Origin of the sequence: Pedobacter cryoconitis (genome assembly GCF_014200595.1) — a bacterium.
GTDB classification, from domain to species: domain Bacteria; phylum Bacteroidota; class Bacteroidia; order Sphingobacteriales; family Sphingobacteriaceae; genus Pedobacter; species Pedobacter cryoconitis_C.
This window is the reverse complement of record NZ_JACHCG010000003.1, coordinates 348,084-578,769: the sequence shown is the minus strand read 5'-3', so window position 1 is coordinate 578,769 and position 230,686 is coordinate 348,084. Positions and strand designations below refer to the sequence as shown.

At 39.6% G+C, this 230,686-nt stretch carries 152 protein-coding genes (1 of these 152 running past the window's edge); 113 read left to right on the top strand and 39 right to left on the bottom strand.

Features of this window, described 5'->3' with window-relative positions; translation table 11 throughout:
* On the top strand, positions 1-353 hold the end of the coding sequence (locus HDE70_RS19460) for a site-specific integrase (protein ID WP_183891612.1). It extends 889 nt beyond the left edge of the window; 353 of the gene's 1,242 nt are visible here — the last part of the coding sequence; its start codon lies beyond the left edge, outside the window; the stop codon is at positions 351-353.
* A gap of 49 nt (positions 354-402) precedes the next feature.
* A complete protein-coding gene (locus HDE70_RS19455; protein ID WP_183891611.1) occupies positions 403-1,722 on the top strand; it encodes an ATP-binding protein in 1,320 nt (439 codons plus the stop codon).
* Between the two features lie 228 nt (positions 1,723-1,950).
* Here HDE70_RS19455 and HDE70_RS19450 read toward each other — a convergent pair whose 3' ends face one another.
* Complete coding sequence (locus tag HDE70_RS19450; protein WP_183891610.1) at positions 1,951-2,460, bottom strand: helix-turn-helix domain-containing protein; 510 nt, start codon at positions 2,458-2,460, stop codon at positions 1,951-1,953.
* 336 nt (positions 2,461-2,796) lie between these two features.
* On the opposite strand from HDE70_RS19450, the gene HDE70_RS19445 reads away from it, so the two are divergent.
* From HDE70_RS19445 to HDE70_RS19370, 16 genes are all read left to right on the top strand, one after another.
* On the top strand, positions 2,797-3,693 hold the full coding sequence (locus HDE70_RS19445; protein ID WP_183891609.1) for a HEPN domain-containing protein: 897 nt from the start codon (positions 2,797-2,799) through the stop codon (positions 3,691-3,693).
* Positions 3,686-4,990, top strand: coding sequence for a hypothetical protein (locus HDE70_RS19440; RefSeq protein ID WP_183891608.1), 1,305 nt, complete (start codon positions 3,686-3,688; stop codon positions 4,988-4,990). The genes HDE70_RS19445 and HDE70_RS19440 overlap by 8 nt, the downstream gene beginning before the upstream one ends.
* A 4-nt stretch (positions 4,991-4,994) precedes the next feature.
* Entirely contained in the window at positions 4,995-5,270 is a 276-nt protein-coding gene (locus HDE70_RS19435) for a hypothetical protein (RefSeq protein WP_183891607.1), read from the top strand.
* A gap of 30 nt (positions 5,271-5,300) precedes the next feature.
* Positions 5,301-6,056: a hypothetical protein gene (locus HDE70_RS19430; protein WP_183891606.1), complete on the top strand. Its 756-nt coding sequence runs from the start codon at positions 5,301-5,303 to the stop codon at positions 6,054-6,056.
* A gap of 10 nt (positions 6,057-6,066) precedes the next feature.
* Entirely contained in the window at positions 6,067-6,444 is a 378-nt protein-coding gene (locus HDE70_RS19425; protein ID WP_183891605.1) for a hypothetical protein, read from the top strand.
* Between the two features lie 147 nt (positions 6,445-6,591).
* Positions 6,592-7,359, top strand: coding sequence for a hypothetical protein (locus HDE70_RS19420; RefSeq protein ID WP_183891604.1), 768 nt, complete (start codon positions 6,592-6,594; stop codon positions 7,357-7,359).
* A gap of 374 nt (positions 7,360-7,733) precedes the next feature.
* Positions 7,734-8,012: a helix-turn-helix domain-containing protein gene (locus HDE70_RS19415; RefSeq protein WP_183891603.1), complete on the top strand. Its 279-nt coding sequence runs from the start codon at positions 7,734-7,736 to the stop codon at positions 8,010-8,012.
* Positions 8,009-8,302, top strand: coding sequence for a hypothetical protein (locus HDE70_RS19410; RefSeq protein ID WP_183891602.1), 294 nt, complete (start codon positions 8,009-8,011; stop codon positions 8,300-8,302). Before HDE70_RS19415 ends, HDE70_RS19410 begins: the two co-directional genes overlap by 4 nt.
* A gap of 169 nt (positions 8,303-8,471) precedes the next feature.
* A complete protein-coding gene (locus HDE70_RS19405; protein WP_183891601.1) occupies positions 8,472-8,885 on the top strand; it encodes a plasmid mobilization protein in 414 nt (137 codons plus the stop codon).
* Entirely contained in the window at positions 8,875-9,867 is a 993-nt protein-coding gene (locus HDE70_RS19400) for a relaxase/mobilization nuclease domain-containing protein (RefSeq protein WP_183891600.1), read from the top strand. The genes HDE70_RS19405 and HDE70_RS19400 overlap by 11 nt, the downstream gene beginning before the upstream one ends.
* Positions 9,864-10,523, top strand: a complete 660-nt coding sequence (locus HDE70_RS19395; protein WP_183891599.1) for a hypothetical protein — start codon at positions 9,864-9,866, stop codon at positions 10,521-10,523. Before HDE70_RS19400 ends, HDE70_RS19395 begins: the two co-directional genes overlap by 4 nt.
* A gap of 523 nt (positions 10,524-11,046) precedes the next feature.
* On the top strand, positions 11,047-11,877 hold the full coding sequence (locus HDE70_RS19390) for a DNA adenine methylase (protein WP_183891598.1): 831 nt from the start codon (positions 11,047-11,049) through the stop codon (positions 11,875-11,877).
* A complete protein-coding gene (locus tag HDE70_RS19385; protein WP_183891597.1) occupies positions 11,874-14,150 on the top strand; it encodes a DGQHR domain-containing protein in 2,277 nt (758 codons plus the stop codon). Before HDE70_RS19390 ends, HDE70_RS19385 begins: the two co-directional genes overlap by 4 nt.
* Before the next feature lie 97 nt (positions 14,151-14,247).
* A complete protein-coding gene (locus HDE70_RS19380; RefSeq protein ID WP_183891596.1) occupies positions 14,248-14,796 on the top strand; it encodes a hypothetical protein in 549 nt (182 codons plus the stop codon).
* Positions 14,793-15,983, top strand: coding sequence for a DGQHR domain-containing protein (locus tag HDE70_RS19375; RefSeq protein WP_183891595.1), 1,191 nt, complete (start codon positions 14,793-14,795; stop codon positions 15,981-15,983). The genes HDE70_RS19380 and HDE70_RS19375 overlap by 4 nt, the downstream gene beginning before the upstream one ends.
* A 1,174-nt stretch (positions 15,984-17,157) precedes the next feature.
* Positions 17,158-19,272: a hypothetical protein gene (locus tag HDE70_RS19370; RefSeq protein ID WP_183891594.1), complete on the top strand. Its 2,115-nt coding sequence runs from the start codon at positions 17,158-17,160 to the stop codon at positions 19,270-19,272.
* A gap of 9 nt (positions 19,273-19,281) precedes the next feature.
* Here the strand turns inward: HDE70_RS19370 and HDE70_RS19365 are convergent, their stop codons facing one another.
* Positions 19,282-19,695, bottom strand: coding sequence for a winged helix-turn-helix transcriptional regulator (locus HDE70_RS19365; RefSeq protein WP_183891593.1), 414 nt, complete (start codon positions 19,693-19,695; stop codon positions 19,282-19,284).
* Between the two features lie 89 nt (positions 19,696-19,784).
* Between HDE70_RS19365 and HDE70_RS19360 the strand changes: the two genes are divergently transcribed.
* Both HDE70_RS19360 and HDE70_RS19355 read left to right on the top strand, forming a co-directional pair.
* A complete protein-coding gene (locus HDE70_RS19360) occupies positions 19,785-20,228 on the top strand; it encodes a nuclear transport factor 2 family protein (RefSeq protein WP_183891592.1) in 444 nt (147 codons plus the stop codon).
* Positions 20,229-20,236: 8 nt separating this feature from the next.
* Complete coding sequence (locus tag HDE70_RS19355; RefSeq protein WP_183891591.1) at positions 20,237-21,121, top strand: NAD(P)H-binding protein; 885 nt, start codon at positions 20,237-20,239, stop codon at positions 21,119-21,121.
* A 35-nt stretch (positions 21,122-21,156) separates the two neighbouring features.
* Here HDE70_RS19355 and HDE70_RS19350 read toward each other — a convergent pair whose 3' ends face one another.
* The 5 genes from HDE70_RS19350 to HDE70_RS19330 form a co-directional block, all read right to left on the bottom strand.
* The gene (locus HDE70_RS19350) at positions 21,157-24,318 is read right to left on the bottom strand and encodes a lantibiotic dehydratase (protein WP_183891590.1); all 3,162 of its coding nucleotides are present in this window, start codon (positions 24,316-24,318) and stop codon (positions 21,157-21,159) included.
* Between the two features lie 28 nt (positions 24,319-24,346).
* Complete coding sequence (locus tag HDE70_RS19345) at positions 24,347-24,706, bottom strand: LytR/AlgR family response regulator transcription factor (RefSeq protein WP_183868397.1); 360 nt, start codon at positions 24,704-24,706, stop codon at positions 24,347-24,349.
* A gap of 100 nt (positions 24,707-24,806) precedes the next feature.
* Positions 24,807-24,956: a hypothetical protein gene (locus tag HDE70_RS19340; protein WP_183891589.1), complete on the bottom strand. Its 150-nt coding sequence runs from the start codon at positions 24,954-24,956 to the stop codon at positions 24,807-24,809.
* A gap of 267 nt (positions 24,957-25,223) precedes the next feature.
* Positions 25,224-25,937, bottom strand: coding sequence for a LytR/AlgR family response regulator transcription factor (locus HDE70_RS19335; RefSeq protein ID WP_183868395.1), 714 nt, complete (start codon positions 25,935-25,937; stop codon positions 25,224-25,226).
* A 54-nt stretch (positions 25,938-25,991) separates the two neighbouring features.
* The gene (locus HDE70_RS19330) at positions 25,992-27,122 is read right to left on the bottom strand and encodes a sensor histidine kinase (RefSeq protein ID WP_183868394.1); all 1,131 of its coding nucleotides are present in this window, start codon (positions 27,120-27,122) and stop codon (positions 25,992-25,994) included.
* Positions 27,123-27,482: 360 nt separating this feature from the next.
* Between HDE70_RS19330 and HDE70_RS19325 the strand changes: the two genes are divergently transcribed.
* The 28 genes from HDE70_RS19325 (at position 27,483) to HDE70_RS19190 (ending at position 110,154) form a co-directional block, all read left to right on the top strand.
* Entirely contained in the window at positions 27,483-27,644 is a 162-nt protein-coding gene (locus tag HDE70_RS19325) for a hypothetical protein (protein WP_183868393.1), read from the top strand.
* 52 nt (positions 27,645-27,696) lie between these two features.
* Positions 27,697-28,218 (top strand): UpxY family transcription antiterminator, encoded by a 522-nt coding sequence (locus tag HDE70_RS19320; RefSeq protein ID WP_183868392.1) that lies wholly within the window; start codon positions 27,697-27,699, stop codon positions 28,216-28,218.
* Positions 28,219-28,359: 141 nt separating this feature from the next.
* A complete protein-coding gene (locus HDE70_RS19315; protein WP_183891588.1) occupies positions 28,360-28,638 on the top strand; it encodes a hypothetical protein in 279 nt (92 codons plus the stop codon).
* On the top strand, positions 28,635-29,336 hold the full coding sequence (locus HDE70_RS19310) for a thioesterase II family protein (RefSeq protein WP_183868390.1): 702 nt from the start codon (positions 28,635-28,637) through the stop codon (positions 29,334-29,336). The genes HDE70_RS19315 and HDE70_RS19310 overlap by 4 nt, the downstream gene beginning before the upstream one ends.
* 36 nt (positions 29,337-29,372) lie before the next feature.
* A complete protein-coding gene (locus HDE70_RS19305; RefSeq protein ID WP_183891587.1) occupies positions 29,373-35,798 on the top strand; it encodes a non-ribosomal peptide synthetase in 6,426 nt (2,141 codons plus the stop codon).
* A gap of 90 nt (positions 35,799-35,888) precedes the next feature.
* Positions 35,889-36,704 carry a hypothetical protein gene (locus HDE70_RS19300; RefSeq protein WP_183891586.1) on the top strand — a complete coding sequence of 272 codons (816 nt, stop codon included), beginning with the start codon at positions 35,889-35,891 and terminating at the stop codon, positions 36,702-36,704.
* A 9-nt stretch (positions 36,705-36,713) separates the two neighbouring features.
* Positions 36,714-37,454 (top strand): hypothetical protein, encoded by a 741-nt coding sequence (locus HDE70_RS19295; RefSeq protein ID WP_183891585.1) that lies wholly within the window; start codon positions 36,714-36,716, stop codon positions 37,452-37,454.
* Positions 37,455-37,485: 31 nt separating this feature from the next.
* Entirely contained in the window at positions 37,486-38,475 is a 990-nt protein-coding gene (gene sbnA / locus HDE70_RS19290) for a 2,3-diaminopropionate biosynthesis protein SbnA (RefSeq protein ID WP_183868386.1), read from the top strand.
* A 37-nt stretch (positions 38,476-38,512) separates the two neighbouring features.
* Entirely contained in the window at positions 38,513-39,487 is a 975-nt protein-coding gene (locus HDE70_RS19285; protein WP_183891584.1) for a 2,3-diaminopropionate biosynthesis protein SbnB, read from the top strand.
* Positions 39,488-39,527: 40 nt separating this feature from the next.
* A complete protein-coding gene (locus HDE70_RS19280; protein WP_183891583.1) occupies positions 39,528-53,777 on the top strand; it encodes a non-ribosomal peptide synthetase/type I polyketide synthase in 14,250 nt (4,749 codons plus the stop codon).
* Positions 53,774-57,085, top strand: a complete 3,312-nt coding sequence (locus HDE70_RS19275) for a non-ribosomal peptide synthetase (protein WP_183891582.1) — start codon at positions 53,774-53,776, stop codon at positions 57,083-57,085. The genes HDE70_RS19280 and HDE70_RS19275 overlap by 4 nt, the downstream gene beginning before the upstream one ends.
* 10 nt (positions 57,086-57,095) lie before the next feature.
* A complete protein-coding gene (locus tag HDE70_RS19270) occupies positions 57,096-64,976 on the top strand; it encodes a non-ribosomal peptide synthetase (protein ID WP_183891581.1) in 7,881 nt (2,626 codons plus the stop codon).
* Between the two features lie 7 nt (positions 64,977-64,983).
* A complete protein-coding gene (locus HDE70_RS19265; protein WP_183891580.1) occupies positions 64,984-74,112 on the top strand; it encodes a non-ribosomal peptide synthetase/type I polyketide synthase in 9,129 nt (3,042 codons plus the stop codon).
* Positions 74,113-74,555: 443 nt separating this feature from the next.
* On the top strand, positions 74,556-76,412 hold the full coding sequence (gene asnB / locus HDE70_RS19260; protein WP_183891579.1) for an asparagine synthase (glutamine-hydrolyzing): 1,857 nt from the start codon (positions 74,556-74,558) through the stop codon (positions 76,410-76,412).
* Positions 76,413-76,542: 130 nt separating this feature from the next.
* A complete protein-coding gene (locus HDE70_RS19255) occupies positions 76,543-79,695 on the top strand; it encodes a non-ribosomal peptide synthetase (protein WP_183891578.1) in 3,153 nt (1,050 codons plus the stop codon).
* Between the two features lie 48 nt (positions 79,696-79,743).
* The gene (locus HDE70_RS19250; RefSeq protein WP_183891577.1) at positions 79,744-84,279 is read left to right on the top strand and encodes a non-ribosomal peptide synthetase; all 4,536 of its coding nucleotides are present in this window, start codon (positions 79,744-79,746) and stop codon (positions 84,277-84,279) included.
* 1 nt (position 84,280) lies between these two features.
* Complete coding sequence (locus HDE70_RS19245) at positions 84,281-93,640, top strand: non-ribosomal peptide synthetase/type I polyketide synthase (protein ID WP_183891576.1); 9,360 nt, start codon at positions 84,281-84,283, stop codon at positions 93,638-93,640.
* Positions 93,640-95,292, top strand: a complete 1,653-nt coding sequence (locus tag HDE70_RS19240) for a condensation domain-containing protein (RefSeq protein ID WP_183891575.1) — start codon at positions 93,640-93,642, stop codon at positions 95,290-95,292. The genes HDE70_RS19245 and HDE70_RS19240 overlap by 1 nt, the downstream gene beginning before the upstream one ends.
* Positions 95,293-95,323: 31 nt before the next feature.
* Positions 95,324-96,844 (top strand): trehalose-6-phosphate synthase, encoded by a 1,521-nt coding sequence (locus tag HDE70_RS19235; RefSeq protein WP_183891574.1) that lies wholly within the window; start codon positions 95,324-95,326, stop codon positions 96,842-96,844.
* A gap of 36 nt (positions 96,845-96,880) precedes the next feature.
* On the top strand, positions 96,881-97,792 hold the full coding sequence (locus tag HDE70_RS19230) for a DUF6734 family protein (protein WP_183891573.1): 912 nt from the start codon (positions 96,881-96,883) through the stop codon (positions 97,790-97,792).
* A gap of 26 nt (positions 97,793-97,818) precedes the next feature.
* Positions 97,819-100,887, top strand: coding sequence for a cyclic peptide export ABC transporter (locus tag HDE70_RS19225; protein WP_183891572.1), 3,069 nt, complete (start codon positions 97,819-97,821; stop codon positions 100,885-100,887).
* Between the two features lie 10 nt (positions 100,888-100,897).
* Positions 100,898-102,337, top strand: a complete 1,440-nt coding sequence (locus HDE70_RS19220) for a serine hydrolase domain-containing protein (RefSeq protein WP_183891571.1) — start codon at positions 100,898-100,900, stop codon at positions 102,335-102,337.
* A 17-nt stretch (positions 102,338-102,354) separates the two neighbouring features.
* Complete coding sequence (locus tag HDE70_RS19215; protein ID WP_183868371.1) at positions 102,355-103,098, top strand: aspartate/glutamate racemase family protein; 744 nt, start codon at positions 102,355-102,357, stop codon at positions 103,096-103,098.
* Between the two features lie 35 nt (positions 103,099-103,133).
* Positions 103,134-104,099: a cupin-like domain-containing protein gene (locus HDE70_RS19210; protein WP_183891570.1), complete on the top strand. Its 966-nt coding sequence runs from the start codon at positions 103,134-103,136 to the stop codon at positions 104,097-104,099.
* 77 nt (positions 104,100-104,176) lie between these two features.
* Complete coding sequence (locus HDE70_RS19205) at positions 104,177-106,639, top strand: outer membrane beta-barrel family protein (RefSeq protein ID WP_183891569.1); 2,463 nt, start codon at positions 104,177-104,179, stop codon at positions 106,637-106,639.
* A 25-nt stretch (positions 106,640-106,664) separates the two neighbouring features.
* Positions 106,665-108,305, top strand: a complete 1,641-nt coding sequence (locus HDE70_RS19200) for a condensation domain-containing protein (RefSeq protein ID WP_183868368.1) — start codon at positions 106,665-106,667, stop codon at positions 108,303-108,305.
* Positions 108,306-108,395: 90 nt separating this feature from the next.
* Entirely contained in the window at positions 108,396-109,073 is a 678-nt protein-coding gene (locus tag HDE70_RS19195) for a 4'-phosphopantetheinyl transferase family protein (RefSeq protein WP_183891568.1), read from the top strand.
* 49 nt (positions 109,074-109,122) lie between these two features.
* Positions 109,123-110,154 (top strand): MAC/perforin domain-containing protein, encoded by a 1,032-nt coding sequence (locus tag HDE70_RS19190; protein ID WP_183891567.1) that lies wholly within the window; start codon positions 109,123-109,125, stop codon positions 110,152-110,154.
* Here HDE70_RS19190 and HDE70_RS19185 read toward each other — a convergent pair.
* Positions 110,138-111,250: a Fic family protein gene (locus tag HDE70_RS19185; protein ID WP_183891566.1), complete on the bottom strand. Its 1,113-nt coding sequence runs from the start codon at positions 111,248-111,250 to the stop codon at positions 110,138-110,140. The two genes, HDE70_RS19190 and HDE70_RS19185, sit on opposite strands and share 17 nt — an antisense overlap.
* A gap of 234 nt (positions 111,251-111,484) precedes the next feature.
* On the opposite strand from HDE70_RS19185, the gene HDE70_RS19180 reads away from it, so the two are divergent.
* A complete protein-coding gene (locus HDE70_RS19180; protein WP_183868366.1) occupies positions 111,485-112,126 on the top strand; it encodes a TetR/AcrR family transcriptional regulator in 642 nt (213 codons plus the stop codon).
* Between the two features lie 273 nt (positions 112,127-112,399).
* Here the strand turns inward: HDE70_RS19180 and HDE70_RS19175 are convergent, their stop codons facing one another.
* The 6 genes from HDE70_RS19175 to metK all read right to left on the bottom strand — a co-directional run bounded on the left by HDE70_RS19175 (position 112,400) and on the right by metK (position 120,631).
* The gene (locus tag HDE70_RS19175; RefSeq protein WP_221302104.1) at positions 112,400-115,414 is read right to left on the bottom strand and encodes a glycoside hydrolase domain-containing protein; all 3,015 of its coding nucleotides are present in this window, start codon (positions 115,412-115,414) and stop codon (positions 112,400-112,402) included.
* A gap of 132 nt (positions 115,415-115,546) precedes the next feature.
* Complete coding sequence (locus HDE70_RS19170; protein ID WP_183891565.1) at positions 115,547-115,891, bottom strand: antibiotic biosynthesis monooxygenase family protein; 345 nt, start codon at positions 115,889-115,891, stop codon at positions 115,547-115,549.
* A gap of 13 nt (positions 115,892-115,904) precedes the next feature.
* The gene (locus HDE70_RS19165; RefSeq protein WP_183891564.1) at positions 115,905-117,083 is read right to left on the bottom strand and encodes a cytochrome P450; all 1,179 of its coding nucleotides are present in this window, start codon (positions 117,081-117,083) and stop codon (positions 115,905-115,907) included.
* Between the two features lie 87 nt (positions 117,084-117,170).
* Complete coding sequence (locus HDE70_RS19160) at positions 117,171-117,518, bottom strand: hypothetical protein (RefSeq protein ID WP_183868363.1); 348 nt, start codon at positions 117,516-117,518, stop codon at positions 117,171-117,173.
* A 52-nt stretch (positions 117,519-117,570) separates the two neighbouring features.
* On the bottom strand, positions 117,571-119,118 hold the full coding sequence (gene treF, locus HDE70_RS19155; protein WP_183891563.1) for an alpha,alpha-trehalase TreF: 1,548 nt from the start codon (positions 119,116-119,118) through the stop codon (positions 117,571-117,573).
* A 244-nt stretch (positions 119,119-119,362) separates the two neighbouring features.
* Complete coding sequence (metK, locus tag HDE70_RS19150) at positions 119,363-120,631, bottom strand: methionine adenosyltransferase (RefSeq protein WP_183868361.1); 1,269 nt, start codon at positions 120,629-120,631, stop codon at positions 119,363-119,365.
* Between the two features lie 233 nt (positions 120,632-120,864).
* Here metK and HDE70_RS19145 point away from each other — a divergent pair, with 233 nt between their 5' ends.
* The 30 genes from HDE70_RS19145 (at position 120,865) to HDE70_RS19000 (ending at position 147,986) form a co-directional block, all read left to right on the top strand.
* The gene (locus HDE70_RS19145; RefSeq protein ID WP_183868360.1) at positions 120,865-121,788 is read left to right on the top strand and encodes a diacylglycerol/lipid kinase family protein; all 924 of its coding nucleotides are present in this window, start codon (positions 120,865-120,867) and stop codon (positions 121,786-121,788) included.
* On the top strand, positions 121,775-122,128 hold the full coding sequence (locus tag HDE70_RS19140) for a translation initiation factor (protein ID WP_183891562.1): 354 nt from the start codon (positions 121,775-121,777) through the stop codon (positions 122,126-122,128). Before HDE70_RS19145 ends, HDE70_RS19140 begins: the two co-directional genes overlap by 14 nt.
* Before the next feature lie 133 nt (positions 122,129-122,261).
* The gene (gene pckA, locus HDE70_RS19135) at positions 122,262-123,866 is read left to right on the top strand and encodes a phosphoenolpyruvate carboxykinase (ATP) (RefSeq protein ID WP_183891561.1); all 1,605 of its coding nucleotides are present in this window, start codon (positions 122,262-122,264) and stop codon (positions 123,864-123,866) included.
* Positions 123,867-124,146: 280 nt separating this feature from the next.
* Positions 124,147-124,974, top strand: coding sequence for a MotA/TolQ/ExbB proton channel family protein (locus HDE70_RS19130; RefSeq protein WP_183868357.1), 828 nt, complete (start codon positions 124,147-124,149; stop codon positions 124,972-124,974).
* Positions 124,975-125,060: 86 nt separating this feature from the next.
* Complete coding sequence (locus HDE70_RS19125; protein ID WP_183868356.1) at positions 125,061-125,675, top strand: ExbD/TolR family protein; 615 nt, start codon at positions 125,061-125,063, stop codon at positions 125,673-125,675.
* A 7-nt stretch (positions 125,676-125,682) separates the two neighbouring features.
* Positions 125,683-126,219 carry an ExbD/TolR family protein gene (locus HDE70_RS19120; protein ID WP_183868355.1) on the top strand — a complete coding sequence of 179 codons (537 nt, stop codon included), beginning with the start codon at positions 125,683-125,685 and terminating at the stop codon, positions 126,217-126,219.
* A gap of 27 nt (positions 126,220-126,246) precedes the next feature.
* The gene (locus HDE70_RS19115) at positions 126,247-127,068 is read left to right on the top strand and encodes an energy transducer TonB (protein ID WP_183868354.1); all 822 of its coding nucleotides are present in this window, start codon (positions 126,247-126,249) and stop codon (positions 127,066-127,068) included.
* A gap of 14 nt (positions 127,069-127,082) precedes the next feature.
* Positions 127,083-127,307, top strand: coding sequence for a hypothetical protein (locus HDE70_RS19110; protein ID WP_183868353.1), 225 nt, complete (start codon positions 127,083-127,085; stop codon positions 127,305-127,307).
* 1 nt (position 127,308) lies between these two features.
* Positions 127,309-128,214: a substrate-binding domain-containing protein gene (locus tag HDE70_RS19105; protein WP_183891560.1), complete on the top strand. Its 906-nt coding sequence runs from the start codon at positions 127,309-127,311 to the stop codon at positions 128,212-128,214.
* A gap of 141 nt (positions 128,215-128,355) precedes the next feature.
* Positions 128,356-130,074, top strand: a complete 1,719-nt coding sequence (locus HDE70_RS19100; RefSeq protein WP_183868351.1) for a tetratricopeptide repeat protein — start codon at positions 128,356-128,358, stop codon at positions 130,072-130,074.
* A gap of 518 nt (positions 130,075-130,592) precedes the next feature.
* A complete protein-coding gene (locus tag HDE70_RS19095) occupies positions 130,593-130,964 on the top strand; it encodes an NADH-quinone oxidoreductase subunit A (RefSeq protein WP_183868350.1) in 372 nt (123 codons plus the stop codon).
* A 106-nt stretch (positions 130,965-131,070) separates the two neighbouring features.
* Positions 131,071-131,613 (top strand): NADH-quinone oxidoreductase subunit B, encoded by a 543-nt coding sequence (locus tag HDE70_RS19090; protein WP_183868349.1) that lies wholly within the window; start codon positions 131,071-131,073, stop codon positions 131,611-131,613.
* Positions 131,613-132,113 carry an NADH-quinone oxidoreductase subunit C gene (locus HDE70_RS19085; RefSeq protein WP_183868348.1) on the top strand — a complete coding sequence of 167 codons (501 nt, stop codon included), beginning with the start codon at positions 131,613-131,615 and terminating at the stop codon, positions 132,111-132,113. Before HDE70_RS19090 ends, HDE70_RS19085 begins: the two co-directional genes overlap by 1 nt.
* 4 nt (positions 132,114-132,117) lie before the next feature.
* Positions 132,118-133,332: an NADH-quinone oxidoreductase subunit D gene (locus HDE70_RS19080; protein WP_183868347.1), complete on the top strand. Its 1,215-nt coding sequence runs from the start codon at positions 132,118-132,120 to the stop codon at positions 133,330-133,332.
* Positions 133,325-133,837, top strand: a complete 513-nt coding sequence (gene nuoE, locus HDE70_RS19075; protein ID WP_068405171.1) for a complex I 24 kDa subunit family protein — start codon at positions 133,325-133,327, stop codon at positions 133,835-133,837. Before HDE70_RS19080 ends, nuoE begins: the two co-directional genes overlap by 8 nt.
* Positions 133,837-135,204 carry an NADH-quinone oxidoreductase subunit NuoF gene (gene nuoF, locus HDE70_RS19070; RefSeq protein WP_183868346.1) on the top strand — a complete coding sequence of 456 codons (1,368 nt, stop codon included), beginning with the start codon at positions 133,837-133,839 and terminating at the stop codon, positions 135,202-135,204. The genes nuoE and nuoF overlap by 1 nt, the downstream gene beginning before the upstream one ends.
* A gap of 61 nt (positions 135,205-135,265) precedes the next feature.
* A complete protein-coding gene (locus HDE70_RS19065; protein ID WP_068405175.1) occupies positions 135,266-136,270 on the top strand; it encodes a 2Fe-2S iron-sulfur cluster-binding protein in 1,005 nt (334 codons plus the stop codon).
* Complete coding sequence (gene nuoH, locus HDE70_RS19060; RefSeq protein ID WP_068405177.1) at positions 136,270-137,310, top strand: NADH-quinone oxidoreductase subunit NuoH; 1,041 nt, start codon at positions 136,270-136,272, stop codon at positions 137,308-137,310. Before HDE70_RS19065 ends, nuoH begins: the two co-directional genes overlap by 1 nt.
* A gap of 33 nt (positions 137,311-137,343) precedes the next feature.
* On the top strand, positions 137,344-137,844 hold the full coding sequence (locus HDE70_RS19055) for a NuoI/complex I 23 kDa subunit family protein (RefSeq protein ID WP_183868345.1): 501 nt from the start codon (positions 137,344-137,346) through the stop codon (positions 137,842-137,844).
* Positions 137,845-137,924: 80 nt separating this feature from the next.
* Positions 137,925-138,422, top strand: coding sequence for an NADH-quinone oxidoreductase subunit J (locus tag HDE70_RS19050; protein ID WP_183891559.1), 498 nt, complete (start codon positions 137,925-137,927; stop codon positions 138,420-138,422).
* Positions 138,422-138,751, top strand: coding sequence for an NADH-quinone oxidoreductase subunit NuoK (gene nuoK / locus HDE70_RS19045; RefSeq protein ID WP_041883890.1), 330 nt, complete (start codon positions 138,422-138,424; stop codon positions 138,749-138,751). The genes HDE70_RS19050 and nuoK overlap by 1 nt, the downstream gene beginning before the upstream one ends.
* 21 nt (positions 138,752-138,772) lie before the next feature.
* On the top strand, positions 138,773-140,665 hold the full coding sequence (gene nuoL, locus HDE70_RS19040; RefSeq protein WP_183868343.1) for an NADH-quinone oxidoreductase subunit L: 1,893 nt from the start codon (positions 138,773-138,775) through the stop codon (positions 140,663-140,665).
* 21 nt (positions 140,666-140,686) lie between these two features.
* Positions 140,687-142,153 (top strand): NuoM family protein, encoded by a 1,467-nt coding sequence (locus HDE70_RS19035; protein ID WP_183891558.1) that lies wholly within the window; start codon positions 140,687-140,689, stop codon positions 142,151-142,153.
* 4 nt (positions 142,154-142,157) lie between these two features.
* Positions 142,158-143,531: an NADH-quinone oxidoreductase subunit N gene (locus HDE70_RS19030; protein WP_183868341.1), complete on the top strand. Its 1,374-nt coding sequence runs from the start codon at positions 142,158-142,160 to the stop codon at positions 143,529-143,531.
* Positions 143,532-143,575: 44 nt separating this feature from the next.
* Positions 143,576-144,220 (top strand): DedA family protein, encoded by a 645-nt coding sequence (locus HDE70_RS19025; RefSeq protein WP_183868340.1) that lies wholly within the window; start codon positions 143,576-143,578, stop codon positions 144,218-144,220.
* A gap of 15 nt (positions 144,221-144,235) precedes the next feature.
* Entirely contained in the window at positions 144,236-144,787 is a 552-nt protein-coding gene (locus tag HDE70_RS19020) for an inorganic diphosphatase (RefSeq protein ID WP_183868339.1), read from the top strand.
* Positions 144,787-146,112 (top strand): hemolysin family protein, encoded by a 1,326-nt coding sequence (locus HDE70_RS19015; protein ID WP_183868338.1) that lies wholly within the window; start codon positions 144,787-144,789, stop codon positions 146,110-146,112. Before HDE70_RS19020 ends, HDE70_RS19015 begins: the two co-directional genes overlap by 1 nt.
* A gap of 11 nt (positions 146,113-146,123) precedes the next feature.
* Positions 146,124-146,828 (top strand): 16S rRNA (uracil(1498)-N(3))-methyltransferase, encoded by a 705-nt coding sequence (locus HDE70_RS19010; protein ID WP_183868337.1) that lies wholly within the window; start codon positions 146,124-146,126, stop codon positions 146,826-146,828.
* Positions 146,825-147,484 (top strand): DUF4159 domain-containing protein, encoded by a 660-nt coding sequence (locus HDE70_RS19005; protein WP_183868336.1) that lies wholly within the window; start codon positions 146,825-146,827, stop codon positions 147,482-147,484. The genes HDE70_RS19010 and HDE70_RS19005 overlap by 4 nt, the downstream gene beginning before the upstream one ends.
* 1 nt (position 147,485) lies before the next feature.
* Positions 147,486-147,986, top strand: coding sequence for a biotin/lipoyl-containing protein (locus HDE70_RS19000; protein ID WP_183891557.1), 501 nt, complete (start codon positions 147,486-147,488; stop codon positions 147,984-147,986).
* A gap of 64 nt (positions 147,987-148,050) precedes the next feature.
* On the opposite strand, the gene HDE70_RS18995 is transcribed toward HDE70_RS19000, so the two are convergent.
* Positions 148,051-149,655, bottom strand: coding sequence for an SUMF1/EgtB/PvdO family nonheme iron enzyme (locus tag HDE70_RS18995; protein WP_183868334.1), 1,605 nt, complete (start codon positions 149,653-149,655; stop codon positions 148,051-148,053).
* Positions 149,656-149,873: 218 nt separating this feature from the next.
* Here HDE70_RS18995 and porV point away from each other — a divergent pair, with 218 nt between their 5' ends.
* Genes porV through HDE70_RS18980 form a run of 3 tightly spaced genes read left to right on the top strand, consistent with a single transcriptional unit; the run spans position 149,874 to position 151,808 of the window.
* Positions 149,874-151,058, top strand: a complete 1,185-nt coding sequence (gene porV / locus HDE70_RS18990) for a type IX secretion system outer membrane channel protein PorV (protein ID WP_183868333.1) — start codon at positions 149,874-149,876, stop codon at positions 151,056-151,058.
* Positions 151,059-151,070: 12 nt separating this feature from the next.
* Positions 151,071-151,547 carry a 2-C-methyl-D-erythritol 2,4-cyclodiphosphate synthase gene (ispF, locus tag HDE70_RS18985; protein WP_068405202.1) on the top strand — a complete coding sequence of 159 codons (477 nt, stop codon included), beginning with the start codon at positions 151,071-151,073 and terminating at the stop codon, positions 151,545-151,547.
* Between the two features lie 45 nt (positions 151,548-151,592).
* Positions 151,593-151,808 (top strand): hypothetical protein, encoded by a 216-nt coding sequence (locus HDE70_RS18980; protein WP_183868332.1) that lies wholly within the window; start codon positions 151,593-151,595, stop codon positions 151,806-151,808.
* Between the two features lie 26 nt (positions 151,809-151,834).
* On the opposite strand, the gene HDE70_RS18975 is transcribed toward HDE70_RS18980, so the two are convergent.
* The 9 genes from HDE70_RS18975 to HDE70_RS18935 form a co-directional block, all read right to left on the bottom strand.
* Positions 151,835-152,707, bottom strand: coding sequence for a pirin family protein (locus HDE70_RS18975; RefSeq protein ID WP_183891556.1), 873 nt, complete (start codon positions 152,705-152,707; stop codon positions 151,835-151,837).
* Positions 152,708-152,759: 52 nt separating this feature from the next.
* Complete coding sequence (locus tag HDE70_RS18970; RefSeq protein WP_183868330.1) at positions 152,760-153,290, bottom strand: YceI family protein; 531 nt, start codon at positions 153,288-153,290, stop codon at positions 152,760-152,762.
* A gap of 86 nt (positions 153,291-153,376) precedes the next feature.
* Entirely contained in the window at positions 153,377-153,964 is a 588-nt protein-coding gene (locus HDE70_RS18965) for a Crp/Fnr family transcriptional regulator (RefSeq protein WP_183891555.1), read from the bottom strand.
* A gap of 17 nt (positions 153,965-153,981) precedes the next feature.
* On the bottom strand, positions 153,982-154,140 hold the full coding sequence (locus HDE70_RS18960) for a FeoB-associated Cys-rich membrane protein (protein ID WP_183868329.1): 159 nt from the start codon (positions 154,138-154,140) through the stop codon (positions 153,982-153,984).
* A 50-nt stretch (positions 154,141-154,190) separates the two neighbouring features.
* A complete protein-coding gene (locus HDE70_RS18955; RefSeq protein WP_183891554.1) occupies positions 154,191-155,384 on the bottom strand; it encodes a hypothetical protein in 1,194 nt (397 codons plus the stop codon).
* 1 nt (position 155,385) lies between these two features.
* On the bottom strand, positions 155,386-156,216 hold the full coding sequence (locus tag HDE70_RS18950; protein WP_183891553.1) for a type 1 glutamine amidotransferase: 831 nt from the start codon (positions 156,214-156,216) through the stop codon (positions 155,386-155,388).
* On the bottom strand, positions 156,213-157,319 hold the full coding sequence (locus HDE70_RS18945; protein ID WP_183868326.1) for a carboxylate-amine ligase: 1,107 nt from the start codon (positions 157,317-157,319) through the stop codon (positions 156,213-156,215). The genes HDE70_RS18950 and HDE70_RS18945 overlap by 4 nt, the downstream gene beginning before the upstream one ends.
* A gap of 21 nt (positions 157,320-157,340) precedes the next feature.
* Positions 157,341-158,483 carry a hypothetical protein gene (locus tag HDE70_RS18940; RefSeq protein ID WP_183891552.1) on the bottom strand — a complete coding sequence of 381 codons (1,143 nt, stop codon included), beginning with the start codon at positions 158,481-158,483 and terminating at the stop codon, positions 157,341-157,343.
* A 41-nt stretch (positions 158,484-158,524) separates the two neighbouring features.
* A complete protein-coding gene (locus tag HDE70_RS18935; protein ID WP_183868324.1) occupies positions 158,525-159,229 on the bottom strand; it encodes an esterase family protein in 705 nt (234 codons plus the stop codon).
* A gap of 215 nt (positions 159,230-159,444) precedes the next feature.
* Between HDE70_RS18935 and HDE70_RS18930 the strand changes: the two genes are divergently transcribed.
* The gene (locus HDE70_RS18930) at positions 159,445-160,266 is read left to right on the top strand and encodes an alpha/beta hydrolase (protein WP_183891551.1); all 822 of its coding nucleotides are present in this window, start codon (positions 159,445-159,447) and stop codon (positions 160,264-160,266) included.
* Here the strand turns inward: HDE70_RS18930 and HDE70_RS18925 are convergent.
* Positions 160,261-160,920, bottom strand: coding sequence for an oxidoreductase (locus HDE70_RS18925; protein ID WP_183891550.1), 660 nt, complete (start codon positions 160,918-160,920; stop codon positions 160,261-160,263). The two genes, HDE70_RS18930 and HDE70_RS18925, sit on opposite strands and share 6 nt — an antisense overlap.
* 229 nt (positions 160,921-161,149) lie before the next feature.
* On the opposite strand from HDE70_RS18925, the gene typA reads away from it, so the two are divergent.
* From typA to HDE70_RS18910, 3 genes are all read left to right on the top strand, one after another.
* Positions 161,150-162,952 (top strand): translational GTPase TypA, encoded by a 1,803-nt coding sequence (gene typA, locus HDE70_RS18920; RefSeq protein ID WP_183868321.1) that lies wholly within the window; start codon positions 161,150-161,152, stop codon positions 162,950-162,952.
* 172 nt (positions 162,953-163,124) lie between these two features.
* Positions 163,125-163,841, top strand: a complete 717-nt coding sequence (locus HDE70_RS18915) for a 3-ketoacyl-ACP reductase (protein ID WP_183891549.1) — start codon at positions 163,125-163,127, stop codon at positions 163,839-163,841.
* A gap of 16 nt (positions 163,842-163,857) precedes the next feature.
* Positions 163,858-165,075: a serine hydrolase domain-containing protein gene (locus HDE70_RS18910; RefSeq protein WP_183891548.1), complete on the top strand. Its 1,218-nt coding sequence runs from the start codon at positions 163,858-163,860 to the stop codon at positions 165,073-165,075.
* Between the two features lie 28 nt (positions 165,076-165,103).
* On the opposite strand, the gene HDE70_RS18905 is transcribed toward HDE70_RS18910, so the two are convergent.
* Together HDE70_RS18905 and HDE70_RS18900 are read right to left on the bottom strand one after the other, a co-directional pair.
* The gene (locus HDE70_RS18905) at positions 165,104-165,856 is read right to left on the bottom strand and encodes a glycosyltransferase family 2 protein (RefSeq protein ID WP_183868318.1); all 753 of its coding nucleotides are present in this window, start codon (positions 165,854-165,856) and stop codon (positions 165,104-165,106) included.
* A gap of 19 nt (positions 165,857-165,875) precedes the next feature.
* Complete coding sequence (locus HDE70_RS18900) at positions 165,876-167,147, bottom strand: glycosyltransferase (RefSeq protein ID WP_183868317.1); 1,272 nt, start codon at positions 167,145-167,147, stop codon at positions 165,876-165,878.
* A gap of 242 nt (positions 167,148-167,389) precedes the next feature.
* On the opposite strand from HDE70_RS18900, the gene HDE70_RS18895 reads away from it, so the two are divergent.
* Positions 167,390-168,142, top strand: a complete 753-nt coding sequence (locus tag HDE70_RS18895; RefSeq protein WP_183891547.1) for a class I SAM-dependent methyltransferase — start codon at positions 167,390-167,392, stop codon at positions 168,140-168,142.
* A gap of 455 nt (positions 168,143-168,597) precedes the next feature.
* Here the strand turns inward: HDE70_RS18895 and HDE70_RS18890 are convergent, their stop codons facing one another.
* From HDE70_RS18890 to HDE70_RS18860, 7 genes are all read right to left on the bottom strand, one after another.
* Positions 168,598-169,503: a glycosyltransferase gene (locus tag HDE70_RS18890; protein WP_183891546.1), complete on the bottom strand. Its 906-nt coding sequence runs from the start codon at positions 169,501-169,503 to the stop codon at positions 168,598-168,600.
* A 3-nt stretch (positions 169,504-169,506) separates the two neighbouring features.
* Positions 169,507-170,268 (bottom strand): class I SAM-dependent methyltransferase, encoded by a 762-nt coding sequence (locus tag HDE70_RS18885; RefSeq protein WP_183868314.1) that lies wholly within the window; start codon positions 170,266-170,268, stop codon positions 169,507-169,509.
* Positions 170,269-170,318: 50 nt separating this feature from the next.
* The gene (locus HDE70_RS18880; RefSeq protein WP_183891545.1) at positions 170,319-171,656 is read right to left on the bottom strand and encodes a flippase; all 1,338 of its coding nucleotides are present in this window, start codon (positions 171,654-171,656) and stop codon (positions 170,319-170,321) included.
* A gap of 18 nt (positions 171,657-171,674) precedes the next feature.
* The gene (locus HDE70_RS18875) at positions 171,675-172,187 is read right to left on the bottom strand and encodes a DinB family protein (RefSeq protein WP_183868312.1); all 513 of its coding nucleotides are present in this window, start codon (positions 172,185-172,187) and stop codon (positions 171,675-171,677) included.
* Positions 172,188-172,281: 94 nt separating this feature from the next.
* Positions 172,282-172,971, bottom strand: a complete 690-nt coding sequence (locus HDE70_RS18870) for a YjjG family noncanonical pyrimidine nucleotidase (protein WP_183891544.1) — start codon at positions 172,969-172,971, stop codon at positions 172,282-172,284.
* A gap of 7 nt (positions 172,972-172,978) precedes the next feature.
* On the bottom strand, positions 172,979-173,623 hold the full coding sequence (gene upp, locus HDE70_RS18865; protein WP_183868310.1) for a uracil phosphoribosyltransferase: 645 nt from the start codon (positions 173,621-173,623) through the stop codon (positions 172,979-172,981).
* Positions 173,613-174,734: a DUF7033 domain-containing protein gene (locus HDE70_RS18860; RefSeq protein ID WP_183891543.1), complete on the bottom strand. Its 1,122-nt coding sequence runs from the start codon at positions 174,732-174,734 to the stop codon at positions 173,613-173,615. The genes upp and HDE70_RS18860 overlap by 11 nt, the downstream gene beginning before the upstream one ends.
* Positions 174,735-174,802: 68 nt before the next feature.
* On the opposite strand from HDE70_RS18860, the gene uvrB reads away from it, so the two are divergent.
* The 19 genes from uvrB (at position 174,803) to HDE70_RS18765 (ending at position 200,093) form a co-directional block, all read left to right on the top strand.
* Positions 174,803-176,851 carry an excinuclease ABC subunit UvrB gene (uvrB, locus tag HDE70_RS18855; RefSeq protein WP_221270701.1) on the top strand — a complete coding sequence of 683 codons (2,049 nt, stop codon included), beginning with the start codon at positions 174,803-174,805 and terminating at the stop codon, positions 176,849-176,851.
* Positions 176,851-177,051, top strand: coding sequence for a YwbE family protein (locus tag HDE70_RS18850; protein WP_183891542.1), 201 nt, complete (start codon positions 176,851-176,853; stop codon positions 177,049-177,051). Before uvrB ends, HDE70_RS18850 begins: the two co-directional genes overlap by 1 nt.
* A 134-nt stretch (positions 177,052-177,185) precedes the next feature.
* Positions 177,186-177,455, top strand: a complete 270-nt coding sequence (locus HDE70_RS18845; RefSeq protein WP_183868308.1) for a DUF4834 family protein — start codon at positions 177,186-177,188, stop codon at positions 177,453-177,455.
* A gap of 84 nt (positions 177,456-177,539) precedes the next feature.
* Entirely contained in the window at positions 177,540-180,005 is a 2,466-nt protein-coding gene (locus HDE70_RS18840; protein ID WP_183891541.1) for a hypothetical protein, read from the top strand.
* 447 nt (positions 180,006-180,452) lie between these two features.
* Complete coding sequence (locus HDE70_RS18835; RefSeq protein WP_183868442.1) at positions 180,453-181,304, top strand: UDP-2,3-diacylglucosamine diphosphatase; 852 nt, start codon at positions 180,453-180,455, stop codon at positions 181,302-181,304.
* Positions 181,305-181,332: 28 nt separating this feature from the next.
* Positions 181,333-182,319, top strand: a complete 987-nt coding sequence (locus tag HDE70_RS18830) for a glycosyltransferase family protein (protein WP_183868306.1) — start codon at positions 181,333-181,335, stop codon at positions 182,317-182,319.
* A 96-nt stretch (positions 182,320-182,415) separates the two neighbouring features.
* Positions 182,416-183,330: a DUF6427 family protein gene (locus HDE70_RS18825; RefSeq protein ID WP_260161316.1), complete on the top strand. Its 915-nt coding sequence runs from the start codon at positions 182,416-182,418 to the stop codon at positions 183,328-183,330.
* Between the two features lie 74 nt (positions 183,331-183,404).
* Positions 183,405-184,160 carry a type III pantothenate kinase gene (locus HDE70_RS18820; RefSeq protein ID WP_183891540.1) on the top strand — a complete coding sequence of 252 codons (756 nt, stop codon included), beginning with the start codon at positions 183,405-183,407 and terminating at the stop codon, positions 184,158-184,160.
* Entirely contained in the window at positions 184,123-185,463 is a 1,341-nt protein-coding gene (locus HDE70_RS18815) for a hypothetical protein (RefSeq protein WP_260161314.1), read from the top strand. The genes HDE70_RS18820 and HDE70_RS18815 overlap by 38 nt, the downstream gene beginning before the upstream one ends.
* Positions 185,463-186,035 (top strand): hypothetical protein, encoded by a 573-nt coding sequence (locus tag HDE70_RS18810; RefSeq protein ID WP_183868303.1) that lies wholly within the window; start codon positions 185,463-185,465, stop codon positions 186,033-186,035. The genes HDE70_RS18815 and HDE70_RS18810 overlap by 1 nt, the downstream gene beginning before the upstream one ends.
* Positions 186,036-186,419: 384 nt before the next feature.
* Positions 186,420-189,632 (top strand): SusC/RagA family TonB-linked outer membrane protein, encoded by a 3,213-nt coding sequence (locus tag HDE70_RS18805; protein ID WP_183868302.1) that lies wholly within the window; start codon positions 186,420-186,422, stop codon positions 189,630-189,632.
* Positions 189,633-189,649: 17 nt separating this feature from the next.
* Positions 189,650-191,077 (top strand): SusD/RagB family nutrient-binding outer membrane lipoprotein, encoded by a 1,428-nt coding sequence (locus HDE70_RS18800; protein ID WP_183891539.1) that lies wholly within the window; start codon positions 189,650-189,652, stop codon positions 191,075-191,077.
* Positions 191,078-191,296: 219 nt separating this feature from the next.
* Entirely contained in the window at positions 191,297-194,065 is a 2,769-nt protein-coding gene (locus tag HDE70_RS18795) for a TonB-dependent receptor (RefSeq protein ID WP_183868300.1), read from the top strand.
* A 194-nt stretch (positions 194,066-194,259) separates the two neighbouring features.
* Positions 194,260-196,356 carry a peptidylprolyl isomerase gene (locus HDE70_RS18790; protein WP_183868299.1) on the top strand — a complete coding sequence of 699 codons (2,097 nt, stop codon included), beginning with the start codon at positions 194,260-194,262 and terminating at the stop codon, positions 196,354-196,356.
* 64 nt (positions 196,357-196,420) lie between these two features.
* On the top strand, positions 196,421-196,936 hold the full coding sequence (locus tag HDE70_RS18785) for a DUF2480 family protein (RefSeq protein WP_183868298.1): 516 nt from the start codon (positions 196,421-196,423) through the stop codon (positions 196,934-196,936).
* Between the two features lie 32 nt (positions 196,937-196,968).
* Entirely contained in the window at positions 196,969-197,745 is a 777-nt protein-coding gene (locus tag HDE70_RS18780) for a DUF3108 domain-containing protein (RefSeq protein ID WP_183868297.1), read from the top strand.
* Between the two features lie 4 nt (positions 197,746-197,749).
* A complete protein-coding gene (locus HDE70_RS18775; RefSeq protein WP_068405337.1) occupies positions 197,750-198,316 on the top strand; it encodes a DUF3109 family protein in 567 nt (188 codons plus the stop codon).
* Between the two features lie 18 nt (positions 198,317-198,334).
* Entirely contained in the window at positions 198,335-199,195 is an 861-nt protein-coding gene (gene rfbA / locus HDE70_RS18770; RefSeq protein WP_183868296.1) for a glucose-1-phosphate thymidylyltransferase RfbA, read from the top strand.
* A gap of 25 nt (positions 199,196-199,220) precedes the next feature.
* Positions 199,221-200,093 (top strand): ROK family protein, encoded by an 873-nt coding sequence (locus HDE70_RS18765; protein ID WP_183891538.1) that lies wholly within the window; start codon positions 199,221-199,223, stop codon positions 200,091-200,093.
* 60 nt (positions 200,094-200,153) lie between these two features.
* Here HDE70_RS18765 and HDE70_RS18760 read toward each other — a convergent pair whose 3' ends face one another.
* Positions 200,154-201,929, bottom strand: coding sequence for an aminopeptidase P family protein (locus tag HDE70_RS18760; protein WP_183891537.1), 1,776 nt, complete (start codon positions 201,927-201,929; stop codon positions 200,154-200,156).
* A gap of 231 nt (positions 201,930-202,160) precedes the next feature.
* Here HDE70_RS18760 and HDE70_RS18755 point away from each other — a divergent pair, with 231 nt between their 5' ends.
* Both HDE70_RS18755 and HDE70_RS18750 read left to right on the top strand, forming a co-directional pair.
* A complete protein-coding gene (locus HDE70_RS18755) occupies positions 202,161-202,382 on the top strand; it encodes a hypothetical protein (RefSeq protein ID WP_260161294.1) in 222 nt (73 codons plus the stop codon).
* A 78-nt stretch (positions 202,383-202,460) separates the two neighbouring features.
* Positions 202,461-203,570 carry a HesA/MoeB/ThiF family protein gene (locus HDE70_RS18750; RefSeq protein WP_183891535.1) on the top strand — a complete coding sequence of 370 codons (1,110 nt, stop codon included), beginning with the start codon at positions 202,461-202,463 and terminating at the stop codon, positions 203,568-203,570.
* A gap of 50 nt (positions 203,571-203,620) precedes the next feature.
* Here HDE70_RS18750 and HDE70_RS18745 read toward each other — a convergent pair whose 3' ends face one another.
* The 4 genes from HDE70_RS18745 to HDE70_RS18730 are packed head-to-tail and all read right to left on the bottom strand — an operon-like array spanning position 203,621 to position 208,181.
* Positions 203,621-204,841: an ABC transporter permease gene (locus tag HDE70_RS18745; RefSeq protein WP_183868291.1), complete on the bottom strand. Its 1,221-nt coding sequence runs from the start codon at positions 204,839-204,841 to the stop codon at positions 203,621-203,623.
* Positions 204,842-204,852: 11 nt separating this feature from the next.
* A complete protein-coding gene (locus HDE70_RS18740) occupies positions 204,853-205,599 on the bottom strand; it encodes an ABC transporter ATP-binding protein (protein WP_221270700.1) in 747 nt (248 codons plus the stop codon).
* A complete protein-coding gene (locus tag HDE70_RS18735; RefSeq protein ID WP_183868290.1) occupies positions 205,596-206,843 on the bottom strand; it encodes an efflux RND transporter periplasmic adaptor subunit in 1,248 nt (415 codons plus the stop codon). Before HDE70_RS18735 ends, HDE70_RS18740 begins: the two co-directional genes overlap by 4 nt.
* 3 nt (positions 206,844-206,846) lie before the next feature.
* Complete coding sequence (locus HDE70_RS18730) at positions 206,847-208,181, bottom strand: TolC family protein (RefSeq protein WP_183891534.1); 1,335 nt, start codon at positions 208,179-208,181, stop codon at positions 206,847-206,849.
* Positions 208,182-208,366: 185 nt separating this feature from the next.
* Between HDE70_RS18730 and HDE70_RS18725 the strand changes: the two genes are divergently transcribed.
* From HDE70_RS18725 to HDE70_RS18705, 5 genes are all read left to right on the top strand, one after another.
* On the top strand, positions 208,367-209,464 hold the full coding sequence (locus HDE70_RS18725) for a sensor histidine kinase (RefSeq protein ID WP_183891533.1): 1,098 nt from the start codon (positions 208,367-208,369) through the stop codon (positions 209,462-209,464).
* On the top strand, positions 209,433-210,170 hold the full coding sequence (locus HDE70_RS18720) for a LytR/AlgR family response regulator transcription factor (protein ID WP_183868287.1): 738 nt from the start codon (positions 209,433-209,435) through the stop codon (positions 210,168-210,170). Before HDE70_RS18725 ends, HDE70_RS18720 begins: the two co-directional genes overlap by 32 nt.
* Positions 210,171-210,740: 570 nt before the next feature.
* Positions 210,741-216,335 (top strand): beta strand repeat-containing protein, encoded by a 5,595-nt coding sequence (locus tag HDE70_RS18715; RefSeq protein WP_183868286.1) that lies wholly within the window; start codon positions 210,741-210,743, stop codon positions 216,333-216,335.
* A gap of 38 nt (positions 216,336-216,373) precedes the next feature.
* Positions 216,374-219,757 (top strand): tail fiber domain-containing protein, encoded by a 3,384-nt coding sequence (locus tag HDE70_RS18710; protein ID WP_183891532.1) that lies wholly within the window; start codon positions 216,374-216,376, stop codon positions 219,755-219,757.
* A gap of 44 nt (positions 219,758-219,801) precedes the next feature.
* Positions 219,802-230,686: hypothetical protein (locus HDE70_RS18705; protein ID WP_183891531.1), on the top strand; the 10,885-nt coding region annotated here is incomplete at its 3' end.

Below are 230,686 nucleotides of genomic sequence, written 5' to 3'. Positions count from 1 at the left end.
CAATCGCTTTAGAAATTATTGAACGGTATGCTGATCATCCTCTTTGTGCTGGTACTGACCGGGTACTACCTATGAACAGCAACCAAAAAATGAATGCCTATTTAAAAGAAGTGGCTGACATAAGCAGTGTAGATATGAATTTGACGTTTAAGGTTGCCAGAGTTGCTTTTGCTACCACCGTAACAATGGGAAATGGTATTCCGATGGAAAGCGTCAGTAAAATGCTTGGTCATGCGAGTATTAAAACGACACAGATTTATGCTAAGATCATGGATAACAAAGTAGGTGAAGATATGGAAAGATTGAAAAGTTCCCCTAAATCGCCTTACCACGTTTCCAGTATTTGTGTGTAATTTTACAGTCATAACCAGATGTCAATCTTTTCTTCAAACAATATAAAACATGAGCGAACATCAAAACATTGAATACAAACAATCCTGGCGGGATGAATATCTGAAATGGATTTGTGGATTTGCAAATGCTCAGGGAGGAAAAATATATATTGGCGTTAATGATAATGGCATTGTTACTGGTATTGATGATCCTAAAAAGCTAATGGATGATATTCCAAATAAGGCTGTTAATCATTTGGGATTAGTGATTGATGTCAATCTTCTAAAGGATAAAGGCAAAGAATACATTGAAATAGTTGTACCAGTAAGCCCAATGCCGATTTCGTATCATGGAGCTTATCATTTTCGTTCAGGCAGTACAAAACAAGAATTAAAGGGTGCGGCACTTCATGAGTTCCTGCTGAAAAAAATAGGCAGAACATGGGATGATATAGGTATTAGTAACGCAAAGATTGAGGACTTAGATATTAAAAGTATCGCTTCCTTTGTTAAAGCAGCTGTTAAAAGTGGAAGGATTTATAAAGAAGCAGAAAAAGATGATATACCTACCCTGCTAGAAAATTTACAGTTGATCACGCCTGATGGCGAACTAAAAGCAGCAGCCATTTTATTATTTGGCAAAAACCCAAAGAAATTTTTCGTTACCAGTTATTTTAAAATAGGAAAATTTGGCGATTCAGATTCTGAATTAAAATTCCAAGATACAGTAGAGGGAAATATTTTCGATATGGTGGAGGCTGTTATCACGCTGTTAAAACAACGATATATTATCTCAACTATTAGCTACGAAGGTATTCAAAGAATTGAAAAGCCAGAATACCCGGATGCTGCAATTAGAGAAGCTATTTTAAATGCCATTGTACATAAGGACTACACAGATTCTACTATTCAGATGAGTATATACGATGACAAAATTATACTCTGGAATCCAGGAAAATTATCTGAAGATCTGACAATTGAAAAGTTAAAGAGTAAGCATCCTTCAAGAGCTAGGAATAAAAACATTGCAGAAGTGTTTTTTAAAGCTGGATATATTGAATCATGGGGCCGTGGTATAGAAAAAATGATCGATGCTTTAAAAGGTGATGGTTTGCCAGAACCTATCTTTGAAGAAAATTCAGGTGGTTTTCAAGTTACCTTTTTAAAAGAATCATATTCTAAAGAATACCTCAATCAAATAGGGCTAAATGAAAGACAGATAAAGGCTGTTGAATATTTAAGAGATGCCCAAGAACTAACCAATGCTAAATATCAGGAAATAAATAATATTGGAAAATCAATCTCTGCTGTTGAATTACAGGAGTTAATTGACAAGGGTGTCGTAAATAAAATTGGCAAAGGGAAACTAACTAAATATTCACTTAAGTAATGTTGGTTATTCGTCCGGTATTCGTCCGGTTTTTATCGGTAAGAGCCTTATTTATGAGCTAATTATTAGCTGTAATGGCGTTTCTGTCCATATTTTCCAAATATGCATTCGTCCGGCATTCGTCCGGTTATAGGTAAACATAACAATAAAGGGAATGATCGGATTGATCATTCCCTTTATTGTTATGTTTAATTTTTAATAAAACTACGACCCGTACATTGGATCACCTTATATTTTTGAATAGACATGTGTATTCTTTTTCGACGGATGCTTGCTGATAAGGATTTTAGCAGGTAGCCTTTTCAAAGTGTTGGATATAGATGTTCCTAAATATTTCCAGCCAAATTGTTCAAAGAAAATTTTAATCTCATTGATTTCTTTAGGGCTATTTATAAAATCACTTTTTAGAAGTTTATACTTGACGGCATACACGATTTCTGGTGTTTGACTTAATATGCTGATAAATTCAGGGTTATTCTTGTAGTGGTTAATTAATTTATCCCTCAAATCATCTGTGGGTACATAATTTTCATTAGATAAATCACTTAGGCTTTGCCTCGAAAAGAGTATAATATTATCCAATAAATTCAAATTATAACCCGTTTTTCCCGACTCTATATTGATTACACTGGCTTTTGAAAGCTCTGTAACTATTGAAAAATTCAGTAGAGATAGGCCTAGCGCTATTCTAAGAGACTTCACATTATTTCCGATGATATTTCTTACAAGATTACTCATGGGACAAATTATCTTATGTAAATCATTTCAATTTGACTATGTATTTGGTTTAATTGAAATAATTAGTATATTTGGTTTAAGATTAAACAGGTAATAATAAGAGTCTTGCGGAACATATATTCTGACGCCGTGATGCAAGACAGCAGAAATACCCATGTCTATGTGTAGAAGTACTATATTTGTGCTTCGAAATAGATGTGGGGGCTGCTGTAATTCCGTGTCACGTAAGGCGTCAGAAACTTTATATGTTCCCACGGTTGGCAGTCCCCACATTTATCATGTGCAGACAACCACATCAAGACTCATTTATAGTGTAACCAACTAAAATGAGAATATATGGAAATGCACATTCTTTCAGCAGCAGATCAGCAGGCAAACTATTTCAAAACGTTTGTTCAGTCCCTGGTTGAGAAGTTTCAACCTCTACAGATTTTCTGCTTTGCCAAAACCAATCTATTATCGGAAAACACTGGTTGTTTCCGGGATCAGCAGAACACCCATCATTGCAACTATTGCTTACTGATGGTGACAGAAACCAGTATCCGCATTGATCACGAAGTTCAGGAGTTTACAAATGTCCGTTACCGAAATGGTAATGTTTCTATCATTTGTCATGGTCAGGAGTCCATTTTAGAGGCGATCAAAGCCAACAGCAGATTTTTTATAACCGTTTATACCACCGGGCAGCTTTTATACAGCTATGATGGTATGGGGCAATTTGATTTTACCGGAAAATTTATTCCTACACATGCTGCAAATAAGGCACTGAAACATTTTAAAGACCGTATGCCATTGGCGGAAGGTTTTTTACATGGTGCAACAGAATGTCTTGCTAAGCAGGATTTTAAAATCTCCACATTTATGCTTCACCAAGTAGTAGAACAATGCTGTATCCTGCTGATTAGGGTGCATCTTGGTTACCGTTCAGAAGTACACAATTTATTGCGCATGTTACGCTTATGCGGTTCCTTTTCTGACAAGCCCATTAAAACGTTTTTATCAGGTAGCCGGGAAGATGAAAGGCTCTTTGACCTGCTGATGAAAAGCTATTCCGGTTCCCGCTATGGAACTGGTTATTCAGTTTCAGAACAGGATGCCCAAAGCCTGTTTGAGCGTACTTCTTTTTTTGTAAGTCTAGTAAGAGATATGTGCGTTGCAAAAATTGAAGAGCTGAAAAATGAAGCCCTTTTGCATAAAGAACTTATAGCAGAAAGCGAGGTGAAAGTTGATTAAGGAAATCACCAACCCCGGAGAATATCACTATTACACCCTGCCATTGGAAGCAGGTACAGTTAAACTAACCCTTGATACCTTAAATAAACATTCAGAATTTAGATTTCCTGAGCGCCCTTATCTGATGATCAGGAAAAGAACTATTTCCTTTCAGAACGAGGTATTGACTTTAGGTATCAGTTTAGGGGAAGAAAAGGAAGAACGGGTTTATATCAGGGTGTTGCAAACTGAATTAAGGATCAGTTGCAGTGTAGATACTGATCATACTTATTTGAGCCGTTACGCCTACTTTGCCTTATATAATTTTATGTATCATCATGCCCATTATAATTTTGATAAATATTACTGGCCGGATTTTTTCGATCCAAAAACAGGTAAGAGCAAATACCTGACGGTGATCAATGACAGGGCTGGAATGGACATTAAAAGAAAGCCTAAATATGCCTTCTTTTATAAACCGGGGCAGAGACTGATTTATTATTTTAAAAACAAGCTGATTACCGCCCCCCTTGAAACGGTCACACAACAAGATCCCATTAACCACCTGAATTACTTTGCTATAGGTTATTGCCTTGCTGACACCTGTTTGAGCGCTAACCATTCCAATCATTTTCCTTTCCTTGTTCCCTATACGGGCAACTGGAAAGAGAATAAGGCGGGGATCAAAGGGTTCCACCTTTTCCTGACCAGTCTTGATCAGGTTGCTGCATTTGACTATACCCCTGCACAGGAAAAGATGAATACCATTTGTCGCAAAATGTTCAGTCTTGCACCCATCAAACCGCTGGCAAATATAACCAATGAGAAAGAGATACGGGCGATCAAAAGGGGGAATATCAGCACAATGAAGCAGGTCTATGCATTATGGCAAAAGGCAATCCCACTATTGCAGGGACAACCATTTACACATTGGCTCTATACCTATGGTATGCGCAACGTAAAAGGGAAACCGTGGAGAATGGATATGCTGCCCTGTATCTTTTCTACCGTAAGGCCAGAGCTTTGTTTTTTATTGGTGAATAAAGGAGAATACTATGAACTGGAATTGCGCTTTAAAGCAGAGGGTAAAATGTATGTACCAAGCGGTTTTAGCCCCACTTTCTTTATCCATTCCGAAGCTGAACCCAACCTGTTTTACCTGCTGGACTCGATTACCGATTATCATGTGATCTGTTTTTTCACAAAGTACAATTTTAAGTTATCGGTATTGAAATGTCATTATCAGGAGCATTTTAAAAGCTTTACCGATCGGCTGGCAACAGTCTATGAACTAAAGTTTAAAGGAATAGATGTTTAAAGCCATGAAAAAGAAAAAGATCAATAAAAAGCTGAATTACCAGCCTACCAGATTGCAAGCCCATGAATTGAAGAACCCACTTGAGGTAATGGACTTTTTCTTTCATGATTTCCCTATCCATGAGACACGGGATAACCTATGGGAATTATATAAGGGATGGGTACATCATTCTTCCCAATATACGAATGAACAGATCACTAAAGACATGCTTTGCTTTTATACCCAATTCATGGAGTTTTTGGATGCCTGCTATGTATTCACCAAAATGAAAACCAAATGAGTGTAAATCGTCAACCATACTGTACCAGTTATGAAAAAGATAAATGTTCAGCAAATCACAGTGCCATTAGACTTTAAGGTAGCCTGTGGTTTCTATAAAATTGATATTGCGGAAGTCTTACAGATTTTTATAGATCACGTTACTATTTATGATACCATCAATAAAACATATCATGAAGGATTTTCAGAGGCATCCCATGCTATTGTATACTATGTCAAAGCAAAGGCGAGTAAAACGATAAAAAGCAAGGCCATAAAAAAGTGCTGGCGATTGGTAGAGCAGAATATCAAACAAATTGTAATTCTTGCAGAAATGAGAAAAAAAGGCTGGAAAACAACCACTAAACGAGGTTATACCCGCTGTTTTGTCGAAAATATATTCAAATCAATGGAACGGCTGCATACTCCCTCAGATATTTTATACCTCGATGAATTTTCCACTTTAAGGCTAAGCAAGGATTTTTGTGTCCTATGCGAATTACATAACTGCTATCCAAAAGAATTTCTTGAATATTTTATGGGCAAAATCTCATTGGCAGATGCCCACGCCCACCTACAATTAAAAAAATGGTCTGGAAATTTCATTTTTGATTTTCTCTTTAAGATCGCCGATGGTTTTGGCAGGGATACCTCTTCCATTCCCAGTCTTAATGATGCAGAGATTGATTTTTACCAGCGCGTAAAACAGCTTCGCCTTGAACTCTATATTGTCCAAGACCTGAAAGAAAGGGCTGTTATCTTACAGGATTTTTACTTATCACATTATCGAACCATGAACCCAAACTAAAACAAACGCTATGGAGACTCCTATAAATATTACCTTATCCGAAGATTTCAACACCTTATGTTCTATCTATCAGATCAAGCCTGAATATTTCATTCAAACCTTTATCGATCAGGTATCATTCCCCAGCTTTTACAGCAGGCCAAGTGATAAAGACCGATGGGCAACCTTTTTCTTTCTTCAGTTCCTAGAAATAGAGGAATCACATTATGACGTAAACAGGGAACTGGAAGAGCATTACCTGAGTTTATTCAGGAAGGCAATCAGGTGTAATTTTAAAGATGATCCAGAAGATATTCCCGCCTCTGTAGAGGCAGGCAGGAATATGATGAATCAATGGCTAAAGGCCGTACTGGCAGAACGTGCTAAGTATATAACCGATAAATTATAGCAGTACCTTTTCCGTAAATTCTAACACAAAAATAGCGGGGCTGAAAGAGAGAGCCATTTTTGTAAGCCGCAAATGAGCGGGGCAAGATTATACAGTCATATTCTGATTAGACAGGAATTTAACTAAATTTGGATATATCCACATCCTATGAGTTTAGAGTTTTTCCGCCCACGAGACCGTTTTGATTTTTCCAAAGACACATTGGACATTGGCAAGCCATTCTTATGGGACAGGGACTGTTTCTTAAAACACTTTTTCTTACGGGTTTTTGCCATTGCTCCCGATCGGTGGGAAGAGTTTTATCATTACCATCTGAAATATTATTTAGAAACCCATCCAGAGGGAAATGAAGAAGCTTTTTTTACCGTTTTATGGGGTTTAATAGCAACACGTTTACACACGTTGAACGAGAAAGACATTTATACGAGTAAGACCCACGTCAGAGATCAGAAGGAAATTAAGCATTTGAAAAGCTTTACCGGATTTTTGATCTCCATTGATAAATGGAACGCCCACGAAACGGACAAAGAGATCATTATGCGCCTACAGAATGAAATCAATGCCTTACGAAATAAATTCAATAAACAAGGTGAGGAACTAAAGGCGTTCAAATTACTAGAAACTACCGACCAAATTAATATACCTAAAGGCTATCTGCTTACGCTTGTAGATATATTTTTAGAGTTACAAAAGTTAGAAGTCAGTGCTAAAAAAGAACTGGTGTTTTCCCGAACACAGGCTATCTGGATGAAATTGATTTGCAAGTATTTCACCGAAGCTCATGAGCCAATCAATTACGACAGGCTTAAAAGATACTTTTCTCCCGATCCGGATAACCCATCAAATGTTAAACATGCAGAGGTGCCGGACAATAAAAAGCTCTTTAAAATCATACCTGCTAATAAAAGAAGCTAAAAACAGCATTTTATCTTACTTTCTTCTTCTCAATGCCTATACGATTTGTATTTATTTGACAGGCAGTAGCTTACCTATAGCTTAAGTCATATATCAATACACTCCCGTTACCCTCGTTTTTTGAAGGGTCATGAACGGGTTGGTCTTTACTGCACATTTGAGTCAAATCAAAATGTAAGCAGATGACTCCAAAAAAAACAACATTCTCCCAATTCCAAGATCATCATTTTTTTGAAAACAGTACCTAACCATATAGCAATACCCACAGCTATATAGTTAGTCAGATTAACAGCTATAGGGATATATCCAGATAGACCGATGATCAGATATACAGCTATTCAGTTATACCTATTGTTTCACCTGAATATGATATTATGAATATTGACATTATAACCCTGGAAGATTTAAAACTTTTTAAATCAGAACTGATCACAGAACTTAAAGAAATATTACAGCCACAGCAGGCGTTTGCAAAGACCTGGCTAAAAAGTGCAGAGGTCAGAAAGATATTAAGCATTTCACCGGGAACTTTACAGAACCTTCGTATTAATGGTACGCTTGATTATAGAAAGGTCGGGGGAACTATGTACTACAAATCCGATGACATTAACAAGATGCTTGGTGAAAATCCAGCAGAAGGAGGAGCAGTATGAATTACCTGCCCGCCACATTTATAAAAAAAGCAGCAGACGATCATCGTCTGCTGCCATCCCATTTGTGCCTGGTCATGGCGGTATTTTATTTCCGTACTGATCAGTCACCGGGAGCAGCAACACGGGTTAGCCGGAGTAAGCTCATGCGTTTCTCCCGTATCAAATCCATTGCTACCTATCACAAATGTTTAAAGGATTTAATCGATTTCGGGTATATCAGTTATGAGCCGTCTTACCACCCGACAAATGCCAGTTCAATATGGCTGTTAAATGAAGAGGGACAAAATTAGGATAGCTGAAACCAGCGGGGAAGAACCCAAAAATCCTACCCCGATTGCAGAACTTCTGACGAAGTTCTATAGCCCCATAGTTTAAAGGAAGTGAAGGAGCGAGTTAATGTTTTTGCTATACAAAAACACTCGATTTTTCCCGTGGGGGAAAAATGTCGGTTTGCTCCCGATGGTCACATTAAAAAATGAGAAAGGAGAAAAATGGATGCAAGTTAACGATGAAAATAAAAAGCCTGCAAAAAAACGGTTGCACGGCAGACCAAAGAAAGGGATCAAAAGAAGTGAAATCCTGATGATCAGGCTAACCCCAACCGAGCGGTTACTGATCGAAGATAAATCTAAAAAGGCAGGAGTTAAACCCAGCGAGTGGTTTAGAAGGGCGGCAAAAAGTGCAGGCATTGTGCCCCGCTTTTCTACCGAGGAAAGCGGATGGTATAGGCTCTTGGCAGGGCTTGCCAACAACCTGAATCAGCTCACCCGTTTGGCTCACGTTGAAGGGCTGTTATCCTTATCCGTTAAGTGCCGGACAATGCTTACACAGGTTGATGAACTGATGTTAAAAATGACTAAACATGATCGGTAAGCCCATTACAGGAAAAAGCTTTGGCGGTTGCGTCCACTATGTAGTGGACAAGAAGGATGCTGTGATCCTGGATGCTAACGGGGTGAGGATGCAAAACGCTTTTTTAATTACCCAGGATTTTAACCAGCAAAGGAAAAACAGACCGGGGTTAGGTAAAGCCGTGGGGCATCTGGTTTTAAGCTGGAGCAATGAAGACCTGCCAAAGTTGAGTAATACAATCATGGTAGAACGGGCAAAGGAGTACATGGAGAAAATGAATATCCGCAATACCCAATATGTCATGGTCAGGCATCATGATGGGAACAATCCGCACATGCACATCATTTATAACCGTGTAGACAACAAGGGGAATACGATTTCTGATAACAATAGTTACGGGCGAAATATCAAAGCCTGTAGGGAAATCACCCTAAAACACGGCTACCATTTAGGCAAAGGAAAGCAGCAGGTAAATCGTCAGGCATTGACAGGAAAGGAGAAATCAAGATATGAATTATTCGATGCCATTAAATCAGCAGTCAAACAGTCTGTAAGTTGGAAAGGCTTAGAAAGCAATTTGCAGGCTAAAGGTATACAGATTGACTTCAAAATGCGGAGCGGTACAAATGAAGTACAAGGTATTTCATTTGAGAAAGACGGGTTTAAAATGAAAGGCTCCGCTATTGACAGGGCATTCAGCTATGGCAATTTAAATGCACAACTCAATTTCAATCAGCAAAGGGAGCAGCAGCATATTGCCTTTACAGAGAACAGCCCTTCTGTAGCGCATCAGATCAGGGAAGTACTAGGGACAAATTACCAGCACGACAGTCAGCCTGTCTTTAGCAGTGGTAAAAATTTACTGGAAATCTTGCTAAGCCCTGAATTTGCACCGGCTCAATCAGGCGATCAAGACGATGCCAAAATATATAGAAAGAGGAAGAAAAAGAAGAAGCGCGGACAGCAAACTGATCAAGAACAATCTAACGGAATAAGCCGATGAACACACAGGAAATACAGGAACAGTTACAGGACAATCAGGAACTCACCATTAAATTAGGGGAAAGAATGAGGAGTGCCGAAGAAATATTAGCTAAATTGATGGATGTTAAAGATTATAGCGGACAGCTTGACGAGTTAAAAGAGCTGATCATCAAAAACGCTGAACAGGACAAAACCGTTCCTATCCAGGAAGAAATCAGCCAGCAAGTGATCGCTACGCAAAATCTAATATTGACCATTGAGGATAGTATGAAAAGACAGGAATCCCTTTTCAGAAACTTCCCTAAAGAAATTCAAGTGAAGCTACTGCACCGCTTTGAGGATAAAACCAAAGGGTTTGTCATTGGAGGATTAGTCCTCTTTACCGTTTCAGCCATTTTAACGGGTATCTGCCTTTATCTTTGGAATGACAACGGAAGGATGAAAGACAATGATGTAAAGTTCAGAATGGTACGGCAAATGTATCCCATTGCAGCTTATACAGTCGATAGTGTGTACTATCCAGACCCCGAAGGAATGGAAAAGAAAACCAAGCAACTGGAAGCTCAGCAACTTGCTCTAGCAGGAGCCGAGGCGATAGCCAATAGGAAAGCACAGGAATTGGCAAAGGCAATAAAGGAAGCTAAAAGGTTAAAAAAGAAGAAAAGAAATCGTTAATAATATGGAGTGTAAGGTATCTTGAAGTATTAGCATTTTTTAGATTTCTATCAGTAAGCCACTAAAAGATTTACGGTAAACCGTAAAAATGAGGATTCCAATATATTTACATTTGGAGTTCTAGAATCTAAAAACAGTTCAAATAAAAAAACTTTGATTATGGAAGCAATGAAAAAGCATCCTCCGCTCATTTGCGGCTTGCAAAACCGAAGGGGTTTTGCTGTAAGATTTACGGAAAATGATTTTGGGGCTAATTGGCGCAATCCATTAAAACTAACTTTGTAATCAATTATTACAGCACATTAGTATCTCTAACTTCAACCGAATAAAATAGTGATGAACCCTTTACGCAATTTGTTAAATATCTATTTCAAAAATATTTCTTTTAAATATTAAGTTAATATTTATACGTTTCTTTGCACACTCATAAAAAAAGAATACCTTATTGGTCTTATTACAAAATTAATTACTATCAATTCATACTTTTTTTGGTAGTTGGAAGGCTGTGATATTATAAAAACAAATGAAGTTAATAAAAGAAGAAATAGATTCAAATATTAAACCATTTTTAAGATGGGCTGGTGGAAAAACTTGGTTACTTAAACATCTTAAAAATGTTAAAAAGTCCAATTTCAATAATTATCACGAGGCTTTTTTAGGTGGTGCAGCGACTTATTTTTATTTGCAGCCAACGGGTCATTCATACCTTTCTGATCTCAATGGTGAATTGATCGAGACTTATCAAGCAATAAAAGATGATGCTTTGGGAGTTATTAATAAGTTGGAGTCATTTAATAATACTGAAGAAGAGTACTATAAAATTAGATCTTTAAATTTTGATCTTCCTACTGATCGGGCAGCTAGATTTATATACTTAAATCAGACCTCTTTTAACGGGATTTATAGGGTAAATCTTCAAGGGGTTTATAATGTGCCTTTTGGATTCAGGAAAAAGAATTTCCTTGATAAAGAAAATCTACTATCAGCACAGGAAGCACTTAAGAACACTAGTATTAAACAAAGCGATTTTTATGATATAATAAATAACGTCAATAGCGGAGATTTAGTATTTCTAGATCCTCCATACACGGTCTCTCACAATCTTAATGGATTCATTCAATATAATGAGAAAATATTTTCATTGGAAGATCAAATCCGGTTGAGTAAACTTATTGATGAATTGAAAGATAAGGGAGTTTACTATATTCTAACAAATGCCGCCCACAAAACCATCAAAGAAATTTTTCATAAGGGAGATAATCAATTTGAATTTAATAGAGCAAGCTTAATTGGAGGTACTAAAGCAGAAAGAGGCCAAACAAGTGAATATATCTTTACCAATGTAGTATTATGACCGAAGAACTAAAAGTTAAACTTATTGGGAAGTTAATTACAGACAATGACATTGCTAAGCAGTTACGTGTTAGAAAATCGGATTCTTATTTTGAGAGCTTTGTTAATGGTTCAGCTCTTCTAAATGAAAAACTCTCATCTGGATGGCAGTTGAATGTAGAGTTAAAAACAAAAACTAAGGTTTTCAAGAAAAAACCTGAAGACATAGCATTCGAAGATAAAGTGTGGTCTATTTTTGCACTTTTAGGTTTCAAACTGCTAAACAAAGATCGCCACTTTCATATACCTTATGATAAGAAAGATCCAAACCTGACACATCAAATTGATGTATTTGCTAAGGATGATGAAACCGTTCTAATAGTAGAATGTAAGTCTGCTATGAAAAACAAAATTGGTGATTTCAAGCAAGAATTAGAAGCAATGAAAAGCAAAAAAGCGGGGATAATTAATACAATCTCTGCACTATTTCCATTGACTAAACCAAAGTTTAAATACATACTTGCAACGAGTAAATTAGGAATTTCTGATAATGATGTACAACGGCTGGCAAGTGTTGAAGGAATTCATTTTTCAGAGGAGATAATTGACTACTATTATTTATTACATTCTCAAATAGGAATTGCTGCAAGGTACCAATTGCTAGGAAGTCTATTTGCAGGCCAAGAAATTCCTGACCTGGAAAACAAGATCCCCGCAATAGAGGGAAAAATGGGTGGCCATACTTACTATTCGTTTTCTATTGAACCGGAAAAACTATTGAAAATAGGATTTGTACTCCATAGGAATAAGGCAAACGAAAATATGATGCCTACCTACCAACGTTTGATAAAAAAGAATAGGCTAAAAGAAATACACACATTTATTGATGAGGACAAAGGGTATTTTCCAAATTCAATCATTATAAATATTGTTTCAGAAAAAAATAAAAAGTTAGTGTTCGATCAGAGTAACAATCAGGTACCCGATGCTATATCAAGGATCGGTGTCTTACACTTACCTAAAAAATATAGATCAGCTTATATAATTGATGGCCAACATCGTTTGTATGGTTATTCTAATTCTCAATATAAGTCAAGTAATACCATTCCAGTAGTTGCTTTGGTAAACTTAGATAGATCTGAACAGGTAAAGCTTTTTATGCAGATTAATGAAAATCAAAAAGCAGTACCAAAAGATTTAAGAAATACACTTGATGCTGATTTGCTTTGGGACTCAGATAGTAGGCTTGATCAATTGAAAGCACTCAAATCCAAGATTGCGATTAATCTTGGTGAAAATCGCAGATCACCATTTTTTGGCAAAATTTCAATCGGTGAGGACAAAAGATCAATCACTACCGAACATATTAATCTGGCAATAAATAGATCAGACTTTCTTGGAAAAGTCAAAAAGTTCGAAATAGAAAAGTTAGGCACGTTTTATACCGGTGATCTTGACAAAGCCTATCTTAATATTTCTGATTTTTTATTTAAGTGCTTTGGCTACTTAAAAGATAGTCTAGAGGACATGTGGGAGCAAGAAGGTAATATAATAGTTATTAACAAAGGCTTTTATGCAATTACTTTAATGTTAAATGATCTTTTAAATCATTTGTTTAAAAATGAAGATACTAAAGTCGTTACAAATGTAAAAGCAACATTCGAAGAAATAAAGACCTATCTCGACACAATAATTCATTTTTATAAGGATCTTACCGATGCTAAGACTACCGAATTAAAAACAGCTTATGGCACTTCTGGTGACGCTAAGTATTGGCGTACTCTACAAAGTGCCATGCGAATAAATCATCCTGAAATACACTATGAAGGATTAGATGAATATCTCAAAAAAGAAGAGAAAGAAAACAATGAAAAGGCTTTTAAACTAATTAGAGAAATTGAAAATACCTTCCTGAAAATAAGAGTCAGAGAAAAACTTGAAGAGGAATTCGGCAAAAATTGGTTTAAAAAAGGTGTACCTGAAAAAATATATTCTGACGCAACTCTCTTAGCAGCAAAAAAAAATAGAGATATTGAGGATGAAGATGATGAGAAGGAGCCATGGGATCAATTACATTTGATTGATTATAGAGAGATTATCCTCAAAACCTGGCAAAAGCTTTTTGAAAAAACCTTTACAAAGCCCGGTGAAGAAAAAATATCCGGAGGTAAAGAGAATAAAACAAAATGGATGGTAGAACTAAATCGTATTCGAAATGAGAACTCCCACACTTACTATGTTACGGGGGAAGAGTTATCCTTTATAGAAGAAATACATGACTGGTTACAGGGCTAGAAAAATAGAACCGTATTAGGATGTTACTTCCACCAAAATCTTAATTATAACTTTTATATAGGGTAGACTAAATTAAACGCAATCAAACTTAGTGACAATGAAAAAAGTGCTCAATAACATTAAAACATATTTCCTTGATATAAATTTTTCTGCGTTGGGTAACAGCTTTGAAGAAGTGTTATTCATGACAAGCCTAGCATTCGTACCTTTGGCTATAAATATTTGTATTGCAGCAATTCCACAGAATTCGTTTATTAGCGCTTTTCAGGAAAAGCTTATTCCAGGAGAAATGTTGTCATATTGCTCAAGCTTTATGGCTCCATCTGTTTATTTAATAGTAAAAACTCATGGGACTAACTATAGATTACCACTTGTAAAATTTTTTTTCCTCCTTACTATTTTAGTTTACATAGCAACTGTAACCCTTTATTTAATTGCTAAAAATAAATGGGTAAGCGGAATAAATCTAGAGCAGCATACATTTGATCTTTATTTTAAACTATCATTAGGCTTTCTAATGACCTCAGTTTTTCTTAGAATCTATTCCATTTACCATGGAAGTTTTTCAAATTGGTCAAGTGTTAGAAAAAATCAGCAAGAAAATTTCAATGCATCTTTTACAAAAGGAATAAATAAACCACAATGAATCAAGTTGATATAAGTTTCCCAGTAATACAAATGAGTCAACCCTTGGGTGACTTTTTTATCGGCACTATAGGAGCAAAAGAGCTTGTTTCAATTGCGTATTCGGACGTTCGTAGAATTGAAGGTGAGCAACGTGATTTCGAAAAATACCTTGGAATCCAGAGGCCTTTGGATAAAGCAAGGGTTAATAAGATAAAACAATATTTATATTCACCTGATGCTTCATTCCCTACCGGAATAGTATTAGCTGTAGATCAAAATTGCGCTGAATACGATCAAAGTGGAGTCATGACATTAAAAGCATATAAAGCTGATTTTGACGAAGATTCTATTCCTATGGATAAAATAGCAAAAGTCTTAGATGGTCAGCATAGAATAGGAGCTTTTATAAATGAAAATAAAGAATTCGACCAAGTGCTTTATAACCAAATTGGTACGTTTCAATTTAATGTCGTAATTTTCGTGGGTTTAGACGTTGATGAACAAGCAAATATATTTGCTACAGTCAATTTAGCTCAGACAAAAGTCAATAAAAGTTTGGTTTATGATCTGGAGGGATTATCTAAAACGAGAAGTCCCTTTCGCACATGCCATCAAATAGCTGTAGCGTTAGATAGCGCTGACGACAGAAGCCCCCTATTTGAAAGAATCAAAAGGTTAGGCGTTAAAACTAAAGGAAGAGATACGTCGGAACCTCTTACTCAAGCAGGATTTGTAGAATCACTGATCAAATTAATTTCGCCAGATCCATTTGCTGACAGGACTTTGTACATGAAAGGAAAAGTACCACGGCGTCTTGACCAACTAGAATTGAAAAAATACCCATTCAGGAACCTCTTTATAAATGAACAAGATAATGATATAGCAATCATAATATTTAATTATTTTAAAAGCGTTCAAGAGGTCTGGCCTATTGCATGGAACAGCAAAGACCAAGAAGGAAATATCTTACCGAGATCAAATGCTTTTAAAGCTTTAATGAGATTTTTAAAAATAGTTTACTTACAGTTAGTTGGTGATGAAATTGGAAGAATACCTACAATTGAAGAATTTCGTGTGGTGTTTTCAAATTTAAGTGTCGCAGATGGTGATTTCACATCTGGAAATTTTAAACCGGGTAGCGGAGGAGAATCTGCTTTTTTTAAACTTTTAATGGGACAACTTACTATCCAAGACCTTAAATCATGACAAATTTATCGATGATTAACTAATTATCCGTATATTAGTATCTAGCATTGTAGCTATATTGTACTATGATTTTAGTGAGTAATTCATGAGTCGCTAATATAAAAAGCTAAAAAACGTCATTTAAAGGCTGTTAGCCTACTTTCATAAAGACCCGTCCGGTCCGCAAAATTAGACAAAACATTAAAAAACCCTGTTATCATTTGATGACAGGGTTTTTTGGTTTAATGACTCCCGGAATATTCAATTTTTCCGGATCAAGTTGCGCTGAAAGCTTTCAATTTGCATGGGAATGACTCAGCCGAAACAAGGCCGGGCTGTTAGTAAATAAATTCAAAATAGCTTAATAATAAAGCTATATCTGCCGGGTACTGCCCGGGTACTGTCCGGGTACTCGTTAGGGTAAGACCAAGGTAAGAGCAAGTTGAGTCCATGGCAAGTCCAAGTCAAAACAACTAGTTGAAATCACTTGGACTTGCCATGCTTAAAGCCTGTTCTCAACCTGGTGTCATCCCGACCACCACTCAGGCAAAACCAAACCATAACTAGTTAAAGATTAATGAAATTATAATTTTCCATTGGACTAACCCAGGGACAACTGCAGACAGCTGCGGACAATTGCGGACATTTCTTACGCATCAGGATAATCTTTAACGCTAATAGCTTACATCGGTGGAAAACATTTATTTATTATGGGAAGTTTAACGGGTAAATTTTCAAAGGGAATCCTGGGCGGTTTCATTTTTAAAGCAGCAGTTTGGAGTACTGGGTGTTTCAAAAGTTCTGTACCGGGCATAATGAAACAATCAATGGAAACCGAAAAAGGCATCAGAGAACTTTCGTAAAAGTAGCAAGTCTGGAAAAATCAGGAAGTAATCAGCTTATTAAAGAATCGTAACCAGCTGATTTGAACTAAGAAAATATCAAACCCAAAACTTGAAATTTAATCCCTGATCCACAAGTTTATGACTTGATCCGATTTCTTGTTATATAAATAAAAGTAAAAATGACTATAACTAGTCATTTTTACTACTGACTATTTTGCCCAGATTGCACTGAATGTATCACACATCTATGTCTGGTCAAATAAAGTATAAGCAAACGGTTAATGTTATTCTTTTACTTAAAACCTGGCATAGGATTGCGTGACTAACGCCTCACAATTAACATGCTCAAAATGAAAGATCTCACCTTTCTGAAAACGGTATCGCTATTTTTTATCCTGCTACCATTCCAGTCATTCTCTCAAAATGCCGAGACACATTTTTTTGGTTCTTTTGTTATAAACAATCAAACCTTTAATTATGAATATAAATTGACGTCTAATCAAATCAGTTCATTAAAAATTGAAAAGATAACATCTGTTGCAGATCCTGATACTGTCAAGATTAAGAATAATTTAATAGTAGTAAATAAGAAAATTGACGAAAATTATGCACAATGGCTTATTCCTAATGATTCATTGAAAAAAATAAAAACAGGATTAGATCAGATTATAAAATCGATTCCTGCTGGAATAAGAAGTATTCAGCTTTCAAATTCCGAAATTGATATGGTTTGCAAAAAGCTTAAATCCAGTATCGATTTGTTAAAACCCGATACCCTGAATAAACAAAAGATAGTGGAAATTGAAAGTCTTATTGCAAATCTTAATCAGGTTAAAAATACAGGCGTTGAAATCATCAGTCCTGATAATGAGGCCAGATTCGCGGCCTTTACTCCTGAGACTATAAAGAGTATCCTGGATGGGAAACTGCGGAACAAATTCTCCATTCAATTAAATGAGGCACAACTCAATGATTTATCGCAACAAATATTCTATGAAATTTCCACAAGAAAAAAATTCGTGGATGACCAGCCTTCAACGGCTTTTCTGAGACTTCGTTCTGATAAGATAAATACTTATTTTGAAAATGTAAAAATCAAAAAATCACCGGGTATAACTATAAAACAATTCCTTGATTCATTAAAAAAGATTGCACCGGCATTGGAAAATAATTTCTATATGCGCGGTTTTTTTGACCAAAGACAATTGATGAGAGATGGGCAGCAGTCTCGCCGGAAAAACAAAAAGGATTCACCCGAGCAAAACATTGCTTTAGCAATGAAATGTAAAGAAATAGATCTTGAATTTGATGCGGGAACTATAAAAAATATTGAAGCTACTTTTGAGATGATGGTTAATAAGCAATTGCAAACTGTGAAGTTTCGTAACAACATGCCCATCAGCATTACCAATAAGTTTACACCTGAGAAATTATGGAATCACAAAATCTATGCTGCTAATCCAGGAATGCTGCCACAAAATTACCTTATAAAGCAGTCCTTGCCTGATGGAGTAGAGCTTGACTCGGCAGGAAATACACACTATGACTTGTTTTTCAGATTGGGAGATTTAATTACTTATGATATTATACTTGCTAATTATAGAGAAGACTATAGTCCTAAGGACATTGTTGTGAAATTATCCGGTCAGCAAAGTGTTATTGAACTGAAAAAACAAGAAAGATCGAAAATTTTGACCGTTAAAACATATACCGATTTTAATGGACTTAATAGTGAGCAGCCTAATGGCCTGGTTCAGCTTGAAGCGAGTATGAGTGTTAACCTGAGAACAGAAAGATCTCAATCAATACTAGGTCTTAAATCAAAGAGAAATTATGAAGGATTTTTTACAAAAGCAGATCTGACAGGACATCTTTCTAAAATAGAAGAAAATAATAAGTATCTGCCACTTTCTGAAAAAGACACTGTTTCGCCATCTATGAATAATGGACAAAAACAGTTTACGTTAAATGCACTGGATCTGTATAAGTATAAAAATACGGGTATTGATTTTAATCTTAATTTGTATAAAGTAAACTTCGCAAGAATAATGTCAAACTTACAGTTCAGCGGAGCTTTTGGTATATGGAGAACGGGAGTTGCTGATTCGCTGTTTGTTAAAAATAACTCTTATATAAAAGGTACCACCAGGAACCAAAGAATGATAACAAGCACCGCTGCAACGCTTAGCGCTGCTTATGAATTTATGCCCGAAGAACGTTACAGCTTTAAGGTATGCGTAAGTAATACATGGCTGAACGTTCGAAATCCAGAAATTATTCTAAACCAGAATCTTAAGAATCAGATCAGAACATTATCTTTTGAAGGCTACTTAAATCTTAATACTGATAATACCTCAAAATTGTTTTTTAGATGGAAATTGAACACTCAGGCTGGTGATTCAAGGATAAATTTTAATCAAGTGCAGCTTGGTTACCTGGTTGATGTTTTCAAGACAAGTAAATAGCTATTCTGCTTAGCTTTTTTGCTTATAGAGTCTGGTAATTTCAGTTTCCCATCTTATAGACCAGTCTAACAGCGCTAAAAGTGGTGCCGCAGTGCTTTTTCCAAATTCTGTCAGGGAATACTCTACATGTGGTGGCATTTCAGCATATACCTTACGTTCTACCATTTCGTAAGACATCAATGTTTTAAGTGTTTGGTTAAGCATTTTTGGAGATATGCCATTAATCTGTTTTAATAACTCACTATTTCTCCTTGCCTGTTGCATAAGCGCCATTAAAATTAATAAAGTCCATTTGTCAGCAATCAAAGTGAGCGACTGATGGAGTATACAACTTTCATCAAGTGCTGATTTCAGCAGGAAGGCCTGTTGTAATTTTAAAAAACTTTCATTTTCTTTTGCAGCTTCTTGCGTATTTGAGTCCATAATATACTTTTAGGTATCTATAGCACTATAAAGTGCCTTATTTCAAATGTATCATTTTAGGGGTAGGTTTGATTAAAATAAAGAATAATATGGAGAAGAATCAAGGAAATATACTATTGAAAAAATTGCTGCTTTCCTTTAGTGAAAGTGCTGAAGATGTTGTGAAATTATTTAATGAAGATGCTGTTATTGAGTTTCCTTATGCGGCTTCAGCGGGTTTTCCTGACCGCAGGAAAATTAACCTGAACACCTATTTCAAGCATATTAATGCTGGATTAAAAAATATGCTGAACCTGAATTTTTCTGATATCAGAGTTTATCCTATGGAGAAGAAGGATGAATATTGGGCTGAAGCTCATGGGGAGGCAGTAATCACTTCTACTGGCCTGTCTTATGCTCAGGATTATGTGATGTACTTTAAAGTTTCAAACAATAAATTCCAGCACTATAAAGAGTATTGGGATCCGGTACCGGGTCTAAAATCATTTGGTGGAACTCACGGGAGCCAGGATATTTTTGAAAGTGATTCATAAGCTTAAAAATGATGAAGATAGCAATAGCAGCAGCAACGGGGAATATTGGCAGCAGAGTAGCAAAACAAATAAGTTCAGGAGGTGGAATACCGATTTTGCTGGGACAGAGCCTGGATCGGTTGAGCCAGCTCGAAATAGGTAACTGTATTTCCAGAGTCACCGATCTTAGTGACCCCGGGCAGGTAATCCATTCCACAAAAGATGTTGAGGCGCTCTTCTGGTTGGTGCCTCCGGTTATAACTGTGCCGAGTTTAAAAGAATGGTACGATAAAGTAACTACAGCCGGAGTAGCAGCAGTCCGGCAGAATAAAATCAAGCGGGTAGTTCTGATTTCCTCACTCGGGGCTGGTGCAGCCGATGATTTGGGAACAGTGAGTTACGCAGGGCATATGGAAGTAGCCTTTGATCAGTTAAATACGAATGTACTGGCTTTACGGCCAGGATATTTTATGGAAAACATTTTGATGCAGGCTGAAAGTATAAAGTCAGGGAACGAATTTTCCTTTACCTATGAGGCTGATCATGATATTCCATGGGTCAGTACTGATGACATTGGAGATACAGCAGCTAAATTTCTTCTTGACAATACCTGGGCTGGCCATTGGAAGTTAAACTTAATGGGGCCTGAGCATATTAACTCAGAGGACGCTGCATTAAAGATGACCCGGGTATTAGGTAAAAAGATCAGCTATCGGCAAAAATCAATATTGGAAGCAAGTAGTGAACTGGAAATATTTGGTGCAAATACTGTTGTCAGTAAAGAGTTGTCAGATTTGTTTAAAGCGCTGGGTGAGCCATATGGAGCTTATTCAACCCCACGTACACATGAAGCATTTACGCCGACCTCATTTGAGCAATTTATCAGCACTAAACTCACGCCTTTGATTTCTTAAACAACAAATATTGAGCAGTCAATCTCCTAAACGAACTAGCTGCTCAATAGCTGTTGTTTCTGCCCATATTTTTCCCTTGCAATCGCAGAAGCATAATACTTAGCTAAATGATGATAAATCACCAACTCATGCTTCCTTTGATTTGCTATAAAAATCCTGTTCAGGAACATGTGTAAGTAGCTGGACATATTCTCCATTAACCTGGCCTGTAATTTATCCTGGTCTTCTGCAATAGTAACTTCCCTCAGGTTATATAATGCTGACTGGATCGCCTGAGAGCGTATCCCGAAAAACCCAACTGCCTCTGCAATCTCTTCCCCGTCATTTTCAGGATTCATAAAACTGTTCAATTCTTTGCTGATGGCCCTGTACTTATCGTTCAATTGCATGTTTAACTCAGTGTCTCCGCTAAACTCCTGGAAGAAACCATTAAATAATCCATCCATCATTGTTTTCTTTTGTTCAGCAGTCAATCCAAAATCATTTATGAACAGGTCAGCCCCTCTGAGTGCAAATAACCAGCGATATCTTTCCCCTTCCACACCCTCTATTAAACTCAGGAAATTGATGACGGCCGTACTATCGTGATTAAAAATAGTTTCACTGAATTCCATTGTACGCTCCCCATAACGTTCAATCTCCCTGTCATAAGTCTCATATTGAATTTTATAAACAATCCGCTGATCAAGCAAAGGTTTCAGGCTTTCCTGAATACTTGTGATCAGCTGAGCAGTGATCGTTGCATTCCTGGTATGCAGGAATCTTAGCCTTAAATGTCCGTCCGGATCATTGTAGCGAATAAAGAACCATTTTTCAATCATTGCGGCCTCTTCCAGATAACTGATCACAGGAAGCAGGAAATCGGTAAGAATGAGGTCCGCAGATTTAGATCCGCAGTAGATTTTAACATAAGTCCATTCCGTACCCAAAGGAAAAGAGCGCTGCAAGGTCTGAACAGGGGCAGTTGTCAGTAAATTTTTATAAGTGAACTGTCTTGATGTGGAGAATGGAAGGATGACCTCATTCAGGTAAGATAAATTTGCAGTATCTGTAATCAGCCGGTGCTCTTTCTCCTGTAAAAACTCGAAAAGTACTGCATCGCGTTTCTTTAAATGCTGTAGCAGCAGCTGTAACGCATAAGGACAATTGAAATCAAGCAATAATTCATTATCCCCTTCGGTAAGCAATACCCTTGAAGGCAATTGATATCTCGTTTTAAGCCGCTGTAAAGCTTCTTCGGCGGGCAAATCCTTAAGCTCCTTGTAAACGGAAGAGTTGATTGCCCATCTGGCTCTTGACAAGATGATATGTTTATAGGTTACTCTTGGTAAAAACTCTTTACTGGTCAGTACATCCCAATCCCAGCTAATCGAGAAAGAATTGTCCTGATGCTGTAAATCGCAAAGAAATTTATAGATGGAAATGCCATTGGTATAATTGTGTGCGGAACTTAATCTTGGAATAATAAGCTGATTAAGTCTTTTAGAGCGAAGTACAACCTTATTATTTTGAACTGAGACCATGAGGTCCGTCACAGGAATCTGAAACTCCGGAGCTACCGAAGACTTCCCCAGAAAAGGAATCTCATAGTCCCTGAGCTGCGGGCGCTGTAATATATTTCCGATCCTGGCTTCTGGTAAGTGGATTACTTCAGCTAAAATAGCACCTTCATGCGCTTTTTGTTCGGCAGCAGCACTCTCCCTTACCTTTCCGTTTAAACCTTCGGCCACTGTGGCAAAACGACCTAAGAGTGGAATCGCAGATGGACCTCCGAATACAGATAAATTGAACTTAAAATTTCCAGCATCAATGTCAGCAGGGCTATTTGCAATAAAACTACCTACACTATATAAAGTGGAAGGCATGTTTCCTATTGCAACATTCAATTGTTGCAGATCATTTTCAGACAATATAATCGTTTGATTTCCTGAATACTGGCTTTCCTGGTATTTGCCGAATACCAGTTCTTTGAAAGCAGACCAGCGGATATTTGTTTCCTTTTTATTTAAGGGCGTCTTTACATCATCAATAAGTGGTGTATAATTTGTGCTATCTCCTTTATATTTCCCGTAGCCTATACCTGCTTCAGTATCTAAAGCCTCCAGCAGTGGGATCTCCCTTCCTTCGTAACGATCGTAAAAGCTTTTCCTGAATGCTTCAAGGTCAGCAGGAGGGGCGCCGTTGTATAAAGCGCTCAATTCACTCAATTCGGTGGATAATACAGCTATAGTTCTTTTATTCAGTATGTTCTTACGCATTTTAATTTCCAGGTCTGTCTGAACAAGATCCTTGCTTTTGGCCAAAGGAAAATCATCCTGTATAATTTGCTCGATAGCCTGGCAAGACTGGATAAGATTTTGTTCCTGATCCAGGATCTCAGCGATTTTTAACAAGCCTGGAAGTTTGCCGCAATGCTGATCTATCTCCCGGGTTTTTTCTGTCAGGACCCCGAAAAATTCCCGGCCTGTTAAAGTAGGTTCCAGTTCAGATAAAATCAACTGAGTTTCAATGACCTCGTCTAAAAATATATAAGCTGACTCTTCGGTAAGCGAAAGGTTGAGCAATGCATTTATGATGTCGGTATACTTGCCTCCATTTGCTGCAACGTCCAGAACACATTCAATATAAGGGGTTGACTGAATAGAAACCAGGTAATAATCTCTCTTTTTATTCTTTAGTGTATACTCATAGTACCGGTAAAAACCATTCGTGAGGTAAAGGCTGTTATTTGGATAAAAGATGAGTTTTGTTTTGATTCCAGGTTCCTGATTTAATGCAGCGGCTATTTCCGCAACATAATTCATATCCAGTCTGTTATGCTTAATCAAACGTTTTTTATCTTGCTCAAGCTGAATAGCAGTTGCCTGATCTGTGATCTCTCCTCTGCAAAAACCTGCAAAAAGACCAAATGGAGTACATCTGGTACTCATTCTAAGCAAGTATTTATAAAGGGTAAGGATTAATTTTTCATCGGTCCCCGGCTTAGGGTGGTTCAGCCACTTTTTTAATTCGGCAAATAATTCCGGGCTGGCCAGGTAAATAGCCTCCTGTATTTCAACTGACTGATAAATCTGAAACAAAGCCTGAACTAAATCATCCTTGTCAGTTATTTCATTCAGCTGATGAATCTGGTCAATATTTAGTGCCGGTAACCTTAATAGATAGAAATCAAACGGAGAAATTACTGCTTGTACCATTGGAGGAATTTAAGCAGAAATTTTGTTTTTATACCTTGTTTAAAATAATTTTATCAATGCATTCAGAGAATTTTTCATAAGATACTGGTTTACTCAAAATGTGGCTGATATTATCTAAATCGTATTCATGTAACTGTTGTACAGAATAAGCCGTAACGAGTACAATCTTTCGGTGTTTGGTAAATAAATCTTCCACTTCATCTTTGGAAGTCCCCCTGAGATTGATGTCCATAAACATTAAATCTATATTGTCTTCCTTGAACTTATAGAAACTCTGTAGGTTGCTAAATTTACCCAAAAGCACAAGATCTCCTCTTTTAGAGATATAGTCTTGAAGGATTTCCTGAGCCAGGGGCTCGTCTTCTATGATGATGCAGGTTAATGTCATGGTTACGTGTTATCAGGGCATTCAAAAGAACAGCCAGTGGTTTCAAAGGAGATGCTGAAGAATAGATTCAATTTTCCAGTGGAAGGAAAGACATTTTTGCTTACAGCATACAAGTAGAAGTCGTCAGTGTATCTCCAGGCGTGCTCGGTATAGTGTTGTATTTTACCACTGCTGTATGAACTGAAGAAATTACACCAATAATTTCTTTTTTAATGCTCAGATTTTCTGTTTGTTGTGCTTTTCTTTTCATGATGCTGATTCAATTAAGTTAAAGGTCCTTTTTTTGTCCTTGTTGATACAAATATGTTCCTTCTGAACGGATTAAAAATATATCTTCGACCAAAGCGTAATTTTTTGGTATCAAAGTTAGTTTGGACTCTTTTTTTAACAGATTAACTGAAATCAGGAAGGGAGGGGGAGCGGTGGCAGCGATTAGAATAAAAATGCCTGATCTGTCTCCTGGTTTATTTAAACAGGGGCAGACCAGGCATTTTAGTGGTTATTTTAGCAAAACCTTTTAGTCAGGGCTTAAGCCGAAATGTTTCATTAAAGCATCTCTGTATAATTTGCCAATCGGAATTTTTTCTTTTAAACTATACAAGTCAATTTCATTGCCGTTAAAAGATTTGATTTCATCCTTTTTGACGATGAATGACTTTTGTATCCGAATGAATTTATCACTTGACAATTGATCTTCAATTCTTTTCATTGTCAGGTGTGTTATAATAGCTCTTTCTTTAAGCACAAGCTTCACATAGTCTTTCATTCCCTCTACATAGCAGATTTCCTCAAACATAACCCGATGCAATTTATGACCGTCTTTGACAAAAAGATGCATGGGTTTAGGTTCATCAACAACAACCTTTGCTTTTTGGAAGATTGCCTTGGAAGCCTTATTTACTGCTTTTAAGAACCGCTCAAAAGAAAAGGGTTTAACAATATAATCAAGCGCATCTAAATCAAAACCATCTACGGCATAATTTGGATAGGCCGAGATGAAAATTACGTAGGGCGGATTCTGTAATGATTTTATAAAGTCAATACCATTTACTTCAGGCATATGAATATCTGAGAACAGAAGATCGATATCTCCATTGTTCATATACTCTAAAGATTCAAATACATGTTTGCAGCTGGCTACCAATTCGAGAGATGGAATCTTCGCTATATATTCTTCTATAGTCTCCCTTGCCAGAGGTTCGTCATCGATGATCAGACATTTAATTCCCATTGTGCTATTCAAATATTAGTGGAATAAATATATGAGTTTTGTTTGAAATTGGCATCAATTTAAAGTTAGCTGAAGTTTAACTTTATAAGCCCCGTTTTCCTGCTTAATTGATAAGTTATATTTATCGGCATAATGGATGGTAAGTCTCTTTTTAACATTCACCATTCCTACTCCTCCAAAATTACTTTTACTGCCAATATGAGGGCTGACGCTATTGTTTACCTCAAAATGCAAATCATTCCCTAACAGTTTGACGGATATTTCAATCCACGAATTTTCTACTGTAGCATCGGCCCCATGCTTAAAAGCATTTTCGATAAAAGGGAACAGGATCAGCGGGACAATTTTTATTTTACCGAAATCTTCGGCCATATCTGTTGTAATACTGACTTCTTCTCCGTAACGTATACGTTCTAGTTCAAGATAATCTTTAATGAATTGTGCTTCGCGGTCCAGAGGTATTTTATCGACATTGGATTCATAAAGTGTATACCGCATCAGGTCAGAAAGGTGCAAAACCATATCTGCGGTATTTGGATCCTGTTTATTGACCATTCTGTAAATATTGTTCAATGTATTAAACAGAAAGTGAGGATTGATCTGTGCTTTCAGGAAATTAATTTCCAGATTGAGGTTGTCACGTTCCAGGACAATTCTTTTATTGCTCTGGTCAACTATTGATTTCATTAATTTTAAAGCTACCGGAGGTGCAATTGTATACAGAAAATCCAGAATGTAGAACTTGACACCCCACCAACTTAATACTCCCGCAAAACCATGGTCTAATATTCTTTGTGCATAGGTTTGCAGCCGCTCAGATGGAACATAAAAGTTATTGATGATATAGGTCGCCAGGTAAGTCAGGCTCCCGTAAATGATATAAGCAACCGCCGCAAAAAGCAGGGTACTGATAATTTTTCCTTTAAATAATAATTTAGGCAGCACATAATAAGAGAGACTATAAAAAATGATCATCACAGATGTTAAATCCTTTGTAGCAAGCAGCCAGCTCAGGTTTTTATCAAACCTGTTATAGGTTCCCAGATACAGCATGGATAAACAGAGCCACATGACTATGTGTATTGCAATTCGTGCTTTGGAAGAATAAGTTTTCGACCAGTTTATATTAGATACCCAGGTATTATATCTATTTAATCTTGGTGTGAGGTAAGACGGTTTTATCATTCAACAGGTTAATCAAATTTACTTAAGGCTAAAGTAATGCTTTTATTCGTGTTGAAGGAAATCCTTTTAAGAGAACTGTTGTGTTTGTAGTAACTGTTTAGTAATTAGTAACTTGTGTGTTTGTGTGTAAGCTGTATTAAGGAACAGTAATTTTTTGTGTAAGTAGGTAAGGGGTCAATTACCAGGACTGTTTTTTGAAAATTTCAGGATCTTAACTGATGAAAAAAGCAATCAAAAAATGCTTTTGTACTATAAACTCTCACTTTGGTCGAAGAAATATTTTTTAGATGTATTAATCGGACATATTTGTTTCAACAAAAAAGATAAACAAACTTATTCACTCATTTATAACTAGACATTATGAAAAAGAAAGGCAACAAAATCGCAACAGTTAGCATCCAAAAACAAATCATCAGTAAATTCTCTGCTCAGGTTTCTACCGGTCAGAACAATGGATATGTTACAGCAACAACGACTGGTCCTTCTCCGGATACTTTGACTTCTTCAGGGATCATGTTCTAATCATCAGCGTCAAACAATAAATAGCCGACCTATAAGATAAACTTTACAAACTATGATTAACCACCAAATTACTTCCCCAAATAAATGGTATGTGGTCTACACTTACCCGCAATTGGAAAAAAATATTGAGAGGGCTTTGTCAAGAGCAAATATTACCTGCTTTTTACCAGTGCAAAAAGTAACTAAACAATGGAGTGACCGTAAAAAAACTGTTGAAGTTGCCCTGTTTCCGAACTATATTTTTGTGAAAACAACCCCACAGGAAAGATTTGATATCCTTAATTTCTATGGCGTATCACATTATGTTTGCTGTAGTAAACAACCCGTTGTTGTTTCGGATTCTGATATCGATATCATCAGGAAATTAAACGTTGAACCTGACCTGACTGTGGAACGCAGTATTCAAATGGGAGAAACAGTAGATATCATTGATGGCCCTTTTGAAGGATTTAAAGGCGTAGTTTTCGAAAGAAAAGGCCGCAAAAGATTTGGAATAAAGATCGATACCCTCAATCAATTTGTTTCATTTGAAGTTGACCAGTCTTCCATCAGACCAGTAGAATTAGTAAACTAGTCCTCTCCGTCAAGAGTTCCCTTCCCCTGTAATTACCCTGTAAATTTTAAAAATCAAAGGTGCACATTCCAAATGTGATTGCCCTCAGCGAAGCTGTGGACCCAGCATACTATTGACTATTAATTATTAAAAAAAGACAACATGAAACAAATTGGAAATGTACCTGAAATCAACGAAGTGAAAAGTCACCTGGAAGTTTTAAAAACAAAACAACTGATTACAGCGTGGCATGTGCCTTATGAAGAAGTTTTAACCCGTTTAACTGCCGCAGTATTCTTTTTGACACCAACAGATGAGTCGAAACTGGATGAAATATGGCAGGAACTTGGAATTCACCAGCGCATACAATATCAAATAAACGCAGATAAAAGCCTTTCTCCATTGGAATGGCGCGTAGAATTTAACACCAGTGCAGAATGAAGAAGATGAAACTTTTCTGTATCCCTTATGCGGGCGGATCTGCCATAATTTATAATAAATGGAGTCAGCAGCTGCACTCATCCATTGAACTGGTTCCGATTGAACTGGCCGGCCGGGGAAGAAGGATGCATGAGGAATATTATCAGAACATCCCTGAGGCTGTTGAAGATATTTTCAACTTTATCAGCAAAGATATCACCCAAACTCCTTACGCTATATTCGGACATAGCATGGGCGCTATGTTAGCTTATCACCTGACCCAAAGAATCAGGGAAGCGAAGGTTTCGCAGCCGGTTCACGTATTCCTTTCAGGCCGCGGTGCACCGGGAATCAAAAGAGATGATAAAAAGAAATATCATCTGATGAATGAACAGGAATTCCTGGAAGCAGTAGTTAAACTGGGTGGTACCCCACCTGAGTTTTTTGAACATCCTGAATTAATGCAACTGTTCCTGCCTTTATTGAGAAATGATTTCAGGTTATCCGAATCGGAAGATATCAATGCAGTAATCAGACCACTCGATCATCAGCTCAGCATTCTTTTAGGAAAAGATGAAGATTTAACTGCTGAACAGTGTGACAGCTGGAAAAGACACACACATAAACTTTGTACTACCTACTATTTCAACGGCGGACATTTCTTTCTGCATGATGAAACAACACAGATTACCAAAATAATCAACAACACTTTAGCCTAACACGCTTCTCCATCCTAATCTTAATCATATTTCACTATGCTGACTAATCTTATTGCCGTATTTGAACAAAGAAAGAATACTGAAAATAAAGGAATAACCTTTATAGATGGTGGAAATACTGAGGTATTTCTTTCTTACGGACAACTCTATAATTCTTCGCTTAAAGCATTACATAATTTACAGGAAATGGGGCTGAAGCCTGGAAACGAACTTGTTTTTCAGATCGACAGTAACAGGACTTTTATTATTGTTTTCTGGGCTTGTATTTTAGGCGGTATCATTCCTGTGCCCTTGTCAGTTGGGCAGAATGAAGAACATAAGAAAAAATTATTCAATATATGGCCAGTGCTGAATAACCCTTACCTGGTTATCCATGCCGATAATCTGAAGCGTTTAACTGAACTGGCAGAAAAAGACTATGAAAATTTATTTGCTGATATCGCCGGAAGAATTATTAATGAAACGGCAGTCTTAGCAGAAGGCCCTGATGGAAAAATACACGACGTAAAGGAAAATGATATTGCCTTTATTCAGTTTTCTTCAGGTTCTACCGGTAATCCAAAGGGAGTAATGGTGACCCACAAAAATCTGGTTACCAATATCAACGCGATCAGTAAAGCTGGCAGTTATACAACTAATGATGCGATGATCAGCTGGATGCCGCTCACCCATGATATGGGGTTGATTGGTTTCCACCTGAATCCGTTGTTTGCCGGAATGAATCAATACCTGATTCCTACCAATCTTTTTATCCGTCGTCCGGGCTTGTGGCTGGATAAGGCCAGTCAATATCAAACTACAGTACTCTGCTCTCCAAATTTTGGGTATAGTTATATTTTGAAAAACTGTATTACTGAAGCGCCTCAAAATTGGGACCTTTCTAAAGTCAGGTTAATCTTTAACGGTGCAGAACCTGTATCCGTAAAATTATGCCATGAGTTTTTAGCTAATATGTTGCCTTATGGTTTAAAAACGGCGGCAATGTGCCCAGTTTATGGTTTAGCAGAAGCGACATTGGCAGTGACTATCCCGCATATGGATGACGAAGTGAATTGGGTCGATCTGGACAGAAATAAACTAAACCCTGGAAATCATATCTCTTATGTGAATCCTGAAGATGCAGCCTCTTTTGTCAATGTAGGCAAGCCGGTTAGTGATTGCTCGGTTAGAATTGCTGACGAGGATAACAATCAGGTTGCAGATCTGACCATTGGTCATATCCAGATTAAAGGGGATAATGTGACGCAGGGCTATTACAATAACCCGATCGAAACTTCAAAAATATTAGTAGCAGATGGCTGGTTAAAAACAGGCGATCTGGGATTCTTTAAAGATGGCTCATTATACATTACGGGCAGAGCAAAAGATATTATTTTTATCAATGGCCAGAATTTCTACCCACATGATATTGAAGCTGTGGCAGAAGAAATACCAGGTGTTGGCCTGAATAAAATGGTCGTAACCGGATACTTTAATCCGGATACGCAAAGAGATGAAACGGTTGCTTTCATCTTCCATAGAGGCTCGCTGGAATGTTTTATGCCTGTTTATAAAAAAGCAGCAGCACTGATTAACAGCAGAGCAGGGTTCATGGCAGATCATATTATTCCAGTTAAAAATATTCCACGAACAACCAGTGGGAAATTACAACGGTTTGTGCTGCGTGATCAATTTAACAAAGGGGTATTTGATGAGGTTAAGGTTAAAATCCAGGAGTTGTCGGAAGAAGTTACAATGGATACCGGATTAACTGAAATCCATACTGGAATTGCAGCCCGTGTAGCAAAGATCTGGAGCGATGTTTTAAAAACTGATATGACCAGTTCCACTGCTGACTTCTTTAAAATGGGTGGAAACTCATTGAAAGCAGCACAATTAAGTATGAAATGTCTGAAGGAGTTCAAAGTAGAACTCCCGATTCAAAAAATATATGAAAAGCCAACTATACAAATGATGGCTTTAGAAATTACACAATTAGAAGAGCAAAGCTATGAGCCAATAGCAATTACTGCTGCTGCGGGAATTTATCCGGCCTCTTCTGTTCAAAAAAGACTTTACTATCTGTGGGAGCTTGACAGAACATCAGTAGCTTACAACATTCCGCTGGCTTTAAAATTAAGCGGAAAAATAGATGCAGCTCAATTACAGGCCTGCACTACTGAACTGATCAAAAGACACGATGCTTTAAGAATGAATTTTGAATTGCAGGAAGATCCTGGATTCACAGTTCATGAGCAACTTGAATTTGAAATCGGGACTTTGGAAATAACCGGGTCGGCTGAAATTGATCTTACATTGAAAGCGCTTGTTAGACCCTTTAATTTAAATACCGGGGCATTATTCAATATCACTTTAGTGACTGCGGGTTTAGAACAATATCTGTTTTTTGATTTTCATCACATCATCTCTGATGGAATTTCAATCTATAATTTTATCACGGAGTTATTTAGTCTTTATGGTGGGAATGATGTGGTTAAACCATCCATTCAATATAAAGATTATGCAGCCTGGGAAAAAGGGCTGTTAAAAGACACTAATCATTTAGCAGATCAATACTGGCGTGAACAGTTGAAAGGTGAAATTCCTGTATTGGAATTACCTTTAGATACACAGCGCCCGGCAGTTTTCAACAAAAAAGGCAGCAAAATTGAATTTGAGTTAAGTGAGGAAACCACGCTGAAACTTAAAGAATTTGCTGCGCAGCATCAATGTACTTTACATGTCTTGTTATTTGCGGTTTATAATGTGCTGCTTGCTAAATATACTGGTCAGGAAAATCTGATGACCGGTATCCCGGTTTCAGGACGTCATCATCCTGATTTACAACAAATGCAAGGTGTTTTTGTCAACAGTCTTGCACTTCGTACACAAATCAAAGGGACAGAAACATTCAGTTCGTTTTTACAGGAAGTGAATCAGCAGATGAAGAATGCTTTAAAGCATCAGGATTATGTTTTTGATGATTTAATCCAGCTGATCAGTGGTAAACAACATGATGCCAGCAGAAATAAACTGTTTGATACGATGTTTATTTATCAGAATATGGGCTTACCCGCTGTTCAAAATCAGGACTTTACCTATGAAAGATATTTCTTTGATCCGGGTTTCTCCAAATATGATTTATCTATGGAGGTTTTCGAGTATGGTCAGGCGATTGTTTATGGGGTAGAATATGCCACCAGCCTTTTTAAAAAGGAAACCATTCTTCAGTTTGCTGACAGTTTTCAAAATCTGGTCAAACAGATCATTACCACTGCTGATACCGAAATTGCAGCATTGTCTGTCTTAAAAACAAATGAACTTGAATTTTATGCGGAGCGTTTTAGTGAATTGAAAGCTGATTACCCTGCGACTCAGAAAATCCACCAATTGTTCGAAGATCAGGCGGTTAAAACCCCGGAAGCTATCGCAATTGAATTTGATGGAATCACCATGACCTATCAGCAATTAAATGATAGTGCAAACAGACTGGCCAATTATCTGCATAAAAAAGACGCCAGACCAGGGAGTATCATTGCTGTTTTGCAACAACGTTCCCCTGAAATGATCATCAGTATCCTCGCTATCCTTAAAACAGGCGCAGCTTATTTACCAGTAGCTATAGATTTGCCAGAAAGCAGAATCAGTTACTTATTAACCAATAGCCAATGCAAGTTCGGTCTCACAGATTGTAGTGGCACACAAAAAAGATTCAGTGAGCTGATTGATATTGAAATGGTATTAGTGAATGAGCTTGATTTATCAATTTTCTCTAATCAACAGCCTATCCATAGTAAGAAATCAAATGACCTGGCTTATGTAATTTATACTTCTGGCACTACGGGCAATCCTAAAGGTGTAATGGTTGAGCATAAATCACTGGTTAATTATATTTTTTGGGCGGCGAAAAGTTATGTGGGTGCTGAAAAATCAACTTTTCCTTTATTTACCTCTGTCTCTTTTGATTTAACGGTGACTTCGATTTTTACGCCATTAATTACCGGTAATAAAATCCTTATTTATAAAGATGACCTGTGTCTGGAAGAAATAATCGGTTCAAATCAGTCGGATATTATTAAACTAACCCCTTCACATCTTAAACTGATTTTAGAAAGTAACCTGCTGAATTCAAAAAGCAGTATCAGAAGATTTATTGTTGGGGGTGAAGATCTGGACGTGAAGCTCGTTAAAGACCTGTTTACTCAAATGGGGCATGATATTGAAATCTTTAATGAATACGGACCTACCGAGGCTACAGTAGGGTGTATGATTTATAAGGCTGATCCTGACACGGATCTAAGCTATGTGCCGATTGGTATTCCGGCAAATAATACCAGGATCTATATTCTGGATCAATACCTGAAACCTGTAGCAACAGGGGTACATGGTGAAATCTATATTGCGGGAGATGGCTTGGCCAGAGGGTATTTATTTAACGAAGAACTAACCGTTGAAAAATTTATCACTGATCCTTTTGTTAAAGGACAAAAAATGTATAAAACAGGAGATATAGCCAAACAGCTTCCTGATGGCAATATTGTTTATATAGGACGTCATGATTTGCAGGTTAAGCTCAATGGTTACAGAATTGAACTTCAGGAAATTGAGAAACATTTAACAGCTTATCGCGCAGTGTCTTTTGCTGTAGTCACACTGATTACAACTGCTCAAAATCAGAAAGTTTTGTGTGCTTATTATATCAGCAGGGATTTATCAGAGCCGGTTTCTGACGATGATTTAAGGAATCACCTGGCAGGAAAATTACCTCACTATATGATTCCTGTCTATTTTGTACAGCTCGATGAAATTCCTTTAACTCAAAATGGCAAAGTCAATTTTGCTGCTTTGCCTGAACCGGGACATAGTAAACAAACCATACCAACAGAAAGAGCACAGAGTGAGATCGAAGAAATTTCCCTGGTGATCTGGGAAGAAGTATTAGGCGCTGAAGGACTAACTGTTTATGATAACTTTTTTGAGCTTGGCGGCGATTCTATTAAAGCTGTACAAATCGTATCCAGATTATACAACCAGGGGATTTCATTAAATGTTAAAGATATCCTTACTTATCATACTATAGCGAGTATCAGCGCAAAGGCTGTAATGGTGCTGGCTGATCAATATGAACAGGAACCTGTTCAGGGTAAAAAGACCTTGTCTCCAATAGAATCCTGGTTTTTTACGCAGGACTTCGAAAATCCGGCTTATTTCAATCAATCTATTTTACTGAAATTAAACCGGGAGCTTGACCTCTCTTTACTGGAAAAGGCATTCGTAAAGCTGGTAGAACAACATGATGGCTTAAGGATGAATTATGACGCTGATCAAAAAGAGTTATTCTTTAATAGCAGTCATTTAGCGGAAAACTTCATTGTAGAGCGCCTGGAAACAACAGCTGCTACTTTTGTATCTGCTTGTGAAATGATTAAAGGCAGTTTTGATATTCAAAAAGACCTGCTGTTTAAAGCCGCATTGTTTACAGATGCTGCGGGTGATGAAAAGTTGTTTTTAACAGCACATCATTTATTAGTAGACGGATTGAGCTGGAGGATTTTATTAGAAGATTTATATAATTTCTATCATGCCCTGTTGAATGGAGAAACGATAACAATTGCTAAAACAGCTTCCTTGAAAGATTGGCAAACAGCCCTGGCTGAATACGCTTCATCCGATGAAATCAAGGAAGAAGAAGCACATTGGTCTGCTTTGGCAGAAAGAAAATTTGAGATCCCTGTGGAATCAGAAACAATGGACTGGAGTGCTGAAAATGCCTTAAAAATACGCCGTGTACTGGACGACAAAAATACTGCGTTTCTGTTGAAAGAAGCACACCATATTTATCAGACAGATGTCCCTGTATTGTTAAATACAGCGCTCGCACTTACCTTAAAAGAGTGGACTTTACAACATACTTTCATTATAGAACAAGAAAATCATGGCAGGCACCTGGATGGTTTGAACCTCTCCAGGACTTTAGGTTGGTTTACAGCCATGTATCCAGTTAAAATTGAGCTGATTTCAGGCTCATTAAATGAGCAGATCAAATCAGTGAAAGAACAGCTGGCCAGCACCCCTGGTAAAGGATTGGGATATGGTGTTCGAAAATATAGCAGTGCCCCTGATTTAACCCCGGCTCAGCAAACTGAAATCAGGTTTAATTACCTCGGACAGTTTGATAAAGAACTGAACAATGATCTTTTTAGCTACAGCAGTCAATCAACCGGAAGGGATACTGATCCAGTAAATAAAATGACCGCGAAACTAGAACTGAATTGCATGGTTGTGGCTGGCGGGCTGAGTGCAGAGCTGACCTATAATCAAAAAGCACATCAGGAATCTACTATGAACTGGTTCATGGAGCTGTTTTTCTCTAAGCTCGAGAGTATTCTTTACCACATTAAAAATGAGGATGAACAGCATTTTACACCATCAGATTTTGATGCAGTAACGCTGGACCAGGAAGAACTGGACTCCTTATTTTAACATTTGCATCCTCCTCCCTGATCAACATAAGTAACAGTTTAATTCAATCCCGCATGCGGCACCAGTTGTCGCATTTTAAAAAAAATTAAAATGAAAACAACCATGTTCAGCCCAAGTTGCTTTGATCAAAGCGCAATTCAACTCATTAATTTATTTCTTCAGAAACAAGCATTATCTGTAGAAAAGTACCGTCAATGCTATCACAGTGATTACATAGATGGCTTCAATTACTTATATCCGGAACAGGATACATTTTCCTATGAATCGCTGACTGAAAAATTAGCAGCAGTGGGATGGAAGCCAGTATATGTAGAAGGTTATTTATCTGGTGCTGCTTATTTCGGGCATTTAAAAGCACGGGAAATACCTGTTAACATCAATGTCAGACCGGCTGATGAACTGGATTTCGCCAGTTTCCCGGATTTGATCCATGACCTTGTTGGACATTGTCCAATGTTGGTTAATCCTGCATATTCGGTTTTTCTGGATGAGCTAAGCGGCTTTATCTGTTCAATCGAACTAGAGCCAAGAGATCATGAATATCTGGCGCTGCACCGTTCTGTTTCCGAAGAAAGAAATGAAATTTTAGCGGAGATTGAAGCTGCTGAGGCAGCAATGAAGGCATCTCCTACACCATATTACTATTACAACAGTATGGCGCTATGGATTATCGAATTCGGAATCATCAAAAATCAAGACGTTACAAACGCTTATGGTGCAGCATTGGTAGCCTCACCATTCGAAATTGAACAGATTGCTAAGGGCACCATGGTTATTAAACCACTAACCGGCGCATCTCCAGAAGCAGCATTCAACTTTTCTGATCTGCAAAACTGCCTGTATTCCACAGAAAGTTTTGAGGAAGCGAAAGAAATGGTTACCGGTATCAATTCTCTGATCGACTAAACTAAACTTATGCAAAGAATAATTAAAAACCCTATGCTGCTTCAGGACGAAGAGCTATTGGAATTTATCGAAGTTTTTACCAGGAACAATTATGAAATAATAACGCTGCAACCCACAGCGGAGAATGTTCCTGAATCCTTAATTGACAGCTATAAAGATGTCGAAACACACCGCAAGATCCTGGCAGACCCAGCAGCAACATTTTCCTTTTTCTCTATTCGTTACCAGAATGCTATGGGAGAAGAGATGCTGATCCCTGCCGGAATGTTCGGCATCAGCGAAAGCAGAAAAGTAAGGTTCCCTTTACTGATCAACGGCTTCTGGCAAATGATTTTAATGGGCAATAAGGATTCTTTCAGTCATATCTGCGATCAGGATACTGATCTGTATTATCCAAAATTCATTGAATTGAAAAGTCAGTTCATGAAAAATATTTTCAGCTATTACCAGCAAATTGACCAGGAAAATTATTCTGTAATGGCCTGGCCAAGCCGCGGAGAGAAAAGTGTGACCCGCAGGATTTCAGAATTGCTGGGCTACCACAGAGCAGAAGAAGGCAAAATGGAGCTTTATACTTCAGCAGTAGCTGAAGAAGCGAAGCTAAATTATCTGAGCGATTGTGTTTTACGCTGGGGAATTTTGATTGACGATCGTCAGCAAACGCTATGTAATGTCAATTATCCTTTCGAACAGCTTCAGTCACTGATCAGAGGGATGGTCGGTTATCCTGAACTGGTAAAAGTCATGTAATTAACTCACGGCACATCTTAATTAATTTTTTATGATTATACCAAATATTCTTGAACAGGTTGGCCAAACGCCCCTGATCTCGGTTAAACTGGATGAATTCAGCAATATCAATCTATATGCAAAGCTGGAAACCTATAATCCCACCGGAAGTGTTAAAGACAGAGCAGCTTCTTATATCCTGAAAGATCTGTTGCGCAAGGGCATCATAGATCAGGATACTACAATTATCGAATCTACTTCTGGTAATTTCGGCGTCTCTTTATCTGCTTACTGCAAATATCTGAACTTAAAATTTATCGCTGTTGTTGATCCGCATATTTCAAAGATTAATGAAATGCTGATCAGGGCCAACAATGCTGAAATTATCAAAGTAACCGAGCCAGATAATTATGGTGGATACCTGATCAGCCGTATTGAAAAAATTAAAGAATTACAAAACACTTTAAAGAAATCATACTGGATCAATCAATATCAGAATCCACTGAATGCGAAAGCTTATTATCATTCGCTGGGTAAAGAAATCTGTTATCAAATTGAGCAGATAGATTATGTTTTTCTTGGGATAAGCTCTGGTGGAACGATTACCGGTGTTTCTCAGAAACTCAAAGAGAACTTTCCAAATGTTAAGATCATTGCCGTAGATATGGAAGGATCAAGGATTTTTACAGGCCGTTCTAAAAAAAGATACATCCCTGGTATTGGTTCAAGCATTGTACCGGAAATTTTAAAGGAAGCCTATATTGATGATTTTGTACTGGTCAATGAGGAAGCCACTATTAACGCTTGTCATGAACTGCTTGAAAAACATAATGTTTTTGTAGGCGGCTCCTCTGGTTCCTGCCTGGCTGCGATAAAAAAATACTTTTTGCACCGGGAAATCAATAGAGAAATTAATGTAGTCTGTGTCTTCCCTGATCGGGGTGAAAGATACTTTGATACTATCTATAACAAAGAATGGTCGGAAGCGATCATCAAACTGCAACAACAAGAAACCTTGCTGGAAGCTGTACCCGCTATATAATAGCCCTATTTCCATTCTATTAATTAAAACAAAAAAAATGCTGATTCTTAACGAGGACAATATCCTGGATATTGGAATAAACTGGAATGAAACTGTAAACGTCATTGAGCATACTGTAAAAAGTATTAGTGAAGGAGATTTTGCCCAACCGTTAAAACCTTATTTACGGTATGGTAATCCGAAAAACAGGATCATTGCTATGCCTGCCTTTGTTGGTGGTAAAACCAATATGGCAGGGATCAAATGGATTGCAAGTTTCCCTGAAAACATCAAGAAGAATATTCCAAGAGCGCATAGTGTGGTCATCCTCAATGATGCCGATACCGGTGAGCCCAAAGGAATTATCACTACGGCTTTGCTGAGTGTGATCCGTACCGCTTCTGTAAGTGGTTTGATTGTTAAATATTTTGATCAGGCAAGGGACCTGGCTCATATCAAAATCGGAATCTCCGGATTCGGCCCCATTGGTCAGTATCATTTGAAAATGTGTTCAGAACTATTAGCTGGAAAAATTGGTAAAATATGTCTTTATGATGTTCGCCCAATTGATCCTGCTACAATTCAGTGCGTGCAGGCAGAGGTAGTTGACAGCTGGGAAGAAGCTTACCAGGATGCAGATATTTTCATTACCTGCACAGTTTCTGATGCCGCTTATATCGATCAGCAGCCCAAACCAGGATCATTGCATATCAATGTTTCTTTGAGAGACTATAAGCCTGTTGTTTATCAATGGTTTAAAGATTCTATAGTAGTCGATGACTGGATTGAAGTGTGCAGAGAAAAAACTGATATAGAAATGATGCACCTGCAAATGGGGCTTCAGCAAGAGGATACTAAATCTATCATCGATCTGGTGGTGAACCGCTCTATGGAAACTTATCCCGCAGCACTGCCGGTGATGTTTAATCCGATGGGGATGGCTGCTTTTGACATTGCTTTAGGCAGCTATTATTACCACGCCGAAAGTAAAAGGCTGGAACATGCCGCTGAAACTGCCCAAACTGTATTTTAAGAATAAATCATAACCGCTCCAGGTTAACAAAGAATAAATTATGTCAAGGAAAATAGATAAGTCAAACGTTCAGGATATTCTGGAATTAAGCATGGTCCAAAAAGGTATGCTATTTCATTATTTGAAAGAATCTGATGAAAATTTGTATAATGTACAGCTGTCTTTTGATATTAAAGGCAGCTTGAACGTTGAGGTACTCAAAGCCTCAATCAAATTTGTAATTTCATCAAATGAAGCGCTGAGATCGGTATTCAGCTGGGAAAAAATCAGTAAACCAGTACAGATCATTCTTAAAGAATGTGAAGCAGACTTCAGTCTTATCGATATTGCTGATGAAGCCATTGAAAATATAGAAAACCTGATCAATAGATATACTATCCAGGATCAGGAAGAAAGATTTGATCTGACGGGATTACCTGTCCGCATTAAATTGATTAAAACAGGAGCGGATTCATTTGTGCTGAATATTACCCATCATCATATTTTATATGATGGATGGAGTACAGGCATATTCCTGAAAGAATTGTTTTATTGTTATAACCAGCTGGCTAAAGGTCAGCCGCCGGTCCTGGACAGGCGCCCTGCATATAAACAGGTTCAGCTGGCTTTTCAGAAAAAAGAAGAACCTGAAAAGACTAAGTCTTTTTGGAGCGGATATTTAAAGGATCATGAGCGGACTGCGCTTGTTACAGGTACAGGTGCTGTTCCGGGAGTTAATGAACCTGTTCAAAAGGTGAACACTTCTTTAGCGAATGCTAAAATTGATGCTTTTTCAGCTCAGCATAAAGTAACCAAGGCAGCGATCATCTATGCAGCTTATGGTATTCTGCTGCAAAAATATACTGATGTTGCTGATGTAGTTTTCGGAACTACTGTTTCCTATAGAGATACTACAATAGAAGGCAGCGGGAATATTATTGGGAATTTCATCAATACGATCCCCATGCGGCTGACAAATTTTACTGATCAGTCTTTACTGGAAGTCGTGAACACAGTGAGCCACGATTTAATCAACAGGAATGAATATAACAATTCATCCTATTATGAAATCAAAAAGATACTTGATTTAAAGCCGGATGAGAATCTTTTTGACTCCGTTATTGTCATCGAAAATTATCCGCTTGATACTGCGCTTATTCAAAGCAGTGAAGCATTTGATGTACAATTGAGGTCTGTCTATGAAAATACAGGTGTTCCGGTTTTATTTACTGTTTTCTTTAAAGAGGAACTGGAAATTGAACTCGCTTACAAAACAAGTACGATCAACGGAGATTTTGCGAAAGCTCTGGTTGATGATTTTGCTACTATCCTCCTTGCTATAGTGGAGGATGTTAATCAGACCGTGTCTGGTGTCAGCCTGCTCTCTGCTATTCAGCAGGAGCAGCTGCTTAAAGAATTTAATGATACCGCTGTTGTTTATCCTAAAGAAAAGACACTCATAGAGTTGTTTGAACAACAAGTAATCAAAACACCCGGGGCAATTGCGCTGGATTATAATAATCAGGAACTGACTTACCAGGAATTAAACGAAAAAGCGAATAGCCTGGCAGAACTATTAAGAGCACAGGGGATCAGACAAAATGATGTCGTTGCCTTGTACCTGAACCGCTCTCTGGAAATGTTTATTGGTATCATTGGGGTATTGAAATCAGGCGGATGTTATTTGCCGCTGGATCCTTCTTATCCGCGTGAGCGTCTGGAATATATGTTAGCGGATTCCAAAGCCTCAGTTATGGTGACTGCCGGAGAAACTAAAAGTGCTGACCTGGCCGGAGCAAATGATATTGTTACGCTGAATATCGACTGGAATACGCTGGCTGAAAATCCTGAGAATTTAAAAAATATAAACAACTCAGAAGACCTGGCTTACCTGATTTATACTTCAGGATCAACCGGAAAACCAAAAGGGGTCATGCTTTCGCACAGAGCAGTACACAATTACATCATTGCAATGCTGCAAGGCATCGCATTTGATCAGGTGGACACCCTGATTTCTGTAACGGCTTTCTCCTTTGATATTTTCGTTACAGAGTCGCTGCTGCCATTAACGCAAGGATTGAGAGTGATTATTGCCGATGAATTTGCACAGCAGGACCCTGCAAGATTAACAAAGCTGATTGCAGATAAAAATGTTCAGCTGATACAAACTACGCCATCAAGATACCGCTTGCTAACCAGTAATATCGATGATTTCAACTTATGTAAATCACATTTGTGTTATTTGCTAGCGGGAGGAGAAGCCCTGGATCAGGAATTGTTCTTAAAATTAAAAGCACATTCCGCTGCAAAAATTATCAATGTATATGGCCCGACAGAAACCACAGTCTGGTCGGCTATGATGGATTTAACGGAGCAGGAAAAGGTGACAATCGGAAAACCGATAGCCAATACACAACTCTATGTTTTAAATAAACAATTACAGCTGCAACCTATTGGGATCAGCGGTGAATTATATATCGGCGGTGATGGTTTAGCTCACGGGTATTGGAACAATGTAGAATTAACAACAAAGACATTTATACAAAATCCGTTTGATACGGATAACAAAATATATAAGACAGGGGATATTGTACGCTGGATGAAAGACGGGACTATTGAATATCTCGGCAGAGCTGACCAGCAGGTTAAAATAAGAGGTCACAGGATTGAAATGGATGAAATACGCTATGAAATTCTGGGCTATGACGGAATCAGTGAAGTTGCAGTAGTCGCTAAAGAAATGGGCCATGATAAATCGCTTGTTGCCTATTATGTGGCAGAACAAGCTGTTGATGCGATGTCCCTGAAAAGATTTCTGGCAGACAAAATACCTTATTACATGGTTCCGGCTTATTATGTGCAGCTGGATAAAATGCCGCTGACACCTAATGGGAAACTGGACAAAAAATCTTTACCAGATCCGCAATCGGATTTGGAAACCGTCTATACTGCTCCGGCATATGATACAGAAACAGAATTACTGAAAATCTGGTCGGAAGTTCTTGGGCATGATAAAATAAGTACCCATGCAAATTTCTTTGATATCGGAGGAGATTCTTTATCGATTATCAATGTCAGCAGTAAAATTAAAAAGGTGTTTAACAAAGAGGTATCCGTAACGGAGCTTTTTAATTACTCAACCATCGCCAGCCTGGCAAACTTTATTAACCCGGAACAAGCTTTCGCTGTACAGCAAGCCTTGGCTGATCAGGAAGAAGAAAATGAATTGATTAAGGATACTGACATTGCAATTATCGGGATGGCTTGTCGTTTTCCCGGTGCCGGAAATATAGAAGAATACTGGCAGAACCTGCAATCAGGAACAGAGTCTATCGTTCGAAAAGATACACCTGAAAATAGTACACTGATCTATGCAAAAGGAACATTAGCTAACTATGAAAAGTTTGATGCCGCATTTTTCAATTATATTCCTTCAGAGGCTGGTTCAATGGATCCTCAGATCCGTTTGTTTCATGAATGTACCTGGGAATCTCTGGAGCATGCAGGATATAATCCATACAACTATACAGGGGCCATTGGATTGTATGGCGGCGCATCAACTAATCCTTCGTATAATATCAATATCAACGAGGCTGATGACCATAACTGGATAGAAAAATGGGAAGGGATCACTTACGCGGATAAAGATTTTATGTGTCCGAGGGTTTCTTATAAACTAAACTTAAAAGGGCCAAGCTTAAATATTGCTACTGCCTGCTCTACTTCATTGGTTGCAGTAGATACTGCCTGTCAGGAATTACTTTCACAAAAATGTGATATCGCAGTTGCGGGTGGTGTGTCTGTGACAACCCATGATAATGATGGGTACAAGTATCATAAAAGTATGATCTGGTCACCTGATGGTAAATGCAGAGCATTTGATGAGCAATCTGGTGGTACTGTAGGTGGGAATGGAGTAGGTACGGTTGTGCTGAAAAGATTGGCACGTGCACTAAGAGATGGTGATGTGATCCATGCGGTTATTAAAGCTACAGCGACGAATAATGATGGTAACCGGAAAGTTGGTTTTACTGCCCCTAGTATTGAAGGGCAGGCTAAAGCGATTGATACGGCGATCAGAAAAGCCAGGATACCTGCCGAAAGTATCGGTATGATTGAGGCTCATGGAACAGGAACAAGCTTGGGCGACCCGATAGAAATAGAGGGATTAAGACAAGCTTTCAATACCGATAAACGTCAATATTGTGCCATTGGCTCAGTGAAAACCAATATTGGTCACCTGGATGCAGCTGCGGGGATTGCTGGTTTAATTAAAGCTGTATTATCGATTAAATATCGTCAGCTGCCTCCAAGTCTTCATTACAAAAGCCCAAATCCTAAAATTAACTTTTTAACAAGTCCGTTCTATGTGAATACCACTTTGAAAGAATGGGAAAATACACAATACCCGTTACGTGCAGGAGTAAGTTCATTCGGTATCGGTGGTACGAATGCACATGTGATTTTGGAAGAAGCGCCTGAAGCTGTGACTTCAGATGCAGGACGCGAACAACATCTATTAATATTCTCAGGAAAGAATGAGGAAGCACTGAAACGCAACCTTGAAAAATATAAAACCTATTTCACTGAAAATCCAGCAGCTAAACTGGCAGATGTATCTTATACCCTTCAAACAGGGCGTGCACATTTCAATTACCGTCAAAGTTTAGTTTGCAGTACGGCTGATGAAGCATTGGAAGCTTTAAAAGAACAAGCTCCAGTTTCAAAAAGTGCGTCAGGTAAACAACCAATCGTATTCATGTTTAGCGGTCAGGGCTCACAATATACTGGGATGTACCAGGAGTTATATGAAAATGAAGCTGTTTTTCGTTCCGCAGCAGATGCATGTTTTGCAATCGTGGCTGAACAGTCAGGGATGGATCTGAAGGCCGTGATTTATCCGGAAGGAGCCAGTGCATTGAATATCAATGATACTTGTTACGCCCAGCCTGCTCTTTTTATCATGGAGTATGCATTGAGCTGTTTGTTATTGCATTGGGGAATTAAACCTGCAATGCTGATCGGACACAGCATAGGTGAATATGTAGCTGCCTGTATCAGCGGGGTATGGGGTATGGAAGATGCTTTGAAACTGGTGATTAAGCGTGGAGCTTTAATGCAGCAGGTAAAAAAGGGTCAGATGTTAAGTGTCTCGATCTCAGAACTGGAATTAAGAGATTTATTAAGAGGCGAGCCTGCGATTTCTCTTGCGGCAGTCAATAGCAACAGTTTAAGTGTGGTTTCGGGTGAAGAAGAACCTTTGATGGCCTTTGCAACTAAACTCACTACATCAGGCTATAAAAATAAAGTATTGCATACTTCCCATGCCTTCCATTCATGGATGATGGATGGGATTTTAGCGGAGTTCGAAAAAGCATTTGAAGGCATTAATTTTAAACCGCAACAAATTCCGGTGATCTCTAACCTGACTGGTGAGCCAGCAAAGGATAGTGAAATAGGAAGCCCGGCTTACTGGGTGAAACACCTGAGAAATGAAGTCCGCTTCAGTGCTGGTGCGGGACATATCCTGCAACAGGAACAGGTGGTTTTTATCGAATTAGGGCCAGGAAATGCTCTTTCTACTTTTGTACGTTCTCATCAAAACCGTACCCGTCAGCACAAAGTGATCAGTATGATCAGCAGTGCTGCACAGGTACATCAGGATCAGAGACAAGTACTCAAAGGGCTTGGCGAATTATGGGAGAACGGGGTCAGGATTAACTGGGAAACTTATTATCAGGACGAACAAAGACAAAAACTAGCCCTGCCTGCTTATTCATTTGATCAGGTGGCTTATCCTGTAAGTTTGCAGCAGAGCGTTCAGTCAATCAGTAAACAAAAAACCAGCATTGTTGATCAGTTCTATACACCAGATTTAAAAGACAGTGCGCTAAGCTACCTGATATTTGCTGATGAATATGGTGTAGGTAAATTGCTTGCAGAAAGCTTTAATAAAGAAGATATAGATTTCATCTATGTCACAAAAGGTACAGCATACCTTGAAAAAGGAAACAATCAATACGAACTGAATCCTGAATCGGCGGCAGGATACGAAGAATTGTTCAGCAGCTTACATGCGAAACAGATTGCCTTAAAAAGTATTGTATATGGCTGGGCAATCAAAGAAACACTGGGTTTGCAGCGAACTACCATAGATTTTGATATGACTGCATCAGATTTACAATTTGTGAATCATATTATCAAATCGACACATAAAATAAACAGTTCTTCTGTCGTACCAATTACTTTTCTAACGGGTGAACTGTATGAAATATTAGTACAGCAGCGCATTGACATCGCTATTGAAGCTTCAACTTTAATGAAGCCGGGTGAAGAAAAACAAGTCAGCCACACGGTTGAAAATCAAATGATCACCTTATGGGAAAACTTCTTTGGTATTTCTGATATTACGTATGCTGATGACTTTTTTGAGCTGGGTGGAGATTCTTTGAAAGCACTGGTTATGATTGGAAGAATTCACAGGCTGTTCGGCATTGAGATTTCCATTACAGAGTTTTTCAACTGTTCATCAGTCAGATTGCTAAGTGAAAATATTAAAAATAAGATCAATCAGAATGAAGGTACTGCTATCCAATATCAAGGCCTTAAGGCAGCAGCAGTACAAGAATATTATACGCTGAGTTCGGTACAGCAGCGCTTATACTTTCAATATAAATTTGATCAAAACTCCTTATCCTACAACCTGCCTTACTGTTTTGTGATGGAAGGAGAAGTTGATTACTCAAAGTTGAACTATGCCTTTACTCAGATTATTGAACGACACGAAAGTTTACGTACAAGATTTGTAGAAATAGAAGGTACACCATTTCAGCAAATTATAGCTGATCCGGCTTTCACAATAGAGACTCTGGAATGCAACACTGCACAATTACAGGCGGTCATTAAAGCATTTATCAGACCGTTTGATCTGAATAATGAAGCGCTGATCCGGGTTGCAGTAGCTACTACAGAAGCGCAGCAGCTTTTAATGATCGATATGCACCATATCATTACAGATGGTGTTTCGCACGGAATCTTTATTAAAGAATTCATGCAGTTATACAATAATGAAGTACTGCAACCTCTTAAACTTCAATATAAAGACTTTTCAGCATGGCAGCAGTCAGCTGATCAGCAGGAGAAAGCAAGCGGACATCAGCAATTCTGGCTGGATCAATTTGCCGCTGCGGTACCAGTATTGGAAATCCCTGCTGATTTCAACAGGCCAATGGTGCAGGAGCATCAGGGGCATGTCCTTAACTTTTCTATTGGCAAAGAAGATACACAGCAATTAAAATTAATAGCTGAATCTCAGGGGGCTACCTTGTTTATGCTTTTGCTGTCAGCTTATAATATCTTACTAAGTAAATTAAGTAATTCGGCAGATATCGTGGTTGGCACCCCTGCAAACGGACGTCAGCATGCTGATCTGGAAAATATGATGGGCATGTTTGTGAACACGCTCCCTATGCGCAACGCTGTTAAAGCTGAATGGAACTTCCAGGAGTTTTTAGCATCGGTTAAAGAGCATACTCTGAAAGCATTTGAGCATCAGGCATACCCTTATGAGAAATTAATTGATGATTTAGGAGTAGTCAGAAGTACCGGGCGCAATCCATTATTTGATGTCATGTTTGCTTATCAGAATTTCGAAAAATCTGAGCTTTCAGCAAATGGGTTACGATTAACCGAATATTCTGCCGGGCATATCACTTCCATATTTGACCTCAATTTACTGGCCTGTGAAAGGAACGGAGAACTGCTGCTGGATCTTATTTATTCGCCCGCACTATTTACCAGAGATACTATTGAAAAATACACGGGGTATTTTAATCAGATACTTTCAGCAGTTATCGCTGATCCGCAGCAAAAGATAGCTGATATCGCTATCCTTTCAATGGAAGAAAGAGAGTTGTTGCTGAATGAGTTTAACAACACTTTTGATGAGAATAACCCGGATAAAGAGACGATCATTTCGATGTTCGAAAAACAAGTTGCAACCACGCCTGATGCTATTGCCCTGGTTTTTAAAGATCAAAATATAAGCTACCTGCAATTGAACGCTAAAGTCAATGCAATCGCACAAAAAATAGGCTTTGACCTGGTTGAAAAAGAGAATAAAAAGATTGCACTATTATTCGATCCATCTATCGAAATGATTGCAAGTATATTGGCAGTTTTAAGATTAGGCGGTATTTATGTTCCGCTTTCACCTGAATCTCCGGCAGACAGAAATAGTTATATTCTGTCTAATTGCGATTGTGGCTTATTACTGATTCAGGATGCTGTATTTGATCAGGACTATATTGATTTATTATCAGCAGCAACGGCAAACGTTAAATTGATCAGCACCGGATATGATCAGGTGGCTTATCAGGAATATCCTGCTGTTGATGTTTTACCGGATGATTCAGTTTATATCATTTATACTTCTGGAACTACAGGGATGCCTAAGGGGGTAGAAATCAGGCATAAAGGGCTGATGAATTATGTGGCCTGGAGAATGTCGAATCATAAACTTACTGCTAAAGATGTCACCCTGCAATTAGTCTCTTACCATTTTGATGGTTTTGGCGCAGATATTTATCCAAGTCTGCTTGGAGGCGGGAAGTTTATCATTATCCCGAAGGAAGAGCGCTTGAATGCGAATTATATCATTAACGCTATTCAAACGGAAAGGGTAACCAATTTTGCTATGACACCTGGATTATATGGTGCTATAATTAATGGATTACCAGCAGGTGATCACTTTAGAGACTTAAGATTTGTTGTCCTTGCTGGTGAAAAAGCAAGCAGGAATTTAATTCAGACCAGCAATAGAGTCCTGCCGCATGTACTGCTTGAAAATGAGTACGGGCCAACTGAATCTACTGTTGGAGTGGTACACAATGATATACTGGACGAAAATAACAACGCTATAATCGGTAAGCCAATTGCCAATACCCTGATTTATATCCTGGGTAAAAATAATGAGCTGCTGCCACTTGGCTTCACAGGTGAACTGTGTGTTTCGGGAATAGGTATCGCTAAAGGGTATGTAAACAATGAAAAATTAACCAGTGAGAAGTTTATTGATAACCCTTTCGTCGCTGGTTTGAAAATATACAAAACAGGAGATCAGGCCAAATGGCTTCCTGATGGACAGCTCGAGTTTCTGGGCAGATCTGATAACCAGATCAAAATCAGAGGTTTCCGCGTAGAGCTGGAAGAAATTATGAGTCAGCTGACGCTGCACCCTGCAATTAAAGAAAGTGTGATTGTTGTTAAAGAAAAAGCTGAAGGTGAAAAACTGCTGGTGGCTTATTATACTACTTTTTACACTGTGGAAGTTGATGAACTCAGATCATTTCTGGCTGCTCAACTGCCAAATTATATGGTGCCTTCTTATTTTATGGCACTGGAACAGATGCCAATTACATTGGTAGGAAAACTGGATACGAAAGCATTGCCAGAGATCACCATACAGGCGGGACTGGATTATGTAGCCCCACAAACAACAGAAGAAAAAGCACTCTCAGAAGTTTGGAGCAAAGTTCTTGGTGTAGAGCGGATTGGGGTGACAGATAATTTCTTTGCCTTGGGTGGAGATTCTATCAAATCTATACAGATCAGTTCAAGAATGCATGCTTTAGGTTATGAAGTGCCGGTGAAAGAAATGTTCATTAGTCAGACGATCACAGAGCTGAGCAGAAAAATAAGGAAAACAGAAATCCTCACTGATCAGGCTATAGTACTTGGGAAAGTTGAATTAACTCCTATACAGCAATGGTTTTTTGATGGATCAATTGTCAACAAACAGCATTTCAATCAATCTGTAATGCTGAATTTCGCAGATGGGATTACGGCCGGATCGGTGAATACTATTTTCACAAAATTGCTTGAGCATCACGATGCTTTGAGAATGGTATTCAGCCAGCGTGAAAATCAGGTTATACAAGAATATCAGGAACCAGGATTACCCTTATCACTACTAGTCGAAGATCTTTCCACAGCTGACGATCCTGAAAATTCAATCCTGCTATTTGCACAACAAATGCAAACGGGAATTGAGCTGGAGCATGGCCCGTTAGTGAAACTAGGCTTATTCCAGATGAAAAATGGAAGTCGTTTATTGATCGTAATCCATCATTTGATTATCGACGGCGTTTCCTGGAGAATCTTATTTGAAGATATAGATACCTTATACAAACAGTTAATAGCAGGCGAAAAATTAGTCCTGCCACTTAAAACAGATTCTTTCCAGTCCTGGTCAGCACAGCTGGGTGAATATGTAAAATCAGCAACCTTCCATAAAGCAAAACAGTACTGGAATACGATACTGAACACAAATAAGGCGGCGATCAGAAAAGATGGAAAAGAAAATTCATATCAATTGCAGGATGTTAAAAGGATAGAGTTTGTGTTGAGTAAAAAGGAAACTTCTGCTTTATTGTCCCGCGTTAATCATGCCTTTGGAACACAGATCAATGATGTTTTACTGGCAGCCTTAGGGTTAAGTATCCGTCAGCAATACGGCGTTGAAAGCCTGATGATCGATCTGGAAAGCCATGGCAGGGAACAACTCACGCAGCATACAAACTTCGGACGTACCATAGGCTGGTTTACCAGTATGTATCCTGTTTTATTAACTATAACTCATGAAGATCTATCTGCTGTTTTAAAACAAGTTAAAGAAACATTAAGGGAGATTCCGAATAACGGACTGGATTTCTTACTACTAAAACAGCTTACAGCTGGTAACGACCTTTCTGCCCGTTCACAAATATGTTTCAATTACCTGGGACAATTTGATACAGATACAGCAGGCAATGCTTACACTATCGCTACAGAAAAGAAAGGAAATGATATCGCTGGAACGGAATCCATGGGTTACGACTGGGATATTGCAGGAATCATAACCGGAGGGCAATTGAAAATCGCTCTTGGATATTTTGAAGACCAATATACCACAACTGAAATCTCTTCTTTCATGGGGCTGTTTAATCAAAATCTGGTTGAAATCATTACGTATTGCAGTGCCATTGAGCAAACAGAACTTACGCCATCTGATCTGACTTATAAAGGGCTAACCATTAATCAATTGGAAGAGCTTCAGACTCAATACGCGGTAGAAAATATTTACACGCTATCACCACTACAAGAAGGGATGCTTTTTCATGCCCTGATTGCACCTGATTCGGATAATTATTTTGGACAGATGACTTACCGGGTAACGGGGCAACTGGATATTCAGGCTGTAGAACGCAGTATGAATGAACTGTTTGCCAGGTATGGAATATTGCGTACTACCTTTTTACACGGCACTTATGAAAGACCATTGCAATTGGTACAGAAAGGAAGGAAGATCGGCTTCCAGTTTCATGATATCCGTATGGAGTCTTTATTGACTTCAAAAGATGAAATGATGCTTCAGTACAGAATGGAAGACAGAGCCCGTAAATTTAATTTATCGGAAGATGTATTGATGCGATTGTCTATCTATCAGACAGATACTGATGAATTTGAATTTATATGGAGTCATCACCATATCCTGATGGATGGTTGGTGTATGGGAATTATCATCAGGGAATTCAGAACACTTTATTCGCATCATAAAAATCAAAAGGAAATCACTTTGCCAAAAGTGCGCCCTTACGCTGATTATATCCAGTGGTTGGAAAACAGAGATCAGGAAGTCTCTGTAAACTATTGGAAAGATTACTTGTCAGGTTATGAAAGTCTTTCTTCATTACCTAAAAAAGAAACGCTATCAACTGCTAAATCATTCGTTCCTGCATCAGAAGAATTTATTCTGGATAAAGAAATTACAGGGAAATTAAGAAAAGCATCCGCAGCAAATGGGGTGACTATCAATACCATCTTACAAAGTGCATGGGGTATTTTACTGGCAGCCTACAACAATACAGATGATGTCCTGTTTGGATCGATCGTTTCAGGGCGTCCGGCAGAAATAGCCGGAGTAGAATCTATGGTTGGATTATTTATCAATGCCATCCCGTTCAGGTTAAGAATCGACAAAGAGGAAACTATCAGGACATTGTTACAGCAAGTACAAAATGCCTGTCTGGATAACGAAGCGCATCAATATGTTTCCCTTGCCTTAATCCAGTCCTTCAGTGATCTTGGGCCGGGTCTTTTAGATCACATCCTGATTTTTGAAGATTATCCGATGACAGCGGAAGTGCAGGGAGCTGATGCAGAATTCGCAGTTAAAAATGTAGAATTATTTGAACAGACCAATTACGATCTCTCGGTGATGATTGCTCCGGCCGATGAAATCACAATCAAATTTGATTATAACACAGACGTTTATGAAGGGGAGCTCATCAAACAAGCAGCCAGACACTTCAACAATATTATCGTACAGCTTGCTGATGAAGATAAAAGCAACATCACAGCGCTGGAGTTTGTGACCACTTCAGAAAAACATCAGTTATTACATGAATTCAATACGACAGCAAAAGAGTTTGACAAAAGAATCTTTATCGACTTATTTAAAGATCAGGTTAACAAAACTCCCGAAGCTATTGCTGTAGTACACAACCTGTCCAGTTTGACTTATGAGGAATTATATCACAGGTCAAAAGTACTGGCGCTGCAATTAATCAAAGCAGGTGTAAAACCTGGTCAGAAAGTAGCACTTTATATGCCAAGGAGTATTGAAATGCTGGTTGGAATACTGGGCGTTTTCCAGGCTGGCGGTGGTTATGTGCCCATAGATGTCGACTATCCTAAAGAACGCATCCGGGAAATACTTTCCGGTAGTGAAACTCAGGTTGTACTGGTTACCGCAGACGTAGCAGATGAAATTGACGAATTAAGAACTTCATTACCTGATTTAGAACAAGTCATCTGTATAGATACACTTGCTGATCCGGATGAGGACGCAGAAATTGATCAGGAGGGGTATGGCATGCAGGATCTGGCTTATATTATTTATACTTCCGGAACTACAGGTAAGCCTAAAGGTGTGATGATTCATCAGTTAGGAATGATCAATCATATCTATTCAAAAATAGATGACTTAAAACTTGACGAGCATACAGTTATCGCTCAAAGCGCGTCACCATGTTTTGATATCTCAGTATGGCAGTTTTTAACAGCTTTATTAGTAGGCGGGAAGACACATATTATTGATAAGGAAATACTGACTTCACCAAAACAGCTGATCAGCGAGTTAAACAGAGGCGGGGTTACTATTTTTGAATCAGTTCCATCCCTGATGACTACATTTTTAGAAGAAATGCCCGACCATCAGGATAATTCTTTAAAACAGCTGGTCTGGATGATCCCAACCGGTGAACCATTAACGATCTCCTTAGTGAGAAAATGGTATACCTATTTTCCGGATATCAAACTGCTGAATGCTTACGGGCCAACTGAAGCCTCAGACGATATTACCGTTCATGAGGTGGCTTATCCTGAAGAAAACCAGCAGCTGATTTCTATTGGGAAACCTATTCAGAACATGAAAATCTATATCGTAAGCAAACAGCTGAGTTTATGTCCTGTAGGGATTGAAGGCGAAATTTGTGTAGCGGGATTGGGCGTTGGTTTGGGATACTATAAGGATGAAGAGAAAACCAATAAGGTTTTTATCAATAATCCTTTCGCAGAAGAGAAAAACAGTGGTTATGATATCTTGTATAAAACAGGGGATATCGGATACTTTACCCCAACAGGAGATATTATCTGCTTAGGAAGGATTGACCATCAGGTTAAGATCCGTGGGCTGAGAATGGAACTGGGTGAAATTGAAAACAGGCTTTCTGCACACGAACTGGTGCAGGCAAGTACCATTCTGGCAGTCAAAAAGAATAACGATACCTACCTGGTTGCTTATTACCAGGCAGAACAGGAAATAGACCCTGCAATATTAAAGGATTTCCTGTTGCAGACCCTGCCGGATTATATGGTGCCTGCTTATTACATGCAGCTGGAAAGAATGCCCGTTACCTCTAATGGTAAGTTAAACCGGAAAGCACTCCCTGCTTACAGCATTAAACAAAACGATCAGGATATCAGGCCTGCCAATGCAGTCGAAGAAAAGCTGATTGGGTTCTGGTCTGAAATTCTGAATATAGATCCAGAGCTGATGAATATCAGCAGCAACTTCTTTGATTTAGGTGGACATTCTTTAAAAGCGATCACGCTGGTAAATAAGATTCACAAGTTTTTTGGAGCCGAGGTTCCATTGAAAGAAATCTTTCAGAAACAGAGTATAGAAAATATAGCAGATTATTTAATCACCGTTCAGCAGATCCCATGTGAAATGGAATTTGAGGGCAACATTACAGAAATTTCGATATGAGAATAGACGAATACATAACCAATTTGAGGAAGGTTAATCAAATCACCATTCATGTTGTTGACCAGGTGTTGAAGCTGAAAGCTCCTGACCATGCGTTAACCCCACAGCTTATTGAAGAGATCAAAGCTCGGAAAGCAGAGATCCTGGAATTTTTTTCCAAAGCTAATACTGGCGATAAACTGTCTGCTATTCCTGCCGCGGCCACTAAAAGTTCTTATGTTTTATCCGCTGCACAGAAACGCATGTATTTTTTATATGAGCTTGATCAAAGTTCTGTGGCTTATAATATGCCACAATTCATCAAGCTGGAAGGAAAAGTTAATGTGACACGTCTGGCTGAAGCTTTAAGAAATCTGGTAAAGCGTCACGAAAGTTTGCGTACCATATTTCGTATAGAACAGGATGAACCTGTACAATATATTCTGGAAGAAAGCGACTTTGGAATGGTACATACACTGACCGAAGACGCAGATCCGGTACTGGCAAATTTTGTCAAACCATTTGATCTTCATACTGGCCCTTTATTGCGTGCAGAATTGATCAGTACCAGTACTGGAGTACATATACTGGCTATCGATATGCCACATATCGTTACCGACGGAGTTTCTAATGTTTTGCTGGTTCGTGATTTTATACAGCTTTATCAGGGCTTAAAGCTTGAAGGGCTGACTATACATTACAAGGATTATGCAGAATGGCAGCAAAGTGAAGGCAGGCAAACTGTACTGGCTGCTCAAAAAGAATTCTGGTTAACTGCTTATGCAGAAGAAACTAACCAGTTGAATCTGCCCTCAGACTTTCCACGTCCACAGCTTAAACAACATGCAGGAGACACGGTCAAATTTACGCTGGACAGTACCATAACAGCTGGCTTACTGCGATTAAGCGCAGAACAAGGCGTAACGATGTATATGATCCTGTTATCTTTTTATAAGATTTTGCTGGGCAGGCTCGCTAATACAGCCGATGTGGTTGTAGGCAGTCCGGTTGCTGGCCGTGAACATACAGATCTGGAAGGAATTATAGGCATGTTTGCCAATACGCTCCCCATACGCAGTTATCCTGAAGGGGCTAAAACTTATCAGGATTATCTGGCAGAATTAAAGCAGATTTCTTTGCAATGTTTTGAAAATCAGTCCTATCAATATGAAGAGCTGGTGAACAACTTAAAAATTGACCGTGATACCAGCCGCAACCCATTATTTGACGTGATGTTCTCTTATGAGAACTTCGGAGATGATAGTCTGGAACTTCCTGGTTTAATTATAAGTCCTTATCAAAGCAATCATTATATTTCAAAGTTTGACCTGACTTTATCAGCTTCCCAGCAAGGTGAAACACTGCACCTTCAATTCGACTATAGTACTTCACTGTATAACAAGGAAAGGATTAGCCGTTATGTCACTTATTTCCAAAAGATAGCAGTTGCGGTTCTGGAAGATGTAACCGTGAAAATATCCGCGATCAACCTGTTGAGTAAAGAAGAGGTCGAAGAACAATTGGAGACTTTCAATATGACCGCAATAGCCTATCCACGTGAACAAACGCTGCTTGATTTATTCAGTGCACAGGTTTTACGTACACCGGGTCACATCGCAGTCGTTCATGAAAACTCGGAATTAAGCTATCAGGAACTAGAGGCACGTGCCAATCAGCTTGCAAATTACCTCAGGTCAAAAGGAGTTTCAACAGCTACGCATGTTGCCATTTTGGTGGAACGTTCGGTAGAAATGATCATTGGCCTGCTGGGGATATTGAAAGCAGGAGCAGTCTATATCCCATTGCACAATAATCAGCCTTTAAGCCATCAGCAGCAGATTATAGCAGAAAGTAAATCTGAATTTTTACTATGCTCTTCTGCCGTAGCAGCAAACTATCGGCAGCTTAAAACCTTAAATATTGATGATGACCTGATTCTGGAGCAAAGTACAGCGGATCTTAATTTAGCATTATCGCCGGAAGCTATAGCTTACATTATTTATACCTCCGGTACAACTGGAAAACCAAATGGTGTGCTGGTCAATCACCGTTCAGTGGTGAACCTGCTGGCTTATCAGCAACAAGTTTTTGGCATAGATTCAGAAGAGTCAATTCTACAGTTTGCAACACTCAGTTTCGACGCTTCTGTAGAACAAATCTGGCTGGCACTGCATACCGGGGCAAAACTGGTATTAATCAGTACCGCAGTAATTACGGATCAGGCGAAATGGAATGCTTATCTGATTCGTCACAAAATCACCCATTTACATGCTACTCCCTCATTTCTTGAACAAATGGATCTGCCAATGCCAAATCATATCAAACGCATTATTGCAGGTGGTGAAGAATGTTCTCCACATCTGGCAAACAGATTTTGTGAAGATTATAAATTCTACAATGAATACGGGCCTACAGAAACCACTGTAACCGCGGTAGAATACGAGGTTAAAGAAAAAATAGCATTGGATAATAAAGTCCCTATAGGCCGTCCGGTGGGTAATACCAAAGTCTATATTCTGGGTGCAAACAGAGAACTATTACCTAAAGGAGTTACAGGAGAACTGTATATCGGAGGCGACGGGCTCACTCAGGGATATTTTAATGCAGAAGCACTGACCAGTGCGCGGTTCATTCCTAACCCTTATGCAACAGGAGAACTGATCTATAAAACAGGAGATCTGGTTAGATGGCTGGAAGATGGGAACCTGGTTTACCTGGGCAGAAATGATGAGCAGGTAAAAATCAGAGGTTTCAGAATAGAACTGGGGGAGATTGAGTGCCAGTTGTTAAAACATGAAGACATACAACATGCAGTGGTTACAGTGTACACGAATGGCCATGAAAAATACCTTGCAGCCTATTACGTATCACCCGGTGTCCTGACTGATTATGAACTCAGAAGTTTTCTGGGAAGCAAGATTCCTGATTATATGATTCCTGCAAGCTTTATCAGGCTGGAAAGTATTCCTTTAAATGCAAACGGGAAAATCGACAAGAAAGCTTTACCAGATCCTGTCATGAATTTAAAAGAGGATTATGTCGCACCAGCTAACCCAACGGAAATGCAGCTGGTAGAAATCTGGTCTTCCCTACTTCAACTGGAACCAGCATTGATCAGTGTCAATAAGAGCTTCTTTGAACTCGGCGGCCATTCTTTAAAAGCAGTGACGATGGTCAACAAAATCAGAAGCCAGATGAATGTTGAAGTGTCATTGAAACAGATTTTTCAAATGACAAGTATACAGGAGATTTCCAATTATATAGCCAATGAACTTTGGTTAAAATCGACCATGGACCACACCTTGAATGAGGAATTTATTTTAGACTAAAATCTTACTTATGAATACGTTAATCACAAAATTAAGAGGTTTGCAGATTGCATTGAATGTGGTAGATGGCAAGCTTAAAATTAATGCTCCCAAAGGGGTCGTTACGCCGGAGATTCTTGCAGACATTCAGCAAAATAAAGACGAGCTGATCCAATTCATTACTAACCTATATCAAAAAGAAGAGCTCCAGGTGATCAGCCCTGCTGTAGAAAAGACTTATTATAAGTTATCATCTGCGCAGAAAAGAATGTACTTTTTGTACGATCTGGAGAAAGAATCGACTGCCTATAATATGCCGCAGTCTATCAAAATGACTGGCGAGCCTGATATGATCAGACTACAAACAGCATTTGAACGCCTGGTGCAAAGACATGAAAGCCTGCGTACCATTTTCGTGATTGTGGACGAAGAACCTTATCAGCAGATCATAGCAAGTCCGGTTGTGAATGTCGCCTGTTTTCACGCCATAGATGAAGCAGAAACTGCGGCCGTTATTCAGAACTTTGTTTGTCCTTTTGACTTATCACGTGCGCCGCTGATCCGCCTTGGCGTAATCAGTAATACCGCAGATGAATATATGCTGCTGGTAGATATGCATCATATTATTTCGGACGGCTTATCCAATGAGATTTTACTGGAAGAATTTTATGCGCTGTATGAAGGCAAAGTATTGGCTCCGCTGAAATTACAGTATAAAGATTATGCAGAATGGCAGAATTCTGAGCAACAACAATTCGCTATTGCCCAACAAGGCAAATATTGGTTGAGCTTGTTGCAGCATAATTTACCTGTGCTGGATCTACCCTCAGATTTTCAGCGTGTAACACGCTCCGGTGAAGAAGGAGGCTTAATCAGTACTTATTTAACTGCTGAACAGTACACTGGTGTACAAGCATTTTGTGTAAAATGTAATATCACGGCAAGCATGCTTTTTTATAGCCTGTTCAGTATCCTGTTATCAAAACTAAGCGGACAGGAAGAACTTATATTAGGATTGTCGGCAGCTGGCAGAAATCATCCTGATCTGGAAAAGATTATTGGGTTATTTGTCAATTCGCTGCCTTTGAAAAGTTCTCCTGCTCACGATAAAACAATAGAAGAATTTATCTCAGAAGTAAGGACTGCAACCTTGCAGGCTTACGATAATCAATATTTTCAATTTGATGATTTAGTCAATAAGCTGAATATAAAACGTGAAGATGGACGTAACCCGATGTTCGATGTGATGTTGAATATGGTAGGAAGAGCTGATCAGGAAATTGATTTCTTAAATCAGCCTGCCGGTACTTATTCGCATTTATCCTCTGCTAAAAGATTCGACCTGACACTGAATATTTTTGAATATAACAATACAGCAAACTTACAGTTGCAATACGATGCAGGGCTATTTTTAGCGGAGACCGCAGAGGCCATGCTGAAACAACTGGTTCACCTGATTTCCGCATTGGATAGTTTGGAAGGAAAGAAAATCTCGGCGATAAGTATTGAAAGTGAAAGCAGGATACAAGAGATCAGAGCTGAACTAAATAATTATACCACCTTAAATGAGAATAACCTGGTTCCGGCATCTTATCATCAGGAAAGAATGTGGTTTATTGACCGCTTTGAATCCGGATATCTGTATGAGGCTGGCCCCGTTTATCATAATATTCCCCTGATCGTTAGTATCGGCGGAGCGCTGAATGCAGCGTTACTTGAAAAAAGTATACAGACTGTTATCAATCAATATGCTATACTTCAAACAAATATTATCAATATTGATGAAGCCGCATTTCAGCAGGTACGCAACGATTATACCCTTAACTTATCCATCAAAGAGCTGTCTGATGTACAATCGGCAACAGCTTATATCCATGAATTGATCAATATCCCTTTTGAGCTTGATCAGTTTCTTGTCCGGGCATCTTTAGTGAAAATGACAGCTCACGACTTTAAGCTGGTCCTGGTTTTCCACCATGTCATTGCAGATAGTTATACTGTATCTGCGCTGGTTGAAGAAATATTTGCCACTTACCAGGTTATGGTTAAAGGGACTTTTGTACCTAAAGAAAACGTCAGCCTATCCTACCAGGGCTTTTCATTATGGCAGAAAGAGAAGTTATCCGCAATGGAACCTTACCTGTTAGCTTATTGGAAGATTCAGCTTGCAGGTAAATTAAAAGCATTGGAATTGCCTTTAGATCGTCCAAGAGCAGCCATTCATACTTATACTGCGGATGCCCTTCCAGTAACACTTTCACCAGAGCTTTGTGCAAAGCTGATAACTTATGAACGCCAGAGTGGTGTTGCAATGAATTTGCTGTTAATGGCTGCCTTCAAAATACTATTGAAGAAATATGCACAACAGGATGAAATTATCATCGGAACAAGTTTCCATAACAGAGGGCAGGAAATATTGGAAACAACTATGGGGCCGGTTGCGAATTTGATCGTACTTAAAAGTGTGATCGCTTCTGATACCTGCTTTAACCAGTATTTAGCTGAACTCGGCATCACTTATTCAGATGGACTGAAATACGGTGAAATGCCATTCGACAAACTGGTTAAGGAATTAGCTCCTGAAAAAGACATGAGCAGAACAGCGCTGTTTGATGTTTTGTTCCAATATGAAACCTTTGAGCCTCTTCAGGCCGAAGGACTTGAACTTAACGTGGAAACGACCAATTTAGGTTTAGGAAAATATGATCTGAATTTGTTTTTACAACAAAACGAAGCTCAGATAGCTGGTCAGCTGGTCTTTAACCTTGATTATTTCGAACCTTCAAAAATGATCAGGTTCGTAACGCATTACGAAACGCTGCTCAACAACTTATTAGCTACCCCTGATGCCCGGTTTTCTACTATTGAATTTTTGACGGAAACGGAAAAAGAAATAGTATTAAAAGCGTATGATTACACTGCTGTAGCACATCCGGCTGAAAAAACACTGATAGATTTATTCAATGAGCAGGTGCTAAAATCGCCAGATCAGTTTGCACTGAAATTTGCGGATCAGACGATGACTTACCGGGAACTGGATCGTGAATCTACCCGTCTGGCTTATTTATTACAGCAAAGTGGAGTAAAAGCGAATGACATCATTGGTTTATTAACTGACCGTTCTTTTGAAACCATCACCGGTATGCTGGCTATTCTTAAATCGGGAGGCGCTTACTTACCAATTGATATTGATTATCCGTCAGAAAGAATAAACTATCTGATTAAAGATAGTGGGACAAAAATTGTCTTAACCTCGAAAACCACTTCGGCAGCAATAGAAAATGCAGCCTTACTAAGCTTCATTTATTTTGAAGAGGTGGCTGCTTTGCCTGAAGATCTTGTTTGCCCGGTTTATCAGAATGATCCTTGTGATTTATGCTATATCATTTATACTTCCGGAACAACAGGAAATCCTAAAGGGGTAATGATTGAACACCGGAATGTAGTCCGTTTATTGTTTAATGAACAATTCCAGTTTGACTTCGGGTCTTCAGATATCTGGACCATGTTCCATAGCCACTGCTTTGACTTTAGTGTCTGGGAAATCTATGGTGCATTGTTATTTGGCGGTCAGCTGGTCATCATCCCTAAACAGCTATCGGCAAATACTGCTGCTTATCTCCAGATTTTAAAGGATGAAAAAGTGACCATCCTTAATCAGACTCCGGGTGCTTTTTACAACCTGGTTCAGGAAGAAGAAGCCTGTATAACGAAAGAATTAAATTTACGTTATGTGATCTTTGGGGGAGAAGCATTAAGCCCGGGCAAATTGAAAAGCTGGCATGAGCAGTATCCTGCTGTTAAACTGATTAATATGTTCGGGATTACAGAAACTACTGTTCACGTCACTTATAAAGAGATTGGAGCTTTCGAGATCCAGCATAACATTAGTAATATCGGGACTCCGATCCCAACCTTATCCGTTTATATTTTCGATGAAAACCAACGCTTGCTTCCGCAGGGCGTGATTGGTGAATTGTATGTTGGCGGAGCTGGGGTAGCCAGAGGATATCTGGGCAGAGACGAACTTAATGCAGTGAAATTTATAACAAATCCTTACCGCCCCGAAGAAAGATTGTACAGATCAGGAGATCTGGTTCGGGCGCTTGAAAACGGAGAACTGGAATATATGGGTAGAAATGATGATCAGGTTAAGATCAGAGGGTTCAGAATTGAACTTGATGAGATTGCTTTCCAGTTATCGGAATATGATCAGATTAAAAAATCTACAGTTGTTGTTGGCGAAAGAGAAGGTGAAAAATATATTGCTGCTTATTACGTGTCGGCGGATGAAATTCCGGTAAGCGAACTCAGATGTTTTCTGCTGGATAGATTACCTGATTACATGATGCCTGCCTACTTTATCAGCATGGATCATATTCCATTAACAGGGAATGGCAAAGTAGATAAAAAAGCACTGCCATCAGTAAATGGTTCCATTGTACATGCCTATGAAGGTGCTTCAAATGCAGTGGAAGCAGATTTACAAAGTATATGGGCTGCTGTTTTAAAATTAGATCAGGAGGCAATCAGTGTAACCCGGAGCTTTTTTGAACTGGGTGGTCACTCGCTGAAAGCAGCAGTTCTGGTGAACCGCATCAGTAAAGAATTGGGTGTACAGCTAAAACTGAAAGACATTTTCAGAAGTCAGACGATCCGGGAAATGAGTTTACTCATCAATAGTTCGGTTCAGCCGGTGCCTGCTGGCATTCCAACTGCTCTGGCTAAGGCATGTTATGTTTTATCTGCTGCACAAAAGCGGATGTACTTCTTATATCAACTGGATAAAAATTCTGTTGCTTATAACATGCCGCAGTTTATCAGGATGGAAGGTGAATTGGATACCATTCGTTTACGTAAAGCCTTAAAAGCTTTGGTAGAACGCCATGAAAGTTTGCGTACAGTATTTGGAATGGAGCAGGATGAGCCTGTTCAGTATATACTAAAAGAAAGTAATTTTGAATTAGTTCATACTATAACCAGGGAAGTAACTACAAGACTGGCTGATTTTGTTAAACCTTTCAACCTTGAATCCGGCCCGTTGCTGCGTGCAGAATTGATCAGCATCGGCAATACTGAACATGTGCTGGCTATAGATATGCACCATATTGTAACTGATGGGGTTTCCAATGGTCTGCTGGTACATGATTTTATGCAGCTTTATCAAGGTTTGAACCTTACAAGTCTAAATATTCAATACAAAGATTACGCAGAATGGCAGCAAAGTGAAGCCAGGCAGCATGTACTGGCCACTCAAAAAGAATTCTGGTTAGCTGCTTATGCGGCAGAAACCAACCAGCTGAACTTACCTTCTGACTATCCGCGTCCACAGGTTAAACAGCATGACGGGGACTGTATCAGTTTTACACTGGATCACGGCATAACCAGTGGATTGCAGCAATTAGGCAGTACTGAAGGTGCCACGATGTACATGATCCTGTTATCATTTTACAACATCCTGTTAGGGAAACTAGGCAATACGGCCGATGTGGTTGTTGGCAGTCCGGTTGCAGGCCGTGAACATGCAGATCTGGAAGGAATTATGGGCATGTTTGCCAATACGCTTGCGTTGCGCAGTTATCCCGAAGGAACTAAGACTTACCGCGATTATCTGTCAGAAGTGAAACAGGTTGCTTTGCAATGTTTTGACAACCAGGGATATCAGTATGAAGACCTGGTGAGCAGCCTGAAAATTGACCGCGATACCAGCCGTAACCCATTATTCGATGTCATGTTTTCTTATGATAATTTTGAGAACGAAGGATTGGAATTGCCTGGTCTGAAAATCAGTCAGCTCAGCGGCGTACATCATATTTCCAAGTTTGACCTGACCTTGTCGGCGCGGCAAGGCGATGGAATGCTGCATTTGCAATTTGATTACAGTACTGCTTTATACAGCCGCGAAAGGATTAGCCGTTATGCGGCTTATTTCCAGCGGATCGCTGCTGCGGTTCTGGCAGATACAAACACAACGCTTTCCGCTATTAACTTACTGAGCAAAGCGGAAGAAAAAGAACAATTAGAAGTATTCAATAACACGACCGTACCGTATCCGCAGGATAAAACGCTGATCGATTTATTCGAAGCGCAAGTTGCAAGAACACCAGATCATATTGCCCTGCGCTGCGCATCGGGCACGCTGAGCTATAAAGAATTCAATAAAAAGGCAGACCAGTTTGCCTCTTATCTGAAGGCAGTCGCCCATATAAAACCCGGCGAACTGGTAGGAATTTTACTGGAAAGAGAAGAATACCTGATGTTATCCATTTATGGGATATTGAAAGCAGGTGCAGCTTATGTGCCAATTGACCCGCATTCACCCGCAGATCGCATCAACACTATCATTTCAGTTTCTGGAATCAGTGCGCTGGTCAGCCGTAGCCGTTATTACCAGAACAAAGATCTTGTAATAGCAGGAATGCTGATTGATCTGGACAATTGTGAGGAAACAATCCATACACAGTCCATCGTTAAAATAACTGCACCACGCAGTACAGATCTTGCTTATGTAATTTATACTTCCGGTTCAACCGGAGTCCCTAAAGGAGTAATGGTTGAACACCATTCGGTAGTTAACAGGCTAGTCTGGATGCAGAAAATGTACCCGATCAATGAAACGGATGTCCTGCTTCAGAAAACCCCTGTTGTATTTGATGTGTCGGTCTGGGAACTTTTCTGGTGGTCATTTACCGGAGCCTCGTTATGCCTTTTACGTCCCGGCGCAGAAAAAGAACCAGAAGAACTGATTTCAGAAATCGCAGCCAATAAAATTACGGTACTTCACTTTGTACCACCCATGTTGCAAGCGTTCCTGATGTTTTTGGAACGTGATCCTATGCTTAAAGCAGTAGCCGGTGTGGATAAAGTATTTGCCAGTGGAGAAGCGCTGAAGCCTGAACAAGTACAAGCTTTCAAAAAAACAATGTATAGCGCACATAACAGCAGGCTGATCAATATGTATGGCCCTACAGAAGCTACGGTGGAAGTGAGTTATCATGAAATAGATTTTGAAGCCGCCAACACGATCATCCCTATCGGCAAGCCAATTGATAATATCCGCTTATATATTGTAGACCAGTATAACAAGCTGGTTCCAAAAGGCGTAAATGGTGAACTGTGTATTGCAGGAGCCGGACTGGCCAGAGGTTATCTGAACAGTGAGGAACTAACTGCACAGAAATTCATCGCTAATCCATGGGAACCCGGAGAACGCCTTTACAAAACAGGTGATGTCGCTTACTGGTTGGAAACAGGTGAAATTGCTTATACCGGACGAATCGACTTCCAGGTTAAACTCAGAGGTTACCGGATCGATTGCGGAGAGATCGAAAGTCACCTGCAAAACTATCCGGGATTACAGGAACCCATAGTACTGCTCAAAGAAGATGGAGACACAAAATATCTGGCGGCCTATTATGTTGCCCCTTCAGAGATTGCAGAAGAAGCTTTAACCAATTTCTTGTCAGAAAAGATCCCGGCTTATATGATCCCTGCACATTACGTACAGCTGGATAAATTACCGCTCACTACCAGTGGTAAAGTGGACAGAAAGGCTTTACCAGACCCGCAACTCCATTTGAAGATTACTTACATCAAACCAATTAATCAAATACAAAGAGATCTGGTCAGCATCTGGTCAGAAGTGCTGAACAAGAATACAGCAGATATTTCTGCGAATGCGAACTTCTTTGATCTTGGAGGAAATTCCCTGAGCCTGATGAAACTCGTTAACCGGATCAATCAGCATTTTGATGCGAATCTAACCGTAGCGAATATGTTCAGATACCCGGTGATCTCACTGATCGCAGAATTTTTATCAGTTCCGGATATACAGTTCGGAGCTATAGAAGCAGATATCCAGGATGATCTGGATCAAATGAATGAAGTTATTGGATTATTAAATCATAATTAATATCAAGATGAGAAAATATACAGGTTTAGAAGTCGCTGTTATTGGTTTGGCCGGAAGATTTCCACAGGCTGATACGATTGAACAATATTGGGAAAACTTAAAAAATGGTAAGGACTGTATCAGCGAGTTGAGTGATGCAGAACTATTGGCAGAAGGCGTCTCGGAACAACTGCTTAAAAATAAAGACTACGTTAAGGCTAATTCTTATTTAGAAAACAAAAAGTACTTTGACGCAGAGTTTTTTGGTTACAGACCTGATGAAGCAGAATTGATGGATCCGCAATTAAGGATCTTTCACGAATGCTGCTGGGAGGCTTTGGAAGACAGCGGTTATAGCACCACAGCGCTGAAAGAAAAAGTAGGCGTATTCGCAACCGGTACACCAAATGTAAACTGGGTCTTGTATTCCATGCATAAAAACAGAGAACAGCTGGTAGATGATTTTTCAGCATCACATCTCAGAGAAGTCTCTTTTCTAAGTTCAAGGATCGCCTATAAATTTAATTTAAAAGGCCCTGCTGTTTACCTGCAAACTGCCTGTTCTTCTTCGCTGGTCGCTATCCATGAAGCTTGCAATAGCTTATTGCTGGGGGAATGTGGAATGGCATTGGCCGGAGGAATTGCTGTCCATAACTATTCAAAAAAAGGGTATCTCTATGAGAAAGGTATGATTACCTCGAAGGATGGTAAATGCAGACCTTTTGATGTAGACTCTGATGGTACAGTAGGTGGAGAAGGTGCAGGAGTAATCGTATTGAAAAAACTTAAAGACGCGATCAGAGACAGAGATAACATTTATGGTATTATCAAAGGAACTGCGATCAACAATGATGGTAACAGTAAAGTCGGTTATACTGCACCAAGCGTAAAGGGGCAGGTTGATGCGATCAAAAAAGCACATAAAATGGCTGGTGTGGATTCATCCAGCATCACTTATATAGAGACTCACGGAACGGCAACAGCGCTTGGAGATGCAATAGAAATTGAGGCTTTGAATGAAGCTTTCGGAAACGAAAAAGTTATCAAATGTGCTATAGGATCTGTTAAATCTAATATTGGTCACCTGGATACAGCTGCGGGTGTAGCTGGTTTTATTAAAACGATCCTGACCCTGAAGCATAAACAGCTTCCGCCAAGTTTACATTTTACGGCTCCGAATGCCAATATCAGCTTTACTAACGGCCCGTTTTATGTCAACAATAAATTAACCAGCTGGCAGCAGCAATCAGGTGAGCCATTAAGAGCAGGAGTGAGCTCATTTGGCATCGGTGGCACAAATGCGCATATCGTATTGGAAGAAGCGCCGGAACTTGAACTTCAGCCACAAACCAGGGATCATCAACTCATTTTCCTGTCTGCAAAATCACAGGCAAGTCTGGAAGAAAACACAGTCAGACTGACTGATTACTTTAAGAAAGAAAATCCTGCTTCCCTGGCCGATATCGCTTACACGCTGCAAAAAGGAAGAGACAAGTTTAAATACCGGAGAATGCTGATTGCGGCAAACGGTGCAGAAGCTATTCAGATTTTAACTGATCATAAATTCATTGATCATAACGCTTCCGAAACACAGGAAGATCTTCAAAATATTGTGTTTATGTTTTCAGGACAGGGTGCACAGTACATCAACATGTACCAGGACCTTTATGAGAAGGAAGGCTTCTTCAAAGATCAGGTTGATGCCTGCTTTGAAATTGCAAAGACTTATACCGATGCAGATTTGCAGGCAGTTTTAACCAATAAAGACGGACAAAATAAAACTATAAATAATACCCAATATGCACAACCATTGTTATTTATAATGGAATATGCAATGGCAAAATTACTGATGAGATGGTGTGTAAAGCCTGAATATATGATTGGGCACAGCGTGGGAGAGTATGTTGCAGCTTGTATTAGCGGCGTATTCAGCCTGAACGATGCAATTCGTTTGGTGGTGCGCCGCGGACAGTTAATGAGCGAAGTAGAACAAGGAGGGATGCTGAGTATCAACTGTACTGAAAAAGAGCTGAATTTGTTAAAAGAGAATTTTGAAGGGATTGATGTTGCTGCGCTTAACAGCGAAAACTCTTGTGTTGTTGCAGGCACAACGGCAGCTATTGAAACCTTCGAAGCTCATGTTAAATTAAGTGGATATGAAGCAAAACTGCTCCATACTTCGCATGCTTTTCATTCTCACATGATGGATGAAATACTCAGCAAATTTGAACAGGAAGTTTCTCTGGTAACAATTAACCAACCACAAATTCCATACGTGTCCAATCTTTCAGGTGAACTGGTTACCTGCGAAGAATTGAAAACCCCTGCTTATTGGAGTAAACATTTACGCAGTACCGTTAATTTCTTAAAAGGCAGCCAGTGGTTGCTGAATCAGGGTGATGCTGTGTTTATAGAAATAGGGCCAGGCAGAGCACTCAGCAATTATCTCTCAGAAAATAAACTAAAAACAGCGGGGCATCATATCCTGAATACTACCCGTCAATTCAACCAGCAAATCAACGATCAGAAATATCTTATTGAAAAACTAGGCCGCTTGTGGTTGCTGGGAGTTAAAGTGGATTGGGATAGTTATTATACCGATGAACAAAGACAAAAAGTTTCTCTGCCAGCTTATGCATTCCATAAAACTCCTTTTACTACCGATGTTGATGCATTTACACTGGTTCAAAGTCAATTAAAAGCTCTTCCTCCGGTAAGCGGAACTCACGTGGAAAATTATATCCATGCCCATAGCTGGCAATTATCATCGCTCCCTAATGAGGCCGCGGAGTTAAAAGAAAAACAAATGAACTTCCTGGTATTTTCAGGAACAGAAGTTCTTAGCAGTGCAATCCTCAAAGACTTACAATCCAATGGGCAAAATGTAATTGAAATCAGAAATGGATCAGTCTTCAGGAAATTAGATAATCAGCATTATGAATTGAATCTTACACAGACCGAAGCACTGGCCGAATTATGGAATGACCTTGCGGCACAAGAGTTGACTATTCATCATATCATTTATTGTCGTGCATTGAGCAGCCAGCCACTGACTGTAAAATATGAAGCTATTGAAACACAATTCTCTACGGGTTATATAGGTTTATCCTGCCTGGCGAAATCACTCTCTATTGCAGGTAGATCGGAGCCTGTTCAGTTAACCGTGATTAATAACCGTTTGGCCAATGTGACCGAAGGAGATCAGGTTGATCCTTTAAAAGCGAGTATTCAGGGGCCATCAAGGGTAATTCCATTGGAGATGATGAACATTAAATGTAAGGTACTGGATATTCCATATCCTTTTAAAAATGAAAATCAACTGCATGAGTACAGTATTCAATTAATTAACGAGATCCTTTATGAATCCAATGATCCGTTTGTGGCTTACAGATACAAACAAAGATGGATACGTGCCTTCAATTCTTTTGACAGCAATGCTAAAGTCGGCTCTAATGTTGCTATTGTAAACGGTGGTACCTACCTGATTACAGGTGGATTTGGTGGAATGGGCTTTGCAATTGCAGCAAATCTTGTGCATCAGCATCAGGCGAATGTAATTCTTGTACACCGTTCAGATTTCCCTGGAAAAGGACAATGGAGCAACTGGATTGCTGCGAATGGCAAACAAGACCGCATCAGTATAAAAATTATGGAGCTTCAGCACATGGAAGCAACCGGATGTACTGTAACCTTACGCCAACTGGATGTTTCCAATGAAGAGCAGGTGAAAATAATGGCCAGTGAAATTCAACAATACGGGTTAAACGGCCTGATCTGGGCTGCGGGAGAAATTGACTACGGCGGCATTCTGTTAAACAGGGATAAAAATGAACTCATTCAATCGGTTTCTTCGAAAGTACATGGACTGCTGTTATTTGAAAAATACCTGAACTTTAAAAATCTGGACTTCATCTCGCTTTTCTCTTCTGTTGGGAATGTCTTGTATCAGTCTAAATTTGGGCAGACCGCTTACAATGCGGCCAATGAATTCCTGGAAAACTATCCATACTATATTAAGAAAAAGACAGGTACACATGCTTTTGCAATCAACTGGTGTGACTGGTTGAATGTAGGGATGACTATTAAAGCACGTTTAAAAACTGCAAATACAAATGATGTTGACCTGATCAATTCACAAATTACAGATGGGATTTATCCGGAAGACGGCGTAAAAATATTTCACCACTGTCTGCAAAGCAAAGTACAGGTATCTACCATTTATAAAGAAAATATAGGTGCTGCGATCCGGGCTTATCAGGCAGAATTCAGCGAGGTTAAAGCAAATTTAGTCAATGTTGCACCAGTGGCTGAGAAAGCAGGGCCTCTGAGCGGTACACTGGAAGAAAAACTGACTGCAATTTTCGCGGAATTCTTCGGCAAAACTGATATTGGTCTGGATGATGACTTCTTTGAACTTGGTGGTGATTCGTTACGTGGAATGACCTTTATTGCCAGGGTAAACCAGAAACTGGGCGTTAATTATTCTGTTAAAGACGTCTTTAAATATCCTACATTAAGGTTATTGCGCTCAAAACTGGAAAGTGATGAACCGGACAGCAGTTTTGCTGAAATCCCTGAAGCGGAATTAAAAGAAAATTATTCTTTATCCTCGGCACAAAAAAGAATGTACTTCCTGCAAATGTTTGATAAGGAAAGTATTGTTTATAACGAGACCATTCTGTTCTGGTTGAAAGGAGATTTAAATACTGTTAAGTTTGAAAATGCTTTCAGAAAATTGATTGCGCGTCACGAAAGCTTAAGAACTTCATTTGTCTTTGAAAATGAGACACCTAAACAGGTCATACTGGAAAATTTCAATTTTAATGTTGCACAGCTTACCGCACCTTCGACGGCTATTGAAGAGGCCATCACTGCTTTCATCCAGCCGTTTGATCTGGCTGCGGGGCCACTGGTGAGAGTAGGGATGCTGGAAAATAATCCGGCAGAAACTCTGGTGATTATCGATATGCACCATATTATTACAGATGGTGTATCCAGGGGAATTCTGATTAAAGACTTCATGTCACTTTACAATGAGGAACAATTGCCGGCATTAAAACTGCAATACAAAGATTACGCAGAGTGGCAGCAAAGTGCTGCACAAAAGCAGGAAATACTGAACCAGAAAGATTTCTGGCTTAAACAATTCGAAGAAGAACCAGCTATACTTCAATTGCCAATAGATAATGAAAGGCCCTTAATCAAAAGTAATGCAGGAGATTCGATCAACTTCGCTTTGGGACAAGCAGAAACCATACAATTAAAAGCGATAGCCGAAGCTGAAAATACATCCGTATTTATGCTGTTATTAGCAGTTTATAATGTTTTACTGGCTAAAATTACCAGTCAGGATGATATTGTGATCGGAACGCCAACAGCAGGAAGAGGACATGCTGACCTGGAAAATATGGCAGGAATGTTTGTCAACATGATTCCGCTAAGAAATCATGCGGATGCAACATTAGGCTTTAAAGAATTTTTATCTCAGGTAAAAACAAACTGTCTGGACTTCTTTGCCAATCAATCTTATCAATATGAGGAATTGATCGAGGCCCTGAAAATTGAAAGAGATATGGGGCGTAATCCACTATTTGATGTGGTTTTCTCTCATGAGAACTTTGATTTCTCCGCATTCAAGATCCCTGGTCTGGAAATGGAGAACTATGATAACGGATCTAAAATCTCCAAGTTTGATTTACGCTTAACTACCGTAGAAAGTGAAGACGGTATTTTTGGGACCTTTGAATATGCAACCAGCTTATTCAGAAAAGAAACGATTGAGAATTTTATTATTTATTTTAAACAAATCATTGCTGTTGTTCTTGCCAATGCTGAGGTTAAAATCGGCAATATTGAATTTATAGGCGAAAAAGAAAGACATCAGCTTTTAAAAGAATTTAATGATACAGAAGAAAGCTACGAAGGACAAAAATTACTGACAGAGTTGTTCGAGGAGCAAGTTTTAAAATCTCTGGACAAACCAGCTATTTTAGCAGATGGGATCACTTTCTCTTATGAATGGTTAAATACAGCGGCGAATAAAGTTGCACATATTTTAAGAACCAGTGGTGTCAAAAGAGAAGATGCTGTTGTGGTGATTATGGAACGCAGAGTGGAACTGATCATTGCCTTGCTGGGCATCTTGAAAGCTGGCGGGAAATATGTACCAGTTGAACCTTATTTACCTGCCAGCAGGATTGGAATTATCCTGGAATCAGTGGAAGCCGGATATATCCTGACGGATTACGACTATTATGAAACTGCAAGAAGCTTAAAAGAAGAAGCACCTAAAGTAAATAGTGTAATTGCTATTGATGTGAACAGTAAAAGAGATTTAGCGGTTCATCAGTTTGAAAACGGATCGGCGAACCCTGTGAATGTTTCAGCTTATGCGGCTACTAATTTACCAGTTTGCAACTCGAGTGAAGACCTTGCTTATGTCATCTTTACTTCCGGATCGACAGGAAATCCAAAAGGTGTTGCCGTGCAACATAAACCTGTAATTAACCTGATTGAATGGGTAAACAAAACCTACCACGTTGGCGAACAGGATAAATTGCTTTTTGTAAGCTCTATTAGTTTCGACCTTTCGGTATATGATATTTTTGGGATGCTGGCTGCGGGCGGAATGTTAAGGATCGCTAACAGAAAAGAACTGGAAGATCCGGATACCCTGGCCGAAATTATGGTAGAAGAAGGGATTACTTTCTGGGATTCAGCACCTGCTATGTTACAGCAAGTAATTCCATTCCTTGAAAATCGTCAAACTCAGGCGCGTGCTAAAGGTCAATTGCGAATTGCCTTTTTAAGTGGAGACTGGATTCCTTTGACTATGCCTGTTCAAATGAAATCACTGTTTGCTAAACTGCGGTTTATTGCATTAGGCGGGGCGACTGAAGCGACAGTCTGGTCTAACTTTTTTGAAGTTGACCAGGTTGATCCTGCCTGGAAAAGTATTCCTTATGGCAAACCTATTCAAAACGCGAAATACCTGGTACTGAATAAAAGTCTGAATGTTTGTCCGGCAGGCCTGGCTGGCGATCTGTATATTGGTGGTCAATGTTTAGCACAGGGCTATATCAATGACAAAGAACTGAGTGATAAGAAATTTATAGCCAGCCCATTTGATGCAGGCGAAATGCTTTATGAAACCGGTGATATGGCGAGATGGTTGCCGGATGGAAATATTGAATTCCTGGGACGTAATGATTCACAAATTAAAATCAGGGGATTCAGAATAGAGCTGGGTGAGATTGAAAGAAAGCTTGTTGAATTTGAAGGCGTAAAGCAGGTACTGACACAGGTCATTACTAAAAGCAAGTATGACAAATCGATCTGCGTGTATTATGTAGCAGCAGTACCTTTAGCAGAAGATGAGATGCGTTCTTTTCTGAGCAAAGACCTGCCGCCTTATATGATCCCGAAATACTTTGTCCATATAGAACGTGTACCCGTAACTAAAAATGGGAAGATTGATAGGAAACAGCTTCCACTGCCTGTACAAGCTGCAAAAGGAGAAGATATACAAAAACCTAAAACTTATATTCAGAAGAAATTAACAACGATCTGGGCAGATCTTTTACAGATTGACAGCCAGACCATTGATGTCAGAGACGATTTCTTCACTTTAGGCGGGCATTCTATCCTGGCGGTTCATTTAATCAATACCATCAGACAGGAATTCCACATTAACCTTAAACTAAGAAAGATCTTTGAAAACTCAACCGTTGAAAAGCTTGCTGAATTGATGGAGCATAGTGAAATTGAGATAAGTCTGGACGTACAAGATTCAGATCAGCCCGGAATGATTACCGGGAACAGGCCACTCAATGGCCAGTTAAAGGTGATTTCAAAAGCAGCTAAAAGAGAGTTATATCCTGTTTCACATGCACAGGAGAGGCTTTATTATGAGCAAATGTTAAATAAAGATAATGTAAGCTATAATGTTTACGGAGTCTATGAAATCAAAGGGGCAGTAGAAGAAGAAAAACTGGCTGCTGCTTTTCAAAAGCTGGTAGACAGGCATGATACACTGCGTACAAGTTTCCTTTTAAAGGAGGATACTTTACTACAAAGGATTAATGAGGGGGTGGAATTCAACTTAATTCATCTGGATGACAACAAATATCAGGGGATTAAAGAAGCATTTGCTGATTTTATTCAACCTTTTGACTTGTCGGCAGATTCACTGCTGCGTGCCGCACTGCTGAATTACAAAGGAACCAGGCTGCTATTTGTTGATATCCATCATATTGTTTGTGACGGTATTTCCCTGAACATCCTGATGAATGATTTCAAACAGTTGTATACCGGTCATGATTTACCAGCTCTTGATTTAAGCTACGTTGATTATGCAGTATGGCAAAAAGAAACTGCTGCCATAGAAGAACAGCAGAAACAGTACTGGATGAATCAGCTGGCGGGTGAATTGCCTCAGCTATCCTTGCCTGTAAGTCAGGACAGAGAATATGTTAGTATTCAATCTGCCGCTACCGGATCTATGGAGATTAGCGGAACACAATATAACCAGATCAAGGAATTTATTGCTACCTCGAAAGTGACTGACTATATGTTCTTCTTATCAGTATACTATCTTTTGTTAGCAAAAATCTCAGGAGATACTGATATTATCATTGGTACTGATATGATTGGAAGAACACAAACAGAACTTCAGGATGTGGTTGGAACCTTTATCAATTTATTACCATTGCGCTTGCAACTTCAGCCCGAAGAATCTTATACGGTGTTTCTGGAAAAGGTGAAAAATTGTGTGCTCGGCGCCTTTGAAAATCAGGATTATCAATACGATCAGATTATATCATTGCTGAATCAGGAGGAAAGGCTCGAAGGTAAGTTAATCCATGTTCATTTTGCTTTTGCAAATTACTTCGATCAGCAAACCACGCAGAATGAGCTTGACATTGTTCCTTTTGAGACTGCTTTAAAAGAATCTACACAGTTTGAATTCAAAATTGAAGCGCGGGAAGAGGGAGGGAAATATTACTTGTCATTTATTTATAGTGATGAACTCTACACAGCAGAAGTGATTTCACTGCTGATGGAATATTATAGTAATATCCTGAACACCGTCTTGCATGAAACTCAAATCAGCATAGAAGAAATTGAGCTGGAAAATGTATTGGGACAAGCTTGTTAGGAAGATTCAGACATAATTATTGAAAAAAAGGGCTCCGGGTTTAATCTCCGGAGCCCTTTTTTTTTGACTTTTATGCAAGTGATTTCTGTGAAAAACTTAATTATTGGCCTCGTAAAGAGTGTTTTATATTTATTTTAACTTTTTTATTATTTTATTTTGAAAGTTAATTTATATCTCCTACTTTAGTTCTTAATAATTGGAAGGTGGGCCATTAAAAATAAAACATTCTTCTCCTGAAGAATTTAATCATCTTCCTCCTGTGTTAACTAAGCGTTCTGTGAGCGCGATTAGCGAAGCTATAAATCAGCACTATAATTTACTGTAAAATAACCCTGATAAATCTTACGATTTATTCAAAAACTCTATTTCTCTTCATTTTAATATCTATGGTTTGGACTAATTATGTCTGGCTGAAACCGTAATATTTATTAATTTCCTTATTTATGTGTGGCATTTGCGGTTTCGTAAAATTTGGTAACGGGGTTACCGGGCAAGATAAACATGTTATTCAAAACATGAATCATAAGCTATTACACAGAGGGCCTGATGCTCAGGATTCACTCTTATTTGATAACATTGCACTGGGATTTACCCGCTTAAGCATTATTGGACTGGGCAATGGCATGCAGCCAATCTCTAACGAAGACGATTCTGTTCTGGTGGTCTGTAATGGTGAAATATTCAATTACATAGAATTAAGAGAGGAATTAAAACTGAAGGGGCATGTATTTAAAACAAGTACAGATGTAGAAGTTATCGTCCATTTATATGAAGAACACCATATGGATTTTCTCCATAAACTTAATGGTCAGTTTGCCTTCTCTTTATATGATAAACGCACAAAAATGATGTTCTGCGTTCGTGATCATATGGGAATTATCCCTTTCTTTTATACGTTTGCCAATAACAGTTTTATCTTCGGTTCAGAAATTAAAGCTATCCTTGAACATCCAGATGTGAAACGTGAAGTTGACCTGGTTGGCTTAGATCAGATCTTTACTTTCGCTGGCTTAATTAGTCCGAGAACAGTTTTTAAAAATATAAATAGCTTAGAGAACGGACATTATATCAGTATTAACAGCGAAGGCCGGTTAGAGAAGAAACAATATTGGGACCTGACTTATCCTGAGCAGGATGAACTGAAAGAAGTTAAATCAGAAGGTTATTATATAGAGAAACTGGAAGAATTATTTAATAATTCTATCAAATTACGCTTAAGAGCAGATGTACCTTCAGGATTCTATTTAAGTGGCGGTCTGGATTCCTCCTTAATCGCTATGAAAATTCATGAATTTGCACCAGGTATTCAAAAAGAAGCTTTCTCTATAGATTTTATCGATTCTCAGTTATCTGAATCCACCTATCAGAAACTAGTCGCAAAAAAGTGTGGTGCTAATCTGAATCAAAAGGTATTCTTTCATGATGATATCAGCAGCAGATTACAAAAATCAGTTTATCACAGTGAATGCCCGATCAAAGAAACTTATAACACAGCTTCTTTATCGCTATCGGAAACGGTAAGGCAAAAAGGGATTAAAGTGATTTTATCTGGTGAAGGGGCAGACGAACTTTTTGCAGGTTATGTAGGCTACAGGTTTGATAAAATGAGAGCCATGAATGTGGTAAATTATCCTTCAGATCCATTGGAAGAGCAATTACGGGAAAAATTATGGGGGGATAAAAACTTCTTCTATGAAAGGAATTTTCTGGAATTTGATGCTGTGAAAAGGAGTCTTTACTCGTCAGATGTCAATGCCTCTTTTGATGAAATTAATTGCTTAAACCATTTCGTAATTGATAAAAGTAAATTGCATAACCGCGATATGGTAAATAAAAGAGCTTATGTAGATTATAAGATCAGGTTGGTTGATCATTTGATTTCTGACCACGGTGACCGGATGTCCATGGCAAATTCTGTAGAAGTCAGGTATCCGTTTTTGGATAAGGATTTCGTTGAATTCTCTACTAAAGTGCCATCAGACCTTAAATTAAAAGACTTTACAGAAAAATATATTTTGAAAGAGATGGCTTCCAAAGTCGTCCCTAAAGAAATTATAGAAAGAGAGAAATTTGGCTTTGTTGCACCAGGAAGCCCATATTTATTGCAAAAGAATATTGAATATATCAATGATATCCTCTCGTCGGATACCATCAAAAAACAAGGATATTTTAATCCTGCACAGATTGAAAAGCTTAAAAATACCTATCAACAAAAAGATTTTAGCATCAATGCCCCTTTTGAAAGTGACCTGTTAATCACGGTACTTACTTTCGGAATACTTCAGGAGGAATTCTTTTAACCCTGTAAACCTCCCCGCAAAACCCACAATAATTTTCAGAATCAACATCAAAAACTCATCAGCATAAAGAGGGGTCAGGCCTGCCTTTGCCCTTTATTTTCTTCCGCTCAAATTCAATAAACAGCAAATTATGATTTTTCAAAAAGAATTAATTCAAAGTCTTCAGCTTCATAGCAACAGCACTGCAATTGAAAATGGCAGTCAGCACATTACTTACTCACATTTATCCGCGCTTTCCAACAGTGTAACTAATTTCCTGCTGGAGCAAAAGATAGAGAAGGAAACTGTAATCGGAATACAATTAACTGATAAAGTAGATGTTATTGCTGCTGTTATTGGAGTAGTTAACGCCAGATGTACGTTTGTACTGATTGATGGAACACTCCCGGAACAGCGCTTGAAGCTATTGCTGGAAGAACTTAATTTAGAATATATCATCTGTGCTGCCGGGCGTACTATGCCAGCTGTTATTGAAAACAAGGCCACTATCCAGAAATTCTTCTACGAGCATATTTTGGAAAAAAGTCCGGGCTCAGCTATTGTTGATTTTCCGGATTATGAAGCAGATGATAGCTTATATATTTATTTTACCTCAGGCTCAACTGGTGTTCCTAAAGGGATTATTGGTAAAAACAGCAGTCTGTTACAATTTATAAAATGGGAGCTTTCTGCCTTCGATATTCAGGAAGATAGCCGTTTCAGTCAGTTCGTAAGCCCTTATTTTGACGCTTTTTTAAGAGATATTTTTGTCCCTCTATTTGCTGGTGCAACCATTTGTCTAACCCCTGTGGCAGACGATTTTTTTATTCCTGAAAACCTGATTGACTGGATAGATACTAACGAAATATCTGTTATTCACTGTGTACCCAGTCTTTTCAGGGTTTTTAACAGTGATGAGCTGACTCCTGAAAACTTCCTTCATTTGAAGCTGATCCTGATGTCGGGTGAAAAAATATTCCCTTCGGAACTGGTGGGCTGGTATGATACTTTTGAGGCAAGGATACAACTGGTTAACCTGTATGGGCCAACTGAGACGACTATGGTCAGGTCTTATTATAAAATTATTCCTGCTGATGTGCGGAAAGAAAAAATCCCAATCGGAGAGGCTATCGCGGAGACTGAATTGTTAGTGGCCAATAAAGACCTTAAACCAACCGCTAAACTGATGCCGGGTGATCTTTATGTTGTTTCTAAATATACAACTAAAGGATATCTGAACTTACCAGAACTCACCCATCAGAAATTCCTGAAAATAAACCAGGGAACAGCCGATGAAAAAATAGCTTTTAAAACAGGAGACAAAGCCAGGCTGCTGAGTGACGGCCAGGTAGATTTATTAGGCAGAGAAGACAGGCAGGTAAAACTACGGGGGATCCGGATTGAACTGGATGAAATTGAACGTGTAATTTTCAAATCCGATCTGGTTAAGAATGCGGTTGTTATCAAACATATAGAAGAAAATAATGAAGAATCGCTAATTGCTTTTGTTTTAAGAAAGGAACAGTGTGAATATGGAGAGGCGCTGAAACAAATGATACAGGATCACATGGCGGTTATTTTACCTCCTTATATGCTGCCTTCAAACTTGCTTGTGGCGAATGAATTTCCGCTGTTAAGCAATGGAAAAATAAACTATAAAGAATTGATCAATTTATTGACAGCGAGTCTGGCGGCTAAAAATAACGCAGTGACTATTCCTGTAAATGAAATTGAAAACAAACTCCTGCTCATCTGGAAAGAAATATTAGGAGAAAAAGTAATCTCTACAGCAGATACTTTTTTGATCGCTGGCGGAAATTCTCTTGGAATGATGCGCCTGATTGGCAGAATCTATAAAGAATTTAATGTGCGGCTTTCTTTAAGTCAGTTATTCAGTAACCTGACCATTCAGAAACAGACCGCTTTTATCAAACAGGCTACCAAAGATGACCGGCTAGTTATCAAAAAAGCGGAATTCAAAACGACTTATAATACTTCCTCGGCGCAGCAAAGAATATTTTATAGTTATGAACTGGACAAAGAAAGTAAAGCCTATAACTTACCAGTAGCCTGGAAGATTAAAGGGGATTTTGAAATTGGTAAGGTACAGGATATCCTGAACCAACTGATCAGCAGACATGAAAGTTTAAGAACTCAATTTAGTATTGAGGATGATAAAATAGTTCAGGTTGTTAAAGAACCGGTGGATTTTAAACTGGAAGAAATTGATGCAAACGGACAAGACTTAGCAGAAGTGATCAGCAATTTTATCAGACCTTTTGACTTAAGCCAGGCTCCTTTATTCAGGTGTGGAATTATTTCAGCAGCAAAGGATGAGCATACGATTATTGTAGATACACATCATATTGTATGCGATGGCCTTTCACAAATGAGCTTATACGAAGACTTTCTGAAGCTATACCAGGGAGTTGAATTGAAAACTCTGCCGATCCAATATAAAGATTATGCGGAATGGGAATATAGTTTCAGAGAAACGGACGAATATTTAGCGCATAGACATTTCTGGTTGAAATCCTTTGAAGGAGAATTACCAATATTGAACCTGCCTGTAACAGATCAGAGGTTGGAAATTGAAACCGGCGAAGGAGGAAAAATTGTTTTTCAGCTGGATAAAAGCGAACTGAATCCAATTATTGAAAAAATGAAGGCAGAAGATGTTACTACTTTCTCTTCCTTGTTCTCCCTGTTTTTTATCTTTTTAGCACAGCTTACCGGCCAGGATGATATCATTATTGGTGTGCCCACCTCTGGCAGGATGCAGGAAGAACTGGATGGTATGGTCGGCATGTTTATTAAAACAATGCCTATCCGTTATCAGATCAATGCTGATATGACCTTTAATGAACTATCAAAAGATATAAATTCTCACCTGGTTCAGGCAAATAGTAAACAAGTGTATGATCTGGCAGATATGATCAGCCAGTTAAACAAAACAAGGAAAGAACCATTGGAGAATTTATTCGATGTTATGTTTGTCTTCCAGAATTTTGAGGACAGCAAAGTACTTTCAGATTTTGTTGAATTTTCCGGATATGATATCGGTGAACAAGCTTCTAAATATGCTTTGGGCTTGTATTGCAGTGAAAGTGAATCCTCATTTAACTTCCAGTTCAACTACTCAAAAAATACCTTTAGCCAGCCTGCTATGGAAAATATGGTGGCTGATTTTAAAGCACTGGTTACCAGATTTGCAGAAAACAGTAATTCCAGAATTATAGAATATATAGACGGTACAGCACAAAATGATTTAATCATCGCTGATGATTTTTCTTTCAACTTCTAATCATTTCTGCACGCAACAGCTGCTCAGACTATCCTTAAATAAACAGTTATGACCCAGGTATCAACATTGGATCCCAGGACATTTAATGCAAACCGGAATTTCAAAACCAGAAATTACTGGAAGAACCGCATTGGTGACTTGTTATTAGAATCCTATTTTAAAAATGAGCTTATTGATGAAGGCAAACAGGATAAAACCTATGCTGAATATATTGTTTCTGCACCAGCGGCAGCTGATCAGTGCTTGAAATCATTAGCTGGTTCAGCTAGAGCACAACATATTGTACTACTGGCTGTGTTAGGGATATTAGTTAGAAAAACCTCCTTTTCAACAGACTGCTGCATTTTTACGCCCTTGTTTAATAGTGACAAAATAGCCGGTATTGAGCATAAGGCAATTCCGGTAAAGATCAACACGTATGAGAATCAGCGTTTTCCTGAATTTCTAACGAATCTTAAACAGGATCTGCTGAATGATTTTAATCATGCGGATTATCCTGTTGAAAATATGCTAAAACAGAAAAATTTGCACGAACTGCCTGTATTAGGTATGCTGGTTAATGAAATACAGCAACTATCGGCTTTCAATCATCTTTCCGCAGACTTGCTCTTTAATTTTAGCGTAAGTGGACCACTTTCTGTTTGTATTCAATATAACAGCAAAAGATATAGTTCAAACCTGATCAAAAGCATTGTAGAGCTGTTTTTCGGCTTACTACTTAAATTGGTGAAACAAAATGCTGATCCAATCGCTGGTATCAGGTTAATCAACGAGACAGAAGAATCCGAACAATTAAATAATCAACTGCAAGCCTATATTTTAGGTAGAGACCGGGAGTTATTACCGAAAGGACTCATTGGTGATTTATATAACGTTGAAGAAGAGCTTACAGCAAAATCTGATAAAAGAAAAATGATCAGCAATGCTGATCCGGTCAATAATCCTTATCGTCCAACAGAACTGATTTATAAAACAGGGGACCTGGCGCTGTGGAAGGAAGATGGAACACTATTGGTCACTGGTAAAAGTGAAGCGCAGTTTAATCTTATTGAAGAAGACATTGCGTCTCTATTATCAGTTAATGAAGCAATTCATCTTCCGTATGAAGCCCCATCAGATGCATTGGAAATAAGTTTACAAGGGTTATGGGCATCTATCCTAAAATTAGATAAAGAAACAATTGGTGTAAACCACAGTTTTTTTGAACTGGGCGGTCACTCGCTGAAAGCAGCAGTTTTGGTGAACCGGGTCAGTAAAGAACTTGGTGCACAACTGAAACTGAGAGATATTTTTAAAAATCAGACGATCCGGAAAATGAGCTTGCTGATTAGCAATGCTGTTCTATCGGAAGCTGTCAGCATACCGGCTGCCCCGGTTAAAGGAGCCTATGTTTTATCAGCTGCACAAAAGCGGATGTATTTTTTATATGAGCTTGATCAAAGTTCTGTGGCTTATAACATGCCGCAGTTTATCAGGCTGGAAGGCGAACTGGATACGGACCGTTTGCGTGAAGCCTTAAAAGTTTTGGTTAAACGTCATGAAAGTTTGCGTACGGTGTTTGGGATGGAGCAGGATGAGCCTGTTCAGTATATCCTGGAAGAAAGTAATTTCGAACTGATTTATACGGACCTCAAAGCATCAGCTAAAAGAGAATTAACTACAAGACTGGCTGATTTTGTTCAGCCTTTTGATCTTCAGTCCGGCCCGCTTTTACGCGCAGAATTGATCAGCATCAGCAATACCGAACATGTACTGGCTATTGATCTGCACCATATTGTAACCGATGGGGTTTCCAACGGCCTGCTGGTTCAGGATTTTATGCAGCTTTATCAAGGTCTGAACCTTACAGCTTTAGCTATTCAATACAAAGACTATTCGGAATGGCAGCAAAGTGAAGCCAGACAGAACGTACTGGCCACTCAAAAAGAATTCTGGTTAGCTGCTTATGCGGCAGAAACTAACCAATTGAACTTGCCTTCAGACTATCCGCGTCCACAGGTTAAACAGCATGAAGGGGATTGTATCAGTTTTACATTAGATAGTACAGTAACTAGTGGATTACATCAATTAGGTGGATCTGAAGGAGCTACGATGTACATGATCCTGTTATCATTTTATAACATCCTGTTAGGGAAACTAGGCAATACGGCCGATGTGGTTGTTGGCAGTCCGGTTGCGGGTCGTGAACATGCAGATCTGGAAGGAATTATGGGCATGTTTGCCAATACGCTTGCGCTGCGCAGTTATCCCGAAGGAACTAAGACTTACCGCGATTATCTGTCAGAAGTGAAACAGGTTGCTTTGCAATGTTTTGACAACCAGGGATATCAGTATGAAGACCTGGTGAGCAGCCTGAAAATTGACCGCGATACCAGCCGTAATCCTTTATTCGATGTGATGTTCTCTTATGAGAACTTTGAGAACGAAGGGTTGGAACTGCCTGGTCTGAAAATCAGCAGGCTTGATGGCGGGCATCATATTTCCAAGTTCGATCTGACTTTGTCGGCACGCCCTGGAGATGGAATGTTACACTTACAATTTGATTATAGCACTGCATTGTACAGCCACGAAAGAATTAGCCGTTATGTCGCCTATTTTCAGCGGATCGCTGCTGCGGTTCTGGCAGATACAAACACGGTGCTTTCCGCTATCAACTTGCTGAGTGAAGAAGAAGAAAAAGAACAATTAGAAATATTTAATCATACTACAGTACCGTATCCGCAAGATAAAACGCTGATCGATTTATTTCAGGAGCAAGCAGAGAAGACACCAGACCATATCGCCCTGCGCTGTGCTTCGGGTACCCTGAGTTATAAAGAATTTAGTAAGAGAACCGATCAGTTTGCAACGTATTTGGGTGGTGTTACGGGGGTAAAACCCGGCGAACTGGTCGGAATCTTATTGGAAAGAGAAGAATACCTGATGTTATCCATTTATGGGATATTGAAAGCGGGTGCAGCCTATGTGCCAATTGACCCACACTCACCCGCAGACCGGATCAATGCCATTATTTCGGTTTCGGGGATCAGTGCGCTGATCAGCCGTGGTCGTTATTATCAGGATAAAGACATTGTTATAGCAGGAAAAATAGTTGATCTGGATGACCGTGAAATTGAAATCAACCAACAAACAGCCGCTGTAAGACCTCCGCAATGCAGTACCAGTCTTGCCTATGTAATTTATACTTCTGGCTCAACAGGCGTACCTAAAGGGGTGATGATTGAACATCATTCGGTAGTTAACAGGCTGATATGGATGCAAAAGATGTACCCGATCAATGAAACTGATGTCCTGCTTCAGAAAACCCCTGTTGTATTTGATGTGTCGGTCTGGGAACTTTTCTGGTGGTCATTTACCGGAGCCTCTTTATGCCTTTTACGTCCCGGGGCAGAAAAAGAGCCAGAAGAACTGATTTCAGAGATCGCAGCTAATAAGATTACGGTACTTCACTTTGTACCACCCATGTTGCAAGCATTTCTGCAATTTCTGGACAAAGAGCCTATACTTAAAAAAGTAGCCAGTGTAAATAAAGTATTTGCCAGTGGAGAAGCGCTGAAACCTGAACAAGTACAAGGTTTCAAAAAGACAATGCATAAGGCCAATGGCAGCAGGCTGATCAATTTATATGGCCCTACTGAAGCTACAGTTGATGTTAGTTATCACGAAATAGATTTTGGGGCCACCAATACGCTCATCCCTATCGGCAGGCCAATTGATAATATCCGCTTATATATTGTGGATCAATATAACAAGCTGGTTCCAAAAGGTGTAAATGGTGAACTCTGTATTGCAGGAGTTGGACTGGCCAGAGGTTATCTGAACAGCGAAGAGCTGACTGCACAGAAATTCATCGCTAACCCATGGGAACCCGGAGCACGTCTTTATAGAACAGGTGATGTCGCTTACTGGCAGGAAACGGGAGAAATTGCTTATACCGGAAGGATCGATTTTCAGGTCAAACTCAGAGGTTACCGGATCGATTGCGGAGAGATCGAAAGTCACCTGCAAAACTATCCGGGACTACAGGAACCCGTAGTCCTGCTCAAAGAAGATGGAGATACAAAATACCTGGTCGCATATTATGTGTCATCAGCAGCAATTGAACAAAGCCTTTTAGTGAACTATCTGTCAGAAAAGGTTCCCCCTTATATGATTCCGTCATGCTATGTACAGCTGGATAAATTACCACTCACCACGAGTGGTAAACTGGATAGAAAAGCATTACCACAACCACAAATTCAATTCAAAGAGGAATATACAGCAGCCACCAATGAAATAGAAGAGAAATTAATACAAATCTGGTCTGGTATCTTGAAAATTGATAAAAACCTGATTAGTATCCATGCTAATTTCTTTGAACTCGGTGGTCACTCCATTAATATTTTAACCTTATCCAGAGTGGTATCTGAAGAATTTAAATGCCATATCTCAGTCGCAAAAATGTTCGGCTTACCGACTATAAAAAGTATAGAAGCTTTTATAGCACAAGGTGAACAAGACGTGAAAAAGATGGCCGTAAACATTGATAAAACACTAGATGAAGCACACGCTAATTTAGATCTGATAAATAATTTAATTAACTAAGATGAAAGAGTACACAGGATTAGAAATCGCTATTATAGGAATGTCTGGCAGATTTCCCGGAGCAAATGATCTGGAAACTTTTTGGAATAATCTGAAAAATGGAGTGGAATCAGTAAGCTTTTTTACTGATGAGCAACTGAAAAATTCCGGTGAAGATCAGTCCGTTATAGACGACCCATTGTATGTAAAAGCAAATAGCTTTATCAAGGACAAAAACCACTTTGATTCCTCGTTTTTTAATTACAGACCTAATGAAGCCAGAATGATGGATCCGCAACTGCGGATTTTTCATGAATGTGTTTGGGAAGCGCTGGAAGATGCTGCGGTTAATGTAAATGATGAAAAGAACAAAGTTGGCATTTTTGCCGGGGCAGCGACCAATGTGAACTGGCAGGTCTATTCAGAGCTGATTAATAAAGAAGGCCTGGTAGATGACTATACGGCTTCACAAGTAAGTAACGCCCGGTTTCTAACCACTAAATTATCTTATTTCCTGAATTCAAAAGGCCCTTCGGTTTTTCTGGATACCGCTTGTTCGACTTCACTGGTTGCCGTTCATCAGGCCTGTAGAAGTTTATTATTTGCGGACTGTAATATTGCAATTGCAGGTGGGGTAAGAATCACGAATAAAGCTGAAAAAGGATATAAATATACCGAAGGAATGATCCACTCTAAAGACGGACATTGCAAAGCGTTTGACGCGGATGCCAATGGAACGATCAGTGGTGAAGGAGCAGGTGTAGTGATCCTGAAAACATTAAAGAATGCCATTAAAGATGGAGATCATATCTGGGCTATCATTAAAGGAGGCGGTATTAACAACGACGGCAATCATAAAGTCAGCTATACCGCACCTTCTGTTGACGGCCAGACTGAGGTGATTATGATGGCTCAAAAATGGGCTAAAGTAGAACCAGAAAGTATCGGAATGATTGAAGCGCACGGTACTGGAACTAATTTGGGTGATCCGATAGAAATAGAAGGCCTGAAACAAGCCTTCAATACCGATAAACGTCAATATTGTGCCATTGGTTCTGTAAAAACAAATATTGGTCACCTGGATTCAGCTGCGGGGATTGCTGGATTAATCAAAGCTGTATTGTCGATTAAACATCGTCAGTTGCCTCCAAGTCTTCATTATAAAACTCCGAATCCTAAAATTGATTTCCAGGCAAGTCCTTTCTATGTGAATACCACTTTAAGGAATTGGGAAAGTACTCAATATCCATTGCGTGCAGGGGTAAGCTCATTCGGTATCGGTGGTACGAATGCGCATATCATTCTGGAAGAGGCGCCTGAAGCTGTGGCTTCGGATGCAGGACGTGAACAACACTTATTATTATTTTCAGGAAAGAATGAGGAAGCGTTGAAACGCAACCTTGAAAAATATAAAACTTACTTTACACAGCACCCGGATGCTAAATTAGCGGACCTATCTTATACCCTTCAAACAGGCCGTTCGCATTTCAATTACCGTAAAAGTCTGGTTTGCAGTACAGCCGATGAAGCATTAGAAGCTTTAGACGAAGATGAACTTCATTTACAGGCTGTTTCCGCTGGTAAACAACCACTGGTATTCATGTTTAGTGGTCAGGGCTCACAATATACCGGAATGTACCAGGAGCTTTACGAAAATGAAGCTGTTTTTCGTTCCGCAGCAGATGCGTGTTTCGCAATTGCGGCTAAACAGTCAAACATGGATCTGAAGGCGGTAATTTATCCGGAAGGAACCAGTGCATTGAATATCAATGATACTTGTTATGCTCAGCCTGCTCTTTTTATCATGGAGTATGCATTGAGCTGTTTGTTATTGCATTGGGGAATTAAACCTGCAATGCTGATCGGACACAGCATAGGTGAATATGTAGCTGCCTGTATCAGTGGGGTGTTGAGCATGGAAGATGCTTTGAAACTGGTGATTAAGCGTGGAGCTTTAATGCAGCAGGTAAAAAAGGGTCAGATGTTAAGTGTCTCAATCTCAGAACCGGAATTAAGAGACTTGTTAAAAGACGAGCCTGCGATTTCTCTTGCGGCAGTCAATAGCAGCAGTTTAAGTGTGGTTTCTGGTGAAGAAGAACCTTTGATGGCCTTTGCAACTAAACTCACTACATCAGGTTATAAAAATAAAGTATTGCATACTTCCCATGCCTTTCATTCGTGGATGATGGATGGGATTTTAGCGGAGTTCGAAAAAGCATTTGAAGGCATTAATTTTAAACCGCAACAAATTCCGGTGATCTCTAACCTGACTGGTGAGCCAGCAAAGGATAGTGAAATGGGAAGCCCGGCTTACTGGGTGAAACACCTGAGAAATGAAGTCCGCTTCAGTGCAGGCGCCGGACATATCCTGCAACAGGAACAGGCGGTTTTTATCGAATTAGGGCCAGGAAACGCACTTTCTACTTTTGTACGTTCTCACCAGAGCCGCACCCGTCAGCACAAAGTGATCAGTATGATCAGCAGCGCTGCACAAGTACATCAGGACCAGAAACAAGTGCTCAAAGGAATGGGAGAACTGTGGCAGCAAGGAATAGACATCGACTGGGCAGCTTATTATCAGGATGAACAAAGACAAAAAATGGCCTTACCTGCTTATTCATTTGATAAAATAGCTTATCCCGTAAATGTGGATGCTTTCAAAATGATAACAGGAATGATTAACGAGAACCAACCCGCCTATACGGATGAACAGGCTTCTGCTGTTACTCAGGAACTTCTGCTGACTACAGAAAATCATACAACCAGCAAACCAATGCTGGAAGAACTGGTAGAAATATGGAAAGACTTTTTTGGTAAAAATGATATCCTTGCAACAGACGATTTCTTTGAAATAGGAGGTGATTCCCTGAAAGCATTAACGATGGTTGCCCGTTTACACAAAGTATACCAGGTAAATATTTCCATCAAAGAGTTTTTCAATCATGCTACTATCAAAAAACTGGCTGAATATATTGAACTGCTTAAAGAGGGGCAGGAAGAAACCGGTTATACAGCGATTACAAAATCACCAGAAAAAGACCTTTATCATTTAAGTTCTGCACAAAGACGTTTATACTTCCTTTATGAATTTGATAAAAATTCACTCGCTTATAATATGCTACAGACCGTTACACTTAACGGTAAGCTGGATAGAGACAAACTAACCAGCGTATTTAATAAACTGATTGAAAGACATGAAAGTCTGAGAACAACTTTCCAGCTCACTAACGAAGAGCCTATGCAGCAAATTGCTGAGCAGGTTAACTTTGGTGTCGACTATTTCCAGCCTGGTGAAAAAACTACGGACCAGCTGATTCAGGAATTTGTAAAACCTTTTGACCTGAATAATGACCTGTTGATCAGGGTAGGGATTATTGAATTGGCTCAGGATAGTCATCTGCTGATGCTTGATATGCACCACATTATTTCGGACGGTGTATCACAGGGTATTTTGATCAAAGACTTTATGTCCTTGTACAATGATGAAGAGTTACAACCCTTACAAATACAATATAAAGACTTTGCTGAATGGCAGCATGGCGATTTGCAGAAAGAAAATATATCCAGACAGAAAGATTTCTGGCTGAATGAATTTGCAACACCTGTAAAAGCACTTGAATTACCAGCGGACTATACCCGTCCGGCTGTAAAAGATTATGATGGTAACGTGATCCATTTTGAAATCAGCAGTAGTGAATCGGCTCAATTGAAAGCTATTGCAGAGGCAGAAGGCAGTACAATGTTCATGCTCTTGCTTTCCTTATACAATATCTTGTTGTGTAAATTAAGCGGGCAGGAGGATGTCGTAGTTGGAGTTCCATCCGCAGGACGTACACACAGTGATCTGGAAAACCTGATTGGAATGTTTGTTAACATCGTTCCGATAAGAAATAATCTGGAAGGCACATTCAGCTTTAAGGAGTTTCTGTCCAATGTGAAAAATAAAGTGCTGACTTGTTTTGATAACCAGGATTATACTTATGATTCCTTAGTCGATGACCTGAAGATTGATCGCAATACCAGTCATAACATGCTGTTTGAAGCAGTATTTTCTTTTGAGAATTTCGGCGCAGCGGAACTTAAAATACCTGGTATGGAATTACAACCTTATCAGTTTAGCAGACCTGTTTCCAAGTTTGATATCAGCTTAACTGCTGTACAGGCTCAGGAAAATCTATCTTTCCAATTTGAATATTCTACCAGTCTTTTTAGTACGGATACCATACTGAAATTTATTGACGCCTTTAGATGTCTGATTTCACAAGTGGCGGTTAACCCGGCAATGCAGCTTGCTAAGCTGGAATTTGTGCAAGCAGCTGAGAAAGCAAAATTACTACAGCAACTGAATTATACAAATGTGGATTACCCTGTGGATAAAACAGTAGTAGACCTTTTTGAAGCGCAGGTGAGTCAAACTCCGGATGCTGTTGCTGTAGACTGTTATGGAACCAGCCTGACTTACAAAGAGCTGAATGCAAAAGCAAATCAGCTCAGTCACGACTTAATCAATAAAGGCGTTAAAGCTAACACGATAGTTGCCCTGTTTATTGATCGCTCAATAGATATGATCATCAGTATTCTGGCCATCATCAAAGCAGGAGGAGCCTATCTGCCCCTGGATATTGATGCACCCGAAGAAAGAAATAAACTGTTGCTGGAAGACTCTGCAACCTCACTGCTGATCACCACAACCGATTTGTCAGACAGGCTGGATACTACTGTGGAAAGAATTTACACCAATACATTTTTGGGTAAATCAACAGACCGCTATAATCCGCTGATTGCAAGAAGCAATACTAATTTGTGTTATATTATTTATACTTCTGGTACTACCGGAAGGCCGAAAGGGGTGATGGTGAACTACGGTAACCTGATGAGTATTCTGGCCAATGAACAGTTCCAGTTTGACTTTAATCCGACCGATGTATGGACCATGTTCCATAGATATTGCTTTGATGTCAGCGTGTGGGAAATGTATGGTTCGCTGTTATATGGTGGTAAACTGGTCATTGTATCTAAACAAGACAGTATCGATCCTGAAGCATTCCTGAATATCATTAAAGAAAAGGAAGTTACCGTTTTATGCCAGACGCCTACTGCCTTTTACAACCTGATGCAACAGGAAATGGAAGAACATGATGTACAACTAAAACTCAGATATATCATCTTTGCAGGTGAGCAGTTAAATGTCAGAAAACTAGCTTACTGGGCCAATAAATATCCGGCTGCAAAGCTGATCAATATGTATGGCATTACAGAAACAACCATTCACAATACTTATAAAGAAATCACTTTACAGGATATAGCTGCGGGGATCAGTAATGTGGGTAAACCATTGCCAGCACTGTCCGGTTATATTCTGGATAAGGATATGAATATAGTGCCCGAAGGTTTTTCGGGAGAACTGTATGTTGGTGGTAAAGGAGTAACCAGAGGTTATATCAATAATGTCGAACTCACGCATCAGCGCTTTATCAATAACCCTTTTCAGGAAGGCGACAGGCTTTATAAATCCGGAGATGGTGTTCGTTTAATGGCTACCGGAGAACTGGAATATAAAGGCAGACTGGATAACCAGATTCAGCTGAAAGGTTTCAGAATTGAACTTGGGGAAATTGAAAATGCACTGATCAAATACAGGTTTATCAGGGAGGCTAAAGTAGTACATCAGGAAAATAACGGGGAACCTTATTTAACTGCCTATTACATTGCTGATACAGAAATAGCCCCGGCACATTTGAGAAGTATTATGGCAGAAAGTATTCCGCTGTATATGATTCCTTCTTACTTTATCAGGATTGCGCAAATGCCGCTCACGGTTAACGGTAAAATTGATACTTCCAGATTACCTGCACCACAAATTGACCTGGTAAAAGATTATGTGCCAGCGACCACGCTGAATGAAATGAAGCTTAGTGAAATCTGGATGAGGATTCTTAATCTTTCCCGCATCGGAATTACAGATAATTACTTTGCCGTTGGCGGAGACTCTATCAAAGCAATACGCTTAATCAACCTGGTTAATAAAGAACTGGCGGTCAGGATCAGAATAATTGATTTATACAATCATCAAACTATTAAACAGCTATCAGAATTTGTAGCTGGTGTTAAATCTGATAGTGATAAACAATACTATCAGGAAGCAGACGCAGAACTTAAATCATTCCAGGAGAATTACCTCGGTAAAAATCCAGATGCAAGAATTGAGGCTGTTTACCCGATGAGCAACATTGAAAAAGGAATGTGTTTTGTGCAAATGAAACATCCTGAAGATGTGTTGTACTATGAACAACTGGCCTGGCCAATCTATTATGAAAACTTTAACCATGAACTGGTTAAAAAGGCCCTGCAACTACTTACTGAAAAACACTCGGCACTCAGAACAGCTTTTGATCTGAATGAATTTGCCCATATTGTTTACAAAGAAGTACCTATCCATTTGCCTTATTCAGATCTCAGTGACTTATCAAAAGAGGAGCAACAAGAGCTGATCAGCGCAGCAATGACCACAGCGAGAAACGAAAGTTTTGACCTGACAACTGCTCCGCTCTGGAAGATGGGGGTTTATAAATTAGGCCATAATGAACATTTTATGACCTTTGATAACCACCACGCGATCAGCGATGGATGGAGTATCTCCACTTTCTTAAATGAGCTGAACAACACTTATATCGAACTTGTTGAGGATCATCAGTATAAACCTGAATTGCTGCAAAGCAATTACAGAAACTTTATCACTGAAGAACTGGTCTATGAGAAAAACCCGGATAATCTCAACTACTGGAGCAAAGAACTGGAAGGATTTAAAAAAGTATCATTCGGTATAAACAGCAATAAAAAAGAATACAGATCATTACGCAGCCCAATAGAAAGTGTATTGTATGATAAACTTCAGCTGCTGGCCGAAAAGAGAAATAACAGCTTAAAGAATCTGTTTTTTGCAGCCTTTGCTTATACAGTGAGCACACTGAATTATGAAAGTGACATCACGACCGGTATGGTTACCTTTAACCGTTCTATCGGAGAAGATGGTGAAAAAGTGTTTGGTAACTTCTTAAACACTATTCCAGTGCGGTTGAAGTTTGAAAATGGCATGACCAGTCAAAATCTGCTCGATACAGTAGAGCGTAAATTGCTTGAAATCAAACCTTATGACAGAGCATCCCTGTTTAATATTAACAGGGCGCTGGGTGCGGCTGAGTACACAGAAAATCCGATTTCAGATATACTCTTCAATTATACTGATTTCCACTCTTCTTATGAATTACGCTTACAAAAAGAAAGTAAAGATGAATCAACGCTTGAAGTTGATAACTATATCAGAGGACATACTTTATTTGATGTAAATATTAAAAAAGATCATGAAGGATGTTCGATCAGTTATGCCTATGTCTCTTCATTCATCAGCAATGAGCTTGTGCATAAATTCAACGAAGTTTATCTGAATATCTTAAACTTCTTTACGGACAACTATCAAACTGAATTAAGAGCAGAAAGCTTGATTGGTGCACAGGAATCTGCCAGGTTAATCCACGAGTTTAACCATACAGATGCGGTTTTTCCTGCTGAAAAAACAATTATTGACCTGTTCAGGGAAAATGTAATTAAATATCCTGAACGCGTGGCTGTAGTAACTGATGCTAAAGAATTGACTTATGCAGAGCTGGACAGGAAATCTACGGTACTGGCTGATTATCTCCGGAAAAAAGTACCTGGTCAGAATGCCGTGATTGGTATTGCCGTATTACGCTCCTTCGAGATGATGATCGGTATTTTGGGAATTCTGAAAGCAGGACATGCTTATCTGCCAATTGATACCAACAATCCGGAAGAGAGAAATAAATATATTCTTGAAAATGCGGCTGTAAAACTGCTGCTCACCGAAACTGTATTTGTCTATAACTTTAGAGAAGGACCGGAGGTTATTGATCTTGTACAGCTGGATATGGATACTGAAGCAGTAGAATTCATGAACCTGGCCACTCCAAAGGATATCGCTTATGTGATTTATACCTCAGGATCAACAGGACGTCCAAAAGGAGTAGCTATTGCGCACGAATCTCTGGTCAACAGGATCAACTGGATGCAGAAAGCCTATCCGATTACCAATGAAGACGTTATTTTACAGAAAACGCCTTTTACATTTGACGTCTCTGTCTGGGAACTCTTCTGGCCGCTGATGATGGGTGCTAAATTAATCATGCTGGAACCTGAAGGAGAAAAGAACCCATGGACTATCGTTGATGCGATTGTGCCAAATAAAGTTTCTGTCATGCACTTTGTGCCTTCTATGCTGAATATCTTTCTGAGATATGTAAACAGAGAAGACTTTAGTATAACCAGGTTAAAAACCTTAAAATATGTTTTTGCCAGCGGAGAAGCTTTACCAGTACAACTAGCTAATAGGTTCAATCAGATCGTTTATCAGCAAACTAATACCAAACTCGTTAATTTATATGGCCCGACAGAGGCGACTGTTGATGTAAGTTATTTTGATTGTCAATCTGATGAGCAGTTAACCTGCGTGCCGATTGGTAAACCTATTGATAATATCAAGTTACATGTACTGGATAAAAACTATCAATTGTTACCAGTTGGAATAGCTGGGGAGTTATGTATCTCAGGGGTAGGATTAGCCAGGGGTTATGTTAATAACCCAGCGCTTACTGCTGAAAAATTTATTATCAATCCATTAAACGCAGCAGAGCGTTTATATAAAACCGGAGACCTGGCCAGATGGCTTGAAGACGGTAATATTGAATATCTCGGCCGTATTGATGATCAGGTTAAGATCAGAGGATTCCGTATTGAATTGGGGGAAATTGAAAATCAACTCTCTAAACATGAATTGATTCAGAAAGCGGCCGTAATTGTTAAAGAAAAAGAGGGAGATAAAAACTTAGTAGCCTACTATATAGCTAAAAATGATATTTCAGACCTGAAAGGTTATTTAGCAGCAGAGTTGCCGGAATATATGATTCCCGCTTATTTTATTCGCCTGGATGCGATGCCGGTTACAGCCAATGGCAAGTTAAACCGGGCAGCATTGCCTGATCCCGAAATTACAACAGTTAATACTTACGAGAAACCTTCGGGTATCACAGAAGAAAAACTGGTTGAAATATGGGCAGAGGTCTTAAAACTGGAGAAAGAAAGGATTGGCATCACCTCAAATTTCTTTGAACTTGGGGGACACTCTTTAAAAGCACTCGAACTGATCAATTGCATCTTTAAAGAACTGCATGTGGAATTCCCCTTAAAAGAAGTATTTAAGCGCCTAAACATCAAGTTGATGGCCGAGTATATTGATGTCAATCTATGGCTGAATAAAGCAGATGAAATTGAAATTGATGGATCGGATAAATTGGAGGTAACTATCTGATGGAGAAACTACTTTATAAGCTGAAATGCAAGGAGATTGAAATCAATGTAGTAGATGATCAGCTCAAATTAAACCTGCCTCATCAGCTGGACTGCACTGAAATTCTGGCCGAGGTCAGACAGAATAAAGAAGCCCTGATTGCATTTATAAAGAATGCACAAGGCCGTAATAATCCTGATCAAACTGATTGCTGGTTTGATAAAAAGGAAATAGCAGGGCTTAATTTATTAGATAAGAAGGACTTTTATGAAGTTGTACATCAGCAAAGAAAGGAATATGTACGCTCCCTGATTATTGGTAAATATGCTTACAATCTGAATTTTTATACTCAGGTGGAAGTATTAAATACTGAGATCATGCGCAAAGTGATTAATACCCTGGTGGAACGTCATGAAAGCCTGAGAACTTATATGGTCTTGTCTGATGGAAAGGTCTATCAGGGAATATATGATATGATCCCTGCCGATTTTGAAATTGGTTACCTGAACCTGTTGGAAGAACAGGATGAACAGGCTAAAAATGCAAAGCTTTGTACACAGGCCTACGATATTTTATTTGACTTTCAGAAGCAGCCATTAATGGCTTTCACGATGGTTGACTATGCCGAAAACATACATGGCGTAGCGGTAACCCTGCATCATACCATCGCAGATGAGGCTTCAGTGAAAATACTTAAAACTGAAATTGAGCTGCTGTATAAAGCCTTTCTAAAAGGAGAACCCAATCCATTACCTGCGTTGAAACTTCAATATAAAGAATATGCTGCCTGGGTAAATGATTTTTTGCAAAGCGGGAAGGGCTTGAAATCTAAAAACTTCTATACCCAAAAGATCTCTGAAAGTATCAAGCTGAATAAAGCACGTAAAGCTAAACACCAAAACATAAATCCGGCGCTAATTTCAAGTCCTGCAAAATCTTACAGGCAACAACTGCAAAGTGAAATTAAAAAATACTTATTGACAGCAGATACAGACCGGTTTTTTGAAGCAGAAGGTACCATCACCAATATCTATGTGCAACCAGGTGCTTCATTTGTGACTTATATCCAGGCACCTGTATTGCAACGGCTGCGGAAGTTTTCTACACAATGTGAATCCAGTTTATATATGACTTTTACAGCGCTGTTTGCAGTACTGTTCCACAAAGTTGAAGAGCTGGCAAGCGTCAGGTTCAGCCTGCCTTATACCACCAGGGTCTTTAAAGAATTTGAACCGATCATTGGCTGGTTAACCTCAGAAATCATTACTTGTGTAGAGATGAACGAGGAGCTGACCATCAGAGATCTTGTCAAAACAGTCACCAACAACGTGCTTGAAGCTGCCGATCATCGTTTTTATGCGCATGAAATGATCATGAAAGATCTGGATATTCAACTGAACGATTTATCGCCAGTTTTACTCAACTTTATTAGCTCACAAGATCTTTTAGTAGAAGATCTTACCCCTCATCATGACGATTTCGGTTCCGGACATTTTAATTTCAAATGTACGATCCGCGAACATACCAATTGTGTTTCTCTGAGTATCCAATATAATACGGAAATCTATACCGCAGAAAAAATAGAAGAGATGCTGAATATCTACTTTAAACTTATTGATTCAGTACTCCAGTACAGTGAATTGCCGCTCTCTTCATTTATTAAAACAGTATAGCTGTACACACCCTTACTAAAAACGTATTATTATGAGACTAATCATTGTTTCAAACAGATTGCCTGTAACTATAGACGATGTTCCGGGCTCCGGTCATAAAAGGAGTATTGGAGGATTGGCTACAGGGATAGATTCTTACATCAAACGTATTAAACTTGCGCAAACAGACTTTGATGAGTATTTATGGTTTGGATGGCCTGGCGCTTCCATTAAAAAGGAGAAGCGGGAAGCCATTACCGAAGAATGTATAGCGCGTTATAGTTATCACCCTGTTTACTTAAGTAAAAAGTTAATTGAAGGCTTTTATCAGGATTACTGTAATAAAGTACTCTGGCCATTATTTCATTGTTTTCCTGATCGGATTACTTATGATACTAATTCCTGGAAATACTATCAGGAAGCCAATGAGATTTTTTACCTGGAATTAAAAGATAAGATCAAAGATGGCGATGTCATCTGGATACATGATTACCAGTTGATGCTCTTGCCACAAATGATCCGGAAAGATTTTCCGAATGCGGTGGTTACATTTTTTATGCATATCCCTTTTCCACCGATCAACTTGTTCAACCATTTGCCAAAGATGGAACAGGAAGGATTGTTGAATGGACTATTGGGCGCCGATGTGATTGGTTTTCATACCCAGGATTATACGCAGGACTTTAAGAAATGTGTGTCTAAAGTACTTCAAATTGATTGCAGTCAGCAAACGATCAGGAAGGCGCAACGTAAAATCAAGGTTGATGTTTTTCCGATGGGAATAGACTATCAGGAGATTAAAAAGACTGCTAAAAGTGAAGCTTGTACCCGTATCAAAGCGCAGGTGCGCAAAGATCTTCCGGCCTGCAAAATTATTCTTTCCGTTGACCGGCTGGATTATACCAAAGGAATCTTAAACAGGCTGATTGCTTTTAATAAATTCCTGGAACTTCATCCCGAATTAACCGGAAAAGTAGTGCTGATGCTGATTGTTGCACCTTCCAGGGGTCAGATCGAATCGTACAAACAGATGAAGCGAAACATCGATGAGTGGGTAGGCAGAATTAATGGCACTTATGGAACACATACCTGGTGCCCGGTCATTTATCAATACAGACAATATTCCTTTCTGGAATTATGTGCGCTTTATGGGATAAGTGATGTGGCTTTGATTACTCCGTTTTGTGATGGAATGAACCTGATCGCTAAAGAATATATTGCTTCGAATGAAACGGACCGGGGTGTCTTAATATTGAGTGAAATGGCAGGTGCCATTCATGAGCTTTCAGAAGCACTCGCTGTCAACCCATTTTGTCCCGATGAACTGGTCAGCGCATTAACTACAGCGCTTGCCATGCCGGCAGAAGAAATAAACCGCCGCAATAAAAAGATGCATTTAAGACTTCGCAGTTATGATGTCTTGAAATGGGCTGATACCATCTTTACAACCACCTCCAAAACCGTAGAAAACAGATACGGAAATAAGAAGAAAGTCCTGAATGCAATGATCCGTAAAGCTAAAATTGATCAATATCGCTGGGCGGATTCAGAGCCTGTTTTAGCGGTGCTATAATCAAAACCTATCTATAAACCTTATAATCTTAAACTTATGAAGTTAGTCCAGTCTTTTTGGTCCAAACCTTATATTAATTCCGCTGTAGATGCTGCCGAAACCCGTTTGCATGGCGGTTGGATTGATAAAAAGTATTATTATATGAGCTGGGCATTAAGCTGCTTACAGCTGTGCCGTTATTACGATCATGTTGAACTCGTTACCGACCGTCTGGGGAAAAAAATTCTGATCGATACACTGGAATTGCCTTATACCAATGTTCGTCTTGGGCTTGATGATCTGAATGATTATCCTGCTGACCTTTGGGCATTGGGTAAATTATATGCGTATGGCTTACAGAATGAACCATTTTTGCATGTCGATTCCGATTTATTTATCTGGGAAGAACTCAGGTCGGATATGACTAAAAGTCCGCTGGTTGCACAGCACCTGGAAAAAGAATATGCTTTTTACAAGAACCTGATGGAAGAGGTCGCTCCTTTAAACCTGCACATTCCAGAGTGTATCAAAGCAAGGCACAGAATAGAGCCAATCAATGCTTACAATATGGGAATTACTGGTGGTCATGATCTGGAGTTTTTCAGGCTTTATACTATCGAGGCCTTCAAATTTATCAATGCGAATAAGCAAAACTTTTCCCGCATGGCATTAGGCCCCTTTAATACAATTTTTGAGCAGGTCTTATTTTACAGCCTTGCGCAGACCCATCAGAAACCAGTCAACTTATACACCTATACAACCGGTGAACATTTAGTGGATGATGAGATGAAAGGTCTGGAGCGTTTCCGTAAAACACCACCTCAATCGGGGTTAACACATCTATATGGCAGCTGCAAAGGGATGCAGCCTTTTTGTGATGAAGTGAGTTACAAACTGAAAAAATATCATCCTGCATCCTATGAGAAGATCATGGACATTGTCGAAGCAGAAGCCGTACTATCCTTTTAATAATCAATACAAGTTATTCAATTCAAATGGGAAATTTTAAAGTCAAAAGTATTGTTATTGCTATACTGCTAAGCTGCGGTATACCTGGCTATTCTTTTGCTCAGACAAAAGAAGATAAAGTCCTGATCAATCAGATTGATCAGGAGGTTACTACACTGATGGAGCGCGGGAAAATTCCTGGTCTGAGCCTGGTCATCCTGAAAGATGGGCACCGGATCATCAGAAATTATGGCTATGCAGATCTGGAGAAAAAAATACCGGTTACAGCACAGACTTTATTTCAGCTGGGGTCTACGAGTAAGGCATTTACTGCGCTCGCTGTTTTAAACCTCGCTAAAACAGGTTCACTGAAGCTCGATGCTGATGTAGCCGATTATATTCCCTGGTTTAAAGTAAACTATAAAGACAAAGCGGCTAAAGTTACAATCCGTCAGTTGTTACACCATACCAGTGGAATTTCCTGGCAAACGCTTTCACTCATCCCTGAAAGTAATACTGCTAATTCGCTCGAACAAACTGTTAGAAAAACAGTAGATCTGGACTTGCGCAATTTACCGGGCAAAAAATTTGAATATGCGACGATCAACTATGATATTCTCGCCTGTGTTATACAAACAGTAACACATCAGCCCTTTGAATCTTATCTCCAAAACCAGGTAATAGGTACGCTTCAGCTAGCTAATTCTTCGATTGGTATTCCTGCTGACCCTGAGTTGATGGCCAAAGGATATAAAATTGGATTCTATAAAGCAAGGCCTTATACTGCACCGGTTTATAAAGGAAATAATGCAGCTGGTTATGTGATCTCCAATACAACTGATATGGCTAAATGGCTTGAATTTCAGTTGGGCACTACAAATTCTGAATTAAAGGAACTGGCTAATACTACCCATGAACGTGATCAGACCGTACCCTTACATGGAATGTCTTCTTATGCAATGGGCTGGGAAGTCAATCTGGATGGGAAAGGTAATATTTATCATGAAGGGTTAAATCCAAACTATACTTCTTATGTAAACCTAAATACCGCCGGGCATACTGCACTGGCGATACTGGCAAATTCCAATAGTAGTTTTACGACTTTGATTGGGGAGAATGTAACCAGGATATTGGCAGGCGATCCAGTAACTAAAGATTTTGAAAAAGTCGATAAGAGTGATCAGACTTATGCATTTGTTACTTTCCTGCTGGCAGGATATGTCTTATTAGTAGTCGCATTTGTGGGGAAAATAGGAATAGATGCTTTCAAACAGAAGCGAAAATTTGAAGGCTTGACCCGTGAAAAATCTGCTCAGCTTTTCTTCTTTGTTTTGTGCCTTGTTCCGATATTTTTTGCACTCTACCTGGTGCCGAAGGCTTTGGCAGGTTTCACCTGGGAGTCTGCTATAGTATGGTCGCCAGTTAGTTTTCTGGTAATGGCGCAACTGGTTTTGGGTGCGATTGCCATTAGCTTTTTTGCTTTTTTCATCAGTTTGCTGTTTCCTGAACAGGACAAATTGAAAAATCAATTGCCTCAGATTTTAGTGATGAGTATCCTCTCTGGCTTAGCCAATATGCTGGTCATTGTGTTAATTACCTCTTCTGTTGACAATTCGCAGTGGAAATATTTATTGTTCTATTATGCATTAACCTGTTGCATCTATATTTTAGGAAGAAGGTATGTACAGGTTAACCTGGTGACTATCAGCAGAAATGTCGTTTATGAATTGAGAATCCGGATTATTGACAAACTTTTTTCTACCAATTATCAGAATTTTGAGAAAATAGACCGTGGAAAGATCTATACTGCGCTTAATGATAATGTGAATACGATTGGTGAGTCTACCAATATGCTGGTTATGCTGATTACCAGTACATTTACAGCTCTGGGTACCTTTATTTACCTGGCTTCTATTGCTTTCTGGGCTACAATTCTGACAATCGTACTGGTTCTTTGCGTTTCACTGCTCTACTACCTGGTGAGTAAAAGCACCAACAAATACTTTGAAGAAGCCTGGACTACACGTAACGTTTTTATGAACCATATTAATGGTTTAATGGATGGCTTCAAAGAAATTAGTATGCACCGGAACAAAAAGCTGGAATATAAAGCAGATTTAACGCATACTGTCAATGAGTTCAAGGAAAAAATGACCACTGCAAATGTCCGGTTTATCAACGCAAGTATGGTCGGAGAGTCTCTGCTGGTGGTGTTATTAGGTACAGTTGTGTTTGCATTGCCTAAAATTTTCCCTGGAATTTATGCTTCTACTATTATGAGCTTCGTTATCATATTGCTGTACCTGATGAAGCCTATCAATGAATTACTGGGTTCTGTACCTGCTATTATGCAATTGAAAATAGCATGGAACCGTGTTCAGGAGTTTCTGACAGGTATTCCGGCAACGCTCGACATTTATGCAGAACCATTACCGCTGGAAAAAGTAGTGAACAGCATCAAACTGCAAGGTGTGAGCTATCAGCATAAAAACAAAAATGAAAAGAATTCTTTTGGTGTCGGCCCTATTGAACTGGAAGTTAAAAAAGGAGAGATATTATTTATCATAGGGGCTAACGGAAGTGGTAAAACTACGCTGGCAAAACTACTCACCGGTTTATATGAGCCGGATCAGGGAAGAATACTGATCAATGATAAGCCGGTAACAGGCAGCCAGCTTGGTGAATATTTTTCTACTGTGTTCAGCCCTTCTTATCTGTTTGAAAAGTTATACAACATCAACATTAATGATAAGGCGGCAGATATCGCCAAGTATTTAAAGATCCTGAACCTGGATGAAAAGGTTGAAATCAGTGAAAAAGGATATAGTACTATTGATTTATCCGGCGGACAAAGAAAAAGACTGGCCTTGCTGCAATGTTATTTAGAAGATTCCCCAATTTATTTATTCGATGAATGGGCTGCGGATCAGGATCCTGGTTACCGAAGCTTCTTCTACAGAATATTACTGCCTGATATGCAAAAACTAGGTAAAATCGTCATAGCGATCACGCATGATGACCATTATTTTGATGTAGCCAATGACATCATGAAAATGAAACAAGGGCGGTTAGAAAAATATGTGAGTGAAAATTTATCGGCCGTTGAGCTGGTTTAATCCAATCGTTATGAAAAAAATTAATCTCTTGCTGGCTGCGCTTATAATTTGCTGCATCACTGCACATGCGCAGCAAACGGCTACTTTCAAAGCAAACCATAGGGTTATCGAAACTAAACAATTTAATAAGCAGGTGAATGACATGCTTACCGATATCGGTATCCCCGGTTTGTCACTGGCTATAATCAATAATGATCAGGTTGTGTTCTCCAATGTGTATGGAAGCAAAACGCAGCTGGTTAGTGATCAGGCAGATCCTGAAACTATATTTGAAGCCTGTTCTTTATCCAAAAGCTTCCTGGTTTTTGTGGCTATGCAGCTGGCAGATCAGCAGAAACTGGATCTGGATAAACCCTTATACGAATATCTTGAATATCCGCTTTTACAGCACGATAGCCGGTATAAATTGATTACCGCAAGGATGATTTTAAGTCATTCTTCTGGCATCGAAAATTATAAGAGAGAAAATAATGCGGAGGTACTGGAATTGGTTGCTGCCCCCGGTACTGACTTTGTTTACTCCAGCGCCGGTTATGTTTATCTTGGAAATGTAATTGAAGTTATCCTTAAAAAGAGTGCTGATACGTATCTGAAAGAGTTGGTTTATGAGCCTTTACAATTGCACCGGACTTTCTCTAAATATGAAAAGGATGGCTCTTATCCTCAAAATTATGCAACCGGATATACTGTTTTTGGTAAAGAAATCAAAAAATGGAAAAATGATTCTGTCCTGGTTTCGGGTGGTATACATACCACTGCCAAGGATTATGCGACATTAATTACTTCTATTTTTAATAGAAAATACTTATCTGATGATCGCGTAAAAGATATCACACATGGCGATATTGGTTTGGGTGATAAAGGGAAATTGCTCTATTGGGGAGCTGGATTTGGTCTCCAATACGCACAGGGTGACACTATTATTTTTCAGAATGGTGTTCAGGACGGCTTCCGTTCCTGGGTATACTATTCTAAAAAGAATAAAAGCGGTGTTGCGTTCTTTACCAACAGCAGCCTGGGCATGTCTATCCTGAATAAACTAAACGAATTATCTGTCAACCTGAATATTGATCCTCTACTGGATGATAGTGATTTCGAACATTACCCGGATCCTGCGCTTGCTTTATTAAGGATTTACAGAACTGGGCCCGTAGACAATCTGTTTAATAAGGTTGCACATACTTCAAACAAAGAACTCTCCTTCGCCAGCTTAAATAATCTTGCCCTGATCATTGCTTCGGATAACAAAACCGTTGCGAAAAGGCTGATGGAAGAAAACAGAAAGAGGCATCCTGAAAAATCTGAAGCCTACTTAGAATTAGGAAAGCTGGATTTCAGACTGAAAGACTATAAATCGGCCCTTGCAAATTTTACACAATGCAAGCTGCTTAATCCTGGTACTACTGAGGTAGAAGGCCAGATCAAAGAATGCCTTAAAAGACTCAATTAATACTTAAACATTATATTATGACTCTGATTAAAGAAAAGGTTATCGGTATTGTAGGAGGGATGGGGCCTCAATCTGGTGTGGCATTGTTTAACAGTATCTTATGTGAAACAAAAGCGAAGACAGACCAGCAGCATTTATCGGCCGTTTTAATGTCTTTTCCCAAAGATATCACCGACAGAACTTTATATTTAGAAAACGACCTGATTACAAATCCTGCATATAATATCATTTCTATTATTAAAAAACTGGAGGCAGTTGGGGCTACGGTGATCGGACTGGCTTGTAATACCTGTCACTCCCCGAAAATTTTTGATGTCATCTCCAGTGCTTTAAGCAGTGAGCTTAAATTGCTGAATATGCCGTTTGAAACCTGCAAATACATCCAAAACTATCATAAAAAGGTACGTAGAGTTGGTATTATGGCAACCAATGGTACCTATAAAACCGGACTGTATAAAGACCTGCTCTTGCAGCTGGGGTATGAAGTGGTGGTACCTGAGTTTGAATTTCAGAATGATGTTATTCATAAAATGATCTATGATCCTGAAATCGGCATTAAATCAAATGCAGTGATTACTCCCGAGGCGGAACTTTTATCCAGACGTGCAATTTCATTTTTTAAAGCGCAAAATGTAGATGCGATCATCCTGGGATGCACAGAGTTATCACTTATTATCAAAGAAAGTGAAGAAGATAACATCCTGATCATCGATTCTGTAACCGTATTGGCTAAAGCACTGATCAGAGAGGTGACCAATTAAAAAATATTTATCCGGAAAATTAATCCTACCTAATTATGAGTACGTTAGCTAATCCTATAAATGGAGATTTGGAGATGAATGAACTTTGCAATTCGTTCTTTTCTGTAATCCCCGGAATCGAAAATGCAGCAGGAGTGAATGTTGTCAATGCCAGCGATCTTTGTGAAAGTTCGTTTAAAAGAGACTGGGTTTCCCAGAATAAACCATGTCTGATTAAAGGTGCAGTTAAACACTGGCCCGCAGTCAAGAAATGGAAAGATAAAGACTACTGGCTTTCCGCTTGTGAAAATTTTAAGCTGCACGTTTATCCGCATCAAAATTTCAACAACCAGGTCCGTCATAAAGATGGACGTGAGGAAATGCAGTTTCATGATGCAATTGAACGTTTATTTCAAAACCAGGATAAAATATTAAGCCTTCCCGGGGAAGTGATCTCACCAAATAACCGTTTCAAAGGAATTATAAAAGATCTGGGTGGATTTGAGTTTTTAGATCCGGAAGAAAAACCGAGATTATATTCCCAAAGACGCTTTTTTATTTATCGCCGGGCGGCTACTGCATGGCATTATCACGATGCCGATGAAACATTGATGTGCCAGGTGAATGGAAGTAAACGTGTGGCTTTATTACCACCGGGTATTCCACAAGTAAAACAGATCACAGATTTTTTAGAAAAAGAAAAGCACCTGGAAGGGGAAGCTTTAGACAAAGAGCTGAAATTGAATTCCTTTATTGCGGATGTAGAAGAGGGAGATGCCCTGTATATTCCTCCTTATTGGCATCATGGAGTGGTGCCAACTGATGGTAAAATTGGTTTTACACTGGCTTATTGCTGGGCAAGTCCAATTCATATTCTTGGTGATTTCTCCAATTACTTTGTACGAAATTTATACCGCCGTGGTCTCTGGCCAATCCGTCAAATCAGTATCGCACTCCCTTTTATTGGTTTTTATGCTGGTTTGTCGCATTTAATGAGAAAAGTATTTTATAAAATACACTAGAATTTATACTTTCAGCGAATTTATGTTCGGTACTTTTATCCATTCAATCTATTCTGCCTCTACTTATAATTAAAGAAATGAAGATTACAAAAAACATATATACGCTGCTCTTTTTATTGTTGATCTCTGCGGGAAGTTATGCCCAGGGAACAGTTACAGGAACAGTTTATGATGATCATAAAGGTGCTTTAAGCCTTGCGACCATCAGTTTACTCCGGTCGCAGGATTCTACGCAGGTTAAATTAGCGCAAGCGGATTTTTCTGGAAACTACCTGTTTCCTGCTGTTGCACCGGGAACCTATTATATTTCGGTATCCATGATCGGTTATGTGAAAAAACGCAGCAATAATTTTGTGCTGGATTCTACGCATCTGCATGTCAAAGTAGACGATTTGATCGTATTGACAGATAGCAAGTCTCTTTCCCAGGTTAATATTGTAGTAAAAAAACCATTGATTGAACAAAAGATAGACAGAACTACACTGAATATCGAAAATAGTATTCTGGCGGGGGGAAGTACTGTGCTGGAAATTTTAGAAAAGGCTCCGGGTGTAATTGTTAATCATCAGAACGATGAGATCAAGCTTAAAAATAAAAGCGGGGTGCTGGTTATGATCGATGGAAGAAAGAACTATCTATCAAGTACTGACCTGGCCAATTTGTTAAAAAGTATGACCAGTGATCAGGTAGCTACTATTGATATTATTGCTAATCCTTCGGCCAAATACGATGCTTCCGGCAACGCGGGTATCATCGACATCAAATTAAAGAAAAGTAAATTATTCGGCACCAACGGTAGTTTTTCCACAAGTGTGGGGAATGGAATCGTTCCTTATGGCCCGAAAGACCTCTGGCGTGAATTTGCGAACCTGAGCCTGAACCACAGGACAGAAAAGTGGAATGTGTATGGAAATGTCAATCAGTACAGAAGTGCAGATTATAATGAAACCACGCTCAAGAGGAATGTGAATTTTAACGATAAAACCAGTGTATTTGATCAGTACCTGACCCAGCCTAAAGTTGGAAAAGGAGTAACAGGGAAATTTGGTGTTGACTTTTCTCCTTCAGAGAAGACCAGTATCGGCATATTAGTGGATGGGGGGGTAGTTAAAGATGATATTAACGGGGTGAGCAATACACATATCAGTGGCGGGGAATCTGGTGTTTCCAGTTCCTTACAACAAAATTCATCCACTTATGCGCCACGCAGGTATATCACGACAAACTTTAACCTGAAAAGAGATTTTAATAAAACAGGGGCTGGTATACGCTTTGACGCAACTTATTCTGGTTACAACAATAAAAGGAACCAGGATTTCAATACTAACTTTTTTGATGCTGATAACCTGCTGACTGATAATCAGACACAGCGGAACAGTACGGAATCCAAAATAGATATTTTGACTGGCCGTGTTGATTTGACGCTGCCACTACAAGAAGGACTTGTTTTTGAAACTGGACTTAAAAGTGATTATGTAAAGACGATAAATGATTATGGTTTTGAAAGGCTGCTGAGTGGGAACTGGCAGAATGATCCTTTACAATCCAATAAGTTCATCTATAAAGAAAACGTCAATTCAGCTTATGTAAATTTTAATAAAAAATGGGATAAATGGAGCGTTCAGGCAGGTATGCGTGCAGAATTGACACATTCAAATGGAAATTCTATCACAGATAACAAGGTAGTAGACAGCAATTACCTGTCTTTATTTCCTTCGGTATTTGTGAGTCAGACCATTGATGCTGACAATTCGATCAGGTACTCCTACAGCAGGAGGATTGACCGCCCGAACTATCAGCAGCTCAATCCTTTCGTGTTTTTCCAGGATCCTTATACTTTAGATCAGGGGAACCCGTTTCTAAAGCCGCAGTTTACAGATAACTTTGAAATCAGTTATACTTATAAAGGCCTGGCAACGCTATCTCTTGGGTATTCAAATACTAAAGATTATATCGTTCAGCTAACCGAACAAAATGATTCTACCAAGGTAATTAAAGCCATACAAGGTAACCTGGGTAATTTTAAGAATTACTCTGCTAACCTTTCCTTCCCGTTAAACATCAGGCCGTGGTGGTCGATGCAGAACCAGTTTAATCTGTATTATAATAAATTTACGGATATGGGCTTACTGGGCGGAAATTTTTATGCGGGTAAACTGGCCTACAATATTAATATTTATAATGCGATTAAAATTTCAGATACCTGGAGTGCTGAATTGAACTTCGCTTATGTTTCACCTTATGTCTATGGCATAGAAAGGGCTATTAAACCCCGGTATAATTTTGATGCGGGAATCCAAAAAACATTTGCAGAAAAGAGAGCCAAACTGAAATTGAATGTAAGTGACATTTTCCTGAATTCTCAATACACAGGATCTCTTAAATATCAAAACCTGGATCTTGCCATTTATAACCGGTGGGTAAGCCGGAAGGCAACTTTAACCTTTAGCTATAGCTTTGGAAAACAAACAGTAAAATCTTCGAAATCAAGAGGGACAGGTGCTGAGGACCTGAACAGAAGGGCCAGTCCAAAATTGTAGCCTGCGCTTAAGCAAAAAGAAAACTATGGAAACGCTCATCTATAAGTTAAAATGCAACAATATCAGGATAGATGTTGTCAGTGACCAGCTAAAACTTGAAATGCCTCCGGGTTTTGATTTTTCAGGTATTTTAGCAGAGGTCAGAAAAAATAAAGAACACCTTATTGCCTTCATTAAAGAGGCTAAACGCAAACATTCAGCCGTTAACTCCGAAAAATGGTTTAGTATAAAAGACACAGACTACTATGAGAAATCGAGAGAAGATAAGGATTATGAAACTACGCACCAGCAAAAGAAATCATTTTTCCGTTATTTAATTGCCGGCAGTTTTTTACATAACCAGAATTTTCAGCTGCAAATTGAGGCACTCGATATTGAGGCCATGCGTAAAGCTATCTTTACGGTAGTAAAACGGCATGATAGTTTGCGTACTTATTTGCTCTTGATTGATGGGCAGGTGAGACAAAAGATATATGATGATCTTCCGCCAGGCTTTGAAATTGGTTATCTTGATCTTTCAAAGGAAAAAGACGAAGCCATTAAATATGCGAGATTCAGTGAGAAAGCAACAAATGTTTTGTTTGATCTTCAAAAAGCACCATTCATTGCATTTACAATTGTCGTATATTCGAATGACTTGCAGGGCTTGTATATTTCTATGCACCATGCAATTTCTGATGACGGGTCAGTTAAGATCTTAAAGCATGAAATCATGCGGCTTTATACTGCGTTTAAGAAAGGAGAGCCAAACCCGCTACCAGAGCAAAAAATGCAGTATTTAGATTATTCACGCTGGGCAAACCGATTCCTGAAAAGTGAAAAGGGCAAAATATCCAGCGAGTTTTACAGAAAGGCTATCTCCAGAAGTATTGCACTCAATCAACAGCACTGGAAGAAGATTGGAGATCCCAGGGCACTTACTTTTGGTAAGATATCTTATAAAAAAACGCTTGAAGAAGAGATCAGGAAATATCTTAATAAAGAAAATATTGAGAAATATGCGGAAGCGGTAGGCACTGTTGTCTCTTTGTACCCTGCGCCGGGAGCTAGTTATAAGACTTATATCAGTCCGTATTTGCTTATAGAATTAAGAAAGCTTTCAATGGAGTCGGAATCGACATTATTTATGACACTGACCGCTATCCTTTCTATTGTATTTTATAAAACAGAAAATATAGTCAGTGTGAGATATTGTCTTGCTTATAGTAATCGGGTTCTTAAAGATTTTGAATCGATTGTTGGCTGGTTAACTTCAGAAATAATAATTTGTATAGAAGAAGATAATGGTTTAACATTCAATGAGTTTGTGAAAAACGTCACCGATAATATTATGGTGGCTTCTGACCATAGGTTTTATGCACAGCAAATGATTATGAAAGATCTGGATTTACCAGTCAATGATTTATCTCCCATTATGCTGAATTTTCTGAGTGTGCCTGATGTGGAAATAGAAAATATGACTCCATATCATTCAGATATCGGGTCCGGACTCGGAGATCTTAAATTCACCATTAATGAAAATATAAACTGCATCTCCATCAATACGCAATATAATAAACTCAACTATAGCCCTGCTGCTATTGAAAATATGTTTGACGTCTTTTTTAAGGTTATACACGTAATTCTCAAAAACAGGGATATCCCCTTATCGGCATATATTCAATAGGTAGTATGCTAAACACATCCCGCTTTTCCGCAGGATAATATGGCTGTGATTTCAGGCCAAATGATATTCACATTTTAAATTAACAATTGTATGAGGACGATTTTAACCGATGCTCCCGATTACTATGATGTAAAAGTATTTTATGCCAAAGTGAGTGATCAGGTGAGTGAAGAGGCCTATCAGGATTATATCCCTGAGCTTCCGTTAGTTTTATACGATAAAATAATGCGTTACAGACTAACTCAGGACCGGAAACTGCAATTTTTAGGGAAGGCACTTTTATTAGCGGCGCTAAGAGATTTTGGTTATGAAAGCAATTGTCTGGAGGACTTGAAGTTTACTGAATTTCAAAGGCCATATATGGATGGTGATATAGATTTTAATATTTCTCATTCGGGCGCAGTGGTAGTTTGTGCGATTGCCAGGGGAATTAAAGTTGGAATTGATATCGAAAAGATAGTCCCTCTGGATGTAGAAGACTATCTGGAAGTCTCTATGAATAAGATCCAGCAGGTCATGATCCAGGATTCCAGTAATCCATTACATTCTTTTTATACGTTATGGACTTTAAAAGAAAGTATTTTAAAAGGTGATGGAAGAGGGCTGAATATTCCCCTGAAAAGTGTAGTTATAGACAGTCAATTAAGTATTGGCACTTTCCAGGAGAATAAATGGTATTTGAGAAGAATAAACATTGAAGATGAATATATGTCCCATATTGCATTGAGTGATAATGTTAAAAACTTAGAAGTAATAAAGAAGTTCTAATTAGTATATTTGATAAATTTTTTATTAAAATCTTATTGAAATTATTTCTGTGAAAAATATTCTTCTTCTTCTTGCCATATGTGCAGCATTTACTTCTTGTAAAAAATCAACTGAAAATCCAATAATATATCCTGATCCCGTTTATGTGCCAGATACTATTGTAACTGTTTCAAAGATACAAAATGTGACTAATCAACCAGATCCTAAGGGGAATGGCGTTTATAGCATGCTTGGATTTGGATATGATATCACTGGCAAATATGAACATATATCTGCTGTACGCGGACAGGCGATCGATGTATTAGGACTTGCGAAAGACAATGACAATAATTTTAATATAGGTTATGGCAGTTCGATGGAACCATTTGTTGTTTTTGGTTCAAATGCAGAACATTTTGTTGGACAATTCCGATCTCCTGGCGGAGAGGGAAAAAACTCTTACCTGTTCAAAGGAACGATTACAGCCTCATTTCCTGATAAAGATTCATTTTCGCGGAAATATATTTATGGAAATTATTCATTGATCTCCCGGATATACTACGCAATCATGCGTTATAATGAAGGTTATTTAACTCCAGAGTTTACGCAGGATATACTGGCTATGAGCAGTGCTGATCTGGTTGGGAAATATGGTACTCATGTGCTTACAGGTATTGAAGTTGGGCAGAAACTTAATATTATCTACCAGGCGGTAGCTAAGGACAAAGATGGGGAAAGAACAACTGCTGTCGTATCTTCAAATTTTACTGTTGCACTAAAAAATGTATTTGGTTTGTTTTCAGGACAGCTGGATAAGCCTAATGCAAGAGATCTTGCAGCAGTTTCTTCACAAAAAATAGTTTATGATGCTGTGGGGGGTGATACCTCGACGCTTAAAGCAGATCCCCGATTTAAAACTACTAAAATTAATATTACAGAATGGTTACGGAGTAACACAAAGGAAAATGCAGCATTCATTGGAATCAGACAAAATGGGTTAGTTTCCTTAGATCAACTGATTACTGATCCTGTTAAAAAAGCAGAGGTGAAAACATACATCAGTAAATATATAGCTGATCAGCAGGTTAAACTAATTGATTAATCTGTTTTCCAATGAAATTGAGCTTATAATTTGTACTCCTGCCAGCACCTTGCTGGAGGAGTATATTTTTTTTAACTAAATCCTGAATATCCCGTAGCGCGGTATCCTTAGATGCTTTAGTGATTTTTGACCATTTTGAAACCGTTAAATTTCCAAAGAATCCATCGAGCAGCTGATCAACCATTTTTTGCTGACGGACATTAAATACAGTATTCCGGTTTACTTCCCAAAAAAGGGTTCTGGTCCTGATCGCATCCAGTATAAGATCTGTACTATCCATTGCGCGGTATAAGCAATCTAAAAACCAATTTATCCAGGCAGTGATATCCAATGATCCTTTTTGAGTTTTTTCAAGGATTTCGTAATACTGATTCCGGTCTTTTTGTATTTGAGCAGACATACTGTAGAAACGGTTCTCTGTTTGGTCTGCTCTGGCCAGGAACATATCTGTGATTGCTCTTGTTATACGGCCATTTCCATCATCGAAGGGATGTATGGTGACAAACCAGATATGTGCGAGCGCAGCTTTGATAACCGGATCAAGATGCTGATCGTTATTAAACCAGTTTATAAACTTGGTCATTTCGGCAGAAAGTCTCTCGGCAGAAGGTGCTTCAAAATGTATTTTTTCTTTACCCATTGCACCAGATACAACCTGCATAGGGCCGTCGCGCAATTCGGCTACTTTTATTTTATAAAGTCCACTGCGTCCGGTGGGAAATAAAGCTCCGTGCCAATTGTTTAATCTTTCCATAGATAAAGGCTGCTGATAATGCTGAATAGCGTCCAGCATCATTTCTACTACTCCATCTACATGGCGCTCTGGTGGTATCGCACCAGCGATCTCTATGCCCAGGCGTTTAGCGATAGAAGAACGGACTTGTTCATTATCCAGCATTACTCCCTCAATTTCACTGGATTTAGTAACATCCAGTGTAAGTGTTTGGAGGATTGTTTCTTCTCTGAGGTCAAAGCCAAGTGCACTCATCTGACCCAATATTTTGCCCTGACGGTATCTTACTTCGCCGAGTTTCTTAGTTAGATTTTCTGTGTTCCAGTAAAAGTCGGGCCAGTTGTTTTGTTGATGGATGTACATATTCGCCGCAATTATGCAGTGAATATACAGATTATTCGGCTCATTCTACCTATTCGATGCAATTATGCGGTGAATAGATGATTTAATCACCGCATATGGGATTACTTCTAAGCTGTGCGTAATTAATTCCTCTGCTTCTTAATTAAATCAACTAAAAAATAAGTTTGAAAGATTACATAAAACTCTATTTTTGAATAAATTCCTACGAAAGAGATTATGCTGGATAAAAATGTTTTGAATAAAACGGAGCCGAAAAACAGGAAACTAACAGAGCGAAAGCTTATTGATGCAGTAGGGGAAATCATCCGGTCAACGGGTTATACTGGATTGGGTGTAAATGCCATTGCTAAAAGCGCAGGTGTCAGTAAAAAACTGATCTATCGCTATTTTGGTACAGTTGATTCTTTGATTGAAACGTATCTCATAGAAAGAGATTACTGGGTCACTTTTTCTAAAAAAGTGAGTGATGCGGCAGTTGCGTCCAATAAAAAGCAAACTATGATTGAGTTTTCGTCCAGTATCTTCGAAAACCAATTTGATTTCTTTTTCAATGAAGATGAAATGCAACGGATTATCCTTTGGGAGATCTCGGAAAAAAGTAATATTTTAAATGACCTGAGCAGAAAACGTGAAGCTATGGGAGAGGAACTTCTAAAATTAACAGATCCTTATTTTAAGGACTCAGATGTCAATTTCAGAGCTGTTTCGGCAATTATTATCTGCGGAATTTATTATTCTGTATTACATACTAAAAAGAACGCTAGTACCTTGTGTGGCCTTGATCTGAACACCGAGGCAGGAAGAAAAGAGATTACCAGGGCAGTAAGAAAAATAGTAGAGCTTTGTTTTGGAAGTAAAAAGAAAAAATCAATCTAAAAGATACCTCATGGCTAAACACACCTAAAGCCATGAGGTATACTAATTAATGTTGGTAAGAACGATTTCTAATCTTCTCAAAGATTCACACATCACAAAGTTAGATCACATTAATTCTCTAAGTGGTGACATAAGTGAAAAATAATTCAATTATTTTTCACTTAAATATTTATTTAAGTATCTTTTTATCAGTGTGTTGTGTTTTTGTTTGTTAACTACGTTGATAAAATTATCTAAGTGGTCATTCTATAATCGCAAATTGGACGCTGAAAATCACTCCAGAATCAACAATAAGCCTTCTCCCTTTTTAACCGGAATTTCGTCGTTGACAGCAAAAGTCCCTGCCTGTTGAAAATTCCGGATAGCAGGCGCTTTAAGCGTTACTTTTTTGGGATCAATTCCTAAAGCTTTCCAGTTCAGCTGAAGTTTCACCTTCGTATCTTCTTTAGCCCAGCTTGCTATCGCAATCAATGCCTTTTTATCTTTTAAATAAACAGTAGCCAAAACATCAGTAGCAGTTGTTTTGACCGGATTGTTTTTTACCCAGTATCCGATCATCCGGCTATTTTGAAGACCGAAACTGTCCCAGACCTTCCAGATAGGTCGTGGATCTGCATTCGCAGACCATGGCATACGGTTAGTCATTCCATAAACCATGCCTCTCCATGGATTACCTCCGCCTTCCAGCATCTCGCCCATTAGCCCAAATGGAATCCCCGAAATTTCTGTCAGATAAAAATCTGGTGTATTGTTCTCATAGTCGAAGTTTTCTCCAAACCACAGCCTGTTTAAATAAGGGAAATGATCCATGTATAAATTGGCGCTGTTATTAAAACCATCGCGTTTATTATATTGATTCGCTGAGTGCAAGTCAATAATACCAGGGTGGCCGTTTTGAGTTAATACTCTTTTTATTCTTTTCATGGTCGTTCTGTCGTAGGCCACATCATCCAGATAGATGCCATCAATTCCAACATTTTGTACCAGCCAGCTCATTCCTTCCACATAGTAATTATGCCAGCGGCTCATTCCACTGTTTATAATCGCTGCATCTTTTACTTCGGGGACATACCAGGCTGCAATATAATCTGCATTCAAATGTTCCTGTAACCAGGCATAACCACCTCCTTTACCTTTGGAGAATATCTCATGTCCCAAACTTCTTAAAGGAGCTAATTCATAAGCGCTGTTAGATACCTCCCGTACGGTATTGTATATTTTTACTTTTAAACCCAGGTGATGTGCTGAGTCTATATAACTCTTCATCTCCTCATGTGCGATAAAAGGATAATTGATATAAGGATTAATGGCAGTTCCATGGTGAATGTTGATGACAGTCGCTCCTGTGGCTTTTATCGTATCTACATTATTATACTTGTGATAATACCTTGTTGCCCATTGATCTTCGGTCTGAAGCGTATGGAAAGGCGTAATCATTAAATTGAAATTATAATAAAGTGTATCGCCGGCTTTCATTTCCCTTGCACCGCTATAGTTGGTTACAGCAGTATTTGAGGTGTTTTGTTTGATGTCGATTCCTCCCTTGTCCTGATTTCCCCAGGAGCCTGGTAATAAAAGTGGTTTATCCAGATAGAAATTGGTGTTTAAAGGGCGGGTGTAGTGCTCATCTTTTAAAGAGAAACGCAGACCCGCATTTACTGCCCCAATCCAGGCGCCATCCTGATTTTTATGAGCTACATCCCATTTCCATTGATAATCAGCAGGTATTTTTCCGCCTTTTAAATTCAAACCCATCATATATTCAGCCACTTGTTTTTGGAAAGGAATGACCATTCTGATGTCTTTAAGTTTTAACTCTTTTAAGGCAGTAAGCTTAATGGTATAATTGATAAATCCGTCAAACTCCAGGCTGGCTTTTACTTCCATCTTTAATTTGGGTGCTGTATTTAAGGCTGTCCATTCCACCTGACCCGGTGCTGTTTGTTTGATTTCGGGTTTTCCCGTTTTCCACTGGAGAACTGAACCATCTGTTTCTTCGGCAATCAAAGCAAAAGGAGCTGCTAACAGCGGCCTCGGTTGCTGATCAATTGCTGTCATTTCTTCTGTAAAGAAAGATTGGATTTGTGCCGGCATCCCGTCATTCCCCAGAATCATTTTTCTTCCTAACAAACTGATCGTATTTCCATCTATTTTTAAAGCGGTATAAGGTTTGATCAATTCATTTTTCTGACCTAAAGATGAATTCAGCCAGGTCAGACGAGTTTGTTTCCAAGGTTCGTTTACCCCTCCGTTAATCGCCTTTTTTGGACTGACTACTATTTTGAGCTGTATGGGAACAGCTGTTGTCCCCTCAGCCATGACTGTAACTGTTCCGTTATAAGTGGCAGGTTTTGCGTCTTCCGGAATATCCAGTAAACACCATAGAGATTGGATTTCGCCTTTATGCACATCCACTTGTTTCTTTAATACTTTATTATCCCAGTTAATACCATCAGTATTAAGGCACGAAAGCAGAGCAGCGGGGATAACAGCACCATCAGTGCTTTTTAAATCGGTAAATTTTAAGTTTACCTTTTGCAGGTCTTTTGAAAAGGCATACAGCCCTAACTGAAAACTGAAATTTTCACCCCGGGCAGCTGTATCTGTAAAGGTTTGGGTTGTTCCCTTTAACACCCAGCGTTGCGGCAGATCTTTTTCCATTTTTACAGGGTGTAACCTGTCTTCCGGAAAAATCAGGTAAGGCTGGTTTTTGTTTTTAGCAATCAGGCTTGCGGCTTCTTTTGCCGTGGCGATGACTTCCATAGGGTAAAAACTGTTTAACTGGTTATACGATTCCAGGTAATCTACTTTAGTCGCTATTGTTTTACCACTGATTTTATTCTTCCAGGCTAAAGCAGCCCGGTCAGCTGGTTTTTTATAAACTGCTGTCGGATAATTTGAGCCCGGCTGCACATGAAAAGGAAGATAATAAATATAATATTTTCCTGCACCGGAGACTGGCTCGAAATAAATTGTTCCCGTTTCTCTGGTCAGGTTCTCCGTTTTTACATTTAGTATGCGCTGATTGGAGCGCGCATCCACTACAATAATTTCTTTAGTTGCGGGATCATCCTTTCTTCGCCAGTCAATAACTGTTTTTGCTACTGCACCAGCAACAAAAACTGTAACGACTGCACGATGGTTACCTAATGAATCAGGGTTCCAGCTGCTGTTGCCGGTCAGATATTTTAATTGTTGTGCCTGAGTGACTGTACAATTGATGCTTAAAAGTAAAGCGACCCCAAGGATAGCTTTGGATAGAAATTTGATCTGGATTAATCTGGACATGGTCTTAGGTTAGGGATGTTTTCCTAAGCTGAAGGTATTCATTTTAATCACGAAAGGCCTGAAAACACCCCTGATTTGGGGTTGAAAATTAACGCAAACGTTTGATCAGGAGCTATATTCAGCAATATTTGGCTATCCAAGTGCAGCTCTGCTATCTGCCGGAGCTTCTTTACGATCAAACATTCCATAATCTCTTACCACTGTGGCTATTCTTAAATGATAATCTTTAAAAATCACATTACGGCCTTGTGACTGTGCATCCCGGTGCATTTCTATATTTCTCCATTCCAGAATTGCTTTCTCACTTTCCCAAAATGAAAGAGATAAGATTTTATCCGGCTGTATCAGGCTCTGGAACCTTTCGATGGAAATAAATCCCGTTATATTGGAAAGTTCAGGATAAAGTTTTGCAGCAATGGCCAGGTAGTCTGCCTTTTTACCCGCTGCCGGGATGACTTCAAAAATTACTGCGATCATTTTTCTTGATTTTTTAAAGGGTAATAAATAGGTTTTTAACCAGCCTGGCATTTAAGAGTGGCTCGTAGGTTAAGGACTGGGGTAGTATTTGAATACGGTGGTGTAAAATTTTAAAGGTTTCGGCAGTAAGGTGCATCGTTAAATGTTTAGCCAGGCATTGATGATGACCTGCACCAAAAGCCAGGTGCTCCTGGTTATTGCTTCTGGAAGGGTTATAGGTTAGGGGAGATTCAAATATTTGAGGATCAAGATTAGCTGCTGCTAATAAAATGATAATCATTTCTCCCTCTTTTATCAACTGATCGCCTATCAAAAGATCCTTTCCCGCAATTCTCCGGGTTAAATGTATTGGCGGGTCAAAACGCAGGGTCTCCATAACAGCTTCTTTGAAATGGTTTGCTCCTTCTGATACAGGAACAGGCAATTGATGGCGGGCAAGCTGCAAGACTGTATTGGTTAGCAAGCCTCTTCCTGCATCATAGCTCTGAATTAACAGGCCAATAAGATTAGAGATCAATAGTGTTGTCCATTCCCCGGGGTATAAATTATTTTGAGCTGTTTTAATATCCGGCAGATATTTTTGCAATAAAGAGAATAAAAAGCCGAGCAGCTCATTCAGCTGTAAAATGTCTTCTGAAGTTTGCCCGGGAGACATGATCCTGACCAGTATGGGAAGATAACCGATAATTAAATTACAATCTTCTGTTCCGATACCCAGGCTCTTTAAGATATAGAGTGCGGGTAGTTTTTTACAAACCACCTCAACCCAATCCACAGGTGCTCCTGCGCTAGTTTTTTTCAATAATGAATCAAGCAGCGCATTGATGACGACGGGTTGCATTTGATTGTAAATCTGCAATGCTGCATCTCTAGATTGCTGATGCTGTTCAAAATTACTTAGTCTGGCTAATTGTTGAATCAATTTAACCGCATTTTGATTCAGACCAGTCTGATCGGTTTTAATTTGAGGGATAAGTGCATCCTGATTTAGTAATACCTCTTTAGCTTGTGGATAACCGTAAATGATCCAGCTTTGTTGTGCCTTATCATAATGAACCTGATGTGCTGCCCTTTTTTGAGCATAGAATTGATGTGGTTCAGTTGTATTCCAATCTAAAATAATTCCGGTATCCATGAGTTGCTGGTTAGTGACTTCATCAAAAGTAGCTAACCTGAAAAGGTGATACTTCATTTTAAAATGAAGCGTCCTCAATGGATAGAAAAACTGTGTAAATGAAAAAAGGAAAACTTTTCCGTTTTCCTTTTTTCATTTGACTGACTATTTAAATAATTCTTGCAGGTCTCTATCGGCAGTAGGGATCTTTTTGAGAAAATCATCAAAACCCGTTCCTTCATGAGAGCTGTACATGCCATAGGCATCAATGATATAGCCAATCTGGCCATCTTTGTCTTCTAACAAATAAAGCACAGAATTATCTGCCGGATCTGAGTCACCTTCAAAACGATAAGTTTTTATGATTGTCAGATCTTCCGGTACATAGATTTTGTGCAGACCAACACCTTGCATTTTACCATGGTCGGTCATCTTTATTTCGTTATCTAACCCTTTTTGCCTTAATTTTTCTAAAATCTGGCTAAGTGTGTTCATTTCCGCTGGTTGTTCCATAATAAAGATTGTTTGCTTATTAAACAAAGCCTTCTATAAATGGTTTTCTTTTTTATTTCGTGTAGCCGTATTTTTTCATCAGGGAAATTAAGACCCCATTAGTCCATCCAAATCCATCCTGAGAAGCATATTCTCCACCTCCGGCTTTCAGTTGCAGGTTTACTACATTGTATTTCTCCATTAGTTTTCCTGTACGCTTATACACGCTGGTATTTAAATTAATCCAGCGGACAGCAATCTGTTTCTCCAGCTCATGAAAGCCATAATTACCCAGTCCGGTGATAGCCATCCATTGTAAAGGGGCCCATCCGTTAGGCGAATCCCATTGTTGATGTGTATTTAATGGTGTAGAAACTAATCCCCCTGCTTTCAGGAATTTTTGTTGTAAGGTATTCTTAACCAGTTTAGCTTGTTTTTGGCCGGCCAGGTTGAAGGATAATGGAAACATCCCTGCCAGACTCAACACAGGGGATTGGTTTTTAGTTTTAAGACTGTAATCTGTGAACCAGGAATACTTTGGTGACCAGAAATATTTCTGGATACTGGCTTTCCTTTTTAAGGCCAGGGTTTGATACTGCTTTTCTTTGACTACATCGTGTTGAAGTGCATAACATTTCTGTAGGGTGAGTTCCAGGTTATATAATAAGCAATTCAGATCTACAGGAACAAGTTGTGTAGTTTGAATAGTCTTTAATTGCATGCCATCTGCTAACCACCTGCTGCTGAAATCCCAGCCACTCTCTGCTGCTGACCTGATGTCACGGTATACTTCCGGATTTTTTGCTTCGGTTTGCTGGCCGATCAGTACGTCCTCTTTATAGGATTCTTGTCTTGGTGTATTTAACTGGTCGTAATAGCGGTTCAGCTTACTTCCATCGGGCATAACTACCACGTGTTTAGTTGGTGCAGACTGATCCATCCAATAGGCATATTCTTTTTCCAGTGCTGGTAAGTAAGTGGAATAGGCTTCATTTCCTTTGATTTGGGCAAGCAGTCCAATCATCAGTGAGAAAAATGGAGGTTGCGACCTGCTGAGGTAATAGTTTCTGTTCCCGTTTGGAATGTGGCCATTTTGCTCAATCAGGTAAGCGAAGTTTTTGACCATATTTTCAATAGTCTCATTTTCTCCGGATACTTGCAGACCCAGCATCGTAAAATAACTATCCCAATAATAAACTTCTCTGAAGCGTCCGCCGGGAACGATATAAGGGTTAGGGAGGTCAAGCAGCGAACTATTGGCAATTTTTTCTGCGGGTTTACGGCGCAGTGCTTCCCAAAGCTGGTTAATATGTTCGGCTACGGGCTGATTTGCTGTCGTCACAACTGTAGTATTGGTATCCGGAAAAATAAAGTTATCATTTACAAAAGCCCTGGTGCTAAAATTAGTTTTAGCAGCTTTTAATTTCAGATAGTCTTCCAGTATTTTTGCCGGATCTCTTTTTGGGATACAATCCACAAAAGTTTTACCGTCTTTCAGCACATTCTGCATTTGCACATCAATAAACAACTGGCCATACAGCTCATCAGGTGTTTTAGTCTGTGCGGAAACCCTTCCCAGCTGAAGCCCGATAAAGAGGATAAATATAAATCTGCGTATCATAATCTCGTATTTTGATTAATGATACGATTTATTCTGGTTTTAGCGGTAAAATCTGAATTAAAACTGCTGATTTTCCATTCGTTTTGTGGCCATGTTAAGTAGTTACCTGGCTCGCTATGGACTTGCCGCAGACCGGACATGGATTCATAGATAACCTGCTCAGAAGCTAACTAAAATCCTAAATGCAAAAGGGCGATGTCTGTGAAGACGTCGCCCTTTATACTGTATTTTTTGCCTTACCGGATTATAGAGAGAACGCTTTTTTAACTGCGTCTACAAAATCTAATTTTTCCCAGGTGAACAATTCAACTGTAACTTCTTTTTCAGTACCGTTAGATGCTTTAAAGATTTTGGTAATCACTTCATTGTTTTTACCAAAGTGTCCGTAAGCAGCAGTTTCTGAATAAATAGGATTTCTTAATTTTAAACGGGTCTCAATACCGTAAGGAGTCATATCGAAGATTTTTTCTACTTCTTTCGCTATTTCACCATCAGTAAGCAATTTGCCATCTGCTGATTTAACCTTAGCTGTTCCGTAAGTATTTACGTAAATACCCATAGGCTGAGCAACACCGATTGCATAAGATACCTGTACCAGGATTTCATCTGCAACACCAGCTGCCACCAGGTTTTTAGCGATGTGTCTGGTTGCATAAGCTGCCGAACGGTCAACTTTAGATGGATCTTTTCCTGAAAATGCACCACCACCGTGAGCACCTTTACCACCGTAAGTATCAACAATGATCTTTCTTCCAGTTAAGCCAGTATCTCCGTGAGGACCACCGATCACAAACTTACCAGTTGGATTAATGTGATATTTGATATCCTTGTTGAACAATTTGCTGAACTGAGGATATTGGCTTGATACACGTGGGATCAGGATATTGATAATATCTTCTTTTATCTTTTTAAGCATGGTCTGCTCTTCATCAAAATCATCATGTTGTGTAGAAACCACGATAGAATCGATTCTTACAGGCTCATTGTTATCATTGTACTCTAAAGTGACCTGGGATTTTGCATCCGGACGTAAATAAGTAATTTCCGTGTTTTCACGACGGATTGCAGCTAATTCAATCAGGATTTTGTGCGCAAGGTCAAGTGCAAGAGGCATGAAGTTTTCAGTCTCTCTGGTTGCATAACCAAACATCATTCCCTGGTCACCAGCTCCCTGAGTAGTTTTGTCTTCTTTGTCTACACCCTGGTTAATATCCGGAGATTGCTCATGAATAGCAGACAGTACACTACAAGAGTTACTATCAAACATATATTCACCTTTAGTATAACCAATTTTATTGATTACTTCTCTTGCGATCTTTTGCACGTCAAGATAGGCTGTTGATTTAACTTCTCCGGCAAGAAAAACTTGTCCGGTAGTTACTAAAGTCTCACAAGCAACTTTTGATTCAGGATCAAATGCTAAAAAATTATCAATTAGTGCATCCGAAATTTGATCTGCTACTTTATCAGGATGACCTTCAGAAACAGATTCTGATGTAAATAAATATGACATTTTAAATAATTAGTTAAATAATCAACAATTCTTTAAAATGGACAATGACCCCGTAAAAACAGGCAGTAAAATGAAGTGTATGAATGGTTAGCACTTTTTTTTACGTGGTTGCAATCCCGTCATGCTAACATAACATCGCAAATCAGTCCACCTTTATATTGCAAAATTACTATATATATTCAAAATAGTCAAAAAATATCAATTATTTTGTGCCATAATTAAATCATATCCCTTTGGCAAAGTCGAACATTCTATTTATTATTAATCCTATCTCCGGGGGTAAGGATAAATTAAAGATACCTGCTATCATTGATGCGAATCTGGACAGATCCAAATTTAACCCTAATTTTAGCTTTACGGAGTATGTAGGACATGCGGCTGAGATAGCGGAAGAAGCTGCAAATAAGAACTTTGATATTATTGTTGCTGTTGGCGGTGACGGGACGATCAATGAAATTGCGGCGAAAGTTATGCAGCAGCAAAAGATCCTGGGTATCATCCCCTTTGGGTCGGGAAATGGTTTGGCCCGGTTTTTAAAAATACCGATGAATACAGCTAAAGCGATCCAGGTATTAAATGAGCTGATCGTCACGAAAATTGATACAGGTACATTTAATGATAAGTTTTTCTTCAATATGGCCGGGATGGGATTTGATGCACATATCAGTTCTGTTTTTGTGGGCAATAAAAAAAGAGGCTTAACAGGGTATTTCAAATTAGGGCTCAAAGAAATGATTAATTATAAACCTGAGACCTATCACATCCGGGTGGATGGGGTAGGGTATACCAGAACGGCTTTTGTAGTCAGTGTGGCGAATTCTTCTCAGTATGGAAATAATGCACATGTGTCACCGCATGCCTCTGTAACGGATGGTTTGCTGGATGTTTGTATTATCAAATCGTTTCCATTATATAAAATACCCCTGTTAGCTTATCATATGCTGAATGCCAGTACGGACAGATCTGACCTGGTTGAAATTATCCAGGGGAAAAATATACAGATTACCCGGGTGGAGGATGCTGCTATCCACATTGATGGGGAACCTTATTTTATGGGCAGAGAGATTGAAGTAACAATTTCACCGCTGTCTTTAAATGTAATTGTTCCGGCAGCAATGGGAGTTACAATTAAAAAATCAATAGATGAAACCGAATAAAAAATCATTGAGAGATCTTGGCGGGATCATGTATTCTACTGATCCTTCTTTCAGCTATGAAACTGAAAACGAGGCACCACAGGAAGTAATTGCCAATAATCAGCAAGATTTGCGGGTGATGCTTGACAAGAAAAACAGAGGCGGTAAAGCGGTTACGCTGATTACGGGTTTTCGTGGAAATGCAGAGGATCTGGAGAAATTATCAAAAATGCTGAAGACCAAATGCGGGGTAGGCGGAAGTGCTAAAGATGGGGAGATTATGGTGCAGGGTGACTTCAGAGATAAGGTAGTTTTGATGCTTCAAAAAGAAGGCTATAAAGTGAAAAAATCTGGCGGATAATACGGTTGCTAAAACGTTGATATATAGATTGTTGATCTATAGTGTATATGCCACAATAAGTGAAATATTTCCTTTGAAATGATAATTTTTCAATAAATATCTCCTTAGCTTTGCCTAAACAAATAATCATTTTATGAGCAAAGTTTTAATGCCTAAACCAGACTTATCCCGGTTGAATTTGGGTACTGAGAATGCATACTATCAGTTAAGTGTACCGGAACTGGTGGAAGAAGCGATCAATAACGGAGAGGGTACACTCTCATCTTCAGGTGCTTTGGCAATTGATACTGGTAAATTTACTGGTCGTTCGCCAAAGGACAGGTTTATAGTGCTGGATGAGGTAACGAGGGATTCAGTTTGGTGGGGCGATATTAATATCCAGTTTAGTCAATCAAATTTCGAGTCTTTATTGCACAAAGTTTGTGCACATCTTAACAAAGACAAGTTTTATGTGAGGGATGCTTATGCTTGTGCGGATGAAGCCTACAAAATGAGTATCAGAGTTATCACTGAAACCGCTTATCAAAATCTATTTGCTAATAATTTGTTCCTCAGACCAGAGGAAGGAGAAGTTATTGAAAATCCGGAGTGGACAATCATAGCTGCGCCAACATTTCTGGCCGATCCGGCAGTTGATGGTACGCGTCAGGCTAATTTTGCGATCCTGAATTTCACGGACAAAATCATATTAATCGGTGGAACAGGTTATACAGGTGAAATCAAAAAAGGTATTTTCTCTGTTTTGAACTTCATTCTGCCTGAATTGAAAAATACTTTATCCATGCACTGTTCTGCCAATGTTGGTGTTCAGGGGGATACTGCGATTTTCTTTGGCTTATCTGGTACTGGTAAAACAACGTTGTCTGCTGATCCTGCAAGAGGATTAATTGGTGATGATGAACATGGCTGGGGAGATAGCTCTGTCTTTAATTTTGAAGGCGGATGTTATGCTAAATGTGTAGATCTGACTGCTGAAAAGGAGCCACAGATCTATAATGCTATTAAATTCGGGGCTTTGCTGGAGAATATCAATTATTTCCCGGATACCAGGACGGTTGATTATTCAAATATTGAAAAAACTGAAAATACAAGGGTAGCTTACCCTATAAACTATATTGACAATGCGGTTTTACCTTCTATTGCAGGTATTCCCAAGAATATTTTCTTCCTGACGGCAGATGCTTTCGGTGTTTTACCTCCGTTGTCAAAATTAAATCCTGGTCAGGCCATGTTTCATTTCATTTCCGGATATACGGCTAAGGTTGCAGGTACAGAAGCTGGGGTAACTGAGCCTCAGGTAACTTTCTCTGCTTGTTTTGGAAAGGCTTTCCTGCCTTTACACCCAACTAAATACGCAGATCTGCTTGGAAAGAAGATGGAAGAACACAAAGTGAATGTCTGGTTAGTGAATACAGGCTGGAGTGGTGGTGCTTACGGTACAGGCAGCCGGATGAAATTAAGTTATACGCGTGCTTTAATTACTGCGGCATTAAATGGCGGGTTAACTTCAGCAACATTTACTGAACATTCTGTTTTCGGATTACAAATGCCGGATGCTTGTCCGGGCGTTCCTTCCGAAATTTTAAACCCAAGAAATACCTGGTCAGACAAACATCAATATGATCAGAAAGCAAACGAACTTGCTAAAGCGTTTATTGACAACTTTAAGCAATTTGAAGAGTTCGCAAACGATGAAATACTGAAATCAGTCCCAAAAGTTGTAGAAAACACACTTTAAATCATTTTTTTTAAGGAAAAATTTGCATTTGAATTTTTTTTTAGTTTTCATTGTGAAAGATTGTCTTCTAACCGGGACAATCTTTTTTAATAATAGCTACGCGACGATAGATTTATTGCGAAAATCAAATTTACCTGGTAATGATAATTTAATTTGGAATTAAAATCAAAGTTGTAGATTTGTTATTGCAACATTTGATTCTATTCGTCGTTGTGTGTATTACAAGATATTTAATCTAAATTTAAAAAAACAAAGTACTAAAAACTCAAAAACTAAAAAAATGGCAAACGCACCAAAACCAACAACAGTTAAAAAGGAAAGCTCATCAGCTTCAAATCTATTCGCTACTCTAGTCATTCCAATTTGTATTATCATCGCGGCACTTATTTATAAATTCGTTCTTGGAGATGCAAATAACTTTATTGACAACAACGTTGAGAACTTACCTAAAGTTGGTAACTATGCAGGTATGGCTTACAAAGGTGGACCAATCGTTCCAATCTTAATGGGTATGCTTTTAATGGTAATCGTATTCTCAGTAGAACGTTTCATCGTTATCGGAAAAGCAACTGGTACATCTAGTTTAGATGCTTTTGTGAAAAAAGTACAAGCACTTTTAAATTCAAATAATATCGAAGCAGCTATGGCTGAGTGCGATAAACAACAAGGTTCGGTTGCTAACGTAATCAAATCTGGTTTGAAAAAATATCGTGAGATGGAAGTTGAAGCAAACATGGACACAGACCAGAAATGTTTAGCTATCCAGAAAGATATCGAAGAAGCTACAACATTAGAAATGCCAATGTTAGAGCAAAACTTAACAGTAATCGCAACATTAGTATCTGTTGGTACATTAATGGGATTATTAGGAACAGTAACAGGTATGATCAAGGCCTTCGGTGGTTTAGGTGCTTCTGGAGCTCCGGATTCAGCAGCGTTAGCAACAGGTATCTCTGAGGCACTTATCAATACTGCAACTGGTATCGGTACTTCAACTTTAGCGATTATCATGTACAACATCCTGACTTCTAAAATTGATAAATTAACTTATGCAATTGATGAAGCTGGTTTTAGCATCATCCAAACTTATGCTTCTACGCATAAATAGAAAATAATGTAATTTTTTTTTACCGGCTTTATGGAAAACCGGAAGAATTAACATCATTATACAAAACATAAGTAATTTTTAAAATTATGCCTAGAGCAAAGGTTCAAAGAAAGAGTACCTCGATTGATATGACCGCCATGTGCGACGTGTCCTTCCTGTTACTTACTTACTTTATTTTATCAGCGACTGCAAAACAACCGGACCCTTTGGATGTAAGACTTCCTACGTCAACGTATAAAATCAAGGTTCCTGAAAAGGACATCGCGATTTTAACGATTGGTGCAGACAAAGTTTTCTTCGAAGCTGCTGGTCAGGATATCAAAGTAGCTACGCTTGAAAAAATTGGTGAGCAATATAAGATCAGTTTTACACCAGAAGAGAAAAAACGCTTTAGCGTTATTGGATCATTCGGTGTGCCAATCCAGAGTTTAAAACAGTTTGTGATGCTGGACGGAGATAAAAGAAAGAAATCAGGTCTGGAAACAGGTATACCTACCGATTCTACCAATAATCAATTGGCAGATTGGATTCTTCAATCCCGTAAAGCTGTTGCTGAGCTGCATTCTGAAGGAATGAGAGTATCTATCAAAGGTGACGCTGAAGAAGGCTACCCGATGGTAAAGAAAATTGTTGACATCCTTCAAAAACAAAAAATTAACAAATTCAGTTTAATCACCACTGCTGAAGGCGGTAGCAAATAATTAAAACATGGCAGAATTAGATACCTCCGGCGGGGGTGGCAAAAAGGGTGGGAAAGTAAGGAGTAAGAAATCGTCTACGAAAGTAGATTTAACCGCGATGGTTGATTTAGCGTTCTTATTGATTACCTTCTTCATGTTAACCACCACGCTGAATAAACCAATCGCAATGGATATTGCGAAGCCAGATAAAGATGAGAAAAATGAGCAGAGACTTGAATTAAGAGCATCTCAGACCATGACGATTTTGTTAGGTAAAAATAACAAGGTTGCCTGGTACATGGGAGAAGCTGGAAAATCAGCTCCTGAAGTTCAGGATTTTACTCAGATCAGAAAATCGATACTGGATAACAAACAAAAAGTACAGGCTGCAAGTGGTAAATCTATCGTTATGGTGATTAAACCTACTTCTGGCGCTACCTATAAAAACTTTGTTGATATCATGGATGAGTTAGCAATTACCGGAATCAAGTCGGCTCCTGCAATTGATGATGAAAACATCACTGATGCTGAAAAAGCATTCATGAAATCTCAGAATCTTTTATAATATTATTAACATTTTAAATAACAAGCAATGTTCGGATCTAAAATAGATTTATTCAATAAGGAATGGCTTGATGTTATTTTCGCTAAAAAGAACAAAGAATACGGAGCTTACGAGTTACGTAAACAAAATGGCGCAAATACTTCAAGAGCACTACTTTTTGCTTCGGCAGCTTTTATATTTTTGTTTCTTTTACCTAAGATCGTTACTTTGATCAAGGGTCAGCTTCCTGAAGAGGAGATTGTGAAACAAGTTGAAGTTACTGTTGCACCTCCGCCTCCGGTGGATCCAAAAACACCTCCACCGCCACCGGTTGAGCCACCGCCACCAAAGACGGATCAAATCAAGTTCCCTCCTCCGATTGTAAAACCGGATAACCAGGTTCGTGATGAAGATCCTCCTCAGATTGAGCAATTAAAAGCTGCTGACCCAGGTCAGAAAACAATTGAGGGTGACCCGGGTGCTGATATTGTTGTGGTTGGTCCAGTAGGAGAAGGCCCTAAACAAGCGGCAGTAGTGGAAGATACTAAAGTCTATGACTTCGTAAGTATCGAAACTCAGCCAGGTTTCCCTGGAGGTATGGACAAGTTTTATGCATACTTGCATAAAGCAGTAAGATATCCTCCTATGGCTCAGGAAAATAATATTCAGGGTAAGGTGTTCTTATCTTTCGTAGTTGAGAAAGATGGTCGTCTGACTGATATTAAAGTTGAGCGTAAATTAGGTGGTGGTACTGATGAAGAGGCTATCAGAGTATTAAAGGCCAGTCCAAAATGGACTCCTGGTATACAGAATGGTAAACCTGTTCGTGTTAAATATAACATCCCGATCAGTTTCACTTTATCTAACTAAATATTATTACAATAATGTTTAATTTCAATACATTCAAACAGAAATCGCCTCAACAGCGATTTCTGTTCATTTTAGGCCTGGTGATGTTGACCATGTATGTGGTTCTTGGAGTCGCATTAATCTTCTGGAAAGACATCCCTTTCGAAATTAAGCCTACTTACCGTATCTTATTCGGACTATTACTGATCGTTTATGCGGTGATAAGATTTTTCCGTTTGATTAATCAAAAAGACAACTAGCATGAAGAAGCTGATTTTTATCCTGCCATTATTTTTATTCATTGCTTGTAAGCAAAAGCCTAAGAGTGATGATGGGGAAGCATCCCGTGTTTCAGGTACGTTAAAATTACTTGTTGACGAGAGTTTTTCTTCAGTTCTGGAAGATCAGATTGAGGTTTTTAAACTGGACTACCCGGATGCCAGGTTTGAATTGGTTCAGGGCAATGAAAATAAAATCCTGCCTACTTTCTTAAATGATAGCGTAAGGGTTGCTGTTTTATCGAGAATGCTTACAGCTGACGAAGAAAAGGCATACAGCAAGAGAAGTATCCCGATTTTTACTTCGAGATTCGCTATTGACGGCATCGCACTGATTACGGGAAATGATAACCCGGATTCGACGATTACTGCTTATGAAGTGATTTCGATCATGAAAGGTACCTCCACTTCAGGCAAACAACTGGTTTTTGATAACGCTTATTCAAGCACACTGCGCTATTTTAAGGACCTTTCTCAAATTAAAGAATTACCTAAGTCAGGTATTTATACTTTACAGAATAATAAAGACGTTATAAAATACGTTGCAGAGCATAAGAACTATATTGGGGTTGTTGGGGTGAACTGGTTAATGAAAAATGGCCGTGATCAGCAGGACTTTACCGATCAGGTGAAAGTTATGGGTGTAAAAAACACCAAGGGCAAAAAAGGTGATGATACCTTCTATAAGCCTACTCAAAAGAACTTAATTGATGGTATATATCCTTTCTTAAGGAATGTTTATATTATTAATGCAGAAGGTAAAAATGGTTTAGGCACGGGTTTTGCAACGTGGTTAACGGGCCAGAGAGGTCAGTTAATCGTTTTGAAATCGGGATTGGGGCCAAATAAGATGAATCCGAGAGAGATTAATATAAAAAAGGAAAATTAATATTATATTGAGCCGTGGCTTTCAGTAGTCAGGTAATAGAAAAAAACGAATTAGCTTATACAATAAATAAAAAATAAGTAACCGATGAACCTGCATTTTCCATGCAAGCTTCATTACCTTTAAAAATCAAACAGAAAACGGATGAAAATGACAAAGAAAGCAATAACCTTAAGTTTAGGTTTAGTAGTGATGGGTTCTGCCTCTTTTGCTCAAAACTTAAGTGATGCAAAAAAAGCAATTGATGCTGAGCAATATGCTAAAGCAACTTCTATGCTTAAATCACTAGTAAGTTCTCAGGCGGGTAAAGGGGAGAACTATTTTAACTTAGGTGATGTATATCTGCATAATGAGTATGTAGATTCTGCTAAAGCAGTTTTTACTAAAGGAATTGCTGCTGATCCTAAGTATGCATTAAACTATGTTGGATTAGGACATGTGGATCTTGCATCTAACAATGCAGCATCAGCAAAAACTAATTTTGATAAAGCTCTTGGATTAGCTTCTAAAAAAGACCACACTCCATACTTATACATTGGTAAAGCTTACCTGGAGCAAGACAAACCAGATTTTGCAGCAGCTTTAACTAACTTAACAAAAGCTGACGAAGTAGATGCAGCTGATAAAGATCCTGAGACATTTTTGGCTTTAGGTGATTTATACGCAGCACAGAAAAAAAATTCTGAAGCATTAAGCAATTACTTACGTGCATTGAACATCAATGAAGGCTTAGTAAGAGCTAAAGTTCAGATCGGAAGAATGTACAAAGAATCAAGAGCATTTCCTGAGTCTGAGACACAATTGAAAGAAGTAATCACAGCTGACCCTAACTATGGTCCTGCTTACCGTGAAATTGCTGAATTATACATGCAATGGGCAAACTTTGAGCCAGCTCACTATGCAGAAAAATCTAAACAAGCTTTAGAGAACTACAAAAAATACATGGACCTGACTGACAAATCTTTCGATACAAGATTACGTTACGCACAGTTCTTGTTTTATGCAAAAGACTTCAAAGCTTTAGAAACTGAAACAGCTGATATCGCGAAATTATATCCTAACAACCAAAAAACATTAGTAATCAACCGTTTACAAGCATACTCAGCAGCTGAAAACAAAAGCCCTGAGAGTTTGAAATTATTAACTGATTTCTTCGCTAAAAACTCTGATACTTCCCGTTTAATCGCTGCCGATTACCTTTACCTAGGTAAAGCTCAGTTAGTTGCAGGACAAGATAGCTTAGCCTTAAAAAGCATCAGAACAGCAATCGCTAAAGATTCTACAAACGTAGAAGCATTAGAAGATGTTGGTAAAGCATTATACACAAACAAAAAATACGATCAGTCAGCTGCTGTTTATAAAGATGCGATCAAATTGAATCCAAACGGTAAAGGTTCATTAACTAACTATTACTACCTGGCTTCTGCTGATTACTTTGATTATGCAAACAAAGACAGAGACAAAAAGAATCCAAGCAAAACTATTTTAGTAGAAGCTGACTCAGCTTTAGCACACTTAAATAAAGTTTCACCTGAATTCACTTTGGCTTACATCATGAGAGCACGTGTTGCGCGTTTGATGGATGATCAGACTAACCCAAAAGGCTTATTAGTTCCTTACTATGAGCAATACCTGGATTTAGTAACTGTTAAAAAACCTGAATTAGGTGCAGCTGAAGCTGAGAAAAGAAACTTAGTTGAAGCTTATACTAACTTAGGATTTGCCTATACTACTTCAGATAAAGCAAAAGCAGGTGACTATTTCAAAAAGGCATTAGCTATTGACCCTGCAAATGCAAATGCATTAGCTGGTGCAAAACAATTAGCTGCCCCTGCTGCAAAAGCTCCATTAAAAAAGAAATAGTATTTAATTTAAATACTTAAAATAAAAAAAAGGCTACCCTTAAAGGTGGCCTTTTTTATGTCTCAGAAATCCATATAAAGCCATTAGAAGATGTTTTCTTTATTAATGCTAAAACATACAAGCAAATAATAAAATGTACAATACAGCAACACGATGTGGAGAAAACGGGCAAAGGGAGAATGATTCCCATTCAAAAGAATCATTTAATTTCTTCTAAAAGCCATGTCTTAATAATACTTATCAGCTCCATCAAATAGTTTCTCCTTAAGTCATAACGTCTATTTCTTCTCTTTCACCTCCAGCCAACATTTCCTAAGAGCGCATTGATCTTAATTTGTGCCTCTTGTAAAACACCAGACAGGGATGCAGAATGAAATAGTTAAAAGTGGCTTGCTAATGTAAGGACAATGCATTTTTGCCTTTTCAGGCAAAGAAATGCCGTCCGAACATGGTAAGTCACTTTTAACTATTTGATTTACCCCTTTTTTCTTTTACTTTTGTGGCCTAATTAAGATTATATGGAAACGCAGAGTTTACCCTCAGATTTTTTACCTATCATTTTCCAGGTTATCGTAGCCCTTGGCTTTGTTGTAGTCACTCTTATCGCTACACATTTCTTAGGCCCCTCACGTAAAACCAGTGACAAGCTAGGTACATTTGAAGCCGGAGTAAAAGTAGTCGGAAACGCGCGTCAGCCATTCTCCATTAAATACTTCCTTGTCGCTATCTTATTCGTACTATTCGACGTTGAAGTTATCTTTATGTATCCATGGGCTGTGAATTTCAGAGAACTTGGATGGCCGGGATTAATCGAAATGTTTGTCTTTATGGCGACCCTTTTATTAGGCTTTATTTACATTTTGAAAAAGAAAGCACTCGACTGGAACTAATTATTTAGATCGGTTCTAAATCGAGATAGACTAAGCCAATTTGGCTCTAAATATTGTAGATTTGTGGTTCATTCTGTATTAGAATGAGCCTTTTTTGTTTTATGATATGAGTGACATCAATATAGTAGACGCGCCTCCAGGCATTGAAGGATCTGGCTTTTTCGCTACCTCTTTAGACAAGGTTATTGGCTTAGCCCGTTCCCATTCATTATGGCCATTGCCATTTGCAACCTCATGCTGTGGAATTGAATTCATGGCTACAATGGGTTCACACTATGATTTCGGTCGTTTTGGTTCAGAACGTTTAAGTTTTTCTCCCCGTCAGGCAGACTTATTAATGGTTATGGGTACCATAGCTAAAAAAATGAGTCCTGTACTAAAGCAAGTGTATTTACAGATGGCAGAACCCCGTTGGGTAATGGCAGTAGGTGCATGTGCCTCAAGCGGTGGTATTTTTGACACTTACTCAGTTTTACAGGGAATCGATGAGATTATCCCGGTAGATGTTTACGTTCCTGGCTGTCCGCCAAGACCAGAAGCTATTTTGGACGGTTTCGGTAAGATCCAGGAATTAGTAAGAAACGAATCTGGCAGAAGAAGAGATTCTGAGCAGTATAAAAAAATGTTGGCTTCATACGGAATCGAATAATGGCAGAGGTTAACAATAGTAGCGTAATAGAGCTGTTAGCTGCCCGTTTCGGAGCTAAAGTGAGTGGAGTGAACGAACCATATGGTTTGCTGACTGTACAAACCACTAAAGATGTAATTATCGATGTACTTACGTATCTGAAAGAAACAGAAGGTGCTAAATTTGCTTTCCTGACTGATATCACCGCAGTGCATTACCCTGACACTAAACATATCGCTGTAGTTTACCACTTACATAACATGGTAAACAAAATCAGGATCAGAGTGAAGGTATTCATCCATGAACAAACCCCTTCAATCCCAACCGCTACTGTTCTGTGGAACGGTGCAAACTGGATGGAAAGAGAAACATATGACTTCTTCGGCGTTAAATTCGAAGGTCACCCCGATTTAAGAAGGATTTTAAATATGGACGAACTGAATGTTCATCCGATGTTGAAACAATATCCTTTGGAAGATCCGAACAGAGTTGATAAAAAAGACGAATACTTTGGTAGATAAGAACATGAATCACAATCAACCAGTATATACAGACAACGATCCTCAGAATGAGCTGGTGACCTTAAACTTAGGTCCGACTCACCCTGCAACACACGGTGTTTTTCAAAACGTACTTCAATTAGACGGAGAACGTATTGTGAGCGGAGTTTCTACCATCGGGTATATTCACCGCGCCTTTGAAAAGATTGCTGAACACAGGCCATTCTATCAGATTACGCCCCTTACAGACAGGTTAAACTACTGCTCATCACCTATTAACAATATGGGATGGCACATGACAGTAGAGAAACTGTTAAATATAAAAGTACCTAAACGTGTAGATTATCTGAGGATTATCGTCATGGAACTGGCGCGTATTTCAGATCACATTATCTGTAATACGATTATCGCGCAGGATACCGGTGCAACAACCACCTTCTTATATCTTTTCCAGTTCAGAGAGCATATCTATGAAATTTATGAAGAAATATGTGGTGCGCGTTTAACAACAAATATTGGCCGTATAGGTGGTTTTGAAAGAGATTTCAACGACATCGCCTTTGCTAAAATCAATAAATTCTTAAAAGAATTCCCTGTTGCTTTAAGGGAGTTTGAAAGCCTGCTTAACCGTAACCGTATCTTTATTGACCGTACTGCCGGCGTTGCCTGTGTTACACCGGAACAAGCTTTGGATTACAGCTGGAGCGGCCCTTTGTTACGTGCAACCGGTGTAGACTATGATGTACGCGTAAGTGAGCCTTATTGTTCTTATGATGAGTTCGATTTCGAAGTTCCTGTAGGTACAAGCGGTGATATTTACGATCGCTATTTAGTGCGTAACGAAGAAATGTGGCAGAGTGTAAGTCTGATTGAACAGGCATTGGAGAAAATCAAACATGAACCTGCCGGAGTTTTCCACGCAGATGTGCCAGATTTCTATTTACCTGCTAAAGAAGAAGTATACAACAATATGGAGGCCTTGATTTACCATTTCAAAATTGTAATGGGAGAGATTGATGCACCTAAAGCAGAAGTATATCATGCTGTTGAAGGCGGAAACGGAGAACTTGGTTTTTATCTGATCAATGATGGCGGAAGAACACCTTACCGTCTGCACTTCAGAAGACCTAGTTTTATCAATTATTCCATGTATGCAAAGATGAGTGAAGGAATGTTATTGTCTGATGCCATTATCAACATGAGTAGTATGAATATTATTGCCGGAGAATTAGATGCTTAAAGTAGAAGAACAACAACCAGTAGAGTTTTCATCAGCTTTGATCGCAAAGTGTGATGAAATTTCAAGTAGATATCCGCAAGGGAAACAAAAATCTGCCCTATTGCCTATACTTCACGAAGTTCAGGCAGAATTAGGTTGGTTAAGCTCCAATGCGATGGATAAAGTAGCTGCATATTTAAAAATTGAACCTATCGAAGTTTACGAGGTAGCCTCTTTTTACAGTATGTATTTCTTGCAGCCAAAGGGTAAATATGTTTTAGAAGTTTGCCGCACCGGGCCTTGCTGCCTGGTAGGAGCGGAAAAACTGATGGAGCATATGGAACAGACTCTTGGGGTGAAAGAAGGAGAGGTTACAGCTGATGGTTTATTCAGCTGGAGAGGTGTTGAATGTCTTGCAGCCTGTGGTTATGGCCCGGTTCTGCAAATAGGCCCTGAATACACTTTTTATGAAAACCTCGACAATCAAAAGGTAGACACATTGATAGAAGAATTACGCAAAAAATAATGGCCCGTAAACTCTTATTAGAACATATAAACGTACCAGGCATCAATACACTTGATGTTTACCGCCAAAAAGGCGGGTACCGTGCTGTGGAGAAAGCTTTGAAAACCCTGACCCCTGATGAAGTGGTGGAAGAGGTTAAAAAGTCTGGCTTACGCGGACGTGGCGGTGCAGGTTTCCCTACAGGAATGAAGTGGAGCTTTCTGGCAAAACCAGAAGGTGTTGCCCGCTACCTGGTATGTAATGCTGACGAATCAGAGCCGGGTACTTTCAAAGACCGTTATCTGATGACTTACATTCCTCATGCTTTAATTGAAGGAATGATTGTGTCAAGTTATGCATTGGGCGCTAACACATCTTATATCTACGTACGTGGAGAGATGATGCCGCAAATCAGGATTCTGGAAAGAGCAATCGCAGAAGCAAAAGCTGCCGGCTTTTTAGGAAAAAACATTTTAGGGTCGGGTTATGATCTGGAGGTTTATGTTCAGCCGGGTGGCGGAGCTTATATCTGCGGTGAGGAAACGGCTTTATTAGAATCACTTGAAGGTAAAAGGGGTAATCCAAGGATTAAACCACCATTCCCGGCTATCGCTGGTTTATATGGCTGCCCGACTGTAGTGAACAACGTAGAATCTATTGCCGCAGTCGTGCCTATTATTAATGACGGCGGTGATGAATACATGAAAATCGGTATTGGACGCAGTACAGGAACGAAACTGATTTCTGCTTCGGGTAATCTGGTCAGACCAGGTGTTTACGAAATAGAATTGGGCCTTCCGGTAGAAGAGTTCATTTATTCTGATGAATATTGTGGTGGTATTGCCAATGGCAAAAGATTGAAGGCTACTGTAGCCGGAGGTTCTTCTGTTCCGGTATTGCCTGCTAACCTGACGCTTAAATTAGCAAACGGTGAACCACGTTTAATGAGTTACGAATCTCTTTCTGAAGGTGGATTTGCTACCGGGACTATGTTAGGTTCAGGTGGTTTTATCGCTTTTGATGAAGATCAGTGTATTGTAAGAAATACCTGGAACTTTTCCCGCTTTTATCACCATGAAAGCTGTGGTCAGTGTTCTCCATGCCGTGAAGGTACTGGATGGATGGAAAAAGTATTACACAGACTGGAACATGGACATGGTAAGATGAGTGATATTGACTTATTGGTTGATGTGTCTAAAAAGATCGAAGGAAATACAATTTGTCCTTTAGGAGATGCTGCTGCATGGCCTGTCGCAAGTGCAATCAGACATTTCAGAGATGAGTTTGAATGGCATGTGAAAGAGCCTATAAAAAGTCTTCAGGGAAATTATGGTATCGCTAATTATGCAGTGCCGATTCCTAAAGCAGAAGTAAAACAGGAAAATTAACTGTCAGACCTGGGTTTTTTGATTGAGAAACGCAGGAATGATAAAAGAATATCATTTAACAATGAGTGAAAAAGTTAAGGTAACCATAGACGGGATAACCGTCGAAGTAGAGCCCGGTACAACGATCCTGAATGCTGCAAGGCAAATTGGCGGAGACATTGTGCCTCCTGCAATGTGCTACTATTCCAAATTGGAAGGTAGCGGAGGTAAGTGCCGTACTTGTATCGTAAAAGTAAGCAAGGGATCTGAAAAAGACCCGAGACCAATGCCTAAGCTGGTTGCTTCGTGCCGTACAACAGTAATGGACGGAATGGAAGTGCAGAATATTACTTCTCCTGAAGTAATTGAAGCCAGAAGTGGTGTGGTAGAGATGCTGTTGATTAATCACCCGCTGGATTGTCCGGTATGTGACCAGGCCGGAGAATGCGATTTGCAGAATCTGGGTTATGAGCACGGTTTACAAAAAACACGTTATGAATTTGAGCGCCGTACATTTGAGCGTATCGATATAGGAGATAAGATCCAGTTACATATGAACAGGTGCATTTTATGCTACCGTTGTGTGTTTACAGCAGATCAGATCACTAATAAACGTGTTCATGGTATCTTAAACAGAGGTGATCACTCAGAAATTTCTACTTATATCCAGACTGCTGTTGATAACGATTTCTCCGGAAACGTGATTGATGTATGTCCGGTTGGTGCTTTAACTGATAAAACTTTCCGTTTCAAAAACAGGGTTTGGTTTACAAAACCTGTGGATGCACATAGAGATTGCCCTACTTGTAGTGGTAAAGTGACTTTATGGTATAAAGGAGAAGATGTTTTAAGGGTAACTGCCCGTAAAGACATTTATGGTGAAGTGGAGGAGTTCATTTGTAACACTTGCCGTTTCGATAAAAAGAAAACAGCAGACTGGACTATTGAGCATCCTACGCATATCAGTGATACTTCGGTAATCTCTTCTAATCATTACGAAACGATGATCCCATTACCTGTAATTCAGGAAGATCTTCGTTTGCAGGAAGCTAATAAAGTTGAACTGGAAAAAACCGCTAAATTCTAATGGATATCTCATTCGTCATAGAAAAATTTATACTGGTCGCTATCATTTTTGGTATAAGTTTAGTTATCGCTATGTATTCTACATATGCGGAAAGAAAAGTTGCTGCTTTCTTGCAGGATAGACTTGGACCAGACCGTGCAGGCCCTTTCGGGATCTTGCAGCCATTGGCAGACGGACTGAAAATGTTCATGAAGGAAGAAATTATTCCTACGCATGCGAACAAGTGGCTGTTTATGGTTGGGCCGGGTTTAGCAATGCTGACCGCCTGTATCGGAACTGCTGTTATTCCATGGGGAAGCCCGATTACAACTGCTGCCGGAAGAGTTATTCCATTGCAGGTTACCGATATTAACGTTGGTGTTTTATACATTTTCGGCGTAGTTTCTCTGAGTGTATACGGTGTAATGATCGGTGGATGGGCTTCTAACAATAAATACTCTCTTTTAAGTGCTATTCGTGCGGCTTCGCAAAATATCAGTTATGAGGTGGCAATGGGACTTTCTATTATCGCTTTGTTATTGGTGACCAACACCATGAGTTTAAAAGAAATCGTGGATATGCAACATGGATGGCGCTGGAATGTGCTTTATCAGCCATTAGGCTTCCTGTTATTTATCATCTGCGCATTTGCTGAAACTAACAGAGCACCATTCGATTTACCGGAATGTGAAACTGAATTAATTGGTGGATACCACACGGAGTATTCTTCGATGAAATTAGGTTTTTACCTGTTTGCGGAATATATCAATATGTTTGTGTCTTCGGCAGTCATGGCAACGCTATACTTCGGAGGATATAACTATCCGGGTATGGACTGGGTACTGACGCAGGTTGGGCCTGTAATTGCTCCATTAATCGGAACGGCTGTATTGTTCGCTAAAATATTTGCATTCATATTTTTCTTTATGTGGGTGAGATGGACAATTCCCCGTTTCCGTTATGATCAGCTGATGCATCTGGGCTGGAAAGTGCTGATCCCAATTGCCATAGCGAACGTAATTATCACAGGTATTGTGATTGCAATAGTAGAAAAGTTTTAACTATCCGCTCAGCGGAATATAAAAGGAGGTTTAATGGAACCATTAACCAGTAAAAAGAAAATATTAATACAAAAGCCACTTAATTTTGCGGAGCGGATGTATCTGCCTGCATTAGGAAAGGGTCTGGCTATTACGATCAGTCACTTCTTCAAAAAAGAAGCGACAATCAGGTATCCTGAAGTTCAGCGTGAAATGTCTATCAACTGGAGAGGGATGCATTCCCTGAAAAGAGATGAGGACGGTAAAGAACGTTGTACGGCTTGTGGATTATGTGCATTGTCATGCCCTGCGGAAGCGATCACCATGATTGCTGCTGAACGTAAACCAGAAGAGAAGGATTTGTATAGAGAAGAGAAATACGCTGCCGTATATGAAATCAATATGCTGCGCTGCATTTTTTGTGGTTTATGTGAAGAAGCTTGTCCGAAAGAAGCAATTTACCTGGACGGGCCGATTGTTCCTTCAGATTATCTGCGTAAAGACTTTATTTACGGTAAAGACAAACTGGTAGAAGAGCCTCTTTTAAAGAAATAATGAAATTGAAGCGTGTAGTCGCTTCTTGATATAAACAGTTTATACATTTGCCGTTTACGGCTTTAAAACAAAAATAATAAATGGGTACATCAGTATTCTATTTGGTCGCTTTTTTAAGTATTTTCTTTTCACTGATGGTGATTTCCGCAAAGAACCCGGTGCATAGTGTACTTTATCTGATCGTAACGTTTTTTACGTTCACAGTCCATTACATTTTGCTTAATGCGCAGTTTCTGGCAGTGGTAAACTTTATTGTGTACATGGGGGCAATTATGGTACTCTTCCTGTTTGTCCTGATGCTGCTCAATCTAAATAAAGAGAATGAGCCACTGAAGTCTGGTTTAGTAAAGGTTGTAGGTATCGTTGCCGGATGTTGTCTGGTAGTGACACTGATTGGCTCTTTAAAGGCTACAGCTGTATCTGATCCATTGGTATTGCAGAATCCAAACTTAGGTCTGGTTAAGAACCTGGGTAAAGAATTGTTCGGTCCATTTATGCTGCCTTTCGAGTTGTCTTCAATTCTATTGCTTACAGCTATGGTGGGTGCCGTATTATTAACTAAAAAAGAAAAAGTATAGTGAATAATCTTACTCAAACCTTACAGGGTGTACCGCTTAATCATTATATATGGTTAAGTGCTATCATTTTCACCATCGGTGTAATAGGCGTACTCACCCGCAGAAATGCTATCGTAATTTTTATGTCGGTAGAATTGATGCTGAATGCTGTTAATTTATTACTTACTGCTTTCTCTGTACATAGCAACGATCCTTCGGGGCAGGTGTTTGTATTTTTCATCATGGCTCTGGCAGCGGCCGAAGTAGCAGTGGGCTTAAGTATTATTGTAATGGTTTACAGAAATACGCAGTCTACAGATATTAATGTATTGAATCGCCTTAAGTGGTAATTATTAAGAATAAATTATAAAATGATAAATTTAGTTTGGCTGGTTCCGTTAATTCCTCTTTTAGGCTTTATCATCAACGGTCTTGGGAGAAATACATTATCCAAAAACCTGATCGGTTTTATTGGGAGTAGCGTGATATTCATATCTTTTGTGATTAGTATCGGCATCTTTTTAGCTTTAGGCAATGATGCTGTGAAATCGCACGAGATTTTCTTGTTTGACTGGATCAGTGCCGGTTCATTAAAAATTCCGGTTTCCTTCCTGGTAGATCCATTGAGTTCAATCATGTTGCTGATCATCACCGGAATCGGTTTCCTGATTCATGTATACTCGATCGGGTATATGCATGATGATGAAGGATTCGGTAAATTCTTCAGCTATTTAAACTTGTTTATCTTTTTCATGTTGTTGCTGGTTCTTGGATCAAACTATATCGTGATGTTTATCGGATGGGAGGGTGTTGGTTTATGCTCTTACTTACTGATCGGCTTCTGGTTTACCAACAGCAGTTATGCAACAGCAGCAAAGAAAGCCTTCGTCATGAACCGTATCGGTGATTTAGGCTTCTTAATCGCGGTATTCCTGATCTTCACTACTTTCGGTAGTGTGGAGTTCTCTAAAATATTCCCGCTGGCAGGTAATATGGTTTCCGGCAATTCTACTATTGCATTAATTGCTTTATTATTATTTGTGGGTGCCTGCGGTAAATCTGCACAAATTCCATTGTTTACCTGGTTACCGGATGCGATGGCTGGTCCAACGCCTGTTTCTGCCCTGATTCACGCGGCAACAATGGTAACTGCTGGTATCTATATGATTGCACGTTCAAATGTATTATTTGATCTGGCTCCTGTAGTTCAGCACTTAATTGCAATTATTGGTCTGGCAACAGCTGTTATGGGTGCATTAATTGCCCTGACACAAACAGATATTAAAAAAGTACTGGCTTATTCTACTGTATCTCAATTGGGATATATGTTCTTGGGATTGGGTGTTGGTGCTTATAACGGTTCTTTCTTCCACGTCATTACACATGCTTTCTTTAAAGCATTATTGTTCTTATGTGCAGGGTCGGTGATCCATGCGATGCACCATGAGCAGGATATGAGACATATGGGTGGTTTACGTAAAAAACTTCCGGTTACTTTCTTAACCATGCTGATTGGTACGATTGCGATTTCAGGTTTACCTCCGTTCTCAGGTTTCTTCTCGAAAGACGAGATCCTTTCTCATGTATACGAGTATAACAAAGTAATGTGGGCAATTGGTGTATTCACTGCCTTTTTAACTGCATTCTATATGTTCAGAATGTTGTTCCTTACCTTTTTTGGTAAATACAGAGGAACACACCATGCGGAAGAAAAAATCCATGAGTCTCCAAAAAGTATGACCATTCCATTAATCGTGCTTGCCGTGCTTTCAGCTATCGGTGGTGCAATTGGTGTTCCGGAGTCATTGGGAGGTTCACATTGGTTATCACATTGGCTTGCGCCGGTTATCCAGCATCATGGAGAAGCACCGGACCATGCTACTGAATATATTTTAATGGCTGTTTCAGTTGTAGGGGTATTGATTTCTATCGCATTTGCTTATAGTAAATACGTGAAACAAAACCACGTTCCTGTGGCAGACGAAGGACAACGTTCTGCATTGGCTAAACTATCTTATCATAAATTCTATGTAGATGAGATTTATGATACTTTAATCAGAAAACCTCTGGATGCTATTTCAGTATTCTTTTATAAGGTATTTGATAAAAAGATTATTGACGGTATTGTCAATGGTTTAGGATGGAGCACATCGGAAGCAAGTAAAGGAGTCAGATTACTGCAATCAGGTAATGTTGGGTTCTATATTTTTATGATGGTGGTTGGAATCATCTCGTTGTTATTGTATACTTATTTATCTCTATAAAAGATCGTCCAAGAAAACATAATGGAACAACTTTTAATACTTCTAATATTTCTGCCAGTAGTTGGTGCACTGGTTACAGCATTTACCGGCAATGCCGCTAAACATGTAGCCCTGGTTTTCGCTGTTGCTTCATTGGCATTAACAGCTGTTGTTGCCGGACAGTTTATCCCGGATGCAAGTACACAATTTGTCGTCAACTTACCCTGGATTCAGGATCTTGGAATTCATTTCCATGCAGGTATCGACGGGATCAGCTTAATCACAGTTTTGCTGACCAATGTGCTGGTACCGATTATTATCCTGGCCAGTTATCAGCATAACTATAAATCACCAGCTGGTTTCTTTGCTCTAATCTTATTTATGCAGGCAGGTTTACTGGTTGTATTTACAGCAATGGATGCTTTCTTATTCTATATCGGATGGGAAGCTGCATTAATTCCAATTTACTTTATTTGCGCAATCTGGGGAGGTAAAGACCGTATTAAAGTAAACATGAAGTTCTTCGTTTACACTATTGCTGGTTCTTTATTCATGTTATTAGGTATCATTTACCTGTACTTACAAAACCCGGCACATAACTTTGATATACAAGCATTCTATCAGCTTCATTTGGATCCTGTTCAGCAGGGCTGGATATTCTGGTCGTTCTTTATTGCTTTTGCGATTAAAATGCCAATTTTCCCTTTCCATACGTGGCAGCCGGATACCTATACTGAGGCACCGGCAGCAGGTACGATGTTACTTTCGGGTATCATGTTGAAAATGGGTATTTATGGTGTGATCAGATGGTTATTGCCAATTGTTCCGGCAGGTGTAGAGGAATGGGGTAATACTGCAATTATTTTGTCTATCATCGGAATTGTATATGCTTCTTTAATTGCTTTCAGACAGAAAGATGCGAAGAGACTAATTGCTTATTCATCAATTGCCCACGTAGGGTTGATTTCTGCGGGTATCTTTGCTTTAAATACGCAAGGTATGCAAGGTGCAATGATTCAAATGTTAAGTCACGGTGTAAACGTGATCGGTTTATTCTTTGTACTGGACATTATTTTCTCCAGGGTAAAAACAAATACGATTGCTGAATTGGGTGGTATTGCGAAATCAGCACCAAAACTGGCCATTGCATTTCTGATCATTGTATTGGGAACAGTAGCTTTACCGGGAACTAACGGCTTTATCGGAGAGTTTCTATTGCTGATCGGTATCTACCAGTATAATATCTGGGCTGTCGTATTTGCAGGATTGACAGTTATTTTTGGTGCGGTATATATGTTCCGCCTGTACCAGAACATCATGTTAGGCAAAACCAATGAACTAACACTTGGATTTGCAGACATTAAAGGAACTGAACAAATTGTATTGGTTATAATTTGTGCGTTGATTATCGTATTGGGAGTATATCCTAAACCAATTCTGCATTTATCAGAAGCTTCGGTACAACAATTATTAGAACAGGTAAATCAAAAATTAACATCGGTAAAATAAGGAAATGAATATCATTATAACAATTGTTGTTACAGCTTTAGCGGTGCTTTATGCAGGTTTATTCAAAGCGAAGAAAGCTTTGTTACCACTAACTCTTGTGGGGTTATTGATCTCTCTGGCCTTTGCAGTTACCGCCTGGAATTCTAATACCGTGTATTACGGAATGATGGAGATGGATAATTTTGCCATCGCTTTTTCATCTCTTACTATTTTAGGAACGATTTTCATCTTTTTACTGACGCAGAATTACTTTGCTAAAGACAGTGAGAACGTAGCGGAATATTATACTTTGATCTTATTTGCTCTTGCGGGTATCGTGATTATGGTATCTTATACCAATATGTCCATGTTATTTATTGGAATAGAAATTATGTCTGTGGCTTTATATATCCTTGCGGGTATCCGGAAGAACAATTTTGCTTCCAATGAGGCTTCTTTAAAGTACTTCCTGATGGGTGCCTTTTCTACAGGTTTCCTTTTATTCGGGATCACTTTAGTTTATGGTGCTACAGGTTCATTCAGCCTGCATGCAATTAATCAGTACCTGATCGGAAACTATCAGGCAGTATCCCCATTGTTTTATCCTGGGGTAATCCTGATCATGGTAGGGCTGTGTTTCAAAATCGGTGCTGCACCTTTCCACTTCTGGACTCCGGATGTATATGAAGGCGCACCTTCTCTGATTACTGCTTTCATGTCTACGGTAGTAAAAACTGCTGGTTTTGCAGCCTTTCTGCGTCTTTTCGCTGGTACTTTTGCTCCGCTTCATGATTTCTGGATGCCGCCATTGATGGCTATTGTATGCATTACCTTATTTATTGGTAACGTGACAGCCCTTTTCCAAAAGAACTTCAAAAGAATGCTTGCTTACTCAAGTATCTCTCATGCAGGTTACCTGTTATTCTCTTTAGTTACTTTGACTGCCAATTCGGCAAACAATGTGATGGTTTATGCAGCAGCCTATACTTTTGCCAGTATTATTGCTTTCGCAGTATTAATTCTGGTGAAACAGAAAACAGGTCATGATAATTTTGAGAGTTTCAACGGATTAGGAAAACGTAATCCTTTAGTGGCACTTGCATTAACTATTGCGATGCTTTCTCTTGCTGGTATACCGCTTACTGCTGGTTTTATAGGAAAATACCTGATGTTTTTAAATGTGATGAATGAGTACCAGATTTACCTGGTTGCATTTGCGATTTTAAATGCGCTTGTAGGCTTTTACTATTACTTAAGAGTAATTGTGGCCATGTACTTTAAAGAAGGCGCAGAGGTGGTGTTAGAAACGCCGGTTCAATACAAAGTGGTTTTAATTTTATCGGTAATCATCACGATATTCTTAGGAGTTTATCCAACTATAATATTAAATCTGATATAGGCATTTCTCAGGAAATTATTTGTAATTTTACGATTACTTGAACTATGCACGATTTCTGGACCTCCGTACATCACTTTATTGATCCTGAGAAATTACTTAAAGAAGGTGGCTTTTACGTCCTGATATTCGTAATTTTTGCTGAGACAGGATTATTTTTTGGATTTTTCTTACCTGGGGATTACTTACTGTTTCTTGCCGGGATGTTCGTGGCGACGGGTAAACTTGACGTAAATATTTACGTGCTTATCTTTGGTCTGATTGCATCGGCTGTTTCAGGAAATTTCACCGGTTATTGGTTTGGTAAGAAAACAGGGCCGGTTTTATACGATCGTAAAGACACTTTTTTCTTCAAAAAGCGTTATCTTAAAGCTGCTGAAGCTTACTATCACAAACAAGGTGCTTTTGCTTTAATCATGGGACGGTTTGTTCCCATTGTCAGGACTTTTGCGCCAATCATTGCCGGAGTTGTCAGACTTGATTTTAAGAAGTTCGCACTATATAATATTTGTGGTGCTTTTTTATGGATAACATCTTTAACTTTGCTGGGCTATTTTCTTGGCAGGAAATTTGAAAAGGAAATCAACGCTTACCTGCTTTATATTATTGTAGGTTTTATGGTTATAACTACTATCCCGCTGCTCTATACTTTTTTGAAGAAGCGGGTACATACAAACGAAGAGAATAAATAACAACATTAAAAAAAAATGCAAATAGACACAAAACATCCCTGGCACAGTGTTTCTCCAGGTGCTAATTTACCAGAATCGGTAAATGCTATTATTGAAATTCCTAAAGGATCAAAAGCTAAATACGAAATAGATAAAGACTCTCATTTGATTAAATTGGATCGTGTCCTGTTTTCTTCTGTAATGTATCCTGCAAACTATGGTTTCATTCCTCAGACTTACTGTGATGACAATGACCCATTAGATATTCTTGTTTTGTGTTCTGTGGATGTTTATCCTTTATCTATTGTTGAGGCAAAAGTTATTGGTGTAATGCACATGGTGGATAATGGTGAGCAGGATGATAAAATCATCGCTGTTGCAAAAAATGATATGTCAGTAAACTATATCAATGACATCTCTGAATTGCCACCACACCAGATGAAAGAAATCGTAAGATTCTTCCAGGATTATAAAGCTTTAGAAGAAAAGAACGTAACTATCGAAAAGTTGATGGGCGTTACTTATGCTTATAAAGTTATTGAAGAAAGTATAGAACTTTATAATAGTACATTTAGAAACAACTCTTAATGGGCTTTCAAATATTCTTAACCTTTTTCTTAGTCGTCTTAAACGGCTTTTTCGTTGCAGCTGAGTTTGCAATCGTTAAAGTCAGAGCGTCGCAAATAGAAATTAAGGCTAAATCTGGTAATAGAGTAGCTAATATTGCTAAATATATTACACAACATCTTGATGGATACCTGGCTGCAACGCAGCTGGGTATTACATTAGCATCACTGGGATTAGGCTGGGTTGGAGAATCAGTAATGGAACATCTGTTACACAATCTATTAACTTCATTAAACCAGTCCCCTGCATTCATCGATTCTTTCTCGAAAACTGCTTCTCCAATTATTGCATTCAGTTTTATTACGATTATGCACATCGTATTCGGAGAGCTTGCACCGAAATCTATCGCTATTCAGCGCCCTGTAGCCACTACACTTTTTATCTCTGTTCCGTTACAGATTTTCTATGTAGTTTTCAGACCGTTTATCTGGTTACTGAATGGGTTTGCGAATATTATCCTGAAAGTTTTTGGTATTTCGACAGTTGGTGGTCACGAGGCGGTACACAGTACAGAAGAACTATATTACCTGTTAGATCAGGGAAGAGAGAGTGGCGCGCTGGATAACAACGAGCATGAACTCATCCGCAACGTTTTTGATTTCAATGAACGTGTGGTTAAAAATATTATGGTACCCAGAACCAAGATTTCGGGTATCGAACTGTCTACGCCAAAAGAAGAAGTGATTACACTGATCATTGCTGAAGGATACTCCAGAATGCCGGTATACGATGATATTATTGATAAGATCATTGGTATTATACACGCTAAGGATGTTTTGCCTTTACTGGCAGGGAATAAAGAATGGTCATTAAAAGATATTATCAGAAAGCCTTATTTCGTTCCGGAAACGAAAAAGATCAATGATCTGTTAAGTGAGCTTCAGCAGAAACGCATTCAGATTGCTATTGTCATCGATGAATTCGGCGGTACGGCTGGTATGGTGACACTGGAAGATATTGTAGAAGAAATTGTAGGGGAGATTCAGGATGAATATGATGAAGAGAAACCTACTGTAGAAAAGATTTCTGATACGGAATTCGTGATCAATGCTTATGCAACGGTTTACGATGTGAATGAACACCTTCCGCATGATCTTCCTGAAGATCTGGATTTTGATACTGTTGGTGGTTTGGTATCCCATGCTTTCGGAAAAATACCTGACGTAGGGGATAGTGAAGAATGTTACGGCTATTTATTTACCATCCTTAAAAAAACAGAACAAAACATTGAAACGATCAAGCTTGAATTAGTGATCAGTAACAATGACCTGGTAGATAATCACTAAAATTAGATAAGATGCATGTTTTTTATACGCCGGATATTACCGCTGATTCCTATATTTTAAATGAGGAAGAAAGCAGGCACTGTATGAAAGTACTGCGTTTGGTGATTGGTGATGTTGTTCACCTGATTGATGGTAAAGGCGGGCTGTATGAAGCAGAGATTATCGCTGAATCTAAAAGAAATGTAACCCTGCGTGTGTTGAAGACCACCAGGGAATATCAAAAGAGAAACCACGGCCTTCATATTGCCGTGGCTCCTACAAAAAATATAGACAGGCTGGAATGGTTCCTGGAGAAAGCGACGGAAATTGGAATTGATATGATTACCCCGCTGATCTGTGAGCGTTCAGAGCGTAAGATTGTCAAAGAAGAGCGCTTGAATAAAGTGATCACTTCGGCGGTCAAACAATCTTTACAAGCTTATCATCCGGTATTAAATGATGCGATGGGCTTTAAGGAGTTTATTAGTAAACATACCGCCGACTATAAAATGATTGCACATTGTGTAGACGGAGAACCACGCGGTTTTATCAGCCAGGTTTCAAAACCAGGTCAGCGTTACCTGATCCTGATCGGGCCGGAAGGAGATTTCACACCAAATGAAATTCAACTGGCTTTGCAAAATGACTTTAAACCATTAACTTTAGGTAATACACGTCTCAGGACAGAAACTGCTGCTTTAGCCGCATGTTTTGAGGTGAATTACTTAAATAGATGAAATTAAAACTCCTGATCTTTTTTCCTTTATTGGTTTTACTGACCAGCAGTTTTCATACGCCTGCTTATCAGCTGGCAAGACTTAAATATAATGGTGGAGGGGATTGGTATGGAAACAGAACCGCTTTAGTTAACCTCGCAGCCTTTTGTAATCAGAATCTGCATACTAATTTCGCTCCCGAAGAAGCCGTTGCAGAAGCTGGCAGCCCCGAAATCTTTAATTATCCTTTTATCTATATGACCGGGCACGGGAATGTGGTGTTTAGTGCGCAGGAAGCTCAGAATATCCGCCGTTATTTAATAGGGGGAGGGTTTTTGCATATAGATGATAACTATGGCCTGGATAAATATGTAAGGGTGCAGATGAAAAAAGTATTTCCTGAGGTATCATTTATCGAATTACCAGCTAATCACCCAATCTATAGTGAAAAATTTAAATTTCCGAATGGCCTGCCTAAAATCCACGAGCATGATGGAAAACGTGCGCAGGGCTTTGCTTTGTTATGGGAGGGTAGAATAGTTTGTTATTATACCTATGAGTGTGATTTAGGGAACGGCTGGGAAGACTTTGGCACCTACCCGGGAGATACAGCCGAAAAAAGAAATAATGCGCTTAAAATGGGCGCAAATTTAGTCAGTTATGTTTTAACCCATTAATATGTATAAGCTCAAAGTAAATGATACTTATAATTTCGATTTATCAGCTGTAAATGATAGTTTGCAATTGAATGGTGAAGCGATCCCGGTCGATATAAGAGAACTTCAGGATGGTCACCTGCATTTCATCTATAAAAATAAGTCGTACAACGCTGAAGTGGTTTCTGAAAACCATGACGATAAGACTTCGGTTATTAAAATAAATGGAAAACTATACGAAGTAGGTATTGAAGATCAGTTTGATAGTTTACTGAAAGCAATGGGAATGGCAGCCGGTAGTGGGAAAGTAGCAAAAGAAGTTAAAGCACCTATGCCGGGTTTAGTGTTAAACATCAGTGTGGTTGAGGGGCAGGAGATTAAGAAAGGTGATAACCTGCTTATATTGGAGGCGATGAAAATGGAGAATATGCTGAAATCAGTCACGGAAGGAGTGGTCAAAAAGATCTATATCAGTAAAGGTGATAAAGTAGAGAAAAACCAGGTTTTGATAGAATTTGTATAATTATCTAAATAAAAAAAGAGGGACCTGAAAGGTCCCTCTTTTTTTATGAGCTTATATTTTGATCTTATTTCTTTTTTGCGTTGAAAGGCTTTTGCTGTTTAGGCTTAAACTGAGGTTTTCCGACAGAACGGATCTCAGAAGCGCCCAGCATGGTCATTGCACAGCGGAAACCAATATCAGCAGTAGATTCATCTTGTGGTAAGAATCGTCTGGTTGCAGGGTTTAACCATAATGCCTGGTCATCCCATGAACCACCTTTGTAAACTCTTGATTTATTGTTTACCAGTGTAATCTCACCATATAGTTTGTTTTCCTCATCGCGGAAACCTCTTTGGTCTGCATAAGAATTCTTCACCGTATCAGCTTTAGCAGTTGCGGCTTGTTTCTCTGCCCAGGTTTGTTTTTTACCAGATACAGCAGCAGTCATAATTGGTCTGTTGTAAGCATCTTTCTCTAATCTTCCGGTTAGCGGATCGGCAACTTTTTTATCCTGGTAATAATTTCCCCTGTATGGGTTTAAAGCATCTGCATCTGCAAAAGTATTAGAACGGTAAACATCGGCTACCCACTCATTCACGTTTCCAGCCATATTGTATAAACCGAAATCATTAGGCACATAAGAACGAACCGGAACCGTAATACTTCCCTTATCATTCAGTGTACCACCAACCCCCATATAGTCACCTTTAGTTCTTTTAAAGTTGGCAAGGATTAAACCACGGGTTTTATTCTTCGCAGAACTGATACCAAGGCCATCCCATGGATAGATTTTATTGCTGGAGATGTTCTCGTAGTTCGTATTTCCAATCAAGCCTAAAGCTGCATATTCCCATTCAGCTTCTGTAGGCAAACGGTAAGGTTGTTTGATAATACCATCTTCTAACCTTACATTTCTGGTCGCACCACCTTTTTGACCTTTGGCATTTGCATTGGCAGCAGTAGCCGCAGGGCTGAAATCTTTCATCGCCTTGGTTCCTTTATCGTCATACTGTCCATTTAAATAAATGTCCGTATTGAAAGGGCCTGTTGGTTTAGCCGCAGTAGCTGCTGCATTTGTTTTTTTACCATTTTTACCGGTACCGTTCAGGTCCTTGTAACTGGTCATATAGTTTTGCTCTCTTAAAAGAGATTCATTGACAATATCCGTTCTCCATTCACAGTATCTTTGTGCCTGTTCCCAGCTCACGCCTACTACAGGATAGTCCTGGTAAGCAGGGTGTCTCAGGTAATTGTCAACGTAAGGTTCATTGTAAGAAAGGGGCCTGCGCCAAACCAGCGTATCAGGTAACTCATTGTAATAATATTCGTAGTTAGTCGGATCAACTTTTCTGATCCAGTTCAGGTATTCTAACCAGTTGGTATTGGAAACCTCTGTTTCATCCATGTAGAAGGAAGATACAGTCGTTTCTCTTTTGTGGTTATAATCCTTAAGCTCCTGTCCCGGAACATTGGTTGCGCTTCCGCTCATCACAAATACACCACCTTCAATTTCAACCAGGCCCGGACCAGGTCCGCGTTTGAATTTGTTATTTACCTGAAACCCTCCGTTTTCTGGTCTATTGTATGCTAATCCTGTCTTTTCGGAGGTTGCACTTTTTTTCGATGTGCACGAAATTATTGAGGAAACAGACAATAAAAAAGCAAATGAATATAGGTATGTTTTTTCCATAATTGCGTATTGAGCTATTCTAACTGTTAAAATTACACAAAAAAAGATCGATGAAACAAAATAATTGAATAATATCATCATAGATTAACATCTTGCAATATATATCCGCACAAATGTTAAGTCTTAACTTAAATAAATTGCTTATTTAAATTATATTTGAAAAAGAGAGTCAACACTGACCCATACCTATCTATGAACCTGAAAAAGAAAATCAATTAATGAGGATAATAAAACTGAAGTGCTCTTCAAGATTTCTATTGATTTGCTTCTTTTTTGCTGTAAAAACTTTCTCACTACAAGCGCAGACGCCAGAAACCCAAACTAACGGCAGCAGGTTGAACAGTTTAAGAACGGCAGTCCCGTTTTTACTGATCACGCCCGATGCAAGAGTGGGAGGAATGGGAGAGGCCGGTGTGGCGATCGCACCAGATGCAAATTCTGGAAGTATCAACCCTTCCAAACTTGCTTTTCTGGAAGAGAAATACGGGTTTTCAGCTTCTTATAGTCCATGGCTGAGAAGTATTGTTTCTGACATTAACCTGGGCTATCTGAGCGGATTTTATAAACTGGATGACAGAACAACCTTAGCTGCTTCCATGCGTTATTTTTCCCTGGGTAAAATACAGCTGACTGATGCAAATCAGCAGGATCTGGGTACTTCTAATCCAAGTGAGCTGGCGATTGATGCAACTTTTGCACGCCGTTTTGGAGATTCATTTTCTTTGGGAACCTCTGTCAGGTATATTTATTCAAACCTGGCTGCCGGGAATTTTGGCGTCGGACAGCAATCTAAAGCGGGTAAATCTCTTGCAGTAGATGTCTCTGCTTATTTCAAAAAGCCAACTTATATGCTTGGACATGATGCAATTGTATCCGCAGGTGCGAATATTTCGAACATCGGTACAAAAATGAGCTATATGGATGGAGGTCAGAGTTATTTTCTGCCGACAAACCTGAAAGTCGGGGGAGCTGCAACACTGATCCTGGATGATTATAATGAGATAACGCTTGCACTGGATTTTAATAAACTTTTGGTACCTACCCAGCCTGTCTACAATCAGGATGGAAGTATACAGTCTGGCAGAGATCCTGACCGTTCTGTTCCTTCAGGTATCTTTGGTTCTTTCAGTGATGCACCGGGAGGTTTCAGCGAAGAAGTAAAGGAGATCAATATTGCTTCAGGACTGGAATACTGGTACAATAAGAAATTTGCGCTCCGGACCGGGTATTTTTATGAAAGTCCGGACAAAGGAGACAGAAGATATTTTACTTTAGGTACAGGCTTTAAATATGAAAGTTTTAATTTCGATGTATCTTACCTGGCTGCAAGTGCAAGAAAAAGCCCTTTGGCAAATACTTTAAGGTTTACCTTACTGTTTAATTTGGGGAATACCAGTAAATAAATATAAATAAAAATGAAGATTAAAGTAGGATTTGGATTCGACGTACACCAGTTAAAAGGTGGTCATCCATTTGTGGTTGGAGGAGTGAATCTTGAACACCATCAGGGAGCATTTGGACATTCAGATGCTGATGTTTTATTACATGCAATTTGTGATGCTTTATTAGGGGCTGCGAACCTTCGGGATATCGGCTTCCATTTTAAAAATACAGACCCAAGGTGGAAAGGGATCAGCAGTGTTATCCTTTTGCAGGAAACAGTGAAATTGTTAACAGAGAAAGGCTGGAGCATTGGCAATATCGATGCGATGTTATGTCTGGAAGCACCGAAAATCAATCCGCATATTCCACAAATGCAGCAAAATATTGCAGATGCTATAGGCATGTCAACAGAAGATATTTCGATTAAAGCGACCACCAATGAAACGATGGGTTTTATTGGCCGGGAAGAAGGAGTGGTTGCTTATGCAGTCTGCCTGATTGAAAAATAAAAAAACAATTGGCGCTGCAAGGGGTTGTTTAGGAAAACCCTTATTATGAAAAATTCGTTCCAATGTTTACTCGTAGCGGGAATAACTGTCCTTTCTATTTCATCCTGTACTATGGGTGATAAAGGAAGTGAGAAAGTTCCTGATTCAGTAAAAATAGATACTAATATTAAGGCTTCTTCACAGCCAGCGCAGCAAAAGAGTTCTGATACCACGCTAATTGATAGTTTACAGACAGATCACTCGAAGCCCGTTAAAAAATAAATGAGAAAATTTGGTTACCTCGAAGATTAATCTTCGAGGTAACCAAATTTTCCTTCGTTATAATCGCTTATTGCTAATTTTATTTCTGCCTGGTTATTCATTAAAAATGGGCCGTATTGTGCAATAGGTTCGTGAATAGGTTCACCGCTCAATACCAGTATAATACTGTCCTGTGATGCCTTAACCCTGATTTCTTCCCCGTCATTCTTAAAATATACAAACTCATTTCCAGCTGCTAACTCTCCATTGATGATCAGGCTTCCCTCTATAATCAATATTCCGGTATTAAAATCAGCAGGGAAATTGAAGACAGTTTCTCCATCAGCATTTAGACGCACATTATATACGTTCATAGAGGTGAAGGTGGTCGCAGCGCCTTTGACGTCCTTATACTCACCTGCAATAACCTCTACAGTACCTGCATCTTCCGGTAAAATATATCTTTCGATAGTATCATTTTGAATCGCCTGATACTTAGGTTTACTCATTTTATCTTTAGCGGGCAGGTTTACCCACAGCTGAACCATTTGGAAAGGGCCGCCTTTTTTGCTGAATTCCTTTTCATGATATTCTTTATGCAGGATACCGCTTGCTGCTGTCATCCACTGTACATCACCTGGATAAATAACTCCACTGTTTCCGGCACTGTCATGATGCGCAATGGCGCCATGATAAGCAATCGTCACCGTTTCAAAACCCCGGTGCGGATGCACGCCAACGCCGCGTAATTGATTAGTTGGCGGAAGCTCCATCTTATCATTAAAATCGAGCATATAAAAAGGGCTCATTTTAATTTTGTAGCCTCCAGGGAAAAAGTTACTCACTTTAAACCCATCACCGACCATATGTGGTGTTGGTGCAGCTAAAACAGCCGAAACAGATTTTATAGTGGTTTCCATAAGAAATCGTTTTTGTAAAAAGGAATAAACCAGCTTTTAAAGAGCAAATTGACTAAGCTTGTTTTGCGAATTGCAATTCGCCTAAAATTTTAACTTCTTCACCTAACATTACACCACCAGTTTCTAATGCTGCATTGTAAGTCAGACCGAAATCAGTTCTGTTTATTTTTCCTTTGATGGTAAAACCAGCTTTAGTATTTCCCCATGGATCTTGTGCAGTTCCACCAAATTCAACATCCAGCGTAACTGGTTTAGTTACATCTTTGATAGTCAGGTCACCTTTTAATTGATAATCACTGCCATCTTTAGTGAATGAAGTCGAAACAAAAGAAACAGATGGGAAATCAGCTGCATTAAAGAAATCACCACTTTTCAAGTGACCATCTCTGTCTTTATTACCAGTATCGATAGAATCTACACCTGCTTTGAAAGAAACAGCTGAATGTTCAAAATCATCATTGTCAGTATCTAATTCCGCAGAAAATTCATTGAAGCTACCAGTAACGGTAGAGATCATCAAATGTTTTACTTTAAATTGAAGTTCACTGTGTGTTGGATCTAATACCCATTTAGTAGTTGCCATAATCTTTAGTTTTAATATTGGTTTTTATTATAACACAAATCTAAAGCTAATGTTAGGCGTGGGTGTTGATGTATGATAAGAAATAATTAAACTTTGAAATGTTTGTGTGCGAGGTCTTTACGTACTCTGCTTAAAGACTCTGGTGTAATGCCCAGATAGGAGGCAATCATCCATTGAGGTACGCGAAGTGTCAGGTTAGGATAGAGTTTGATAAAATCAAGGTATCTTTCTTCAGCAGTTGCACTTAATAACATATTGATCCTTTTTTGCATAAAGCGGATCGAATTGTTCAGCATGGTATAATTGAGATCAGCAAAACAAGGGATATTTTTTGCTGCATCATCGAAATAGTTTTTAGGGATCTGCAATACTATAGTTCGCTCTACGGCATCAATATAGAAATCGGATGGTTCATTGAAAAGACTGTTTCTTTCAGACATCCACCAGTTTTCAGGAGCAAACTGAATGATATTCACCTTTGCTTTACTATCAATAGAATAGCAGCGTAAAAGTCCTTCAGTGACAAAATAACCCTTGGAGTTGATTTCACCCGGAGCAACAAGCACCTGGTTTTTTTCAATGACTTTGACCTTAATATCTCTTGAAATCAGTTCAAACTGCTCATCAGTTACTGTAATTCTTTTTTGCAGGTAATCTTTAAGCTGTTGGAACATATTGATATAGATGAAAACTATTTATTCTTAGTTTCAATATTAGAGAAATCTACACCACATTTGCAATTAGATCCGCATCCGCCACTTTTTGGGGATACGGCGCGATAAATGATGCGGCCTATATAAAATAGTGCTGCAACAAATAAAAGTCCTACTAAAATAGCTTGAATATCCATAATACAATTATAATCAATTGATTTATTCAGGGAGTCTGCTAAATGTAAATTTACTGGGCCATGAGCCCCACAGTGCCACCTACCCAGTCAAAATCGGCATTATAGCGTACTCCGATCATTTTTCCCCTGCTTAAACGGGCCAGGTTAATACACAATTGAGGTTCTTCTCCGTCAGGCCAGATATAGAGCAATCTGAGCTCTGCTTTAACCAGCCCATCGGGTGATTGAACAACAGGTTCATAATTTACTTTTCGTTGCAAAATCCAGTTCTCAGCATCAGTTATCCCGTCGATATCAGCCTTGGTGAGGTCTATAATTACACCCATCCCTGCAAATGAAAACAAGGGTTTGAGTACGTAGTTATCCAGATCTTCAGGTATAACTTCAATGGTATTTAAAAACCGGGTTTCAGGTACAAATTCGTTCTTTAAAAAGGGCATGGTGAATTTGCTGATCCTATAAAACCAGTTGGGGTGTGTAATCCATTCGATGTCAAGGTCTTCTCTCGGGTCGAAGCTAAGCTTAAATAAGTCTTGCTGTGTACTCACTTCATCAAAGATCAGGCGGTTATATATTCTTCTTAACCGTATTTTTTTACCCTGTTCATTATAAAATAGCTGATTGCCTTCTTTGAAAATATCCGTTAAACTTAGAATTGGGATCCCTAAATGTTTGGCTGTGACAAAGAAATCGATAGCTGTTTTCTGATTGGGTGCATCGATATCCATTAAGGCGACCTCTTTGGGCTCAAAACGCCCCAGAATCACTTTTTTCAATAAAGCAATATAATTTTGCTGGTTTATTCCATGGAAAAACGGGCTGAAATCAGCAAGTTCATCCAGCTCGAAAGCTTCTTTATAAGCATCAGCCAGATGTGCCTGAAAACCAAATAAGGAAGGGAAGCCCTGCATCTCTATCAGCCTGGGTACTAACCGGCCTTGTTCATCTTTACAGATCCCAAAATCGAAGGCCAGGAAATGAGGATGATCATTTTCATTGGGAACTATCCATTCTTTAGGAATAGCACTATCAGTAAGGGCTTTAAAGCCGGGCTGTTTGATTAATTTGATAATCTCTTCACCCGCTTCGATCAGCTGATTTTTTAAATCATCAGGAATGAATACAGGTGTTTCAGCAAATCTGATAGTTAATGGCGGATAATCTTCGCCAAGTACACGTAAAAAGTTTACATACTTGTCTGTGGTAAAGTTCCGGTTAAAATATTCCCTGTAAGTACGGACCATATCAGGCTTCTTTAAGAAATTGAATAGCTTCGGTTAAAAAATTGGGTAATATAGTTTTTTGAGTCAGCAGGATCCTGTCCGGATTGTCGAGACTTTCCAGCATATCCAGGTATTTTTCTTCCCCATGAGCGGCAATAATGGTGTTTTTCTTTTCTTCTTCGAGCAGATATAACCGCATTCCGTCGGGATCAGCTTCAGGATGAAATTGTGTGCCCACAAATTCTTTAGAGAAACGAATGGACATGATACAACGCTCCAGATCAACATGAGGACGTTCTTTTTCAAGTGCCAGAACTTCTGCTCCAGTTGCATTAAAAGTCTCATCTTCAGCATCCAAGACCTGCCAGTCTCTGCTATCAATTGCGTAAAATGGATTAGTCAGGCCTGCATAAATAATATCATTTTCTCCCTGTTCTGTTAAAGTGACCGGGAAAATCCCGAAAGCATTAGACTTTCGTTCGGTAACCAGTCCCAAGCCATATTTGCGGCAGGCCATCTGGAAAGAGTGACAAATTAAAAAAGCATACTTTTTATCTTCGTGTGCTTGATTATAGGCTTCCAGATTATCCAGTAAGTTGAAAAACGAGTTTTCCCATGCCTGACCTTCTCCTTCATAAGGACTGCCCGGGCCACCGCTTGAAATATAAATATCAAACTCCGTTCCGGGAATTTCATCTTTTACCCTCAGATCAAATACCTGAATGGATAAATTCAGTGCATGGTCTTCTTTATAAGTGGATACAATATTCAGAATGCCTCTCAGTCCCTGGTTGGGGAATCCGTTATTCATGTCTATTACTGCAACTTTAATTTCTTTTAACTGTTCTGTCATCCGTGTGCCCCGATTAAAGTTTGTGAAGTAATATAATCTACAACCGATTCAAAGCTACCCGTCTGTGAATAAATTGCAAGTTGTCTATCTGCACCTGTACCATTTTCAAGGATCTTGTGGATATAGTTAAGATCTTCTCTGCAACCCAGTTCATCCACAACATCGTCCACAAAATCTAATAATTCTAAAACGAGATTGCGGCAGTTAATCTCCATTTCTTTACCAAAATCAATCAGGTTCCCATCAATCCCATAACGGGCAGCCCGCCATTTATTCTCATTGATCAGCGCCCTTGAATAATTGATAAAGCTCATGTTTTGCAGGCGAAGCTTATATAATTTAGCACATAATGCCTGGAATAAAGCTACAAAAGCCATCGTTTCATCGATCAGCATCGGACAATCACAAATTCTGAATTCAATGGTTTCAAAGAAAGGATGTACACGGATATCCCACCAGATCTTTTTAGCATTATCAATACTATTGGTTTTAATCAATAGCTTGACATAGTTATCATAATCTTCAATACTATTGAATACATCAGGGATACCGGTTCTTGGAAACTTATCAAAGATCTTGGTTCTGTATGATTTATACCCGGTGTTTCTGCCTTCCCAAAAAGGTGAATTTGTAGATAAAGCAAATACATGGGGCAGAAAATAGCGCACCTGGTTGGCAATATGAATGGCCAGCTCCCGCGATTGGAAACCCACATGAACGTGCAAACCGAAAATCAGGTTGGAACGTGCGGCCTCCTGAAGCTCATTGACAATTTCGCTGTATCTTGGATGCTCAGTGATCAATTGCTTTTCCCAATGTGAAAACGGGTGGGTTCCTGAGGCGCCAATACGCAGACCTTGCTCACCCGCAAGCACCGATACTGTATGGCGCAACTGCGATATTTCAAGGCGTGCCTGTTCTGTATTTTTACAAATACCCGTTCCAACTTCCACCACTGCCTGGTGCATCTCCGCTTTTACCTGATCCTTATGGATTTTCTGTGCAGCCTCCACTATTTTCTGATCATGAGAGGTTAGCTCGCGCGTAACCGGGTCAATGACCATATATTCTTCTTCTACACCGAGCGTAAATTCATTCATCATTTTGAAACCTCCTTATTGAATCTATTTTTTCTTTGCTGCTGCTGTTTTGCCAGGGGCTGCCGTTTTTGCTTTTTTAACAGGTTCAGCGCTTTTTGGCGTTACTTTAGGTTTCACCGGGCTTTCCACTTTAGGCTTTGCTGAGCTTGTTGCCTTCGGCTTTGCTGAACTTTCCGCTTTCACTGGAACTGCTTTTGCCGGCTTACTCACACCAGCTAACGGTTTTCCAGCAATAGCTGATTTCACATATTCGCCCCAGGTTAAGTTATCCTGCCCATCAACCTGTGTTTTTGCTCTTTCTATTGCATATTTCGCAGCATGATCCACTACCCAGTCGAAATTTTCCTGTCCCACACTTGCAATATCTGCATCAGGCGCAGGATTGCAAAAATCAATAGCATAAGGAATTCCATCACGCACCGCAAATTCTACCGTATTAAAATCGTACCCTAAATACTGATTTAGCTTAATTACGTAATCATGAATTGTCTTTAAAAGCTTTTCGCTGGAAGGTTTGTGATCCACCGCATACCTTAAATGTGCAGGATTACGCGGCTCATATTGCATGATGCGTACATATTTTCCTCCAATACAATAACATCTAAAGTACTCGTCAAACTCAATTTCTTCCTGAAGCATCATTACATACTGATGCGTCTGGCTATGTTTATCAAAAAATTCGTCTCTATCATTTAACTTATAAACCTCTTTCCAGCCACCACCATCAAAAGGTTTCATATAGGCCGGAAAGCCTGTATATTCAAAAATATTATCCCAGTCAAAAGGAAAAGCCAGGTTGCTGAAAGAATTTTCATTCGTGTCATCCGGTCTGGCATGAGAAGGGATCAGCGCGGTTTTAGGAACCGGTATCCCTAATTTGACAGCCAGCGCATTGTTGAAAAACTTTTCATCAGCACTCCACCAAAAAGGATTGTTGATCACTGCGGTTCCCGTGATTGCTGCATTTTTCAGCAATGCTCTGTAAAAAGGAACATCCTGAGAAATCCGGTCAATAATTACGGCATAATCCAATGGTTCGGCCTGAAATACTTTATCAATATTGATATATTCCGCCTGGAAATCTTTGCCTCCTAATTCATTTACACGTTTCACGAAGGCTTCAGGAAATGATCGTTCCTGTCCGAATAAGATGCCTATTTTCTTCATAGATTTTTTATAATTAGGTGATGTAGCTTTTATGATTTTGTTTATAGTCTTGCTAAATAATCCGGGAACATTTGTCGCCACACTGGCCAGTCATGGTCAGCATTGGGTCTGATATCCAGCCAGTGGTTTATATTTTTCTGATGAAGGATGTCTGATAAACGTTCATTAAAAGGCTTACAAATATCCCGGTCTGCTGTACCCAGTATAATGTTGATATGCCAGAGGCCGGGATCCTGATCCCGCGGAAGAAAATCAACAGGATTATTATAATAAATATCAACATTATAGAATCCATCTGTCTGCGGAGTAATATCAAACGTGCCACTCATGCTAAACAGATGACTCACTAATGAAGGATGTTTGAACGCAAAGTTTGCCGCATGATAGCCGCCAAAACTACAGCCAGCGGTAACCACTTTCTGATAACCTGTTTCCTGAACTGCAAGCGGGAAAAGTTCTTCAACCAGCATTTTATCATACCAGGAATGGTTATGCGCACGGGCTGCCGGGGATATATCTTTATTATACCAGCTCAATGCATCGACACTATCAGGACAATATATTTTAATCTTTCCCTGCTCAACCAAGTGTTGTACCGAAGCAATCAGACCGAAATCTTTTGTTTCATAATAACGGCCTTTACTTGTTGGAAAAAGCAGGACAGGTTGCCCGCTATGGCCGTAAATCAGAAGTTCTATCTCGCCGCTTAAATTGGGGCTGTACCATTTCTTATATTCTTCTTTCACGCCTTTCCCGATTAGTATATTGAAGGTATGTAAAACTCATTCAAAGCCAAAAGGTTTTGCTAATTTATTCTTATTCATTTAAGCTGTATAAGTTTTGGCGTAAAAACATCGACTGAATTGAATTAGCTTGCTTTTACACTTAAAAAAATAGATAAATTATTTCCGGAGATTGTTAAATTTGCAGAGAATTTGTGAGAAAGGGAATTCGTTGAATTATGTATAATACTAAGTCAGTTCTTGGGTTAACTCCCGTCACCCGTCAATTAGAGTCCGTTCACCTACAGCGTGTAGTGGAAATAGAGTTGTTTTATCCTTCCGGTTTGCTGGGTAATGAAAAATTAAACTTATTGCTGTTAAACGATGGGCAGGATGCAGCAGGATTAAACTTGCAGGAGACGCTGAGCAGTTTATACGAAGACCAAAAAATTGAGCCCGTTGTTGTTGCCGCGATTAAGGCTTCCGCAGAGCGGCTTCAGGAGTATGGTGTAGCCGGTACACTTGATTTTGCAGCAAGAGGCAGCAAGGCTGACGCGTATTCTAAATTCATCACCCTTGAATTAATGCCTTATCTGGAACAAGAAACAGGGATGCCTTTTCTTGGCAAACGAGCATTCGCAGGATGCTCATTGGGTGGACTGACAGCTTTCGATATCGTATGGAAAAATGACAACTTCTTTGATATTGCCGGAGTTTTCTCTGGTTCATTCTGGTGGAGAAAAAAAGACCTGAAGGATGGCTATACAGATGACGACCGCATTATGCACCAGGTAATCAGGGACACCGAAGGAAAGCCCGGGGTAAAGTTCTGGTTAATGACCGGAACGGAAGATGAAACCGCAGACCGTAACCGTAATTTTATCATTGACTCTATTGATGATACGATTGATATTATCAGGGAATTAACCAAAAAGGGGTATAAAAGACAGGATGATATTTTCTACTATGAAATGGTAGGAGGGAAGCATAATGTGGCAACCTGGGGTAAAGCATTACCTTCGTTTTTATGCTGGGCATTTCCAAGAAAAACGTTTTTATAGCACGTCACTCAAAGCCTGGATCTGATCAGAAGGATGTATAAATATTCCTTTCTGCTCATTCAGAGACTGGGCTAACATTACTTTGGCTACAGCAGTTACTTTAATACTTCTGTATTTTCTCCATTTACCCACCAAAAGCGGATTGATAAAATGCATGAGCTTATTCATGATACTTTCTCCAAAGCGTTTTTGTGATCTCTCTCCATCCAGTAAAGAAGGACGGTAAATATGGATGCTCTTAAAAGGAACCACTTTAAGATCCCGCTCTACTTCTCCTTTTGTTCTGTTGTAAAAGAAAGAAGAGTTTTTGTCGGCGCCCATTGCTGATACTAAATGATAACTTTCTGCGCCATTCGTATGCGCCATCCAGGCAATATCCAGCGGATATTGATAGTCTATCTGGCGATATTGCTGCTGATCAGGAGTCTGGCTTTTGGTCGTACCAAGACAGCAAAAAACAGCATTTCCTTTAATTTCTGCTGCATAATCACTCAGCCGGGTAAAATCTATTACCAGTTGATTTAATTTAGGGTGCTGAACAGTTAATTTTTTGCGTACCAGCACCAGCACATCCGTATAATGCGTATCATTTAATAAGTCCTGTAGTAAACTGCGGCCTATAGATCCGCTTGCACCAACTAGTATTGCTTTCATATCTCTGGTATCAATCTTTAAAGATCACTTTTTCTGTTAAAAAACAGGCGTTATCAATTTATTTCTTCACGGATCGGACAGTTTTGTTACACAATCATCTTTGAATAAGAGGAAAAGAAATTTAATGTCCTGATTGCTTTTTCTGCGAAATATATTGACATAGTCCTAGGTAATAGGCTGATATATCAATTATTTACGTTATCTTTGCGCCAAAATTTAGGCGCATTTTATGCAAAAAATAAGAAACATAGCTATTATAGCACACGTTGACCACGGTAAAACTACATTGGTTGATAAGATTTTACACACTTGTTCTATTTTTCGTGACAACGAGCAAACAGGTGACTTAATACTTGACAATAACGACCTGGAGAGAGAACGTGGTATTACCATCGTTTCCAAAAACGTTTCAGTAATGTATAAAGATATTAAAATTAATATCATTGATACACCTGGTCACGCCGATTTCGGTGGTGAAGTTGAACGTGTATTAAAAATGGCTGATGGTGTATTGTTGTTATGCGATGCGTTTGAAGGTGCAATGCCTCAAACTCGTTTCGTAACTCAAAAAGCTTTGGCTTTAGGTTTGAAGCCTATTGTTGTTGTAAATAAAGTAGATAAAGAAAACTGCCGTCCTGAAGAGGTTTATGAGCAGATTTTTGAATTGTTCTTTAACCTTGAAGCTACAGAAGATCAGTTGGATTTCCCTGTAATCTACGGTTCATCTAAACAAGGATGGATGAGTACTGATTACACTAAACCAACTACAGATATTTTCCCTTTATTAGATGCAGTTGTTGCTAACATCCCAGCTCCGCAATTAATTGAAGGAACTTTACAAATGCAGATCACTTCGTTAGATTATTCATCTTTCGTAGGCCGTATCGCAGTTGGACGTGTTCACCGCGGGTCAATTAAAGAAAACCAGCCGGTTACTTTAATCAAACGCGATGGTAAAATGGTAAAATCAAGAGTAAAAGAATTATACACTTTCGAAGGATTAGGTAAAATTCGTACTACTGAAGTATTTTCAGGTGATATCTGCGCAGTTGTAGGTATTGATGGATTTGATATTGGTGATACTATTGCTGATTTTGAAGCTCCTGAGCAATTACCAGTTATCAAAATTGATGAGCCGACTATGAACATGTTGTTCACAATCAACAACTCACCATTTTTCGGTAAAGAAGGTAAATTTGTTACTTCTCAACGTATCAAAGAACGTTTGTACAAAGAGATGGAGAAAAATCTTGCCTTGAAAGTTGTAGAAACTGAATCACCTGATGCTTATTTAGTATACGGTAGAGGTATTCTGCATTTATCAGTATTAATCGAGACTATGCGTCGCGAAGGATACGAAATTCAGGTAGGACAGCCACAGGTAATTATCAAAGAAATTGATGGTAAGAAATGTGAGCCGGTTGAAACACTGATCGTTGACGTACCGGGTGAAGTTGCTGGTAAAGTAATTGAACTGGTTACACAACGTAAAGGTGAACTGTTGATCATGGAGCCAAAAGGTGATTTACAACATTTAGAGTTTGAAATCCCTGCACGTGGTATCATTGGATTAAGAAATAACGTATTAACTGCTACAGGTGGTGAAGCGATTATGGCTCACCGTTTCAAAGCTTACGAGCCTTGGAAAGGTACTATTCCTGGAAGATTGAATGGTGTATTGGTTTCTATGGAAAAAGGAAGCACGACAGCTTATTCAATTGATAAATTACAGGATCGTGGTCGTTTCTTCGTTGATCCTGGTGTTGATGTTTATGAAGGTCAGATTATGGGTGAACACATCCGTGATAATGATTTAGTAGTAAACATTGTTAAAGGAAAAGCTTTAACTAACATGCGTGCATCAGGTACAGATGATAGTAACCGTATTGCTCCGGCAATTAAGTTCTCTCTGGAAGAAGCAATGGAATATATCCAGGCTGATGAGTACATTGAAATCACTCCATTAAGTATGCGTTTACGTAAAATCTACTTAACTGAAGGTGAACGTAAAATAAAAGGTAAAAACTTCTAAGACCTTATAAATTGAGTTTGAATCCCGTAAGCATTGCTTACGGGATTTTTTGTTTGAAGGCCATTCTCAAATTTCGCTTTGGATAGATAAAAACTATACTTTATCAATTGTGTAATAGGTGCAGGGTAATTTTTGCAAAGTTTCTTAGTTTTGTAGCTCAATAAATAAGATCATGGAATCATTAAAAGGAAAAAATGCACTGATTACTGGTGCTGGTAAAGGAATTGGTCGTGCTTTGGCGATCGCTCTTGCACAAGAAGGGGTGAATGTGGGCCTGATTGCAAGAACAGAAGCTGATTTGCAAAATGTAGCAGAAGAACTCAAAACTTTTAATGTTCATGTCGCTATCGCAACGGCGGATGTGGCTTCCATAGACTCCGTAAATACTGCTGTAGCAAAAGTAAAGACTGATTTAGGTGCTATAGATATTCTGATCAACAACGCAGGGATCAGCTCTTTTGGTTCCTTCATGGAATTAGAACCAGCCAGATGGGAAGAGATTGTAAAAGTTAATTTATTTGGTGCTTATTACGTAACCCGTGCTGTTCTGCCAGAAATGATTGACCGTAAAACCGGGGATATCGTAAATATTTCTTCTACAGCAGGCCAGCGTGGAGCTGCCGTAACCAGTGCTTACAGCGCTTCTAAATTTGCATTAATTGGTCTTTCAGAATCTTTAATGCAGGAAGTCCGTAAACATAATATCCGCGTAACGACTTTAACGCCAAGTACCGTAGCAACTGATATGGCTAAAGACTTGAATCTTACTGACGGAAATCCGGACAAAGTAATGCAACCAGAAGATCTTGCAGAATTGGTGGTGAGTCAATTGAAATTAAATCGCAGAGTGTTCGTGAAAGAAGCAGGACTTTGGTCTACAAACCCATAAGCTACAAAAACAGTATATGAAACGGATTCTCTACTGGCTTGCGGCTGTAACTTTAGTGATTGTGCTTCTTTTTGCGCTGCTGTTTACCTGGCGCCCCGAACTGGTGCGTGTTTTACGGTATCAGTCTCCCGATGCCAGTACCTATAAAATATTCCCGCAAGTCATTATCCAGCCCTCAGATACCGCTTTTCATTTTGTAAAAGCAGCAGTTAACCGGGACGACCTCGATACTGTTCATGTACTGAACTGGAAAAATGAATCCGTTCCATTTACTACCTATCTGAAAGACGGGAAGGCTACAGTTTTTATGGTCATCAGAAATGATACGATTATCTATCAGAAATTTGCCCCCGGCCATAGCGATACCACGCTGACCACACTTTTCTCTGTTGCCAAGACCATGGTGTCAATCATGGCAGGAGAGGCTTTAGCAGAAGGGAAAATTAAAAGCCTGGATGACCACCTGATCCAGTATGTCCCTGAACTCAAAAACAATCCGGCATTTAATCAGATTACGCTCAGAAATTTGCTGGAGATGAAATCCGGTCTGGAATTCAAAGATGTTTACGGTGGCCTTATCGCTGCTTTCTTATCAGACGAAGCAAAATATTATTATACGGAAGACATCAAGAAGGAACTCCTTCAAGTAAAATCAGCAAACAAACCAGGTACTATATGGAAGTATAAAAGTATAGATGCTTTCTTATTAACCTGGGCACTGGAAAATGCAACGGGGCAAAAAGCTGCGACTTACTTTCAGGATAAAATCTGGAAGAAAATCGGTACTGCTTATCCGGCAAGTTTCGGACTGGATCATCCCAACGGATTTCCCAATACCGCCAGCAGGTTTCAGTCCACTGCAATAGATTTAGCTAAACTAGGCCGCCTGTACCTCAATAAAGGCCGGTATAACGGTAAGCAGGTAATTCCTGAACAATGGGTTAATCAATCCGTCAATTTAGGAAATGAAGCTCCTGCAAACGCTAAAGGCTGGCAGAAATCGGCCCATCACTATTTATGGTGGGTTCCGCAAGAAGGAGTAACCGGAGATTATGCCGCAGAAGGAATGAGAGGACAAAGACTATACATTGATCCTTCGACTCATACTATCATTGTTCAGTTTTCAGAAAAAGGGGCAGGGGGATATCCTTTCAGAAAGGTCAGTCGTTACTTATCAGGTTTACCTTTTACTTATCCAAAGAATCCACCATTAGAATCAGCGATCAGCCAGTAACAATACAGGCACAAACAGCGAACTTTATTTAATCGTTAGTTTTCTTATGCTTTACATAATACTGTGTCAGGTTGATTGCAATCCAGAAATGATTAACCAGGTTTGGGATCAATCCATAATACTTATGAAAGATGCGGAAACGTTCCTTTAAGCTCGCAAAATGCTTCTGTTTAGAAATTCCGCCAACCAGATATTTTGCTACATAAAGCTGTGTATTCACAATGCTCGATGCCTTTTTCGCAGCCTTAATGATCCAGTCAATATCTGAACTGTATTTATACTGCAAATCATAAGGCTCTGTTAAACTGCGTTTCACATAAATAGCCTGATGACTAATACTCATTCCATGCTTAAAACTGCGCCAGCTAAAACATTCCGGAGCGCGGTGTCTCCTTTGCCCTAAGCTCTGCCAGTTATCATTAAACATCTCAGTTTCCCCATAATAGATATCAGCTCCAGGTGCAGTCTCAAAAATATCCGTTACCGTTTCAGGCGCATAAATCTCATCTCCCGAGTTCATAAACAAGATATAATCGCCCGTAGCTAATTTCAATCCTTTGTTCATCGCATCATAAATCCCCTTGTCTTTTTCAGAAATAAACTGGGCCAGCCGGGACTTATACTTATAAATAATATCTTTTGTTCCATCCGTTGAAGCGCCGTCAATCAGGATATATTCAATATTCGGGTACGTTTGATTTAACACCGAAAGCATAGTACGTTCGATATCCCTTACATTATTATATACGATGGTAATGACACTTAGCTTTGGCTGCAACATGAAATGAAAATATAATTGATTAACGTGGATGTAAATTGATCAGGGATTGATATAAAGCAGTGTGTTTATCGGCAATAACTGCCTCAGAAAAATGTGTAAGTATAGTTAAACGGGCCTCTTTTTGAATCTCTGCCGCATTTTCCTCGTGGTATAACCACTCCATACCCGTGGCCAGATCTTCAGCAGATTCATAATCCGCTAAATAGCCATTCACCAGATGCTCGACCATGTCTGGAATGCCACCTGTTTTAAAGGCCACTACCGGAGTTGCGCAAGCCAGACTCTCCATAACCGTATTCGGTAGATTATCTTCAAGAGAAGCCGTAATAAACACATCAGCGGCCGAATAACACTTCGCCAGATGAGTATCATTATCGATTTTCCCCAGATAAGTAGTCTTAAAAGGGAAAACAGGCACATCAGTCTGATCCTTGTTGCCAAAGATCAGTAACTCTATATTTTCTTTGACGATACCCGGTCTGTTGGCCAGATCGTTCATGGCTTCAATCAAATAAGCCGTCCCTTTATGCTTGTCATTATTAGAAGGCATAAAACCGCTCATTAAAACGAACTTATCAGGATTGATATTCAAAGACCTCTTAGCTTCGGCCTTCGCATAAGGTTTAAAAACATTAGTCTCAATCGTATTTGGGATCACTGTAGTTTCTCTTGCGCCCATCAAACTGCTGAACTTTACTGAACTCGCCATCCAGCGGCTTGGTGCAACAATATGGAAACCCAGATTTGCATAACCTTTTTTCTTGCTTACCCAGTTCCAATGAGAAATATCATTAGGGCCACTAATCTTTAACAGCGGACAAGACCCGCACTGCTTATGGAAATTCTCACAAGCATACCTCACATGACAGCCCCCCGTAAAAGCATTGCTATCATGAAAAGTCCAGACGATCGGCTTGTCCAGCTCTTCCAGCTCAGCCAGCCTCTTCGGCGTTAAAAACCCGTGATTAATCCAGTGAATATGAATCAGGTCCGCATCCTTCAATGCGGCATTGTCAATTACAGAGCGGCCGAACCACTGCAAAGAAAAAGGTGTTTTCAGTGCTTTCGTTAAAAATTTGGCGAGGTACCTTTCCGCTAAAATATTGAAGATGGCCTTTCCCTTTTGAAAGAGGCTCTTACTAAACGAATCTGCTTTGCTGCTCTCCTTAAACTGGTAAAACACCATCACGCGGGATTCAACGCCACTTGCCTTTAGCGCGTCACTTAACCGGAGGCAAGCTCTTCCAGCCCCACCGTTTCCCTCGTATGTATTTAAATGGATTATCTTCAACAGTTCAAAATTACATATAATTGTTATCCTTTATCCGATGCCCAGAACAAATTTATCACCTAAATTTCAGCGGCATATTAATTTTTTAACTGTTTTCCCTTGAATATAATTAATTTTGCGTCTCCCAAAATAAACAAATAAACATATTTTTCTTCCATAACGTCAGATCAACAAACTCTAGTACCCCATTTGACGTTATTAACCCGAAGAGAACGCAAAAAAAACAAAAAAAGAAAACAAACATGGATAACCTTTTAACAGACAGACAATTTTGGGTAAACTATTGGGAAAGCAAAACAGGACTGTCAGTGAATATCCCTGCAAACTACCTCTTCCATAAAGAGCTCACTACCATAGTCCAGGCCCAAAAAGTAAAAACTGCCATAGAACTCGGTGGATTCCCCGGTTACTATGCCGTCTTCCTTAAAAAATACCTGAAACTCGACGTTACCCTTTTAGACTACTTTGTTCACCAGCCCGTAACCAACGACCTGCTCAAAGCCAATAACCTGAAAGAAAGCGATATCCATAGCATAGAAACCGATCTCTTCAACCATAAAGAAACCCAGCAATACGACCTTGTCCTATCCTGCGGTTTGATTGAGCATTTCAACGACACCACTGACATTATCCAGCGCCACATCGACTTCGTGAAACCCGGAGGAACCCTGTTCATCACCCTGCCAAACTTCAAAGCCATCAACGGCTGGTTTCAGAAATCATTTGACCGGGCCAATTACGACAAACATAACATCTCCTGCATGGACCCGGCGCTCCTGGCAGAAATCTGCAAAAAAGCAGGCCTCGAAGTTATCCAGTCCAAATACTTCGGGCACTTCAGCATCTGGCTTGAAAACGAAAAACAACGCTCAGCTGGTGTAAAACTCCTGAAAAAAACCATGTGGCTGGCCGGGAAAGTATTCACAAAAATAATCCCATTCAACTCCCGCCAACTATCCCCATATATCATCCTGGAAGCCAGAAAGCAAAAGTAAAAGCAATCCTAAAGCTTCAGTAAGCAGTATTATCTGGATATTGAATCAGCTTTTATACCTGAGCATTTCAGTAAAGTGCTTTGTCTGAATATTGAACCAGCTTTTATATCTGAGCATTTCAGGAAAAGGCTTTGTCTGGATATTGAGCCAGTTTTTATACCTGAGCATTTCAGGAAAAGGCTTTTTCTGAACATTGAACTAATTTTTTACTTCAGATCGTCTCTGAAAAGGGGAGTAGTATTTCTTTTTATTCTAAAAACATAACCTAACTCTGCACCCTGCCAAACCACCCCAATATCTGACAAGGAGATCTTCTTTTCAAGTAAAAGTAGCGGCACTTGTCATGCCAATTGAGAAATTAAAAACCTCCGATACTGTAGGTGACCAGCGTTGGTTTTACCAACAAAGGGCGCCGACAGTATCGGAGGTTTTTATATTTCCCTGGTGGAGAAACCCTACTTTAAAAGACCAATCCCTTTCAAATACCTCTTCACCCGATCAACTAAACTCCCCTTCCTCGTACTCAAAAACCCCTTTATAGCCAAATAAGCCATAGAACTCTCCTCAACAACCTCCGGAAAAACCCTTACCCTTTTCGGATTAATAATTACATTATAAATATCATTGATCCCAGAATGTACCCCAGAACCATCATGGCCAATATTATTCACTAAAGACTGGCTTGGGTTCAACGTTAAACCGCCCCTTAAAAAGATCGAAGCATACCACCTGATCGCCCACGAATTATTCCTGCCACCCTTAAAATCCTTCATCTGTTTCCAGAAATTCATTTTGTGTTCAATAGAAAACTCAGCCCTTTTCCTGGCATCAAACTGCTTCATCAGCACGTCAATATCCGGCTCAAAATGAGCCCACGCCCTGTCCCACGTCGCCCAGCCCCAACTCGTTGCCGCCCTGTAAAAAAATGTCTCCGGCAATGAATTCTCCTTCAACGGGTACATATACGCACCAATATGCATCACCCTTTCCTCATCACGATAACGATTCAACCCATCATTAAAATAAGTCAGCGTATACGGCGAACTCACTAAATCATCCTCAAAAACAATCACTCGCTTATAATCCTTCACCAACCTGCTTACCCCCGCAATCACAGACTCAGCAAGGCCCATATTACCGTTTCTCTCGATAATCTCTACAGACCTGAACCCCTCAATATGCTTCAACAACTCCCTGACCTCCAGCACACTCTCCTCCTCAGCCTCCGACTTCGGGCCATCAGAAAAAACAAATAACCGGCTTTCGGCCGCCAGTTCATTCTGTCTCAAAAACTTGAGCGTACGTTCAGTATGCTTAGGCCTGTTATAAACAAATAAGGCAATAGGAGCGAAACTTTGCATGAATTAAAATATTTGAAGTGTCTGACTTGATTTTCTCGTTAAAACGGTATACGCATTCCCATATTGTTCCCGCTTTTTAGTTCCCAGTAAATTTCCAGCCAATTTCTTGATCCGGTATTCCAGCTCAATCCTCAGCACTTTTGAAAAAGTCTTAGGCGCCTTATTATTCACAAACTGGTTGAACTTGATCGTTGCCGTAGGCGTCATAGAAACCCGATCATCGATAATCTCTAAACCCTCACTCTGCAATAAAAAACGTACCGCAGTAGGCGTATACATATTAATATGGCCATAATCCAGGAAATGTTTCATCCTTTTATCCACCCCGAAGCGATAATCCAGAGGAACCTCGACTACAATATGCTTAGCCACACGCTTTAACTCCCGGATCAAAATCCGTTCATGCTCCACATGCTCCAGCACATGCGCTAAAATGACCAGGTCAAACTCATTATCCCCATAAGGAATCTGGTAACCATCAAAACTCTGTACCTCCTTCAATCTGCTTAAACCGCGGCTCTGAATCAGAGAAACGCCCGTGTCAGCAATTTCCAGTGCATAAAGCTCCTTTCCGAAATTCCACTCATTTAAAAAATGGAGAATGCTGCCATCACCCGCACCAACTTCCAGTACCTTAACAGGTTGTATGCTCTTGCAAACCTCCATGATATTCTTTGCCTTAGCTTCTGCCCCAAGCATGCGCCAGGTCGTATCGGTCTGTGTATAAAAATTATCGTATGCTGATTTTACTTCATCGCTTAACATGGCAAAAATTCTTTTAAGGTGTGATATGAATTCTGAAAAATCCCGGTAAACTAGCCACCTGAACTTTTCTGACGATTGAATATTTTTTGAAACACAGTGAACAAAAATAATGATTTTAACATCATTATACCCTGATCTCTGGTTTTGGGAATTAATAAAAGATAAAAAGCGCTCACCGCACAGGCGATTAAAGTAGCTATAGATGCACCAACACCACCGTACAAGGGAATCAGCCATAAATTAAGTAAGATATTAATTATGGCCCCCATAGCAGTCCGTTGAAAAGAGATCATCGTATAACCCTCCGCCAGTAAATACTGAGAACTCGCACTGCCCAGGAAAACGAATAAACCAGACCAGATATGTATCGCTAACATTTGTCCCGCGCCATTATACGTGTCCCCATAAAGAAACTGAATAATGAAAGGAGCTAAAAAGGTAATTACTACCGCTACCGGTAAACTAATGAATACAAGCAGATCATATAAATTCCTCAAACGTTTCTGATACCGGCCAAGATCAGTTTTCCGCGCATGAATTAAAGCGGGAAAAACAGACGTTACAATAGCTACAGGAATAAAAAACCAAGCCTCACTGATTTTTGCTGCCGCGCTGTAAATACCAACCTCTACACTACCTACACTCTTTAACATCACCTGATCAATCTTCATATAAATAGAAACCATGACTGCCGATAATATCAGCGGAAAAGACTGTTTCAGCAAACTAACAGCTCTTTTGCAGCTAAAAGTCCACGTAAACAAGCTAAAACCCCTTTGATGATACATATAAACCAGACCAGCAGCAAGCGCAAGACTGTCAAAAGTTAAAGAAGCAGCAAAATAAATCAGCGGCATTTTACAAACAACCAGTAAAACCTTCACCACAGCAGACAAGACCACGCAGATATTCTGCACCTTAACTACATACTTAGAAGCAACCTGCGATTGAAAATAAGAATCAATCACATTGAACGACTTGAAAAAAGAAGCAAAAGACAAGATTAAAATAATCCAGGTCAGAGAATCTCCCGGTTTTTCAGAATAATTATGGAAAAGCAAGTAAATACCAACCGTAATAGGGATCAATAACGCATTTACCCCTAAACGCATCAATAAAGAAGTACCTAAAATCTCATCCTTCTTACCTGGCTCATTTAAAATTTCACGGATGATAAAAGTGTCCAGCCCTAAAGCACCAACAGCAGCAATAATCATCGTAAAAGCATCCGCAAAACTAAGTTCCCCAAAAGAAGAAGCACGAAGATACCGCGCAATGACAAAGCCAACTACCATGCTCAGAATCTTCCCAAACATCAGCCAACCCGTATTTTTAAAATACTTGTTAAACGCTTCCTCGTCAAAACCTTTTAAACCCGGTAATTTCATCCGCGCAAAGATGTGAAATTAAAAACTCTTCTCAATTCGCTTTAATTGTTTCAAATGATGTTTTAAATGGATTTCCATAAAACGAAACCATTGTGATGCATTTAAATAACCTAAACGTGGATGAAGCGTTTTAAGTGCGGGATCTGCCAGATGAAGCTGACTGTAAACAATATCCAGCTCTTCCAGGAATTTCTGTATAAAAGCAGCAGCGGCTTCCTTCGTGATTTTCCGTTCCCTTCCAACCAATGCTTTGGGCACTTTATACTTTGCGTTTGGTGGGAAACTTCCGAAAAACAAGATCACTTTGACTATAAAAGCGGTAGGTTTTATTTTTCCCTCGCCCTTGATGCAATGCTCAACCTCTTTAAGTGTCAGAATGCTGATATCAAAAATATGTGAATATACTTCACTATACGACCATCCCCCAATAGGCGGAGTCAATTGAAACTGATCGTCAGGAACCTCCCGTAAAAAATCATGGTATTTTGCTGAAATATCTTTCAGCAAAGAAAAAACGGAAGAATTGCGCATAGGCTAGCTTGTAGGTTTGGTTAAATTAAATTCAGGTTATCAGTTTAATAATAACCTGAATTTAAACAGCTATTCCGGTTAAAACAGCAAATTGCTAAAAATGTTGCATTAATTCTTCCAGGTGTAATATTTGCCATTCCACATCAGCAGGCTGGGCGATATTTAAGGGATTAAAGAAAATAGCTTTAATCCCGAAATCCTGCGCACCGCGGATATCTGCTTCCAGGCTATCACCAATCATAATACTCTCTTGTTTTTTGGCACCAGCCTTTTGCAGTGCATATTCGAAAATAGCACGATCAGGCTTATTCACACCCACATCTTCAGAAATAATTACATTCGAAAAATATGGATTTAAATTACAAGTAGCCATTTTAGTCAGCGTAGTTTCCTTGAACCCATTAGAGATAATATGTAACGTATATTTCTGCTGTAAATAAGCCAGCACTTTTTCCGATCCTTCGAATAAGTTCTTTTTTCTTGGGCTTTGATTCACATAATCCGCTTCAAATCCATGTGGAAGTAAATCCGGAGCTATGCCCAGCTGAACGAAAGTTCTGCTGAAACGCTCAGACCTCAATACTTCTTTGGTGATTTTTCCCAAATGATACTCTGCCCAGAGCGAATGATTATTTTCTGTATAAACATCTATAAATAAATCGCAGGCAGGAAGGCCAAGCAGGTTCAATTCATACTGATGATACAACTCAGTTAAAGTTTCCCTCGCATTTTTATCAAAATCCCAGATCGTATGGTCTAAATCAAAAAAGATATGTTTGATCATTTGATACTTAGATTTTGGTTCCGTAAGCAAGATCTCCTGCGTCACCTAATCCCGGTACAATATATGACTTAACAGTCATTTCATCGTCTATAGCACCTAGCCACAATTTAGCATGAGGTAAATTTGCACGTACATGTCTTACCCCTTCAGCACTTGCAATAGCCGCTACAATATGTAATTCTTTAATTTTGTATTTCGCCATCAGTTCTTTACAGCACAATACCATGCTTAAACCAGTAGCCAGCATCGGATCGACCATAACCAGTACTCTGTCCGTTAAATCAGGAGAGGAGATATAATCCACATGAATTTCTATCGTTCCCGCAGGATTTGACTTCCGGTAAGCAGTAACAAATGCTGCATCGGCACGATCAAAGATATTCAACATCCCTTGTTGCATCGGTAATCCGGCACGTAAAATTGTAGCAAGTACCGGTTGACTGTCCAGCGCTTTGGTTTTTGCAATTCCCAACGGAGTTTGTGTTTCTGAATCATTATACGGTAGATTTCTGCTGATTTCCCAGGCGAAAAATTCACCTAGTCTTTCCAGGTTTTTACGGAAACGCATTGTATCCTTCTGTATAGTTTCATCACGCAATTCTGCCATGAAAATATTCGCAATAGAATTTGTTTTACTCAGGTCAAATATCATCCGCCAAAGATAAAAAATTGCTTAACAATTGTGTGTATAGTCTTCTTCCAACTTTCCCCTTACCAAATTCTGGTAAAGTTTCTTTGTGCCATAACACATAGAAATGACCATTTAACAATTTAACATTTGCGATCAGTTTCCCCCATTGATCAAGCGTTTCATCAATATTGAAAGTTCTGTTCTGTAAGAGAATAGTATCATTGATAGCTATAGGATAAATCTGTAAATGCGTAGTTTTCTCCAGCTGAAGATCATACCAGAAAAACGGCGTACAAGTACCGGCTCTGAAGCCAATGGTCGTATCATAACCCATTCTGTAATCTTTGAGCACACCCGATTTAAGCAATTGCAGATAACTTTTTGGAAAGCTGATCTGCCGGTCGCAAATCAGGTCGACCCCGGCAGAAGGTTTAAAAAAGTAAACCGGAGCCAGTTTGTATTTTTCATGCTGTTCATTCAGAAATAATGATAATCCGCTACCCTTTGCCTGAGCAGCAGATCTGGGACGCGAAATAAAAGGGATATTCCTTAAAAAATTAATAGCATGCCTGAAGATATTAAACGAGCTCATCCCCGGTGCATCATACATGCAGACCAGCGGAGTGAACTCAAATTTCTTTTGTCCGAAATGCAGCTTGGGATAACGCTTTAATAACATGTTTTTGAGCAGCAATGCCCAGCCATCTATTACCGGGAATTCCAGCAGCTTAAGTTTGGATTGTAAACTGGCTTCGGCAGGATAATTTCCTTCCGTATCCGGGGTAAAAGGAAGGTATTCTTCATAGCGGCTTACAAAATAAAACGCTGCTGCGAAAACATCAAACGGTAAACTGCTGTTATCAACTGCAAAAGGGACTATCATATCCCCGAACGTTGTGGTTTTTATATTTGGAGGCGAAATGGTATGCGCAAGCAGGAAATCGGAATTCTTGAAAAAAGGCTCATCGCCAACAGGCATGTCGGAATAAGTGATTTTAGGCAACGGTGAAGCCTTAAATTCCTGCACATTCGAACTGAACCCTGCTTGTGTTTTGAGGATATCGGTGAAAATAAAGTTGAAAACATACTTAATCCTGGGTGTAAGTATGGGAACATATACCAGTAATTTCATGCTGCCAATAAATTTAGGATATAATCACGACAATCCAATACATCAATAATTGTTATCTTTGAATAGCTATGAAATTTCAACTTGTTTCAGATTATAAACCTACGGGTGATCAACCAGCCGCCATTGAACAATTGGTTACAGGCGTTAACAATAATGAAAATTATCAGACTTTACTGGGGGTAACGGGATCTGGTAAAACGTTTACAGTAGCCAATGTGATTCAGCAAACGCAGAAACCTACTCTGATTCTAAGCCATAATAAAACTCTGGCTGCCCAGTTATACGGAGAATTCAAGAACTTTTTTCCTGAAAATCAGGTGAATTATTTTGTTTCTTACTATGACTATTATCAGCCAGAGGCCTATATGCCCAGCAGCAATACTTATATCGAAAAGGATTTAAGTATCAATGAAGAGATCGAAAAACTCAGGCTGAGAACAACTTCAGCCTTAATGTCGGGCCGCAGGGACGTAATTGTAGTCTCTTCTATCTCCTGCATTTATGGTATGGGAAATCCGGAAGATTTCTCCCGTTCGGTGTTCCGGTTTGCGGTAGGCACCAGGGTTTCCAGAAATACATTCCTGCATAGCCTGGTTGAAATTTTATATGCACGGACTATCAATGACTTTAAAAGAGGGACATTCAGAGTTAAGGGTGATACCGTTGATATCTTTCCAGCTTATCTGGATACTGCTTACCGGATTTCTTTTTTCGGCGATGATATCGAAGAATTAAGCATTATTGATCCGGTAACTGGTAAAACATTAGAAAAAGTAGAAGATATGGCCGTTTATCCGGCAAATCTGTTTGTAACTCCAAAAGATAGATTTACTTCTTCGATCTGGGGAATTCAGGAAGAACTGGAAGTACGTAAAAATCAATTGATAGGAGACAGGCAGTTACTGGAAGCCAAGCGATTGGAAGAAAGAGTCAACTTTGATATTGAAATGATGAAAGAACTGGGTTATTGTTCAGGTATTGAGAACTATTCAAGGTTCTTTGATGGCCGTCAGCCTGGTATGCGCCCTTTCTGTCTGCTGGATTATTTCCCTGAAGATTACCTGATGGTCATTGATGAAAGTCATGTAACTGTACCTCAAATCAGGGCGATGTACGGTGGAGACAGATCGCGTAAAATGTCATTGGTAGAATATGGATTCCGCTTACCTTCTGCGCTGGACAACAGGCCTTTAAACTTTGAAGAGTTTGAGAGTCTTGCCCCGCAGACCATTTATGTAAGTGCAACACCTGCGGATTATGAATTGCAGAAAACTGAGGGAGTTGTGGTCGAACAGGTGATCCGTCCTACAGGATTGCTTGATCCGCTGATTGAAGTGCGTCCGGCAATTAATCAGGTTGATGATTTACTGGACGAAATTGATAAAACTATAAAAATGGGCGACCGTGTACTGGTAACCACTTTGACCAAACGTATGGCAGAGGAGTTGACCAAATACATGGACAGGCTGAATATAAAATGCCGTTACATCCACTCTGAAGTGAAAACACTGGAGAGGGTAGAGATTTTGAGGGGATTGCGTTTAGGTGAGTTTGATGTGCTGATCGGGATCAATTTATTAAGGGAAGGACTGGATTTACCGGAAGTTTCTTTTGTAGCGATCCTGGATGCCGATAAGGAAGGGTTTTTAAGATCAGACCGGGCATTGATTCAGACCGTCGGCAGGGCGGCAAGAAATGACAGGGGAAGGGTAATTCTTTATGCGGATAAAATAACAGATTCCATGGCCAGAACCATAGATGAAACCAGTCGCCGCAGAGAGCGGCAGATTGCTTACAATGCTGAACATGGTATCACTCCTAAAACAGTAGGAAAAAGCAGAGAAGCTATTCTGGAACAGACTTCTGTACTGGACTTCTCAGCAAATACAGAGCATAAAAATGCTTACGTAGAGACTAATCAGGCGAGTATAATGGCAGATCCGATTGTGCAGTATATGACACAACCCGAAATGCAGAAATCAATTGATAAGACGCGTAAAGATATGGCTAAAGCAGCCAAGGATATGGATTTCTTAATGGCTGCACGGTTGCGGGATGAAATGTTCGCAATGGAAACAGTTTTTGCAGAGCGATTCGGTAAACAAAAAGTTAAATAATGGACGGAAAGAACAGATCGGATATTTATCCGGGATTAGAAGTAGAAATCATTTTAAAGAAAGATCAGCGCAGCGGGAAGCTGACCAGGGGAATAGTCGCTAACTTATTGACTTCCTCAGCTTTTCACTCCCGTGGAATTAAAGTTCGTCTGGAAGACGGGCAAATAGGAAGAGTTGCAGAAATCGTTGAAGAAGATTAGGCTTCTAAATGAGTTTAAATGCCGATTACAGCAACATTTCTGTACAGATTGTAATTATTATATAACAAACAGGCAGTCTTTGTAATAATCGGCATTGAATTCTGTCTATATTTGTAGATTAACTGAAAAAATAAATGGGATTAATTAAATTTCTTTTTTTTACTATACTGATACTCTGGATCATCCGTCTTTTGTTAAGACTGGTTTTTCCTATGGTAGTCAAAAGTATCTTCGGGAAAATGCAGCAACAGTCTTCAGGTTACGCCGGACAGCAGCAGCAACAACAACAGCGCTATTCTACTAAACCAGAAGGCTCGTTGTCAATTGACTATGTACCGCCGCAGCCTAAGCAGGGAAATGCCGATAAACTAGGTGATTTCGTTGATTACGAGGAAATTAAATAAAAATATCCCGCTAATCGATATATTTCCTTCCTAATCTGTATCAATTTTATATTTTTGGGGTTAGTTTAATATAAACAGACCTTAATGAACAATTGGTTAAAAAGGAATGGCATACACTTAGCCATCAGTGCATTTTTTGTAATTTTATGTTTCGTCTATTTTAGTCCTGTTTTACAGGGGAAGGTTCCGATTCAAGGCGATGTAATGCAGGCTAAAGCCATGCAGCGGGAAATCATGGAGTACAAAGCCAAAGATGGCAAAGGGCCGCTCTGGACGAACGAAATGTTTGGCGGGATGCCGGCTTATCAGATCTGGGTTCAATATCCGCTCAATCTGACTACTTATGGGATAGCATTGATTACAGATGTTTTACCAAACCCTGTAGGCACGGTCTTAATGTACCTTTTAGGTTCATATTTGCTTTTCTGCGTATTAAAGGTTAATCCCTGGCTTGCTGCGGCAGGCGCGATTGCATTCGCATTTACTTCTTACAACTTTATAATTATTAGTGCCGGGCATAGCAATAAGGCCCTTGCAATTGGCTTATTTGCGCCGATCCTTGCAGGGATTATTCTGACGATGCGGGGCAAATACTGGATGGGTGCAAGTTTAACGGCACTTTTCCTGGCCCTGAATATCAGAGCCAACCATATCCAGATGACTTATTATTTTCTGTTAGCGCTGTTAATTTACATCGGAATAGAAATTTACCATGCTGTTAAAGCGAATAAAACTAAAGAACTTTCTAAAGCGCTTGGGTTTCTTGGAATGGCCGTACTGCTTTCAGTAATGGTAAATGCGAGTAACCTGTGGACGACTTATGAATATGGAAAAGAAACTATCCGTGGTAAATCTAACCTGACTGCTGATGCAGCAGAACCAGATAGTGGTCTTCCAAAGGACTATGCTTATCAGTGGAGCCAGGGTGTAAGTGAATCTTTCACCTTTTTAATCCCTAATTTATATGGTGGTGGAACAAATCGTCTGGATGCTAAATCAAATGTAGCTAAAGCGATTGAAACTGTAGGTGCTTCACCTGAGCAGGCGGCTGGTTTTGCAGCGCAAATGCCGGTATACTGGGGAGATAAGCCAGGTACAGCAGGCCCTTATTATTTCGGATCGATTGTATGTTTATTATTTGTATTCGGGTTATTTATTGTTCGTAACCGTATCAAATGGTGGATCTTAGCGACTACAATCTTATTCCTTTTCTTATCATTTGGTAAAAACTTACCATTTATATCTGATTTGTTCTTCGACTATGTACCGTTATACAACAAATTCAGGGCTGTAGAATCTATTCTGGCAGTAGTTGGTCTGTTGTTCCCAATATTGGCTGTATTAGCTGTTAAGGAAGCTCAGGACGGACAATATGATCAGAAATACCTGGTTAAGAAACTAACCTGGTCTGCGGGCATTACAGGTGGTTTCGCCCTGATCATTGCAGTTGTACCTACTTTGTTCTTCAGTTTCAAAACTTCGGATCATGAAGCTTTTCTGAATACGTTAAGTCAGGCCGTAAATAATGATAAAAACGTTGCGCTGACCATTGGCAATGCTTTAATACAAGACAGAGCAGAACTGGCAAGAGCTGATGCTTTGAGAACTTTGATCTTTATCGCTATCGGATTTGGATTAACCTGGGCATTCATCACTAAAAAAATGAAAGCAGAGTATGCTTTTGGTTTACTGGCTTTATTTATCCTGATTGATATGTGGCAGATAGATCGCCGTTATTTAAATAATCAGAATTTTGTACCTGCGTCTTCATTGACTAACCATTATCAGCCAAGAGATGTAGATACTTTTATTTTAGCGGATAAAGATCCTGATTTCAGGGTGTTTGATACGTCTATTCCTACTTTTACCAGTGCAGATGCTTCATATTTTCATAAAACAGTTGGTGGAGCGCACTCAGCGAGGTTAAAACGTATTCAGGAGTTGGTTGATCATCAGTTTACCAAAAGCGTCAACCACGATGTGCTGGACATGCTGAATACTAAATATATTATTACGCAGGATCAGCAGTCTGGTGCTTATAAAATGCAGCGCAATGAGTCTGCTGCCGGCAATGCGTGGATTGTAGATCAGGTTCAGTTTGTGAAAAACTCTGATGAAGAAATGAAAGCGATCAGCAGTTTTGATCCTAAGAAAGAAGCAATCGTGGATATTAAGTACAAAAACTTAATTGATACGGCTAAAGCGGGTATTGGCGGGCCAACAGCAATGATTAAGTTAGATAGCTATCATCCTGACCATATGGTTTATTCTTATAGTGCGCCAAGAGATGTAATTGCTGTTTTCTCTGAGATCTATTATGATAAAGGCTGGAAAATGTACATCGATGATGTAGAGAAACCTTATTTCAGAGCTGATTATACCTTACGTGCAGCACAGCTTCCTGCTGGAAACCATAAGATTGACTTTATTTTCCACCCTACTTCTTATTATATGGGAGAGAAAATCTCCTTTGCAGGTTCAATCCTGTTGGTATTAGGTTTGGGATTTGCAGTTTATACAGATCAAAAAAAGACAAAAAAGGTGAGTTAAGAATTTTTAACTGATCAAATGAGAAGGGTTGTTGCGTGATGCACCAGCCCTTTTTTATTGGGCTGAAAAGTTGGGGTTTTGCAGAGGTTTTGGCTAGGTTGTGTTGCAGTTTGAACTAGCGTTGAACCGGGGTTGAACCGGCATTGAACCGACCTGAGCTACTTCAACCCCGGCTCAATGCCGCTTTAGTACCGCTTCAAACTGCAACACAACCCCTGCACAATATAGCCGGAACCCTAATGCTTACTATCCTGAATTCTATTTGACTTAATCCTTAAAAAAACAAATGTTTATACCATAATATTTACTTAATGTATTGTTAACCTGAGTTTTGCACATTTGTGTATATAAACTGAACTGATATGCAAGAAGTAATTACGGTTGTCTGTGTTATCGCTCTTGTAGCTTTCTTTTTCAGTCCCTATGAACTAACCATAGATGAAGACGATGTGTAAAAGAGAAGTTGATATTGTCGTGATTTCTGATGTCCACCTGGGCACTTACGGTTGTCATGCAAAAGAACTCCTTAAATATTTAAAAAGTATCAAACCCAAAATACTGATCCTGAATGGAGATATCATTGATATCTGGCAATTCAGTAAAAGATACTGGCCTGAAACACATATGAAAGTTGTCAGAAAACTGATGAAGTTTGTAGCAGAAGGCGTACCAGTATACTATCTTACAGGAAATCATGATGAGTTATTGCGCAAATTTGCGGACATGCACCTTGGATCTTTTCATATCCAGAATAAGCTGGTTTTAGAACTCGACGGAAAAAAGGCGTGGTTTTTCCATGGTGATATCTTTGATGTGACGATGCAGCATTCAAAATGGCTTGCCAAATTGGGCGCAGTGGGTTATGACAGTTTAATTCTGATCAATAGCTTTGTCAACTGGGGCCTGAAACTCTTCGGCAGAGAGAAAATGAGCTTTTCTAAAAAAGTTAAAGCGCAGTTTAAGGATGCAGTCAAGTTTATCAATAAATTCGAAGATACAGCCTCCGAACTGGCGGCACAAAATGGCTATGCTTATGTAGTATGCGGCCATATTCATCAACCTGAGATGAGAACAGTAACTACTGAAGATGGGCAGGTACTCTATTTAAACAGCGGAGACTGGGTCGAAAACCTGACCGCGCTGGAATACAAGGATCAGAACTGGAACATCTTCAAGTATGATGCGAAAGACTTTCAGACAGACGAGGTAGAAGAGGGAATTCTTTCTGATAGTGAGGATTTGCATAGTAAGCTGGATATCAATATGTTGCTACAAAAGATAAAATTAGAAATTGTCTAGCAAATAAAATTACAGATATTCGGCAAGGATGAAGATACTTTATGCTATTCAAGGTACAGGAAACGGTCATATCAGCCGCGCACGTGAAATCGTGCCTTTATTACAACAGCACGGCGATGTAGAATTATTAATCAGTGGTACACAGGCTGATGTTAAATTGAGTCAGCAAGTGGCTTATCAGCTTCATGGTTTTAGTTTTATTTTCGGTAAAAAGGGTGGGGTAGACCATTACGAAACCTGGAAGTCAATGAATCTTCCGCGGTTTGTAAAAGATATGCGTCAGCTCCCACTTAAAAACTACGATCTTATTTTAAATGATTTTGAACCTGTTACGGCATGGGCTTGTAAATTAAAAGGGGTGGAAAGTGTGGGCTTAAGCCATCAGGCATCTTTTCAGTCGAAGAAAGTTCCAAAGCCTAAAAGTATAGACTGGGCACAATTAGTAATGAAATACTATGCGCCATCAACCCATTATGTGGGTTTTCATTTCAAAGAATACGACGATTTTATCCATACACCAGTTATCCGTTCAGAGATCAGAAACTTGCAGACGAGTAACCTGGGGCACTATACAGTCTATTTGCCGGCAATTGCTGATGAAATGCTGGTGCCGATTTTGAAACAAATTCCCCATGTACAATGGCAGGTTTTCTCTAAACATACGAAGACAAGTTTTACAGACGGAAATGTTCAGGTGCGTCCTGTCAATAATGAACAGTTTAATCTGAGTATGGCAAGTTGTGAAGGCTTATTTACAGGCGGTGGCTTTGAAGGGCCTGCTGAAGCTTTGTTTCTGGGTAAAAAACTGCTGGTTGTCCCGATGAAATTTCAATACGAGCAACAGTGTAATGCTTATGCTTTACAGCAAATGGGTTTGCCTGTGATCTGGGGATCTAATAAAAACTGGCTGCCTGTGATTCAGAAATGGGTACTTCAGCCGCAAACGCATCAATTTAATTTTCCTGATGAGACTGCTGATGTGATTGAAAAAGTTGTCAGCCAGTTTGCCAGATAAATTTCTTTACTTTGCCCTTCTATTTACGGCATGATCAATCAATTCAAAACGTTAAACCCTATCAATATACTCCTGCTGTTCGCATATACTTTTTTTATGCGGATCTCGATTTTGATCAATCCACCAGTACGGTTGAATTTTGAGTTTATGGAGCCGTATGCCAAGTTTTTGATTCAAATTCCTATAGGTGATAATTTTTCGGTGATTACCAACATTCTGCTGGCCGGTATTTTGGTTTTTATACAAGCGATTATCTTTAACAGGATCGTTAATAACCATACTTTACTCGCAAAACCAAGCTTTCTCCCTGCTTTACTCTATATCACAGGAGCCAGTTTATTCGATCCTTTTCTTATTCTCAGTCCTGTGCTGATCTCGAATTTCATGCTGATCCTGATCATGGATAAACTATTGAAAATTGGTAAATCGCCCAATGCAATCATGATTATGTTTGATATCGGGCTCTTTATCGCAGTGGGCACACTGATTTATTTCCCTTTTGTGATGATGCTTTTGCTGATCTGGCTGAGTTTACTGTTATACCGCTCTTTTAACTGGCGGGAATGGGTTTCCGGACTGGTAGGTTTTCTGACGATTATCTTTTTTCTGGCTGTTTTCTATTACTGGAACGACAACCTGGGGATGTTTTACAAAATATGGCTTCCTTTAAAAAATAAGTTTCCATCCATGTTCAGGATCAGGTATAATGATTACCTGGTGCTGGTTCCGGTAGGGATCACGATGGTACTGGCTTCTATACAGTTGCGGGAAAATTTCTTCAGGAGTTTTATCAGTACCAGGAAAGCCTTTCAAATGCTGTTTTTCATGTTTCTGATTGCGATTTTAAGTGTTTATACGAAGTCGAATTTTAAACTTTACCACTTTTTACTTTGTGTGCCGCCGGGTGCAGTTTTGCTGGCTTACTATTTTTCGAATGCGACAAAACGATGGTTTTATGAAAGCCTGTTTGTTATTTTAGTCTTAACGATACAGTTCTTTTTATTTGTTTAACTTTTTTTAACAATTTGACGGCTTGAAACTTCGTAAAGATTAATAGCTTTGTAACATGAAGTGTGGATTGGTAAATGCATAATCTCGTAATAGATATCGGCAATACTAACAGTAAAATAGCTGTTTTTAACGATAAAGTGCTGGTATTTTTTCAAATCCTTGAGCATTTTGATCAGCAGGTGCTGACGACATTAATCGCAGAATATAAAGTCGCTAATTCTACTGTTTCCAGTGTGAAGAAGGCTGATGCGGAGCTTTTGACTTTATTGCAGGCAAAAACTAATTATATGCCGTTTTCTACTAATCTGAATACGGGTATAAATAATTATTATAAAACAATATCCACTTTAGGGCAGGACAGATGGGCAAAAATAATTGCCGTTCATCACGCCTATCCCCAGCAGGATTGTTTGGTTATAGATGCAGGAACCTGTATTACCTATGATTTTTTAAATAAGGAGGGAGCTTATTATGGCGGAAGCATTAGTTTAGGCCTTAATATGCGGTTTTCTGCTTTGAATCACTATACCGGAAAGCTGCCATTAGTGAAGTGGGACAGGGAATTACAAATTATTCCTCGGGGTACTGATACAGAGACAGCCATCATAAATGGCGTCTTACAGGGAGTAATCAACGAAGTTGAAGGATTTATAGCATTAAATAACAAAAATAATAAAGAACTGAAGGTAGTTATAACTGGAGGGGATGCTACTTTTTTGCTGGAACAATTAAAAAACAGCATCTTTGCACCTCAAATTATACACGATCCCTATTTAGTATTAAAAGGATTAAATGAAGTCATTGCATTTGAATATGTACAAAAAAATTAATTATATAACGGCAGTTTTAGTTCTGCTGGCCAGCATTTCTGTCAACGCACAGGTTACTACCCAGTCGCCATATTCTAAATATGGAATCGGAAATCTCAAAGGTGTCTTACTCCCTCAGTTCAGGGCGATGGGCGGAATTTCCACAGCGGTTAATAAGCCTACCGGATATAACAACATCAACATTCAGAATCCTGCATCCTATGCCGGAATCACTTCGACGACTATTGATGTTGGTATTGCGGGTACTTTTACCAACCTGAAAAAGGATGGTGCAGCTGAAAACAGTTTCAATGGTACCTTAAGCCACCTTGCTTTGGCTTTTCCGGTAAACCGGCACTCTGCATTGAGTTTTGGTATCCTTCCGTATTCAGAGCTGGGCTATAATTTCTCTAACAAACAGACTATTGCAGGTACACCTGGAAATCCTTCAACTTCTGATGTAAATAATGTTTATACTGGTGAAGGCGGGTTATCGAAAGCTTATATCGGTTATGGTTACCGTTTTGGAGATCATTTTAGAATTGGTGCCAATATGGAATACCTTTTCGGAAACCTGATTGAAGATAAAGGTGTTGAATTTGTAAATGATCCAAGTGCTTTTGCTACCCGTCTGCAAAATAAAAACAGTGTTGGCGGTATCAGTTTCTCTTATGGTGCGCAGTATGATATCCGTTTAACCTCAAAAATGTTATTGACTTTTGGTTATTCTGGTTCATCAGCTTCTACCATCAACTCTACGAGAACCTTTATGGCCAGTAAGTATCTGTATGATGGCAGTACAGGAGATGGAAATGTAACTGTAGAAACTGTGGATTCTATAGGGAGCGGAAAATCTAATCTGAAACTTCCTTTGATACATAACTTCGGAATTGCATTGCAAAAAGATAACAAATGGTTGATTGGTGCAGATTTCAGAACAGGTAAATGGTCTTCATATGCTATTAATGGGGTGAACCAGGGTTTGCAAAATAGCCAGGGCATATCAGTAGGTGGTCAGATTACACCTGATATTACTTCAATCAATAGTTATTTTAAAAGAGTTGACTATCGTTTAGGTTTTAGTTATGATAAGACTTATATCAATATCTCTGATCAGGATGTGAAACAAATGGCGATATCCTTCGGTCTTGGATTGCCATTGGCAAATTCCCAAACCAGAGGTACCTTCTATAAAATGAACTTCACCACTGAGCTGGGCCGCAGAGGAACTATGCAAAGTGGTACCCTTCAGGAAAACTATATCAGTGTTCATTTAGGCTTCACGCTGAATGATACCTGGTTCAAAAGATTTAAATTCGACTAATGAATATTGCCGGTATATTATCCCGTATAGTTATACTGTGCTTTGTCCCGCTTTTTTTAAGCTCCTGCAATGGGGATGACTTAAAAAAAGCGGCAACAATATCCTCTAAAAAACTTACACTCAGTAAGGACCGGTCTTTAAAGGTAGAAATCGTTTTCAGCGATTCTGCGGTAGTTAAAGCCAAAGGGTTTGCGCCCATCCTGGATCAGGTAAACCCATCTTCCGGGAGTAAATATCAGGAGATGCCGAAAGGAGTGAAAATTACCTTCTTCGATCCAAAGCAAAACGTTACAGGAACTATTACTTCTGATTATGCGATCAGAAAAGAAACTGAACAGGTAACGATATTCAAGAAAAATGTTGTTGTTGTTCGTGATGATCTGACTTTTAATACAGAAGAGCTGACCTGGAATCAACAAAAAAAAATGTATTACTCTCCAAAAGGTATAGTTACCCGGCCTGATGGCACCGTTTTAAATGCGGTAAATTTTACTGCACCTGAAGATTTCAGCTCTGTAGCCTTTGAACAAGGGTCAGGTGAAACTTATGTCAAAGGTGATTTAGGGCAATAACCCTGCATCCTTCCGAAAATGATTCTCCGTTAAGCTCCCAAAGCTTACTCTGTAACTAAAATGTTATGAATTCCTGCGATAAAAAAAGTGGCTGATTTCATTCTTCAAATTTTGGAAGAATTGCTTGTCTCAGTGCTTTTTTAGCACTTTTTGGATTCAAAAATGCGCCTCCTGATATTAATTATAGGTTAATAATGAAAACCAGAATATGCCTCTACTTTAGGTTGTATATTTTTTTGCATAAACGATTTAAATTGTCAAAAAATGTAAAAAAAAGTTTTGTAGATCATTTTCAAACCCTATATTAGGTGATTATCAACCAGTACGAGTATCAACCACTCATTAACCATTATTAACAATTAACTAACTAAATTATTTAGAATTATGAAAAAACTTCTACAAAGTTTGTTCGTACTTCTGTTTGTTGCAGTATCTGCAATGGCTCAGGAACGGACAATCAGTGGCACAGTTACGGCCCAGGAAGATGGCCTTCCCCTTCCAGGCGTAAGTGTAAAAATCAAAGGAACACAAATCGCAACAAGCACAGCAGGAAATGGAAAATTTACTATCCGTGCAGAAAGCAAAGCAGTCTTAGTCTTCTCTTTTATCGGTTATTTACCTAAAGAGGTTACTGTAGGTACTAATTCATCACTTAATTTGTCTTTAATAGCGGATAATCAACAACTGAATGAAGTTGTAGTAACTGCAATGGGACAATTGAGAACTAAAAACTCTCTGCCTTATGCAGCGCAACAAGTTAAGGGTGATGAAATAACTCAGACCAGAACAGCGAATGCAGCCTCAGCATTATCTGGAAAGGTTTCTGGTTTACAAATTATTCAAGGTAACGCTATTGGCGGATCTACAAATGTGGTGATCAGGGGTAATAAATCATTGACAAGTAATAACCAGGCTTTATTCGTAGTTGATGGTGTACCTGTTGATAACTCTAACAATAACAAAGAGGATCAGACTAAAGGTAAAGGCGGATATGATTATGGTAACGCGGCAGCGGATATCAATCCTGATGATATTGAGTCTGTGAATGTACTGAAAGGTGCGGCTGCAAGTGCTTTATACGGTTCAAGAGGTGCAAATGGTGTAATCATGATTACAACCAAAAGCAGAAAACAAAATGGTATGGGTATAACGATTAACACTGGATTATCCATTGGATCGATTGATAAATCAACATTCCCTACTTATCAGAAAGAATACGGTGCTGGTTATTCAAAAGGCTATGAAAGTGGTGATGGTTTCCTTTTAATTGATGTATTAGGAAATGGTGTTAAGGAAAAAGTTGTGCCAACTGGTGAAGATGCTTCATATGGGGCAAAATTTGATCCTAATTTATTAGTTTATCAATGGGATGCTTTTGATCCTGCTTCTCCTAATTTCCATAAAAAAACTCCATGGGTAGCCGCAGCTAATGGTCCTGCATCATTCTATCAGACTGCTATTTCTAACAGTAACAGTATAATGTTAGATGGAGCAACAGATAAAGGGACTATTAAACTTGGGTATAGCAGAAATGATGAGAGAGGAACTTTACCAAACAGTAGAGTACTGAAAAACATTGTGAATTTTGGGTCTACCTATAAGATTACTGATCGTTTAACTGCTTCTGCATCTGCGAATTTCTCAAAAATTGACGGTAAGGGCAGATATGGTTCAGGTTATAGTGGTCAGAATGTGAATCAGAACTTCAGACAATGGTATCAGACTAACGTAGATATTCAGGCTCAGAAAGATGCATATTTCAGAAATAAGAAGAATATAGCCTGGAACTGGGCAGATCCGTCTACAGCAGCAGGTTTAGTTCCGAAGTATACTGACAATTATTACTGGACCAGATATGAGAATTTTGAAACTGATACCAGAACCAGAATTTTTGGAAATGCAGCATTAAATTATAAAGTTAATGATTGGTTGAACATTTTAGGAAGAGTAACATTAGATGCTTACAATGAGAATCAGGAAGAGCGTATTGCTGTAGGTAGTCAGGGTCCTGCATCTTATTCGCGTCAGGATCGTACTTTCAATGAGACAAATTATGATTTAATCGCAAACGTTGATAAAAACATCTCAAAAGATCTGAACTTTAAAGCACTTTTAGGTACTAACATCAGAAAAAGTAAAGTCACAAGTATTTTTAACACAACCAATGGTGGTTTAATTGTACCAGGCTTGTATAGTATATCTAACTCTGTTGGAACGCTGGCTGCTCCTATTGAAACTTATCAGCCTAAAGAAGTTGATGGTTATTTTGGTGGTGCTACACTAACTTACAAAGAGTTTTTAACTTTTGATGGTACATTCAGAAGAGATAAATCTTCAACTTTACCTACGGGTAATAATGCCTATAATTATTACTCTGTTGCTGGTAGCTGGTTATTCTCTAAACATATACAACAAGATTGGTTGTCTTCGGGTAAATTCAGAGTTAACTATGCTACTGTGGGTAATGATGCGCCATGGGGTAGTACCTTAAATTCTTATAAAATTGAAAACCAATTTGGAAGTACAATTGTAACTTCTTATCCACAAATAACTAATAATATTAATTTAAAGCCTGAGCAAACACAAAGTACTGAGTTTGGTCTGGAGATGGCATTCTTGAAAAACCGTGTTGGTTTTGATGCATCATATTATGTAACGAATACTAAAAATCAAATCCTTCCGGTTGCAGTTTCTCCATCTGTTGGTTTTTCTAATACTTTCGTCAACGCCGGTACTATTCAAAATAAAGGAGTTGAGCTTTCTGTTTATGGTACTCCAATCAAGACAGATAATTTTAACTGGACTATCAATGTAAACTGGACCAGAAACAGGAATTTAGTAAAACAATTATATAATGACAGTAAAAACGTACAGATCGCAGCTTTCAATGCTGGGATTAGCGTAAATGGAACATTAGGTCAGGCTTTTGGAACAATCCAAGGTAAAACTTATGTCTATGATGCTCAGGGTCAAAAAGTTGTTGGTGCTGATGGTTATTATCAATCAACAAGTACGACGAATAATGTAATTGGAAACATCAACCCGGACTGGATGGGTGGTATCTATAATAAATTCAGATATAAAAGCATTACTTTAGGTTTCTTAATAGATATCAAAAAAGGTGGCGATTTATGGTCGTTAGATCAATTCTATGCAACTTACACAGGTATATTACCTAATACTGTTGGTAATAACGATTTGGGTAACCCAGTTAGAAGTCCACTTACGAATGACAGCAAAAGTGGAGGTGTTATTTTGCCAGGTGTGACGGCTGACGGTAAGCCAAATACAAAACGTGTAATTATTGATGCAAATAATGGCAGATATCCACAGTCGGAATTTATTTATGATGCGGGTTATGTGAAATTAAGAGAAGCAACCTTGACTTATAGCTTACCAAAATCAATGCTGACTAATTGGGGCCCAGTTAAAGGGGTAGATCTTTCTGTTTTTGGAAGAAACTTATGGATTATTCATAAAAACCTACCATATGCAGATCCAGAAGAGAATTTATCTTCAGGTAATGCTCAAGGCTTCCAGAGTGGTGCTTATCCTACCACAAGAGTTATCGGATTCAATGCCAAATTATCATTCTAAAATTAAATTCTATTCAGATGAAAAAACTAATTATATTTTTTATAGGAATGCTTAGTCTAGCAGCCTGCAAAAAAGATATCACAGACTTAAATATAGAAACTAAGAAGCCTGCAACAGTACCTCCGGGTAGTTTATTTGCTTTTGCAACTAAATCGTATGCAGATGCGATGACCAGCGCAAGTGTAAATGTTAACGTATTTAGATTTACGGTTAGTCATTGGGCGATGACCACTTACCAGGATGAAGCAAGGTATGATTTCACAACCAGGACTATTCCTCAGATTTGGTTCAGAACGATGTACAGAGATGTGCTTCAGAATTTAAGTAATTCTGCTGCGTTAATTAGTGCTGATGCTACAATTACACCAGGTGAAAAAGCGAATAAATTAGCTATACTGGATATTATGCAGGTTACTGCTTTTAGTACACTGGTGAATACATTTGGGAATGTACCCTATACTGACGCTTTAAATCCGGCAAATTTGTTTCCTAAATATGACGATGCTAAAACTATCTCGCTGGATCTGTTAAAACGGTTAAACAATGATATTAGTCAATTAAAAACAACAAGTCCTGGATTTACAGCTTCAGAGGATATTCTGAATACAGGGTCTATTGCAAAATGGATAAAATATGCGAATACCTTGCGTATGCAACAAGGATTGATCATTGCAGATGCGGACAATGCTTCTGCAAAAGCAGCGGTAGAGGCATCGGATGCCGGAGCGATCTCATCTGCTGCGGATAATAGCTCATTTCAATATTTAGCGGGTGCACCAAGTCAGAACCCATTGTTTGTTGATATTGTAACTGGTGGCCGTGGTGATTATGTTGCTGCTGAAGATTTAGTGAATAAACTTACAGCACTTGCCGATCCTCGTTTACCTCAGTTTTTTGCTAAAACAGTTGCTGGTACTTATGTAGGTGGACAAGTTGGTGCAAACAATACAATTTCATTAGTCTCATTACCTGCTCCAAAAGTTTACGCAGCTAATGCTCCAAGTTTATTAATGGATTATGTAGAAACTGAATTCTATAGAGCTGAAGCGGTTGAAAGAGGATATGTTGTATCTGGAAGTGCTGAAACCCATTATAACAATGCAATAACTGCATCAATTATTTATTGGGGTGGCACAGCAGCAGATGCTGCAACTTATCTGGCTCAGCCAGCTGTAGCTTATGCAACAGCTACAGGAACCTGGAAAGAAAAAATCGGAACACAAAAATGGATTGCTTTATATAGCCGCCCTTTCAATGGCTGGACTGAAATGAGAAGACTTGATTTTCCTAAAGTTACAGCTCCTGTGAGTGCAAGATCTGCTTTTCCTACAAGATTTACTTATCCAGGGAATGAGCAACAGTTGAATGGTACTAACTATACCGCTGCTGCTGCTGCCATTGGTGGTGATTTGACTACAACTAAATTGTTTTGGGATAAATTCTAAAAGCTTTTAATGTGAATTAATGCCTTTATATGTGCATTAATCAAAATACCCCCGGGAAATTCCCGGGGGTATTTGTGTTTTTATAGAAAAAACGTTTTTTAAGAATAATTTCTGGCTTTTTTTAGTTTAAAATATTGGTTTTTAATGTTGTAGGTGAAAAATAGTGTATATTAATGTAATAAAAATAATACCTCAATCAAAACCTATCAACCAAGACCTATGAAAAAACAATTATCAATTGTTGTTGCACTGCTATTCCTATGTACAGGAATGGTAATGGCACAAAAAAAAGCCATCACCGGAACCGTTATTGACGGAGCCAACAAAGAAATCATCCCGGGTGTATCTATCCGGGTCAAGGGAACTACCTTAAGTACAAGCACTAACCAAAACGGACAATTTTCTATCCTGGCCGGACCGGCAGACCAGCTCATTTTCAGCTATACCGGCTATACAGCAGTAACAGCGACTGTAGGAACCAACACAAAAATTGATATAACTTTAGAGAGTAATACTGCCCAGTTAAATGAAGTCGTATTGATTGGTACACGTTCTGCGGGACGGGTAAAACTGGAAACAGCTGTTCCGGTTGATATTGTGAATGTCAGTAAATCTGCGGCAACAACTGGCCGTATGGAGCTTACCGATATTTTAAACTATGCAGCACCTTCATTTAATTATAATAAACAATCCGGTTCTGATGGAGCAGATCATGTGGAACTGGGTACTTTAAGGGGATTAGGCCCTGATCAGACCTTAGTTCTGATTAATGGCAAACGCCGCCACTCTACTGCTTTTGTTTCGGTATTCGGAACACGTGGAAGAGGTAACTCGGGTGTGGATCTGAGTACCATACCAACAGCTTCAATTGAGCGGGTCGAGATTTTAAGAGATGGTGCATCTGCACAATATGGATCTGATGCGATAGCAGGGGTAATCAATATTGTTCTAAAGAAAACAGTCAACCAGTTTAATATCAATGCTGGTTATTCCGGATACTATGACCCTACATTTAATAGTAAAAATAGTGTAGTCGCTAATCAATATCCACATGGTGGATCAATTGATGGAAATGCAGTTAATATAGACGCGAACTATGGCTTTAAAATAGGGAAAGAGGGTTTCCTGAATATTACTGCGGATTACTCGAAAAGTGGAAAAACTTACAGACAGGTACATGATACTACCACATCAGATCCTAAAGCATTGCCTGTAAATACAGCCAGACGTGCTAACGGAGATGGTTCGTCTGAGAATGGGACTATCTTTTTTAACAATGAAATCCCATTAAGTGCCAAAACTACTTTCTACAGTTTTGGTGGATATAGCTATAAAGGATCAGACGCCTATGCATTTTCAAGAAATTTCCTGGCCAGACCAGATCGCTTTCCAACAACCAGCACAGGTGCATTAATTCCGGTAGACGGGATAATCTTTAATACACCTAACGGGGATTCTTATTATAATCCGTTAATTGAGACACACAATACGGATGTATCATTTGCCGGTGGTCTGAAAGGGAGTTTCGGGGATGCCTGGGATTGGGATCTGAGTAATAATACAGGAAGTAATAATTTTCATTTTTATGGTGAAAAAACGTTTAATGCATCTTTAGGAGCCGATAAAACACATTTTGATGATGGTGGATCGGCTTTCTTACAAAATACAACTAACCTGAATTTCAGTAAACACTTTGATAAAGTGTTATCCGGGTTTAACCTTGGTTTTGGCGCAGAATACCGTTACGAACGCTATAAAATCTTTTCGGGAGAAGAGGCATCTTATAAAAATTATGATCCAAACGGAGTAAAAGCAGCAGGTTCACAAGGTTTCCCAGGTTTTCAGCCTGGAGACGCTGTCAATGCTAATCGTAAAGTATTTGGTGGTTTCGTAGATTTTGAAGTTGATATTACTAAAAAATGGTTAATTGATTTTGCGAACAGGTTAGAGCATTACAATGACTTTGGCTATAACTTCAGTACTAAATTCGCTACCCGTTATAAATTGACGGATAATTTCAATATCCGTGGTTCGGTAGGAACTGGTTTCCGTGCACCATCTTTACAACAAATTAACTATAGTTCTACCTTTACGAATGTTCAGGGCGCTATAATCTCTGAAGTAAAGATCGCACCTAATTATAGTCCGATCACGCAGGCAGCAGGTATTCCTAATCTGAAACAGGAGAAATCTAAAAATGCAGGCCTTGGATTTACATTCAAGCCAGTTCCTGAATTCAGTATCACTGTAGACGGATATATTATCAAGGTAACTGACCGTGTAGTGTTATCAGGTCAGTTTAGTGCGGACGATACTTCTCTTGATCCGTCATTTACCAATGCGTTAAAAGCATTACATGTAGGTTCGGCGCAATTCTTTGCCAATGCCGTGAATACGACCAATCGCGGGTTGGATGTGGTGCTGGATTACAATAAAACTATTGGGGATAACCGTTACCGGATGTTGTTTACGGGAAACTTTCAGCATATGACAATTGATAAGGTCAATTATCCGCCTATTCTGGGAAAAACGGAGACTTTGCAGGAAACTTTCCTGAGTTCAAGAGAGAAGAAATTTATTCTGGCTTCCGCACCATCAGCTAAATTCTCTTTAAACCCGGAATACGGGCATAAGGATTTTACTGCGGGTTTGCGTTTTACTTACTTTGGAAAAGTTGAGATCAATGGATATGGTGATGGATCAAGTATTTATCCTACGGTACCAGCTGATAATGGGTCTGGCCCGCTGCCGGATCTGTACAATTACAACGGAAAAGTAGTGAGTGATCTTTATTTCTCTTGTAAATTGAATAAGATTGCCCGGATTACGCTGGGTTCTGATAATATATTTAACGTACACCCTGATCTGGGCTACATTAAAGGGGCAAAAGGATTTGCTTATAACAATGAACCTGCGGGGCCGTTTGATGCAGTTCAAATGGGCGGAAATGGAAGACGTTTCTTTGTTCGTGTGGGTTTAACGCTATAGTATTTTAGTTAAAAGGATAAAAAACCACACCGGCCGGCTGAGCTTGCCCGTGTGGTTTTTGTGTATTTTATCTGCTGTAAAAACTTTATTGAATCAAATTTAAATTTGCTCATATTCAAAAACATTAAATTGTTTTCTTTTTTTGGCAAAAGTTGTATCTTGCGCCCTCTTTAGAAATATAAATAATAGATATTATGGGTTTTATGACATTTTTGCGGAATCGCATGGGCATTATCTTAGTGGGCGCCATCGGTTTTGCAATTGTTGCATTTTTAGTCGGTGATGCAATTAACGTAGGAAAGCCTTTCTGGGCAGCATCTCAAAAAGTTGTTGGGTCAGTAGATGGTGAGGACATCAACATCGATGAATTCGGTCCTAAAGTAGATCAGAATTTACAACAGTTCAAACAGCAGTACGGTGGTAGTGCTAATCCTCAAATGACAGCTATGGCTGTTGACAATGCATGGAATGGTGAATTGGCTACTTTACTGTTAGCTAAAGAATATCACCGTTTAGGTTTAGGTATCTCCAGCGAAGAATTGTTCGATTTATACCAGGGTAAAAATCCCAGCCCGCTGATCGTTCAATATTTTGGTAATCCTCAAACTGGTCAGGTTGACCGTGCTGCGGTAATCAATTCATTGAAACAACAAGCTACAAATCCTCAGTTGAAACAACAATGGGATTTATTGGAAGCTGAAGTTGAAAAACAAGCTTTACAGCAGAAATATGCTAACTTAATTAAAAACTCTGTTTATGTAACTTCTATTGAAGCTAACGATGAATATCAGAACAGAAATAAACTGGCTAACTTTAACTACGTAAGCCTGGATTATGCAAGTATTCCTGATGCCTCAGTTAAGCCTTCTGAATCTGATTACTCAGAGTATTACAATAACAATAAAAAGAGATTTGATAACCCAACAGAGACCCGTTCATTTGAATATGTTTCTTTCAGTGTTAATCCAACTAAAGAAGACTCTGCTGCTGTTAAAGGCCAGATTGAAAAATTAGCTTCGGATTTCAAAGCTTCTAAAAGTGATTCTTTATTTGCAGCAGTTAATTCTGATGTAAAAGTTCCATATGCTTATATCAACAAGGGTAAATTAGATCCTAAAATTGATTCAGCAGTATTTGCTTTACCAGCAGGTAGTTTCTACGGACCAGTGTTCAGCGGAAACTCTTACAAACTGGTTAAAGTTATCGATACCCGTTTTTCTCCTGATTCAGTTAAAGCAAGTCATATTCTTTTAGACGCAACCAAATTAGGTGGTGTGGATAAAGCAGAGAAAATGGCTGACTCTTTGAAATCTCTGATTCAAAAAGGCGCAAGTTTTGCTGAACTGGCTAAGACTTACAGTGTAGACGGATCGAAAGATAAAGGTGGTGAACTGGGTACTTTCTCCAGAGGACAAATGGTTCCTGAATTTGAGAATGCAGCATTTAATGGTCAGGTTGGTGAGCTGAAGGTAGTACGTTCACAATTCGGAGTACACTTAATTAAAATCGAAAAACAAATTGGTTCTTCTAAAGTAGCTAAACTGGCTTACATTGAGAAAAACCTTACACCAAGCAGCAAAACTAAGGATCAGGCTTATAAAAAAGCATCTAACTTCCTGAATTTAGCTAAAGGTGATAACTTTAGTGCTGAAGCTAAGAAATTAGGTTATACAGTAGCAGTTGCAGATAGAATTACAGGAAGCCAGGGTTATGCGCCAGGACTGGATAATCCCCGTCAATTGATCCGTGATGCTTTTGCAGCTAAAAAAGGTGATGTATTAACAGAAGTTTATCAAATGGATAATGCTTTCGTTGTAGCCCATGTTACAGACATTAAAGCAAAAGGTATTCTGCCTCTTGATGCAGTTAAAAAGGATATTGAGCCAATGGTGATCAATGCAGTTAAAGCAAAGATGTTAACGGAAAAATTAAACAATGCAGCTAAAGGTGCTGGCAGTCTGGCTCAGATAGCTCAGAAAGTTGGTAAAACAGTTACTCCTGTTTCTAACATTGTTTTCTCTAACCCTATTGTACCGGGTGCAGCGCAGGAAAATAAGCTGATTGGTAGTGTATTTGGTTCAGCGCCAGGTAAAGTATCTAAGCCAATTGATGGTGAGCACGGTGTATATGTATTTACAGTAAACGGATTTACTAATCCTGCACCAATTGGAAATACTTACAAACAAAAAGAAACTATGCGTCAGGTTATTGCTCAAAAGTCATTAGGAGCAGCATTCCAGGCATTGCAAGATAAAAGTGACATAAAAGACAATAGAGTGAAATTCTATTAATCTTATTTTACGTAATTTTGAAACCGGAAGTATATCACTTCCGGTTTTTTTATTTTAAGCGAAAATGGATATTCAGGAAAATATAGTCAATAAGGTTGCTTCCAGTGGTTTGGTTACTTTCAATCTGGAGCTTTACTATGATCAGGGGGAAAGGGTAGTCTATGATATCAAAGAGAACCTGTTCCATGGCCTGATGCTTAGAGAAAAAGATTTCAGAGAATTTATAAAAACACATGACTGGGCATCTTATACCGGGAAAAATGTAGCCGTTATTTGCAGTGCAGATGCGATTGTACCCACCTGGGCTTATATGTTACTGGCCAATAAGCTGAAACCTTTTGCAAATGAGGTCGTTTTTGGTGGTTTAGATACACTGGAGGCTGTTTTATTCAGTAAAGCCTTAGCTAAAGTTGATCTTTCTGTATACCAGGATGCCAGGGTTGTAGTGAAGGGATGTGCAGACATTGATGTTCCGGTATCTGCCTATGTGGAGATCACTTCTTTGTTAACTCCGGTGGTAAAAAGTATCATGTATGGTGAACCTTGTTCTACAGTGCCTATCTTTAAACGAAAGGATTAGTTTTTTTGGAGGAGTTTTTGTTTAGATCAGGTATGAGGAAATTGTTTTTGCTGTTTGTTTTTTTGATTACCATCGCCGATGCTGAAGCTCAGGAGTTACCGTTAAAGAAAGAACCGATCTTTCAGGCAGGGGAGGTTTTATCTTATAAATTGAAATATGGCTTTATCACAGCCGCGGAGGCTACGATTAAAGTCATGAATTCAGACCTCAAATTTGAGGACAATGAGACCTATAAGCTGGTAGTCGATGCAAAAACTTCCGGTACCTTTGATATCTTTTATAAAATCAGGGATCATTATGATTCTTATATAGACAAGACCAAACTGACTCCTTATTTTTATCAGGAGGACGTTAAAGAAGCAAGTTATACCAGGAAGGATAAAGCGCGGTTCACACAGGAAACAAAAAAGGTTGTTTCTAATAAGGGAACTTTTACTGCACCAACCAATCAGACCTTTGACCTGGTTTCTGCCTATTATTTTGCCCGAAGTCTGGACATTTCCAAACTGAAAATTGGGGAGAAGTTTAAATTGAACTATTTTCTGGGTGATGGCATTCATCAGCTGGAAATCAAGTATGTTGGAAAAGAAGTTGTAAAAAGTAAATTAGGAAATATACGTTGTCTGAAATTCAGCCCGTCTATTGAGCCAGGCAGGATCTTTAGGAAAGACAGCGCTTTGTATCTCTGGATCACTGATGATGGCAACAGGGTGCCTGTAAAGGCTCAGGTAGAGATTATCGTGGGTGCAGTCACTATGGAAATTAAATCGGCTGACGGATTAAAGTATCCGCTGGCTAAAGAAAAATAAGAAAATGATAGAAGTACAAAATACCCTGATACACGAAGACGTTATACGCGAAAATTTTGTGTGTAACCTGAATAAGTGTAAAGGTATCTGTTGTGTGGAGGGAGATGCAGGAGCGCCTTTAGAAGTAGCTGAAACAGCTATTCTTGCGGAGATTTATCCTAAGATAAAACATATGCTTGCACCAAAAGGGATCGCAGCCATTGAAGCGTACGGGACCTCTGTAGTAGATGCAGATGGTGACCTGACCACCCCATGCGTGGATGGTAACAAAGAATGTGCTTATGTTACTTTCGAGAATGGAATTACTAAATGTGCGATTGAGAAAGCGCACGAGCAGGGAATCGTAGACTGGCAAAAACCAATCTCCTGTCACTTGTATCCGATCCGGATTACACAATACCCGGAATTTGATGTGCTTAATTATGACAGATGGCATATCTGTTCTGATGCTTGTGCATTCGGAAGGGAACTTAAAGTACCAGTCTATACCTTTTTAAAGGGGCCGCTGATCAGAAAATATGGCGCTGATTGGTATGAGGAATTAGAAAATAGTGTATCTTCAAACCTATAATCATAAAAATATAAAATTTTGAAAGGAATAATTTTAGCAGGGGGGAGCGGCACCAGGTTGCATCCCTTAACTCTGGTCATGAGTAAACAAATGATGCCTGTTTACGATAAACCAATGATTTATTATCCATTGTCAACATTAATGCTGGCTGGAATCAAAGAAATACTGATTATTTCTACCCCTCATGACCTTCCTAATTTTGAAAAGCTTTTGGGAGACGGCAGCAGTTTAGGCTGTAAATTTACTTATGCTGTTCAGCATGAACCTAATGGTCTTGCCCAGGCTTTCGTAATTGGAGCTGACTTTATTGGAACAGATAAAGTTGCACTTGTTTTAGGAGACAACATTTTTTATGGTGATGGTATGACTAAGCTATTACAGGCTAGCTCTGACCCTGAAGGAGGAGTTGTTTTTGCTTACCGTGTGTCTGACCCTGAACGTTATGGGGTAGTAGAATTTGATGCGGATAAAAAAGCAATATCCATTGAAGAAAAACCTGAGGCACCAAAATCTGATTATGCAGTTCCGGGACTATATTTTTATGATAACAGTGTGGTAGAAATTGCGAAAAATATCAAGCCTTCTCCACGTGGTGAATATGAAATTACCGATGTAAATAAAGTATACCTTGAGCAGGGAAATTTAAAAGTTGGTGTGCTGAGCCGTGGAACAGCCTGGTTAGATACAGGGACTTTCGCTTCCTTAATGCAGGCGGGACAATTTGTACAGGTTATTGAAGAACGTCAGGGTTTAAAAATCGGATGTATTGAAGAAGTAGCTTACAGAATGGGCTTTATTGATGCTGAACAACTGCGCAAAATAGCGACCCCGCTTGTTAAAAGTGGATACGGAGCTTATTTGCTGAAAATGATCAAATAAATTTAAAACAATCTTAACCAGAAACATGAATTATAATTTGCCTGAACTGCCTTATATAGGGGTAGATATTGGAGGCTCTCATATTACAGCAGCACACGTAGGTGCTGCTGATTTGAAAGTAATAAAGAGTTCCCTGATCAGAGAACGTGTAGCTTCTATGGAAGGTGCTGAGGTAATCATTAAATCATGGGTTGATGCTTTATTGCCGCTGATTGAAAAAAGAGGGGAAGAAACTACCTATGTTGGTATTGCAATGCCCGGACCTTTCGATTACGAAAAAGGTATCTCCCTGATGAAAGGAACTAAAAAATATGACTCTTTATACGGGTTAAATGTTTTAGAAATACTAGCTGAAAAATTAAATATCCCTACCAGTCACATTCTTTTCAGAAATGATGCTGAATCGTTTTTGCATGGTGAACTGGCCTCTGGAGCAATAGCAGGCGAGAAACGTGCATTGGGAATTACACTGGGAACCGGATTAGGTTCTGCAAGTAATTGCCAGGGTAAAACTGTAGACTCAGACCGTGCATTTATTCCATTTAAGGATAGCATTGCGGAAGAGTATATCTCTACCAGATGGTTTTCAAAACGTTATAAAGAGTTAACAGGAAAAGATATTAAAAACGTAGAATCTCTGCTTGAATCTGATGAACAGCAAATCAAGGATCAGATATTTGAAGAATTCGGTCAGAACCTGGCCAGCTTCCTGAATGATTTCATTGCAGAAGAAAAGCCTGATGTTATTGTCATCGGCGGGAATATAGCGAAGACATGGGATTATTTTATTCCGGAAGTGAAAAAGCATCTTCAAGATCAGCATGTAGCTTTAAAACAGAGCATCATGTGGGAAGACGCGGCTTTAGTTGGCGCAGCTTATAGCTGGCAGCTCGCTTAAGATAAAACACCTTAAAAAGGAAAGCGCCGTTCTCTGTTTAACAGGAACGGCGCTTTTTATTTATATAGCTTTCGTGGCTTCTTTCAGCCAGTTGCTTTCTTCGGGAGTTAATCTCGGGCTCAGCTTTTCAAAAACTTCTGCATGGTAACTGTTTAACCAGTCGATCTGTGATTGTTCCAGTAATTCCTTTTTCACAATCGTAGTATTGATCGGAGCAATAGTCAGGGTTTCAAAACCATAGAATTCATTAAACTCATTCACTTCAACCGCAATGGTCTGTACCAGGTTTTCAATGCGGATACCGTGTCTTCCCGGACGATATACCCCAGGTTCGATAGACGTGATCATACCCAGTTCTATCGCTACCGGAGTATTGGTTGGGTTGAATACTTGCGGGCCTTCATGCACATTCAGGAAATAACCTACACCATGACCTGTTCCATGACCATAATTAATCGCATGATCCCATAATGGTTTTCTGGTGATGGCATCAATCTGATAACCGCACGTTCCTTTAGGGAATTTTGCTTTACAACCATCAATCATACCCTTAAGCACAAGCGTGTAATCTGTTTCTTCCTGCTCAGTGGTAATGCCCATTGGGATGGTACGGGTAATATCCGTTGTACCGTAAAAATACTGGCCTCCTGAATCGACCAGGAACAGGCTTTCAGGAATTACCTCTGCATCGCTTTCTGCCGAAGGTGAATAATGCGGTAATGCACCATGTGCCCTGAAGGCACTTATAGTGGTAAAGCTATCTCCAATAAATCCATCTTGCGCCGCTCTGTATTCACGTAATTGTGCAGCCGCAGAAAGTTCTGTAATCCTGGTTTTTCCAATAGTTTCTTCTACCCATTTTAAAAACCTGGTAAGCGCAACACCATCTTTAAGCATTGCTTCGCGGGTATTTGCAATTTCTGTTTCGTTCTTAACTGCTTTCAGGCTGGTAGAAGGATTCGTTTCCTTAATAATTTTTACTGAAGAAGGAACCAGCTTTGCATAAGCATAGCAGTTACGTTTAGGATCTATAAATATCGAGGTGCTTGCAGGAAGCTGAGTCAGCGCACGTTCAATTTCTTCATAAGGAAGAACTTCAACTCCGCTTTTCAGTAAAATAACCTTTTCAGCTTCTGTTAATTTATCAGGATTAATGAATAAAGTAGCATGATCCTGATTAATTAATGCGAAGGCTAAAACCACAGGATTAAAGTTTACATCCTTACCTCTGATATTGAATAACCAGGCAATGTCATCCAGTGAGGAAACCAGGTGATGATCTGCCTGATGCTTAAGCAATGTGGCTCTTACTTCATTCAGCTTGCTGCTTACCGATTGTCCGATATGTTCATCCGCAATTAAAAATGCCGGATCAATAGGTAACATTGGGCGGTTTTCCCAGATCGGGCTTAAATAATCTTTGCTGACTAATTGAATATCCCTGGTAGATAATTGCTGGGTAAGCAGATCACCTAATAAGACAGAGAGTAATTTCTCATTGGTTGCTACGATAGCACCTTTATCCAATTTTTCATTTAACCATTGTATGTATTCCGGAGCATGCTGAACTTTTTGTTTAACCAGTTCAAAACCGCTGCCAGCTAATTGTTCTGCACCTTGTTCGAAATATCTGAAATCAGTCCACAGACCAGCAAAATCGTGTGTAATCACTAATGTGCCCGCTGAACCTGTAAATCCTGAAGTAAATGGAATACACTTATAATGTTTTGGCAGGTATTCACTGATATGAGGATCAGCAGATGGGATGATATAGGCCTGTACATTATCGGCCTTCATTTGTTTACGTATTTCGCGTAGTTTATCCTGATATGTCATATTGCAAATGTTGTTGTATAGAATTTGATGTCCAAATTTAACGAATTTATTTACACGCTTGAGACAATGGGTCTTTTGAACAGCGGGCAGAAAAAAATAGTTGCTGAAAAAGTGGCCTGAACAGATTATAAGCTGAATTTTCAATTATTCTTTAGCAATAGCAACAAAAACACGTCGTTATAGGAGTTTTAATTTATCTTTGGGGTCGAGGAGAAGAATATGGGATTGAAAATGCGTATAACGTATAGAGACACAGATTATGTGTACGAAATTATAGATGGTGCAGCAATAAATAAAGAAACTACCGAATTGAAAATAATTCTAAACGGGCAGCCGATAACTTTATTGAAAAATGTTAACCAGGTTTGGATGCAGCAGGATAGTGAATTTACTATTGAACCTGATCTTGCCCAGGCTTTAGGAAGATCTGTATCCTTGCGCTACCGCATGTAACTACAACCCAATATTCCTCAGAAAAGCTCTACCACTTTTGATTACGTCAGGATACCTGTTTTTTTTCGAAAGGTTAAAATGAATATAAAAGGCGAAGCGCGCTATCAGCGGCAAATATTACTTAAAGATTTTGGATCGGCTGGTCAGCAGAAACTCTTTAAAGCAAAAGTACTGGTCATTGGTGCAGGTGGACTGGGTTGTCCAGTTTTACAATACCTTGCTGCGGCTGGTATCGGCACTTTAGGAATTGTAGATCATGATTTAGTGGAGCTGAGTAACCTGCACAGACAAATTCTATATACTGTTGCAGATGTGGGACTTTCAAAAGCATCCTGTGCAGCAGAAAGATTAAAGAAATTCAACCCTGAAATTACAATTATCCCCTATCAGGTACAATTGACGAATCAAAATGCAGTATCAATTTTAAATGAATTTGATATTGTGATTGATGGATCAGATAACTTTCCGACACGGTATATGATCAATGATGCCTGTGTATTATTAAACAAACCTTTAATATACGGTGCATTGTCCGAATCCGAAGGACAGGTTGCTATCTTTAATGTGGCAGGCATTGATGGTGTTAAAGTGAATTACAGAGATGTTTTTCCGACGGCCCCTCAGCCAGGGGAAGTTTTAAACTGTTCGGAAGCAGGAGTACTGGGTGTTTTACCCGGCATTATTGGAACGATGCAGGCCAGTGAGGCAATCAAACTGATTTCAGGAGTTGGAATGCCACTGATCAATAAAATGATCATCTATAACCTGTATTCGGGCGAAACTTATAAGCTTAAGCTATCACCTGCTGATTCAGGAGAGACCACCTTACCTGTTAGTCTGGAAGCTTTCGCTCAAATGGATTATCAATGGTTTTGCGGGATTAAACAACAGACCGGAGAAGTTAAAGAAATGAGTCCGGCAGAATTTAATAAAGTGAAACAGGAAGAGGGTTTTACTATTATTGACGTGCGTGAACCAGACGAACTTCCTGTGGCATCCGGATTTGACTATATCAGTTTACCATTATCCGTACTAAGAAAGCAAATTCCACCCCTTGAAGGAAAGAAAATAATTTTGTTCTGCCACTCTGGAATCCGAAGTATCATTGCAGGAGAGTTATTGCTGGAAGCCTATCCCGATAAAGAATTTTATAGCCTTAAAGGCGGCGTTTTACGGCTGAACTTTTAGCAGGTAAAGACAGAAGAAAGTAGGCTTGAACTTTCTTCTGCCACTATTAATTATTCATAACGTAAAGCCTCAATAGGATCAAGGCGCGATGCCTTTAATGCAGGATAATAGCCAAAGAAGATCCCTGTTACAGCGCAGACCAAAAAGGAAATCACAATAGAGAACTCAGAAATTACAGTCGGCCAGTTCAGCATTTTTGGGACAATCAATGCCGCAGATACCCCGATCACCACCCCAATTACACCACCTGTAATACTGATCATAACTGCTTCAATCAAAAACTGAAGCAGAATATCAATCCCCCTTGCCCCAATAGACATTCTTAACCCTATTTCACGTGTTCTTTCGGTTACAGAAACATACATGATGTTCATGATCCCGATTCCGCCAATTACCAATGAAATACTAGCTACCGCAGTCAATAAAGCGGTCATCATACTGCTCGTAGAATTCATCATGGTCATTAACTCCGCCTGTGTCCGGACCTGAAAATCGTTATCCTGGTTCTGTCTTAAACGGTGGGATTCTCTTAAAATCGAATTGATTTCATTCACAGCAGCATCAGAAGCACCTTCATTAATTGCAGACGCATAAATACTACCAAAATAAATAGAAGAAGTTATTCTTTTTTGAATGGTTGTATAAGGCGCGATAATCAGGTCATCCTGATCCTGTCCGAAATTGCTGTATCCTTTAGGGACCAGTACACCGATAACCTGGAAAGGGATTTTTCCAAACCGGATCACCTTTCCTATAGGATCTTCCCCATTTGGAAAAAGGTTGTCGACAACTGTTTTACCCAATAGACAAACTTTGGCTGATGCTCTTACGTCCTGAGCGGAGAAGACAATTCCATCTTTGATCACCAGTTTTCTGATATCCAGGTACTCCGGACTAACCCCTTGTATATTTGTCGGCCAGTTATTAGCTCCATTAATTGCCTGTCCGCTCGAAGAGGCCAGCGGGGAGATGGTGGCAATATCAGGCGCACTTTTCTTCATGGCCTCCACATCCTTATACGTTAAAGTTTTAAAGCTGCTTCCGCCTAATCTTGCTCCTCCGGGTTCATTACTATAGGGAGTAATCGTAATCATATTGGAACCCATACTAGACAGCGAGGCATTAATACTTTCTTTTGAACCTTCCCCAATAGACATCATGGTGATTACAGAACCAACGCCTATGATAATACCAAGCATAGTGAGCAAGGCACGTAATTTATTGCGCTCTAAGGCTAAGAGGGCAAGTCTGACCAGATTAATGAGTTTCATAATCGTATATTTTAATAATCATCCGCTGCGGGCAACGCAGCTAAAGCGTCTTTCGCAGAACGATGGTTCGTATTCATTGAATCTTTTTGAACTTTTCCGTCTCTAAGCATGATCGTTCTGCTGCTGAAACCTGCAATATCAGGCTCGTGCGTAACGAATACAATTGTTTTCCCATTCTGATTCAGGTCCTGCATCAGCGCCATAATCTCATAAGATGTGCGCGTGTCCAGGTTACCAGTAGCCTCATCTGCAAGGATCATCACCGGTTCATTGACCAAAGCCCTTGCAATAGCTACACGCTGCTGCTGGCCACCAGACAATTGATTTGGCGTATGGTCAAATCGTCCATCCAGTTTTACCGCCTGTAAAGCTGCAATAGCCCTCTCTTTTCTCTCTTTCGACCCTATGGCAGGATTATAAAGCAATGGTAATTCTACATTTTCCAATGCCGTAGTCCGTGGCAGTAAATTATAAGCCTGAAAAACGAAACCAATTTTAGTATTCCTTAGTTTGGCCAGTTCATCTCTGGAAAGCTCTTTTACATTGACCTTGTCGAGCATATAAATCCCGTCTGTAGGTTTATCCAGACATCCAAGCATGTTTAATAACGTCGTTTTTCCTGAACCGCTGCTTCCCATAATGGTTACAAATTCTCCCGCATTCACCTCAAATGATACTCCCTTCAATGCTCTGACAATTTCAGTACCCATGGTAAACTCACGTTTTACATTCAGGATTTCCAGAATTTTGTTGTTCATCGTTTTCTTCCTCCCGGTCTTTGTGGCATAAACGGACTCTTAACTGCTGCGGCATTTGCTGCGGCAACAGATTCAGTTCCGGTCACTACAACCTCATTGTCATTTAACCCACTTAATACCTGCACATGGTTATTGTCATTCAAACCAGTTTTAATCTTTTTCTGAATCAGTTTGTTGTCTTGTAAAACCCAGACATAACTATCCGGTACTTTCACGGTTTCAGATTTTGAAGTACTGTCTGAGGTTGGTTTCATCTTCTTATTGCCATGTTCTTTGCCCTCATGGCGTTTTTCAGGAGCTGGTACCAACTCGTACTGCTTCTTTAAGGAAGAATCCGGATTGAACTTGATGGCCTGTACAGAAATTAACGACGCATCTTTAACTTCCTTCGTATAGATCACAATATTCGCCGTCATCCCCGGCTTTAGCTTTTTATCATCATTTGGTGCATCAATAAGCGTAGAATAGGTTACTACGTTCGCTGATATAGATGGTTGCAAGCGAATCTCTTTCACTGTACCATTGAAAGTATCATCAATAAAAGCATCCACAGTAAAAGATGCTCTCAGCCCCACAACAACATTACCTATATCAGCCTCATCCACTTTGGCCTGTACCTGCATTTTGGTGATATCTTTCGCAATGGTAAAAATTGTGGGCGTATTAAAGCTGGCGGCCAGTGTTTGCCCTATATTTACACTTCTGCCCAACACAACACCATCAATTGGAGAATAGATCTGTGTAAACGAAAGATTTCTTTCTGCCGCTCTTAACTGCGCCTGAGCACTATTGACCGTTGCCTTGGCCACCTGGTAAGTATTCAAAGCGATATCATAATCCTGCTTGCTGATAGACCCGGTTTCAAACAACTGTTTTTGACGGTTAAAGTTAGCTGCCTGATAACTCTGATTACTCTGAGCCTGTGCTACACCCGCTTTAGCCTGATCGACCGTAGCCATGATCAGTGTTTTATCCAGCTGTGCAACAAGCTGTCCTTTTTTTACGGTAGAGTTGAAATCTGCATATAAAGCGGATACCGTTCCTGATACCTGCGTACCTACAGTAACCGTATCGACCGGCTGTACCGTTCCGGTAGCCGTTACACTCGTGGAGATTGCACCTTTACTGATGGTTTCTGTTGTTAAAACAACGGGTTTCTCTTTGGTCCTTAAAAAGAAGTACCAAACCAGACCAGCTAAAACAATCACTGAGACTATAATTAACCTAGTTTTTTTAGAGTTCATGATTTATAATTTAATGGGTGTTCCCAGGTAAAAGGCGTAAATTCTTGCAGCAAGTGCAGCATTATATTTTGCTTGTATATACGATTGCATAGCCTGTACGTATAAATTTCGCTGCTGATAAAAAGAGACAATATTAAATACGCCAATCTTCAATTCCTGTGTGGCTATCCGGTAAACTTCCGTGTTATACTTTAATTGTTCAATCGCTGAAGCTAATTGGCTTTGAGAGTTCTGCGCAGTGATATAAGCTTTCTCGGTAGTGAGCGCCAGGGTCGTTTTGGTATTTTCCAATGCCAGATCAGATTGGATAGCCTGTATTTTTGCTTTGGCCACATTGGTCTTGTTGATCCTGTTCGTGAAAATTGGAACAGAGAGCGTCAATCCACCCTGCTGATAGAAGTTATTATCAAATTGTTTGAAAGCATTATAGGTCGGATCATTTGCATAGCTTGTTCCGATTCCAGCTCCCAGAGTTAAAGTTGGCAAGTAACCTGATTTTGCTTTATCCACATCAAGCGCTGCGCTGCGTACCCCAATTTCTGCATTTTTGATTTCAGGACGGTTTTGTAGTGCATAGGTCTGCACCGTTTGTAAATCCGGGAGGGGTTGATCAGAAATTACAGTGTCAGGTTTTATAATATCAAAATCATGTGTTGCAGGTAGTTGTAATAACTGTTTTAAAGTTATCTTATCCTGACGCTCTGCATTTTGTGCCGTGATCAGATTATAATGGTCACCGGCAAGCTGTGCCTGGAATTGCGCTACGTCTTTTTTTGCGGCAGTACCTACATCAAAAAGATGCTGTGTCTGACCAAGCTGTGCAGTAGATGTTTTGACCAGATCCTGATTATACACAATACTTTCCTTATCAAGCAGAATACTTAAATAGGCTTGCGTAATAGCTAAAGTAATATCATTCTCGGTAGAAAGGACAGTGAAATTTGCGGACTGGACAGCTAAATCTTTTTGTTTAATATCAGTTTTCAGGTAGCCTCCTTTATATAATGTCCAGGAAGAGGCCAGCCCATAAGCACCGGCATAATTAATGGCACTGGTTGAGCCATTCGTATTCAGGTTATAATGGTTAAAAGATTGAGATGCTGACCCGGACAGGTTGGGTAAAAGCGCAGATTTCGACTGTAGTTCGTCCTGCTTGGCGCTCTCTGTAGTTAGTCTTAATGTCTTGAGTTGAATATTGTTTTGCTTTGCATAGTCAAGACAGGTAGCCAGATCCCATATCACTGGAATATCTTTGGTTGTCGTGTCCTGGCCGAACCCTTTAATGCAGGAAAAGCCAAGAAACAAAAAGAGCAGGCTCTTAATGGTTAATTGTGACATATGATGAGATTAAAAATCCGGTTTAACAGCTCTAATTAACGTTAATTAACAAAGCGAAAAAAGTATAATCGACTGTTGGTTAAAACATACCGACAAAGAACGAAAAGTGGACGATGGAAAGATTTGCACCTATTACAATACGTTGATTACCTTGCCCTAATAAATATAATTAAATTTTTGAATAGATGAATGCAGTAAAAAGCCGTTCCTATATTACAGTTCTTCTCCATATTTTACTATGGATGCTATTTGCCTTTATCCTGCTTTTTTATATGCCATTAACATGGAGTATTACAGTACCTCCTCAATTCTGGATTAAGCAAAGCTTTGAACTGTTGCTGCTCATTATTATCTTTTATGTCAACAGCTATATCTTTGTTCCGCAATTATTGATGAAAAATAAGTCTTTTGTCTTTTTGCTCATTATAGTTATGGCGGCAGCGCTGAGTAGTTTCCTTGTGAAATCTCTGGATGACGCACTGAATTTGCCATTTCTGATTAATCAGGCATTTATGAAAATTGGTATTCCCAAGCTTCCGAAATCTGGGAACAAGATGGATATTTTTCTGATCATGATGACTTTCTTAGTGATTGGGATCAGTACCAGTGTAACCCTGATACAGAAATGGCAGGCGAACAAACAATTACAGGAAGCACTTGAAAAAGACCGGATAGGATCAGAATTGTCCTTTTTAAAAGCACAGATAAATCCTCACTTCTTCTTTAATACCCTGAATAATATCTACGCATTAACACATGTGGATGTAGAGAAATCACGTAATGCCCTGCATAAATTATCAAGGATGATGCGTTATCTCTTGTATGATACTCAGGCAGGCAGCACTCCACTCAGCAAAGAAGTCTCGTTCATTGTCGATTATATTGAGCTCATGAAGCTTCGTCTCAATGATACGACTAAAGTGACTTTTGAAGGCCCGCTGATTAATAATGATATACAAATTGCACCTATGTTATTTCTGCCTTATATTGAAAATGCTTTCAAGCATGGGGTAAGTTCAACCTCATCTTCGGTGATTTCTATTGAACTGAGTATGGAAGAAAGTACTCTTGAAATGAAAGTAAAGAACTCTGTTTTTAATGAAAATGCGGAGATTGCAGATAATTATGGTGGTATAGGCCTCACCAATACTAAAAGACGCCTTGATTTACTATATCCGGGAAAACATACTTTTTCGGCGGGTAAGACTGAAGATACCAATGAATTTATTGTTCACTTAACCTTGATACTTGATGATACTGAACTGTATAGCGGTAGACGATGAGCCCTTAGCCCTTGGGTTGGTTTGTAGTTTTATTGAACAAACTCCTTTTTTACGTCTCGCAGGCAGTTTCTCCAGTGGAGTAACCGCACTGACTATGATTCATGAACAGGAAATAGATCTGATCTTTCTGGATATACAAATGCCGGATCTGACCGGGATTCAACTGGCCAGGATTCTGGACAGGCAGCCTGGCAGTAATGGCCCCAGGGTAATATTCACGACAGCTTTTAACAACTTTGCACTCGAAGGCTATAAAGTTGATGCGCTTGATTACTTGTTGAAGCCATTTAATTATGAAGAGTTCCTGATTGCTGCTAATAAAGGAAGAGCTTATGCGGAGTTGGTCAAGCCTGGTCAGCAGTCACTTATAGCATCAGAACAGGAAGAAGAATATATCTTTTTAAAGGTTGAATATCATTTGGTCAGAGTGGCTATCAAAGACATTCTGTACATTGAAGGGCTCAAAGATTATGTAAAAGTTTATCTGGAAAACGCAGATAAGGCGATATTGACTTTGACCAGTCTTAAGGTGCTGGAACAAAAGCTCTCTCCTAAAATATTTATGCGTGTTCACCGCTCTTATATCGTCTCTCTTGAAAAGGTAAACTCTGTCACCAAGAATAGTCTGAACATAGGCTCACTGAGTATTACCGTGGGGGAACAGTATAAAGACGCATTCAATTCTTACTTAAGCAGGTGGATGTAACCCTGTGATTAACTCAAAGTTTCTAATTCTCTAAATTAGAAATCAATTCAACTTACCGGCTTTTTTGCACAAAAAGGAGTGGCCTCATTCCTTTTTCCCGTTAGTCTCTATTTTTATTTCAGAAATATAATTTAAAATTAATTAACTCACAGTCAGATTGTTGACCTGTGAGTTTGCGTCCTGCTGTGGTGACTTTACTTATTGTGCAATAAAATTCAGATATGGATTGGTAGCTTAGCTACCAAATTGATAAATTTTTGCTAAATGGCCTTTATCTATCGGGCTAAAATGCAAATATTCAATGCTTAACGATTGTTCCTGTAAATATATTTCCAGTAATGAAAAAACATCTAAAGTACAACAAAGACGGTCTCTCTCCACTAATTTTCGCACCACCTGAGTGTATGGATTATCAGAAGATTCCTGATCCGCAATTTTAACAATTTAACTGCTAACCTGTAATTGGAAATGAATAAACGGTGTACTCTGTGTTTAGAGTGGGCCTGTTTATGCTTATTTCCCCTTTTTTGCTATAAAATCTAATCTACTATTTTTAAATTCAATACGCTCATGAATAAAAAAGTTAAGCATTTTGCCGTGCTTATCGGACTGCTCTCTGCATTCGGTGCTAAAGCTCAAGTTGGAATTGGAACTAACGTTCCTGATGCAAGTGCCCAGCTTGAAATACTTTCTACTTCAAAGGGTCTTCTTATCCCAAGGATGTCGCTTTTACAACGTAACGATATCAATAACCCTGCCAATGGTTTATTAGTTTATCAGACTAACAGTTCTCCAGGCTTTTATTTTTACAATAACGGACAGTGGCAGAGGCTGGTAAATAACTCAGAGTTAACTTCCGGAGGGAATGGAGCCAGTGGAAATACTATCTTAAATGGAAATGTTGCTCCTGCTTCAACTATAGGTTCAAACGGGGATTTCTATCTGAACACCAGTAATAATACTTTATATGGCCCCAAAGGATCAGGAAACTGGCCATCAAACGGGACAGTATTGGTCGGGGCAAAAGGAGATCCTGGTGTCCAGGGGCTGCAAGGTATTCCGGGTACACCTGGAGCTCCGGGAGTTCAAGGACTTCAGGGGATACAGGGTATTCAAGGTATCCCAGGACTTCCGGGGAATTCTTTACCCGCAATAGGGAAAACAGTCACGTCAGGAGGGACTATTACGATCGGAAATGGTCAGGAGGCTGTGCTGAAGGACCTGACCCTTGATCTGGCAGACAACGCTGTTACTTCAGCTAAAATTGCGAACGGAACAATTGGCAATATTGATCTGGATAAAACGAATATTCCACTGAGTGGATTTGGGGCACCAATTAAAAATGTGTCCTTAGGAGGATACAGAATAACGAATCTGGCAACACCGACAAAAGATCAGGATGCGGTGACTAAAAAATATGTGGATGACCTGTTAATTACAGGCCCTGCCGTGCCTGGTGGTGGTGGGCAAACGCCAGCACTAAGTTATGATGGAGCAAGTAACTTATCTATAAAAGGCGGAAATACAGTAAGTCTTGAAAACCTAAACCAATCATTAAGCCTTGTTGGGACCGTATTATCCATATCAGGGCCAAGAAACAGCCAGGTAGATCTTTACTCTTTATTAAGCGATGGCAGCAGCGGCGGGCCAGTTGTGCATGATGCCTCACTTACAGGCCTTGGGAATTTGAGCAAACCATTGGGATTATCAAATACCGGCGTTGTTCCTGGTGAATACAAATCTGCAAATGTTACTATAGATGCAAAAGGCCGGATTACCTATGCAACATCTGGTGCTGGCGGTAATATCGGGCAGGGAACTGTTACTTCTGTCTCAGTAACCCCGGCAAATGGGTTAACAGGTTCAGTTACTGACCCATCAACTACACCAAATATTACCCTTGGAACTTCAGTAGAAGGTATTTTAAAAGGAAAAACAGGTGCAATTACAGCTGCAACAACAACCGGTACAGGAGCTATTGTATTAAGTGATTCGCCAACCTTAACGACACCAAACATTGGAAATGCTACAGGTAATATTGATGGTACAGCACGTAATGTGAGTGGTATAGTTGCCATTGTTAATGGCGGTACAGGTGCAAACAATGCACCTGATGCTAAAACAAACTTAGGTTTAGGAAATGTGGACAATACATCCGATATCAATAAGCCAGTAAGTGATGCAGTTAAAAATGAACTGAATAAAAAGGTAGACAGCAATACTCCGGTAATCGCTGCAACTAAAACTAAAATAACTTATGATACCAAAGGATTAGTAATCAAAGGCGAAGATGCCACTACTGCTGATATAGCAGAAACAACTGATAAAAAATACGTGACCGATGCACAGCTCACCCTGATCAATAATATGGCTAATAATGGTGGTAGTCAGATCGCACTTACTGTTCCCGTTACCCCAAAAGGCGCACTGGTTTCAACGAATGTACAAGCTGCATTAGAAGAATTGCAAGGTAAGATCACAACTTCTACAGGTGGTGGGATGACAGGTGTTAAACATGATGCAACCTTAACCGGAGACGGAAATACAACAGACTTAAGCCTGGCCGACAAAGCCGTTACGCTGGCAAAAATGGCTGATGCTTTACCCAATTCATTAATAGGGAATAGTACAGCAGTGGCCGGTAAACCTGAATACATTACTGCTGGTAATGGTATCGCCATCAATGGTGGAACATTAGCAGTGAACATTCCTGATGCAACGACAACTAAATCGGGTCTGCTTACTCCGGCAGATAAAGCGAAGCTGGATGGTCTGGGTACTGGTAATTACGTTTTACCAATTGCTTCTGCTTCGGCACTGGGAGGAATCAAAGTGGGTGCAAACCTGAGTATTGACGCAGGCGGAGTATTGTCAGCAACAGCACCAGGTGGTACCAGCGGTATAACCAGCGTAATTGCCGGAACAGGATTAGCAGGAGGAGCGACCAGTGGTGATGCTACTTTAAGTCTGGCCCCTATTCCTGCAAATACAATTTTGGGTAACCCTGGTTTAACACCAGCAGCACCAACGCCACTTAATGCGGCGGAAGTCAAATCGGTACTTCTTTTAGATAAAGTTCAGAACGTTGACCAGACAAATGCAGATAACCTGACTACCGGAACCCTCAAAGAGCAACTTTTTGGTAATGGAACCATTCCACTGGCTGCATTGAAAACTACAGGTACTGCGGATGGAACAAAAGTTCTTCGCGGAGATGGTACCTGGGGCACAGTGACAGCGGGTTCATTAACAGGTATTCTTCCAGTTGCCAATGGTGGAACGGGTAAGGATTCTTATACTGCCGGAAATTATATTAAAGCAGGAAACGCAACTACGCTCATCGAAGTTACCCCGGCTGATCTGAAAACAGAATTGGGATTAAATTTAAAAGAAGACGCTGTAAATAAAAGTTTAGACGGCACATTTGCAAGTAACTCAGATGATAAGTTTCCTACAGAGAAAGCAACAAAAACTTATGTAGATAAAACAGTTGCGGCAGCAGTAAAAGCAGCTGAAATAGGAGCAGGAGCAGTTCCTGATGCAGATGCAACCACCAAAGGAAAGCTGAAACTAGCAGGAGACTTTACAGGTACAGCAGATTTGCCTTTAGTCAAACAAGTTGGCGGTTTAGCTGCTGATGTGATTAAAGACGGTGTAAACCTTGCAAACGCAGCAACTGCTGCCAATACCCCTAATACAATCGTTAAAAGAGATGCCAACGGTGATTTCTCCGCAGGTAAAATCAAAGCAGATTTAATCGGGAATGCAACCTCTGCAACCACAGCAGGATCTGCTGCTACGGCTGTTAATGTAACAGGTGTAGTGGCAATTGCCAATGGTGGAACAGGCGCAACAGACGCTGCCGGAGCAAGAACAAACTTAGGTCTTGGCAATATTCAAAATACAGCAGATAAAGATAAAATCATCAGTGACCTGACTAAAGCAGCGCTGGATGGAAAAATAAATATTACAGAAAAAGGATCGCCTTCGGGCGTAACCCCATTAGACGGATCTGGTAAAATTGACAGTAAATATCTACCAAACTCTTTAACCGGGGCAGTGACTTATCAGGGTGTCTATAACGCGGTGTCGAATTCACCAGCCCTGGCGGCTCCGGGTTCCGCTAACAAAGGGTACTATTTTGTGGTAACCACAGCAGGAACACAACAAGGTTTGACTTTAAATGTAGGAGACTGGGTGATTTCAAACGGTACAGCCTGGGATAAAGTAAGCAGCAGCAGTACTATTTCTACTGTATTTGGCAGAACCGGGGCAATTGCTGCGGCGCCTGGTGATTATACTACAGATCAGGTCACTGAAGCTGGTAATAAATATTATACAGAAGCAAGAGTCAGTGCAAACCCTACCGTTGCAGCCCACACCGCTGCGCTTACAGGTAAAGAAGATGCCGTTAACAAAAGTACTGACGGAACATTTGCCAGTAACTCAGATGTGAAATTCCCAACAGAAAAAGCAACAAAAACATATATTGATAAAAAGGTTCCGGCATTTACAGCAGCAGATGCCAATAAAGTACTGACCGTAAATAGTGGTGGTACCGCTGCATTATGGACAGCCAATACAGGTGGGGGCAGTGGAACAGTAACTTCCGTTGCCATTACAAATGCAAATGGGATCAGTGGTACTGTAGCTAATCCGGCTACTACACCAGCAATTACGCTGAGTTTAGGTGCGATTACCCCAACAGCGATCAATGCTACAGGCGCTATCAGTACAAGCGGGACTATTACCGGAAGTAACCTGAGCGGAACAAATACAGGTGATCAGACAGATATTCCTGGTAAATCCCAAACAGTAGAAACCAATGCAATTATTACCGGAGATGTAAAAACTACAGCTAAAAATACAGTAGTTATTCAGCCGGGTGTAGTTACTTATGCAAAAATGCAGGCGATGACTCCTAATAAATTATTAGGGTCGGGTGCATCAGGAACAGCAGTAAGTGAAATTACTTTAGGAACAGGTTTAAGTTTTACTGGCAATACTTTAAACGCAGCAGGCGGGGGTGGTGGTAGCGGAACGGTAACTAACGTATCGCTGACGACCAATAATGGTATCATTGGTTCAGTGGCAGCGCCCTCTACTACACCAGGTATTTCGCTGAGTTTAGGAAATATCACGCCAACCTCTATCAATACGCCAGGAACAATTATCGGTAATAATTTAGCCGGCACAAATACAGGTGATCAAACCATAGTCCTTTCGGGTGATGTAAGTGGAAGCGGTACCGGGCCAATTACGACCGCGATCGGAGTGAATAAAGTAACCTCATCACATATTCTGGACGGGACAGTTGTCGCAGCAGATATTGCAAACCAAACCATTACCGCTACCAAATTAAATAACATTACCGCTAACGGGACAACAGGACAAGTCCTTTCTTCAAACGGAAGCGGTGGATTTACCTGGGCAACACCAGCAGGCGGTGGCGGTGCGGCTACAGATTTAACTTACACCGCAGCAGCCACACAAGGAACAATTACCCCAACAACTCCGGGAAAAGCAGCTATTATTCCAGCTGCAACAGCTACAGCAGCTGGTTTGATGCCAAATACAGATAAGATTAAACTAGATAAGATAGATGATATCGTAACACCAACAGACGCCAATAAAGTCCTGACAGTAAGTGCCGATGGTAAAAAAGCGAATTGGGTTACTCCGGTAGCAGGCGGCGGGGGCGGCGGTGCATTTAAAATTTACCCATTGCCAGCAAGCAGCTATGCAATGGTCAAAGCATCAGATGATGGAGTTACAGTAGTGCAATCTGACGGGCCAATTGCAGGGGTTAAAAACTTGTTTACAATTACTATCCCTAAAGGAGTGAGTTTATCTACACTAAGGTTAAATATCGATAACCCGCTGCTTGGTAAAGCAGCATCAGATCCATCACCAGTTTTATATTTTGATATGAAAGATGCCAATGCAGACATCAATTCAGGTGTCCAGAATTTATGGGTGCCTACAAGTATTATTTTGCTGGATAGAAATTCCGGAGGTGCAAATGGAATGGCTCACCAGTTCAGAACCATTGGTACTGCCGGTCAGGGTTCATTCCTGAGTGTGGAAAGTTATACAGGTAATGTTTTATCTATGAAGTTTATTCCTACTACATACAAGGTTTATTCTCTGGTCATCACTTTCTAGTAAGCAATTGATTTTTATTAAAAATAAGGATTGTTAAAATGAGATTCAAAAAGTATTATATTCTTACCTCTGTGCTGGTATTATTTGCCATTTGCAGCAAGGCACAGTCACCTCTTAACGGTAGGTTTTATATTTCCGGAGTATCTGAGGTCCCCTCAACTCCGGCATCGAACTATTCAATTGAAGGAGACTTTACAGACATGACGTACATCTATACTGCGGCAGATGTTAAGGTTGGAGATGTCATTGCGGATAACGTTGGATTAACTTTCAGGATTGATAAAATTACGAGCCTTAAGGGAGAACAGATTACTGCTGACGTGACTTATCTCAGAGGCTCTACAGTTGCGGGGCTATCATACCCTACAGCATATGCAAGCGGAACGCTTTTTCGTCCTACTTCCAAAGGATATGCAATGGCAACTTACGATGCAGAAAACATAAATGATAAATTAAAAATCGCAGTACAGAATGCAGCGATCTTAGATATTGACCGTGATATCCGGGGATTTAAATCTGGTAGTGATACCGAAATACCTAAAGACCCGAAATTTGGGGATTTGTACTATAATGTAACAGATAAAAAACTGTATGCATTTACAGCAAATGGTTGGGTTCCTCTGGGAAGCGGGATCATTGCAAGCGGTTCGGCAGGTGAATTTCCTAATCCGACCAAAATCGGAGAAATGTTCTTCAATAAAGATGATAACAATACCTACATCTATAATGGCGGGGTATGGTTTAAGATCTCAACCAATGGCTCAACACCAGGCGGGAACATTAATCCTGACCCATCGGCGGCTCCTGTAAAAGGTGGAGATTTATTTTATAATGTCTCTGATCATAAACTATATGTTTACAATGGTACAGCCTGGATGTCGATTAATAATGCATTACGTAATGGGCAGATTTTTGTTGGTAATGCGTCTAACGTAGCCACTTCAGTTGCGTTATCAGGAGATGCAACAATTACCAATGCCGGAAAATTAACCATTAAGGACCTTGCGGTTACTGATGAGAAATTAGATAAGCTGAATATTCCGTTAAGTGGATTCGGAAATCCTTCTGACAACGTTTCAATGGGAGATGGAAGCACCAATTTCAGAATCACCAATCTGGGTAATCCTTCTGCTGCCTCTGATGCCGCTACTAAAAGTTATGTAGATATATTATTTACCGATCCTGCTATACTGGGGCTGACAAATAATAGTTTTTTTGTTGGTAACTCCGCTAACAAAGCAGTCGCAGTTGCCAAAAACTTAATACCTGTAAGTGGCTTTGATAAAGCTACCGCAAATGTATCAATGGGAACTGGAACTACCGGAGGTAACTTTAAAATTGTCAACCTTGCAGATCCTACCGCAGCACAGGATGCGGCTACTAAAAATTATGTAGACAACAGGCAAACGAATGCGAGTAATCTTATCCTGTCAAAAGGAAATTTATTGGTGGGTGGAGACGCTAATCTTGCCGTACAGATTGCTAAAAATGCAATTCCACTAAATGGATTTGGTACACCTGTTGCAGATCTTGCTATTGGCGGTTTTAAACTTACGGGTCTTGCAGAACCAGCAGCAGCACAAGATGCAGTCACTAAAAACTATGTAGATACCAAAGTGATCAGCCCTGCCAATATTTCGTTGGCCACTGGTTATCTGTTTGCAGGAGATGCGGCAGGGAAAGCTTCAGAAGTATTAAAAAGCAGTATTCCCTTAAGTGAATTTGGTAAACCCACAGCTGATATTTTAATGGGTGGTTTTACACTGGGAAATCTGGCTGCACCTGTAGCGGACGAAGATGCGTCAACCAAAAAATATGTAGATGATATTTTTAAAGCACCGGCTTCTCTTCTTGCTTTACCGGCTGGAAATTTCTTTGTAGGTAATGCATCAGGAAAAGCTGCGGCCACATTAAAAAGTCAGATTCCGGTAAGTGGTTTTGCAAAAGCGGCCGAGACGCTATACATGGGAGATGCCACTACACAATTTGGTATTAGTTTCCTGAAAAATCCAACATTTGATCAGGATGCCGCCACTAAAAAATATGTAGATGACAAGATTGCTGCTCCTGGCGCTTTAGTATTAGAAGACGACCATATTTTTGTAGGTGATGCTTCGAATAAAGCAGTTGCAGTTAATAAAAATGCAATTCCGCTGAGTGATTTTGGAAATGCGCTAAAAGATCTTTCGATAGGGAATGGAACTACTAATTTCAAAATTACTAACCTGGCAGATCCAACAGCAGATCAGGAAGCCGCCACTAAAAAATACGTAGATTCAAAAAGTACTAAAACACCAGTAGGGCCAACCGCTCCGGGTACAGCAGTTGCGGGTGACACTTACTACAATACCGCAGATAACCGCCTGTACGTTTATAACGGTAAAGACTGGGTACCTGTAGACAATAAACTAAACAATACAGAATTGTATGTAGGTGATGTTAAAGGCAATGCCGTTTCCACTCCAAAAACTTCAGTTCCACTCAGTGGCTTTGGTACTCCGGCAGCAGATATATCTTTTGGTAACTTTAAACTGACTACCCTTGCCGATCCGCTAGCAGATCAGGATGCAGCGACTAAGAAATATGTAGATTCAAAAACGACTAAAACACCAGTAGGGCCAACTGCTCCGGGTACAGCAGTTGCAGGAGACACTTATTACAACACCGCAGACAACCGCTTATACGTTTATAACGGTAAAGACTGGGTACCAATGGACAATAAACTGGCTGATCAAAACCTTTATGTAGGTAACGCATCAGGTATCGCTGTATCCACTCCTAAAAATGTAATCCCATTAAGCGGATTCGGTTCAGCACAGGCAGATGTATCCATGGGAAATTTCAAACTGACCAATCTGGTTGATCCGATCGCGAATCAGGACGCAGCAACTAAAAAGTATGTGGATGCCGGCTTACTGACCGCAGGTGCTAATGCGAAAGATAACCTGGGTAATCATAAAGCTACAGAAAGCATTAAACTTTCTGTTTATGCTATCAGCAATGACGGTGTTGACGGAAAAGGACTGACTTTCGATACACAAGGTAACGCCAGTTTCGGACAGGACGTAACCGTTAACGGAAACTTCTATACCCCATCAGACAAAAGATTGAAAACCAATATTGAAACCCTTGGCAACGTATTGCAAAAAATAGATCAGCTCAGAGGTGTAAAATTTGAATACAAAGACCAGCATAAATACGCATCCGGATCTAAAATCGGTGTCATTGCCCAGGAACTTCAAAAGGTATATCCAGCGATGGTAACTACAGGTAAAGATGGCTTCCTTAAAGTTGACTACACCCAGCTTACAGGAATGCTGATCCAGGCCGTAAAAGAACAGCAAAAACAAATAGAAGAACTGCAAACCCGGATGAATAACCAACAGGAGCAGATCAACAGTATTCTGAAAAAGATACAATAACAAAATATTAGAAATCAGTCAGGAAACAAAGAGAAACACAAATTTTGAAGAAACTACTACATACAGTTCAGCTTATAACTTTCTTCTTGCTCGTTGGAATTTCAAACGTTTCGGCACAGGGCTATTTCAGAGTAATCGGGGGAATTCCTCACTTACCTGTTTTAGTGCCTTCGGCTGTAGCAGCCCCGGCAACGGGCATGCTGATCTATAGCAGTACTGACAAACAACCCCTGATTTATAACGGATCAACCTGGGAAACACTATGCAGCAGTAACCTTAATAGTACTACTGTTAAAGACTATTTCGAAGTAAAAACCGGTATACCTTATTTATCAGCACTGGCTGCTGAACCCGCAGGGACCAATGCAACCGGAGGCGTGTATTTCTCAAAAACGGAAAACACGATGAAAGTTTATGATGGGTTTGCCTGGTGGGCTGTCGCCAAACTTTATGGCAAAGGTGGCTTTACCCAAAACACAGGCTTTTCTACCAACAGTGGAATGAAGATCTCTAAACTTCCTGTGCTGAACAGTAACCCCGCACCTTTAGGCTTATCTCCGGGCGCTATTTATATCAATACACAATCAAAAGCTATTCGTTACTATACCGGTACCGTATGGAATGACATTAGTTGTCTTCCTGTAATTTCTACCCTGATCCCTACAAAAATTACCAATATTTCTGCGCTCAGCGGCACCAACATTATCAGTAATGGCGGATCTGCAATTACCACTTATGGAATTTGCTGGGATACCTCAGCCAATCCGGAAATCACGCTGAGCAGTAAAACAGAGAATGCAGTATTTGGAAACGATACCGGGATTTTTCCAGGAGTGATCTCCGGACTCAAAGCCAATACCGTTTACCATGTGAGAGCTTATGCAATCAACAGCGCAGGTATTGTCTATGGAGAGGATTTAACTTTCACTTCTGCACTGGCTTCCCTGCCGGATATTATCACGTTAGACATCGATAACTTCTCACCCGTGATGGCTAATAGTGGTGGTGATATCAGAAGTGATGGCGGTGCCCCGGTTACTAAAAGAGGAATTATCTGGAGTAAAACAGCAGACCCTGCAAACGATCCGGATGCCGTTACCACACTCGATGGTTCAGGTGTGGGGATATTCCCAAGCCGGTTAATTGACCTGTTAAGAAATACCACCTATTATGTGATGGCTTATGCCGTCAATGTGATAGGAACCGCTTATGGTAACCTGTTACAATTTACTACCCCGCGTGCAACAGCGCCTGTATTGAGTTCACCAAACATTAAAATCACTGACATCACCGATAAATCGGCAGTCAGCGAAGTGACCATCATCAATAATGGAGGAGAAGTGGTTACCGAACGCGGTATGAGCTGGAGTACTGATCGCGTGAATATTATCTATGGCCCCTCCACAACTGTGAACGCAACAGATATCGGTACATTTATTTGCAACCTGACCAACTTGCAGGAAGGCACACTTTATTACGTTCGTGCTTACGCTAAAAACAGTGTGGGCATCAGCTATAGCAGTGAATCCAGTTTCGTAACAAGTTCTGTACCTACAATCAGTACCATTCAACCCTTTAATTATGATATGGCCAGTCATATCGACGGATCTATAGAAAGTTATAACGGAACCAATGCGATGACAGGCGGCGATATTACCAGTAATGGTGTATCAGCAATCACTAAGCGTGGCGTAGTCTGGAGTACCAGTCCGCAGCCTACAATTGCGCTGGCTACGAAAACAACACAAAATATCTCCGGTAATGGTAAAGGCATTTATAATAACTATCTGAATGCACTTACTCCGGGAACTAAATACTATGTGAGGGCCTATGCTACTAACAGTAAAGGGACAGGTTATGGAGAGGAAATGGTTTTTACAACTCCACAACTCCCAGCTTTAACCACAACTCCTGCAATACTGATTAAAAGTACAAGCATCAGCAGTGGGGGAAATATTACTGACGATGGACGTATGACGGTACTCAGCAGAGGACTGGTATGGAGTACAGCAGAGAACCCAACCATTGAAGGGGATCTGACGAAAGACGGCAGAGGAACAGGGATCTTTACCAGTGACTTAAAAGACCTGATGGGTAGTACAAAATACTATCTGCGTGCCTATGCGACCAACTATGTAGGCACCAGTTATGGAGCAGTTCAACTCGTGACGACCGCTCCGCCAGAAAAACCAGCTGTGGTTACTTTAGCAGTAGACGGCGGCGATGGAACTACCGCAAAAGGAGGAGGAAATATTACGGGTAGCGGGGGTGCAGAAGTGACCAGTCATGGCGTAATCTGGAGCCTGACTTCAGGATTTACACCCGATCTTTCTGCTGGAAATAAAACCAGTCAGACTGAAAAGCTTACCAGGTTTACCAGTACACTCAGCGAACTTTTACCTAACAAAACTTATTACGTAAGGGCTTACGCTATGAATAGTGCAGGAGTCGGTTATGGCGAAGAAGTCAGCTTTAAAACCTATACACTGGCCTCACTGATTACCACTCCGGCCAGTAACCTGACCAGTATAACTGCAACAAGCGGAGGAGATATTTTTAGTGATGGTGGCGATAAAGTTACCAAGAGTGGAATTGTATGGAATACTAAAGGAAACCCGACTATTGACCTTACTACAAGAACCCAGAATGGTATAGGTATCGGAACTTTTATCGACCCTATTAAAGATTTAATGGGAAGTACAACCTATTATGTAAAAGCCTATGCGATAAATAAAGCAGGTGTTTCTTATGGTAATGAGATCAGCTTTACCACAATCCCTCCGGTTTCGCCCATATTGACCACTATAGAAGCAACAGCTATTACCGGAAGTACCGCAGTGAGCGGCGGACATCTTTTGAGTAACGGAGGCGCACTGCTTTCCGGGGCAGGAGTAGTCTGGAATACGCTTTCCGGTTTTCAACCAGATACAGCAACCACTCAAAAAACAGTACAGAATGCGACCGGGGATTTTGTGAGTGTACTCCAGGGCCTGACTCCTGGTACTACTTATTATGCACGCGCTTACGCGGCAAACTCCGCAGGCTTGACTTTTGGCAACCAGGTGGTTTTAAGAACAGCTACACTGGCTACCTTAACGACCCTGAAACCTATCGCACAAACGATTACCAGTACCGCTGCAACCAGCGGGGGAACAATCCTGAGCAATGGCGGATCTTATATCCAGAGCAACGGAATTTGCTGGAGTACGGACCCTGATCCAACCATAGCCGATCAGTTTGTTATTGCCGGCTCCGGTTCTGGTAGCTTTACCGCAGACCTTAAAGACCTGATGGGTTCTACAACCTATTATGTCCGTGCTTTTGCTACTAACTTTGCCGGTACTGCTTATGGAAATCAGGAGATAGTAGAGACCAAACCTGCTGTAAAAGCAACACTGGTGACCACTAAAATTACTGGGATTACAGGTGCAGCTGCGATTAGCGGTGGAAATATTACCAGTGATGGCGGTGCACTGATTACTACAAGAGGAGTGATCTGGAGCCTGAACCCTGATTTCGATCCTGCTGCTGAACTCACGAACAGAACCGCAGAAACAGGTTATGGAAAAGGGGTTTTTACGAGCAACCTGACTAACCTTTCCATCGGTAAAACTTATTACGTTTGCGCTTATGCAGTAAGTAAAGCGGGTACTGCCTATGGAAATATCCTGAGTTTTGTCACCACCAGGAAGGCAACTATTGTAACCACTTTACCCTCACTGATTACCCATACTACTGCTGTTACCGGAGGTACTATTTCTGATTCCGGCGGTTCTCCGGTTACAGGCCGCGGGGTATTCTGGAGTACAATTGAAAACTTTGAACCCGATGAACTTTCTCTGGATAAAACAGAAGACAGAGCGGGTACGGGAAATTTTGACAGTTTCTTAAAAAACCTGGCTCCATCGACTAAATATTATATCCGCGCTTATGCGTTTACCAATACAGGAATGTCTTATGGTCAGCAGGTTAGTTTAACGACAAACCCGGCTACAGTTCCGGTATTAACCACTACCGTACCCAACCAGCTCACAGTAACCAGCGCTGCAAGCGGAGGGAATATTACTGATGAAGGAGGAGCACCATCCACTACACGTGGTGTAATCTGGAGTACCCAGGCAGATTTTATTCCTGAATCCATACTAATCGATCGTACTACGCAAACAGGTTCAGGTAAAGGTATTTATGGAAGTAACATCACTAACCTGACCCCAGGGACTCAATATTATGTACGTGCTTATGCCCGCAATGGTGTTGGTTACGGTTATGGAAACCTGGAAAGTTTTGTGACCAAACCATCTATTGCAGCGACAGTGACCACCAGTGCAATCAGCCAGATTACAGGAACAACTGCCGTTGGTGGAGGAAATATAATCAGCAATGGAAATACAACAGTGAAAACCATGGGTATTGTCTGGAGTCTTTACCCTGATTTCAATCCGGACACGATCTCGAAGAATAAAATTGCCATGGCAGGTCAGGATAAAGGAGTTTTCGTGGCCAGCATGAACAACCTTAAACCAGGCACAACCTATTATGTACGGGCTTATGCCATGAATAGCGCAGAAACTTCTTACGGAGATCTGACCAGTTTCACGACGATTGGATTACCGGTTATTGTGACGAATTCACCAGGATTAATCACCAATACCACAGGTTTAATGGGGGGTACAATTACCAGTGCCAGCGGCGGTATAATCAGCAACCGCGGAGTTTACTGGAGTACAGTAGAAAACTTTGAACCAAATCCTTTATCACCGGATAAAACTATTAATGGCGGAGGTACAGGTAGTTTCGACAGTCAGCTGAAAGACCTGATGGCTGATACCAGGTATTATGTAAAAGCTTATGCAACCAATGTTGCAGGTACAGCTTACGGGCAGCAGGTTGGCTTCACAACCTATCCTCCGGGACTGCCATTACTCACAACCGTTAACCCAGTTCTGATTACCGGGACTACTGCCTACAGTGGTGGAAATATTACCGAAGAAGGTGGAGTTCCTACCACCATACGCGGGGTAGTCTGGAGCACCACACCTAACTTTAACCCAGAAACAGAAACTGTTCACAGAACGCTGGAAGGTGGTGCAGGAAAAGGAATCTTTAACAGCCAGGTTACCGGCCTGAAACCGGGTACCACTTATTATATCCGCGCTTATGCCACTAATAGAGTGGGCATTGGTTATGGAAATGAATTGAGCTTTACCACGCAAAACTATGCTACTTTAACCACGACCGAAATCTCTGAGAATGCAGCAGGATCTGCCATGAGCGGAGGGGTAATCAGCAGTGATGGTGGTTCAAAAGTAACCGTACAAGGCTTATGCTGGAGTACCAGTCCAAACCCCACTTCAGAACTCCTGTCTAAAACAATTGACAAAGGAACAGGCACTTTTATCAGTCAGCTGAAAAACCTTGCACCTTCAACTTTATACTATGTCAGAGCCTACGCGACCAACGGTTTAGGTACAGCTTACGGGAATGAAATTAGTTTTGTTTCAGCAGCAGTCCCTCCAACTTTAACGACCACAGATCCTGTAATCACCAGCGGAACTACCGCGAGCAGTGGAGGTATCATTACCTCAGCTGGCGGAGCAGCAATTACCAGCAAAGGTATTGTCTGGAGCAGCAAAATAGACTTTGATCCTAAAACAGAGCTTGTCAACAGAACAAATGAAGGCGCTGGTCAGAACACTTTTATCAGTGAACTTAAAAACTTAGTCAGAAGTACCGCTTATTATGTACGTGCTTATGCAGAAAACAGTGCCGGTATAACTTATGGCAACCAGTTAACCGTAACTATATTCCCGACTTCGCCAATTCTGTTAACCACTAAGGTGACAGAAATAACAGGTACAACAGCAACCAGTGGTGGCAAAATTACCAGTGATGGTGGGGCCACAGTGACTAAACGTGGTATTTGCTGGAGTACGCAACAGAACCCGACCAATACCTTATTGACAAAAACAGTTGATGTAAATGGCGGTGATGGAGATTTTATCGGTAAAATAACAGGTCTGTTGCCGAATACAATTTACTATGTGAGAGCTTATGCTGTGAATGGGATCGGAGTAGCCTACGGTCTGGAAGAATCATTTATTACACTGGCTCCTCCAACTTTAACAGCGACTTCACCAATCACGAATATCCGTGCGACTACAGCAACCAGCGGTGGAGAAATTACCGATGATGGAAGAACACCAATCCTAAGCAGAGGAATTGTTTGGGATAGATACAGTGATCCGACTATTGCACTGGCTACTAAAACAGTAGATAACGTGACTAAAGGTATAGGTACTTTCACGGCTGATCTATTTGACATGGTACCGAATACAACTTATTATGTGAGAGCTTATGCCACCAATTTAGTTGGTATCACTTATGGAAGTCAGGCGCAGCTTAAAACCAATTCGGTGAGCTTGCCAACGTTAACAACCACTAGTATAACCTCTATAGATGGCTATTCATCAAAAGGTATTGCAGAGATTACCGATGACGGTGGAATGCCAGTTGTCACCCGTGGATTTGTCTGGGGCACCACTACTTTACCAACAGTTGCTTCTACGGGGAAAATTGTAAATGGTACCGCAGGTACAGGCATATTTGACAATGTTTTTGGTGGACTGATCCCAGGGGCAACTTATTATGTACGTGCATTTGCAACCAATAGCGTGGGTACTGCTTATGGAAATGAAATTGTGCTGACTTCAGCAGGGGTTGTACCTAACCTTAGCGCTGTAACGGTTTCTAATATTCAGCTGAATAGTGCTGCGGCTTTAGCCAGCTTGTCATTTAATGGCGGATCTGTAATCACAGATCTTGGCTTTATCTGGAATACAGCAGATGTTATTCCGGCTGCTGCGGATGGAAATAACTTAAGTATTGGCGCAGTCGGGACTTCAATTTCAGGAACACCTGCCAATTTATTGCCAGCTACTAAATATTATATCTGGGCATATGGTAAAAATGCCACAGGAACAGGATACAGCGTGAAATCAACCACATTCAGTACACCTGATTTTGCTAAAGTGACCACGACCAAACCAGGCGCAATTACTAAAAACTCTGCGACTTCTGGTGGTACGATTACAAGTGACGGCGGAACAGGAATTATTCAGAAAGGGGTATGCTGGAGTGAAACTAAAAACCCAACCATAGAAGATCCGGGTAAAACGCTTAATGGTGCAAGCGCAGCTAATTTTAGCAGTAGTATTACCGGGTTAAAAGTAGGTACCACTTATTATGTAAAAGCCTATGTAACCAATGCAGTAGGTACAAGTTATGGTAACCTGGATAGTTTAACAACCATTAATATCCCAACAGTAACCACTACCACAGCTACGAATATTTTAAGCACGACCTTAACCACAGGTGGAGAAGTGACTATGGACGGTGGTGCGGCTGTAACTTCAAGAGGAGTTGTGATGAGCATAACCCCTGAACCTACTATTGCTTCTACGCTGAGGACAGTTGATGGTGCTGGAACGGGTATCTTCGTGAGTAATCCTAAAACATTAACCTTAGCTACTAAATATTATTACAGAGCTTATGCCACCAATAGTGTAGGTACTGCTTATGGTAAACAGGATAGTGTAACTACTGCTGCAATTCTTCCGGTGGTTGATCAAGTGAAATTGTCTGAGATTACAGATCATTCAGCAAGAGGAACGGCAACGGTAACTGCTGATGGTGGTGCTCCGGTAACAGCGAGCGGACTCGTTTGGAATACAACCGGAACTCCTGCGTTAGAAGATCATGTGATTGCCAGTAAAGATATCAATACCATAACCGGAGTACTGGAAGGCTTAGAAGAAGGGCCCACTTATTATGTCAGAGCTTATGCCACTAATAACGTCGGTACAGCCTACAGTGCAGTTGCAGTAAACTTTAAAATCTGTAAACCACTTACGGTTATACACAGAGCAGGAATTAGCGGCGCACCGACAGATAAAACAATTACTTATGAAAGCGTAGGCGCTAATATATCAGGAGACTATAAATGCTGGATCACCAGAAATCTGGGCGCAGATCAGCAGGCAACAGCAGTGAACGATGCATCAGCAGCATCTTCGGGCTGGTACTGGCAGTTTAACCGTTTACAAGGCTATCAGTATGATGGAACAACGCGCACGCCAGGCCAGGTTGAGGCACCATGGGTGTCTGTAATCAATGATGCTTCAAGCTGGACAGCGGCCAATGACCCATGTACACAACTACTGGGCAACGGCTGGCGTATCCCGACCAATTCAGAATGGACTGCTGCCATTGGCCCGCCTCAGAACTGGAAGAATGCTGCTGATGCTTATGCATCTATATTAAAATTACATGGTGCAGGAGATGTAACTGCTGCCGGAAATTTAAGCACCAGAGGTGTGAATAGTAATTACTGGACAAGTACCATGTATCTCAATGTTAGCCAGGGTTATTATTTTACCAATTCAAGAACAAGCTACAATGAGAAATCCGTTGGATTGCCGCTGCGCTGTTTACAAGACGGAGGTATGACCAGTGTTCCTTCTTTAAGTAACGTTGTGATTCCGTCTGCTACGATAACAGCGGCTACTGCCGAAGCTTTAGCAGCAGTACTCAATTCTGGCAGCAGCCCGGTAACCAGCAGAGGATTGGTCTGGAACACCATCGGAAATCCTGGAATGGAAGATCATGTGATTGCTTTGGGTACTGGAATGGGCGAAATGAAAGGCCTGCTGAGCGGTCTTGATGAAAAAGCAGTTTTCTATGTACGTGCTTTTGCAACTAACAGTGCAGGTACTGCCTTTAGTCCTTCGGTAGCGAGCTTTAAAGTTTGTTTACCGTTTACGATTATTCATACCGCCGGATTAAATGGTGCACCAGTTGATAAAACAGTAACCTATAAAACAATCAGTACCACTGTTTCGGGTGAAGCCAGATGCTGGATTACCCAGAACCTGGGTGCAGATCAGCAGGCTGCCTCAGTGAGTGACGGCACAGAAGCAAGTGCTGGCTGGTACTTCCAGTTTAACAGGATACAAGGTTACAAGCACGACGGAACCGCCCGCACACCTAATGATCCTTTGCTTCCATTTATAGGAACAATAGATGAACCTGGTCAGTGGTTACCAGCCAATGATCCTTGTTTCAGGATGCTGGGTGGTGGCTGGAGATTGCCTACCGGTACAGAATGGAAGAATGCAATTGCCGCTCCCCAATATTGGAGAACAAGTGCTGATACTTATAACTCTGTCTTAAAAATTCATGCTGCGGGTGGTATTGCGAATGATGTTTTAACTTTAAGAGGCACTGATAGCCGTTACTGGAGCAGTTCAGCGGTATCTTCAGGAGCTGGGAATGTACTGGCTAATGGTGTTGCAAACGTAGCTAATAAAGGTGCAGGTTTACCTGTCCGTTGTCTGCGTAACGAAGTGCTCACTACACTTCCTTCAGTGAGCAACGTAATCCTGCCATTGGCAGAGATGACTGAAACTACAGCTAAAGGATCTGCGGTCATTAACCCAGATGGAAATGCAACGGTAACCGCCCGTGGATTTGTGTGGAATACCACAGGCAACCCGACGCTTTCAGATCAGGTGGTGCCGATGGGTTCTGGTACAGGAACGATCAGCGGACTGATTTCAGGTCTGGAAAACGGGCCTACTTATTATGTGAAAGCTTTTGCAACCAATAGCGTAGGTACAGCTTATAGTGAAATTGCTACCAGCTTTAAAATCTGTATGCCATTTACGGTCATCCACAGAGCAGGACTGAATGGCGCCCCGGTAGACAAAACTGTAACTTATGGATCAGTCAGTACTAAAATATCAGGTACCGATAAATGCTGGATTACCCAGAACCTGGGCGCAGACAGGCAGGCATCAGCCGTTAACGATGCCACCGGATCTTCTTCAGGCTGGTACTGGCAGTTTAACCGTTTACAGGGTTATCAGTATGATGGAACAACACGTACACCGGGCCAGGTAATAGCCCCCTGGGTTTCCCCGATCAATGATGCTTCAAGCTGGACAGCAGCCAATGATCCATGTACACAACTGCTGGGCAGCGGGTGGCGTATCCCGACCAATACAGAATGGGCCAGTACTATCGCTTCTCCTCAAAACTGGAAGAATGCAGCCGACGCTTATGCTTCGGTCTTAAAATTACATGGTGCCGGAGATATAACTCCTGCCGGAAATTTAAGCACCAGAGGTGTGAATAGTAATTACTGGAGCAGTACCATGTACCTCAACGTTAGCCAGGGTTATTACTTTACCAATTCAAGAACAACCTATAATGAGAAATCCGCCGGATTGCCGCTGCGCTGCTTGCAGGACGAAGTTGTGAAACGTCTTCCTTCAGTAAGCAATGTGCTCATTCCTTCAGAAACCATTACAGCTACTTTAGCTGATGCCACAGCTACGGTAACCAATAGCGGTGGAGCTGCTGTAACCAGTAGAGGATTAGTCTGGAACACTACTGGAAATCCTGGAATGGGTGACCAGGTGATTCCTTTGGGCACAGGAATCGGGGATATCACCGGCACGCTCAAGGGGCTGGATGAAAAATCAGTTTATTATGTACGCGCTTTTGCGGCCAATAGTGTAGGTACTGCCTTTAGTCCCCTGGTCGCGAGCTTTAAAGTTTGTTTACCTTTTACAATTACCCATACTGCCGGACTAAACGGTGTACCGGTAGACAAGACAGTCAACTATAAAACAGTGAGTACCACTTATTCCGGAGAAGCACGCTGTTGGATTGCCCAGAACCTGGGTTCAGACGGGCAGGCCACAGCCGCTAATGACGGTTCAGAAGCAAGTGCTGGCTGGTACTTCCAGTACAACCGTTTGCAGGGTTTCAAATATGACGGGACTACCCGTACCCCGAATGATCCTTTAGTACCCTGGTTAAGCATGATACAAGAAGCTCAGCAATGGTTACCAGCTAATGATCCGTGTT

Excerpts from the sequence above, each read along its gene's own strand:
- HDE70_RS19455 (WP_183891611.1), top strand. The coding sequence starts at position 403 with ATGAGCGAACATCAAAACATTGAATACAAACAATCCTGGCGGGATGAA.
- HDE70_RS19450 (WP_183891610.1), bottom strand. The coding sequence starts at position 2,460 with ATGAGTAATCTTGTAAGAAATATCATCGGAAATAATGTGAAGTCTCTT.
- HDE70_RS19445 (WP_183891609.1), top strand. The coding sequence starts at position 2,797 with ATGGAAATGCACATTCTTTCAGCAGCAGATCAGCAGGCAAACTATTTC.
- HDE70_RS19435 (WP_183891607.1), top strand. The coding sequence starts at position 4,995 with ATGAAAAAGAAAAAGATCAATAAAAAGCTGAATTACCAGCCTACCAGA.
- HDE70_RS19430 (WP_183891606.1), top strand. The coding sequence starts at position 5,301 with ATGAAAAAGATAAATGTTCAGCAAATCACAGTGCCATTAGACTTTAAG.
- HDE70_RS19425 (WP_183891605.1), top strand. The coding sequence starts at position 6,067 with ATGGAGACTCCTATAAATATTACCTTATCCGAAGATTTCAACACCTTA.
- HDE70_RS19420 (WP_183891604.1), top strand. The coding sequence starts at position 6,592 with ATGAGTTTAGAGTTTTTCCGCCCACGAGACCGTTTTGATTTTTCCAAA.
- HDE70_RS19415 (WP_183891603.1), top strand. The coding sequence starts at position 7,734 with ATGAATATTGACATTATAACCCTGGAAGATTTAAAACTTTTTAAATCA.
- HDE70_RS19410 (WP_183891602.1), top strand. The coding sequence starts at position 8,009 with ATGAATTACCTGCCCGCCACATTTATAAAAAAAGCAGCAGACGATCAT.
- HDE70_RS19405 (WP_183891601.1), top strand. The coding sequence starts at position 8,472 with ATGGTCACATTAAAAAATGAGAAAGGAGAAAAATGGATGCAAGTTAAC.
- HDE70_RS19400 (WP_183891600.1), top strand. The coding sequence starts at position 8,875 with ATGATCGGTAAGCCCATTACAGGAAAAAGCTTTGGCGGTTGCGTCCAC.
- HDE70_RS19395 (WP_183891599.1), top strand. The coding sequence starts at position 9,864 with ATGAACACACAGGAAATACAGGAACAGTTACAGGACAATCAGGAACTC.
- HDE70_RS19390 (WP_183891598.1), top strand. The coding sequence starts at position 11,047 with ATGAAGTTAATAAAAGAAGAAATAGATTCAAATATTAAACCATTTTTA.
- HDE70_RS19385 (WP_183891597.1), top strand. The coding sequence starts at position 11,874 with ATGACCGAAGAACTAAAAGTTAAACTTATTGGGAAGTTAATTACAGAC.
- HDE70_RS19380 (WP_183891596.1), top strand. The coding sequence starts at position 14,248 with ATGAAAAAAGTGCTCAATAACATTAAAACATATTTCCTTGATATAAAT.
- HDE70_RS19375 (WP_183891595.1), top strand. The coding sequence starts at position 14,793 with ATGAATCAAGTTGATATAAGTTTCCCAGTAATACAAATGAGTCAACCC.
- HDE70_RS19370 (WP_183891594.1), top strand. The coding sequence starts at position 17,158 with ATGAAAGATCTCACCTTTCTGAAAACGGTATCGCTATTTTTTATCCTG.
- HDE70_RS19365 (WP_183891593.1), bottom strand. The coding sequence starts at position 19,695 with ATGGACTCAAATACGCAAGAAGCTGCAAAAGAAAATGAAAGTTTTTTA.
- HDE70_RS19360 (WP_183891592.1), top strand. The coding sequence starts at position 19,785 with ATGGAGAAGAATCAAGGAAATATACTATTGAAAAAATTGCTGCTTTCC.
- HDE70_RS19355 (WP_183891591.1), top strand. The coding sequence starts at position 20,237 with ATGATGAAGATAGCAATAGCAGCAGCAACGGGGAATATTGGCAGCAGA.
- HDE70_RS19350 (WP_183891590.1), bottom strand. The coding sequence starts at position 24,318 with ATGGTACAAGCAGTAATTTCTCCGTTTGATTTCTATCTATTAAGGTTA.
- HDE70_RS19345 (WP_183868397.1), bottom strand. The coding sequence starts at position 24,706 with ATGACATTAACCTGCATCATCATAGAAGACGAGCCCCTGGCTCAGGAA.
- HDE70_RS19340 (WP_183891589.1), bottom strand. The coding sequence starts at position 24,956 with ATGAAAAGAAAAGCACAACAAACAGAAAATCTGAGCATTAAAAAAGAA.
- HDE70_RS19335 (WP_183868395.1), bottom strand. The coding sequence starts at position 25,937 with ATGGGAATTAAATGTCTGATCATCGATGACGAACCTCTGGCAAGGGAG.
- HDE70_RS19330 (WP_183868394.1), bottom strand. The coding sequence starts at position 27,122 with ATGATAAAACCGTCTTACCTCACACCAAGATTAAATAGATATAATACC.
- HDE70_RS19325 (WP_183868393.1), top strand. The coding sequence starts at position 27,483 with ATGAAAAAGAAAGGCAACAAAATCGCAACAGTTAGCATCCAAAAACAA.
- HDE70_RS19320 (WP_183868392.1), top strand. The coding sequence starts at position 27,697 with ATGATTAACCACCAAATTACTTCCCCAAATAAATGGTATGTGGTCTAC.
- HDE70_RS19315 (WP_183891588.1), top strand. The coding sequence starts at position 28,360 with ATGAAACAAATTGGAAATGTACCTGAAATCAACGAAGTGAAAAGTCAC.
- HDE70_RS19310 (WP_183868390.1), top strand. The coding sequence starts at position 28,635 with ATGAAGAAGATGAAACTTTTCTGTATCCCTTATGCGGGCGGATCTGCC.
- HDE70_RS19305 (WP_183891587.1), top strand. The coding sequence starts at position 29,373 with ATGCTGACTAATCTTATTGCCGTATTTGAACAAAGAAAGAATACTGAA.
- HDE70_RS19300 (WP_183891586.1), top strand. The coding sequence starts at position 35,889 with ATGAAAACAACCATGTTCAGCCCAAGTTGCTTTGATCAAAGCGCAATT.
- HDE70_RS19295 (WP_183891585.1), top strand. The coding sequence starts at position 36,714 with ATGCAAAGAATAATTAAAAACCCTATGCTGCTTCAGGACGAAGAGCTA.
- sbnA (WP_183868386.1), top strand. The coding sequence starts at position 37,486 with ATGATTATACCAAATATTCTTGAACAGGTTGGCCAAACGCCCCTGATC.
- HDE70_RS19285 (WP_183891584.1), top strand. The coding sequence starts at position 38,513 with ATGCTGATTCTTAACGAGGACAATATCCTGGATATTGGAATAAACTGG.
- HDE70_RS19280 (WP_183891583.1), top strand. The coding sequence starts at position 39,528 with ATGTCAAGGAAAATAGATAAGTCAAACGTTCAGGATATTCTGGAATTA.
- HDE70_RS19275 (WP_183891582.1), top strand. The coding sequence starts at position 53,774 with ATGAGAATAGACGAATACATAACCAATTTGAGGAAGGTTAATCAAATC.
- HDE70_RS19270 (WP_183891581.1), top strand. The coding sequence starts at position 57,096 with ATGAATACGTTAATCACAAAATTAAGAGGTTTGCAGATTGCATTGAAT.
- HDE70_RS19265 (WP_183891580.1), top strand. The coding sequence starts at position 64,984 with ATGAGAAAATATACAGGTTTAGAAGTCGCTGTTATTGGTTTGGCCGGA.
- asnB (WP_183891579.1), top strand. The coding sequence starts at position 74,556 with ATGTGTGGCATTTGCGGTTTCGTAAAATTTGGTAACGGGGTTACCGGG.
- HDE70_RS19255 (WP_183891578.1), top strand. The coding sequence starts at position 76,543 with ATGATTTTTCAAAAAGAATTAATTCAAAGTCTTCAGCTTCATAGCAAC.
- HDE70_RS19250 (WP_183891577.1), top strand. The coding sequence starts at position 79,744 with ATGACCCAGGTATCAACATTGGATCCCAGGACATTTAATGCAAACCGG.
- HDE70_RS19245 (WP_183891576.1), top strand. The coding sequence starts at position 84,281 with ATGAAAGAGTACACAGGATTAGAAATCGCTATTATAGGAATGTCTGGC.
- HDE70_RS19240 (WP_183891575.1), top strand. The coding sequence starts at position 93,640 with ATGGAGAAACTACTTTATAAGCTGAAATGCAAGGAGATTGAAATCAAT.
- HDE70_RS19235 (WP_183891574.1), top strand. The coding sequence starts at position 95,324 with ATGAGACTAATCATTGTTTCAAACAGATTGCCTGTAACTATAGACGAT.
- HDE70_RS19230 (WP_183891573.1), top strand. The coding sequence starts at position 96,881 with ATGAAGTTAGTCCAGTCTTTTTGGTCCAAACCTTATATTAATTCCGCT.
- HDE70_RS19225 (WP_183891572.1), top strand. The coding sequence starts at position 97,819 with ATGGGAAATTTTAAAGTCAAAAGTATTGTTATTGCTATACTGCTAAGC.
- HDE70_RS19220 (WP_183891571.1), top strand. The coding sequence starts at position 100,898 with ATGAAAAAAATTAATCTCTTGCTGGCTGCGCTTATAATTTGCTGCATC.
- HDE70_RS19215 (WP_183868371.1), top strand. The coding sequence starts at position 102,355 with ATGACTCTGATTAAAGAAAAGGTTATCGGTATTGTAGGAGGGATGGGG.
- HDE70_RS19210 (WP_183891570.1), top strand. The coding sequence starts at position 103,134 with ATGAGTACGTTAGCTAATCCTATAAATGGAGATTTGGAGATGAATGAA.
- HDE70_RS19205 (WP_183891569.1), top strand. The coding sequence starts at position 104,177 with ATGAAGATTACAAAAAACATATATACGCTGCTCTTTTTATTGTTGATC.
- HDE70_RS19200 (WP_183868368.1), top strand. The coding sequence starts at position 106,665 with ATGGAAACGCTCATCTATAAGTTAAAATGCAACAATATCAGGATAGAT.
- HDE70_RS19195 (WP_183891568.1), top strand. The coding sequence starts at position 108,396 with ATGAGGACGATTTTAACCGATGCTCCCGATTACTATGATGTAAAAGTA.
- HDE70_RS19185 (WP_183891566.1), bottom strand. The coding sequence starts at position 111,250 with ATGTACATCCATCAACAAAACAACTGGCCCGACTTTTACTGGAACACA.
- HDE70_RS19175 (WP_221302104.1), bottom strand. The coding sequence starts at position 115,414 with ATGTCCAGATTAATCCAGATCAAATTTCTATCCAAAGCTATCCTTGGG.
- HDE70_RS19170 (WP_183891565.1), bottom strand. The coding sequence starts at position 115,891 with ATGATCGCAGTAATTTTTGAAGTCATCCCGGCAGCGGGTAAAAAGGCA.
- HDE70_RS19165 (WP_183891564.1), bottom strand. The coding sequence starts at position 117,083 with ATGAAGTATCACCTTTTCAGGTTAGCTACTTTTGATGAAGTCACTAAC.
- HDE70_RS19160 (WP_183868363.1), bottom strand. The coding sequence starts at position 117,518 with ATGGAACAACCAGCGGAAATGAACACACTTAGCCAGATTTTAGAAAAA.
- treF (WP_183891563.1), bottom strand. The coding sequence starts at position 119,118 with ATGATACGCAGATTTATATTTATCCTCTTTATCGGGCTTCAGCTGGGA.
- metK (WP_183868361.1), bottom strand. The coding sequence starts at position 120,631 with ATGTCATATTTATTTACATCAGAATCTGTTTCTGAAGGTCATCCTGAT.
- HDE70_RS19140 (WP_183891562.1), top strand. The coding sequence starts at position 121,775 with ATGAAACCGAATAAAAAATCATTGAGAGATCTTGGCGGGATCATGTAT.
- pckA (WP_183891561.1), top strand. The coding sequence starts at position 122,262 with ATGAGCAAAGTTTTAATGCCTAAACCAGACTTATCCCGGTTGAATTTG.
- HDE70_RS19130 (WP_183868357.1), top strand. The coding sequence starts at position 124,147 with ATGGCAAACGCACCAAAACCAACAACAGTTAAAAAGGAAAGCTCATCA.
- HDE70_RS19125 (WP_183868356.1), top strand. The coding sequence starts at position 125,061 with ATGCCTAGAGCAAAGGTTCAAAGAAAGAGTACCTCGATTGATATGACC.
- HDE70_RS19120 (WP_183868355.1), top strand. The coding sequence starts at position 125,683 with ATGGCAGAATTAGATACCTCCGGCGGGGGTGGCAAAAAGGGTGGGAAA.
- HDE70_RS19115 (WP_183868354.1), top strand. The coding sequence starts at position 126,247 with ATGTTCGGATCTAAAATAGATTTATTCAATAAGGAATGGCTTGATGTT.
- HDE70_RS19110 (WP_183868353.1), top strand. The coding sequence starts at position 127,083 with ATGTTTAATTTCAATACATTCAAACAGAAATCGCCTCAACAGCGATTT.
- HDE70_RS19105 (WP_183891560.1), top strand. The coding sequence starts at position 127,309 with ATGAAGAAGCTGATTTTTATCCTGCCATTATTTTTATTCATTGCTTGT.
- HDE70_RS19100 (WP_183868351.1), top strand. The coding sequence starts at position 128,356 with ATGAAAATGACAAAGAAAGCAATAACCTTAAGTTTAGGTTTAGTAGTG.
- HDE70_RS19095 (WP_183868350.1), top strand. The coding sequence starts at position 130,593 with ATGGAAACGCAGAGTTTACCCTCAGATTTTTTACCTATCATTTTCCAG.
- HDE70_RS19090 (WP_183868349.1), top strand. The coding sequence starts at position 131,071 with ATGAGTGACATCAATATAGTAGACGCGCCTCCAGGCATTGAAGGATCT.
- HDE70_RS19085 (WP_183868348.1), top strand. The coding sequence starts at position 131,613 with ATGGCAGAGGTTAACAATAGTAGCGTAATAGAGCTGTTAGCTGCCCGT.
- HDE70_RS19080 (WP_183868347.1), top strand. The coding sequence starts at position 132,118 with ATGAATCACAATCAACCAGTATATACAGACAACGATCCTCAGAATGAG.
- nuoE (WP_068405171.1), top strand. The coding sequence starts at position 133,325 with ATGCTTAAAGTAGAAGAACAACAACCAGTAGAGTTTTCATCAGCTTTG.
- nuoF (WP_183868346.1), top strand. The coding sequence starts at position 133,837 with ATGGCCCGTAAACTCTTATTAGAACATATAAACGTACCAGGCATCAAT.
- HDE70_RS19065 (WP_068405175.1), top strand. The coding sequence starts at position 135,266 with ATGAGTGAAAAAGTTAAGGTAACCATAGACGGGATAACCGTCGAAGTA.
- nuoH (WP_068405177.1), top strand. The coding sequence starts at position 136,270 with ATGGATATCTCATTCGTCATAGAAAAATTTATACTGGTCGCTATCATT.
- HDE70_RS19055 (WP_183868345.1), top strand. The coding sequence starts at position 137,344 with ATGGAACCATTAACCAGTAAAAAGAAAATATTAATACAAAAGCCACTT.
- HDE70_RS19050 (WP_183891559.1), top strand. The coding sequence starts at position 137,925 with ATGGGTACATCAGTATTCTATTTGGTCGCTTTTTTAAGTATTTTCTTT.
- nuoL (WP_183868343.1), top strand. The coding sequence starts at position 138,773 with ATGATAAATTTAGTTTGGCTGGTTCCGTTAATTCCTCTTTTAGGCTTT.
- HDE70_RS19035 (WP_183891558.1), top strand. The coding sequence starts at position 140,687 with ATGGAACAACTTTTAATACTTCTAATATTTCTGCCAGTAGTTGGTGCA.
- HDE70_RS19030 (WP_183868341.1), top strand. The coding sequence starts at position 142,158 with ATGAATATCATTATAACAATTGTTGTTACAGCTTTAGCGGTGCTTTAT.
- HDE70_RS19025 (WP_183868340.1), top strand. The coding sequence starts at position 143,576 with ATGCACGATTTCTGGACCTCCGTACATCACTTTATTGATCCTGAGAAA.
- HDE70_RS19020 (WP_183868339.1), top strand. The coding sequence starts at position 144,236 with ATGCAAATAGACACAAAACATCCCTGGCACAGTGTTTCTCCAGGTGCT.
- HDE70_RS19015 (WP_183868338.1), top strand. The coding sequence starts at position 144,787 with ATGGGCTTTCAAATATTCTTAACCTTTTTCTTAGTCGTCTTAAACGGC.
- HDE70_RS19010 (WP_183868337.1), top strand. The coding sequence starts at position 146,124 with ATGCATGTTTTTTATACGCCGGATATTACCGCTGATTCCTATATTTTA.
- HDE70_RS19005 (WP_183868336.1), top strand. The coding sequence starts at position 146,825 with ATGAAATTAAAACTCCTGATCTTTTTTCCTTTATTGGTTTTACTGACC.
- HDE70_RS19000 (WP_183891557.1), top strand. The coding sequence starts at position 147,486 with ATGTATAAGCTCAAAGTAAATGATACTTATAATTTCGATTTATCAGCT.
- HDE70_RS18995 (WP_183868334.1), bottom strand. The coding sequence starts at position 149,655 with ATGGAAAAAACATACCTATATTCATTTGCTTTTTTATTGTCTGTTTCC.
- porV (WP_183868333.1), top strand. The coding sequence starts at position 149,874 with ATGAGGATAATAAAACTGAAGTGCTCTTCAAGATTTCTATTGATTTGC.
- ispF (WP_068405202.1), top strand. The coding sequence starts at position 151,071 with ATGAAGATTAAAGTAGGATTTGGATTCGACGTACACCAGTTAAAAGGT.
- HDE70_RS18980 (WP_183868332.1), top strand. The coding sequence starts at position 151,593 with ATGAAAAATTCGTTCCAATGTTTACTCGTAGCGGGAATAACTGTCCTT.
- HDE70_RS18975 (WP_183891556.1), bottom strand. The coding sequence starts at position 152,707 with ATGGAAACCACTATAAAATCTGTTTCGGCTGTTTTAGCTGCACCAACA.
- HDE70_RS18970 (WP_183868330.1), bottom strand. The coding sequence starts at position 153,290 with ATGGCAACTACTAAATGGGTATTAGATCCAACACACAGTGAACTTCAA.
- HDE70_RS18965 (WP_183891555.1), bottom strand. The coding sequence starts at position 153,964 with ATGTTCCAACAGCTTAAAGATTACCTGCAAAAAAGAATTACAGTAACT.
- HDE70_RS18960 (WP_183868329.1), bottom strand. The coding sequence starts at position 154,140 with ATGGATATTCAAGCTATTTTAGTAGGACTTTTATTTGTTGCAGCACTA.
- HDE70_RS18955 (WP_183891554.1), bottom strand. The coding sequence starts at position 155,384 with ATGGTCCGTACTTACAGGGAATATTTTAACCGGAACTTTACCACAGAC.
- HDE70_RS18950 (WP_183891553.1), bottom strand. The coding sequence starts at position 156,216 with ATGACAGAACAGTTAAAAGAAATTAAAGTTGCAGTAATAGACATGAAT.
- HDE70_RS18945 (WP_183868326.1), bottom strand. The coding sequence starts at position 157,319 with ATGATGAATGAATTTACGCTCGGTGTAGAAGAAGAATATATGGTCATT.
- HDE70_RS18940 (WP_183891552.1), bottom strand. The coding sequence starts at position 158,483 with ATGAAGAAAATAGGCATCTTATTCGGACAGGAACGATCATTTCCTGAA.
- HDE70_RS18930 (WP_183891551.1), top strand. The coding sequence starts at position 159,445 with ATGTATAATACTAAGTCAGTTCTTGGGTTAACTCCCGTCACCCGTCAA.
- HDE70_RS18925 (WP_183891550.1), bottom strand. The coding sequence starts at position 160,920 with ATGAAAGCAATACTAGTTGGTGCAAGCGGATCTATAGGCCGCAGTTTA.
- typA (WP_183868321.1), top strand. The coding sequence starts at position 161,150 with ATGCAAAAAATAAGAAACATAGCTATTATAGCACACGTTGACCACGGT.
- HDE70_RS18915 (WP_183891549.1), top strand. The coding sequence starts at position 163,125 with ATGGAATCATTAAAAGGAAAAAATGCACTGATTACTGGTGCTGGTAAA.
- HDE70_RS18910 (WP_183891548.1), top strand. The coding sequence starts at position 163,858 with ATGAAACGGATTCTCTACTGGCTTGCGGCTGTAACTTTAGTGATTGTG.
- HDE70_RS18905 (WP_183868318.1), bottom strand. The coding sequence starts at position 165,856 with ATGTTGCAGCCAAAGCTAAGTGTCATTACCATCGTATATAATAATGTA.
- HDE70_RS18895 (WP_183891547.1), top strand. The coding sequence starts at position 167,390 with ATGGATAACCTTTTAACAGACAGACAATTTTGGGTAAACTATTGGGAA.
- HDE70_RS18890 (WP_183891546.1), bottom strand. The coding sequence starts at position 169,503 with ATGCAAAGTTTCGCTCCTATTGCCTTATTTGTTTATAACAGGCCTAAG.
- HDE70_RS18885 (WP_183868314.1), bottom strand. The coding sequence starts at position 170,268 with ATGTTAAGCGATGAAGTAAAATCAGCATACGATAATTTTTATACACAG.
- HDE70_RS18880 (WP_183891545.1), bottom strand. The coding sequence starts at position 171,656 with ATGAAATTACCGGGTTTAAAAGGTTTTGACGAGGAAGCGTTTAACAAG.
- HDE70_RS18875 (WP_183868312.1), bottom strand. The coding sequence starts at position 172,187 with ATGCGCAATTCTTCCGTTTTTTCTTTGCTGAAAGATATTTCAGCAAAA.
- HDE70_RS18870 (WP_183891544.1), bottom strand. The coding sequence starts at position 172,971 with ATGATCAAACATATCTTTTTTGATTTAGACCATACGATCTGGGATTTT.
- upp (WP_183868310.1), bottom strand. The coding sequence starts at position 173,623 with ATGATATTTGACCTGAGTAAAACAAATTCTATTGCGAATATTTTCATG.
- HDE70_RS18860 (WP_183891543.1), bottom strand. The coding sequence starts at position 174,734 with ATGAAATTACTGGTATATGTTCCCATACTTACACCCAGGATTAAGTAT.
- uvrB (WP_221270701.1), top strand. The coding sequence starts at position 174,803 with ATGAAATTTCAACTTGTTTCAGATTATAAACCTACGGGTGATCAACCA.
- HDE70_RS18850 (WP_183891542.1), top strand. The coding sequence starts at position 176,851 with ATGGACGGAAAGAACAGATCGGATATTTATCCGGGATTAGAAGTAGAA.
- HDE70_RS18845 (WP_183868308.1), top strand. The coding sequence starts at position 177,186 with ATGGGATTAATTAAATTTCTTTTTTTTACTATACTGATACTCTGGATC.
- HDE70_RS18840 (WP_183891541.1), top strand. The coding sequence starts at position 177,540 with ATGAACAATTGGTTAAAAAGGAATGGCATACACTTAGCCATCAGTGCA.
- HDE70_RS18835 (WP_183868442.1), top strand. The coding sequence starts at position 180,453 with ATGTGTAAAAGAGAAGTTGATATTGTCGTGATTTCTGATGTCCACCTG.
- HDE70_RS18830 (WP_183868306.1), top strand. The coding sequence starts at position 181,333 with ATGAAGATACTTTATGCTATTCAAGGTACAGGAAACGGTCATATCAGC.
- HDE70_RS18825 (WP_260161316.1), top strand. The coding sequence starts at position 182,416 with ATGCGGATCTCGATTTTGATCAATCCACCAGTACGGTTGAATTTTGAG.
- HDE70_RS18820 (WP_183891540.1), top strand. The coding sequence starts at position 183,405 with ATGCATAATCTCGTAATAGATATCGGCAATACTAACAGTAAAATAGCT.
- HDE70_RS18815 (WP_260161314.1), top strand. The coding sequence starts at position 184,123 with ATGAAGTCATTGCATTTGAATATGTACAAAAAAATTAATTATATAACG.
- HDE70_RS18810 (WP_183868303.1), top strand. The coding sequence starts at position 185,463 with ATGAATATTGCCGGTATATTATCCCGTATAGTTATACTGTGCTTTGTC.
- HDE70_RS18805 (WP_183868302.1), top strand. The coding sequence starts at position 186,420 with ATGAAAAAACTTCTACAAAGTTTGTTCGTACTTCTGTTTGTTGCAGTA.
- HDE70_RS18800 (WP_183891539.1), top strand. The coding sequence starts at position 189,650 with ATGAAAAAACTAATTATATTTTTTATAGGAATGCTTAGTCTAGCAGCC.
- HDE70_RS18795 (WP_183868300.1), top strand. The coding sequence starts at position 191,297 with ATGAAAAAACAATTATCAATTGTTGTTGCACTGCTATTCCTATGTACA.
- HDE70_RS18790 (WP_183868299.1), top strand. The coding sequence starts at position 194,260 with ATGGGTTTTATGACATTTTTGCGGAATCGCATGGGCATTATCTTAGTG.
- HDE70_RS18785 (WP_183868298.1), top strand. The coding sequence starts at position 196,421 with ATGGATATTCAGGAAAATATAGTCAATAAGGTTGCTTCCAGTGGTTTG.
- HDE70_RS18780 (WP_183868297.1), top strand. The coding sequence starts at position 196,969 with ATGAGGAAATTGTTTTTGCTGTTTGTTTTTTTGATTACCATCGCCGAT.
- HDE70_RS18775 (WP_068405337.1), top strand. The coding sequence starts at position 197,750 with ATGATAGAAGTACAAAATACCCTGATACACGAAGACGTTATACGCGAA.
- HDE70_RS18765 (WP_183891538.1), top strand. The coding sequence starts at position 199,221 with ATGAATTATAATTTGCCTGAACTGCCTTATATAGGGGTAGATATTGGA.
- HDE70_RS18760 (WP_183891537.1), bottom strand. The coding sequence starts at position 201,929 with ATGACATATCAGGATAAACTACGCGAAATACGTAAACAAATGAAGGCC.
- HDE70_RS18755 (WP_260161294.1), top strand. The coding sequence starts at position 202,161 with ATGCGTATAACGTATAGAGACACAGATTATGTGTACGAAATTATAGAT.
- HDE70_RS18750 (WP_183891535.1), top strand. The coding sequence starts at position 202,461 with ATGAATATAAAAGGCGAAGCGCGCTATCAGCGGCAAATATTACTTAAA.
- HDE70_RS18745 (WP_183868291.1), bottom strand. The coding sequence starts at position 204,841 with ATGAAACTCATTAATCTGGTCAGACTTGCCCTCTTAGCCTTAGAGCGC.
- HDE70_RS18740 (WP_221270700.1), bottom strand. The coding sequence starts at position 205,599 with ATGAACAACAAAATTCTGGAAATCCTGAATGTAAAACGTGAGTTTACC.
- HDE70_RS18735 (WP_183868290.1), bottom strand. The coding sequence starts at position 206,843 with ATGAACTCTAAAAAAACTAGGTTAATTATAGTCTCAGTGATTGTTTTA.
- HDE70_RS18730 (WP_183891534.1), bottom strand. The coding sequence starts at position 208,181 with ATGTCACAATTAACCATTAAGAGCCTGCTCTTTTTGTTTCTTGGCTTT.
- HDE70_RS18725 (WP_183891533.1), top strand. The coding sequence starts at position 208,367 with ATGAATGCAGTAAAAAGCCGTTCCTATATTACAGTTCTTCTCCATATT.
- HDE70_RS18720 (WP_183868287.1), top strand. The coding sequence starts at position 209,433 with ATGATACTGAACTGTATAGCGGTAGACGATGAGCCCTTAGCCCTTGGG.
- HDE70_RS18715 (WP_183868286.1), top strand. The coding sequence starts at position 210,741 with ATGAATAAAAAAGTTAAGCATTTTGCCGTGCTTATCGGACTGCTCTCT.
- HDE70_RS18710 (WP_183891532.1), top strand. The coding sequence starts at position 216,374 with ATGAGATTCAAAAAGTATTATATTCTTACCTCTGTGCTGGTATTATTT.